170 protein-coding genes (1 of these 170 cut by a window edge) are annotated in these 230,686 nt (G+C 48.5%); 101 read left to right on the top strand and 69 right to left on the bottom strand.

The features are described 5' to 3' along the window. Positions 1-173 precede the first annotated feature (173 nt). Entirely contained in the window at positions 174-995 is an 822-nt protein-coding gene (locus tag KW844_RS09070) for a hypothetical protein (protein ID WP_218376408.1), read from the bottom strand. Between the two features lie 133 nt (positions 996-1,128). On the opposite strand from KW844_RS09070, the gene KW844_RS09075 reads away from it, so the two are divergent. The 5 genes from KW844_RS09075 to KW844_RS09095 all read left to right on the top strand — a co-directional run bounded on the left by KW844_RS09075 (position 1,129) and on the right by KW844_RS09095 (position 9,800). Then, entirely contained in the window at positions 1,129-1,719 is a 591-nt protein-coding gene (locus KW844_RS09075) for an RNA polymerase sigma factor (RefSeq protein ID WP_218376409.1), read from the top strand. 79 nt (positions 1,720-1,798) lie between these two features. Next, entirely contained in the window at positions 1,799-2,947 is a 1,149-nt protein-coding gene (locus KW844_RS09080; RefSeq protein ID WP_218376410.1) for a FecR family protein, read from the top strand. A gap of 344 nt (positions 2,948-3,291) precedes the next feature. Then, the gene (locus tag KW844_RS09085; protein ID WP_218376411.1) at positions 3,292-6,789 is read left to right on the top strand and encodes a SusC/RagA family TonB-linked outer membrane protein; all 3,498 of its coding nucleotides are present in this window, start codon (positions 3,292-3,294) and stop codon (positions 6,787-6,789) included. Between the two features lie 18 nt (positions 6,790-6,807). Next, positions 6,808-8,262 (top strand): RagB/SusD family nutrient uptake outer membrane protein, encoded by a 1,455-nt coding sequence (locus KW844_RS09090; RefSeq protein ID WP_218376412.1) that lies wholly within the window; start codon positions 6,808-6,810, stop codon positions 8,260-8,262. A gap of 20 nt (positions 8,263-8,282) precedes the next feature. Next, on the top strand, positions 8,283-9,800 hold the full coding sequence (locus KW844_RS09095) for a TlpA disulfide reductase family protein (RefSeq protein ID WP_218376413.1): 1,518 nt from the start codon (positions 8,283-8,285) through the stop codon (positions 9,798-9,800). 48 nt (positions 9,801-9,848) lie between these two features. Here KW844_RS09095 and KW844_RS09100 read toward each other — a convergent pair whose 3' ends face one another. Further along, positions 9,849-10,652 carry a bifunctional 2-polyprenyl-6-hydroxyphenol methylase/3-demethylubiquinol 3-O-methyltransferase UbiG gene (locus KW844_RS09100; RefSeq protein ID WP_218376414.1) on the bottom strand — a complete coding sequence of 268 codons (804 nt, stop codon included), beginning with the start codon at positions 10,650-10,652 and terminating at the stop codon, positions 9,849-9,851. A gap of 224 nt (positions 10,653-10,876) precedes the next feature. On the opposite strand from KW844_RS09100, the gene KW844_RS09105 reads away from it, so the two are divergent. The 6 genes from KW844_RS09105 (at position 10,877) to KW844_RS09130 (ending at position 19,474) form a co-directional block, all read left to right on the top strand. After that, the gene (locus KW844_RS09105) at positions 10,877-11,893 is read left to right on the top strand and encodes a zinc-binding alcohol dehydrogenase family protein (RefSeq protein ID WP_218376415.1); all 1,017 of its coding nucleotides are present in this window, start codon (positions 10,877-10,879) and stop codon (positions 11,891-11,893) included. A gap of 95 nt (positions 11,894-11,988) precedes the next feature. After that, positions 11,989-12,540 (top strand): sigma-70 family RNA polymerase sigma factor, encoded by a 552-nt coding sequence (locus KW844_RS09110; RefSeq protein ID WP_218376416.1) that lies wholly within the window; start codon positions 11,989-11,991, stop codon positions 12,538-12,540. 82 nt (positions 12,541-12,622) lie between these two features. Next, complete coding sequence (locus KW844_RS09115; RefSeq protein WP_218376417.1) at positions 12,623-13,555, top strand: FecR family protein; 933 nt, start codon at positions 12,623-12,625, stop codon at positions 13,553-13,555. A 26-nt stretch (positions 13,556-13,581) separates the two neighbouring features. Then, positions 13,582-16,791, top strand: a complete 3,210-nt coding sequence (locus KW844_RS09120) for a SusC/RagA family TonB-linked outer membrane protein (protein ID WP_218376418.1) — start codon at positions 13,582-13,584, stop codon at positions 16,789-16,791. A 22-nt stretch (positions 16,792-16,813) separates the two neighbouring features. Further along, positions 16,814-18,406 carry a RagB/SusD family nutrient uptake outer membrane protein gene (locus tag KW844_RS09125; protein ID WP_218376419.1) on the top strand — a complete coding sequence of 531 codons (1,593 nt, stop codon included), beginning with the start codon at positions 16,814-16,816 and terminating at the stop codon, positions 18,404-18,406. Positions 18,407-18,502: 96 nt separating this feature from the next. Further along, the gene (locus KW844_RS09130; RefSeq protein WP_218376420.1) at positions 18,503-19,474 is read left to right on the top strand and encodes a tartrate-resistant acid phosphatase type 5 family protein; all 972 of its coding nucleotides are present in this window, start codon (positions 18,503-18,505) and stop codon (positions 19,472-19,474) included. 99 nt (positions 19,475-19,573) lie between these two features. On the opposite strand, the gene KW844_RS09135 is transcribed toward KW844_RS09130, so the two are convergent. Next, on the bottom strand, positions 19,574-19,909 hold the full coding sequence (locus KW844_RS09135; RefSeq protein ID WP_218376421.1) for an MGMT family protein: 336 nt from the start codon (positions 19,907-19,909) through the stop codon (positions 19,574-19,576). A gap of 132 nt (positions 19,910-20,041) precedes the next feature. Between KW844_RS09135 and KW844_RS09140 the strand changes: the two genes are divergently transcribed. Next, positions 20,042-21,535 carry a SulP family inorganic anion transporter gene (locus tag KW844_RS09140; protein ID WP_255578318.1) on the top strand — a complete coding sequence of 498 codons (1,494 nt, stop codon included), beginning with the start codon at positions 20,042-20,044 and terminating at the stop codon, positions 21,533-21,535. Positions 21,536-21,577: 42 nt separating this feature from the next. Beyond that, a complete protein-coding gene (locus KW844_RS09145) occupies positions 21,578-21,802 on the top strand; it encodes a hypothetical protein (protein ID WP_218376422.1) in 225 nt (74 codons plus the stop codon). A gap of 56 nt (positions 21,803-21,858) precedes the next feature. On the opposite strand, the gene KW844_RS09150 is transcribed toward KW844_RS09145, so the two are convergent. Continuing rightward, entirely contained in the window at positions 21,859-22,350 is a 492-nt protein-coding gene (locus KW844_RS09150) for a low affinity iron permease family protein (RefSeq protein ID WP_218376423.1), read from the bottom strand. A 153-nt stretch (positions 22,351-22,503) separates the two neighbouring features. Next, positions 22,504-23,295, bottom strand: a complete 792-nt coding sequence (locus KW844_RS09155; RefSeq protein ID WP_218376424.1) for an SDR family oxidoreductase — start codon at positions 23,293-23,295, stop codon at positions 22,504-22,506. A 582-nt stretch (positions 23,296-23,877) separates the two neighbouring features. On the opposite strand from KW844_RS09155, the gene KW844_RS09160 reads away from it, so the two are divergent. The 13 genes from KW844_RS09160 (at position 23,878) to KW844_RS09220 (ending at position 38,352) form a co-directional block, all read left to right on the top strand. Beyond that, complete coding sequence (locus KW844_RS09160; protein ID WP_218376425.1) at positions 23,878-24,057, top strand: class I lanthipeptide; 180 nt, start codon at positions 23,878-23,880, stop codon at positions 24,055-24,057. A 104-nt stretch (positions 24,058-24,161) separates the two neighbouring features. Beyond that, entirely contained in the window at positions 24,162-24,356 is a 195-nt protein-coding gene (locus tag KW844_RS09165; RefSeq protein WP_218376426.1) for a class I lanthipeptide, read from the top strand. Positions 24,357-24,449: 93 nt separating this feature from the next. Next, on the top strand, positions 24,450-24,623 hold the full coding sequence (locus tag KW844_RS09170; protein WP_218376427.1) for a class I lanthipeptide: 174 nt from the start codon (positions 24,450-24,452) through the stop codon (positions 24,621-24,623). Between the two features lie 22 nt (positions 24,624-24,645). Then, positions 24,646-24,846 carry a class I lanthipeptide gene (locus KW844_RS09175; RefSeq protein WP_218376428.1) on the top strand — a complete coding sequence of 67 codons (201 nt, stop codon included), beginning with the start codon at positions 24,646-24,648 and terminating at the stop codon, positions 24,844-24,846. Between the two features lie 81 nt (positions 24,847-24,927). Beyond that, on the top strand, positions 24,928-26,139 hold the full coding sequence (locus KW844_RS09180) for a lanthionine synthetase LanC family protein (RefSeq protein WP_218376429.1): 1,212 nt from the start codon (positions 24,928-24,930) through the stop codon (positions 26,137-26,139). A 26-nt stretch (positions 26,140-26,165) separates the two neighbouring features. Beyond that, the gene (locus KW844_RS09185) at positions 26,166-29,273 is read left to right on the top strand and encodes a lantibiotic dehydratase (RefSeq protein ID WP_218376430.1); all 3,108 of its coding nucleotides are present in this window, start codon (positions 26,166-26,168) and stop codon (positions 29,271-29,273) included. Beyond that, positions 29,273-31,468 (top strand): peptidase domain-containing ABC transporter, encoded by a 2,196-nt coding sequence (locus tag KW844_RS09190; protein ID WP_218376431.1) that lies wholly within the window; start codon positions 29,273-29,275, stop codon positions 31,466-31,468. The genes KW844_RS09185 and KW844_RS09190 overlap by 1 nt, the downstream gene beginning before the upstream one ends. A gap of 3 nt (positions 31,469-31,471) precedes the next feature. Next, on the top strand, positions 31,472-32,008 hold the full coding sequence (locus tag KW844_RS09195) for a hypothetical protein (RefSeq protein WP_218376432.1): 537 nt from the start codon (positions 31,472-31,474) through the stop codon (positions 32,006-32,008). Between the two features lie 82 nt (positions 32,009-32,090). Further along, entirely contained in the window at positions 32,091-33,539 is a 1,449-nt protein-coding gene (locus tag KW844_RS09200; protein WP_218376433.1) for a sulfatase-like hydrolase/transferase, read from the top strand. Between the two features lie 593 nt (positions 33,540-34,132). Then, entirely contained in the window at positions 34,133-34,849 is a 717-nt protein-coding gene (locus KW844_RS09205) for a hypothetical protein (RefSeq protein ID WP_218376434.1), read from the top strand. 8 nt (positions 34,850-34,857) lie between these two features. Further along, positions 34,858-35,967: a hypothetical protein gene (locus KW844_RS09210; RefSeq protein ID WP_218376435.1), complete on the top strand. Its 1,110-nt coding sequence runs from the start codon at positions 34,858-34,860 to the stop codon at positions 35,965-35,967. Between the two features lie 41 nt (positions 35,968-36,008). Next, positions 36,009-37,034: a hypothetical protein gene (locus tag KW844_RS09215; protein ID WP_218376436.1), complete on the top strand. Its 1,026-nt coding sequence runs from the start codon at positions 36,009-36,011 to the stop codon at positions 37,032-37,034. A 391-nt stretch (positions 37,035-37,425) separates the two neighbouring features. Next, positions 37,426-38,352 (top strand): PorP/SprF family type IX secretion system membrane protein, encoded by a 927-nt coding sequence (locus KW844_RS09220; RefSeq protein WP_218376437.1) that lies wholly within the window; start codon positions 37,426-37,428, stop codon positions 38,350-38,352. Positions 38,353-38,393: 41 nt separating this feature from the next. Here the strand turns inward: KW844_RS09220 and KW844_RS09225 are convergent, their stop codons facing one another. After that, positions 38,394-39,404: an AAA family ATPase gene (locus tag KW844_RS09225; RefSeq protein ID WP_370626489.1), complete on the bottom strand. Its 1,011-nt coding sequence runs from the start codon at positions 39,402-39,404 to the stop codon at positions 38,394-38,396. A gap of 397 nt (positions 39,405-39,801) precedes the next feature. Between KW844_RS09225 and KW844_RS09230 the strand changes: the two genes are divergently transcribed. From KW844_RS09230 to KW844_RS09305, 16 genes are all read left to right on the top strand, one after another. After that, positions 39,802-40,398, top strand: a complete 597-nt coding sequence (locus tag KW844_RS09230) for an RNA polymerase sigma factor (protein ID WP_218376439.1) — start codon at positions 39,802-39,804, stop codon at positions 40,396-40,398. Positions 40,399-40,506: 108 nt separating this feature from the next. Continuing rightward, a complete protein-coding gene (locus KW844_RS09235; protein WP_218376440.1) occupies positions 40,507-41,505 on the top strand; it encodes a FecR family protein in 999 nt (332 codons plus the stop codon). Between the two features lie 410 nt (positions 41,506-41,915). Continuing rightward, positions 41,916-45,551, top strand: a complete 3,636-nt coding sequence (locus KW844_RS09240) for a SusC/RagA family TonB-linked outer membrane protein (RefSeq protein WP_218376441.1) — start codon at positions 41,916-41,918, stop codon at positions 45,549-45,551. Between the two features lie 11 nt (positions 45,552-45,562). After that, positions 45,563-47,032 carry a RagB/SusD family nutrient uptake outer membrane protein gene (locus KW844_RS09245; RefSeq protein WP_218376442.1) on the top strand — a complete coding sequence of 490 codons (1,470 nt, stop codon included), beginning with the start codon at positions 45,563-45,565 and terminating at the stop codon, positions 47,030-47,032. 28 nt (positions 47,033-47,060) lie between these two features. Beyond that, complete coding sequence (locus KW844_RS09250) at positions 47,061-47,969, top strand: putative zinc-binding metallopeptidase (RefSeq protein ID WP_218376443.1); 909 nt, start codon at positions 47,061-47,063, stop codon at positions 47,967-47,969. Between the two features lie 10 nt (positions 47,970-47,979). Then, positions 47,980-49,272, top strand: coding sequence for a DUF4302 domain-containing protein (locus tag KW844_RS09255; protein WP_218376444.1), 1,293 nt, complete (start codon positions 47,980-47,982; stop codon positions 49,270-49,272). A 29-nt stretch (positions 49,273-49,301) separates the two neighbouring features. After that, positions 49,302-58,193 (top strand): gliding motility-associated C-terminal domain-containing protein, encoded by an 8,892-nt coding sequence (locus KW844_RS09260; protein ID WP_218376445.1) that lies wholly within the window; start codon positions 49,302-49,304, stop codon positions 58,191-58,193. Positions 58,194-58,284: 91 nt separating this feature from the next. Further along, positions 58,285-62,397 (top strand): PKD domain-containing protein, encoded by a 4,113-nt coding sequence (locus KW844_RS09265; RefSeq protein WP_255578320.1) that lies wholly within the window; start codon positions 58,285-58,287, stop codon positions 62,395-62,397. 24 nt (positions 62,398-62,421) lie between these two features. Then, positions 62,422-63,426 carry a PorP/SprF family type IX secretion system membrane protein gene (locus KW844_RS09270; RefSeq protein WP_218376446.1) on the top strand — a complete coding sequence of 335 codons (1,005 nt, stop codon included), beginning with the start codon at positions 62,422-62,424 and terminating at the stop codon, positions 63,424-63,426. 16 nt (positions 63,427-63,442) lie between these two features. Beyond that, entirely contained in the window at positions 63,443-65,446 is a 2,004-nt protein-coding gene (locus tag KW844_RS09275) for an OmpA family protein (RefSeq protein ID WP_255578321.1), read from the top strand. Positions 65,447-65,470: 24 nt separating this feature from the next. Continuing rightward, the gene (locus tag KW844_RS09280) at positions 65,471-66,499 is read left to right on the top strand and encodes a type IX secretion system membrane protein PorP/SprF (RefSeq protein ID WP_218376447.1); all 1,029 of its coding nucleotides are present in this window, start codon (positions 65,471-65,473) and stop codon (positions 66,497-66,499) included. Positions 66,500-66,559: 60 nt separating this feature from the next. Beyond that, positions 66,560-67,153 (top strand): collagen-like protein, encoded by a 594-nt coding sequence (locus KW844_RS09285; protein WP_218376448.1) that lies wholly within the window; start codon positions 66,560-66,562, stop codon positions 67,151-67,153. A 100-nt stretch (positions 67,154-67,253) separates the two neighbouring features. Next, a complete protein-coding gene (locus tag KW844_RS09290) occupies positions 67,254-67,838 on the top strand; it encodes an RNA polymerase sigma factor (RefSeq protein WP_218376449.1) in 585 nt (194 codons plus the stop codon). A gap of 96 nt (positions 67,839-67,934) precedes the next feature. After that, positions 67,935-69,074: an AraC family transcriptional regulator gene (locus KW844_RS09295; protein ID WP_218376450.1), complete on the top strand. Its 1,140-nt coding sequence runs from the start codon at positions 67,935-67,937 to the stop codon at positions 69,072-69,074. Between the two features lie 61 nt (positions 69,075-69,135). After that, entirely contained in the window at positions 69,136-71,985 is a 2,850-nt protein-coding gene (locus KW844_RS09300; protein ID WP_218376451.1) for a M1 family aminopeptidase, read from the top strand. A 326-nt stretch (positions 71,986-72,311) separates the two neighbouring features. Beyond that, on the top strand, positions 72,312-73,421 hold the full coding sequence (locus KW844_RS09305) for a calcium:proton antiporter (protein ID WP_218376452.1): 1,110 nt from the start codon (positions 72,312-72,314) through the stop codon (positions 73,419-73,421). On the opposite strand, the gene KW844_RS09310 is transcribed toward KW844_RS09305, so the two are convergent. The 9 genes from KW844_RS09310 to nirB form a co-directional block, all read right to left on the bottom strand. After that, entirely contained in the window at positions 73,418-73,861 is a 444-nt protein-coding gene (locus KW844_RS09310) for a hypothetical protein (RefSeq protein ID WP_218376453.1), read from the bottom strand. The genes KW844_RS09305 and KW844_RS09310 overlap by 4 nt on opposite strands. Positions 73,862-73,944: 83 nt before the next feature. Continuing rightward, positions 73,945-74,712, bottom strand: a complete 768-nt coding sequence (locus KW844_RS09315; RefSeq protein WP_370626490.1) for an SDR family oxidoreductase — start codon at positions 74,710-74,712, stop codon at positions 73,945-73,947. 149 nt (positions 74,713-74,861) lie between these two features. Next, positions 74,862-75,764, bottom strand: coding sequence for an AraC family transcriptional regulator (locus tag KW844_RS09320; RefSeq protein ID WP_218376454.1), 903 nt, complete (start codon positions 75,762-75,764; stop codon positions 74,862-74,864). A gap of 60 nt (positions 75,765-75,824) precedes the next feature. Continuing rightward, complete coding sequence (locus KW844_RS09325; protein ID WP_218376455.1) at positions 75,825-77,261, bottom strand: rubredoxin; 1,437 nt, start codon at positions 77,259-77,261, stop codon at positions 75,825-75,827. Continuing rightward, positions 77,262-80,756: a nitrate reductase gene (locus KW844_RS09330; RefSeq protein WP_218376456.1), complete on the bottom strand. Its 3,495-nt coding sequence runs from the start codon at positions 80,754-80,756 to the stop codon at positions 77,262-77,264. 20 nt (positions 80,757-80,776) lie between these two features. Next, positions 80,777-82,060: an MFS transporter gene (locus KW844_RS09335; protein WP_218376457.1), complete on the bottom strand. Its 1,284-nt coding sequence runs from the start codon at positions 82,058-82,060 to the stop codon at positions 80,777-80,779. 17 nt (positions 82,061-82,077) lie between these two features. Continuing rightward, entirely contained in the window at positions 82,078-83,379 is a 1,302-nt protein-coding gene (locus KW844_RS09340; protein ID WP_218376458.1) for an alginate export family protein, read from the bottom strand. Between the two features lie 94 nt (positions 83,380-83,473). Next, positions 83,474-83,842 (bottom strand): nitrite reductase small subunit NirD, encoded by a 369-nt coding sequence (gene nirD / locus KW844_RS09345; protein ID WP_218376459.1) that lies wholly within the window; start codon positions 83,840-83,842, stop codon positions 83,474-83,476. 24 nt (positions 83,843-83,866) lie between these two features. Then, positions 83,867-86,362 carry a nitrite reductase large subunit NirB gene (gene nirB, locus KW844_RS09350; RefSeq protein WP_218376460.1) on the bottom strand — a complete coding sequence of 832 codons (2,496 nt, stop codon included), beginning with the start codon at positions 86,360-86,362 and terminating at the stop codon, positions 83,867-83,869. Positions 86,363-86,543: 181 nt separating this feature from the next. Here nirB and cobA point away from each other — a divergent pair, with 181 nt between their 5' ends. From cobA to KW844_RS09365, 3 genes are all read left to right on the top strand, one after another. After that, positions 86,544-87,329 carry a uroporphyrinogen-III C-methyltransferase gene (cobA, locus tag KW844_RS09355; protein WP_255578324.1) on the top strand — a complete coding sequence of 262 codons (786 nt, stop codon included), beginning with the start codon at positions 86,544-86,546 and terminating at the stop codon, positions 87,327-87,329. Next, positions 87,316-88,008 carry a Crp/Fnr family transcriptional regulator gene (locus KW844_RS09360; protein WP_218376461.1) on the top strand — a complete coding sequence of 231 codons (693 nt, stop codon included), beginning with the start codon at positions 87,316-87,318 and terminating at the stop codon, positions 88,006-88,008. Before cobA ends, KW844_RS09360 begins: the two co-directional genes overlap by 14 nt. Positions 88,009-88,128: 120 nt before the next feature. Next, positions 88,129-89,766: a glycoside hydrolase 43 family protein gene (locus tag KW844_RS09365; RefSeq protein ID WP_218376462.1), complete on the top strand. Its 1,638-nt coding sequence runs from the start codon at positions 88,129-88,131 to the stop codon at positions 89,764-89,766. Positions 89,767-89,817: 51 nt separating this feature from the next. Here KW844_RS09365 and KW844_RS09370 read toward each other — a convergent pair whose 3' ends face one another. Next, positions 89,818-90,840 carry a LacI family DNA-binding transcriptional regulator gene (locus KW844_RS09370; RefSeq protein ID WP_218376463.1) on the bottom strand — a complete coding sequence of 341 codons (1,023 nt, stop codon included), beginning with the start codon at positions 90,838-90,840 and terminating at the stop codon, positions 89,818-89,820. Between the two features lie 228 nt (positions 90,841-91,068). Here KW844_RS09370 and KW844_RS09375 point away from each other — a divergent pair, with 228 nt between their 5' ends. From KW844_RS09375 to uxaC, 7 genes are read left to right on the top strand one after another with little or no spacing between them, the layout of a single operon-like run. Further along, positions 91,069-94,020: a TonB-dependent receptor gene (locus tag KW844_RS09375; RefSeq protein ID WP_218376464.1), complete on the top strand. Its 2,952-nt coding sequence runs from the start codon at positions 91,069-91,071 to the stop codon at positions 94,018-94,020. Positions 94,021-94,039: 19 nt separating this feature from the next. Beyond that, complete coding sequence (locus KW844_RS09380) at positions 94,040-95,677, top strand: RagB/SusD family nutrient uptake outer membrane protein (RefSeq protein ID WP_218376465.1); 1,638 nt, start codon at positions 94,040-94,042, stop codon at positions 95,675-95,677. A gap of 15 nt (positions 95,678-95,692) precedes the next feature. Next, on the top strand, positions 95,693-97,924 hold the full coding sequence (locus KW844_RS09385) for a glycosyl hydrolase family 28 protein (RefSeq protein ID WP_218376466.1): 2,232 nt from the start codon (positions 95,693-95,695) through the stop codon (positions 97,922-97,924). Beyond that, positions 97,914-99,089, top strand: coding sequence for a glycoside hydrolase family 105 protein (locus KW844_RS09390; protein ID WP_218376467.1), 1,176 nt, complete (start codon positions 97,914-97,916; stop codon positions 99,087-99,089). Before KW844_RS09385 ends, KW844_RS09390 begins: the two co-directional genes overlap by 11 nt. A gap of 12 nt (positions 99,090-99,101) precedes the next feature. Further along, entirely contained in the window at positions 99,102-100,565 is a 1,464-nt protein-coding gene (locus KW844_RS09395) for a tagaturonate reductase (RefSeq protein ID WP_218376468.1), read from the top strand. 2 nt (positions 100,566-100,567) lie between these two features. Further along, positions 100,568-102,223, top strand: a complete 1,656-nt coding sequence (locus KW844_RS09400) for a UxaA family hydrolase (RefSeq protein ID WP_218376469.1) — start codon at positions 100,568-100,570, stop codon at positions 102,221-102,223. 21 nt (positions 102,224-102,244) lie between these two features. Further along, positions 102,245-103,651, top strand: a complete 1,407-nt coding sequence (uxaC, locus tag KW844_RS09405) for a glucuronate isomerase (RefSeq protein WP_218376470.1) — start codon at positions 102,245-102,247, stop codon at positions 103,649-103,651. Between the two features lie 150 nt (positions 103,652-103,801). Here uxaC and KW844_RS09410 read toward each other — a convergent pair whose 3' ends face one another. The 4 genes from KW844_RS09410 to KW844_RS09425 are packed head-to-tail and all read right to left on the bottom strand — an operon-like array spanning position 103,802 to position 110,646. After that, positions 103,802-104,968, bottom strand: a complete 1,167-nt coding sequence (locus KW844_RS09410; protein WP_218376471.1) for a TlpA disulfide reductase family protein — start codon at positions 104,966-104,968, stop codon at positions 103,802-103,804. Positions 104,969-104,981: 13 nt separating this feature from the next. Continuing rightward, positions 104,982-106,214, bottom strand: a complete 1,233-nt coding sequence (locus KW844_RS09415) for a TlpA disulfide reductase family protein (protein ID WP_218376472.1) — start codon at positions 106,212-106,214, stop codon at positions 104,982-104,984. 22 nt (positions 106,215-106,236) lie between these two features. Further along, positions 106,237-107,574, bottom strand: a complete 1,338-nt coding sequence (locus KW844_RS09420) for a RagB/SusD family nutrient uptake outer membrane protein (RefSeq protein ID WP_218376473.1) — start codon at positions 107,572-107,574, stop codon at positions 106,237-106,239. A 12-nt stretch (positions 107,575-107,586) separates the two neighbouring features. Continuing rightward, positions 107,587-110,646 (bottom strand): SusC/RagA family TonB-linked outer membrane protein, encoded by a 3,060-nt coding sequence (locus tag KW844_RS09425; protein ID WP_218376474.1) that lies wholly within the window; start codon positions 110,644-110,646, stop codon positions 107,587-107,589. A gap of 200 nt (positions 110,647-110,846) precedes the next feature. Here KW844_RS09425 and KW844_RS09430 point away from each other — a divergent pair, with 200 nt between their 5' ends. The 3 genes from KW844_RS09430 to KW844_RS09440 are packed head-to-tail and all read left to right on the top strand — an operon-like array spanning position 110,847 to position 113,560. Continuing rightward, positions 110,847-111,791, top strand: coding sequence for a hypothetical protein (locus KW844_RS09430; RefSeq protein WP_218376475.1), 945 nt, complete (start codon positions 110,847-110,849; stop codon positions 111,789-111,791). 58 nt (positions 111,792-111,849) lie between these two features. Beyond that, entirely contained in the window at positions 111,850-112,863 is a 1,014-nt protein-coding gene (locus KW844_RS09435; RefSeq protein WP_218376476.1) for a sensor histidine kinase, read from the top strand. Between the two features lies 1 nt (position 112,864). Further along, a complete protein-coding gene (locus tag KW844_RS09440) occupies positions 112,865-113,560 on the top strand; it encodes a LytTR family DNA-binding domain-containing protein (protein WP_218376477.1) in 696 nt (231 codons plus the stop codon). Between the two features lie 15 nt (positions 113,561-113,575). Here KW844_RS09440 and KW844_RS09445 read toward each other — a convergent pair whose 3' ends face one another. Next, positions 113,576-116,038 carry a hypothetical protein gene (locus KW844_RS09445; protein WP_218376478.1) on the bottom strand — a complete coding sequence of 821 codons (2,463 nt, stop codon included), beginning with the start codon at positions 116,036-116,038 and terminating at the stop codon, positions 113,576-113,578. 211 nt (positions 116,039-116,249) lie between these two features. On the opposite strand from KW844_RS09445, the gene KW844_RS09450 reads away from it, so the two are divergent. The 5 genes from KW844_RS09450 to KW844_RS09470 all read left to right on the top strand — a co-directional run bounded on the left by KW844_RS09450 (position 116,250) and on the right by KW844_RS09470 (position 125,121). After that, positions 116,250-118,871 (top strand): glycosyl hydrolase, encoded by a 2,622-nt coding sequence (locus KW844_RS09450; protein ID WP_255578326.1) that lies wholly within the window; start codon positions 116,250-116,252, stop codon positions 118,869-118,871. A 54-nt stretch (positions 118,872-118,925) separates the two neighbouring features. Further along, positions 118,926-119,582, top strand: a complete 657-nt coding sequence (locus KW844_RS09455; RefSeq protein WP_218376480.1) for a GDSL-type esterase/lipase family protein — start codon at positions 118,926-118,928, stop codon at positions 119,580-119,582. A gap of 222 nt (positions 119,583-119,804) precedes the next feature. Then, positions 119,805-121,133: a sensor histidine kinase KdpD gene (locus tag KW844_RS09460; protein WP_218376481.1), complete on the top strand. Its 1,329-nt coding sequence runs from the start codon at positions 119,805-119,807 to the stop codon at positions 121,131-121,133. Positions 121,134-121,429: 296 nt separating this feature from the next. Beyond that, complete coding sequence (gene cfa / locus KW844_RS09465; protein WP_218376482.1) at positions 121,430-122,578, top strand: cyclopropane fatty acyl phospholipid synthase; 1,149 nt, start codon at positions 121,430-121,432, stop codon at positions 122,576-122,578. A 29-nt stretch (positions 122,579-122,607) separates the two neighbouring features. Further along, a complete protein-coding gene (locus KW844_RS09470) occupies positions 122,608-125,121 on the top strand; it encodes a cation-translocating P-type ATPase (RefSeq protein WP_218376483.1) in 2,514 nt (837 codons plus the stop codon). On the opposite strand, the gene KW844_RS09475 is transcribed toward KW844_RS09470, so the two are convergent. Beyond that, a complete protein-coding gene (locus tag KW844_RS09475; RefSeq protein WP_218376484.1) occupies positions 125,118-126,377 on the bottom strand; it encodes a PQQ-binding-like beta-propeller repeat protein in 1,260 nt (419 codons plus the stop codon). The two genes, KW844_RS09470 and KW844_RS09475, sit on opposite strands and share 4 nt — an antisense overlap. A 117-nt stretch (positions 126,378-126,494) precedes the next feature. Here KW844_RS09475 and KW844_RS09480 point away from each other — a divergent pair, with 117 nt between their 5' ends. Beyond that, positions 126,495-127,430, top strand: a complete 936-nt coding sequence (locus KW844_RS09480; RefSeq protein ID WP_255578327.1) for a LysR family transcriptional regulator — start codon at positions 126,495-126,497, stop codon at positions 127,428-127,430. Here the strand turns inward: KW844_RS09480 and KW844_RS09485 are convergent. Both KW844_RS09485 and KW844_RS09490 read right to left on the bottom strand, forming a co-directional pair. Beyond that, the gene (locus KW844_RS09485) at positions 127,427-128,173 is read right to left on the bottom strand and encodes a LytTR family DNA-binding domain-containing protein (protein WP_218376485.1); all 747 of its coding nucleotides are present in this window, start codon (positions 128,171-128,173) and stop codon (positions 127,427-127,429) included. The two genes, KW844_RS09480 and KW844_RS09485, sit on opposite strands and share 4 nt — an antisense overlap. Next, a complete protein-coding gene (locus KW844_RS09490) occupies positions 128,166-129,227 on the bottom strand; it encodes a sensor histidine kinase (protein WP_218376486.1) in 1,062 nt (353 codons plus the stop codon). Before KW844_RS09490 ends, KW844_RS09485 begins: the two co-directional genes overlap by 8 nt. Before the next feature lie 205 nt (positions 129,228-129,432). Here KW844_RS09490 and KW844_RS09495 point away from each other — a divergent pair, with 205 nt between their 5' ends. From KW844_RS09495 to KW844_RS09540, 10 genes are all read left to right on the top strand, one after another. Continuing rightward, positions 129,433-131,286: an alpha-amylase family glycosyl hydrolase gene (locus KW844_RS09495; protein ID WP_218376487.1), complete on the top strand. Its 1,854-nt coding sequence runs from the start codon at positions 129,433-129,435 to the stop codon at positions 131,284-131,286. A gap of 65 nt (positions 131,287-131,351) precedes the next feature. Then, positions 131,352-134,324, top strand: a complete 2,973-nt coding sequence (locus KW844_RS09500; RefSeq protein ID WP_218376488.1) for a TonB-dependent receptor — start codon at positions 131,352-131,354, stop codon at positions 134,322-134,324. A gap of 18 nt (positions 134,325-134,342) precedes the next feature. Beyond that, positions 134,343-135,926 (top strand): RagB/SusD family nutrient uptake outer membrane protein, encoded by a 1,584-nt coding sequence (locus KW844_RS09505; protein WP_218376489.1) that lies wholly within the window; start codon positions 134,343-134,345, stop codon positions 135,924-135,926. 11 nt (positions 135,927-135,937) lie between these two features. Further along, a complete protein-coding gene (locus KW844_RS09510) occupies positions 135,938-136,504 on the top strand; it encodes a SusE domain-containing protein (protein WP_218376490.1) in 567 nt (188 codons plus the stop codon). Further along, the gene (locus tag KW844_RS09515) at positions 136,488-136,649 is read left to right on the top strand and encodes a hypothetical protein (protein ID WP_218376491.1); all 162 of its coding nucleotides are present in this window, start codon (positions 136,488-136,490) and stop codon (positions 136,647-136,649) included. Before KW844_RS09510 ends, KW844_RS09515 begins: the two co-directional genes overlap by 17 nt. A gap of 439 nt (positions 136,650-137,088) precedes the next feature. Beyond that, positions 137,089-137,883 (top strand): ABC transporter permease, encoded by a 795-nt coding sequence (locus KW844_RS09520; RefSeq protein WP_073079639.1) that lies wholly within the window; start codon positions 137,089-137,091, stop codon positions 137,881-137,883. Positions 137,884-137,887: 4 nt separating this feature from the next. Further along, a complete protein-coding gene (locus KW844_RS09525; protein ID WP_218376492.1) occupies positions 137,888-138,661 on the top strand; it encodes an ABC transporter ATP-binding protein in 774 nt (257 codons plus the stop codon). A 3-nt stretch (positions 138,662-138,664) separates the two neighbouring features. After that, complete coding sequence (locus tag KW844_RS09530; RefSeq protein WP_218376493.1) at positions 138,665-139,690, top strand: MlaD family protein; 1,026 nt, start codon at positions 138,665-138,667, stop codon at positions 139,688-139,690. Between the two features lie 100 nt (positions 139,691-139,790). Further along, on the top strand, positions 139,791-140,558 hold the full coding sequence (rluF, locus tag KW844_RS09535; RefSeq protein WP_255578328.1) for a 23S rRNA pseudouridine(2604) synthase RluF: 768 nt from the start codon (positions 139,791-139,793) through the stop codon (positions 140,556-140,558). Between the two features lie 12 nt (positions 140,559-140,570). Next, positions 140,571-141,719, top strand: coding sequence for a putative sensor domain DACNV-containing protein (locus tag KW844_RS09540; protein WP_218376494.1), 1,149 nt, complete (start codon positions 140,571-140,573; stop codon positions 141,717-141,719). A 6-nt stretch (positions 141,720-141,725) separates the two neighbouring features. Here KW844_RS09540 and KW844_RS09545 read toward each other — a convergent pair whose 3' ends face one another. The 4 genes from KW844_RS09545 to KW844_RS09560 all read right to left on the bottom strand — a co-directional run bounded on the left by KW844_RS09545 (position 141,726) and on the right by KW844_RS09560 (position 146,074). After that, complete coding sequence (locus KW844_RS09545; protein ID WP_218376495.1) at positions 141,726-142,865, bottom strand: lactonase family protein; 1,140 nt, start codon at positions 142,863-142,865, stop codon at positions 141,726-141,728. 95 nt (positions 142,866-142,960) lie between these two features. Continuing rightward, entirely contained in the window at positions 142,961-143,362 is a 402-nt protein-coding gene (locus tag KW844_RS09550; RefSeq protein ID WP_218376496.1) for a VOC family protein, read from the bottom strand. A gap of 89 nt (positions 143,363-143,451) precedes the next feature. Continuing rightward, positions 143,452-145,173, bottom strand: coding sequence for a hybrid sensor histidine kinase/response regulator (locus KW844_RS09555; protein WP_218376497.1), 1,722 nt, complete (start codon positions 145,171-145,173; stop codon positions 143,452-143,454). 133 nt (positions 145,174-145,306) lie between these two features. Beyond that, positions 145,307-146,074, bottom strand: a complete 768-nt coding sequence (locus KW844_RS09560) for a nuclear transport factor 2 family protein (protein WP_218376498.1) — start codon at positions 146,072-146,074, stop codon at positions 145,307-145,309. Between the two features lie 210 nt (positions 146,075-146,284). Here KW844_RS09560 and KW844_RS09565 point away from each other — a divergent pair, with 210 nt between their 5' ends. Beyond that, positions 146,285-146,866: a dihydrofolate reductase family protein gene (locus KW844_RS09565; protein WP_218376499.1), complete on the top strand. Its 582-nt coding sequence runs from the start codon at positions 146,285-146,287 to the stop codon at positions 146,864-146,866. 51 nt (positions 146,867-146,917) lie between these two features. Further along, on the top strand, positions 146,918-147,610 hold the full coding sequence (locus KW844_RS09570) for a GNAT family N-acetyltransferase (RefSeq protein WP_218376500.1): 693 nt from the start codon (positions 146,918-146,920) through the stop codon (positions 147,608-147,610). Between the two features lie 484 nt (positions 147,611-148,094). On the opposite strand, the gene KW844_RS09575 is transcribed toward KW844_RS09570, so the two are convergent. After that, complete coding sequence (locus KW844_RS09575; protein WP_218376501.1) at positions 148,095-148,976, bottom strand: NmrA family NAD(P)-binding protein; 882 nt, start codon at positions 148,974-148,976, stop codon at positions 148,095-148,097. Between the two features lie 78 nt (positions 148,977-149,054). Between KW844_RS09575 and KW844_RS09580 the strand changes: the two genes are divergently transcribed. Both KW844_RS09580 and KW844_RS09585 read left to right on the top strand, forming a co-directional pair. Beyond that, positions 149,055-149,450 carry a helix-turn-helix domain-containing protein gene (locus KW844_RS09580; RefSeq protein WP_218376502.1) on the top strand — a complete coding sequence of 132 codons (396 nt, stop codon included), beginning with the start codon at positions 149,055-149,057 and terminating at the stop codon, positions 149,448-149,450. Between the two features lie 76 nt (positions 149,451-149,526). Further along, a complete protein-coding gene (locus tag KW844_RS09585; RefSeq protein WP_255578329.1) occupies positions 149,527-150,624 on the top strand; it encodes a mechanosensitive ion channel family protein in 1,098 nt (365 codons plus the stop codon). 86 nt (positions 150,625-150,710) lie between these two features. Here the strand turns inward: KW844_RS09585 and KW844_RS09590 are convergent, their stop codons facing one another. Next, complete coding sequence (locus KW844_RS09590) at positions 150,711-151,091, bottom strand: YidH family protein (RefSeq protein WP_073079662.1); 381 nt, start codon at positions 151,089-151,091, stop codon at positions 150,711-150,713. Between the two features lie 111 nt (positions 151,092-151,202). Here KW844_RS09590 and KW844_RS09595 point away from each other — a divergent pair, with 111 nt between their 5' ends. After that, on the top strand, positions 151,203-151,958 hold the full coding sequence (locus KW844_RS09595) for a DUF72 domain-containing protein (protein WP_218376503.1): 756 nt from the start codon (positions 151,203-151,205) through the stop codon (positions 151,956-151,958). 24 nt (positions 151,959-151,982) lie between these two features. Here KW844_RS09595 and KW844_RS09600 read toward each other — a convergent pair whose 3' ends face one another. The 3 genes from KW844_RS09600 to KW844_RS09610 form a co-directional block, all read right to left on the bottom strand. After that, positions 151,983-153,005, bottom strand: coding sequence for an LLM class flavin-dependent oxidoreductase (locus KW844_RS09600; protein WP_218376504.1), 1,023 nt, complete (start codon positions 153,003-153,005; stop codon positions 151,983-151,985). A gap of 16 nt (positions 153,006-153,021) precedes the next feature. After that, positions 153,022-153,480, bottom strand: a complete 459-nt coding sequence (locus KW844_RS09605; RefSeq protein WP_218376505.1) for a DinB family protein — start codon at positions 153,478-153,480, stop codon at positions 153,022-153,024. Positions 153,481-153,566: 86 nt separating this feature from the next. Beyond that, the gene (locus KW844_RS09610; protein WP_218376506.1) at positions 153,567-154,874 is read right to left on the bottom strand and encodes a methyltransferase; all 1,308 of its coding nucleotides are present in this window, start codon (positions 154,872-154,874) and stop codon (positions 153,567-153,569) included. Between the two features lie 102 nt (positions 154,875-154,976). On the opposite strand from KW844_RS09610, the gene KW844_RS09615 reads away from it, so the two are divergent. After that, positions 154,977-156,527, top strand: a complete 1,551-nt coding sequence (locus KW844_RS09615) for an MFS transporter (protein WP_218376507.1) — start codon at positions 154,977-154,979, stop codon at positions 156,525-156,527. A 116-nt stretch (positions 156,528-156,643) separates the two neighbouring features. Next, positions 156,644-157,270, top strand: coding sequence for an ankyrin repeat domain-containing protein (locus KW844_RS09620; protein ID WP_218376508.1), 627 nt, complete (start codon positions 156,644-156,646; stop codon positions 157,268-157,270). A gap of 42 nt (positions 157,271-157,312) precedes the next feature. Here the strand turns inward: KW844_RS09620 and KW844_RS09625 are convergent, their stop codons facing one another. After that, on the bottom strand, positions 157,313-159,307 hold the full coding sequence (locus KW844_RS09625; protein WP_218376509.1) for a TonB-dependent receptor: 1,995 nt from the start codon (positions 159,305-159,307) through the stop codon (positions 157,313-157,315). 348 nt (positions 159,308-159,655) lie between these two features. Between KW844_RS09625 and KW844_RS09630 the strand changes: the two genes are divergently transcribed. Then, positions 159,656-160,771 (top strand): hypothetical protein, encoded by a 1,116-nt coding sequence (locus tag KW844_RS09630; protein ID WP_218376510.1) that lies wholly within the window; start codon positions 159,656-159,658, stop codon positions 160,769-160,771. Positions 160,772-160,912: 141 nt separating this feature from the next. On the opposite strand, the gene KW844_RS09635 is transcribed toward KW844_RS09630, so the two are convergent. Then, positions 160,913-161,629 (bottom strand): hypothetical protein, encoded by a 717-nt coding sequence (locus tag KW844_RS09635; RefSeq protein WP_218376511.1) that lies wholly within the window; start codon positions 161,627-161,629, stop codon positions 160,913-160,915. Positions 161,630-161,848: 219 nt separating this feature from the next. Here KW844_RS09635 and KW844_RS09640 point away from each other — a divergent pair, with 219 nt between their 5' ends. After that, positions 161,849-162,001 (top strand): hypothetical protein, encoded by a 153-nt coding sequence (locus tag KW844_RS09640; RefSeq protein ID WP_218376512.1) that lies wholly within the window; start codon positions 161,849-161,851, stop codon positions 161,999-162,001. Positions 162,002-162,065: 64 nt separating this feature from the next. Here KW844_RS09640 and KW844_RS09645 read toward each other — a convergent pair whose 3' ends face one another. Then, positions 162,066-162,617 carry a GNAT family N-acetyltransferase gene (locus tag KW844_RS09645; protein WP_218376513.1) on the bottom strand — a complete coding sequence of 184 codons (552 nt, stop codon included), beginning with the start codon at positions 162,615-162,617 and terminating at the stop codon, positions 162,066-162,068. Positions 162,618-162,943: 326 nt separating this feature from the next. Between KW844_RS09645 and KW844_RS09650 the strand changes: the two genes are divergently transcribed. Beyond that, positions 162,944-164,530: an arylsulfatase gene (locus tag KW844_RS09650; RefSeq protein ID WP_218376514.1), complete on the top strand. Its 1,587-nt coding sequence runs from the start codon at positions 162,944-162,946 to the stop codon at positions 164,528-164,530. Between the two features lie 67 nt (positions 164,531-164,597). Here KW844_RS09650 and KW844_RS09655 read toward each other — a convergent pair whose 3' ends face one another. Continuing rightward, a complete protein-coding gene (locus KW844_RS09655) occupies positions 164,598-165,041 on the bottom strand; it encodes a hypothetical protein (protein ID WP_218376515.1) in 444 nt (147 codons plus the stop codon). Between the two features lie 162 nt (positions 165,042-165,203). Here KW844_RS09655 and KW844_RS09660 point away from each other — a divergent pair, with 162 nt between their 5' ends. Then, on the top strand, positions 165,204-166,682 hold the full coding sequence (locus tag KW844_RS09660; protein ID WP_218376516.1) for a DUF1254 domain-containing protein: 1,479 nt from the start codon (positions 165,204-165,206) through the stop codon (positions 166,680-166,682). Between the two features lies 1 nt (position 166,683). Here KW844_RS09660 and KW844_RS09665 read toward each other — a convergent pair whose 3' ends face one another. Then, complete coding sequence (locus KW844_RS09665; protein ID WP_218376517.1) at positions 166,684-167,400, bottom strand: SMI1/KNR4 family protein; 717 nt, start codon at positions 167,398-167,400, stop codon at positions 166,684-166,686. 154 nt (positions 167,401-167,554) lie between these two features. Here KW844_RS09665 and KW844_RS09670 point away from each other — a divergent pair, with 154 nt between their 5' ends. Next, entirely contained in the window at positions 167,555-167,974 is a 420-nt protein-coding gene (locus KW844_RS09670) for a hypothetical protein (protein WP_218376518.1), read from the top strand. Between the two features lie 226 nt (positions 167,975-168,200). Beyond that, a complete protein-coding gene (locus KW844_RS09675) occupies positions 168,201-168,614 on the top strand; it encodes a response regulator (RefSeq protein WP_218376519.1) in 414 nt (137 codons plus the stop codon). A 44-nt stretch (positions 168,615-168,658) separates the two neighbouring features. Here KW844_RS09675 and KW844_RS09680 read toward each other — a convergent pair whose 3' ends face one another. Then, a complete protein-coding gene (locus tag KW844_RS09680) occupies positions 168,659-170,326 on the bottom strand; it encodes an ATP-binding protein (protein ID WP_218376520.1) in 1,668 nt (555 codons plus the stop codon). A 134-nt stretch (positions 170,327-170,460) separates the two neighbouring features. Here KW844_RS09680 and KW844_RS09685 point away from each other — a divergent pair, with 134 nt between their 5' ends. Further along, positions 170,461-171,573, top strand: coding sequence for an acyltransferase (locus KW844_RS09685; protein WP_218376521.1), 1,113 nt, complete (start codon positions 170,461-170,463; stop codon positions 171,571-171,573). A 162-nt stretch (positions 171,574-171,735) separates the two neighbouring features. On the opposite strand, the gene KW844_RS09690 is transcribed toward KW844_RS09685, so the two are convergent. The 3 genes from KW844_RS09690 to KW844_RS09700 are packed head-to-tail and all read right to left on the bottom strand — an operon-like array spanning position 171,736 to position 174,592. Continuing rightward, positions 171,736-172,641: an alkaline phosphatase family protein gene (locus KW844_RS09690; RefSeq protein ID WP_218376522.1), complete on the bottom strand. Its 906-nt coding sequence runs from the start codon at positions 172,639-172,641 to the stop codon at positions 171,736-171,738. A gap of 14 nt (positions 172,642-172,655) precedes the next feature. After that, a complete protein-coding gene (locus tag KW844_RS09695; RefSeq protein ID WP_218376523.1) occupies positions 172,656-173,333 on the bottom strand; it encodes a phosphonatase-like hydrolase in 678 nt (225 codons plus the stop codon). Continuing rightward, positions 173,330-174,592 carry an MFS transporter gene (locus KW844_RS09700; protein WP_218376524.1) on the bottom strand — a complete coding sequence of 421 codons (1,263 nt, stop codon included), beginning with the start codon at positions 174,590-174,592 and terminating at the stop codon, positions 173,330-173,332. Before KW844_RS09700 ends, KW844_RS09695 begins: the two co-directional genes overlap by 4 nt. 248 nt (positions 174,593-174,840) lie before the next feature. Here KW844_RS09700 and KW844_RS09705 point away from each other — a divergent pair, with 248 nt between their 5' ends. The 4 genes from KW844_RS09705 to KW844_RS09720 all read left to right on the top strand — a co-directional run bounded on the left by KW844_RS09705 (position 174,841) and on the right by KW844_RS09720 (position 179,604). Then, complete coding sequence (locus tag KW844_RS09705; protein ID WP_218376525.1) at positions 174,841-175,935, top strand: zinc-binding dehydrogenase; 1,095 nt, start codon at positions 174,841-174,843, stop codon at positions 175,933-175,935. A gap of 98 nt (positions 175,936-176,033) precedes the next feature. Next, a complete protein-coding gene (locus tag KW844_RS09710; protein ID WP_218376526.1) occupies positions 176,034-177,029 on the top strand; it encodes a phosphotransferase enzyme family protein in 996 nt (331 codons plus the stop codon). A gap of 210 nt (positions 177,030-177,239) precedes the next feature. Further along, positions 177,240-178,667, top strand: coding sequence for a serine hydrolase (locus KW844_RS09715; RefSeq protein ID WP_218376527.1), 1,428 nt, complete (start codon positions 177,240-177,242; stop codon positions 178,665-178,667). Positions 178,668-178,806: 139 nt separating this feature from the next. Further along, entirely contained in the window at positions 178,807-179,604 is a 798-nt protein-coding gene (locus KW844_RS09720; RefSeq protein WP_218376528.1) for an FkbM family methyltransferase, read from the top strand. 113 nt (positions 179,605-179,717) lie between these two features. Here the strand turns inward: KW844_RS09720 and KW844_RS09725 are convergent, their stop codons facing one another. The 5 genes from KW844_RS09725 to KW844_RS09745 all read right to left on the bottom strand — a co-directional run bounded on the left by KW844_RS09725 (position 179,718) and on the right by KW844_RS09745 (position 186,572). After that, positions 179,718-180,239: a GNAT family N-acetyltransferase gene (locus tag KW844_RS09725; RefSeq protein WP_218376529.1), complete on the bottom strand. Its 522-nt coding sequence runs from the start codon at positions 180,237-180,239 to the stop codon at positions 179,718-179,720. Between the two features lie 132 nt (positions 180,240-180,371). Then, positions 180,372-182,282 (bottom strand): sialate O-acetylesterase, encoded by a 1,911-nt coding sequence (locus tag KW844_RS09730; protein ID WP_218376530.1) that lies wholly within the window; start codon positions 182,280-182,282, stop codon positions 180,372-180,374. A gap of 77 nt (positions 182,283-182,359) precedes the next feature. Then, a complete protein-coding gene (locus tag KW844_RS09735) occupies positions 182,360-183,109 on the bottom strand; it encodes an SDR family NAD(P)-dependent oxidoreductase (protein WP_218376531.1) in 750 nt (249 codons plus the stop codon). Positions 183,110-183,125: 16 nt separating this feature from the next. After that, the gene (locus KW844_RS09740) at positions 183,126-185,264 is read right to left on the bottom strand and encodes an alpha-glucuronidase family glycosyl hydrolase (RefSeq protein WP_218376532.1); all 2,139 of its coding nucleotides are present in this window, start codon (positions 185,262-185,264) and stop codon (positions 183,126-183,128) included. A 264-nt stretch (positions 185,265-185,528) separates the two neighbouring features. Next, positions 185,529-186,572, bottom strand: a complete 1,044-nt coding sequence (locus tag KW844_RS09745; RefSeq protein WP_218376533.1) for a LacI family DNA-binding transcriptional regulator — start codon at positions 186,570-186,572, stop codon at positions 185,529-185,531. Positions 186,573-187,358: 786 nt separating this feature from the next. Between KW844_RS09745 and KW844_RS09750 the strand changes: the two genes are divergently transcribed. The 6 genes from KW844_RS09750 (at position 187,359) to KW844_RS09775 (ending at position 204,159) form a co-directional block, all read left to right on the top strand. After that, positions 187,359-190,427 carry a TonB-dependent receptor gene (locus tag KW844_RS09750; RefSeq protein WP_218376534.1) on the top strand — a complete coding sequence of 1,023 codons (3,069 nt, stop codon included), beginning with the start codon at positions 187,359-187,361 and terminating at the stop codon, positions 190,425-190,427. Between the two features lie 20 nt (positions 190,428-190,447). After that, positions 190,448-192,136: a RagB/SusD family nutrient uptake outer membrane protein gene (locus tag KW844_RS09755; RefSeq protein WP_218376535.1), complete on the top strand. Its 1,689-nt coding sequence runs from the start codon at positions 190,448-190,450 to the stop codon at positions 192,134-192,136. A 6-nt stretch (positions 192,137-192,142) separates the two neighbouring features. Further along, entirely contained in the window at positions 192,143-194,836 is a 2,694-nt protein-coding gene (gene galB / locus KW844_RS09760; RefSeq protein ID WP_218376536.1) for a beta-galactosidase GalB, read from the top strand. A gap of 386 nt (positions 194,837-195,222) precedes the next feature. Beyond that, complete coding sequence (locus tag KW844_RS09765; RefSeq protein WP_218376537.1) at positions 195,223-202,230, top strand: autotransporter-associated beta strand repeat-containing protein; 7,008 nt, start codon at positions 195,223-195,225, stop codon at positions 202,228-202,230. A 219-nt stretch (positions 202,231-202,449) separates the two neighbouring features. Beyond that, positions 202,450-202,923, top strand: a complete 474-nt coding sequence (locus tag KW844_RS09770; protein WP_218376538.1) for a nuclear transport factor 2 family protein — start codon at positions 202,450-202,452, stop codon at positions 202,921-202,923. A gap of 12 nt (positions 202,924-202,935) precedes the next feature. Beyond that, positions 202,936-204,159 carry an epoxide hydrolase family protein gene (locus KW844_RS09775; RefSeq protein ID WP_218376539.1) on the top strand — a complete coding sequence of 408 codons (1,224 nt, stop codon included), beginning with the start codon at positions 202,936-202,938 and terminating at the stop codon, positions 204,157-204,159. A gap of 126 nt (positions 204,160-204,285) precedes the next feature. Here the strand turns inward: KW844_RS09775 and KW844_RS09780 are convergent, their stop codons facing one another. The 6 genes from KW844_RS09780 to KW844_RS09805 form a co-directional block, all read right to left on the bottom strand. Continuing rightward, positions 204,286-205,392 carry a glycoside hydrolase family protein gene (locus KW844_RS09780; RefSeq protein ID WP_218376540.1) on the bottom strand — a complete coding sequence of 369 codons (1,107 nt, stop codon included), beginning with the start codon at positions 205,390-205,392 and terminating at the stop codon, positions 204,286-204,288. 152 nt (positions 205,393-205,544) lie between these two features. Then, positions 205,545-206,651 (bottom strand): glycoside hydrolase family 43 protein, encoded by a 1,107-nt coding sequence (locus KW844_RS09785; RefSeq protein ID WP_218376541.1) that lies wholly within the window; start codon positions 206,649-206,651, stop codon positions 205,545-205,547. A gap of 153 nt (positions 206,652-206,804) precedes the next feature. Beyond that, positions 206,805-207,215 (bottom strand): DUF3592 domain-containing protein, encoded by a 411-nt coding sequence (locus KW844_RS09790; protein ID WP_218376542.1) that lies wholly within the window; start codon positions 207,213-207,215, stop codon positions 206,805-206,807. Beyond that, positions 207,212-207,619, bottom strand: coding sequence for a DUF3592 domain-containing protein (locus KW844_RS09795; RefSeq protein ID WP_218376543.1), 408 nt, complete (start codon positions 207,617-207,619; stop codon positions 207,212-207,214). The genes KW844_RS09790 and KW844_RS09795 overlap by 4 nt, the downstream gene beginning before the upstream one ends. A 215-nt stretch (positions 207,620-207,834) precedes the next feature. After that, positions 207,835-209,445: a RagB/SusD family nutrient uptake outer membrane protein gene (locus KW844_RS09800; protein ID WP_218376544.1), complete on the bottom strand. Its 1,611-nt coding sequence runs from the start codon at positions 209,443-209,445 to the stop codon at positions 207,835-207,837. A gap of 20 nt (positions 209,446-209,465) precedes the next feature. Beyond that, positions 209,466-212,471, bottom strand: coding sequence for a TonB-dependent receptor (locus KW844_RS09805; RefSeq protein ID WP_218376545.1), 3,006 nt, complete (start codon positions 212,469-212,471; stop codon positions 209,466-209,468). Between the two features lie 353 nt (positions 212,472-212,824). Here KW844_RS09805 and KW844_RS09810 point away from each other — a divergent pair, with 353 nt between their 5' ends. The 5 genes from KW844_RS09810 to KW844_RS09830 all read left to right on the top strand — a co-directional run bounded on the left by KW844_RS09810 (position 212,825) and on the right by KW844_RS09830 (position 216,390). Next, positions 212,825-213,040, top strand: coding sequence for an SRPBCC domain-containing protein (locus KW844_RS09810; protein ID WP_218376546.1), 216 nt, complete (start codon positions 212,825-212,827; stop codon positions 213,038-213,040). Between the two features lie 120 nt (positions 213,041-213,160). Next, positions 213,161-213,520, top strand: coding sequence for a putative quinol monooxygenase (locus KW844_RS09815; RefSeq protein WP_255578331.1), 360 nt, complete (start codon positions 213,161-213,163; stop codon positions 213,518-213,520). Between the two features lie 269 nt (positions 213,521-213,789). Further along, positions 213,790-214,017 (top strand): helix-turn-helix domain-containing protein, encoded by a 228-nt coding sequence (locus KW844_RS09820; RefSeq protein ID WP_218376547.1) that lies wholly within the window; start codon positions 213,790-213,792, stop codon positions 214,015-214,017. A gap of 497 nt (positions 214,018-214,514) precedes the next feature. Continuing rightward, the gene (locus tag KW844_RS09825; RefSeq protein ID WP_218376548.1) at positions 214,515-216,056 is read left to right on the top strand and encodes a SulP family inorganic anion transporter; all 1,542 of its coding nucleotides are present in this window, start codon (positions 214,515-214,517) and stop codon (positions 216,054-216,056) included. A gap of 4 nt (positions 216,057-216,060) precedes the next feature. After that, positions 216,061-216,390: a TraR/DksA family transcriptional regulator gene (locus KW844_RS09830; protein ID WP_218376549.1), complete on the top strand. Its 330-nt coding sequence runs from the start codon at positions 216,061-216,063 to the stop codon at positions 216,388-216,390. A gap of 402 nt (positions 216,391-216,792) precedes the next feature. On the opposite strand, the gene KW844_RS09835 is transcribed toward KW844_RS09830, so the two are convergent. The 14 genes from KW844_RS09835 to KW844_RS09900 form a co-directional block, all read right to left on the bottom strand. Beyond that, entirely contained in the window at positions 216,793-217,662 is an 870-nt protein-coding gene (locus tag KW844_RS09835; protein WP_218376550.1) for a hypothetical protein, read from the bottom strand. A 45-nt stretch (positions 217,663-217,707) separates the two neighbouring features. Beyond that, the gene (gene traN, locus KW844_RS09840; protein WP_218376551.1) at positions 217,708-218,550 is read right to left on the bottom strand and encodes a conjugative transposon protein TraN; all 843 of its coding nucleotides are present in this window, start codon (positions 218,548-218,550) and stop codon (positions 217,708-217,710) included. Between the two features lie 30 nt (positions 218,551-218,580). Beyond that, a complete protein-coding gene (traM, locus tag KW844_RS09845) occupies positions 218,581-219,894 on the bottom strand; it encodes a conjugative transposon protein TraM (protein ID WP_218376552.1) in 1,314 nt (437 codons plus the stop codon). A 5-nt stretch (positions 219,895-219,899) separates the two neighbouring features. Then, positions 219,900-220,361: a hypothetical protein gene (locus KW844_RS09850; RefSeq protein WP_218376553.1), complete on the bottom strand. Its 462-nt coding sequence runs from the start codon at positions 220,359-220,361 to the stop codon at positions 219,900-219,902. A 9-nt stretch (positions 220,362-220,370) separates the two neighbouring features. Then, complete coding sequence (gene traK, locus KW844_RS09855; RefSeq protein WP_218376554.1) at positions 220,371-220,988, bottom strand: conjugative transposon protein TraK; 618 nt, start codon at positions 220,986-220,988, stop codon at positions 220,371-220,373. Between the two features lie 58 nt (positions 220,989-221,046). Then, on the bottom strand, positions 221,047-222,336 hold the full coding sequence (traJ, locus tag KW844_RS09860) for a conjugative transposon protein TraJ (protein ID WP_218376555.1): 1,290 nt from the start codon (positions 222,334-222,336) through the stop codon (positions 221,047-221,049). Between the two features lie 31 nt (positions 222,337-222,367). Further along, a complete protein-coding gene (locus KW844_RS09865) occupies positions 222,368-223,018 on the bottom strand; it encodes a TerB family tellurite resistance protein (RefSeq protein ID WP_218376556.1) in 651 nt (216 codons plus the stop codon). 4 nt (positions 223,019-223,022) lie between these two features. Beyond that, positions 223,023-223,637: a hypothetical protein gene (locus KW844_RS09870; RefSeq protein WP_218376557.1), complete on the bottom strand. Its 615-nt coding sequence runs from the start codon at positions 223,635-223,637 to the stop codon at positions 223,023-223,025. A 6-nt stretch (positions 223,638-223,643) separates the two neighbouring features. Then, a complete protein-coding gene (locus KW844_RS09875) occupies positions 223,644-224,315 on the bottom strand; it encodes a conjugal transfer protein TraI (RefSeq protein WP_255578332.1) in 672 nt (223 codons plus the stop codon). 18 nt (positions 224,316-224,333) lie between these two features. After that, complete coding sequence (locus tag KW844_RS09880) at positions 224,334-226,775, bottom strand: TraG family conjugative transposon ATPase (protein WP_218376558.1); 2,442 nt, start codon at positions 226,773-226,775, stop codon at positions 224,334-224,336. Between the two features lie 40 nt (positions 226,776-226,815). After that, the gene (locus KW844_RS09885; protein WP_218376559.1) at positions 226,816-227,148 is read right to left on the bottom strand and encodes a DUF4133 domain-containing protein; all 333 of its coding nucleotides are present in this window, start codon (positions 227,146-227,148) and stop codon (positions 226,816-226,818) included. Between the two features lie 5 nt (positions 227,149-227,153). After that, entirely contained in the window at positions 227,154-227,435 is a 282-nt protein-coding gene (locus tag KW844_RS09890; protein WP_255578339.1) for a DUF4134 domain-containing protein, read from the bottom strand. A 269-nt stretch (positions 227,436-227,704) separates the two neighbouring features. Continuing rightward, positions 227,705-228,136 carry a hypothetical protein gene (locus KW844_RS09895; RefSeq protein WP_218376561.1) on the bottom strand — a complete coding sequence of 144 codons (432 nt, stop codon included), beginning with the start codon at positions 228,134-228,136 and terminating at the stop codon, positions 227,705-227,707. Between the two features lie 417 nt (positions 228,137-228,553). Beyond that, on the bottom strand, positions 228,554-229,423 hold the full coding sequence (locus KW844_RS09900; protein WP_218376562.1) for an RteC domain-containing protein: 870 nt from the start codon (positions 229,421-229,423) through the stop codon (positions 228,554-228,556). Between the two features lie 270 nt (positions 229,424-229,693). On the opposite strand from KW844_RS09900, the gene KW844_RS09905 reads away from it, so the two are divergent. Then, complete coding sequence (locus KW844_RS09905) at positions 229,694-230,125, top strand: hypothetical protein (protein WP_218376563.1); 432 nt, start codon at positions 229,694-229,696, stop codon at positions 230,123-230,125. Here KW844_RS09905 and KW844_RS09910 read toward each other — a convergent pair. Both KW844_RS09910 and KW844_RS09915 read right to left on the bottom strand, forming a co-directional pair. Next, positions 230,122-230,649, bottom strand: a complete 528-nt coding sequence (locus tag KW844_RS09910; RefSeq protein WP_218376564.1) for a hypothetical protein — start codon at positions 230,647-230,649, stop codon at positions 230,122-230,124. The genes KW844_RS09905 and KW844_RS09910 overlap by 4 nt on opposite strands. Positions 230,650-230,670: 21 nt before the next feature. After that, positions 230,671-230,686: the final stretch of a HEPN domain-containing protein gene (locus KW844_RS09915; protein ID WP_218376565.1), read on the bottom strand. 848 nt of this gene lie beyond the right edge of the window; only the last 16 of its 864 coding nucleotides appear in the window; its start codon lies off the right edge, out of view; the stop codon is at positions 230,671-230,673.

Consider the following 230,686-nt stretch of genomic DNA (forward strand, 5'->3'; position numbering starts at 1 on the left):
ATGATACATCAATCACTAAAATAGTGATATGTAATCATAAATAAATGGTTGTCAGTATCTTGTTAAAAAATCAAAAGAAAATATATAAAAGAAAATGGTCGGAAGAAATTTCTTCCGACCATGACTAGGCGAAGGCCCGCTTTAAATTCCGGCCCAATATAATGGTGGGTCAGTTAAAATTTAATCTGCATCTTTTCCGATACCAGCTTCCCGTCTTTATAATACTCAAACTGCCAGTCTCCATTACGTTTAAACAAAATACCCTTATCGGAACCATTGTCCGCAATGAAATATTCTGCTACCGTTGTTTTATAGAGACTTAAAACTTTCTTTGGCGTAGTGTCGATCAGCTGGTAGCCGGTAGGTGTAGGCTGTGCGTACAGGGTGAGGCCATTGCTCTTGGTTTCAGCAGTAGCTGCGGCAACGGGAGCGGCAGCTGCGGGCGCAGTGGCTACCGGTGTGGTGGCTGCAGGAGCGGTTGCTACTGGTGCCGCGGTGGCTGGAGCAGTAGCCGCTGGTGTGGTGGTCACAGGCGCGGCTGCGGGTGTTGCCGACTGCTGAACCGTTCCATTATAAGCATAGTTCAGTGTAGACAGGGAGCTTAAAGCATCCCGGAGCGCTTCGTTATAAGCAGCGCCATAATCCTTTTCCCTGCTTTTGCCTTCCTTGCTTTTAAACAGCACATTACCACGACAGTCCTTCAGCGTAAGCGTCAGGTTGGTCACAAACACGGCTTTTCGCTGTTCTACATCGGCAATCAACGCGCTGCACTTGTTGCCGGCAATGTCGGTGGGCAGTTCTTTATCGTCAATCATGGCATCAAAGCCCAACCCGTTGAGCACCATCTGGGTGGTGGTATTTAAACCATATTGGTGCACCTCTTTCTGAAAACTAAATTTTTCAGGTACCAGCACATACTTATAGTTGTTGACAGAGTTCTGTGCGAACGCCGCCACACTGAAAAGTAACAGGAAAAAAAATGAGAATCCTTTCATAGTCGAAAATTACCGGATGAAAATACAAAATCCCTGGTAATTACACACCTGCAACGATACTAATTTTAAAACCACCCTTTTTTTACTATTTTAGACCTTTCAACCAACCAATTGTGTGTAGTGGCTGACTTGTATGGAACACTTAGTAAATGAAAAAGAATTGCTCCGGCGTTTGTCGGAAGATGACGAGGCTGCATTTCAGGAATTGTTTTATCATTACTGGGATCAGCTCTACCATGCTGCCTTTCGGTTGACCAAATCTCCGGAGCTGGCTACCGATATCGCCCAGGAAACTTTTGCGAGAATATGGGCCAGGAGAGCTCATATAACGGACGTGGACAATTTCCCTGCCTTCCTGTTTACCATCTCCCGTAACCTGATTCATGACCACCTTAGAAATAAAGTGTTCAGGGAAGATAATGCCGGATACCTGGAAACATATGCGGCCTACCATGAAGCCACACCACAGCACCTGCTTGAAAATAAGGAACTGCAACACCTGCTGCACGAAGCTATCGACAGTTTGCAGCCACAATTAAAACAGGTATTTACCATGGCGCGCCTGCAAGGCATGCGCCACGAAGCCATCGCCAAAGCACTGGATATTACGCCCATGTCGTCAAAAGTATATATGGTACGCGCGCTGGCCGCCCTCCGCAAATATATCCTGGAACGCGGAGGTCCTTTGCTGTTCTGCCTTTCCGTTTATTTTTTACGGGCATAAATTTTTTTTTGAGAAGTTATGTTCTCCTTTTTCCTGCACCGCCGTCATTGTATGGATAGGAGTTGAAATCTAAGCCACCATGAACGATACGGACTTCCAAATATTATTTCAAAAATACCTGGATGATGCCATCACACCGGAAGAAATGCAGCAATTGCAGCTGCAGCTACGGTTGCATTATCCGGCAGCAGCCATCGAGGAACGCTGGGAAAATGCACTGCAGGAGCCCTTTACAGGCCCGCGCAGTAACCCGGAGCAACTGGCAGCCCTTTACCGGCAGGTTAAGCCGGCGGGAAAAACAATTTATGTCAACTGGAAAAAAACATTGGGATATGCCGCCGGCATTATGTTGCTGGTAACGGCAGGTACATATCTGTATTATCAGACAACCAACCGGCCGCTGCAAACGCCGTCCACCACTGCCATGCAGCAACCGGTAATGCCTGCCACGGGAACGGTTACACTAACCCTGGCCGATGGCAGCATAGTGGAGGTCGACAGCCTTGGTCATCAAACCATTCAGCAGCAAGGCGCCCGCATTAGTAAATCCGGCAATGAGCTGGTTTACGCCGGTGGAAACGGTAGCGCCAACAGTATGAACACGCTGGCTACACCACGTGGGCGACAATTTCAGGTCAAACTACCGGATGGCACACGGGTATGGCTAAACGCCGCCAGCTCGCTCCGCTATCCAACGGCATTCACCGGGCCGCAAAGGAAAGTGACTGTTACCGGCGAAGCATATTTTGAAGTGGCCGCCAACGCGCAACAGCCCTTTGTAGTAGCCACCGAAAGGTCCGTGGTAGAGGTACTGGGGACCAGCTTCAACATCAATGCCTACGAGGCCGCCAGCCAGATCAGCACCACCTTGCTGGATGGCGCAGTGCGGGTATCGGCAACACAACCTGGTATCCAACCGGTAGTGCTGCAGCCAGGTCAGGAATCCAGACTAACCAGTGCGCAAACAGTGATCAGCCATGTGGATACTGAAAAAGCGCTGGCCTGGAAAAAAGGCTACTTTAATTTCGACGGCGCCACCCTGCACCAGGTATTAAATGAATTACAACGATGGTACGATATAGAAGTAGCTTATGAAGGAAACATAAAAGATATCCGCTTCGGTGGAGAGTTAAGCAGAAGCAAGAGTCTGGACCAGATTATCACAGCACTGAAAGAGAATGAAGTGCACTTCCGATTGGAAGGCAACAAGCTGACAGTTTTGCCGTAAGGGCCAACAATATTCTATTTACTACTTACAGCACGCAACACCGGCAGGTAGCCGGTAAGGAATCTTTTTGCTTACTACTAACCAAAATCGAGGGAGGGTAACATGAATTAATCACCAACTATTACAACCGTGTCGCTAAAAAAAGGCCGCAGGTGTTTGCACCACCCCGGCCTTCATATGGCCGATACTTTCTGACCGTTTGAGGAAGTCATCTATTAATCAACCACACAATGCAAGTTATGCAAAAATCTGCTATGTGGCGAGGGAATGCTATGCCCGGCCAGATCTCAGGGCCGGCAACAGCAGCGAAATTCCGGAAGCCTTACCTAAAAAAATCGTTAGTCATGAAACTAACCGCTTCCATTTTTCTGACCGCCGCTTTTATAAGTGCTCAGGCGATGGGCTATAGCCAGTCCATCAGTTTTTCGGCTAACAACGTACCTATTCAGCGCCTTTTTCCGGTGATCAAACAACAAACAGGCTACGTCGTATTTTATAATCAGGACCTGCTGGCAGAAGCCAGGCCGGTAACGGTACATGCCCAAAATCAGCCCCTGGGCGAGTTTCTGGCCAGCGTTATGAAAGACCAGCCACTGAATTTCCGGATAGACGGGAAAGATATTATCTTCTCCCGCAAGCCAATGGTATTGCTGCCGGAAGCTATTGCCGCCATCATCAAAGGAAAGATTACCGATGAAAATGGTATACCGCTGCCAGGTGCCACCATCCGCGTTAAAGGAGGGAATGCCACCGCCAGCACCGATGGCAATGGGGAATTCATACTGAAGAATGCACCGGCCAACGCAGTGCTCATTATCACCTACATCGGATATAAGCCCCTGGAAATAACGCCGGATGGCGGTTCAGTGAATGTGCGCATGGAACCGGCTGCATCTGCCTTAAACCAGGTAATGGTAACGGGATACCAGACTATCTCCCGGGAAAGAGCCACCGGCGCTTTCACCACGGTCAACAATGATATCCTCAGCCGCCGACCGGTTTCTAACCTCTCCAGCGCATTGCAGGGCCTCGTTGCAGGTATGCAGGCCAAAGAGAATGAGGACGGCAGCATGGACCTGCTCATTCGTGGTAATACCTCCCTGTATGGCGACCGCCGACCACTGGTAGTAGTAGATGGCTTCCCGGTGTCCAGCAGTAATTTTGCAGACATCAACCCCAATGATGTGGAGTCCGTAACGGTGCTTAAAGACGCCGCCGCAGCCAGTATCTGGGGCGCCAGGTCCGCCAACGGCGTTATTGTTGTGACCACCAAAAAATCGAAAAGTGCAGGTAAACTGCAGGTGGATGCTTCGGCGTTTAACCGCATCTCCCGTATGGCCAACCTGAACCAGCTCACCACACAGGCGGGATCTGCCGACCTGGTAGCCTACGAAAAGCTCGCCTATAAAAACAACTGGGTGTTCTATCCATATGCCGGCGGCTTCAGTGATATTGAGAACTCACTCACCCTGGCGGAAGAACTGATCTACGGCAACCGCGATGGCCTGATCAGCGAACAGGCCATGAACGCTGGCCTCGATAGCCTCAGTAAAATCAATAACCGCCCGCAGATCCGCGACCTGCTCATGCAACGGGCCGTGCTCAATCAATACAACGTGAGCATACGCAGCGGCAGCGAAAAGGCTAAAACCTACGCCTCCGTGATGTATGAAAACAATAAAGGGAACTTTCAGAAAAACAGTTACGACCGCTATATCCTCAACCTGCAAAACGATTTTAAGCTGGCAAAATTTGCGGAGTTCAGCATCGGTGCTAACCTGCAATACCGGAAGGCGGAAACCAGCGGCGCCACCGTGGCGGAACTGGAAGGACTCTCTCCCTATGAAACACTCCTCAATCCTGATGGGGCCTACAGCGTGAATCTCAATACCTATAACCGGGAACAGCTGAAATATATTCCTGCCGCCAAGTTTCCTTATAGCGACTGGTCATACAACCTGTTGCAGGAAGTTCGCGGACGGAAACTCACCAACGAAAGCCTCAACGCCAGGATACAGGCAGGGCTTAAGCTGCGGCTCATGCAGGGACTCACCCTCGACTCCCGCCTGCAATACGAACGTAACAGGATCGACTACGCTGATTACTATGACGAGTCTACCTTTTATGTACGCAGCCTGGTTAACAGTATGACCGAATACAACCCCAGTACCGGCACTATCGGAAAATCGTATATCCCTAAGGGTGGTATCCTGAAACCGCATAGGGTGGGAGATAAAGATGTGAGCCGGTCCGATCTGGAAAGTTTCCTGCTGCGCAATCAAATCAACTTTGATCGCACCTTCCACCGCAGGCACGCCATCTCCGCGATAGCGGGTATGGAATTATCCCAGTATACCACCAACACCGCTGCCAACCCATATGCCTATGGGTATTATGCGGATAAACTCCAGGCCACTGTGCCGCCATATGGCTACGGAGGTTCGTTGTCTCCCATATCAGATTTTACCGGATACCCAACTGTAATTGCAGGTGCTAATCCCGTATTCGGCTGGCAGAAGGACAAATATGTATCTTTCTATAGTAATGCCTCCTACACCTATAACTACAAATATTCTCTTTCGGGAAGTATCCGCAGTGATGCCTCCAACTTCATTACCGATAATCCAAAGCTGCGCTGGTCGCCACTATGGTCGTTAGGCGCCAAATGGAATATGAAAGAAGAAAATTTTGTAGCCGCCAACAAAAATATAGACCGGCTCGAAATGCGGCTCACCTACGGTAAAAACGGTAATGTGGAACGTTCTACTTCTACCCAGGCCTTACTATCAGTAGGCAGCAGCCTTAATACCAGCACCGGTACCATCACCGCCACAGTAGCTAATAACGGTAACCCCGGATTGCGCTGGGAAAAAACAACTACTACCAACCTCGGGGTGGACTTCGCGCTGTTTGGTAATAAATTATTTGGTTCCGTCGACGTGTATAACAAAGTAGGCGACGGTATCATTGGTAACATTGCCCTGCCTGCCGCCACAGGTACCACTATCCAGAAGTTTAATAATGCGGGTATCACCAATCGTGGGATAGAGGTGAGTATCGGGGCAAACGTGCAGCTACCGCACACGCCTATACGTTATACGACTACGGTTACATATGCGTATAACCGTAACCGTATTAACAGCTTATATAATCCATTGTTGTATACCTACCAGATCCTGGATAATGCCTTTGTGGAAGGCCGTCCGGTAAATTCACTCTATTCATTTACCTATGCAGGGATGATCAATGGAGTGCCTCATGTGGTAGGCCCTAAAGGAGCGCCGTTTAGTTTCAACGATGTATCGTTGTATAACACCGCCCTGGGCCTGCCTTTTCTGAACTATGAAGGGACCACCACACCACCGCACACACTCGGCTGGGTCAATACTTTCCAGGTGAAAAACTTTACGCTCACCGCCATCTTCGTAGGTAAAATGGGAGGTGTGTTCCGCAATGAAACGTTCTATTATCCATCCATGGTGGGCTCCGGTAAATTATCAGTGAACCGGTGGGTAAAGGATGTACTGAACGGTGATCCGGGAATCCCTGGCTTTGCATTGCCGAGTGAACCTAAGCTCTACCTGTGGGACCGCTACGCACCTTACCTCAGCTCCCTGGTAGAAAGCTCCTCGTACATAGAATGTAAGGAGCTGACCCTGGAGTATGCGCTCTCCCGCAAGGTGGCAAGAGCCATTCACCTGGCTAATGCAAAAGCGTTTATCCAATCCCGTGACCTCGGGCTGATATGGGCCGCCAATAAAAATGGCTACAATCCAGACTGGTTGCCAGGTACGAACAGGCCAGTGCAATCTTACACCATCGGCGTAAACCTCCAATTCTAACCTGAAATGATGATGAAGATGAAAAAAACAGCATGGATCATTGCCGCGGCAATAACGCTGGCGGGGTGTAAAAAATACCTGGCAGAAGAGCCGAACAAGCAGGTAAGCATCAAAACGGTGTCGCAGCTGGAAGCACTGGTAGATAATGCTCCGCTGTTTGCCTACGAAACCAATCAAACGGCCTCGTTTTCAACAGATGATTATGAGATCGGTAAAGACTTATACCGCCTCAATCCCGGGGCCTTTAACTTCAATGGCCTGCAATACTATATCAATAGTGTGGACGGTGTAGCCAGCCTGGCTTCCGATGATTTGTGGAATGGGGAATACAAGAAAATTTTCACCGCTAACCTCGTGCTCGATAATATCGATAAAGTTACCGGCGACGATGCTGCCCGTGCCCGCGTAAAGGCGGACGCCCATTTTATCAGGGCTATGTCTTATTGGGTACTCGCCAACTACTACTGCGCGCCATATAGTGAGGGAAATCTGCAATCGATGGGACTACCGCTGAAGAAAACCATTGAATATAAAGAGAGCTTGAGTCGCACCACGCTGAAGGAAACCTATGATTTTATTCTGGGAGACATTACAGAAGCAGAGAAAGTGGCTTATGATGATGTAGATCCGCGCAGGGCCTGGCGGGTGAGCAAAAAGGCCATTGCTGCTTTTAGAAGCAGGTACTTCCTGTTTACCGGCGATTATCCGAAAGCGGTAGAACAGGCGGACCTCGCACTGCAATCTTCCACGGCACGACTGGTGGACTTCAAAACCATCAAACCCGGTATTTCCAGGAATTACAGCAACCCTGCGGCTACACTGAGGTACAGTGAGTTGTTTACCTGGACCGCCTTGAATTTTCTGTATTGGCAGGAGATGTATTATTGCCGCTATACCTACAACAGATCGTGGTATACGCCCAGTACCTCGCTGATGAACAGTTACGACACCGCTAACGACCTGCGTTATAAATTGCTGTTTATTCCAAATGGTGGCCGCGAGTTTTCTATTGTAACGCCGGCGACTACACGCTATACCTTTTTTAACACCGGTTATTATGTACCTGCGGGTTTCACACGTGCAGAGGTACTACTCAATAAAGCAGAGGCCCTGGCGCGGCAGGGGAACACCGGTGCAGCCCTGGAAGCAGCTAACATCCTGCGTGGCAGTCGTATGAGCACCTACGTGCCGCTTACCGCCAACAGTAAGGAGGATGCTATTAAACAAGTACTGGCAGAGCGCAGGAGAGAACTGCCTTTTGCTATGCGCTGGTACGATATCCGCCGCTTCAGTGTAAACGATTACACCGGTGATGATATTAAAGTGGTGCGGGAGTTTTATAATATGACCGCCACCGGTATTGACGTAAATACACCACAGACTTACACCCTGGATGCCAGGCGGATGCTGGTGCCTATTAATACAGTAGAAATAAACAGTAGCAACGGTCAGATTCTCCAAAACCCTTATTAACACAAATTAAATTTACAACCATGAATAAAATATTTGCACTCGCACTGGCAGGTAGCCTGGTATTACCTGGAATTGTTTTTGGGCAGAAGAAAAAGGACAAGCCGGAAGTAAGCGCCGCGGAGCTGAAAAAGCTGGCGGCTGCGGTGGCGGCACATCCTGATAGTCTCTCGTTTCACGACGAATTTATTAAGGGTATCGGCATCGATAATCCGGCGGTGGTGATACAATACCAGAAATGGATGAAGCAATTCCCCAAAAACGCCAACGTGCCATACGCGCTGGCAGCGGCCTATCTGGATGAGGAAAGCCCTAAAGCCAAGCCCTACCTGGAAAAAACAGTAGCCCTTGATCCGCAGTACGTAGAAGGCTGGGGCGGACTGTGGACGGATGCGCAACGCTGGGGTAAGTTTGAAGAGGGAGAGGAATACCTGCGTAAAGCCACTGTAGCCGATCCTAATAATGCGCAATATGCTTTTTATTATGCGGAAGGCATGCGGGGAAAAGATGCTGCCAGGCATGAAGCGATGATCCTGGATGTAGCCAAACGCTTTCCGGATCATGAGCGCGGCGCACAGGCCCTTTACTGGCTGGCGGTTCGTGGAAAGGGGGCTGCGTATCAGATGAAAATATTTGAACTCCTGAAAAATAGTTATGATCCGGCTAAGTTCAGCTGGTCGTCCAGCGGAATGAGCAGCTATTACAACCTCCTGCTGGAAGAAAATCCGGAGAAAGCAGTAACCCTGGCAAATGAGATGGCCACAAAAATGGGCGAAGAAAAACAGTCCTGGGAAAAAAATCAGGCCATTGCAAAAGCGGTGGTTGCAGCTAAGGGCTTTATTGCTGCTGGAGATGGCGCTGCCGCATTGGCACAATTGAAAACAGTAAACCTGCCCTGGTACAGCACTGCCCGTGACCAGGTGTTGTTGCTGAAAGCGTCTGCTACAGCGCTTTCCAGCAAAAGTGCTGCTTACGATAGCCTGATGGTTCAGTTTCTGAAAACGCCTGGTACCAAGCTCTTTGCCGGTATGCTGAGCTACGGTGAGCAGTTAGGTAAATCTGCTAAAGAAGTAGGCAATGAAACCTGGAGCCGTTTGCAGGACTCCTCCAAACAAGCCACCGAGTTTAGTCTGAGGAACTACTTCACTAATAAACCAACTACGGTGGCCGATTACAAAGGTAAAGTAGTGCTGCTGACCTACTGGTTTCCGGGCTGCGGCCCTTGCAGAGGGGAGTTCCCGCACTTCGAAAATGTGATCAGGAAGTATAAAGGTCAGCCGGTGGATTATGTGGGTATCAACATCGTTTCTTCACAAAACGATTATGTGCTGCCATTTATGAAAGGTAGTGGCTACAGCTTTACGCCGCTGGAAGACCAGGAAGGCAGAAACAAAGGTAACCTGAGCAATGGCCAGGCTGCACCCGTGAATTTCCTGCTGGATCAGCAGGGGAGGATTATCTTCAGAAACTTCCGCATTGACGGCAGCAATGAAGATCAGCTGGAGCTGATGATTAACTTAGTGTTGAAGCATGAAGCATAGCTATTTTTTTCGGTTGTACGCCCACATGGGTGTACAACCGAAAATATTTTATCCTTTCGTTGCCCTGATCGAATACAACATCGGTATCTTCCCTTCCATTCCCTTTATCTGAAACTCGCCCGGCTTTATCTCCACAGTATTATTAAAGCAGTTATAGGGAGATGTTAGGTGCTCATGGAAAAAATCCAGCGTTAATCCGGCATCCAGCAAGGCACTGATGATCTCCGACAGGCTGTGATTCCAGCCATATTCAGCGTCATGCAGGTCGGCATTCCTGTCGGCGTACGTCCCGCTCAGTTCTTCCATTATGGGCTCACCCGTATTAAAATAGGAATACTTGACAAAGGAAAAGTTATCATCGAACATCCATACTACCGGATGGAAATCCACCATGTAAAAAACGCCGCCCGGCTTCAGTCTTTCCTTTATCACATTCGCCCATTTTTGCAGATCCGGCAGCCAGCCGATGGTGCCGTAGGAGGTAAACACGATATCAAATTGTTCGGAGATATGCTCATTGGCATCATATACGTTGGCGCATACAAAGCGTGCATTTGCCTGTAGGGTAGCGGCCAGCTCAGTAGCTGCGGTGATGGCGGCATCGGAGAGGTCCAGCCCGGTAGAGGTGGCGCCCATGCGTGCGAAGGAGATGGTGTCCATTCCGAAATGGCATTGCAGGTGTAGCAGCGATTTACCATTTACATCCGGCATTTCCGCCAGCTCTATTGGATTGAGGGAGGTGGCGCCAGCCTTGAATGCATCGAGGTTGTAAAACGCAGAGGCAACATGCACTGCCGTTTTATTATTCCATAATTTTTTATTGGCGGAGAAGTAGTGGTCGTAATTTTTCATCTTCGTGTAGTGGGTAACGTTAGTACGTGATGGTTGTTTGTTCCAGGAATTCCTGGTGCTGCCGGTTGCTAAGGTACGAAATAGGTAGTTACAGCCCTACATTTGCCTGTGGATAAGAAACGCAAAACAGGAAAGTCGGATTTGTATAAAAATAAGTCCGATTTAATCTATAGCCCGCCTGCCCCTCCGCTTACCTTTGCCTGATACAGTCAAATTCAGCTTACATGCAAACACTTGTATGTTCTACTCCCGGCAGCTTTGCCTGGGAAAACAGGGAAAAGCCTGTTTCTAAAAAAGGACACGCGATTATTCGTATAAAACGTATAGGCATCTGCGGTACCGACCTGCATGCATTTCAGGGTACGCAGCCCTTCTTCAGCTATCCACGGGTATTGGGGCATGAGTTGTCGGGTATTTTGGAAGAGGTAGACCCTGCCACCGGCTTTACCCCCGGAGAGGCGGTCACCTTCATCCCATATCTGAACTGCGGCACCTGCATTGCCTGCCGGCGGGGAAAGCCTAATTGCTGCGCCAAAATAAATGTTTGCGGCGTGCACATAGATGGTGGCATGACGGAGTATTTCCAGGTGCCCGACTATGCCCTCATTCACGGGCAGGGGCTGGGATTTGATAGTCTGGCCCTGGTGGAACCGCTGGCAATCGGTGCTCATGGCGTGCGCCGGGCAGCGGTGGAAAAAGAGGAGTTTGTGCTGGTGATCGGCGCGGGACCTATCGGCCTCGGTACCATGGAGCTGGCAAGGATTGCAGGGGCGCAGGTGATAGCGATGGACATCAGCGAAAGCCGGCTGCAGTTTTGCCGCGAGCAGCTGGGTATACAACATACCATTGTGGCTGGTAAACCGGATTCAGTACAGCAGTTAGCGGATATTACCGGGGGAGATATGGCCACCGTGGTGATCGATGCCACGGGCAATCTCCGTGCTATCAATGAAGGCATTCAATACCTGTCGCACGGTGGACGGTATGTGCTTATCGGCCTCCAGAAAGAAGCCTTTAGCTTCTCTCATCCTGAATTTCATAAACGCGAGTCCACCCTGATGAGTAGTCGTAACGCTACCCGGGAGGATTTCGATCTGGTGATCAGCAGCATCCGCCAGGGACTCATCAAGCCGGAAACCTATATCACCCACCGCGCCTCCTTTAACCAGGTGTCTGCGGAATTTGAAAGCTGGCTAAATCCCGCCACAGGCGTTATTAAGGCCATGATTGAAGTGGACTAATATACCAGCGGCGCCAATGTTAACTCATTGCTATCATTGGCGCCACTTGTTCTTTCTTTTCCTGCCGCCAGTTATTTTTGCCCGGTCTGGTCTATATGTCTGCTACCATAGATATACCATTGGATCGCTTAAAGGAAGGCGATTTTAAAGTGTTTGAAATGATTTTCAACACTTACTGGGAAGAGCTGTTTATCTACGCCGCAAGGGTCATGGAAAGTCAGGAAGATGCACAGGATATTGTGCAGGACCTTTTCACCAGCATCTGGGAGCGCCGGGAGTCGCTCAGCCTGGAAACAGAACTGCGTTATTACCTCTTCAGCGCTACCCGCAAACTAATCCTCCGCCGCTTTCGCAACGAGGGTCTCAAAGAAAAGCACCTTTCCAAATTTATTGAATACAGCGACTTAAGAACTACCCTATTACAGATTAAGGTAGAAGACAAAGACCTCCTGCAACATTTTCATCGTGACCTTCACCAGCTACCTGAAAAAGAACGGCAGGTATTTGAATGGTACCATTTCGAAGAGCTTAGCATCCGTGAAATAGCCCACCGCAGCGGCACCGCCGAGCAAACGGTGCGCAATCAACTCAATAATGCCTATCGCAAAGCACGTCCGTTGCTCCATAAACTTCTCTTTTTCGTATAGCCATATTACCAAAATGTTAACTCGTATTTCCCGATAGTTAAAAACTACCGTTGGTGGAACCTTATCTAAAACACACCCGATTTTGGAGCAACCGAGCCACAAATATCCGTTCGATCATATACCGGAAGAGCAGCTGGAGCAATGGCTGGATCACCTGGCCACCACCACGCCGTTTCCAGGCGAAATGCCGGCCGGAAAGGCCAGAGAGCAGCTGCGCCGTCAACTGCTGCAACAGGTAAAACAAAACATAGGCCATGCCGCACCGAAGGTAACGCGCATGTATACACGTTGGGCGGCTGCTGCGGCAGTAACCCTGTTGCTCGGAGCAAGCACCTGGCTGCTCCTGCACCAAACACCTCCGCCAACAAAGTTTGTAACGCTCTCCACAAAAAATGGAGAAAGGAAAGTGGTCACGTTGCCAGACAACAGTACCATCTACCTGGGACCTGATGTAACACTGGCCTACGCAGAAAACTTTTCCCGCCAGCGGGAAATTAAACTCCTGCGGGGAGAAGTCTTTTTTGATGTGCAACAGGATAATCAGCATCCTTTCCGGGTATACGTAGATAGTTTGCAGGTGGATGTATTGGGCACATCGTTTAATATCAAGGCCTACGCCCGCCACCAGGAAATGACCATTGGCGTAAGCACCGGGAAAATCCGCGTCAGCAAGGCCGCACGGGTGTTAGCCACGCTCACACCATCACTGCAGATGCAGATCAGTAGAAAAAATTATCATTATATCACCACAGCGCTGCCGGGCATCGATATGGAAGCGCTCCGCAGTAACCGTATCAGCTTTGAAAATATGCCGCTGACGGATGTACTGACGATGCTCGAAGCCTACTATCCGGTACAGTTCAAGCTCCAAAACAATCCGGAGCTGCGGGTAAGCGGATCATTCAACAGGCAGCTTTCCATACAACAGGTGGTAAGCGTGCTGCAACAACTGACCGGTAAGAAAGTAATATTTACGCAACAACAACCAGGTACCTATATCGTACAATCATCCTGAACATATAAAACTTAACCAGGCCTAATATGACTGTAATTTTAAACAGCCCTCGCACAAAGCTGCTTTGTGCCGGAGCCCTCTATGCCCTTATGTTTTTCGGCACCGCCCGGCATGCAGCAGCACAGCAACGCATTGTTGTACAGGAACTGCATGTAAAGGAAGGCAGCCTCTCCGCGGCCTTGCAGCAGTTACGCAAGCAAGCCGGTATCGACATCGTTTATGAAGCTGCCGCCATGGACCTGATCAAAGTACAGCCGCTGGACTTCAAACGGCAGACGGTGGAAACCTTGCTGCGACAACTATTACGCGGCACCGGGTACCAGTACTTCTTCAATGAAGGGGTGGTAGTGGTCAGAAAAGAAAAGCCGCTGACCAGCATCTCCGGAGTAGTCACAGAAGGCGCTACCGGCGCACCGCTGCCAGGTGTAAACATCCAGGTGAAAGGTACTGCCAATGGTACCGTATCAAATGTAAAAGGGAGCTTCTCCCTCAATGCCGACCCGTCCGAAGATACCCTGCTGCTGAGCTTTATCGGTTATAAAACAGAAAGGATTGCACTGGCAGGTCGTACAGCCGTGAACGTTAAACTGGAAATGAATTCCAGTACGCTCAACAGCGTGGTGGTGGTAGGCTATGGGCAAACCACCAAAGGCGACCTCACCGGCGCTATCTCCCATGTAACGGCAGAAAATTTCAACAGCGGCGTGCTTACCTCACCGGAGCAATTGCTGCAAGGTAAAGTGCCGGGGCTCAACATCACCCGCAGCGGCGATCCCAGCGCTACACCTACCGTGATCCTTCGTGGGCCGTCCACCTTCCGCAGCGGCGAAGCACAGCAACCGTTTTATGTGATCGATGGAGTACCAGGTGCTTCCATACAACTGATAGCTCCTGCGGATATCGTATCCATGGATGTGTTGAAAGATGCTGCCTCCACGGCTATCTATGGCGCACGCGCCGCCAACGGTGTGATCATGATCACCACCCGCCACGCCAAGCCTGGTCAGAGCTGGATCAACTACAACGGCTATGGCGCCGTGGAAAATGTATCCAACAGCATCCGCATGCTCACAGCGGACGAACTGCGTAAATACCTGAAAGATAACGGTAACACCCTCAATCCCTCCGATGAAAACAACGCCAACACCGACTGGCAGAAAGAAGTCACCAGACAGGGGATTTCCCATAATCATAATATCTCTTTCGGCGGTGGTAACGAAAAAACGGTGTTCGATGGAAGCGTGAACTACCTGCAGAACCATGGCATCATGAAAGGCTCAGATATGGAACGGCTCAATGTGCGTGCTAACCTGGAACAACGCGCCTTCAACGATCGCCTTAAACTGAACCTGGCCATCAGCAACAGTATCACCACGGAAAATAAAATTCCGGAGCTGGTGTTTCTCAACATGCTTACCTACCTGCCCACCACCAGCATCTATAATGCGGATGGCAGCTTCAAGGAAGACTGGTCGCGCACCCGTAACTACCTGAACCCGGTATCACTCGTGGTGAACAACAGCGATAAAACCAAAACCAAAACCATGCTCGGCACCGCCCGCGCTGAGCTGAAACTGCTGGAAGGACTCACCTATACCCTCAACCTATCCCTGCAGGATGAACAGATCAACCGCGATATTTATAATGGTCGCGCCTCCGGCCTGGCACAGGGACTCAATGGCCGCGCCATCCGCAGCGCCTTTGGTAATACCCGTAGTCTCCTCGAAACCTATTTCAACTACGGTGCACGCTTTGGTCAGCACGACCTGAAATTACTCGCCGGTTACTCCTGGCAGGAAGACCGCCGCGGCGACGGCTTCCAGACCTCCAACCAGGGCTTTGTTTCTGATGCATCTCTGGGTAACAACCTGAGCTACGGCAGCGCTCCGGCAGGCTACATCCCTGACTACGGTAAAACCCGCATCTCTACCTTAAGATTTATATCTTTCTATGGCAGGGCTAATTATGCTTACAAGGACAAATACCTCTTCCAGGCCTCCCTCCGCCAGGACGGCTCCTCCGCCTTTGGCGTAAACAACCGCTGGGCGCTGTTTCCGGCCATCTCCGGTGCATGGAAAATTACCAATGAGCCCTTCCTGAAAAGTACGGGCTGGCTGGATGAACTGAAACTGCGTGCAGGCTATGGCGTTACCGGTAACTCCCTCGGCTTCGACCCGCTCATTGCCGTAATGCGCTATGACCTGCAAGGGAAGTTTTATTACAATGGTAATATCCTCAGCAGCATCGCGCCTATTCAAAATGATAACCCTGATCTGAAGTGGGAGAGTACCGCGATGACGAACATCGGGGTGGATATGACTATCCTGAAAGGTAGACTGGGATTTGCTTTGGATGTGTATAATAAAATGACTTCCGACCTGATCTACAACTACAATGTGGCCAGCACCATGATCGTGAATACGCTGACTGCCAACGTAGGGAAAATGCAGAACAGGGGTATTGAATTTCAGGTAAATGCAACGCCTGTACGAAAAGGAAGATTCGCCTGGAACACCAGCGCCAACGTGGCACATAACAAAAACGAAATCGTGACCCTCTCCAACGATATGTTCTCTGTGAAATACATTGAAACAGCCGACCTTGGCGGGCGCGGACAGAGTGGGAACTATTCACAGCGACTCCTGGAAGGCATGCCCCTGGGTACTTTCTATACCATGCGCTACGCCGGAAAAGATAAGGATGGTTTATCGCAGTTTTATAAACCTGACGGTACCCTTACACGCGAATATAACAGCAGCTACCTGGTGCAAACCGGTAACGCACAGCCAAAGCTGCTGTATGGCTGGAGCAATAGCTTTACTTATGGCAACTTTGATCTGAACTTCTTCCTCCGCGGGGCATATGGTAGCCAAATCCTGAATGCCACCCTGGCTAATCTCAACGTGCCATATGGTTCTACCGCTACCAACCTGCCGTATTTTTCACTGACGGAATCCGCCAAAGATGACCGGGCTTACCTGCTCAGTGATCGGTATATCGAAAGTGGTTCCTACCTGCGGCTGGACAATGCTACCTTTGGCTACACCCTGCCACTGCACAGCAATTACCTGAAGAAACTGCGTGTATACGTATCCGGTAATAACCTGTTTGTGATCACCAATTACCGCGGCGTAGATCCGGAAATCAGTATGGGCGGGCTTACCCCGGGTATCGATAACAATAATTTCTATCCTAAAACCCGCTCTTTCCTGCTGGGGCTGAATGCATCTTTCTAATAACTGCTAACACCGATCAAGTATGAAAAAACTGTTTTTATATAGCGCTTTCATCGGAGCCACTGCCTTCACGGCCTGCACCAAGCTGGATGTGAAAGTGGAGTCTGAATATGTAAAAGAAAATTTCCCGACTACCCCTGACGGCTTTGTGGCTGTAGCCGGACCTATATATTCCATGCTGGCAACCGGCTATGCTATTGACTACTGGCGTTTGCAGGAGTTGTCCACCGACGAGGCCATTATACCCGCCCGCGATGGTAACTATGACGATGGGGGGCAATACCGTTTCCTTCACCTGCACACCTATACGAAAGATCATCCTACTGTCAGGAGTGTATGGCAATGGGGTTATGGCGGCATCAATGCCTGTAACCGCGTGTACAAAGTATTTCAGGATGCACCGAATAGCGACAGTAAACCTGCTGCTATGGCGGAAATACGTGCCATGCGTGCCCTGTACTACTTTTTCATGATGGATCTGTACGGCAACATACCGCTGATGGATAAGTTCAATACCGCAGAATTGCCCAGGCAGGCTTCCCGCGCGGAGATCTTCGCTTTCATTGAGAAAGAGCTGAAAGAAGTGTTGCCATTACTTACCGCTACCACCGGGCAGCTGACCTATTCCCGGCCTACCAAATGGCTGGCTTTTGCTATTCTCCAAAAGATGTACCTCAATGCGGAAGTTTATATCAGCAAAAGCATGTATAATGAGTCTGTGGCTATGGCCGACAGTATCATGGCCGGAAAAAAGTATAGTCTCGCCAGTGATTACATGACCCTTTTTGCGCCTGATAATGGTCCGCAGATCACCGAAACCATTTTCGCCATTCCTTACGATGCCAATGTGATCGAAGGGTGCCAGTTTGCCCGCTTCGGCCTCCATACCGGCTTGCAGTCGAAGTATCAGCTGCCATTCCGCCCGAGTATTGCCATGAGTACCATCTCTTCTTTCTACCAGAAATTTAACCTGCCAAACGATATACGTAATAACACCTGGCTGGCAGGTAAACAGTTTAATTTCGACGGAACACCTATCTACATCACCACCACCAACAAAGGGCTGGATGATACTTACAACGGGGCTGATCCGGGTGCTACCATCAAATGGCAACTGGAATTTTCGCCTGAGCTGCCACTGAAAAAAGTGGAAACCATGGATGTAGGTAACGACGAGCTGGGCAAAGCCCGCGGCGTGCGTAGCATCAAATACTATCCTGATAAAAACACCCATCCCAGCACCCGCAACTCTAATAACGATGTGCCGGTATTCCGCCTGGCGGATGTGATGATGATGAAAGCAGAAGCTATACTCCGTGGTGCCACCGCTACGGCTGTTGCCGGTGAAATTCAAACGGCGGATGTATTGGTCAATAAAATCCGTACCCGTGTAAAAGCTCCTGTGGTAACCAATGTTACACTGGATGAGTTGCTGGAAGAGCGTGCGAGGGAATTTGCCTGGGAAGCCTGGCGCCGCAATGATATGATCCGTTTTGGAAAGTATGAGGGTGCCTGGGGCTTTAAAACAAATGCCGAAACTTTCCGGAGGATTTATCCGATTCCGGCTACGGAAATTACGCTGAATGGCAATCTGACGCAGAATACCGGGTACTAGATATTTTCGGATTTAAAGGGTTGTCAACGGCAACCCTTTAAATCCGAAATCGCGTCTGCCGCAGGCGGATGCGATTTCGGACAAATAAATCTACTTATGAGAAAAATAGTCATACTACTCTTACTCATCAGCACTCACTTGCACGCACAAACGAAAAAATACCAGTCTGAATATGCCAAAGGCTATCGCGGTGGTTTTATCAGGGAGCAGGTTAGTCGTGACAACGCCCTGGAATTCGCCGTCATCGGTGACTTTGGCAGAGGAGGGGAATATTTTCAGAAAGATGTAGCAGCTACGTTGGCACAGGCGGTTACCGGCATTAATGCTGCTTTTATTGTAGCCACCGGTGATAATATCTATCCCGATGGCGTGGCCAGCCCCCAGGACCCGCTCTGGCGGATGTCTTTCGAGGATGTGTTTTATCAGTATCCGCTGCACCGGGCATGGTATGCGGTGTTGGGCAATCACGATTATCATGGCAATGCGCAGGCGCAGGTGGATTATTCCAGGGTGAGTCAGCGCTGGCATATGCCTGCCCGTTATTATGCGTTCAAACGAAAAATTGCGGGAGGGGATGAGGTCTTGTTTGTTTTCCTTGATACGAATACCCTCGACCCGGAGGCCTATACATCTCCCTATGCTAAAGAACTACTGGCACAGGATAGCACCATGCAAATCAGGTGGCTGGAAAAAACACTGCAGGACTCCGCGCGCTGGAAAATTGTGGTGGGCCATCATCCTTGTTATACAGCCGGCAACAGGGCATTGAATACCCCGCATATCAGGAATTCGCTGGAGCCGCTGCTGGAAAAATATAAGGTGGATATGTATATCAGTGGCCATGAGCATCATTTACAGTACCTGCATCCGCAGGGAAAGTACACCCGTCATTTTATTTCCGGAGCGGGGTCGGAGGCCAATGAACAGCTGCAACCGCGGGGTGCGTATGATTTTTTTGCACCCATTCAGGGTTTTATGACTTTTTCTGTGACGGCTGATAATGTGAGTGTGCAGGCGATCAGCAGGAAAGGGGAGGTTTTGAAAACCTTGAATTTTAATAAGCAGTAGTAAAATGCTTATCGTGGGGCTGACTAAAATGGGTATCATGGTGATGGAAATAAAACCGGGGTAACGCGGTTATTAGCGCCTTTTAGTCAGCCTCATTTCTTAAAACTCAATCTCCGTCACCGGGTCCCAGAAGACCTTTTTAAAATCCACCACCCGGTTGTTTTTCACCTGCACTTTTTCGGCTGCCAGCTTTTTGGCACGGGTGCCGTCATCGCCGCTGAGCTGACCAGAACTGTTTACTACCCGCTGCACCGGCACCGGTGGTTTTTGCCCATGTACAAAACTCATGGCGCGGCCTACCATTCTTGCGCCGGACTTCAGTCCGGCCGCTTTAGCTACCGCTCCGTAGGAGGTGACCCTGCCTTTGGGTATGCATCTCACGATATCAAATATGGCTTTATAAACGGTTTCTGTATCTGTTATTTTTGATGGCATATACCTGGTTTTCGTTTCGCTGCCAAGTTATTAAATTTTTGTTTCAGGGAGATAATAGTGGCCCCGAACGGTTGGATAAATCGTAACTTTGCGCCCTTCAAAGCTATTTTTTGTTCATCGTACATAGAGAAAATGTTAAATCTGTTTGATTTCAGTCAGAAGCCGGATTATAAAAATGAGATATTGGCCGGTTTAACGGTCGCCATGACCATGATCCCTGAATCCTTATCATTTGCTATCCTCGCTGGCTTACCGCCGCTTACGGGCTTATATGCTGCATTTATGATGGGGTTGGTCACGGCTGTTTTTGGTGGCCGGCCTGGAATGGTATCTGGCGGAGCGGGCGCAACCGTGGTGGTATTGATTGCTTTAATGAAATCACACGGGATCGACTATGTATTTGCCGCAGTGGCGCTGGCGGGCGTGTTTCAGTTGCTGGTAGGTGTATTCCGGCTGGCAAAATATATTGCCCTGGTACCTAAATCAGTGATGTATGGGTTTGTAAACGGACTGGCAGTGATCATTTTTATGGCGCAGCTGGAGCAATTCAAAGTAACGGTGGACGGCGCTACGTCCTGGCTGACGGGTTCCGCCTTGCTCACCATGGGTGCCCTGGTAGCGCTTACCATCGCTATCGTGCTGCTGCTGCCCAAAGTAACAAAAGCAATTCCACCTTCGCTGGTGGCTATTATTGTCGTTTTTGTGCTGGTCCTGGTATTGGGAATAAATACAAAAACTGTGAGTGATATCGCTTCGGTTAGCGGTGGATTTCCGCCCTTTCATATCCCAGTAGTGCCTTTCAGTTTTGAAACGCTGAAAATAATTGCCCCGTATTCCCTCGTGATGGCGGGCGTAGGGCTTACGGAAGGTTTGCTTACGCTGAACCTGGTCGATGAAATGACCAATACCAAAGGTAATGGTAACCGCGAAAGTATTGCGCAGGGGGCTGCCAACATGCTCAATGGATTTTTCAGCGGTATGGGTGGCTGCCCGATGATTGCACAAACGATGGTGAACTTATCCGCAGGCGCAAGAGCCCGGTTGTCAGGTATTATTGCGAGCCTGACGATCCTGGCGGTGGTGCTGTTTGGCGCCCCGGTGATCGGAAAAGTACCGATGGCCGCGCTTACCGGTGTTATGATCATGGTGGCGGCAGGGACTTTTGAATGGGCGAGCTTCCGGATCATCAACAAAATGCCGCGGCATGATATCTTCATCGGTATCTTGGTGGCAGTGATTACAGTGTTGCTGCATAACCTTGCGCTGGCTGTGCTGATAGGCGTGATCATATCTGCCCTGGTATTTGCCTGGCAGAGTGCCCAGCGATTAAAAATTAATAGCTATTCGGATTCCACCGGTATCAAGCATTACGAAATACATGGACCCCTGTTCTTTGGTGCGGTAGCGGGTTTTAATCAAACCTTTACTGTTGCAGAAGATCCGCAGCAGGTAATCCTTGATTTTAAACATAGCAGGATTGCGGATATGTCGGGTATTGATGCCGTACATGCACTTACGGCCCGCTATGCTGAAGCAGGAAAAAATCTGCAACTCAAGCACCTGAGCGATGATAGTCATTTGCTCCTGAAAAATGCTGCGCCGGTGATTAATGTAAATGTAATCTAGTATCGGCACGGTTTTTTTACAGCTATAGTAAAACCATTTGCTATGTCTGATAAAGAAAAACTCGAAAAAAAGGCGGAGGAGGAACAGAAAAAAAATGATTCACCTATAAAGCCTGATCCGGAAACGCTGGGCCCGGAACCACAGGAGAAAATGGAGGGCCCTGTATCTTCTATTATTAAGGATATTGCAGAAGCCGGTGACGATAATTTCGGTGAGGAACCGGAAGAAAAAGAGGAAGATACCAAGCAAAAAAAGGATAAGAAATAGTGCGCTATTTCTACAAAGTGACTCCGGCAATCCCCAATCGGGATTGCCGGAGTTTTTTATGGCTTCTTTTCTTCCTCTTCTGCATTATGTTTACTCATAGCTCCTTCTATGGCTTCTTCCACGGAGTGGGATTCCCGCAGGTGGATATGTTGTTGTGTGACTTCTACCATCTTGCAATAATATTTATGTAAGATATCAAGTTCTTCTTCGGAGAGGTTTTCGGCGTCAATCAGTCTGTTACTGGCCAGTTTGTTGGCAGCGATCAGTTCGTTTAGCTTCAGCTGAACGGATTTGGAGTCTTTATTCTGTGATTTCTGAATGAGGAAAACCATGAGAAAGGTTACGATGGTGGTGCCGGTGTTAATGACCAGTTGCCAGGTGTCAGAATAATTGAAAATAGGGCCGGTAACTCCCCAAACAATGACTACCAGCATAGCGGTGATGAATGCACCGGCGCTGCCGGTAATGGATACTGCTTTGGTGGCAAGGCCTTCGAAGAAACCGGTTTTAGACTGGCCTTTGCCGGGTACTATTTCCTGTTTTTGCATAACCGATGGTTTTATAATAGGATATGCAAAATTAAGACCACCGGTAATACTGGCTTTTAGCACCTGAAACTGTGGATGCCTGTACCCTTAGCGTGTATAAGAAAACAGCCCGTCGCGGGACGGGCTGTGTACATACATCTGGTTAACCGTGAATTACACGTTTCCGTAGCTGTTACTTTCTCCGCCATCAATGGCTATAATTTGTCCGTTAACATAGGTGCAGTCGTCGCTCAGGAGGAACGCTACCAGTTTGGCCACTTCCACGGGCAGGCCGAGCCGCTTGGTGGGATTGGCTTTGGCGTATTCTGATTCCGCAGCTTTAGGATCGGCGGGATTTACCTGTTTAAATGCTTCAGCTACCATGGGCGTCAGAATCGCACCAGGAGCGATGGCATTGGCCACAATGCCATGCCGGGCATATTCCAGTGCTACGTTTTTTGTCATACCCGCTACCGCGTGTTTACTGGCTACATAAGGCATTTGGTTCATTACGCCTCTTATACCGCCTACAGAGGCCACGTTTACAATATGTCCCTTTCCCTGAGACTGCATAATCGGTAGTACGTAACGCAAACCGTAGTATACGCCGAGCAGGTTAATGTCTACTACTTTTTTGAATACGTTGACGTCATATTCTGTAATCGGCGCCTGCCGGCCTTCTATGCCTGCATTATTGTAAAAGCCGTCGATACTGCCGAATATTTCTTTTGCCTGTTTTACATAGGCTTTCACCTGTTCCTCGTTAGATACATCTGCAAGAGCGATGCCTACTTTCCCGTTGGGATTTTTCTCACTCACCTGTTTTTTGGCATCTTCCAATGCTTTTTCGTTATAGTCCACCAGCAACACATTGGCGCCTTGTGTAGCAAATTCAATGGAGGCGGCCAGTCCCAGTCCCATGCCGGCGCCTGTTACAATAATGTTTTTACCTTTTAAATCAGCCATGATTTCCGTTTTCTGAGTTAACAACTGCAACTGGTAAATGTTCACAGTGTAGTTTTTAGGGAGATGTTAATTTTTCAGGTGAAAGTTGATTTCCCGTGGGGTTGTTGTGAAAAGTTAGTAATGCTAACTGTATTGTATATACGAAATTTTCATAGGTGTAAACAATGTGTAAAACACCGCTGATAAGTATGGTGACAGTAATTAATTGAAGTGGGAAGGCCTGACAGGTGTCTATTCAGGTAGGTGCTTGCTTATCCCATTGCTTCGTACGCTATCCTGCAAATTAATCACTGAACAGATCCTAGCGTCTTAATCCTACGGACCTATATTGTAATCCCTTAGCAATAAGCACAATAACACCATCTTCATAATTTTTCCGAAAATTTTTCAAAACTATTTTTTTTCAAACTCATTTTTCCTATCTTCAGTATCTCAATTGCTCAAAATAACTATACTGCTGATATGTCAACGTGTTTTGGAATTAATCCACTCCCATCCTGATAAATTTTACGCTGAACAACCGCCCCATGGCGTAATGGCTTCATTGAAGACAGGGGAGGATATTTTTGTAAATTTTAGTTTATGAAAAAGAAAAAAATCTCTTTGGAGAAAAAACTCACCCTCAAAAAACAAACAGTAGCAGCACTCAGCAAATCTGAACAACAATCCCTGGCAGGTGGTGCAGCCACACAGTTCTGCAATACCTATGATCCGCAGGAAACCTGTGAGACACATCCAAGACCAGGCTACCAGTGCGTTTGATGTTGTTACCCAAAGGATGTATGATGGCCGTTAACCCGCCTTCATTACAATAACATCCGTGTCAACAAAACCTGTAACCCGTAATCTTTAATTCCGATTTTGTTATGAGAAAAAGAAAACTTCCCTTAGAGAAAAAACTTTCTCTGAACAAGGAGGCAGTAGCCCTTCTGAATGCCAGTCAGCAAACGCAAATTGCCGGTGGAGCAGCAGCTGCTTCTGTTTTAATTGGATGTATGGTTACCAATCAGGCAACCTGTGTAACTATCCCTCCGGGACAGATGTACTGCATCATGTGCTAATAAAGTAATACGGTATTCGTTAACCTGGAAATAGCGTTCCTGCTGTGGTGCACAACAGCTAATGGCTATGCTATGCCCAAAACCCTGACTATCATGAAAAAGAAAAAAGTAGATCTCAGCAAAAAACTGTTGCTGAAAAAAGAGGCTATTGCCACTTTAAGTCCAAAGCAACAGTCTAAAATCGCCGGCGGTGCACCACTTACCTGGTGGAGTGCCTGCTGTGTTGAAACGGATGAAGTTACGTGTCCAATCGACTGCGTACGTTAATCTTACCCTCAAAAATCTGTTTATGAAAAAGAAAAAAGTAGACCTCAGCAAAAAGCTGATGCTCGGAAAAGAAACGGTAGCGCAGCTCAACGCAGAGCAGCAATATCGTATTAACGGTGGCGCTGCTACGTTACTCGCTACCTGTACGGAAGATACCCGTCTTATTTCCAGCTGCAGAGCAACCAGTCCGGGCCCGGGCAGGCCTTGCTGCCAGATCCCTTGATCGTAGCAACGCAACAGCAATTTTTTCACCAGGGAAAGCACCTCGCTTTTCCTGGTGTTCCAACCACACCAGATCTTACTCATGGAAGCAACAAAATTACAACTACGGCAGATTTATGAAGACCTGATCCCGGTACTGGATCAGCAACGTTACGGGGAGGAATATGCCAACAGCCTGTTCAAAGGCCCCTGGGGCGCCCTGTTGTTTATGTTCTACTATGAACAATACATCGATCCTGCCGCTGATCATGCCGCAGAACTGCTGGAAAAAATTTACGGCGCCTACACACCGGAAGAAGGTACCAACTACTCCTTCTGCTCCGGCCATACCGGCCCCTACTGGCTGCTGGAACACCTGAGCCGCCACCAGTTCCTGGATATGGACCTGCACGACCTTGCCGGCGACTTTGTAACCGCCACCATCGCACAGAGTAACCTGAACCTGCAATGGAAAAATTTCGATTTCCTCCATGGCAGTATCGGTATGTGTAATTTCCTGGTGCCGTTTGCTGCAAGACATGATGTAAGACAGCACCTGTCTGATTGCGTGGACCACCTGCTGGCTGCCAGTAAGCTTACACAAAAGGGGAGGAGTCTGCCCATCTTCTATACCCACGACAAACCAGTTGGCGAATACGTAGATGCTTTTAGTCTCGCACACGGCAGCTGCGCCGCCCTGATTCTGCTGGCTAAATTATACAACGCCGGCATTTCCCGCGATACCTGTGAGCTGCTGGTGACCGAATGCATGGCGTTTATCCTTAACAACAGGCTTACCCCCGTTTCAGATGAACTCAACGCACTATACCCCGCCATCCTCGATGGTAAATACGCCAATAGTAATAGTCGCCTCGCCTGGTGCTACGGCGACCTGAACGTGGCCTGGACACTCTGGTATTGTGGTGGTATTTTCAACAATACCGCATGGAAACAAGAAGCACTGGATATCATGCATTACAACATCCGTAGAAATAGCTACGAGTCCGCCGGAGTACTGGATAGCTGCCTTTGCCACGGTACCAGCGGCATCGCTGCCTTTTACCGCAAATTCTGGTTTGAAACAAACGAGCCGGCCTTTCAGCAATGCGCTGAATACTGGTATGGTAAGGCCGCATCAGAATTAACCTTCAGCGACGACCTGGCTAAAAACGGCATACTCGTTTGGAGAGGCAAAGATCAAGACTGGTGCTACTCCTGGGACCTGCTTGACGGCGGTGCCGGCGTTGGCCTGGCCTTAATGTCACGCCTGCACGAAAAACCGCTGACCTGGGACGAATGCTTCCTCTTATCCTGATTTTTTTATTCAACAAACTATTAGCAATGGCACTGTCGCATACCGGATTTTTTTTGTTGAGAAGCCCGCTTTACCCGGTAGACTATTACCGGCAAATACTGGAGAAATCGTTGCCTGAACTGCAGGCCGATCATCCGGATTTTCTTTACGCCCTGCACATCGCATCGAGGGAGCTACTGAAAGAAATGGAACGTTTTACTGCCTCCCCGGGTGAGTTCACGGATAAAAAAGTTGCTAAACTGCGTAAATCGCTCTACAAATACTGGGTGCGTGCCTGTACCCGCAGTACGCCCTATGGCTTGTTTGCAGGCTGTATCACCGGCAGCATCGGCAGCCATACACAATGGGAGCTGAATGCTGTCCACGAAGCCCGCCAGCATGTGCGGCTGGACATGGACTACTTTACCCGCATCTGCCATCACCTGCAGCAACATCCGGCCATTGCGCCACAGCTGCGTTACTATCCCAATAACAGCATTTACCAGAGCGGTAATAAATACCGCTATGCCGAATTTACAATCGTCAATAACAAACGTAAATACATGCTCACCGCCGTTCCCGTAACGGACTATCTGAAAGCGGCATTGCTGGCTGCCACAAATGGCGCCACCATGCAACAGATAGCAGCGGGCATGATGGCCACCGATGCTGCTATCTCCAATGAGGAAGCAATGACCTTTACAGAAGAGCTGATCAGCGCTCAACTGCTCATTGCCGAAACTGAGCCTAAGATAACCGATGTAAACAACCTCGGTTCCCTCATAGACCGCCTTTCGACCATTGATGATGTTAAAACCCTCCAAACCCACCTACTGTCAATACAACAACTTTTACAACAACAGAACCTTGATCCGGCGCGATTGCTGCAAATACAGGAGGCCTGCACCGCTGCGTTTCCCCTTGATCCTCCTAAAGACCTGCTGCAGGTCGACCTGTTCAAATCCGGTACCTGCACCATTGGTGAGCAGCTGCTCACACAGCTCCTCGAACAGGTGAGTGAACTCACCGCTATATGTCACGGCTATACGAAAGGAGGCAGCACTGATTTGTCCGCCTTTGCGGACCGCTTCCGGGAAAGATATGACGGAGAGGAAATTCCCCTTAACCTGGTACTGGATGCCGAAGCTGGAATTGGCTATGGACAGGCTTCCCAGCAATCCGTACATGCCCCCTTTGTGGAGGATATTCAAACAAATGCACCACCGCCATCCACCACCGTTAGCTGGTCCAAATACCAGCAATATACCCTTGAAAAATATGAGCAGTTTCTGCAAACAGGAACTACAGTGAATATCACGCCGGAAGAGCTGAAAGCATTTGGAGATCCTAACGAGCTGCAACTGGCAACCAGCAGTTACCTGTTTGGCTCACTGCTGGCGCAGAGCGCTGCCCATGCCGACAATGGCGAATTTACTTTTGTATTTCAATCAGCCGGCGGCCCCTCCGCAGCCAACCTGATTGGCCGCTTTTGCAGTGGTGATCCGGTGCTGGCGGAAAAAATGAAAGCTGCGCTCGCGCAGGAAGAAGCTGCGGTGCCGGATGCAGTGTTTGCAGAAATAGTACATTTCCCGGAAGCCAGAGCCGCTAATGTATTGATCCGGCCTTCGCTGCGGCAGTTCGAAATCCCGTTTATCGGAGTGCCTGGCGTGGCGCCGGCATATCAACTGCCAGTCAATGATCTGCTGGTATCCGTGAAAGGAAGTGAGGTGATATTGAGGAGCGCCCGGCTAAATAAACGCGTGTACCCAAGGCTAAGTTCCGCGCATAATTATAGCTATAATTCGCTGCCTGTCTACAAGTTTCTCTGCGACCTGCAACATCAGTCGCTGGTGTCAAACCTGGGCTGGGATTGGGGTGTACTAAACAGTCGCCCTTGCCTGCCGCGGGTGACCTACAAGAATATGATTGTGTCGCGGGCCTGCTGGAATATCCAACGCCAGGAAAAAGAGTCCGAGCCAATTACCATTAAAAACTTTATAGGGAGATATCAGGTGCCCGATAAGGTGGTACTCACAGAAGCGGATAACGAGCTGCTGTTGGATTTGAGTGCCCCGCTGGCATTGGAAATACTGGCGGATCATCTGAAAAAGCACGGGCAGGCGCGACTCCGTGAGTTCCTCGCTGATGCCCAGGCTGGTGTGCTGAGAGATGCTGCCGGCAACGTATATGCGCATGAGTTATTGATTCCCCTAAGTTTTCATAAAAAGCAGCAGGTTGCACCACAGCCGGTGCAGCAATCCTGGCAGGAGGTTACTCCGCCTCAGCGGACATTTGCTCCCGGGAGTGAATGGATGTACCTCAAAATTTATTGCGGCTACCGGGTAGCAGAGGAACTGCTCTCCGGCTACTTCGCAGATCAGTTGCCGGTATGGAATGATGACCGGCGTTTTGAGCAATTCTTTTTCCTGCGATACGGTGATCCGCACCCACATATCCGCATCCGGTTTCTCAATAGTAGTCAGCCCGGACTGAATGATGGCCTGCTGCACGAAATACAGCAGTACCTGGCGCCGTATATCGCAAATGGATTAGTACATAAAATACAAACAGATACCTATGTGCGTGAGTTGGAGCGATACTCCGCCGGGGCCATGGAAGCAAGCGAAGCTATGTTCTGGCACGACAGCTACGCAGTGATCAACATCATCAGCATGCTGGATGGAGCAGAAGGAGAGGAGTATCGCTGGAAGCTGGCCCTGCGTGGGATGCATATGATGCTGGATGATTTTGGATTAACACTTACGCAAAGGAAGAAACTATTAGGCAGCATACGCGAAGGCTTCCTGGAGGAATTTGGCGGAGCGGAGCTACTGCATAAACAACTAAACGATAAATACCGGAAACACCAACCTGAGATCACTTCCTACATGCATGCAGCAGCCGATGATGCCAATGATATTGCAGAAGCTATTGCCTGCTTTACAGAAAGAAGTGTACATAGTCGCCCGCTTGCAGCGCAGATAAGGACAACCTGTGGTAGTCCGGATGCCTTTACCCGCATTGTTGCGAGCCATCTGCATATGTTCATTAACCGGTTGTTTGTGGGCAAACAACGAAAGCATGAACTCGTGCTCTATCATTTTCTGGAAAAATATTATTTGTCACAACTGGCGATGGAGGCCGCCAACAGGTAATGGGATTTACTTTCTATAAACAACTGGATGCCATGGATTGCGGCCCTACCTGTTTGCGCATGGTAGCCAGGCATTATGGGCGTAGTTACCCGTTGGAGCATTTACGTGCCCTTTCCAATATCACACGGGAGGGAGTGAGTATGCTCGGCATCAGCGAGGCAGCGGAAAAAATCGGATTCCATACGAGCGCCGTCCGGATTACTTTTGAACAGCTGGATGAACAGGTCGATCTCCCCTGTATCCTCCATTGGAATCAGCAGCACTTCGTGGTGTTGCCACCGCAAAACTATAACCGGCATAAGAAGAAGGAGCAGCTGCTGGTAGCTGACCCGGGGCATGGACTGGTGAAAGTGGACCGCGATACTTTCCTGGAATGCTGGCAGGGAAATGCCAACACAGGGGTGGTGCTCATGCTGGAACCTACCAATGCATTTTATGAACAGCAGTATGCAGGAACGGTAAAAATGGGTTTCCGTTTTTTGTTGCAATACCTGCGGCCTTATAAAAAATACATTGGGCAACTGTTCCTGAGTATCTTCCTGGCCAGCTTATTGTCGCTCACCCTGCCTTTTCTTACACAAAGCCTGGTGGACTACGGGATCAACCGGCAGGACACCGGTTTCGTATACCTGGTACTGTTATCCCAACTATTGCTGTTTGCCGGTACTACGGCCATAGAAATGATTCGCAGCTGGATACTGCTGCATATGAATTCGCGGATTAACATCAATATAATTTCCGATTTCCTGATCAAGCTGATGAAGCTGCCTATCCGTTTTTTCGACTCTAAAATGATAGGGGACATACATCAGCGGATCAGCGATCACACCAGGATTCAGAGCTTTCTGACAGGAACCACGCTGTCTACACTTTTTTCGTTTGTAAACCTGCTCGTTTTCACTGGCGTGCTTGCTGTATACAGCTTAAAAATATTAGCAGTATTCGTAGTGTTTAGTGTGGCCGCTATAGTGTGGATTCTGTTTTTTTTAAGGAGAAGAAAAGCACTCGACTATAAGAAGTTCCAGCGCATGAGTGAAAATGAAAACGTGTTGTTTGAAATGATCACCGGCATGCAGGAAATAAAGCTAAATAACTGTGAAACCGCGCGAAGGTGGGAGTGGGAGCGGGTGCAGGCAGGTTTATTTCATATCAATGTGAAGAACCTGGCGCTGGGGCAGTACCAGCAGGTAGGCTCCGTATTTTTTCATCAGCTGAAAAATATCCTGATATCATTTATCACAGCAAGAGAGGTCATGAATGGCCACCTGACGCTGGGGATGATGCTATCAGTGAGCTATATCATCGGGCAGATGAATAGCCCGCTGGATCAGCTGCTGAGTTTTATTCAGTCCGCACAGGATGCCAGGATTAGTCTGGACAGGCTCGGTGAGATCCACAACCGCGAGGAAGAGGAGCGGGAAGGGCATATCTCGCTGAAGAAAAATATAAATGGTTTTGGTGACATTCGGCTCGAAAATGTTTCGTTCCGTTACGGCGGGGAGCAGTCGCCCTATATTCTCAAGGACCTGAACCTGGTCATTCCGCAGGGGAAAGTGACTGCGATTGTAGGTGCAAGTGGCAGCGGAAAAACAACGTTGATGAAGCTGCTGCTGCAGTTTTACGAGCCGGTGGAAGGAGAAATTTACGTGGGCGCTCATCATCTGCAGGACATCTCGCCCCGTTGGTGGCGGCACCAATGCGGAAATGTAATGCAGGATGGCTTCCTGTTTTCCGGCAGCATTGCAAAAAATGTAGCCATCAGTGATGAGAAGGTGGATCATGAAAAGTTGCTGCATGCCGTAACCACTGCCAATATACGGGAGTTTATAGAGGAGTTGCCGTTGGGCTACCAGACTAAGCTGGGTAATGCCGGCAATAACATCAGTGCCGGGCAGAAACAGCGTATTCAGATTGCCAGGGCGGTGTATAAAGATCCGGTGTATCTCTTTTTTGATGAGGCTACCAGCGCGCTGGATGCGAGCAATGAACGGATTATCATGGAAAACCTGGATCGTTTTTTTGAAGGGAGAACCGTAGTGGTGATCGCGCATAGATTAAGTACGGTGAAGCAGGCGGACCAGATTGTGGTCCTGGAAAAAGGGCGTATAGTGGAAACCGGTACTCATGGGACGCTGAGTGAAAAGAAAGGGAATTATTATTCACTGGTAAAAAACCAGCTGGAACTGGGAGGATAACTTATGGCAAAGGTAAACGGGCATTACGTCAACGGCAGTACGTTGCATGCTTCCCTGGAGGAAGTGCGCAGTGAGCCGGTGCAGGAAATTATGGGCAGGATGCCACCCTGGCTGATCAGGCAGGGTATCTTCATGCTGGGTATTATTATCGTAGGCTTGTTTGCAGGAGCCTGGTTTTTCAGGTACCCGGAAGTAACGCCGGCAACGGTTACCATTCTTACCCATGATCAGGTCAGCAGTGCCACCGGCAAAATTGCAGCCCGCGATGCGTGGCGCATGCATAATGGCCAGGAAGTGCTGATCCGCGTTACTGGTTACCCCTCGGAGCAATTCGGTTTACTTCGGGGGAAGGTAGCAGGGCTCCGCGCTGTTGAAACAGATTCCTTACTGACGGTGGATATTACCCTGGAGAAGGGACTGGTAACCACCAGCGGGCAGCAACTGCCGCCGCTGGTGCGAATGGATGGCACTGCGGAGATTACCACCGCGGTTACCAGCTTGCTGCAACGATTGCTCGGCAGGGCGATCATGGGTGGATAAATGCGCATTATATCAATGAAAGTCAAAATAGTATTGTTTGATTAACGGGTGAATACGTATGTTCGCAACATAACAGTGAATTATGAAGCAATTACGTATATGCCTTGTTGTTATAGCAGCTTTACTGCAGCAGACCGCACAGGCCCAGCAGCAGAAAAAGCATTACAATGTGCTGGTATTGCTGACGGATGATCAGCGGTTCAGTACCATTCATGCGCTGGGCAATGAAGAGATCATTACACCCAATATGGACCGGCTGGTGCGTAGCGGTACTACCTTCACGCAGGCGCATATCATGGGTTCACTGGGTGGCGCTGTATGTGCTCCCAGCAGGGCGATGCTGTTGAGCAGCCGGCATGTGTTCCAGGTACACCAGGATGGTGGCGTAATTCCTGGGGCGGATACCACCTTCCCGGAACTGTTTCGCCAGGCAGGGTATCAGACTTACGGCGTAGGTAAGTGGCATAGCGATTATGCTTCATTTAACCGCTCCTTTGCGGGTGGCGACAACATCTTTTTCGGTGGCATGCACACTGAAAAGGAAGGAGGGCACCTGACCCCCAAATTGAATCATTATGATTCAGCCGGGCGGTATAAGGCCCCTTTCAAAGGAACGCAGTTTTCCTCGGTGATGTATGCCGATGCTGCGGCGAAATACCTGGAGTCGCCCCACCAGGAGCCTTTCCTCATGTACGTGGCCTTTACCGCTCCTCACGATCCCCGGACGCCTCCTGCGGAATTTCTGGCGATGTACGATACTGCCCGGATCTCACTGCCGGCTAATTTCTACCCACAACATCCTTTTGATAACGGAGAGATGAATGTCCGTGATGAAATGTTGTTATCGCACCCTAGAAACCCGGGTGAGGTAAAACAGGAAATTGCAAAGTATTACGCGATGATCACCGAAGTTGATCATGAGATAGGGAAGGTGCTGCAGTCGCTGGAAAAAAGTGGTCAGCTTGAAAATACGATCATCGTGCTGGCGGGGGACAATGGGCTTGCGGTAGGACAACATGGGTTGCTGGGCAAACAAAATCTATACGATCATTCCATGCGGGTGCCGTTGATCTGGAGCGGCCCAGGCATCCCGGCCAACAAACAGGTGAGTGCCTACTGCTACCTGAACGACGTATATCCGACCCTGTGTGAACTCAATGGATTGCGCGCACCTGCCGGTATTTCCGGCATTTCACTCGCCAAAGGATTTACCTCAAATAGCTTTAAAGGCCGCAGGGAATTATTTACCACTTACTCCAATCTGCAACGGGCTATTACGATGGACAGTATGAAACTGGTGATGTATAATGTAAATGGAGCGCATCCCATACAGCTGTTTGACCTGCACAAAGATCCGCTGGAAATGAACAACCTTGCCGGCAACAAGGCGTATGCCGCCAAGGTGAAAACAATGACGGCTGCGCTGTATAAAGCGATGAAAGGATATGGCGATTTCTGTGATCCAGCCAAACCAGGGTGGGGGTATCCGGAGAAACTGACATGGGCGGAAGCGCTGAAGATTAATCCGTAATGCTGCCAGGTTTACAGGGCAGGACCTTCCCGGTAAACGCCGCCAGGTGTAGGGTGTCAGGACATGCCCTGTAAACGCTGCCATTTTTGCGAATTGCAATATTCCCCGTAGAGCCGCCATGCTGGCGGCTCTACGCTAAGTTCCTCGCTGAAATCTATTTAGTAATCCCTTATGGCGAATTGATATTAGGGAGATATCGGTAGAGCCATACCTGGCGGCTCCCCGCTAAGTTCCCCGCTGAAATCTATTTAGTAATCCCTTATGGCGAATTGATATTAGGGAGATATCGGTAGAGCCATGCTGGCGGCTCCCCGCTAAGTTCCTCGCTCAAAACTATTTAGTTATCCCTTATAGCGAGTTGACAGTAGGATGATTCCCGTAAATCCGCCATGCTGCCGACTCCCCGCTACTCTTTCTGATAAAGCCTTCTGTATTCCATGATTTTTTGTGAACTTATCTAGCTCCCTCCTTTGATGTTACCACTCATTTCGTATAATCCCTCCCGTGAGTCAAATTATCTTGTTAAATAACAACAATGCAATCTGGTGCACGGATAAATTTGCTATTTTTAAGCAACTTTAATTTTGTACTAAATGAATGAGGAGAAAGACAAGAATTCTTTCGGGATCTTGAAAAGCTTAAAGAAGCTCATTTTCGAAGACGACCCGAATGCAGTTCCCCCGCCAACATCTGCCCCGCAGCCTGTAGCCTCGCAACAAAAAGCACCTGTTACCTCAGCGGCAGTACCGCCACCGTTGCCTGTTTCGCCGCCGCCATTGCCGGGTCAGCAACCGTTGAGCGAAGTGAAACAGATGAAACTCAAAGTGCTGGAAATGCTGGAAAAGCTCAATGAGCCAGGCGTCGATTTCTTTGAAGTCTGGAACGCCGCCGCTGAAATGGGAGGCGTAGATGGCAACAACTTAAAGGCCGCCTACACTTCCCTGAAGTACGTCGACAAGTCGCTGGATAAGCAAAAACTCCTGCAGTCAGGACAGCATTACGCCGCTGAACTGAAAAATATTATTGACCGTGAAACCAGCCAGAAACAGCAACAGAAGCAGGCCGTAGAACAGGAGCAGGTAAGAGAAAGAGCTAACCTGGGCAACGAAATTCAGGAATTGGAACGGAAATTGAATGAACTGCGTCAACAATTAGAAATTAAACAAAAAAGTCTGAGAGAAATCAATAGTAAGTACGAACCGCAACTACGTGATATCGATGCTAAAATTGCGCTGGGTAACACCGCTGTAGCAGAAGTAGTCAACGATATACAGCAAGCATTACAACTCATTGAAAGTAACTTAATTTAAATGTCCCTATGGCTAATCAACCGCAACAGGTAAACATCCCTGCCGAATTAAAAAGTCAGCTCCCGATTTTTCAGGTCCTTGGTGATCATCTGCCACAGCAGATGCAGACTCCCGAAGCCAAGAAAAAGATGGCCAGCATTTTCTTCTGGGCACTGATACTGGGTGGTGCCTTCGCATTCTTCAAATACCTCCCGGTCATGCTGGAGTATGCAGCCAAAAGTATCCTGCTGGTAATATTCAGTATTGTGCTGATTGTATTGCTGATGCTGGCACCTAAGATCATCCAGGTATTACACCGCCTGGGAAACACACTGCTGTTTAAAGGAGAAAAAGCAATTATCCGCAATAACCCGATCGAAACATTGCAGATGCTTTCCCGCGATGCCAGAGATACGCTCAAAAAAGTAAAGGCCAAAATTGCGAACGTGGATGGTGTCAGGATCGAAATGATTTCCAGCGGCGAAACTTCTCAGAAGACCGCCCAGGAAAAATATGGCCTGGCAAAAAGATTCACACAGGAAGCGGCCACGCTCGAGGAAAAGAGCAAAACTGAAGCCGGCGCCAGCAACATGGAAAAAGCAAACGCCCTGGCACGTGACGCTAAAGAAACCCGTACTAAAGCTTTCCTGCTGGGAAAAGAAGGAGAGGCGGAAGAACAAAATGCACGCAGCTATGTACAATACGCCAACCAGTTTGCTAAAGTTCTGGAAGTACTGAAAGACAACGAAAGCGCCGCCCGCATTTACGTAAGCACGCTCGACAGCAGTATCTCCATCATCTCCAAAAAGCTGGAAGCGACCCAGAAAATGAAAAACGCTACCGAAGGACTGGCGGAAGTTTTCAATATCAAAGACGGCTGGGTATTCCAGGAAGCTATGAACGCAGCTACCGGCGCTATCAGCCAGAATATCGCTTCCATCAGATCCAACCTGGATTTCCTCGACCAGAACAACAATATCACCGTTGGCGGCGCACCGTCACAAGGTGAACTGGAAGAGTTTATCCGTAAGGTAGACGAAAGAAACCTGAAAGTACTGAACGTAAGCCAGATGGCTGATTCCTACTATGAACTAAAGCCTGAAGAGAAAGTCGACAAAGGCTTCTCTATCATGGACTAATCAAAAACTTAACCCGAAAAAAAAACAAATACAAACTTAAAATGGAAGAAAAATCAACTTGGGCCAGACTCCGTTGGCCAATCAAAGTATTCATCATTGCTCTCCCTATCATCGGCATTGGATACTGGGCCTCAGAAAGCGGAAAGCTGGGTGCTGTAGGCAGCAAGCCAGCCACCGAAACTGATACCGCCGCAGGTAAATCATGGGGCGAAACAGAAAAGTCCGCTTCCTCCAAGTCTAAACCTACTGCTGCTGCCGAACGCCGCACCTTCAACTACGTTCCTGAAAAACCAGTAGAGGGTGAAATGAAAGGCGTGGTGGAAGTAGGAGCCTCCGGCTTCAACTCTTTTGTAATCAACGTAGACAAGCAAAAGCACTGGGAAATAGTATCCAAAGATTTCGGCAAGTCGTTCGTATACGAAGGCATGGCTACTACTGCGGATATCCGTCAGGGTCTGAAGGACTATATCGGTGCTATGTTCGATAAAGGCGTAAAATCCAAAAACGTACATTTCGTAATCAGCTCCGGCGCACAGAAAGAACCTAAGACTGCTGTTATCGCTTCCGAGCTGAAAAAAATGGGCTACATCGTAAACCTGGTAACTGCCGAGCAGGAAGGTAAACTGGCCCTGAAGAGTGTGCTGCCTCCTTCTTACGAAGAAAACTCCTATGTAGTGGATATCGGTTCCGGCAATACAAAAATCTCCTGGATGGAAGGTGGCAGCATCAAATCCGTAGAAGGACCTGGTGCCAAATACTACGAAAAAGAGCTGAAAGATGATGCCGTATACGCCAGCATCAAAGCGCTCGCTGAAAAAGTGCCTGCCTCCAAACGTGAGATCTGCTTCATCATCGGTGGGGTACCTTTCGAACTGGCCAAAGAAATCCGTGATGGCGAAGAACGCTTCACCGTTCTCAACGAGCCAGGTCAGTACAGCTCCGATAAAATCAAGATCAAAAGCGGTCTGAATATCTATAAAGCCATTAAAGACGCTACCAGCTGCGATACCTTTGTGTTCGACTGGGATGCTAACTTTACCATTGGCTTCCTGTTGTCCTTGAAATAAGGATATCGCGATTTGATCACGGCCTGCGGCCGTGATCAAATCGCGATATAAGCGGATGCCGAAGGCATCCGCTTATATCGCAAAAAACTATTCGCACCCAACCCCAATAGCACCAAATCCACTATCTAAAACCTCCCCCAAAAAAGCAACCGTATTTTCCCCCTAAAAAAAAGTAAAAATATCAAGATAACTTCATCAACTTTTTACAGCCCCAATACGTTGATGTATACACGATTGCACTCAAAATAACACGAGTTGTAGCAGAATTTGGTAATAACCAGAAATTAATTCTAACTTTATATTCCCAAATTTTACCACATCTTTTGAACAGCCCTCATTACTTTCGCACAGAAAGTATGTTTGCTTTATTCCTGGTATCATAAAACAACCAATGAAATATTTCTACCAAAGGATTTTTGTTTCGCTGTCATTCGCATCATTACTGTTAGGATCTGCAGCCAAAATACAAGGCCAGTCTTTAAGCAGAACAGGTGCATTGCTCGACCCCTCCTCCACACAGTATTATCAGAATCAGTACCTGGCTAACCCCGCTATGGCTGGTATTGATACCGGTTTCCATTTCAATGCAGCCTATCGCCGCCAGCTGGACGGTATCGATGGCGCACCTACCACCCAGTTCTTTTCCGCCGATGGTTATATCGGCAACAGGATCGGTGGTGGTATTAATGTAATGAATGATAAGGCCGGACTCCTCAACCGTACCCGCATCGCAGCAACGTATGCGTATCACCTCCCGCTGAGCGACAGAGGCAACGCCCTCCATTTTGGGTTGTCCCTGGGGATGAACTTCCAACGCATTGATTATAGCAAGGTGAACGGTGACCCGAACGATCCTTCCGTAAATGCCTTTAACCGTCGTGATGACTACTTCGAGGCTGACTACGGTATGGCCTACACGGACCGGCACTGGACTATCCAGGCATCATTGCCAAACATCCGCTCCACCTTTTCCAATAAGGACTATGTGGGCGCCGATGGTGGGGTGGTGTTCTTCTCCGGCGTGTCTTACAAGTTCCGGCTGGACGGAGTATTCAGCTCCCTGGAGCCGAAAGCATGCTACCGCAGCATTAAAGGGTATGATGGTATTGTGGACCTGGGCGTAAACCTGGGACTGCTCCAGCAGAAACTGAATGTGATGGGACTGTACCATACTTCCGGTACCTATACTGTAGGGGCTGGTTTTTACCTCCTCGATGCAGTGCGACTCAACATTATGTATACCAAACAATCCGGTGGGTATAAGAATTATACCGATGGCGGTTTTGAAGCCGGCCTCACCCTGGACCTGTTTAAATAAGGATATTATAACATCCCGGATATACGAAATGTCCGGGATGTTTACTCCCCAAAGAAAGTCCTTTTCTTTCGTGCGTAGGCCGTTGAAACCAACGCTATAGCCACTTGCAGCCGCTCCTCCCAGCTGCCACTTATCTCTCTGTAAAAAATATTATGCTCCTTTAAAATACGCCGGTGTGCCGCGTCCAGCTCGTCACGCTCCGACTGCTCCAGCCTCGTACCATCCTGATAATATGGTACATCATTGTTGAGATAGAGGTATAAGTCGGCCCGGTTGCTGTCGAAAACAGACGCCGCCAGGTCAAGCCGGGTATCATAAAAATGCAAACCATAAGAAATGGTGATGTATACGTCCGTGTCTATAAATATGAGCGGACTATCACCCTGTACAGCGGCATCGATGCGGGCTGCATGCACGTTGGCCACGGTGTAAAGGTCCTTAACCGTAAACTCATTGGAGTCCGGAATGATATCCCTGGCAGCTTCCTGCACCGCTGTACCATGGAAGTAAGCCGCCAGTTTATCCGTAAGAGTGGACTTGCCGGTAGACTCCGTACCGAGCAATACTACTTTCAATGCCAGTGTAGCTTTTACGGCAGGTGGGAGATAAGACCAGTACGCCGGTAAATTATTCCGGATGAGGGAGGCCGCTACAGGAACCTCACTACGGTCAGGATTAAACGGTAAATGCCGGATGCCCATAAAACCTGCTACATATTCCCCATAAGGTTCCGAGGTAACAAGCAGAGTTACATTCGGAAGTAAGGAACTGAATACTTCCGCCCAGGCGGCAGACACAGTTTCAGAAGCCACCGAAGTATTTGCCAGCTGCTCCTCGTTGTAACTGTAAATGCGTATATCCAGTGCCGTCAGGTCGGCCAGGGTGCTGCTGATCCAGCTTTTTCTTATGGCGGGAGATATTAACTCCGTGTTGCTGCAACACACCAGTATAGTCAGGTGATCGCAGGCAGCACGTGCGAAACGGATCATAGCCTCGTGGCCTTTATGAAAGGGCAAAAATTTTCCGAATACAAATCCTTTAGTCATAAGCATAGTGCCTGTGGCCGGCAAAGTAAAGGAAAAATAAAAAAATACGGTGCCGGCAATACGAATTCACCACTCTTTTTGGTTTATATATCTCCTAAAAGCAACAGCAGAATCTAAAAGTGGTAAAATAAAACAATCCAGGGAGAGGTAGCGTCCGCCAAATTATCAGGTTTTAGTGGGGTAAAATAGCGCCTTCTGTTAAATTTTTAACAGCATTAAATTAATTAGCAAAAACAAACAAGTTATAAATATAGATAATATAAATATATTTATAAAATAACAATTTTTTGTTATTATTTTATACAGCGAAAGTACGGTACATGAAACCTTATGATGTTATTTGAAGAACCCGACTTTATATGCCACAATTATTCCGCGCTATGATTCATATAAAAGAGGAGATATGAATATGAACGATGCCGAATTAATCGAACAATTACAACTCAGCCAGGTACCTGCTTTTGATGGGTTGTATTGGAAATATCATGAAGCGGTATACCGCAATATTTTCAAGTTCGTAAAAGAAGAAACTGTTGCCCAGGACATCCTGCAGGAGGTATTCAGCCGGCTGTGGGAAAAGCGCTATGATCTCAAGGCCGACCAGCCCGTGAGCGGATGGCTCTTCGTGATCAGCTTTAACCTGTCCGTATCACATATCCGAAAGCGGGTGCGCGAATACGCGCTGCAAAAAGACCTGATGGCCATGTCCGATGAAGTAGTGGCAGGTACCGAAAACCTGCAGATACAGGAAGCACAATACAAGCTATTGATGGAAGGAATTGAACAGCTTTCCCCTCGAAGAAAAACCATTATTACTAAATGCAAACTGGAAGGAAAAACCTATGCCGAAGTAGCCGAAGAACTCAATATTTCCCGCCATACTGTGAAAGAACATCTATCCGCAGCCATGTCTATACTCAATGAATATATGCAGCGAAATGGTGAACAGCACTACATCTTACTCCTGTTGCTCTTTCTCAACTTACCGGATAATTTCTGATAAGATTATATGTGGAAATAAAATATATGTGTTTTTTCGGAAAAAAGTTGGGATTCGACCCCTCCATTTTTTAAAACGGGCGTATTTAGTATATAAACCGTCACGATAGTGAATAACAGAAAAGCATATTTACAGCAACTCCTGCATTCAGATAATTGGTCCGCAGAACAATGGAACTGGATGAAAACCTACCTGGATGGGGAAGACCTTTCAGAATTGCAGGCGGTTGCAGCAGAGGACTTTCAGCTGGAACTCACCGAGATGAAATCCACCCTGGACAAGCAAGTATCCGCTGCCATGCTGGCAAAAATTCATCGTCGTGCAGGTATTACCGAAAACCGTTTCCGTGGCCTGTTCACGCTGCGTCGTATCGCGGCTGCCGCCATAGGCCTGCTGGTAATTACTGCTGCTGCGTATATGCTGCTCCGTAATAATAACAATATGCTGATCGTGTCCGCCGATCAGGAACGGAAAACGATCACGCTGCCGGATGGATCAGATGTGGTGCTGGAGAAAGGCGCCAGTATCAGTTACCCGAAAAATTTCGGTGCGCAAACCAGGGAACTTACGCTGAAAGGAGAGGCTTACTTTAATGTGAAAAATGAAGCGAAAGCAGCGTTTACCATCTCCTCAAAATACCTGAAAACAACGGTACTCGGTACATCCTTTAATATGGACGTACGTGATAACGAAGAAGTAAAAGTAGTAGTGATCAGTGGAAAAGTACAGGTAGACCCGCACAATGGTAAGAAAGCTGCCGAAAAAGCGGTGGTACTCACAGCCAACAATGAACTGGTGCTGAACACAAAAACGAACGATATACAATTGATAGATGGAACTGATGATGCCCGATTCTATGCCCAGAAGAGTACTGGTGTATTAAACTATAAAGGTGAGTCTGTAGCAACAGTACTACACGACCTGGAGCGGATTTATAACGTGCCGATACAGGCTGACAAAATCGGCAATTGCAGTTTTATGTTTAAGCTGGACGTTAAAGATGACCTCCTGAAGCAATTAGACCTTATAGCAAAAGCACATTTTGCTAAAATTGTTGAGCTAGATAACGGAAAAGGATTTATGATCACAGGTGGTACCTGCGAATGAAACAAACCAAAATCTATGCGTTAGCCATGCCGTTGTTCCAAACAGAGTTTTGAGTAACAGACAGTAATTTTTTAACGCTATCCATATCAATGCCGGAAAAAAGCGAGTTGTTTTTCCGGACGGGAATATTATGCCCACAACAGATCTTAACCGATTCTTCTCCCTCAGGAAGAGGATGTATATGTTGTTTAGTCAGATTGTTGTTTAGGCGCTTAATGAGATTTATCAACCAGTTTATAAATAAGGACTAACATGATTACGAACAACGCTATTGCTTCCGCCACCGGATAGCGCAATCCATTTTATCTGACAAAAAGATAACTGCATAGCAGCAAACCCGCTATTGCCCGATTCCTGCCAGGAACCGGAACGGGAACCTATTACCCTTAAAGTCTTATCAAAACCGAATTATGTTGAAGAAATTCCGGCCACTACTTTTTTGCCTGATCCTGCTTTTGCCATCCCTGGTGGTACACGCGGCCAACCAGGATCTGCTCGACAAAAAAATTACGATTCAGCTGCGCGATGTGCTGCTGAAAGATGCCCTGGAAAAAATAAGTTCCATCGCAGAAGTATCCTTTGTATATACCAGCAACGATGCACTCAGCGCAAACAAAGTAACCGTAACGGCCACCAATGAAAAGGTAGGAGTCCTGCTGCATAAGCTGTTGTCGCCCTATTCTCTTTCCTTCAGTGTCATGTATGATCGCATTGTTATCCGAAAAGAAAATCACAGCAAAGATATTCCGGCAAAACTCAGTGGATCGCTCTGGCAGATACAGCCCCGCACCACGGATATATACGGCCTGGTAACAGACATTAAACAAATTGCAATACCTGGTGTGACGGTGCTGATCAAAGGAACTTCCAAAGGTACTACCACCAACGATAAAGGGGAGTTTGAATTGAAAAAGGTTCCTGCTGATGCCGTGCTGGTACTGAATTTTACAGGTTTTAAAACAGAGGAGATACCAGTGTCGCAATTCAGCAATGGCCTTAAAAGTATCACCCTCAAAGAAAAACCTACTCACCTGCAGGAAGTAATCGTTACAGGATTTCAGAGTATCGATAAAAGTAAATTCTCCGGTGCCGCTACCCGCCTCAAAGCAGAGGATGTGAAAATTGATGGCCTCACAGACGTAAGCCGGATGCTCGAAGGTCGCGTAGCCGGCGTTGCCATTCAAAACGTTTCCGGCACTTTCGGTACCGCCCCTAAAGTGCGTGTACGTGGTGCCACTTCCATAAATGGTGATAATAAGCCCCTCTGGGTAGTAGATGGCGTAGTGCTGGAAGATGTGGTGAATATCAGCAATGATCAACTCTCCAGCGGTGATCCTACCACGCTGCTGGGCTCTGCCGTTGCCGGCCTCAACTCTAATGATATCGAAAGTTTTGATATCCTGAAAGATGCTGCCGCCACTGCGTTGTACGGTGCCCGTGCCATGAACGGGGTAGTAGTGATCACCACTAAAAAAGGTAAATCCGGCCGCCCCATTGTAGCCTACAGCGGTAACTTCAGCACGCAGCTGAAACCGCAGTACGGTGATTTCAATATCATGAACTCTGCCCAACAAATGTCCGTACTCGCAGAACTGGAAAGAAAAGGTATCCTTACCTCCGACATCCTTTCCCGTGCGGATAATGGCGTGTTCGGCAAACTCTACGAACGCCTCAACGCGGATGATAAAGGTGAGTTTCCCCTGGAAAATACACCCGAAGCCAGAAAGCAGTTTCTGCTCCGCTACGCCAATGCCAATACGGACTGGTTCGACCTGCTCTTTCGCAATAACTTTGTACAGGAGCACTCCCTGAGCATCTCCACCGGTAACGAAAAATCACAATCTTACTTTTCTACCAGCTACTACAGCGATAATGGCTGGACGCTGGCAGACAAGGTAAACCGCTATACGCTTAATTATCGCAATACCTATAAACTCTCTAACCGCCTCACCACCAACTTTTCTACACTCGCTTCCGTGCGTCAGCAGAAAGCACCTGGTGCGCTGAGCCGCAGTAGTAACCCTGTAGAAGGTAAATACGACCGCGATTTCGATATCAACCCTTTCAGCTACTCCCTCAATACCAGCCGTACACTCACCGCCTATGATGAAAACGGGGAACTGGAATATTTCAGGAGAAACTATGCGCCGTTCAACATCATCAATGAACTGGGCAGCAACTACCTCAACCTGAATATGATGGACCTGCGCCTGCAGGGCGACCTCGCCTGGCAGCTGACCAATAACATCCGCTATGAATTCACCGGCGCCATACGCTATGTGAAGTCCAGCCGCGAACATAATATCACCGAAAATTCCAACATGGCCGGCGCTTACCGTGCCAACGACAACGCTACCATTGCAGCCAGAAACCGTTTCCTGTACACGGACCCGGATAATCCTGATGCAGAACCCGTGGTGGTATTGCCTTACGGCGGTTTCTACAACCGCACCGAAGATCAGCTGATCAACTACGATTTCAGAAATGGACTGAACTATAGCGATACCTTTAATACCAAACACCAGCTGAATGTGCTGGTAGGGCAGCAGGTGAAAGCGGCCGACAGACAAGCAGCCTCCAATACCGGCTATGGCTACCAATATGATAACGGCGGGGTGCCTTTCGTGGATTATAAGATACTGAAGCAAACCATCGAGAGCAACTTTCCTTACTACAGCATGGGCCGCGATTTTGACCGCTTTGCTGCTTTTTATGCTACCGCTACCTACGCGTATAATCATAAATACAACGCAACAGTTACCGGTCGCTACGATGGTTCCAACAGACTGGGTATTTCCCGCAAGGCACGCTGGCTGCCTACGTATAGCGGCGCCGTGTCCTGGAACATGGAACAGGAGCCATTCCTGCAAAAATTCAATCACCTCGATTACCTGACGCTGCGCGCGAGCTATGGCCTCACGGCCAGCATGGGCCCTGCTACCAATTCCAATATTGTATTTCAGACCGTGAATACACGCCGCCCACACCTCACCGAAGTGGAGTCCGTGATTCAGCTGGCACACCTGCAAAACGATGACCTTACCTGGGAAAAATTATATACTACCAACCTCGGAGTCGACGGAGGTATGTTCAATGGCCGCATCAACTGGGCCATCGACGCATATACCCGTAAGAGCTTCGACCTCATCAGCAAAATCAAGACATCCGGTATTGGCGGCGAACTCTATAAAGCCGCCAACTACGCGGATATGGACTCTAAAGGCCTGGAAGTAATGATAGGCGGGGAGCCCATCCGAAAAAAAGACTTCAGCTGGAGAACCAATCTCACCTTCGGTTACAACACCAACAAAATTACCAATGCTAAAAACATTCCTGCCATTTTCGACCTCGTAGTGGCAGAAGGAGGTAACATTGAAGGCTACCCGGTGCGCAGCCTGTTTGCGCTCAAATATGAAGACCTCACACATTACGAAGGGGTACCTGAGTTTATTAATGAGAAAGGAGAGCTCGACAAAAACGTGAACCTGCAGGACCTTAAAACAGGCCACCTGGTATATATGGGACCGGTAGATCCACCGGTAACGGGCGGTGTATCCAATACCTTCCGCTATAAAAATCTCTCTTTAAATGTATTTGTGACTTACCAGGCAGGTAATAAAATCCGCCTGGCGCCTGCATTTAAAACCGCTTACTCCGACCTGGACGCCATGCCTAAAGAATTCTATAACAGATGGGCTATGCCGGGAGAAGAAGGTAAAACCGTGATTCCATCTATCCTTGATGTGTTTGAGCAGAGCATGATCTGGGGCAGCTATCCATACAATAACTATAACTACTCTACGGAGCGTGTAGCCAGCGGTGATTTTGTGCGACTGAAAACTGTTTCGCTGACCTATGCCTTGCCAGCTGCCAAAGCAAAATGGATTGGCTTCAACAGCCTGTCCTTCACAGGTGCGGCCATCAACCCATGGCTCATTTATGCGGATGAAAAACTGCAGGGCCAGGACCCGGAATTTTTCAACTCCGGTGGTGTGGCACAGCCTATTCAGAAACAGTTCACTTTCTCCATTAAAGCAGGCCTCTAAACATTATGACTATGAATCTGAAACCTACTATATATAAACGTGCAGCCGTAGCCGTAACAGTTGCTTTACTGCTCACTACCGGCTGTACCAAATTCCTGGAACAACAACCGGACAGCACCTGGACGGCACTCGATACACCACAAAAAGTTGCAAAGCTGCTGGGTACCGCCTATCCGCAATCCAGCTATATCGTGATGTGTGAGTCGAAATCAGATAATGTGGCAGACAAAGGTATAGGAGAGTCTGAGCGCCCCAACAGCGATTCCTACCTTTTCCAGGATGTGCAATCCATTGAAGAGGATTCCCCGGAAGCTTACTGGGCTGCTTCCTACACGGCCATTGCAGCGGCCAACCAGGCACTGAAAGCCTGCGCGGAAGCTGCTGACAGCACCCTTTATTCGGCGCAGAAAGGAGAGGCCCTTGTAGCAAGAGCGTACGCACACTTTATGCTCGTCAATATCTTCTCCCATATATATGACCCGGCTACAGCAGCCAGCAACCCGGGAATACCGTATGTAACCGAGCCGGAAACAGTTGTGCATAAGCAATATGAAAGAAAGACGGTAGCATATGTGTATGAGATGATTGAAAAAGACCTGTTGGCCGGGCTGCCGCTTATCCAGGATGAAGCGTATACGGTAGACCGTTATCATTTCAATCGCCTGGCGGCCTATGCTTTTGCGACGCGCTTCTATCTCTTTAAAAAAGATTATCAGAAAGTGCTTTATTATGCTGAGCAGGCATTCCCCGGTGATCAGCTGAGCCTGCACATGCGCCCCTGGAATTCGAAGTATAATAATATGTCGCCCGCTCAAATCCGCGACCTGTACGCCAACGCTGCCGAAGACGCCAACCTGTTGATTGTGGAAACCAAATCCCTCGCAGGCAGGTACATGGGCCGCTATCGGTACGACCTGTCGTTTGCCAAAGAAGTGGAGATACTCGGCAACAACATAACCGGTGGGCGATGGGCTTACCCGGTGTACTATTATGGTAACCAGGACTACTTCGTGCCTAAAAATACCGAATACTTCGTTAAAAATTCCGTGAACGCTACCATAGGCCAGCCATATGTCATGAACGTGCTGTTTACCACAGAAGAAGTGATGTTTAACAGGGCAGAAGCCAATGCCTGGCTGGGTAATTACACGGAGGTCCTGAAAGATCTCAACCTGTTTGCCAGCAAACGCATCACCAATTACAACGCTGCTACACACGCGATCACGATGGCGCGCATGCAAAACCGTTATGGTACTGCCGATCAGCGGATCGCCAGCCTGGAAACTATCCTCAGCTTCAAAAGAGCCGAGTATGTGCAGGAAGGTATGCGCTGGTTTGATATGCTACGCTATGGTATGACAGTAACGCATACACGCATTAACGGGGCTGACCTGGTGCTTAAACCCGGTGATGACCAATGCACCTTTCAGCTGCCGCAATCTGTTGCCAACAGCGGGCTGGAACTAAACCCGAGAAAATAATTTCTGTATCAACCAATATCTCTTGACTATGTTGAAAATCAAATGGCTCCTCCTGATACTTTCAATTTGCTGCATGATGAGCTGCAGCAAAGAGGATGATATGGAACTGGTAGCGGATATACCGGGCCTCGGTGGCGACACCTGGAAGCCCGGCCCACTGGATAAATACCTCTACGACACCCTCACCGTTCCGTTTAACATCGCCGTGAAATACAAATGGGATCAGTTTGAGTTTGAAGTAAACAAAACACTGGTGCCGCCTAAAGAAGAAAAAATCATTCCGGCTATCGATGCTATCCGTAAAGTGTGGATTAACCCTTACATCGCGGAAGCAGATTCATTATTCTTTATCAAGTACTGTCCCAAGTTCCTGATTCTTTCCGGGAGCGCCAGCTGGAACAGTAACGGGACTATCACCCTCGGTACTGCCGAAGGGGGCCGCAAGGTAGTACTCTATGTGCTGAATGAGTTTCGCATCAAAGGCATGCCGGGCTATAAGTTCTCTGACTCTTCCACAGTAAAACAAATGTTCCATGTGATCGAACACGAGTTCGGACACATCCTGCATCAGAACATCATGTACCCGGTAGAATACAAACGGATTAATCCGGGCTTGTACACGGGCAACTGGAACAATATTTCCGATGCGGAAGCCAATCGCGATGGCTTTGTGACCGCCTATGCCATGAGTGGTTTTGATGATGATTTTGTGGAGATGATAGCCATCATGCTGGTAGAGGGCAAGTCCGGGTTTGATAAAATCGTTAACAGCATCCCTGCCGGCAGTAGTGTGAACGGGACGTCACAGGCAGCAGCCAAAGCCTATCTACGTGCCAAAGAGGCGATGGTAGTCAACTACTTCAACAAGGTATGGAACATCGACTTCTATAGTCTGCAATCACGTACCAGAACCGAAATCGAAAAATTACTCTACTAAATCGCAGCAGATGAAAAAAATTATTTACAGCCTGTTAATAGGAATGATAGCCCTCTCTGCTTGTAAGAAGGAAATGGACCCGGTGTTTCATGAGTCCATCGATCAGCGGCTGAAAGATACGCTGGACAACTATCAGCGCATCCTGATGACTGCGGAATTCGGCTGGAACACGCTGGTATTCCCGCTGCAGGGCGGCGCTTATAGTTTCTACATGAAGTTTACGGACAGCAACCGTGTGCAGATGTTTGCAGACTTTTCCCTGGAAAGCAGCAACCAGATGCAGGAGAGCAGCTGGCGTTTGAAAGCCCTGCAACAGCCAAGCCTGTTGTTTGATACGTATTCTTACCTCCATGAGCTGAGTGATCCGGATGGGAGTGTAAATGGTGGGATTGATGGTGCCGGTCTGCAATCCGATTTTGAATTCGCGTTCGACGGGGTGTATGGCGATACCGTTAAGCTGCGGGGCCGCTTCAACCACACCACCGCCTATATGGTAAAGGCTACCCGGGCCGATCAGGATGCACATTATGCACAGCAGGTACAGCGCACGTTTGACCGCATCGGTTCCCTGCAAACTTTCTTTGCGCGCTTATCATCTTCCGAAACAAAATGTGACCTGCAGGTAGATGTTGCCAGTCACCGCATGCTCATTGGATGGGAAGAAGCAGGCAAATACAAAATATTTACCAGCAACTACTACTATACCACCAACGGTATAGGCCTGGCTAATCCGTATGCAGATACGGTTAAACTGCCGTTTACCAAACTGGATGGCGCCACCTGGAATAATGGTACCCTCAGCTGTAACATAGACGGTAAATCCGCCACGATTGCAGAAACCGTACTGCCGTTACAGGTAGACACTGCCGCCCCACGTAAATGGTACAACGAAGCACTGGAAGCGGGCGACTACTGGCAAACCTTTAATGGCTGGCATATCAATGGGGTAGAGGATGCCTATAACGTGCATAGCACTTCCCGCTATTATTCGTTTGGCTACTGGCCGCAGTATGAAGAGGATATTGACCTGCTGCCTTGGATCGTGGTAAATGCTGCCGGCACCGGCTTAACCTATTCCTATGGAGTTGGCTTCGACGGCCCTCCGCGGTTCGACGCAAACGGATTCCTTTACTTCTCCATTTATGGAGAATTAGGAACACGCCCAAGTCCTTTCACACCTGTAGCCAATACCCTCAACAAGTTTGCAGATCCCGGCGGCTACTACCTGGTGAAGTTTGCCGAAAAAGTCTATTACATGGTCAGCGCTACTACGGGTAAATCCTGGATAGCCTGGTACAGATAATTGTATTGCGAATTCCCAAACAAAATGAAATGAAAAAATTTACGCTAATTCTCCTGAGCATCTTCCTGCTGCTGATAGCCCCCCGGCTATCGGCGCAGGTCGATATTCGTATAGGGAACAACACCACGGGGAACGGTGCCACCACCTACCCCTGTCCCTTGCAGGACCGCTATGAAGGCTCCAAAGCCCAGTACCTGTACCTGGCTTCGGAACTGCATGCCGCCGGCATGCAGGCCGGTTATATCAGCGGGGTCAAGTTCTTTGTAATTTCCATGGGAACGGCCGGCCTCATCGAAGGCTATTCCATTAAGATGGGAGCTACCAGTATAGCTACACTCGATGCTACCTCCTGGCTGCCCACTTCGTTTATTGGTCGCACCGGCGCCGATTACACGCCCATAGCCGGTTGGAATAACTTCGCGTTTCCCTCCGGTTTTTTCTGGAATGGTACCGACAACGTGGTACTGGAAATGTGTAACGGCGAGAGTGTATTGTCTCCCGGTGTTACCTACACCAACAATCCTGTTGTAGGATGGACCACCGGGCTGCCTTTCAATGCCACTCATACCTACCGGATCGATAACATAGCCGATCTGTGTGCTACCACCACTACCACGAATACGGGCACCATGACTACCCGGCCGGATGTGACCTTCAGCTGGACGCCTGCCACTGCATGTACAGGCGCGCCCACCGCAGGCACCGCCACTGCCAGTGTGTCCAGCACCTGTGCTGCTACCGGCTTTAGTCTCACTTTGAGCGGCGGTACAGTAGCTACCGGTATCAAATACCAATGGCAAAGTTCTACAGATGGTACCACCTGGAACAACATGCCCAATGATACCCTGTCCACCATCACCACCACACAAATGGTGACCAGCAGCTACCGCTGCGTAGTAACCTGCGAAGGTTCCGCGCTCAGCGACAATTCAACTCCTGTGCAGGTAACCAGTCCGGCATTGGTAACGGGCGATTACACCATCAACCAAAACGCCCCTGCCGGCGGACGTAACTTCCAATCCTTCAACGACGCCTACAACTACATTAAATGCGGTATCAGCGGTCCCGTAAGATTTGAAGTAGTGGCCGGAAGCGGTACCTACAACGAACAGCTGATGTTTACACCTGTTCCCGGCGCCTCCGCCACCAATACTATTACTTTTTACGGTCATGGCAGCGATACGCTGACTTTTGCAGGTACAACTTCCAGCCGTGCCATCATAAAACTGGATAATGCAGACTATTTTACTTTCAAAGACCTGGTGCTGAAAACCACCGGTACCTACGGATGGGGTTTCCATCTGCAAAACGATGCGGACAACAATACCATCAACGGCTGTACGCTGGTGATTGATACCGCCGCTACCAGCACCAATTTCGCGGGTATCGTTATTACCACCTCCAATACCTCCGCCACTACTACCGGCGATAATTCTGTTGACACACTGAACATCATTAATAACACCATCATTGGTGGATATTATAGCATCACTTCTATGGGTGGCGCCACCATTCCAAACCTGGACATCAATATTAAAAACAATAAGCTCCGGGATTTCTATCAGTATGGCATTTACTTCAATGGCAACTCCCGGCTTACCGTGGAGGATAATATCATCAGCAGACCGGTGCGCCGCGTCACTACTACGTTTTATGGTATATATGCCACGGGGATGAATACACGCTGTTTGATTACATCCAACCGGATCACCAATCCGTTTGGTGCCAATCCTACCAGCACCTCATCCGCATATGGTATTTACTTTACCAACCTGGATGCCTATGCCGGGCTGGAAAATACTATTTCCAACAACCTGATGTATAAATACAGCGGTGTAGGAAATGCCTATGGTATTTACCTCAGCGATGCACATAACAACTGGTATTATCATAACACTATTTCCATTGATGGAGCTGCTACCGCCACTACTACGTATAACCACTACGGTATTTACGTAGGCACCAAATCGGATGGCAATCAGTTTTTCAATAACCTCGTATCTGTCACCAGGAGCGGGGGAGGAAATAAGTATGGTATTTATTTTAATACCACTACCAGCCTGGTTACCGGAAATAATAACATCTATTACAACGGCGCCAGTGACGGCAATAACTATGTAGGTTACTGGGGTGCCGCAAAAGCGCTGCTGGCCGACTGGCAGGCAGCAGCTGCCATGGATACCAACTCCTATGTGACCAATCCTATATTCAGGGATACTCTTAATGGAGACTTTACACCAAACAATGCTTCTGTTAATAACCTGGGCACACCGATATCACTCGTAACGGTGGATATCCTGGACGTACCGCGCAGCACCACCACTCCTGATATTGGTGCGTATGAGTTTACACCGCCACCATGTGCGGTGCCGCCAACGCCCGGTATTTCCGTGGTAGATAAAACGCCGGTATGTTTTGATAACAAGGTGTCGCTCTCCCTTCAGGGGAATACTATAGGCGATACCCAAACCTACCAATGGCAAACCGCTACTGATGCCGCAGGGCCGTTTACCAACCTGGGCGCTGCCCTTACCAATCCGGATACGATTATCGCCATGACGGCTACCACCTGGTTCCGCGCTGCAGTTACCTGCTCCGGTAATACAGCGTATTCCACGCCGGTATTGGTTACCGTAAATCCGGCACTCGCCGCCGGTCGTTATTCGATTGATAAATCGCAGCCAGCCAGTGCTACCAACTTCATCAGCTTCAATGCTGCAAAAGAAGCCATGGCATGTGGTATCGCCGGATCAGTAGTGTTTGATGTGGTTGCCGGCACCGGACCGTATGTAGAGCAGCTGATCCTGGATTCTATTCCGGGCGTATCTGCTACCAGCACCATCACGTTTAACGGTAATGGCAACACGATCTCCTTTACCGGACAAACCAGTGACGACAGAGCCACGATTAAACTACGTGGGCTCGATCACGTTACCTTCGACAGCCTGATCGTGGATGCCCGTGGAACTACCTATGGTTATGGATTCCAGCTGTATAATAATGCGGACAGCATTACTATCAGCCGCTGTACCGTCCTCACAGATGTAGCTTCCACCAGCAGCAATTATAGCGGTATTGTGGTGAGTGGTGCTGAAACCAGTCCTACTGCTACTACCAACGCTAAAAGTGACGGTCTGAAAATTTTGAATAATACCGTTACTGGTGGTTACTATGGTATCATCGTTTATGGCGATGCTACCACCTACAGTAATAATAACACCATCACCGGAAATATTGTAAACGACTGGTATTCCAATGGTATCCTGGTCAATAACAATAAGAATGTACTGATTGATAAGAATGACCTGAGCAGACCGGTACGTACCAACAGTACCACTGCGGAAGCGATTTCTGTGGAGAATTCAACAGGTGCAGTAGTGGTAAGCAGCAACAGGGTGCATGATCTGTTTGCCGCTTCTACTTCCACCTCTACCTCTTATGCTATCCGTATTTATTATACAGACGGTACCGCTGCTGTGCCGGTAAAAGTGATCAATAACCTGATATACCGCAACACCGGTGGTTCAGGTTATGGCCTGTACAGCAGCAATTCCCCGTTTGTACAATGGCTGCATAACACCGTGGTATACGATGACAATGCTGCCTCTACATCAACTTTATATGGTTTTTACCATACCGGTGCTGTCACAGATGTATATGTAGAAAACAATATTTTCAAAATCAGCAGAGCAGGCACTGGTACCCGTTATGGCATGTATTTCAGCACCGCCGGGGTGGTGAAATCAGACTATAATCACCTGTATGTTAAAGGTGCAGGTAATGCCTACACGGGCTATTCCGGTGGAGCATACACTACACTGGATGCATGGCGCACGGGTATTAAACTGGATAGCAACTCTATTGACATAGAACCCATATTTGCAGACCCTGGCAATGGTAATTACGAGCCGGCAATATCTCCCATGGATAACCGTGGTAAACCTGCCGGTGTAACTACTGATATCCGCGATGCCGCCAGAAGTACCACCACACCGGATATGGGCGCTTACGAATTCACGCTGCCGGATTGTACTACGCCAATAGTGCCAGGAACTGCAGTAGTGACGCCTAATACACCGCTGTGTATGGGTAATATGCTCACGCTGAACCTGACGGGCAACAGCAGGGGAGGTAAGCAAACCTACCAGTGGTTCCGCTCTTACAGTGCTGCCGGGCCATGGGATTCCGCCGGTACTTCACAGTATGTGCCGTTGATCAATACGGAACTTACCACGAAGAAATATTTCCGCTGCATGATCGTTTGCGGTGGCACTGATACCGCTTACTCCAGCGTGGTGATGGCCAACATGAATGATCCGTTGCTGAAAGGGGTGTATTCCATCGATCCTTCACAACCTGCCAGCACCACTAACTTCCAGTCGTTTACTGCAGCAGCACAAAAACTTGAATGTGGTATAGCCGGTTCCGTTACTTTCGAAGCAGTACCTGGCGTTTATACTGAACAGGTAGTCATCCGCAGGGTGCCAGGTGCTACGGATACCAGTCGCGTAACGTTTACCAGCAAAGCTTACAATGCTGCCAGCGTAACCCTTTCCGCTGCTGGTACTGCCGCACAAAACTATGTGGTGTTACTGGATTCGTCCAGCTATATTACCTGGAAAAATATTACCATAAAACCGCTGACCGATTCGTTTAGCCGTGGGGTAGTATTTGCTAAAGGAGCTGCGTACGACAGCGTGGCCAACATGATCATCGACCTGCCGGTAGCCAATAATACGACCACTGCCAAAGCAGGTATTTTTGGAGATGGCGTGTACGGGGCGCACAATTCCCTCGTAAGTAATACCATTACCAATGGCTCTTCCGGTATCTACTGGCTCAACACCACTTCCAACCAGGGCCCATGGCTGCGCGTGGAGAAAAATACCGTGAAAAACAGTCACGACTACGGTATCTATACCGCCTATACGTACCACACGGTAGTAGCGGAAAATACCGTGGAATTTACCGGCAACACTATGGGCACAAACGGTTATGGTATTTATAACTACTATACCGATTCTACACTGGTACTGGCCCGCAATAACGTTAATGTAACCGGCATTGCCACCCGTGTGTATGGTATCTATCTCTTTGTCCCTGATATTTTTGTGGGTAGGGGAGATGTTACCGCCAACAAGATCACGATGCGCGGGAATACCGGTGATATCACTGGTTTACTGGCCGATGAGGGTGACCAGTGTACGATCTCCAATAACGTGATTAACATACAAACCACCGGAGCAAGCTCTTATGGCCTCTACAGTGATGGTTGTGATAACACGAACATTTACAACAATACTATTCTCAACAGCTCCCGCAGTACTGCCAACAACTACGCGGCTTACTTTGTAGGCTACGCCAGCGATGGTAACCTGAAGGTGAAAAATAACATCTTCGCACATGATAGCAGTGGTCGCGCTGTTTATTACAACAACAGTGACTATGTGATTGCTGACTACAATAACCTGTATACCAACGGTACCGTATTGATCCGCAATAATACACCTGCGGCTGATTACGCGACCCTGCCTGCCTTCCTGACAGCCAGGATGCAGGAGCAGAGCGGTATCGTGTATAAGCCAGCCCTGATCAGTAATACTGACCTGCGTCCGGATGTAAACAACCCGGAGGTATGGGCTATCCATGGTCGCGGTGTACAGGCGCCGGATAATACCACTGATATCAATGGCAATCCACGCCCGGCAGCACTTACAGCAGGTGTTCCGGATATGGGTGCCTACGAATTTGTGCCACAGGTAATACCTCCGGTGCTGCCAGCCACACCAGCTGCAGCAGCGCCAGGTACCACACAAACCTGGATGTTCGGTACCGATACCGTTGCCAAAATAACCTGGAAAACAGGAGTGAACACTCCAACGGACCTGACTATACGCAGATACTCCGGCGTGAAACCTCCGAATGCCAAGGATTCTGCCTATATGTATTTTTATACAGATGTAGATGCTAATCCGAACGCAACGAACTATGATTTCCTGATCAACCAGTTTTATGTGGACTCCTGGCAGGGCTTCATCAAGAGTCAGAAGATGATCAGGCTCGCGATGACAGATACTGCCAAAGCCTGGTGGACGGACTCCCTCAGCGTGGTAAACGCCAACGCGAATGTAATCACAGACAGCATCGTGCATTACATGGACTACTTCACCGGTATGGAAATCGACAACGGGCCTTCCAGGCAGCTCATGGAGCCATCAGACAGCTCCAACAGAGGTACGAAGTTCTGGGTGGCCTATGGGCATCACCAGTTCTTTGGTACTACAAATACCCAGGACATGGTGCTGTACTTCAATGCACACCAGGCTGCCAATGTTACCGTGCGTATCAATGGTACTTCTTACGAAAGACTATACCAGGTACCGGCCAATACCGCCATCACATCGGAGATCATCCCTAAAATCGGTGCATTTGATGCCCGCCTGATGGATGAAGGCCTCAGTGACCGCGGTATCAGCATCGAAAGTGATGTGCCTATCGAAGCATACGCCCATATCTACGGTAGTGCATCTTCCGGTGCTACCATGCTGCTGCCGGTAGGTACCTATGGCTATGACTACGCCACGCTGCAAACGCGCCAGTACTATTCTTCCAATTGTTATTCCTGGTTCTATGTGGTGGCGCATTACGACAATACCACAGTGGAAGTAACCCCGGCAGCGCCTACACGCGCAGGCCGCCCTGCCAACGTACCGTTTACCGTTACCCTCATGAAAGGGGAAGTATACCAGGTGCTCGGCGCCATCAAATCCGGTTCAGAAGGATATGATCTGACAGGTAGCCATGTACGCTCTATCCAGAACAGCGCAGGTAATTGCTACCCTGTGGCGGTGTTCTCCGGAAGTAGCCGTACCAGCCTGGCCTGTACCGGCAACAGCGGCGGTGGAGATAATATGATCCAGCAAAACTTCCCGTCGCAGGCATGGGGTCGTAAATACCTCACCAGCCCGATGGCGGCTAACACCGCAGCTACTAATCTGCTCACCAATATCTATCGCGTAGTAGTAAAGGATACGGCTACCAAGGTAACCGTTAATGGCTCAAGACTCAATGGACTGATCAATAAGCTGTATTACGAATACCAGAGCGGTACTGCTGATGTTATTGAAGCAGATCAACCAATCATGGTGGCGCAGTATATGCCTTCCAGTGGCGAATGTACCAGCGGCAGCACCCTGGATGGTGACCCTGAAATGGTGTATATCAGCCCGGTAGAACAAGGTATTAACAACATCGGATTCTACCGCAATACAGAAGAAGCCATTCGTGTAAATTATCTCAACGTTATTATCCCGACACCAGGCTTAAGCTCCCTGCGGATCGATGGTTCTAATGTATTCGACCATACCTATCCACACCCTAACGCTGCCGGATATACGGTAGTAATGAAGCGCTGGGGCGCAACGGCAGGGCCTAGCACGGTCACTTCCGACTCCGCATTCACCGCTATTATTTACGGGGAAGGTTCAGTAGAAAGTTACGGTTACAACGCCGGTACGCTGGTGAAAAACCTGAACATCCTGAACTCCTATACCAACGTAAATAATCCGGCAGCTACTTCTAACGACTATACCTGCGCCAAAACACCATTCCGTTTCTCCATGCTCATACAGGTGAAACCTAATGAAATTGTTTGGAAGCTCAGCGAAGTGCCTAACCTCACGCCGCATGCAGATATAGTGACGAAAAATCCGGTGCCGGTAGATTCTATCTCCGTAAATGGCAGAACCTACTACCGCTATGTACTGGATTCCAATTACGTGTTCAGCACACCGGGTATGTATTATGTGCCTATCCGCATCACACACCCTGCCTTCGAAAGTTGTAACAATACCTTCGAAAGCGTACTAACGGTGAAGGTTATACCAGCGCCGGTAGTAGAAATTACCACCCAATACACCAACTGTATCAACGACCTGGCCACCTTCAACGGCAGCGCTACCACCAGCAATGGCGTAGGCATCGCTAAATGGAAGTGGGAGTTCAGCGATACCATCATGGCAGTACGGCAGGACACCGCCAGGTATTTCAAAACACCAGGCACCAAACAGGTGAAACTTAGCATTATTGCGGATGAAGGTTGTATAGGGGATACTACCGTGAACGTAGAAGTATTCGAACCTAAACCATTTGTACTGGTACAGGATTCTGTTATGACCTGCGAAGGAAACAATGTCACCTTCCAGGTGAAAGATCCGCAGCCAAACGCACAGTACACCTGGTACGATGCACCTACCGGCGGCACGCTGCTGCACTCCGGTACCGACTATACGATTGCCGGTGTCACCACTGATACCGTAGTGTATGTAGAAAGCAGCAGTCAGGGTTGTTCCGGCGGTGCGCGGGTACGTGGTGTAGTGAAAGTAACACCTCCTCTCACCAAGCCTGTGGTGACAGTGGATTCTATCGGGGTACACTTCATGCACTTTAAGTGGAATGCAGTGCCTTATGCCACCGGTTACATGGTATCTGCCGATGGTGGTAACACCTGGGTAAATCCATCCAGCGGTCCGGAAGGCCTTACCCACGCACTCACCGGGCTGGAGCCGGTTACGGACTACTCCCTGATCGTAAAAGCACTGGGCTGTGAAGAACAGCTGTCAGATCCTGCCGGCGGTAAAACACTGCCAGACGGCATCTTCATTCCAAACACTTTCACGCCTAACAACGATGGTAAAAACGATGTGCTCCTCGTGTATGGTTACATCATCAACACCATGCACCTGACCATCTTCAACCAATGGGGTGAAAAAGTATTTGAAACCATGAATCAACAGCAGGGATGGGATGGATCATACAAGGGTAAAGCGCTGCCATCAGGTGTATACATCTATGTGAGCCGCTTTACACTAACGGATGGTACAGTGACAGAAAGGAAAGGAGTCATAAATCTGATTCGCTAATGATGCATGCTCTTTTAATAACAATAGCGGATGTACTGCTGCATGTGGCTCCGGCCCATGCAGCTGCACATCGCAGCTTTAACCCAATAACATGAAACAGATGATCAACATATTCAACCCGCTTGGCAGCCCCCGCTGCTACTGGCTGGTGTTTACGCTGTTAGTGTTGCAGTTCGTGGCCATTAAAAGCTCAGCCCAGAACCGGTCCAACAAAGGAAAGGAATTCTGGGTTGGCTACGGACTTCACCAGTTTATGGAACCCGGGCAGAACAACAGCCAGGAAATGGTGCTGTACCTCAGTGCCGAACAGGCAGCCACCGTCACCGTATCTTATGGCCCCACTTATTCTAAAACCTATAACATCCCTGCAGGCGCCGTTATCGCCACTGACCTGATTCAGAAAAGCGGTACCAACGATGTACGTTTGTATTCACCCCCGCCATTGTTTGGTGGTACTGGTGGAGAAGGCGTTTTCGCACAAAAAGCCATTCACATCGTCAGCAATGTGCCCATTGTAGCATACGCACATATCTACGGCAGTACTTCTTCCGGCGCCACTATGCTCATGCCCGTGGAAACCTGGGGCTACTCCTATATTTCCTGTAATAGCATGCAGAACTATGGTACCAACTGCTTCTCCTACATGTTTGTAATCGCTAAGGAAAATAATACCGTTGTTGAAATTACCCCTTCGGTACTTACAAGAAACGACCGCCCCGCAGGTGTACCGTTTACCGTTACACTGAATAAAGGTGAAATCTACCAGGTAGTAGGCCGTATTACCAGCGGAAGTATAGGAAATGAATTAACCGGTACTACTGTAAAAACAGTGGCCAATTCCAGCGGGGAATGTTATCCCGTAGCGGTATTCTCCGGCAGCAGCCGCACCGCTATCAGCTGTACGCTGAATGGAAGTGGCAGTGGTGATAACATCATCCAGCAGATCTTCGGCTACGAAACCTGGGGCAAACGCTATCTCACCGCTCCTAATTCTCCCGATAATAATGCCGCAGGCAAAATGACTAACCTGTACCGGGTAGTGGTAAAAGACCCCACTACCGTGGTGAAAAGAAATGGTGTGGCCTTAACAGGACTGCAACGTAATTCCTTTTACGAATACACCAGCAATACAGGCGATTATATAGAATCTGATAAACCGGTGTTGGTGGCGCAATACATGAGTTCTTCCGGTGCCTGCGGAAACAGTGGCCTTGGTGATCCGGAAATGGTGTACATCAGTCCCATTGAACAGGCTATCAAATACGTAGGCTTCTACCGCAATACCATGGAAAGTATTTCCGTGAACTACCTCACGCTCATCATTCCGACGGGTGGTATACCATCTCTGCGGATCGACGGGAGCAATACCTTTGATCACGTTTACGCCCATCCGAATATGCCAGGCTATTCCATCGTGATAAAACGTTGGGGCCGTACGGTAGGCCAGTCCATCGCCTCCAGCGATTCCGCCTTTGTAGGTACCGTATATGGCCTGGGTAGTGCGGAAAGCTACGCCTATAACGCGGGTACACTGGTAAACAACCTGAACGCCATTGGCGAAATACATAACGAATACGATATAAACAAACCATCGAATGATTTTACCTGTACAAATACGCCCGTAGAATTATCCATCCTCATGGCTTATGAGCCAACTAAAATGGTGTGGAAACTCAGCAACCTGGCCGGCGTAATGACGCCTGCCGCTGATATTACCGTTACCAGCCCCGTTTCCAAAGGCATGGTGATGGTAAAAGGTATTCCGTACTATAAATATTCGCTCCCGGGTACTTATCAGTTCAATGCCAAAGGGGATTATGATATCATCGTGATGACTACCCATCCTAAAATCGAGAACTGTAACAATACCGAACAGGTAGGTTACACCATCACGGTGAAGGATATGCCGCTAAAGAAGCTCACCGTTGATTATACAGGTTGTACCAAAGATTCTGTTTTTTTCCGGGGAGATACCACTGCAGCAGATGCGAAAAAATACCGTTGGTACTGGGATTTCCCGGCCAACGAAAAAGACAGTGGCCAAACGGTGCGTAAACTCATTGCACCAGGTGCTACTGTCGTGAAGCTCACCGCTATCACTGCCGATGGCTGCCTGGCTGATACTACCTTCAGCGTACAGTCGTTCCCGGTACCTACCGCTGCATTTACCAGCGATATCGCCTCACTCTGTGCCGGCGGGCAGGTGACCTTTACCGATCAGTCCACCTTTGGCGGTCCTGCGCCCATAGGAGAGTGGTATTATGATTATGGGGCTAATATTGTTAAGAGAGACAGTAGCGGCACTCCGCAAACAGCCGCGTTTCCTCAGTATGGTGCTGTTACAGTAAAACACGTGGTAAAAGTTTCAGAGAAATGTGTGAGTGATACCGTTACATTACCTGTCAACGTGTACGCGAATCCGTTAGCAGCCTTCACCTCACCACAGGATTGTATTGCAGCGGATGGTATCGTACAGTTCACCGGCGCGCCTACCGTGGCAGACAATAGCCCTGTTACCACGCATACCTGGGATTTTGGAGATGCAGGCGCTACACCGGCAAATCCTAATACGGCCACTATACAGTCGCCCACGCATACTTACAACACAGGAGGTACCTACACCATCAAATATTCCGTTACTACCGATAAAGGCTGTACGAAAGATTCTGTGCTCACCGCTGTTTTTAAATTCAAGCCTAGGCTGAGTTTTGCAGCATTGCCTGCCGTTTGTGAAAACACCCTCACCGGTGTGAAGGTAGATAAAGGCGCCGTGCTGAACGGTGTTGCCGGACAAGGCTTCTACCGCGGCCCCGGGGTGGACAGCGCCGGCAACCTGCTGCCCAATGTTGCCTCCGCAGGCCAGCGCACGGTATGGTATATATTCAATACCGCTGATGGCTGCTCCGACAGCATCTCCACCGTACTCACCGTAAACCCTAAGCCTGCCGCTGCTTTTGCTGCTACGGACGTATGCCTGGGTGAACCGGTGACTATTACGCCGCAAGCCAATCCGGATGTGGTTACCTACGCTTGGGACTTTGGAGATAACACGCAAACCACCGCTAACAATGCTAACGTATTTGCCTATACGTACCCGACGGACAGCACCTGGAAAGTTTCCCTGGCTACGCTGAGTCAGTACGGCTGTGTAAGCGATACCGTTATGCAAAATGTAATCGTACATCCGTTACCGTTAGCAGGTTTCACCGTGCCGGCAAAAGTATGTATGCCGGAAGGGATAGCCGCCTTCACCAATACCACCACCCTCAAAGGTACCCAAAGCCTCAGCTATAGCTGGAACTTCGGGGAAGCTGGTGGCACCTCGTCCGACAAGGACCCTGTTTATCACTACCAAAATGCCGCCCCGGTTACGGTGAGCCTTACCGCTACCTCCGCCGCAGGCTGCGCCAATACGGCCGTTCAGCCGTTCAATAATTTCTTTGATCAACCGGTGGCCTCGTACCGTGTAACACCTGACACGCTGTGCCAGGGCATGGAGAATGAATTCACGGATGAGAGCACTGATGCTACCAGCACCATCACCAAATGGGCCTGGCAGTTTGGCGACGGCTCCACATCATCGGATCGCAACCCGCAGAAGAAATTCACCGAACCGGGTGAATACGGTGTGCAGCTGACCGTAGAAAACGCCGCCGGCTGTACCTCCGCGGCCTTTAACAGTACCGTGATGGTTTACCTGCAACCTGTGATCGACGCCGGTCCGTCCTTCGTGGTGCCGCAAGGCACGCTGGTACAGTTCCGGCCTGTGGCCAATGACTCCGTGAACCTGCAGTTCAGATGGACACCGGAAGGCGACTTCCCGAATACCACCGTGTTTGCACCACAACTCACCGCCATGAAAGACGGAGAGTATACCCTCACCGCCATCGGTAAACACAACTGTATGGCCAGCGATAAGCTGACGGTAAAAGTGCTGAAACCAGTGATCCCGCCAACGGCATTTTCACCCAATGGTGATGGTATCAATGATACCTGGTTCATCAAAAACCTGGAGGACTACCCCGGTGCTACCGTAGAAGTATTTAACCGCTACGGCGCAAAAGTATTTCACAGTGCAGGGTATGGTACCCCATGGGATGGCTCGGCCAAAGGAGGCGTGCTGCCGGTAGGTACTTACTACTACGTGATTAAACTGAAGAATGGATTCCAGCCACTGACAGGCTATGTAGCGATTTTGAAATAACACTAACACTATAAATACTGCGCAATGAGAAAGAATTTTGTTGCATTGTTCCTGACGCTGTTGACCATCCTCGCTGCCCCGCGGCTGATGGCACAAACAGACCCGCACTTTTCGCAATACTACGTGTATCCGTCGTGGTTAAACCCGGCGCTTACCGGAGCCTTTGATGGCGACTACCGCGTGGCGGCTGTATACCGCTCCCAGTGGGGTAATATCAGTCCCTTCAAAACATATGGCATTGCTGCGGAAGTGCCTACCGCAAAAAATATAAACTTCGGTGCCAGTGTGCTGAACCAGGCTGCCGGCGATGCTGGTTATAACTACACCACCGGCTACCTCAGCGCGGCTTATACCGGCGTAAAGCTGGATGCCAGCCACTATCACAACCTTACCTTCGGTTTGCAGATAGGGTTTATGCAGCGCCGCTTCGATCCTGCCAGGTTCACTTTTGGTGAGCAATGGAATCCGGTTACCGGTTATAATCCATCCAATCCGCATACCGACGGGTTTACCCGTACCTCTGCCGGCAGCTTTGATGCAGGCGCAGGCGCCCTTTATTTCGATGGCACCCCCGGCAAAAAATACAACATCTACGGCGGTTTTTCAGTGATGCACCTCACCAGGCCTACCGACCAGTTCAGCGCCACCGGCGATGCGCGTATACCCATGCGCGTTACCGCACATGCCGGCGTAAAACTCAATATAGATGATCGTTTTTCCCTAACGCCGAACGTGCTGTACCTGAAACAGGGGACTGCTTCTGAAAAAATGATCGGCGCATACGGACAATACAACGTAGCGCTGGATGCAGATGTGATGCTGGGACTCAACTACCGCTTTGAAGATGCGTTTACCACCCACGCCGGTTTCCTCTATAAAAACATGATGATGGGCATCAGCTACGATATCACCACCTCCGACCTGTCGAAAATGTACCGGGGTAGCAACAGCTTTGAAATCTCCATCACTTTCATCGGCAGAAAAAAGGTGAAAACACCTGGTGTGGACTTCGTTTGTCCAAGATTGTAATCACAAAAACACCATCATGAAGAAATTAATATTTACCACTGCCGCCACGCTGTTAATGGCCATGGCTGCCCAGGCGCAACTGGCCTATAACTACCTGCGCGCGGCAGATGATTACTATAAGAAGAATGATTATAACTCCGCAGCTACCTACTACGAAAAATACCTGGTAGCCAAAGGGAAATCCGTAAGACAGGAATCCTATAAGCCATATGTGGCTACTTCCGTATCAGCTGATCATAAGGCCAAGCCCACTGTCAGTAACGAACAGGAGGCTACCTACAAACTGGCAGAAAGTTACCGGCTGCTGCATGATTACGAAAAGGCTGCACCGTATTACGCCAGCGTAATGGAAAGTAACCAGGCAGCGTATCCGCTGGCGGCATATTACTATGCTGTGTCCTTACGCGCACTTGGTAAATACGAGCTGGCAGGACAAGTGTTCCGTCAGTTTGCTGCCGCTTATACCGCGCAGGATGAGTACACGACCGCAACCGAACGTGAAATCGCGAACCTCGGTTTTATCACGAAGGAGCTGTCAAAAAAAGATTTACATCTCTATAAAATAACAAAGGCACCAACGGGCTTAAACGCCACTGGCGCCAGTTACGCACCACTGTGGCTGGGCCCCAACACATTGGTGTTTACGTCCACCCGACCGGATAATGCCAGCGATGATCACGGTTTTATCAATCGACTTTACACAGCGGATTATGAAGCCGGCAACGCAGCCAATATTCACCTCCTTGGGCTGGAACAGCCGGCAGGCGTACATCAGGGCAGTGGTAGCGTATCCCCCGACGGGCAGGCGCTCTACTTCACCCGCTGGAATATTGAGCATGGCAAAAAGATCGCAAGCATATGGCTCTCCCGCAAAAGCGGCGACAGCTGGACCGCTCCGGTAGCATTACCGGAAGTAGTAAACCTCGCAGGCGCCAATACCCAACAACCGTTTGTAACGGCAGATGGTAAGTACCTGCTGTTCGCAAGCGACCGCACCGGCGGCAGCGGGGGATTTGACCTTTGGGCTGCCAGCCTGGATGGTAGCGGGTTGCCGACCACTGTCAGCAACCTTGGGGAAGTAATCAATACCGCCGGCAACGAGCAGGCGCCCTTCTATCATGCCACCACCGGTACCCTCGTATTTTCCGCCGATGGCCGCACCGGCATGGGGGGATATGATTTCTTTAGTAGTCGCGGTACGGTAGGCAACTGGAAAACACCCGTAAACATGGGTGCTCCCGTGAATTCCGTGAAAGATGATATCTACTTCGGTAGTCGCAGTAACAACCGCAATCTCCTCGATGATGTGCTGCTGGGCTCCGACAGGGACGCCTCCTGCTGCCTGGAATTATTTTTCCTGCATAAGGACCGCGCACCGCGGCAGCTCAGTGGTACTGTTGTTTCCTGCGAAGGTGGTACACCGGTAGCCGGTGCTACAGTGGTGGTGAAAGACCCTGCCAGCAACACGGTGGTGGCAACGCTCACTACTGGTAGCGATGGTACTTATGCTTATAGTATTCCGGAGTATACCAGTTTACAGGTAGATGCTAACGCCGCCGGCTATACGAACGGATCGGGGCAGGTAAATGCACCCGAAGACCTGGATGCAGAATCACTGGCCACACCGGCCATCTGTATCACTCCGGTGGTGACGCCGCCGGCGCCGGTCACTCTAACAGACGTGTACTATGATTTTGACCAGGCCACCCTTAAATCCGAATCATTTACATCTCTTGACAAACTGGTAAGTATGTTAAACGAGCACCCGACTATGGAGATAGAACTGGGGGCACATACGGATAGTAAAGGGTCGGAGAAACATAACAGGAAGCTGTCGGAAGCCCGCGCTAAAAGCGTGGTGGACTACCTGATCAGCAAAGGTATTGATAAAGCGCGCCTGAGCTGGAAAGGCTTTGGAGCTTCCCTGCCGGTAGCGCCAAACACCCTGCCTGATGGCAGCGATAATCCGGAAGGCCGCGCCCTCAACAGGAGAACGACCTTCTCGATCCTCAAGCAATAACCGTTTACCTAAAAATTTAGTGACATGAAAAGAATTGTGTTTACAGGCTTGCTGATATTAGGGCTGCATGTTGGTTACGGGCAACAGTTGCCACATTATACCCAGTATGTTATGAACCCGTTCATCATCAATCCGGCGGTAGCCGGCATTGAAAACTACTGGGACCTGCGGCTGAGCCACCGGCACCAGTGGACGGGCATCAACGGCGCACCGGTGACCACCTACCTTACCCTCCATGGGCCACTGCAAAAATCCGACTATGCAGAGGCCTCACCTACCGGCTTTAACCCGGAAGGGGATAACCCGAGAGGGAAGGGGTATTGGCAGGACTACACCACACCACCGCCGCATGCGGGTATGGGTCTTACGATCTTAAATGATAAGGCTGGCCCGATAAACCGCTTTTCAATCACAGGGGCATATGCGCACCATGTGAATTTATCGCCCCGCACCAGTCTCAGCGCTGGTATAGGTTTAGGTATGCAACAGGTTTCGCTGGATACGCGCAAAGTGGAATTCTATGATCCCAACGATCCCACCATGGGCTCCGGCGGGATCCTGAACCGCTGGCGTCCGGATGTGAGTCTGGGCTTGTGGCTGTATTCGGCCGATTTCTTCATCGGCGCTTCCGCGCAAAATATAGTTCCGCAGAAATTAGGTTTCGATAACGGCAAACTGGTGGGCGATTCAGTTTACCAGGGTAAACTGATACCCCACCTTTTTTTCACCACCGGCTACCGTTTATGGCTAAACGACGATCTGAATGTAATGCCCAGCGTGATGATGAAGATGATCACGGCGGCGCCCATCAGCTTTGATGTGAATGCCCGGTTTATGTACCGCGACCGCTTCTGGTTCGGAGCATCCTATCGTATTAATGATGGGGTGGCCGGGATGTTCGGTGTCAACATCAGTTCGCTGGTCAATATTGGTTATTCCTATGACTACGCCGCCTCTTCGCTGAATGTAGTGAGCAAGGGATCGCATGAAATTATGATTGGCATATTACTGGGGAACCGCTATGGTGATACCTGTCCGCGAAACGTATGGTAAAATAAAATTCAATCAGCCAAATAATCACTAACAACTAAACACAAAAAACAAAACACAATTATGAAAAAGTTAAGAAGCTTTGTGCCCTATGCACTGATCCTGTCCGCAGTAGTAATGTTCATGGTATCCTGTAGCAAGGATGGTGAGCCGGGACCAGCCGGGGCACAAGGCCCGGCTGGTACGAATGGAACACAGGGGCCTGCTGGTCCTAAAGGCGACACTGGTGCCAAAGGAGATACCGGCGTAGCCAATGTGATTTATTCTGCATGGCTGGATGTGCCATTTGCAGCAGATACCGTGCAGTATCCGGGTGGTGTAATTGATACCGTTGGCTGGTATGGCCAGATAGCAGTAGCTAAACTTACTGCTGATATGATCGGTAAGTCAGATGTAAAAGTATACATCAATATGAATACACCTGCCAGCCCGCAGGTACTGGCATTACCATTCTACGGTAGTTTCTCTTTATTCAATTTGCTGGTGCCAGGCGGTATTATCCTGCAGTCAAATGTGCGTATTGGTACTGTGTCCGTAAATGGCACCAAATACCAGCAATACCGTTATATCCTTATTCCTGGTGGTGTGGCAGCTCGCAGCGTGATTGACTGGAATAACTACGAGGCGGTAAAGGCTTATCTCAATCTTGTGGACTAAACAACAAATAACATCTTAGAAACGGCAGTCCCTCTTTCCAGAGGGACCCATCATTTCCCTCAAGGTAAAATCTATTCATTCATCGTATGATAATATGTGTATGCAGAAGTATAACCATCTTTCGGATCAGGAGTTAGTCCGATTGTATCTAGCAGGCGACAACCCAGCCTTTACAGCATTGGTGCACAGACATAAGGATCGGATTTTTACAACCATAGTATTGCTGGTGAGAGACAAAGCCCTGGCAGAGGATTTTTTCCAGGAGGTTTTTATAAAGATCATCAATGCCCTGAAATCGGGACAGTATACGGATAATAACCGTTTTTGTCCGTGGGTGGTGCGTATCGCCCATAATTTTTGTATCAGTCATTTCCGCAAAGCGGAAACGCGGCATAATGTGATGACCAGCTTCAATGATGCCATTGGCGACAGCATGCATTACATGGACTTTAGTCCGGAGCAGCGGTTGATTACCGGTGAGCGCTACCGCGAAATAGAGGATATGCTGGACCGCCTGCCGGCGGCACAGCGGGAAGCCCTGATCCTGCGGTATTACGCCGGGCTGAATTACCGGGAGATGGCGCAGACAGTAGGGATCAGTATTAATACCGCGTTGGGGCGTGTGCGTTATGCACTGATGAATTTAAGGCGGCAGATGGCCGCATCGGAAACAGCGATGTGCTAAAGAGAACAAGTATCTGAAGCAACAATATCTTAGTATATTCGTTACCGGAATGGTTGCCATTCCGGTATTTTTTTAAGATACTGTTCAGATAATGCTATGACCTGGAAAGGTATATTCCACACGATCCTGCTAATGGGGGTATTGCAGGGAGTCATATTGACGATACTCCTGTTTGTTGCTGCCCGCAAGCGCCCCGCCAATCGCTACCTGGCGTGGACAATGGCTATTTTTACACTGGCCTGCTTTAACCTGCTGATCAATGAACTGCCCATATTCGATATTGCGGTGATCATCAATGTACTCTGCGCCATAGTGCCGGGCGTGCTGGTGATGCCGGTGGGGCCTTTGCTGTACTTTTATGTAGTGGCCTCCCTGCAACCTGGTTTCCGGCTTACAAAGCGGCGGCGCTGGCATTTTGCTCCTGTAATCATAGATGTAGGCGGACAGCTGGCAGCCATTATATTTTTCAGTGGCGTATTGCTGGGCCTCCTGCCTAACCGCCCCGAACCCTGGGGGATTTTTATAGATACCTACAACCAATACGCAGATATTCCGCGCTGGATGTCCGTAACCATTTACCTGGGGATCGCTTACCGCTACCTGCGGCAGTATAGAAACACAGGCCCATACAGCCAGTGGCTGCGCACCTTTTTACTGATCTTCCTGGGCTTTCAGACGATCTGGTTTATTTACCTGGTGCCTTATGTAATACCATCTCTCTCCAACCAACTGCTGGACCTTGTAGGCTGGGCACCTGTATATATACCGCTGGTAGCCCTCATTTACACACTGGGCATTAAAGGATTATTGGCCCCACCTAAACCGGAAGAAGTGCGTGCAGCCGTGAAGGTGGTTCCTCCAGCCAATTCAGATACTGTAGTGGCGCAACTTCAAAAAGCTATGGAAGAAGAGAAGCTCTACCTGCAGCCGGAACTTAATCTTTCCTTGTTATCGAAACATACCGGCATAGCAGCCAAAACCATCTCCCTGGTATTAAACCAGCATGCCAACAAAAGCTTTAATGAGTTTGTGAATGGTTACCGCATTGCGGACTTCCAACAGAAAGTACAACAACCCGGATTTGAGCATATGACCCTGATGGGGGTGGCCTTCGAATCCGGCTTTAATTCACAGGCTACTTTTCAGCGGGCATTTAAACAACAAACCGGCAGCAGCCCCACCGAATATTTGCGTCAGATTGCGGCAACAGGCCACGGTAAAGGAAATAAGGAGTGATCAAATCCGGATTTGAGTAGGTGCACGTCCGCATAATCATTTATTTACACTTAAAAAAAGTATGCGATTTTTTAGCCTGGCCCTGTTAGGAACCCTTTGCAGTTTGTTGGCTTTTAGTCAGTCCACCTACCGGATCATTTCCGGGAAAATCCTCGACGCACAGCATGGAACGCCGTTGCCCTATGCCTCGGTGCAGGTGCAGCAGGGGAGTAGTCGCACCGCGGCCAATGCCCATGGCGACTTCCTGTTAAAGGTGGCCGGTCCTGATTCTCTGGTGATCACCTCCATGGGCTATCGCCGTAAGGTCATACCCATTCCACCGGATGACCGGCACCTCGATATCTACCTGGAAACCGCCACACTGGAACTGGCGACAGTGACCATTAGCAGCCCGAACGGGCAGGCGCTGATGGAAAAGGCCGTGGCCCGGATAACAGCGAATTACGATACGGCAAGGTTACGCCTCAGCGCTTTTTACCGGGAAGACATCCGCTTGCAGGAGGATACACTCAACTACAGTGAATCCGTACTCGATATCTTTAAGGTATTCCAGCAAACGGGTCAGCAGGACCAGATCAGGCTCGTAAAAGGCCGTAAACATCAAACGCGGCCAAGAGATGATCCCAGGTTTTACAACTGGATCAGTAATATCACCAATACGGCTTATAGTTCCCTGGCAGAAGATGTGCAGAAAGGACTGGATGCCCCGCGGTCTTTTATCAACCCCGATAATTTCTATCTCTACAAATTCGTTTACCGCGAGGCTATAATGGAAGGGGACAGGCGCCTGCTCATCATTGACTACCTACCCCGGAAGCCCCATAAAAAGGCCCTTACCAAAGGAACCGTTTACCTGGAAGATTCCTCCCTCGCCATTGTGAAAGTGGTATGGTCCCTCACACCGGAAGGAGCCAACTGGATCAATAAACACGGGATGGGCGGTGTGGCGTATACGGTGATGTCGCGACTGATGAAGGCCAGCCTGCAATTCCAGGATGCCATTACCTCCATACAGTACAAGCCCTACAAAGGCAAATGGTACCTCGATCAGGTACACCGCCACTGGGAGCTGACGGTGAATAGTCGCAGCCGCAACGTGCATGATGTGCCGTGGCGGGGTGATTTCCTATTACAGGTAACAGGTATTTCCACCGATAGTGTAAAGCCATTTGAGGCCGGCATCGCCAGTAAATCTGCCGCCGTGGGGCAGTTGATACCACAACGGTATGATACCGCTTTCTGGGAAAATTTCAATATCCTCCTGCCTGATATCCCCGATTCAGTGATGCGCACCACGGTAAAAAAGATAGTGGACACGGTGCCGCCTGTACGATTATCCAACCGGGAAAACGGGTTTACCCGCAGAGATACCCTCCGGGGGCTGCTTACCCCGCTTCGTACCTGCTATGACGTTACCTTTTACAACCTGGATGTAATAGTATCTCCCGAAAAAAAATATATCCGTGGCCGTAATGATATACAGTTTAAGGTGATAACGCCCTTTAACAGGTTTCAGGTAGACTTATATGCGAATATGAAGATTGACAGTGTACTGTACCACGGTAAGCCGGTGCCTTACACACGGGAATACGATGCGGTGTTTATCACGCTGCCGGATACACTAACCAGCGGTATTGCTGCTGTTACAATCGTGTACCAGGGGCAGCCGCAGGAAGGGGACGCCCGACTCGCCATGTATGGCGGTATCCTCTATGATAAAGACCCTGCCGGCAATCCCTGGACGCAGATGGTTTGCCAGGGATCAGGGGCGAGCCTCTGGTGGCCTAATAAGGACCATCAGTCGGACGAGCCCGACAGTATGCGTATAGCCGTAACCGTACCCGCCGGCTATATGGAGGTATCCAACGGACAACTGCTGGGCAGCACTACTATTGGTGATAGTGCTACCCGCTATGAATGGCGGGTGTCCTATCCGATAAATAATTACAATGTATCCTTCTGCATTGGTAAGTACAGCCACTTTACGGATAAATACCTCAGCAGTAGCGGCGATACACTGCTGCTGGATTATTATGTACTGCCGGCACACCTGGACCGCGCCCGGAAGCTATTTCCGGAGGTAAAGCAGATGCTGGCGACTTTTGAAAGAGACTTTGGTCCTTATCCCTTTCCCAGGGATGGGTTTAAACTGGTGGAAAGCCCTTACCCAATGGAACATCAGAGCAGCGTATGTTTCGGTAAAATTCTCAGCGATACCAGCCTGCTGATGCTGCCGTCGATTATCTGGCATGAGTCCGCCCATGAATGGTGGGGAAACGCCATTACTTCCAAAGATATCGCTGATATGTGGATACACGAAGGCTTTGCCACCTATGCCGAAGTACTGATGACGGAAGCGCTGTTTGGAAAAGAGGTAGCCAGCGCAATGGTGGCGGAGAGCCGGGGAGAAGTGCGGAACAGAGAATCCATCATTGGCGTATACAACGTGAATCATATCCACTATGAAATAGCAGATATGTATGCTAAAGCGAGCCTGGTATTGCATACCCTCCGGCAGTTGCTTCCCGCCGACAGCACCTGGTTTGCCTTGCTTCGCGCTATTCAGCAGGAATATCGTTATAAGACGGTTAGTTCCGATTCCCTGGAGGCATTTATATCTCACCAGACAAAAAAGAATTTAAAGCCATTTTTTGATCAGTATCTGCGGCATACAGCTATACCTCGATTAGAATATGCACTGAAGCCTACCAGCGGTGGATTGCAGGTGAGGTACCGTTGGGTAGCCGATGTAGCAGGTTTTGATATGCCGGTAAAATACCTGGTGAATGAAGCGCCTGCGGGGTGGCTGTATCCGGGCTCCAATTGGAAGGAGACTACGTTGAAAAATGTGCAGGCTGCAGATTTTGCAGTGGATGAGCAGAATTTTTACATAACGGTAAATAAAAATTGAGGATGCATCAATTAAAATTTTGATGCATCCTCATTTGGGGTCATAAACAGGTTCCGGATAACGCTCCATAGTTATGATTACCTGGTGATGGTGCGTTTAATTCCCGCAGTGTAAAAATGCTTTGCCTCACTTTGAACCCCTGCGGGTAATATTTTGTTTTGTTTCCCGGGATTGATACTGATGGATAAAAGTCCGGATGTAAAGGTATATCAGGCGTGGATTACAGCGAATGTACAGATTGTGCATGTTGCTATACAATTCCCGTAGTGTAGTGTTTCTAATTTCGTTTTAATGTCCCTTTAGGTGATAATTCATATTTTACCCGCATGGAGTACAATCATTTTTTATATAAACGTTGGAAAATTGCGTTGCCATTGTGGTCGATCATCTGTCCGATAGTAGGGCTGATTATATTAGCCCTGGCGGCGCAGTATAAGTCTGGTTTGTTTGCCGTGATCATGGGCGCATCGTTGATAGCCACGGTGCTGGCGGCGGTGCATCATGCCGAAGTGGTGGCACATAAGGTAGGAGAGCCTTTTGGTACGCTGATACTGGCGTTGGCCATTACGGTGATTGAGGTGTCGCTGATTGTTTCTATGATGCTGTCAAAAAGTGCGGGTGGCGCTACATTAGCCAGGGATACGGTATTTGCAGCGATCATGCTGATCCTGACCGGCATCATCGGGTTATCCTTACTGATAGGAGGCTACAAATACAAGGAACAGGCGTACATCAAGCAAGGGGTAAGCGCCGCGCTGACTACGCTAACGGCTATATCCGTATTGACATTGGTGTTGCCTAACTATACGACTACCTCGGCAGGGCCGGTATATTCCAGTAGTCAGCTGATATTTGTAGCCATTATTTCCCTCGTGTTATATGGGGGATTTGTGGCGGTGCAAACGGGTTTGCACCGGGATTATTTTTTACCGGAAGATGCCGCCAAAGGCGACGAAGATGCTCATGCATCCCCACCATCCGCGGGTACTACCGTTTGCAGCCTGTTGCTGCTGGTAGCCTCCCTGGTAGTGGTGGTATTGCTCTCAAAGAAATTGTCGCCTACTATTGAAGGTATTGTAGTGGATTTAGGGGCGCCTAAGAGCCTGGTAGGTATCATCATTGCGGCGGTGATCCTGTTGCCGGAAGGACTGGCCGCTATCCGCAACGCCTCCAGGAATCGCCTGCAAACAAGCCTGAACCTGGCGCTGGGCTCTGCCCTGGCAAGTATAGGACTCACTATTCCGGCAGTTGCCATCGTATGTTACATCATGGATTTTGAAGTAACATTGGGTATCGACAGTAAATCCACTTTGCTGATGTTGCTGTCACTATTTACCATCAATATTTCCTTTGGCGCAGGCCGTACCAATGTACTACAGGGAATTGTACAGCTGGTGATACTGGCTACCTACCTGTTTATCACCATTGTGCCTTAATATTTAATTTCTGTACCTGGGGCGCAAGGTGTTTTGCTGAGCGTAGCATACTTTAAAATAAATGTATTGCTGAAACAATTGGCGGGGTGATAAGAGGAAGAGTCAATTCCACTCAGCGTCATGTAAAATACGTTGCCATCTTTTACCGAATCAGGTAGTTCAGCTACACCTATGGTATGCGGGATGGCCCGTGGATTTAAAGGTTCGCCAAAAAAAGCATTATTGATGGTGTCCGTATAGTTTTTAAAACCGGCTTGCATCCCGGGGTCTACAAACTGGATCACATCCTGGCAACTTTTGCCAACATATTTCACCGCCACACAGGAAACACCGAAACTGATACAGGTAATAATTTCCGGCTGCGGCTTTTCATATTTCTTACAGCCGAAAGCCGTGAATAGCAATACGTTTAGTAACAAGATAGTTTTAACAGTACGCATAATAGCAAGATTTTGGTTTGGGAGTTTGCCTGTTAAAACGGACGGGTATAGCAAAAGTTACACTGGAGTGTAATCATTACCAACTAAAAGAACATACCACCGGAAGCCTCAATCCGTTGGGCGGTAATCCAGCGTGCCTCTTCGGTACACAGGAAAGCTACCACACCACCGATATCATCCGGCACGCCTACACGGCCTAACGCAGTATTAGCGGCTATTTGCGAGTTCAGTCCGGGATTATCCCGCACCTGGCCTCCGTTGAAGTCTGTAGCAATAGCGCCCGGCGCCACTACATTAGCGGTAATACCGCGAGCGCCCAGTTCCTTGGCCATATAGCGGGTCAGTACTTCCACACCACCTTTCATGGTTGCATATGCGCTGCTGCCAGGCAATGAAAAGCGCGCCAGCCCGGAGGAAATATTGATGATACGGCCACCATCGTTAATAGTGGTGAGTGCCTTTTGCGTTAAGAAGAATACACCTTTCAGGTGGAGGTTTACCAGCTGATCAAACTGCTCTTCTGTTACCGCGGCAAATGGTGCGTGCAGGCCCGTGCCGGCGTTATTGATCAGGAAATCAAAGGTGGATACACCAAAGGTTGCTTCCAAAGTAGTTTTCAACTGGGCGAGGAAGCCATCAAAGGTTTTGGTGTCGCCGGCATTGAGTTGCAAAGCGGCGCCCTTGCTGCCTGCCGCCGCTATTTCCGCCACTACTTTATCGGCTTCGTCTTTGCGACTATGATAAGTAATTACAACATTAAATCCTTTACCGGCCAGCGCAAGCGCCATATTTTTTCCAAGGCCCCGGCTGCCGCCTGTTACGAGTGCTATTTTGTTACTGGTTGCCATCATTTGAATTTTTTGATTATAAAAGATTAATCAGTACTGCTTTGTTCAGTGACGAGGTTATTTCCTGATTGACTACACAAAGGTCATACATTCCGTAACGGCCATCGTTACGGCAATCAATCTATCATTTGCAAAATTCAAATAATGGCTGGTTACCGGAAACCGGCAGGGGAGATGTTGGTTTGCTTTCTGAAAAAATTCGAGAAATGGGCTACCTCTTCAAAGCCAAGGCCATAGGCGATTTCAGAGATGCTAAGGTTAGTTTGTTTCAGCAGTATCTTGGCTTCCTGTACAATACGGCTGCTAATCAGCTCGGTGGTTGTTTTGCCGGTGTTCTCTTTTAATACTTTGTTGAGATGATTGACATGCACGGCCAGCCTGTCCGCAAAGTCTTTAGCCGTCCGTAATTGCAACCGCTGCTGTGGTGGTTCTACAGGGAACTGTCTTTCAAGCAGCTCAATAAACAGGGAGGAAATACGCGTGGCAGCAGTATGTACAGGCTGTGTAGTGTCCAGTGGCTGCAGTTTCTGGCCAAAATGGATCACCTCCATCAGGTAGGTGCGCAGTAGGTCATATTTAAAAGCATAGTCAGACGAAATCTCCCGGTACATCTTCTTAAATATGCCGGTAATCTCTTCAGCTTCCGCCTCATTTACCTTAAAAACAGGTACCCCGCCGGATTTGAAAATAGGCAGTTCGTCCAGCACCACACCGCTTTTGGTAGGTACCAGGAACTCTTCGGTGAAAATGCAGAAATAGCCAGCCTGGTGCTCGTCCTGCGGTACATAATGATAAGGGATTTTCGGAGAGGCAAACAACAAGGCATTCTTTTCAATTTCAATCACCTTGTCCGCATATTCAGCGCGGTTATGCCCGCTGATCATGCTGATTTTATAGTAGGAACGGCGGTTGTATGGCATCACACCGGTATCCCTGTATTTGGCTACGGTATCGGCTATCTTAAACACGTTAAAATGCCCCAACTCCTTATTTACACCTTCGGGCATTTTGCCCGTGGTTTCCCTGTAAAAATCTTCCAGCGATGTTCTGGTCATAACTACCTCCCGAATTGCGAAATTCAAATTTACGGAATTTTCGATTGATTTTTATGGAGATTAATGAATTGCACTTTTGCATGTGTATGTAGCCACCGGTGCATCGCAAACCGAACAGCAATAATCCGCAGGCAATGCTTCAAATGCTGTTCCTGGAATAACTCCCTGGTCAGGGTCCCCATACACTTCATCATATAAGGTCTGGCAATCATTGCACTGATAAAGGGTTTTAACAGGTGCCGGCATTACCGTTGCCTGCTGCTCCCGGATGTAGTCACCCAGCAAATCCTTTTCACTCTTCTGTTCATAATAGGCTTTGCAAAGGGCCGCTACATAAGGTCCCAGGTGCTCTTTGCTGACCGCCTCCCGGTACAGCACCAGCTGGGAGGAGTTAGCGTTGAAACCCGCTGTGTGCAAAATGTCATAACGCTGCATGTACTTGAGCTTACTCTCCCGGATGTGTTGTTGTCTTCTTATAACAATAGAACCAAACAGGCTTTCAGACTTACGTACCCGTACACTGAAGCAAAGGCCATATGTGCGGGTGTCCATGCTGTCGAAATAGCGGATGATATGGCGTTTCAGCACCAGGCCGTCTTCACAGTCGTCCTCCACACACCAGTTGAGTTCATTGGCCGCATGTCGCACGTTGATGCCATGCTTGCCTAAGATATAGTCCCACAGCTGACGGTGTGATTTATTGATATGTTGGATCACGAGCGACTTCCAGGGGGTGATATACACAGCCCCGGTCATGGTTTGCTGGCAGATGGCACACATATCTTTCAGAAAAGGAACGGAAAAATATTCGTTGCGCTTGTAAATGCCCAGCCAGTAGCCGTTATTCTGTTGATTAAAACCTTCGTAGTAAGGCAGGTGAAAGGGGGGGAGCGACAGCTCCTGTTCCTTCTCCCGGGAGCTGAATACTTTCCCGTTGGTTGCTTTTTCGTATATCCCTTCCAGTGAGTGGTGGCTATTGATATATTGTTCCACCGCCTTACTCAGCGCAGCAATGTGATTGCTGTACACCAGCGTAGGCCACGCCATCAGCTGCTGCGTGCCTGGCATTCGCAGGTAGAGATACCAGTAGTGGGAATGCTCGGAAGAAACCCAGTTGATATGCCCGGTAAATAACGGTACAAAGGTTTGCGACTGCTCACAGATATTGACCTTCAGCCCCGGATGATAATCAAACTGGTCAAAGATTTCCTTGTATACGCCTTCTGTAAGCCAGCCGGTATGCCCGAGCAACCCGGTAGTAAGATAGGAACTCACAATGTTAGGGCCCGCCGCCACAGGGATATGTGCCAGGTGACACTGCACCATAAATGCTTCATAGTACGTCACGGGGATATCCAGCATGAGCTGCTGCCGGTGTCCAAACCGCAGCTCCCGGCACTGGTGCTCCGCCGCCAGCTCCACTATTTTCATCAGCTGCCCGGCTGGTACAATGCCGCCGGTGAAGTTGATCTGTATGGTTTGATCCGCTTTCAGCATTTATACGAGTATTGATTTTTCCTGTAAACATTTTTCCATGATTGCTTTCACTTCCGAACGACAACTGCCGCAGCCCATGCCGGCACCGCTGGCCTGACAAAGCGCTGGCAGCGTATCACAGCCCTTATCTATTTCTGCCTTAATATTTCCTTCGCCCACATTACCACAACTGCACACCAGCTTGCCGATCACGGTATTGCCCTTATTGCCGGAGCGCAGCAGCTGCAGGCGTTTATCGCTCAGTTCAATGCCCTGTTGTATCAGGTCCTTGAACTCCAGAAATTCAGATTTATCGCCAATCAAAATAGCGCCCACCAGTTTGTCCTGGTGCACAATACATTTTTTGTAATAGCGCTTGGCCTTATCCATGAATATAATTTCCTCATAGGCGGGATCATCCGGCGTGAGCACCATGCCAAGCGAACAGATATCAGTACCATGCATTTTCAGGATGTTCATAAACAAAGAACCTTTGTAGTAGCTGCCGGTATCGCCGCAAAGGTATGCCGCCACTATGGCTGCCTGTTGTTCCGCAGCTGCGGTAATTCCATACAGTGTGCCTTTGAACGAAGCAATTTCACCGATGGCAAAAATATCCGGATCGCTGGTTTGCAGGTATTCGTTGACCGTAACCCCCCGCTCGCATTGCAGGCCTGCGGCCATGGCCAGCTCTGTGTTTGGTTGTGTGCCAATGGTCATTACCACGGCCTGGCAAGGGATATACCTGCCGCTTTTCATATATAATCCGGTTACGTGGTCATCGCCATCGAAGCGGGAAATTTCATCGTTAAAATAGGTTTCAATTCCTCTGTCGCTCAGCTCTTCATGGAGTAGCTGGGCAGCGGTGTGGTCCAGCTGCCGGTCCATCAGCCGGGAGGTACGCTGTATAACGCCCACGGCTATACCCATTTCCCGGAGCGAGGCTGCCAGCTCAATGCCGAGCAGCCCGCCACCGGTGATCATAACGCGGCCTTTATCAGGACTTACATAAGATTTAAATCGGTCAGCATCGGGGCGGGTACGCATGGTGAAAATGCCCCGTATATCCGGTACGTCTTTTAGTCTGGCGGCACGGCTACCCGTAGCCAGCAGCAGCACGTCAAAGTGATGTACCTCACCATGGTTATCGGTCACAGTTTTGTTCTCCCGGTCAATACTGGTAATATACACGCCTCTTTTCAGGGTGATATTATAATCTTTCTCCTCGTGGTTGCTCATGGTCACCAGCTGTGGCCATTCCAGCGTATCACAGATGTAGTCCGGGAGCATTACCCTATTATAAAAGGGGAGATCTTCCTTGCTGAAGATCAGTATGTCATCGGTGGTGTTCAGCTCGCGGTAGGAGCGTACAAAGCCCCTGGAACCGGCGCCTGCACCCACGATGATGATTTTTCGTTTAGGTTGCTGGTATTTGCGGACAGCCACCGCATTAAATTTGAAGTCGGGTTGCTTTGAAATCGGGTCCAGCAGCCGGGATGTCAGATTGTTGGCCCGGTGCAGATCCTGCTGCAAAATTTTGCCCCAGTGCATTGGCAGAAAAACGACGCCCTGTTTGATGGTATCCGTCAGCGTAGCTTTGACTCTAACGTTACCGGATACACTGAGTACTTCCACGATATCCCCGTTACGGATGCCGCGTTCTGCGGCATCTTCCGGGTGTATTTCCAGGAACGCGGCACTGATATGTTGTTTGAGCTTATTTACCTTTCCGGTTTTACTCATGGTATGCCACTGGTCGCGGATACGGCCGGTGGTTAAAATCAGCGGGAACTCCGGACTTACGGGTACGGAATTGTTTTCATCCGCCACAGCATGGATCATCGCTTTTTTGTCGGAAGTATAAAACTGATGGTCTGTAAACAGTCTGCTGGTACCTTTGCCATTGCGGTAGGGCCATTGGATGCTGCGATGTTCCTGTAAAATGCTGTAGTTGAGGCCACTGATATCGGTATTTGTCCCGCTGGTGAGACGGGTGTGTTCTTTGTATATCTCTTCGTTGTTCGTATAGTCGAAACCGGTATATCCCATTTTTTGGGCAAAGCGGCAAATGATTTCAGCGTCCGGGAGTGCTTCTCCGGGTGCCTCGGTGATGCGGGCGAGGTAGCTGATACGGCGCTCGGCGTTGGTCATGGTGCCTTCCTTCTCCGTCCAGGCGGCCGCTGGCAGCACTACATCGGCATATTCCAGCGTTTCCGGCTTGTTGGAGATTTCCTGTACCACTACGTACTTCGCTTTCTTCAGAGCTGCTTCTGCCTGCCGCGCATTGGGCAAACTCACCAGCGGATTGGTGCACATGATCCAGATAGCTTTGAGGCGGCCGTCTTCGAGTGCTTCAAACATTTCGGTAGCTGTTAATCCGGGTGTTGGGGAGATGCTGTTGACGCCCCAGAACCTGGCTACTTCCTCGCGGTGCGCTGCATTATTCAATACGCGGTGGGCGGGGAGTAAGTTGCTGAGTCCACCTACCTCCCTGCCACCCATGGCATTGGGCTGACCGGTGAGCGAAAATGGTCCGCTGCCGGGTTTACCGATATGCCCGGTGATGAGGTGCAGGTTGATCAGGCTTAAATTTTTGCTGACACCTACCACGCTCTGGTTAAGTCCCATGGTCCAAAATGACATGAAGCCGTTAGCTTCGCCGATGTAGCGGGCGGTGGTGTAAATATCTGCTGCGTTTACACCGCAGATCACCGCTGCTTCTTCTACGGTACGCTCCATCACCTGCCTGCGATAGGCGTCGTAGCCGTTGGTATGGTGGCCAATGAAGGCCTGGTTCGTATAGCCTTGCATGATGATAGCGCGACCAATAGCATGATGCAGGGTAATGTCGGTGCCCGGATTAATTTGCAGGTGAATATCTGCCATGGCGCAGGTTTGCGTAACCCGGGGATCGCTCACAATAATTTTCAGGTTGGGGTTGGCTGCCCTGGCGGCCTCCACGCGGCGCCAGAGGATAGGATGACACCAGGCGGGGTTAGCGCCGGCAACGAAGAGGCAATCCGCGGCAGCGATGTCGTCATAGTTGCCCGGAACGCTATCCTCACCCAATGCCATTTTATAGGCTGCTACTGCGCTGCTCATACATAACCGGGAGTTGGTGTCGATGTTGTTACTCCCGATATATCCTTTGATGAGCTTATTGACCACATAATATTCTTCAGTGAGGCATTGTCCGGAGGCGTAAAAAGCTACTGCCTCCGGCCCGTATTTTTTGATGATGCTGCTGAATACGGCAGCGGTGCGTTCCAGCGCCTGGTCCCATGATACCCGCTGCCGGGGCATGCTCCGGTGGTACCGCATTTCGGGGTACAGGAGCCTGTCGGAAGTATCCATCACGGTATAGTGCAGGTTCATGCCCTTGGAGCAAAGCATACCTCTGTTGACAGGATGATCGGGATCTCCCTGTACCTGTACATTTCCCCGCTTATCTTTATTCACAATGATACCGCAGCCTACACCACAGTAACAGCAGGTTGATTTGATTGATGTGTCCATGGAACGCACGATTTAAATGATCACGATGCAACGGCAGCAGTACGGATGCCGCTGGCAGGTACTGGTTTTACAAACCTGGTAACCATGATGATGACAGAAACGATGATAACGATGACGCCCAGGTATTGAAAAGCCTGTATGTAGGTGATGCTTTCAGACTTAAACAGGAAGCCAAACAGCATCCCGCCGAGATTACCGCCGGCACCCACGATGCCGCTTACCAGACCTGCATTCTTTTCGTTGATAAACGGAACGATGCCGAAAGTAGCGCCATTGGCCATTTTCAGGAAGAGGGCAAAACCCAGCATGCATACAATGGCCAGTCCCAGGCTGCCGGCATGGGCAAACCAGAGCAGGCCCAAACCTTCGCCCAGCAGCATAAAGCCGAGCAGGCGTCCTTTGCCCCGCATACCATGTCTGGCACCTACCTTATCAGAAACGATGCCGCCCAGCGCCCGCGCAAATATGTTCATGAACCCGAAGATACCTGCCAGGAATCCGGCCTTCGCCTGGTCTAACCCAAACGTATCTACGAAGTGCAGGGAGGCTACATTGTCAAAGGTGATCTCCATGCCGAAGCACATGCCGTAAGCCAGTGTGAGCGCCCAGATGCGCCATTCCTTCAGGATGCTCCAGTCGGTTGGGCCGGCAACTTTCTGCTGGTTGATTTCGTCGAGGTTGCCTTCGGGTGTGTCTTTGGTGAATTTGTAATATAGCCAGGCCACGAGCAGCATCATGATGCCGGGTACAATCATGGCATACCTCCAGGCTTCTGACTTAGTAAATCCGAAGCCTACGATGGCCGCGAAGATCAGCGGCATCACCATATTTGTGATCCCGCCGCCCAGGTTGCCCCAGCCGCCGGTGATGGCGTTGGCAGTTCCTTTAATAGAGGGGGCAAACATCAGCCCGGTGTGAAACTGCGTTACCACAAAAGAAGCACCTATAACGCTGATGGCTAAACGGAATAATAAAAAGGTGGTATAGTTATCGGCCAGCCCCACAAGGAATACCGGTAATGATCCGGCAATCAGGAGTCGCACCGCAGTTTTACGCGGCCCCCAGGTATCACATAATCTCCCGATGATTAAACGCGCGATAATAGTACCACTCACGGACGCAATCATGATATTGCCTACCTGTGATTTGGAAAGGCCGAGGTCTTCCCGGATGGTGGGCATCAGCGGCGCCAGCCCAAACCAGCCAAAGAAACAAACGAAAAACATCAGCCACGTGATGTGGAAAGTGCGCATCTGAACGGAGTTCAGACTGAATATTTTTATTTTATCGAGTTGAGCAGACATAGACTTTGGTTTGCAGGTTATTTAATAAAGATTTCCGGTTTCACTGTCAGCATCAGGTAGGCCCAGTTACTGTTGCTGGAAGAGTTAGCGATGTTCTTGACAGTGGGAGAGGTGAGTGTATTGGTGCTCCAATAGTGACTGTAACCACCTTCTATACTGATGATACGGGTAAGGCTATACGTAGCAGTGATATCTGCTTCTGTACCAAAGTTTTTGGGGTAGCCGGCAATTGTGCCGGCGCTGAAAAACTGGTGCAGGTCCGCGTTGAGTATCCATTTGGCGGAAGGCTTCCACCTGGATTTGAGATAGTAGTCCTGCAGGCCCTGGCGGCCAAAGGTACTGGCTACATAGAAGTAATCCATATTGCCCCAGAACTTATGCGGCGTACCATACAGCGGGTCAAACCAGGGGCTGGTGTAATCCACGCCAGGTCCAACGCTGAAAGTACTGCTTGCCTTAAACAGCACCTGGGCGCTTAAAAGGTACGATGGATTGGTAGCTGCCTGGAAATAGCCGGCAGCAGTAGTTTCCAGCAGTTTGCTCTGGCGGTTCCAGTACAGGCCGGCGGTGATGCGGCTGGTAGTGGTAGCTTCCCAGGTTTTCACCGGCAGGTTGTTAACGGTATCGGTATGCGAGCGGGAGAACTGGTCCGCCAGCACGAGGAAAGAAAGCGTTTGTGCGCCTGTTTTTCTGCTGGCATGTAAAAATTCCAGGCTCTTATACATGCTGCCACCATTGGTGTTAGCGGCATAGTTGCCGGGAGGGGTAGGGTTGTAGATGGTGCCACTGCCGTTTTCTTTATTTTGATTGAAAGCGGCGCCGAAGTGGAGTTGCCACCTGGCGGACTGATACCGCAGCAGTACGGCGTCGTGGCGGCGGCCCTGTTGTAACCAGTCCAGGTTGCCGAGGAGGCGACTATCATCATACACCAGTTCCTGGCGGCCAGCTTTGAGGCTCAGGGTGAAATTTTTTACGGTGGTATCCGTCAGCATCACGGCGGCCCAGGCTTCATGTAATAGGAAGCCATTGTTATCGGCCGTGGTAGTGCGGTTGATGGTAGAGGCATCCTGGCCCCATACCCGCACATCCTGCACGGTGAGCCCCAGCTGCAGGCGGTAGGTGTTGAAGCCAGCGCTCAGGCGGCTGCGCTGAGAGGTAAAAAATGCCGGTTTGGCATTGGCCGGGAGGGGAGCTCCTTGTCCGTCGCGGAATTCGGAGCGGGTACGTAGCTGTGCGTTAATGGATAACTGAGCGTATGCCGGTCGGAGAAATAGTCCGGATAAGACAAAGGAAGCCCCGCTAAGAAACAGTTTTTTCATGTAACTTAGATCGATTTTAAAGGTGAGCCAATCATTTTTGAGTCAGAAGCCCGGCCAGCCTGCCCGCTGCCGGGTTTCGCCATTTATATAGGCGCTATACTTCCATAAACTCTTTGGCAATACCAATGTATACCCGGTCGTCAATCACTTTTACGGGGTAAACGGTGATGGAGGATTCCGCATCATCTGAAATGCAACGGCCGTCCAGCAGGGAAAATGTTTTCTTGTGAAAGGGACAGGCTACCTTAGGCTCGTCTTTAACGGTGCCGGTCATGCCGCGACTCAAAGCCATCTGCTGGCGGTGCGGACACATGTTCTGGGTGGCAAACCACTCATTGCGACGGGCAAAGTAATATAGGGCGATCTGTTCTTCTGCCAGTTTCACACATACCCCACCATTAGTAGGTACATCGGTGGTGTTGCAGGCATAAAACCAGGTGATACTTGTTTCGATTACAGACATAGCGGTAGGATTTAGTTGATTGAATTATTTCCATTCAGCGGCGCGTTTCTGATCGCGCATTTTTTCAAATTTTACAGTAGGGTCTCTTTCTTCCGGTGCGTTGATGAAGTGCGAGAAGCGCTTGCGCAGTTCCGGGCTTTCCACCACCTCTTTCCACTCGCATTTGTAGTGGTCCACCAGGAGTTGCATGGCGGCTTCGAGTTCGGCGGCAATACCGAGACTATCATTCACTACTACGTTGTGGAGGTAGTCCATGCCGCCATCGAGTTTGTTGAGCCAGGTAGCGGTGCGGGTGAGGGGATCGGCGGTTTTGATATAGAACATCAGGAACCGGTCAATATATTTTATGCAGGTTTCACTATCGATATCGGAGGCCAGCAGTTTGGCGTGTTGGGGTTTGGAGCCACCGTTACCGCAAACATACAGGTTCCAGCCTTTTTCAGTGGCGATGATACCGAAGTCTTTGGATTGTGCTTCGGCACATTCACGGATACAGCCGGAAACGGCGGATTTGATTTTATGGGGCGCGCGGAGACCACGGTAGCGCTCTTCGATCTGTATGGCGAAGCTCACGCTGTCGTGCAGGCCGAACCGGCACCAGGTAGATCCCACGCAGCTTTTCACGGTGCGCAGTGCTTTACCGTAGGCGTGGCCACTTTCGAAGCCGGCTTCAATCAATTCTTCCCAGATGAAGGGGAGGTCGCTGAGGTGGGCGCCGAATAAGTCGATGCGCTGACCGCCGGTGATTTTCGTATATAGGTTGTATTTAACGGCTACCTGCCCGATTACGATCAGTTTTTCCGGGGTGATTTCACCGCCGGGAATACGTGGCACTACGGAGTAGGTACCACCTTTCTGAATGTTGGCGAGGTAGCGGTCGTTGGAGTCCTGTGCGGTATCATTGCCTTTGTCGAGTATCAGCTCATTCCAGAGGCTGGCCAGGATGGAGGCTACTACTGGTTTACAAACTTCGCAACCGTCGCCATGGCCGTAGGTATCTATTACTTCATCGAAGCTACGCAGGGCTTTTACTTTGATAAGGTCCAGCATTTCCTGGCGGGAGTAGGAGAAGTGTTCGCAGATGACGTTGCGGATGTAGCGACCTTCCGCTTTCATGGTGGCGGTGATGAGGTCTTTTACCATCGGGGCGCAGCCGCCACAGCAGGAACCCGCTTTGGTGGCTTTTTTCACGTCGTCGAAGGTTTCCAGGCCGGCAGTAACGGCGCCGCATATACGCCCTTTGCTTACACTCTCACAACTACAGATGATGGCGTCGTCCGGGAGCCCTGTAACGGCTGCCGAATTGGCGTCACCCTCTTTTTTGGCGCCGGTCAGCAGCTCAGAAGGGTTGGCCGGCAGGGGCATGCTGTTTTTGGTAGTTTGCAGTAGCATGTTGTAGTCGGCCGCATCACCGATTAAGATTCCGCCCAGCAGGCGGGTGCCATCCGGTGTGATGTTGAGTCTTTTATACACCCCGGTGAACCGGTCTTCGAATACGATACTATGACAGGTATGTGGCAGTGGGAAGGGATCGCCGAAGCTGGCTACGTCCACACCGATGAGTTTTAGTTTCGTGCTCATATCAAAGCCGGTGAAAGCTTTTTCTTCTCCCAAAATAGTAGCAGCAGCAACTGCCGCCATATCATAACCCGGTGCCACCAGGCCATAGATCATTTGATTATGGAGGGCACATTCACCGATGGCGAATATTTCCGGATCGGAGGTTTGCATCTGGTTGTTCACGATAATGCCACCACGGGGACCCAGGGTCAGTCCTGCCTGTAGCGCCAGTTCATCCCTTGGTTTGATACCGGCGGATACAATTATGATGTCCGCATTTACGGAGGTGCCATCCGTAAAAGCGAGGCCGGTAACTTCATTCTCACCTAAAACTTCGCTTGAATTACGATTTGTGAGAATGTTGATTCCCAGTGCATTAAGTTTATTTTGTAATATGGCAGATCCTTGCTCATCTATTTGTCGCGGCATCAGTCGGGAGGAAAATTCCACTACAAAGGACTCTGGTACCTGGAGGTCGAGCAGCGCTTTGGCCGCTTCCAGTCCCAGCAGTCCGCCACCTATTACGATGCCTGATTTAGCGTTGGCGGCATAGGCGCGGATGGCATCCAGGTCTTCAATGGTCCGATATACAAACACACCTTTTTTATCGATGCCCGGTACCGGAGGTACAAAGGCCGCGGAGCCGGTAGCCATCACGAGGTAATCATAGGTTTCCGCCTTGCCATCAAGCGTATGCACGGTTTTACGGTGCCGGTCGATGCGTATAACGGGGTCGCCTGTATGTAATATTATATTATTGTCCTTATACCATTGTAAATCGGCGAGGAGGAGGTCATCGGCAGTTTTGCCGTCGAGGTAAGAGGTAAGATGTACTCTGTCGTACGCCGGGCGGGGTTCTTCGCCATATACAATCAGTTCAATCCCGGTATCTGCCATTGAACGGAGCTTCTCACAGAATTTGTAGCCCACCATGCCGTTCCCTATTACGATTACTTTCATTGGAAATAAGATTTTGAAATCGGGAGATAAAATATATTATAAATAAATTTATATAATAGATTTTCTAGGAAGAAATGTAAAATTGTTGGGCGGCGTATGATTTCTGATATAAAAATAAGGATTTTATATTTAAATTTGAATGCATGTTCGCATAAAAAGATTAAATATAATTTATTCTAATATGAATAGTCCAACCAAAATGCTCTCCCTGATAGGTGCCGGACCCGGTGATCCGGAACTGATCACCCTCAAAGCAGTACGCGTGCTCCGCTCTGCCAACGTGATCCTTTATGACGCCCTCGTTAATGAGGACCTCCTCGAACACGCCAACCCCAACGCTGTTATTAAATATGTAGGTAAACGATGCAGTCAGCATAGTCGCACCCAGGCAGAAATAAATGACCTCATCGTCAGCAGTGCATATGAATATGGTCATGTAGCGCGACTCAAAGGTGGCGACCCGTTTATCTTTGGTCGCGCCACTGAAGAAATTGAAACCGCCGCCCTGCACAACATCCCCGTGCAGATCATCCCCGGCATCAGCAGCGCCCTGGCCGTACCGGCCTCCCAAATGATCCCGCTCACCAGCAGGGGCACGGCCGACAGCTTCTGGGTGACCACCGGTACCACCGCTGGTGGTACTTTATCGCCCGACCTTGAGCTGGCCGCGCAATCGTCCGCCACCGTGGTCATACTCATGGGGATGCAACATCTTCTCCCTATCATCGAATTATTCACCGCCCACGGTAAAGCACACACGCCGGTAGCCATCATCCAGCAGGGGACCACCCCCATGGAAAAAGTGGCCACCGGACATATATATAATATACATGAGGTGGCCAAAGCAGCCGGCGTAGGTAGCCCGGCCATCATCGTGATCGGTAATGTGGTGGACCTGCCCATGCATTTCAGCCATCTTGCCACCCAACAACTATCTTTGCACGAGGAACATTATGAAATCAGATAAACAGACCTGCGACGGAAAAACATGCCTGCTATGCCGCCTCTCCCTGCCGGAGTGGCTGCCAGCCATCCATGCCCAAAAGAAAAATATCGTTTATAAAAGAAATGATACGCTCTTCCAGGAAGGCGACTCGGTAAAGGGAATGTTCTTCGTGTTCGAAGGCGTGGTGAAAGTGCATAAACACTGGGGGACCGAAAAAGACCTCATCGTCCGGTTTGCCCAAAAAGGAGAGATCGTTGGCCACCGCGGCATCGGCGGCCCGGAAAACATTTACCCGGTAACGGCTACGGCTATGGGGCCAGTGAAGGTTTGCTATGTGGACCTGCCCTTCTTCAACGCTTCCCTGCGCGTGAATAATGAACTGCTCTACCAGCTCATGCTTTTTTATGCGAAGGAACTGCAGGATGCGGAAAAGTACATGCACGGCCTGGCTCACATGCCCGTGAAAACACGACTGGCAAATGTGCTCCTCCTGATCTACCGCAAATTTGGTACTACCGCAGAAGGCTATATTAATCTGCCGCTTACCAAACAGGATTTATCAGAATGCATCGGCGCCACCTACGAAACTACCTTCCGGGTACTCAATGAGTTAACAGCGGAAGGTCTCGTAAAAACGGAAGGAAAGCACCTGATTATACCCAACCCCGGAGCACTGGCGGAACTGGGGAAAGCGATGTGAGCCGGCCATGGTAAAGGAATGGCGGTGTTCAGGCAACGCTCCTGCCGGGAACGATTGCGTAAATAAACACCACGCATCTGCGGCTCATTTACTATTTTGATCCCGGAATTGTTTCACGATATGAAAAAAGTATGGCTGACCTATGTACTGCTGCCAGCAGGGATTTCACTATTTGCGCTTTCTCCCGCCTCCGCACAGTCAGGAAATGATGTTTCGAAAGTTTGGGTAGCAGATAATGGTAATGGTACTTATAAGAATCCGGTTTTATATGCGGACTACTCTGATCCGGACGCAATCCGCGTTGGAGATGATTATTATTTGATCGCCTCCAGCTTCGATGCCATCCCGGGATTACCCATCCTCCATTCAAAAGACCTGGTTAACTGGCGTATTGCAGGCCACGCACTGCTGCGTCAGCCACCATATGATCATTTTGCTAAAACACAGCATGGCAACGGCGTTTGGGCGCCTGCCATCCGCTATCATAATAACGAATTTTATATCTATTACCCCGATCCGGATTTCGGTATCTATCTCACCAAAGCCAAAAATATCAATGGCCCCTGGAGTGAGCCGGAACTGGTGGCAGGCGGCAAAGGACTTATAGATCCCTGCCCGCTCTGGGATGATGACGGAAAGGTATACCTCGCCCATGCCTACGCAGGCAGCAGGGCCGGTATCAAAAGTATTATTGTAGTCAAGCAACTGAACGCAGCTGGTACCAAAGCGATCGATGAAGGCGTGATGGTGTTTGATGGCCACGACGGCAATCCAACACTGGAAGGCCCCAAGTTCTACAAACGTAACGGGTACTACTACCTCTTTGCACCTGCCGGTGGCGTGTCTACCGGATGGCAGCTGGTCATGCGTTCTAAAAATATTTATGGTCCCTACGACAGTAAAAACGTAATGGACCAGGGTAAATCGCCCATCAACGGCCCACACCAGGGTGCCTGGGTGCAAACACAGAAAGGGGCCGACTGGTTTCTGCACTTCCAGGATATAGATGCCTACGGAAGAGTGGTACACCTGCAGCCAATGACCTGGGTAAACGACTGGCCTGTGATTGGAGAAGATAAGGATAAAGACGGCAAAGGCGAGCCGGTATTGACTTACCGCAAACCGGATGTAGGTAAAACATGGCCTATTACCACGCCTGCCGAATCAGATGAATTCAATGATAATACGATAGGCAAGCAATGGCAATGGCAGGCCAATCCTTTTGCCGGCTGGGCTTTCCCATCGTCCGCAAAAGGTAGTTTGCGACTCTTCGCTGCACAGGTGCCTGATTCCACCAACAGTTTGTGGGATGTACCAAATGTGCTGGCGCAGAAATTTCCGGCAGAAGAATTTACAGCTACGGTGAAGTTTAAATTTACACCGCGACTGCCGGGCGACCGTATGTCGTTTATAGTGCTGGGACTGGATTACGCAGGACTGGCAGTAGAAAACAGGGCAGATGGCATCTACCTCACCAGCTTGCGTTGTGCGCAGGCAGATAAAGGTAAAAAAGAACAAACGGAACAAGTGGGTAAACTAACGGGAACGGATATATTTTTCCGCGTTCAGGTTACGAAAGGAGGGAAGTGTAATTTCAGTTACAGTACTGATGGCAGCACTTTCCAGGTGGCAGGAAATGAATTCACAGCTAAACCCGGCAAATGGATAGGAGCCAAGCTGGGGCTGTGTTGCAGCCGCACGGCAAAAACAAATGATGCCGGCTTTGCGGATGTGGATTGGTTTAGAATCACTAAATAGTAATAAGAAAGGCTAAATGAACATTCCCTGACGTCTGCCAGGGAATTTTTTTTATCTGTTTTCGGGAGATACCAGCCTTGTCTGTAGCTTGATGGTCTTGAAATCTTTCACTGGCCGCTTGCTCTCTATCAGCTGTAGCAGCAATTCCGTTGCTACCTGGCCCATTTCAAATGCCGGCTGTTGCACCACTGTGATCGGTGCATGCAGTAATTCAATCAATTCTGAGTTGGAAAATCCTGTGAGTGCAATCGTTTTTGGAACAGCTATTTTATGACGTTTCAACATGCGCATACAACCCGTGGTGAGTTTGTCGGATGTGGCGAAAATTGCGTCTGGTTTAGGTTTTAATTTAATGAGCTCGCTTACGGCAGTTTCTACTTCGTTTAACAACATACCGCCATGGAAGCAATATTTTATCATCCCGGGATCAGGCTTCAGCTGATACTCCTGTAATGCCGCCATATAGCCGCCTACTCTTTCCCTGGTAATATTTAAATGCTCGGAATTGGCCACACAGGCGATTCTGCGGTAGCCTTGTTCCAACAGGTGAATAGTGGCGTTGTATGCGCCCTGGTAGTTATCAACCACCACTTTGTGGGTGTTGATTTCTTCCACAGAACGGTCCACGAAAACAATAGGAAGTCCGGACTGATGCAGTGATTTTAGTTGCTGTAAATCGTTGGTGGCGCTGGATACAGAAATCAACAGCCCGTCGATGCTCCTGGACGCCAGGTATTGCAGCGTTCTAACTTCTTTCTCAAAGTTTTCATGGCTCTGGGAAATGATGACGGTGTAACCTTGTTCATTGGCAACAGATTCGATTCCGTTGATGATTTGTGAAAAGAAACTATTGGCTATTTCTGCTACAATGATACCTATCGAATGGCTCTTTCTTTCTTTTAAAGACAAAGCAATAGGATTAGGCTGGAAATTCAGCCTGGCAGCGTATTCCAGCACTACCTGCTTGGTAGCTGCACTGATCTCGTGGCTGTCGCGCAAAGCACGCGAAACCGTAGAGGTAGAGAGATTCAGCGCCTTTGCAATGTCTTTGATCGTAGTTGCTTTATACTTCATTTCTTTTACAGCAAGGGCTTTCAAGTATTTTTTCCCATCGTGAATGTAATGAATTTTCCGGGAACGATTGCGTAAATAAAGTTCTCCGTTAGTAAATAGTTCTGTAGACTTGTATCATACGACAGCTAAAATTTTAGACCTTTTATAGCAATACGAACCACGTTTTTGAAGGACGCAGACCTATTCGTTTAAAACTTTATTAGCCAAAAAACTTTCACGCAAGACGTTATGAAAAAAATTCACCTGATTTGCTTACTGTTGTGCTGTTTTAGCCACTGGGCACTCGCACAGTCCCGAACCATTAAGGGCAAGGTGACTGATGCTACAACCGGAGAAGGATTGCCGGGAGTTACCGTACAGGTTAAAGGCGGCACCGGTGGTGCACAGACGGACCCTGCGGGGAACTTCTCCCTCACAATGCCAGACGGCAAAACTGAATTGTTGTTTACTTACCTGGGTTATGCATCCCTCACCCTCCAGGCTACACCAGGCGCTATGAATGTACGACTGGAACAAAGCAACAAAAAACTCGATGAACTGGTAGTTATCGGTTATGGTACGGTAAAAAAACGCGACCTCACCGGTGCTGTAGCTTCCATCAAAGGAGATGAAATTAAGAAAGTACCTTCCACCAACGTGATGGAATCGGTGCAGGGTAAAGTGCCCGGTGTCGATATCACCCGTAGCAGCGGTGCCGCAGGTGCAAAAATAAATGTAACCGTTCGCGGTAACAGGTCTATCACGGCGGCTAACGGTCCCCTCTACATCGTGGATGGGGTACAGTATAACACCATCGAAGACATCAACCCGAACGATATCCAGTCCATGGAAGTATTGAAAGATGCTTCCACCACCGCCATCTATGGTTCACGTGGTGCCAACGGTGTTATCATGGTAACTACCAAACGTGGCGCCAGCGGTAAACCTAAACTCAGCTTCAGTTCTTACGTAGGTACCTCCCAGGTAAACGGCTATCCTGATATGATGACCGGACCTGAATACGTTGCCCTCAAAAGAGAAGCTAACCGCACCACCGGCAGATGGGCCAGCGAAGCTGATGATCCTAAAATCTTCAATGCCTTCGAACTGGAAAATATTAAAAACAACGTGTGGACTAACTACGCTGACCTGCTGATCCACGACGGTTTACAGCAGGACTACCAGGTAGGTATTTCCGGTGGTTCCGATAAAACAAAAGTTTATTTCTCTTTCGATTATTTTAACGAAAAAGGATTATTCAAACTCGATGAACTGAAACGTTATACCAGCCGCTTCAACGTAGATCAAACTATCAATGACGCAATTAAAGTAGGGGTGCAGAGCCAGATCACTTACTACGCGCAAACCAAACGTCGTGATCCGCTGAACCAGGCCAATAAATTCCTGCCACTCACCACACCGTTTGATGAGGATGGGAATTTCGTATTGTTCCCTAACTCAGGTTCCGCAGTGAACCCCCTGGCAGATGAACAACCGAACGCCTACGCCAACGATAATAAAACTACCAGGGTACTGGCAAATGCCTACCTGGAAATCACCCCGCTGGCAGGTCTTAAATTCCGTTCCAACCTGGGTGTTACACTGGAAAATACCAAACAGGGTATTTTCGCCAGCAAAGCGTCTATCGACCGGGGTACACAGTCCACCAGCAGAAGTCAGTCGCTCAACAGCTCCCGTACTTTCCTCAGCTGGGAAAACATCCTCACCTACAATAAATCTATCGGTGATCACAACTTCGGTATTACAGGGGTATCCAGCTTGCTGACCGATAATAATGATTATTCCAATATGCAGGGAGATGGCCAGTTGCTGCCTTCACAGCTGTACCATGCTTTGCAGAACAACGTAAGCGGTATCGCTATTGCTACCGGCTTAACCAGAACGAAACTGATCTCCTTTACTGGTCGCCTCAACTACGACTATAAAGGTAAATACCTGCTGTCCTTCACCACCCGCTCTGACGGTTCTTCCAAGTTGTCTCCGGGTATGAAATGGGCTTACTTCCCATCCGTTGCCGGTGCATGGCGCGTAAGTGATGAAGCATTCATGAAAAATCAACAGGTATTCAGTGATCTGAAACTGCGAGTGACGTACGGTATCGCCGGCTCTGATGCGGTAGATGCTTACTCCACTGCTGCCGTTCTCTCTAAAATTCCTTTCTCCTGGGATGATACCAATGCCGCCATTGCATACGCCATCGGCACGCAGGCTGGTAACAGAGAACTCAAATGGGAAACTTCTGCCACCACAAATATTGGTCTGGACTTCGGTATCATCGAAAACCGCATCACCGGTAACATCGATGTATACGATACCAAAACTAAAGACTTATTGCTGATGCGCACCATTCCTTCTTCCAGCGGTAACATCTCCGTAGTGCAGAATATCGGTAAAACACGCAACAGGGGTTTTGAAATCGGCATTAACACTGTAAACGTGACCGGCAGAGATTTCCGCTGGACTTCCAATATTTCCTACTCCCGTAATAAAGAAGAAATTGTAGCACTGGCCAGCGGCGCAGATGATGTTGCCAGCGGCTGGTTCATTGGTTACCCTACCAGGGTATTATTTGATTATGAAAAATTAGGTATATGGCAATCCAATGAGGCAGACCTGGCAGCAAAATTTGGTCGCAAACCAGGTGAGATCAAAGTGAAAGACCAGGATGGTAACGGTATAATCAATATTGAAGATCGTGTGGTAATCGGTAGCCAGATCCCTAAGTGGACCGGTGGTTTTAACAACGATTTCAAATACAAAAACTTCGACCTGAACATCTACATCTTTGCACGTTTTGGTCAATGGATCAACTCTGAATACGCCAACAAATATGATCCGCAGGGCCTGGAAAACAGCGCACCGCTCAATTACTGGACACCGCAAAATCCTACCAACGAATATCCCCAGCCAGATGCGAGCCGCTCCAAAGCCAGCACACCATTCATTTCTACCATTGGTTACAAGGATGGTTCCTTCGTGAAAATCAGAAATATTTCGCTTGGATATAGTTTCGCACCAGATGTCCTGAAAAGACTGAACCTGTCTACACTTCGTTTGTACGTAACCGGTAAAAACCTGTTCACCTTCAGCAAAGTGAAAGACTACGATCCGGAAAGAGGAGGCGCGCTCAGCGAACCACTCACCAGGATGTACGTGGCCGGATTGAATGTTGAGTTTTAATCTTTATTAAACCGAGGTTATGAAATTATTTAATAAGTATATATTATTCGCAGGACTCGCAGCAGGTTCCCTCGCTGCCTGTAACAAACAACTGGAAGAATACAATCCGGGTAGCTCTACCTCTGATGCCGTGTATTCCACGCCGGAAGGTTTTGAATCACTCGTAAATGCCGTGTATACCTACAACCGCTGGTGGTACGGAAAGGAAAATGGTTATAACATCTCCGAAATGGGCACCGATATCTGGACCAGCGGAACAGGGGACGTATATCCGGATCTCACCCAGTACAATAACCTGCAGGCCAGCAATGGCGCCGTAAAAAACCTCTGGCAGCAGCTGTATGCAGCCATTAACCTGTGTAATGCCGGGGTTACCCGCATTGATGGTTCGGGTATGACGGAGGACAAAAAGAAAATCCGCGGTGCTGAGCTCCGCTTCCTGCGCGCGTTCTACTACTGGCATATCGTGGAAACATGGGGTAATGTGCACTTCACCACTACGGAAACGAATGGTGTGGTTACCACCGCTAACCGCACCCCGGTTGATACTTTTTATGCACAGATTTTCCGCGACCTGGACTATGCCATCGCTAACCTGCCACTCACTACCAGCGATTATGGCCGCGCTACAAAACCGGTGGCCGAAGCATTCGCCGCCAGGATGTACCTCACCCGTGGTATGAATCAGCAGGCAGCCGACATGGCAGAGAAATTAATTAGTGGTTACACCTATAAACTCTTACCAAAATACTCAGATCTCTGGCGCATGGATAACCTCGTGAATACAGAGGTGATCTGGGCAGTAAATTACATGAAGAACCTGGTGTTCGACGACCGTCTTGATGCTACCCTGTATCCGAATGGACACAGCAGAGGCGCCAACAACGCACACATGCTCTTTGCCATGAAGTACGACGACCTGCCAGGTATGCAACGTGATATTGCCAACATGCGTCCATTTAACCGTTATATGCCCACGCTTTTCATGCTGAACCTCTTCAATGAACAAGCAGATGCCCGTTACGAAGCGTCCTTCAAACAAGTTTGGTATTGTAACAATACAAAAACAGCTCCGGCGGGCATGAAGCTGGGCGACACGGCCATCTACATCAGTAAATATGTACTGCCCGATAATCCTAAGTACAGGATTTATGACAGAAATGATATTTATAAAGCAAATGGCGCCGGTCTGGACCGCACCCGCTACATCTCCCTGAAAAAATTTGATGATGCTACCAGAGCTTCCATGAACGAAGAACAAAGCGCCCGCGATGTATTTGTTATCCGCCTGGCGGAAATGTACCTCATCGCTGCAGAAGCACAGCTGAAGCTCAATAACACCACCAAAGCAGCTGAGTACCTCAACGTCCTGCGCAAACGCGCTGCCATTGCAGGCCATGAAACAGAAATGGAAGTGAAAGCATCGGATGTTACGCTGGACTTCATCCTCGACGAACGCGCCAGAGAACTGGTAGGAGAGCAACTGCGCTGGTTTGACCTGAAACGTACCGGTAAACTCCAGGAGCGTATCGCCAAATACAATCCGGATGCAAACGCCTACTTCCAGTCATACCACCTGGTAAGACCCATTCCGCAGGATCAGATCGATGCCGTGACCAACAAAGATGAATTTAGTCAGAATCCACAGTATAACTAAGCCAAGTAAGAAACCATGAAATTTTTGCAGCTATTATTGCTTTCCCTGATAGGGCTCGCACCGGCAGAACAACCGCCGGCAGTGTATCTCATCGGTGATAGTACCATGGCCGATAAGCCCACCGAAGAGAACCCGGAAAGAGGCTGGGGACAACTGTTTCCCAAATTCTTTCAGGCAGGCGTGACTATACGTAATTATGCAGTAAACGGCAGAAGTACCAAAAGCTTTATCAATGAACATCGCTGGGATACCGTGGTATCCCAGCTTAAAAGCGGTGATTGGGTGCTCATACAGTTTGGACACAACGATAGTAAAGTAAAAGATTCCACCCGGTATGCAGCACCCCGCGGCGATTATAAAACGAACCTGGAGCGCTTCGTAAAAGAAGCCCGTGCAAAAGGCGCCAATCCCATCCTGATCACACCGGTAGCCCGCCGCAAATTTACCAATGGTAAACTGGAAGATACCCACGGCGACTACCCCGCAGCAGTGCGTGAAGTGGCCAAAGCCTTGAACGTGCCGATGATTGATCTGCAGCAGTCCTCCAGCGCAGCCCTCAGCGAAGCCGGCGAACAAGGCTCTGTGAAATTCTTTAAAACCACGCCGGCAGGGCATTACAAAACACTGCCTAAAGGAGTCACCGATGATACGCATTTCAATACCTACGGCGCCACCAAAATGGCCGCCCTGGTAGCTGATGCCATCAATAAACAAAATATACCGCTGGAAAACTGGCTCCTGCAGTCAGATTTTACCGGCAAATACGCCTACGAACTGCCGGTAGTATACGAGCCGCATTTCCGCCGCGATACCTTTAGCATCCTGCAATACGGCGCTAAAGCAGATGGTATCACCCTCAACTCAAAAAGCATCAACGATGCCATCACCGATTGCAGCAGCAAAGGTGGGGGCGTAGTGTATGTGCCCAATGGCCTGTGGCTCACCGGTCCGATAGTGCTGAAAAGTAATGTGAACCTGCACCTGGCGGCCAACGCTGTTTTGCAGTTCACAACTGATTATGACCAGTATCCACTCGTAAAAAGTACGTACGAAGGCCTGGTGGCTATGCGTTGCCAACCTCCGGTATCTGCCCTGGATCAGGAAAATATTGCTGTAACCGGGAAAGGTATATTGGATGGTGGCGGTGACGCCTGGCGCGCCGTGAAAAAAGGAAAAATGACAGAGAGTCAGTGGAAAGACCTGATAAAAAAAGGCGGCGTACTCAATAAAGACAGTACCACCTGGTATCCAACCCAAAAGCACTTTGCAGGCACCACTGTAAAGGACCCCGGGGTTATTACGGGAGATGGTAAAGCGGCCGACTTTGAAGCCTACAAGGACTTTTTACGACCCAACATGGTGAGTCTCACCAGCTGCAAAAACGTACTGCTCGAAGGAGTGACCTTCCAGAACTCGCCGGCATGGTGCATTCACCCGCTGCTTTGCGAAAACATCACCCTCCGCAACGTGTACGCTAAAAATCCATGGTACGCCCAAAACGGGGACGGCCTGGACCTGGAATCCTGCAGCTACGCCCAAATCCTCGACTGCACTTTTGACGTAGGGGACGACGGTATCTGCATCAAATCTGGCAGAGATGAACAGGGGCGCAAACGCGGTAAGCCTACCGAAAATGTAGTGGTAAACAATTGCACCGTATACCACGCACATGGCGGTTTTGTAATCGGCAGCGAAATGTCCGGCGGCGCCAACAACATCTATGTAAGCAACAGCACTTTCATGGGAACTGATATAGGCCTGCGTTTCAAGACTACCCGCGGCAGAGGTGGCGTAGTAGAAAATATTTATGTGTCCAATATCAACATGCGGGAAATTCCCGGAGAAGCCATCCTGTTTGATATGTACTATGCCGCCAAAGATCCTATTCCGCTGGCAGGCGAAAACAGATCTGGTCCGAAAATTGAACATGTCCCGGTAACAGAAGCAACCCCTGTCTTCCGAAACTTCTACATAGAAAATGTGGTATGCCACGGCGCTAAATCAGCAGTATTCATCCGGGGCTTACCGGAAATGCCTATCAGCAACATTAACATGAGTAACATGACGATCAAAGCAAAAGAAGGTATCAGCTGCATGGAAGCAAAAGGCATCCATTTTAAAGACGTATACGTGGTGACCAGCTCCGGCAAGGAACCGGTGACCAAACGTAATGCCACCGATATCACTTTCTCCGATAGTAAGTATAAAGACACAAAACAAAAATCATCAGTAGAACATGCGCTATAGATTCAATATTGTAATAACCTTATTGCTGATACTGGCATTGAAATCGAATGCACAGACAGGGGCTGCCGGCATGGCAGCTACCTGCATGCGTATATGGAAGGACTCCTTATCTATGCATCCCGGTAATGCGGTACGCTGGACCTACGACCAGGGCGTGATACTGGAAGGTTTCAATGCCCTCTGGCAAAGAACCGGTAAGCAGGAGTACTTCGACTACATCAAAAAAAGTATGGATCACTTCATCCAGGAAGATGGCAGTATCCGCACTTACAAATTGAAAGATTATAATATCGATAACGTAAAAAACGGCAGGGCCATCCTGGTGCTGTATAAAGCCACCAAAGATCCTAAGTACAAAAAAGCGGCCGACCTCCTGCGCGAGCAGCTGAAAGGTCAGCCACGTACCCATGCCGGTGGTTTCTGGCACAAACAGCGCTACCCATGGCAAATGTGGTTGGATGGCCTGTACATGGGAGAACCTTTTTATGCGGAATATGCTGCTATGACCGGCGAAACGGATGACTTTAAAGACATCACCCGCCAGTTTGTACTGATGGAAGAACATGCCAGAGATCCTAAAACCGGATTGCTGTACCATGCCTGGGATGAGTCCAAAGAACAGCGCTGGGCCAACAAGGTAACAGGGCAGTCGCCGCATTTCTGGGGCCGCGCCATGGGCTGGTATGCCATGGCCCTGGTAGATGCCATGGAGCAGTATCCTAAGGGACACCCCGGTAAGGATAGCCTGAAAGCCATCCTCGGTCGTTTAGCCGTAGCCGTACAAAAGTTCCAGGACCCTAAAACCGGCTGCTGGTACCAGGTACTGGACAAGGCAAACGGTAAGGGCAACTACGTAGAGGCGTCTGCCAGCTGCATGTTCGTATATGCGTTGGCGAAAGGTATGCGCCTGGGCTACCTGCCTGCTTCCTATAAAAAAGTGGTCAACAAAGGATATGATGGTATTCTCAAACAGTTTATCCGTAAAAATCCGGAGGGAGATATTACCCTCGGCGGAACGGTAAGCGTAGCAGGCCTCGGCGGCGAACCTTACAGAGACGGCAGCTATGAGTACTACCTCAGCGAAAAAGTGATCGACAACGATCCAAAAGGTGTAGGGTCTTATATCCTCGCCGCCAACGAAGTTGAAATGATGCGTAAAAAGTAAAATCCTTTTTTCATGAAGTTATCAAAAGGTGTGCTCCCTCTGCTGCACGACAGAGATGCACTCCAGCTACCTGCAGCAAACTGTTTTTCATTGCCGGAAAGAGTACTGCAATTCGGAACCGGTGTATTGTTGCGTGGACTGCCGGACTTTTTTATTGACAAAGCCAACAAACAGGGCATCTTCAATGGCAGGGTAGTGGTGGTAAAATCCACTTCCAGAGGTACTACTGCCGAATTCGATAATCAGGATAACCTGTATACACAGTGTATCCGTGGCGTCGAAGGCGGTAAAAAGGTACAGATGGACATCGTAAATGCCAGTATCAGTCGCGTACTCACTGCCAGCACCCAATGGGACCAGATCCTGGCCTGTGCTGCCAGCGCAGATATGCAGGTAGTGATTTCCAATACTACCGAAGTAGGCATCGCCTATGTAGAAGAGAACGTATTACAGGGAGTGCCTTCCTCTTTCCCGGGAAAGCTGCTGGCATTCCTCTACCAGCGATATCAACATTTCAATGGCAGCGCCGACAGCGGGATGGTAATCGTACCTACCGAATTGCTGCCCGATAATGGACTGCTGCTGAAAAATATTGTGGGGCAACTGGCGGCTTATAACCAGCTGCCGGCCAGTTTCATCCAGTGGCTCACCACACATAACCATTTCTGTAACTCCCTGGTGGATTCAATTATCCCTGGTGCAGCCGATATCGATTGTGGTTATGAGGATCAGCTGCTGATCATGTCGGAAGCCTACCGCCTCTGGGCCATTGAATCCGGCAGCGAGCGGGTAAGAGAGATCTTATCCTTTGCGGCTGCGGACAGTGGTGTGGTAATCACCCCGGATATCAACGTATTCCGCGAACTGAAGCTGCGCCAGCTCAATGGCGCCCACACGCTCAGCTGCGGCATTGCCGCACTGGCAGGCATTGAAACGGTAAAAGCCGCCATGAGCAACGAAGCCATGGCCGCCTATATCGAAGGCCTGCTGCTGCATGAAATTATTCCTGCCATCACGGACAGCAATATACGCCAGGATGCGGCTGTGCGTTTTGCTGCCGCTGTGCAGGACCGTTTCCGCAATCCTTATATCGACCATAAATGGTTAAGCATTTGCGGCAACTTTACCTCTAAGCTGAAAACAAGGGTAGTGCCTATCCTGCTCCGTTATGAACAACGCATGCACCAGGTGCCAGCCCTGATCGCCCTCGGCTTCGCCGCTCACCTGCTGTTTATGAAGCAGGAACACGGCCTCCCTGTAGACGATAGTTTTGCATCTTACTATAAAAAACTCTGGCAGGAACATGAGCTGCCGGAAGTAGTAAAAATCAGCCTGGCCAATAGTGAACACTGGGGTACTGACCTCAGCGCCCTGCCAGGTTTTTCAAGAACAGTAACAAATATGCTGCAGGCCCTGATCAGGGAAGGTGTGAATGCTTACCTGGAAAGAGTAGCGGCGGAAATAATCATCTCCTGATCATGAAGCAGAAAGTATTAAAAGTAAACCCGGCAGATAATGTGCTGGTGGCATTGCAAGACCTCGAGGCTGGCAGCGTAGTTAGCTATAACGGTACCGACTACACGCTCAAAGAAAAAATTCCGGCAAAGCATAAATTCACTACCACACCATTGCAGAAAGGTGATAAAATTACCATGTACGGCGTGCTGGTAGGTAAAGCCCAATCGGACCTGGAAACAGGTGTGCGCATCTCCACTGAAAATGTGAAGCATGCGGCAAATGGCTATGCGCTTTCCCCTGAAAGACGCACCGGCTGGCATATTCCGGATATCAACAAGTGGAAAGAACGCACCTTCATGGGCTATCCACGTGCAGACGGCAGCGTAGGCACCGGTAACTACTGGCTCGTGATTCCACTCGTGTTCTGTGAAAACAGGAACGTGGAAGTGCTGAAAAATGCTATGCTCAAAGAACTGGGCTACGCCAAACCGGATAAGTATGCCTCCTTCATGCAGCAGCTGATCAAAGTGCAGCAGGAAGGCGGAGATATCCAACAGATTACTGAAACCAGCTGGACAGCCGAAGAAGACACCACTACCGGTAAACGTATTTTCCCGAATGTGGATGGCATCAAATTCCTCACGCATGAGGGTGGCTGTGGCGGTATACGCCAGGATGCGCAAACACTGTGCGGACTGCTGGCGGGTTACATTACCCACTCCAACGTAGCAGGTGCTACTGTGCTGAGCCTGGGATGCCAGAACGCCCAGATCAGCATGCTGCAGGATGAAATCAATAAGAGAGATCCGCATTTCGCTAAGCCGCTGTATATACTCGATCAGCAACAAACAGGCTCTGAGCCACTGCTCATCACCAACGCAATTAAGCAAACCTTCGCTGGCCTGATGCAGGCCAATAAGGTATCACGCCAACCGGCCCCACTCAGCAAGCTGACCATAGGACTGGAATGCGGCGGTTCTGATGGGTTCTCCGGCATCTCTGCCAACCCGGCCATCGGGTATACGAGCGACCTGCTCGTGGCCCTGGGCGGATCAGTGATCCTGGCCGAATTCCCGGAACTCTGCGGGGTGGAGCAGGAAATGAGCGACCGTTGCAACAGTGCCGAAGATGCCAACAGGTTCATTGACCTGATGCGCACCTACGCACTGCGCGCAGAAGAAGCCGGCTCCGGATTTGATATGAATCCTTCTCCCGGTAACATCAAAGATGGTCTGATCACCGATGCTATCAAATCAGCCGGCGCCGCCAAAAAGGCTGGCTCCTCGCCGGTAGCAGCAGTGCTGGATTATCCGGAGAAAGTACAGCGCCCGGGACTGAACCTCCTGTGCACCCCAGGCAATGATGTGGAGTCCACCACCGCCGAAGTAGGCAGTGGCGCCAACATCGTTCTCTTTACCACCGGACTGGGTACCCCAACAGGTAACCCCATTGCACCGGTACTTAAACTAAGCAGCAGTACCAAACTATTCCAGCATATGCCTGAAATCATTGACATCAACACCGGTACGATCATCGACGGTGAAGAAACCATTGAAGAAGCAGGTCAACGTATACTCGACTACGTTATAGAAGTAGCCAGCGGAAACATTCCAGCGAAATCTGTAGTAAATGGTCAGGACGACTTTATCCCCTGGAAGCGGGGTGTTTCATTGTAATTTTTCAAATTCCACAATCAGATGAGAAAGAAGTTTCTGGACGAGAATTTCCTGCTTAACACAGGTACTGCCGAGCGTTTGTACCATGATTACGCGAAGGAGATGCCTATTATTGATTACCATTGCCACCTGCCACCCGCACAGATTGCAGCCGATACCCGGTTTGAGAACATCACCCAGGCGTGGCTGTACGGCGATCACTATAAATGGCGCGCCATGCGCATCAACGGTGTACATGAAAGTTATTGTACCGGGGATAGGTCCGACTACGAAAAATTCGAAAAATGGGCGTCTACCGTTCCTAAAACCTTACGTAACCCGCTCTACCACTGGACACACCTGGAGCTCCAGCGCTATTTCGGGGTAAATGAAATTCTCAACTGCCAGACGGCCCGCCAGGTATTTGACCATTGCAGCAGCCTGCTGCAGCAGCCGGAATACAGCGTGCGTGGGCTCCTCCGCAGTCGCAATGTGAAGGTCGTATGTACCACCGATGACCCTGCGGATGACCTGCGTTATCACCAGCAGATGAAAGCGGAAAACTTCGGTATCAGCATTTTCCCTGCTTTCCGCCCGGATGCCGCCATGAACGTGGATAATCCACTCGTATACAACGCCTACCTGCAAAAGCTGGAACAGGCTGCCAACGCTACCATCCGTACCTATGATGACCTGTTGCAGGTATTGCAGCAGCGTCACGACTTCTTTGCAGCCAATGGCTGTACCGTTTCCGACCATGGTATCGAAGAGATTTACGCCGACGCCTATACGGAGGCAGAAATCCGCAGCATTTTCAGTGATGTGAGAGCAGGGAAGCAGTTAACGAACACGGATATACGTAAAATTAAATCGGCCTTGTTGTTTGAACTGGCAGTAATGGACTGGAAGAAAGGATGGGTACAGCAGTATCACCTGGGTGCCTTGCGTAATAATAACTCCCGCATGATGCGCCAGCTGGGCCCTGATACCGGATGGGATTCCATCGGCGATTTCTCCCAGGCACGTGCTTTGGCTAGGTTCCTGGACCGCCTGGATAGTAACGATCAGCTCACCAAAACCATTATTTACAACCTTAATCCGGCAGATAATGAATTGATGGCTACCATGACCGGCAACTTCAACGATGGCAGCATTGCCGGCAAAGTGCAGTTTGGGGCTGCCTGGTGGTTCCTGGATCAAAAGGAGGGAATGGCCCGCCAGATGAATGCGCTGTCGAATATGGGGCTGTTATCCCGCTTTGTGGGCATGCTTACGGATTCCCGGAGCTTCCTCTCTTACCCTCGTCATGAGTACTTCCGCAGGCTGATCTGTGATATGCTTGGGGAAGAAATGGAAAAAGGGGAGATTCCCGATGATATGGAGCTGGTAGGGAATATGGTGAAGGATATTTGTTATAATAATGCCAGTAACTACTTTGGATGGAAATAGTTAAAGCGTTACCAGGGTGCCTGCCCTGGTAATGCTTTTGAATGACGGCCGAAGGCTTTCATTCAAAAGCAAAAAAAAGGTCCTCTGAGATTTGCAGAGGACCTTTTTACTAAATAAAAAACCAACATCAGAAATCAGCACGGCGGATGCTTATTCTCCGAATATTTTTTTCAGTTCCTGATCCAGTCCATCACCGCCGGTACCTACTTCTTTATAAATAATTCTTCCGGTTTTATCCAGCAGCAATTTAGTAGGGAAACCTGTTACAGCATAGGAAGCCACGATGTCAGCTTTTGCTTTGTCGTAGTTGTTGAGCACATGTAACCATGGCAGGTTGTCGTCTTTCACGGCCTTTTTCCAGGCTGTTTCTGAATCGGCAATCTCCTCTGACTTTTCATTGGCTATACCCAGAATTTCAAATCCTTTTGATTTATATTTGGCATATAACTCCTTCAGGTGAGGGTTGCCGGCCCTGCAAGGGCCACACCAGCTACCCCAGAAATCTACCAATACATATTTACCCTGCAAGGAATTGAGTGAAAGCAGGTTTCCGTTTAAATCAGGTTTAGCGAAAGCAGGTGCCATGGAACCCACTGCGGTAGTTTTAACACCGTTGATTTTGGCAGCTATGTTCTGGCCCATTTCTGAAGATTTCAACGCAGGTGCCAGTGTGTTATATGCCTGCTCATATTCTTTCAACGGCATGCTCTCAAACAAACGGAATAATAATACCACGCTCACATAAGATTTAGGGTGCTTCGCGATGAAATCACGCTGATACCCCTCCATAACCTTGGTGTTTTCGTTTATTTCCGCTGTGTAGGCCTTCATCTGTACGCTGTCAGTTTTCCACTTCAGTCGCATGGAAGTCTTTCTGATTTCCCAGTTCTTTTCTATCAGTGGCTGTGCTTTTTCCTTGTATTTATTAAACTCTTCGTTGAGTTTGCCGCCTGTTACTTTCGACTTGTAAAGCTCCTCAGCACTACCAGTAATCGTAATTGGTTTGTCGGAAATAAAGAATTCCAGCGCAGGTCCGGGCATAAACATGCCGCCTTTCACCACTTCAAATTTTGAGGAAGGATGAGTACTGCTCATCATGACCAGTGTTTCTCCCTGATAATTCCCTCTAAATTCCATGTGTTGTCCATGTACTACTACAGGTGTATCACTGGATTTTTTCATGCCGATTACCAGGTTGGTACGCAGCTTGTAGCCTTCAATCCCCTGGATGTCGGCCTTGATGCTGTATTGTTGTTGCGCGTTGGCAACAGTGGCCAGCAGTAAACTGCTGGCCAGGGTTAAGGTTGTTTTTTTCATGGTTGGTGTATGATTAAAAGCTTGTCATTGGCATACTCATGGCTTTTTTAGGTGCTGCTTTAGCGCCTTTTTCCAGGATGTTTTTCACCATCGTTTGTGCTTCATCTGTAAAGCCGGTAAAGCGTTCTACGATGTTGCCATTCGGGTCCACCAGGTACATGGTTGGGATGCCGGAAAACTGGAATACTTTCATGGTGGTATCTTTATCGTCGCTCAGGAGCTGCAGCCATGGCATGTTTTCTTCTTCCATTGCCTTGCGCCATGCTTTATCATTTGTATCTATGGAGATGCTGGCGACCTCAAAACCACGATCCTTGTAGGAAGTGTAGAGCTCTTTCACTTTCGGAATGGCCTGACGGCAAGGACCACACCAGCTGGCCCAGAAATCTACCAGCAGGTATTTGCCCTTGTACTGATCCAGGGTGGCCAGTTTGCCATCCGGCATCGGGTAATTAATGGAAGGCATAGGCTGACCATTCTTCAGCTTTTTAGCCTGGTTCATGTTGTAGATGATATTTTCTTTCAGCGCTTTCGCTTCTGTCAGCCATGGATATTTTACGACCAGTTCATCCAGCAGTTTCATCGCTTTATCATACTTTTCGCCTGCCTGTGTACCAGCCATGCCCCGGATGGCGTAAATCGTAACCGGACGGCCTTTGTATATGCGCATCAACAGCGCCTGGCGCTGCTCATAATCTTCACCAATCGGACTGTATACTTTTCTGTTATTCAGGTAAGATATAAAGTTCGTATCAGTGGACTTTTTGGCATAATATTCCATGTTGTAGTCATCAATGCCCCTGCGGTAATTGTTTTCATTGTTGAGGATATACTGATTGATGAAGTTGTTGTCAGAAGATCCTTCCACGAAGTTGTAGTGTGGTACTTTTACCTTGTACCTGGCAGTATCATAACCACGCATGGCCACATTCACATCCCCATCGCTCCAGAAGCTGGCACGATCCCAATGCATGGCATCAATGGTGTATGCGCCCTGGTGGTCCTGTTTCAACTGGAATTTGAAACTCTTATCAGCCCCCACTATAGCAGAGTCGACTACCTCGCCTTTACCGAAGAGAGACTCTTTCAATAGAAATACCTTATTCTCGTTCTGTTTTGGGTCAGTAAATTCTACGGTTCCCTTTACGGTTATGGATTTCACCACTTTTACCTGCTGTGCCAGCAAGGCTGATGGTAAGGCGATCAGCGCCAGTGGCATCCACATGTTTAATACTACTTTTTTCATTGGTGGTATGTTGTTTTAATAGTTACTTACTGTAGTCCGGATTTTGTTCCAGATATGGGTTGATGGTAAACTCCCTGGAAGGAAGTGGTAATAAGGCATGTGTGGCTGGTACACCATAGGAGGTTACCCAAGCAGCTCTTTTGCCAAAGCGCTCCATGTCCTGCCAGCGTTGATGTTCGCCTACAAACTCTCTTCTGCGCTCTGCTTCTATATCTACCAGGAAAGCTGCGGCATTGGCATAGTCGCTGTTATTTTTTATACTGGCTTTACGTGCACTACGGAGCTGGTTATACGCAGTTACATCTACTGTACCTTTCCGTGCAGCAGCTTCCGCTGCAATCAGAAATGCTTCACTATATCTGCAAACAGGGTAAGAGTTTACAGATTCCTGTGGGAACTTGGTAATGAAATATACCTGTTCGGTGATGCCGGCGCCTTTAACTCGGGTGAAGAACGGCAGGCGGATATCTGTTGCCTCATAGGACTTTACGATGGCCGAATCTACCCAGTTATTCCCGTTGCCTGCAATGTTGGCTCCTGCTGCAGTACCAGGGCCCAGCCAGTTGGGCAATCCATATCTGTCAGTGGCAGGAGTGGGGGTTTCGTTTAATTTGTAGAGGGCTTCACTGCTGTTAACCCCGGATTTGAAGATGTCACCGAAGTTGGACGTCAGTGACAACTTTCCTGAACTAATCACCGTATTGGCCAGTGTTAGTGCTTCTTCATTTCTGCCGGTGTTTAAGTACAACCTTGCCAGCAGCAGCTGTGCGGCCTGTTTGGAGCCCAAGGTAGCATTGGTGTAATCAGGTAACAGGCTAATCGCCTTCTGGTAGTCTTTTTCCATCTGCTGTTGTACCTCGGCGAGTGTGTTGCGGGTAGCACGCTGCCGTGGATCTTCATTGCCATACACCAGCGGTACACCACCAAAATGATCCGTCAGCCAGTTATAGGAAAAGGCCCGCAGCAAATAAGCCTCTCCGGCAGCACCGCGGATAGTGGTGTCCCCGGCATGCTCCTGCTCATAACGGATTACCATATTCACCGTAGCAATCGTAGCATACGGTTGCTTGAAAATATAGGTGAGGCCGTTCTCCAAGGGTGATACATTGTTTCCATCCCAGGTAGGAAAGGTGAGCGAAGTAATATCATCAGACATCACATCCTGGTAGGAGTAAAAAAGATACATGGAATTATTATTCATCAGCGATAGCTTCGCTCCGTTGATGACCAAAGGCAGGTTACTGCTGCTTAAATTGTCGAAGCTGATCCTGGTATCCGGTACCAGTTTATCCAGCTCCTTACTACAGGATGCGGTCAGTAACAGTGAAGAAAGTATAAGTGGATATGTAAGAAATTTCATGAAATGAGTTTTTTAGAATGAAACATCAATACCAATAACAGCAGACTGGGGATTAGGTACGTTGGTGCTAACCACACCAGAGTTGGCCGCCGCTTCCGGATCAAAGCCGATGTATTTGGTGATGGTCACCAGGTTCTGCGCTGCGATGTATACTCTTGCACTGTTGATTTTTGCTTTACTGATTAAAGCGGCAGGTACGGCATAGCTCAGGTTAATATTACGCAAACGAACATACGAAGCGTTGTAGATGAACTGGGTGGAAGGGCGATAGTTCCAGTCTGCCGTTTGGCCTGCACCATGTTTACCGGTAATGGCACGTGGTACATCCGTGATATCTCCTGGTTTTCTCCAGCGTTTTGTAACCACGTCAAACATATTTGGCATGGCACCATAGAAGTCACGGTCATAGCTTCTTAGGGTTTGCTCATAGTAATCATACACCTTGTTGCCTACCACATAAGTTATTAAGGCATCGAGTGTAAAACCTTTATAGCCAAAAGTAAGGGTGGTACCTCCGGTAAACTTCGGTATAGCAATAGGAATTGTAACCATATCATTGGTATTCCACAAACCATCCTTGTTGCGGTCGGTGTAAATGATGTCACCTGTTTGCGGGTCCACTCCCTGGGATTCGTACACCTGTACAGAGCCTACGGACTGGCCAACTTTAGCTTTAGATTGCGGGCCTCCGAATACAAAGGTGCCATAGTTGGTAAGGGAGTCTTTCAGGCTGATGATTTCATTCTTGTTAATGTTCATGTTGGTGGATACTTTCCAGCTGAACTTTTTACCTGCCTTACTACTGTAAGCCATCTCCAGATCTACTCCCTTGTTGCGGATATTCCCGATGTTATCCGGGGTAGAGGCAGCACCATATACCCATGATACCTGGTTGGAGCTCATCAGTCCATCGGTGGTTTTGTTGTAATAATCGAATGCCAGCGTCAATCGGTTGCTGAACATGGTTGCATCAATACCTGCGTCTACCTGCCTGGTGCGTTCCCATCTGATGTTTGGGTTTCCGATAACGCTGTTAATCTGTAATGCCGACAGACCATTGTAAGACGTTGCCAGCAGCAGATTTTGTGCATCCCAGTAATTCAACGGACGGATGTTTCCACTCATACCATAGCTGGAACGGAGTTTCAGTTGACTGATCAGCTTATTGCCATGGAGGAAATTTTCTTTAGCGACATCCCAACCACCAGAAATGGAAGGAAACCAGCTATATCTGTTGATAGAAAGTAATTTGGAAGAACCATCTCTTCTTAGGGAGGCATTAAGGAGATATTTACCTTCCCAGTCAAACCCGGTACGGGCAAAGAATGCATCGGAGAGCTCCTTATTATTGATATTGTAGTTGGATATAGTACCAACGCTGCCATAAGCAGAACCTGCGCCTGCACCAGTGATACCATCTACGACCGGATAACCGTTGAGGTCATATCCGAGGGAGGTAAGTTCTGTGCTGTAAAAGGTGTAACCCGCCACTGCATTGATGCCCAGCTTGTTAACCCTTTTGTTATATGTGAAATAGTTATCGAACGTATAATTGAAGTTATCCTGCCCGGAAGTTTTGGTACTACCTTTCGTAGAGTTGCCCAGATAAGTGAGCGGAGAATAAAAATCCCTGTTGAGTGAATTGTATTTGCTGGCATTAAAGGAAGAGCGGAATTGCAGATCCTTGGTGAAGCTGATATCTGCTGTCAGGCGGCCAATGTAACTAAGTACCTTGTTTTTGTTCTGGTTGTTTTCCATCACACCCAGGGGATGCTGTTGCATTCCTACATAATAACCCAGGGAGCCGTCGGCATTGCGAACCGGTTCTTCCGGAGTATCCGGCCTGGCCTGGAAAGCATAGGCAATCGGATTGGATACATTTTTTGTAACGCTCTGGTTGATAGATAAACCCCCGTTGACCTTCAGCCAGTTATTAACAGTTTGGGTAAGGTCTAACCTGGCAGTATAGCGTTCAAAGTTGCCGGAACCCCATACCATCTCTTCCGCATAGCGCCCGAGCGACATATAGTAGCTGCTTTTTTCGTTGCCGCCGCTCATGCTGGCCTGTATATTATTAATAGGCGCATTTTTATTCTTGATCCTGTCAATCCAGTCAATACTTCTGTCGGCCATATTCAGCCCGGTTATCTGTGATTTCAGGTTATTGATTTCATTGTTTAACTGTGTGATTTCTCCGGCAGGGGTAGTGGGATCTTTCAGGCGTTTATCAATATCTGCCAGCCTGTTATTCCGTGCATCCATGAAAGCGGAAGTATATTCGGTGCTGTTCAGCATCCTGCGGGAGGTAGGTACGTTATTGACGCCGGTATAAGCGTTTATACTAAAAGCCGGTTTGCTGTTGATTTTACCCTTTTTAGTGGTGATTATGATTACACCACCACTTCCCCTGGCACCATAAATAGCCGCAGAAGCAGCATCTTTGAGGACTTCCATGCTCTCGATATCCTGCGGGTTGATGGTGTTGATGTTTACTGTATTACCTTCTACAATCAACCCATCAATAACAATAAGTGGATTGGCGCCGTTAGCATTCACTGACTGGGCGCCCCTGATTTGTATATTCGGTGTAGAGCCGGGATTGCCATTGGAGCTGGCTACAAATACACCGGCCACCCTTCCCTGGAGGGCTTTTGCGGCATCGCTGACAATATTTTTTTCGGGAGTCAGGGAACTGCTGCCCACCGTAGAGATGGCATTAGTCACCTTGGCGCGTTGCTGGGTGCCGTAACCTACTACCACGGTGCTGTTCAGCTCCAAAGCCTGAATCTTCAGCAGCACAGGACCGGTGGAAATGAGTGCCGCCTTAACGATCACGTTTTCAAAGCCCATACTGGAAATCTGCAATTGTGCATTGGCCGGTACATTTAGTTCAAATTCGCCTGCCGCATTGGTGGTAGCACCTTTGTTACTGCCTACTACTTTTACGGTGGCGCCGGGAACCGGCTGCTTGGTCAGGGAATCTTTTACAGTTCCCTTAAGAACTTGCTGTGCCGCAGCGGTCATGCTGCCTCCCAAAAGCATAGAAAGGGATAAAATAATTAGCTTTCTCATACAATAGTTGGTTGATTTTTGTAATGAATACCCAGCTGGAATAGGCTACCAAGGTAATTATCAGCAATACAGGTTCTATTGGAAAAAGGACGTATGGAATCAAAAAAAGTACAATCAGGATTTTTATGAGGACGAAAAAAAGAAACGTTGATTTACTGCATACTCCCGTCAGATTGATGTAATTTCAATGTCTGTAATTTATGAAATCAAATAAAGAACCATACCGCTACCTCGTTCACCTGGCCATTGTCATGGCGCTGCTGCTGCTGTATACTTACCGCCAGCTACCTTATGCCTTTGCTACCAGTTTTGCTACGCGGTGGCTGTTTATACGATATTTTCTGTACGGTTTCATCAACTTCAACCTGTTTTACCTGCTGGTGTTCTGGCTGATCAACAAGCCTGTACAGCAACACCGTTACGTCAGGTCCATCCTGATAGCCCTGTCGGCAGCAGTGGTGTTTTCCTGCCTGAAATATGCCGTAGGTACACTGTGGGGCCCCGATGTGATTATCCAGCGAATGGTTACTATTCTCCCCCCAAAAAATGCAAAACCAATACCACCGACTGTTTTTACGTTTTGGGAATATTTTAGAATTGCCTTCAAAACAAGTGTGGGCGTGGTAATCCTGGCTTTTGGATATCGCCTGTTTCTGGACTACAGAAATGAAGATCCTATCAAAAGCCAGCTGGCACTGGTGGAATCAAATGCTTCCCGCCTAAGTGCAGGATCACAGCTGCTGCTCAAACACCTGAAGGCGCTCACCCCTTTACTGACGGATGAATTCCGTCGCAGTGAAGAAGGGGTGCAGGCTATATTGCTGATTTCCGAGTTGCTGCGGTATCTCCTGTACGATAAAGAAACGGCAGAAGGCAGCACTTCTCTCAAAAAGGAATTATACTATTTGCAGCAATACCTGTCCCTCCGCGCCTGCCTCTATCCGGAACAGCGCATAGAACTGGAAGTAAGGGGAGAGGAGTACGCAGGACCAGCGGTACCAATGCAGCTTCTCCTTACAGCCGAGCAGCTGTTGCAACAGCGGGAAGGATGTAAAGAGGAACTGCTGCTTACCGTAAATTTTGAAAATAATATACCGGTAATGCGGATGCACAAAAATACCGGTATTCCATCTGCCATTGCTTAAATCCACGATATTGAACAAGAAAGCTGTCAGTACGTTTTTTTTATTACTCTTGCTATTTATGGCAATAGTGCTTGGTATGAACCTGTTCACGCTCAGTGTCTATTCCCGTGAAAGCCTTACCACCGTGGCTGTTCGGGACGGCCTGTTCGGCCTTGTAAACTTCTTTCAGTTCTATATTTTTTTCCGTTGGATCGTTCCTTCTTTTTTGCATTCACGAAACTGGCAGCTGCTGCTGTTACGAGTATTCCCGGTAGTTACCGCATTCAACAGCTTCAAGTACCTGCTGGCAGCAGAAGTATTTCCTAAGATAGTGTTGTACCAGGGCTACCGGTATGACCTGATCAATAAGCGCCGCGTTGAACTGTTTACCACCTTCGGCGCCTATTTCACCAATACCTTATGGACCAGTCTTGTGTTACTGGCGGCCGCCTTTGCACTGCACCTGTTTTTGCACTGGCTCCGGGAAGATAAAAGAAGGGCTCTCCTGCAACAACAACAACAAAAGGCTGAATCCGGGTTTTTGAAAATGCAACTCAATTCGCATTTCCTGATCAATAGTCTGAACAGCATTTATTCTCTTGCTATCACAGGCTCCCCTGAAGTAGTCCCTGCCAATAACACCCTGGTGCACCTCCTGTGTTATATGCTCGATCAGCCAGATGATATTGACTTCCGGAGTCCGATTCACGATGAAGTGCAATACCTGCGCGACTTCATTAGCCTCCAGCAATTGCGCACCGGCATCAAAGACGGCATCCGGGCGGATTTCGGCGATACGCTGCCGGATAAACAAATTGCCCCTATGTTATTGGTGGCATTCGTAGAAAATGCTTTTAAACACGGTATCACCAATCAGCCTGCCAACCCCGTCACCATCAAGCTGGAAGGCGATGAGCAGGCCCTCAGTTTTATGGTGGGTAATAAAAAATCTATTTATAACAAAGATAAAACCGGTGGTATTGGACTGGAGAATGTACGGAAACGCCTGCAGCTGATTTATCCGCAAAAGCACGACCTGCAAATAACAGACACGGAAAATAATTATCAATGCCACCTGAAAATATACTGGTAATATGGCTTTAAAATGTATTGTGGTAGACGACGAGCCCTTGGCCATCCAGGTGCTGCTGGCCTTTATTAAAAAAATGCCGGAGCTGGAACTGCTGCGTAGCTTTAACAATCCGCTGGAGGCGCTGGCATTCATGAAAACCAACCCGGTGGACCTGGTATTCCTCGATATCCAGATGCCCGAACTCAGCGGCATGGAGTTTATGCAGCTGCTGCAAAATGATGCCTCCGTCATCATCATATCCGCATACGACGATTATGCAGTGGAAAGTTTCGAGAAAGAAGCGCTGGATTATTTATTAAAACCTGTTTCTTTTGAACGCTTCGTAAAAGCCACCCAGCGCGCCATCAACCGCAGGGCCATCCCTGAAAAGCCTTCTGCCAACGTGGGGAAGCACCTGTTTGTACGTACTGACAAACGCATCATCCGACTCGATATCAGCGATATCCTTTATATTGAAGCTTTACGTAACTACGTAGCTATTCAAACGCCTACGCAAAAAATTATGACGCTGCAAAACCTCCGTAGCTTCGAAGATGCGCTGGGTAAGGAATTTATGCGGGTACATAAATCTTTCATTGTAGCCTTGAATAAAATCGACAGTATCGAAAGGCAACGCATTTTTATTCAGCAATATCATGTGCCTATTGGCGATGCCTATTTTAAGCAGTTTATGGAGGCAATTGCCATGTTGAAATAAATCAAAAAACAAAATTTAACCCCTTCTCGGCCTTCCACCACCACCCGAAGGTGCTGCTCTTGGCGCCTGCCTTGGCGGCGTACTAAAGTTCTGCTGCCGCATGCCTCCTCTGTCGCGTTGCATCTGCATACGCTGCATTTGCTGTTGCTGTTGCTGTGGCGCTGCCCGCCAGCCATTGTTCTGCCTTTCCTGCCAGCCGCTGTTCTGCCGGCGGTAAATATTTCCATCGCCATCACTCATAATATTGTTCTGTCCTCTGCTGGGCCTTGCCTCCGGCCGGGTAGGTATGCGGTTATTATTCCCTGGCAGCGTGTTGGTGCCTGGTGTTCTGCTTGGGCGGGTATTATTTCCGGGAGATGTAGTACCAGGCAACCTGTTATTGTCACTGCCCGGGGTTACTGTCCCCGGATCTCTGCTGGGGCGACCAGTATTACCACCTGGCGTTGTATTTCCTGGCTCCCTCGAAGGTCTGCCGGCATTACCGGGTACGGTACCACCTGGTGTGGTATTGCCTGGCTCTCTTGATGGCCGACCACTATTTCCCGGGACAGTGCCCCCAGGCACGCGGTTATTGCCTCCGCCAGGCAGGGTTGAACCCGGCTCCCTGCTGGGGCGACCGCTATTGCCAGGTAGCCGCGAAGGACGGTCCGCCGTTTGGATGTTTACCCGGTCCCGGTACAGATTATTACTGATGCCGGGCCTGCCAGGGTAGGTATTGCCAGCCCGCACAGGCCGGCTGCCCTGGTTGATAGGGCGGTTGTAATTGATATTAGGGCGGTTGATGCTCCAGTGAGGGCGGCCATAATATCCACCATTATAACCCCATGGCCTGAACGGAGGCCGGTACAGGGGCGGACCAAACCATCCACCGTAATAGCCGCCACTCCAATACCTGAAGTTCATCCAGCCGAAATTAAACGTCCAGCCAAAGCCGAGGCTCCAGCCATACCAGGGGTTGTAGCTCACGCCAAATCCCCAGGTCAGCGGTCGTGGATAGTATACAGGGCCCCACCATGGCCGGTAGCGCCAGCCGGTACCCCATACTACCGTAGGGCCGTAAATAAAGCAGTTAAGATAGCCCGGCGTATAGCCGGTGTAGATATATTGCGGGGTCACCTCGTAGATGTATACATATTTAGTGTTGTAAGCCTCGCTGGTAGCGGGAATTCTATCCACGTCGGAAGGACGGTCCGTACTCAGTTCCCAGGGGCCCGTGGCGGAATTGCTGGTAAACCATACGCCGTTATCCACCGCATAAAACCGGTTGCCCGACTGCATCACAGTCAGGTTACTGTTTTCTGCCAGCGACAGGTTGGTGCCTTCAATGGGTTGAAATTGCGGCGTACCATCGTAGGTGACGTTGGTTTGTGCGCTGGAGCGGTCCACCTTGGCGGTTTGTGGTATCTCGGCATCTATAATAGCTTCTTCCGCTGCGGAGGTGCCAGCCACGTTTGCCAGCACACCATCCTTTTCGGAGCCTTCCGGAATTTTTGCGAAATCGGCTGGCAGCTCATCGCTGGGAATATATTTCCAGGGACCCTGCAGCGAGGCGGAGCCATACCACCTGCCGGCCAGCAGGATGTAATTCAACTGGGTATTGATGTCTTTAAAAATATCTTCCAGGGAATTGTCGACGTACAACAGGCTGGTGCCCTGCAAATTTTTATAGCTGGCTGCTCCGTCGGTTTGAATCAGTTCTGCGGGGCTCGTACGCACTATAATGTCCAGTGGCAGTGGGTTATTAAATTTAGGGAGAGAATCATTTTTCTCTTTTGATTTAAGGTCCGCGTCAATTGCCCGGATGGGAGCAGGGAGATTGCGATTGACCACATACCCGCTTTTTACATTGGTAGAGGCATACCAGAACGTACCACCATATAGGTAATATTTTTTGTCTGTCGGATTTTGAACAATCAGGTTAGGCGTATTCACCACCCGCTGCATGTTCAGGTCCTTATCCGGTTGCAGGCGTGGCTCTCCGTCCATGATCACCAGCAGTGAAGGTTTGGTGCGGTAAATAACTTCCGGCGGATCTGTACTGATATTATTATCGCGGATGCGTTGCTCGGAGCGGATAGAGGTCAGCAGCTCATCGAGCGACATCGTCAGGTCCCATTTGGGCACTTCCTTTTCGAGTAGCCCTGAAATTTGCATGAGGCGGGTGTTATCCGTGATGTCAGGGATTTTTATCCGTGTTACACTCAATGTTTCCAGGGTAGCAGTGCGATTGATTTTATCAGTATTCAATAGGCAATCGGCCCATACCACGCCAAAAATAGGTTCCGACGTAGCGGTTTCTCTTATTGATACGGCTGCGCGTAGGAACAGGTTATTGCCCTCCAGGTTCTCAGGCTGTGGCTGGTAGATGGTGATCTTACCTCCGCCACTGACAGGGATTTCCTTCGGCCAGCTGATGTCTTGTGCTGCCGCCCGTGAAAGGAAACAAAGTAACAGCAGCCCTGTGATAAATGGACGCATGCTCAGGATATTAACTGGTGAATAATGACAATCTGGTTTGATTATAACAGCAGTGGTGGGGAGATGGTTGTTGTTTAGGGGCTTTCATGCCGTTGCTGGGGTGCGGGAAGCACACCAGCAAACGGTTTTTGTCCCAGGGCCGCAGGCCCTGAGACAAAAACAGGCCAACAAGACCCAATAAAAAACTAACTTGAACCATCAAATGAAGATTATGACGCGAAGACTAATCATTTCAGGGCTCTTACTGAGTGCATGCACCGCCCTGCATGCACAGGAACAGTATGAGCTAAACAGTGGCTGGAAATCCCTGCCGGTAAAGGAAGTAAAGCTGGACGGCGCTAACATCTCCCAACCAGAACAAAAACTCATTAACTGGGAACCAGCTATTGTACCGGGTACGGTGCTGACCACCATGCTGCATAACAGGCAGGTGCCGGACCCGTTCTTTGGTATGAACAACAACCGTATTCCGGATATCTATACCACCGGGGCGGAACACTATACCCGCTGGTTCGTAAAGGACTTTACTGAAGTTGCCCCCAATGCCGACGGGCAGGTATGGCTGCACTTCCGGGGTGTAAACGACGGCTGTGACATCTACCTGAATGGAAAAAAAGTTAACGCAACACGGCATTATGGCGCTTACCTGCGCCAAACCTATAACATCACCTCTTACCTTGCCAGGGATGGCCGCAACAGGCTGGCTGTTATCGTATATCCGCCGGCGGTAGTAGGCGAGCCCAATGGTGGCCAGGGCGGCGATGGTACTATTGCCCGCAACGTAGGCCCGCAGTATACGGCAGGGTGGGACTGGATTCAGCCTATGCGCGACCGCAATACCGGCATATGGGATAAGGTAACCATCGAAAAAACAGGCGCAGTGCGTATTAAAGACCCGCACGTGGTTACATTGGTGCCTGGAATACGACAGCCCGAAGGCCACCAGGCAGCTGCCACCATAAAAGTAAGCGCCACGCTGGAAAATGCCACCGCTACCACCGTTACCGGTCAACTTAAATATCGGCTGAATGGTAAATCGATTCAGCAAACCGTAACGCTTGCTGCCAAAGGGATTACCACGGTGGTGCTGCCAAACCTTGTACTGGAAAATCCGGCGCTCTGGTGGCCCGCAGGATACGGCCCACAGAACCTGTATGAACTGCCGCTGGAATTTACCGCCAACGGTAAAACGAGCGACCGCGAAGCCGTAGAATTTGGAATAAGAGAAATACAGACCGCCTGGAATACACATACCCGCAGCCGCGAAATAAGCGTCAATGGTCAACGTATATTCATCAAAGGTGGTAACTGGATTACTTCTGATGCGATGTTCCGGTTCAGCAAGGAACGCTATGATGCAGAAGTACGCTTCCACCGGGATATGAACCTCAACCTCATACGCATATGGGGCGGCAGCCTGACAGAACGGCCGGAATTTTTTGAGGCCTGCGATAAATACGGCCTGCTGGTGTTTCAGGACTTCTGGATGTCGGGCGATTGCAACGGCCGCTGGGTAGATCCCAAGAAAAAAGAGGACCAGTGGACCCGCCGCCAGTACCCCAACGATCACGGCCTGTTTATTACCAGCGTGGCCGACCAGGTGAAAATGCTGCGTAACTACCCATCCCTGGCATTCTGGTGCGGAGGTAATGAAATTACGCCACCACAGGACATCCTGGCGGCTATAAAGGACAGCATCCTGCCCGCGATGGATGGCACCCGTTACTTCTTCGACTTCTCCAATTCCGACAGCATGTCCTATAACTTCATCGGCGGCAACGGCGATGGCCCATATGGTATTCAAACCATTGAACACTTCTGGGCACACCGCACCTTTCCTTTCAACTCGGAAGTTGGGTCGGTGGGTGTGGGTGATATCACCAGCCTGAAAAGGTTCCTGCCGGCCGAAAACCTGGTGGCGCCTGACTTTGCTGCCAATAAGGTGGACAGTGTTTGGGATTATCATAAATACATCAGCTATAATAACAGTCTGGAACCATACGGCCCCGCCAAAAACCTGGAGGATTGGGCCAACAAAGCGCAGCTGGTCAACTACGACCAGTACCGTGCCCTGATGGAAGGTTTCAGCGCACACATGTGGGATTGGTACACCGGTACTATCATCTGGAAAACACAGAATCCATGGACCGCCCTCCGTGGTCAGATGTATGATTACTACCTGGACCCTAACGCCTGCCTTTACGGTTTGCGCAGCGGCAGCAAGCCTTTGCACGTAATGTACGATCCGGTGAATAAAATGATCATGGTGGTAAATAATACTTTTCAATATCACCGCGACCTGATGCTGGAAGTAAATGCCTACGATATGAATGGTAAACAGTACCCGGTAGAGCAAGTATTTGTGGAGGCCTCCCCATCCGGTGTGCAAAGGCATATTGAACTGAAAACCAAACTGGACGCGTTAAAGGAGCAAAAAGGAATATTCCTGTCCCTGCGGCTCCGCAATCTCCGGAAAGAAATAATAGATGACAACTTTTACTGGCTACCGGCAGCAAATGGCCAGTATAGCGGGCTACAACAGTTGCCATCCGCGAAGCCAACGATTACGGCCGTACGCAAAAACAAGGAAGTGGTAGTGACCATTGCCAACCCGAAAAACGCACCAGTAGCATTTTTTAACCGGGTATCACTGGTAGATGCCAGTACCAAAAACAGGATACTGCCGGTTTTCTACGATGATAACTACGTATCTGTTTTACCGGGAGAAGAAAAGCAAGTCGTGATCAGCGGTGAAAAAGTAAGTACTTCAGGGAATACGTTGGTGGAAGTATTTGGTCAAAACGTAGCGACACAACTGGTGAATATTAAATAAACTTTCCAATGGAATTTTATAATTTGTACGGCAGTTTTTAAAGCAATCCATGTTATGAAGAAATTACTATTAGTGATGCTGGTGGCGGTACAAGCGTTTACAGCAGCAGCACAGGAGAAGCCGCGTTATTGGGACGATGTGCAGGTCATCAAAAAGTTTGATCAGATGTATACGCCGCCCGCCCACCCGTTGTTGTTTATCGGCAGTTCATCTATCCGTAAATGGGGGGATCTGGAACGTACCTTTGCACCGTTTACGGCCATGAACAGGGGAATCGGTGGCGCGATAGTCAATGATATCATCTTCTACCTGAATGATATCGTGTTTCCTTATCAGCCCAAACAAATTGTTATTTATGTGGGAGATAACGATGTGGCGAAAGAAGAGTTTACCGCTGATACTATTCTTCAACATACCAAAGAACTGTTGACGGCCATCCGCGCTAAACTCCCGGAAGTGCCGGTGGTGTATATTTCCATCAAGCCTAGTCCGGCCCGCGCTAAGTGGATGGATAAAATAAAGGCTGCGAATCAGCTGATCCGCGATTATGTATCTTCACAAAAGCAAATGCAATTCGTGGATATTTTTAAGCCTATGCAGGATGCAAAAGGAAATAACAGACCGGATCTTTTCCTGCAGGATATGGTACACATGAACAGTAAAGGGTATGATATCTGGCGTAAGGCATTGTTACCGTATCTTAAGAAATAGTAAAATTATCACAGCGCAAATAACGGACTTATTTACGCTGCAAAAAAAGAGAGGCCTTCGGTCTCTCTTTTTTTGCAGTAAAACCTGCCAGCAGCAGGTGTTTGGCAATAAGGTTGGTATATCAGGGATGCTATTGGAGTTTGAAATTATTACATCTCATCTTATTACAATAAAACTACATTCAAATATTCCATCGAAAATTCAGGGTATATTTGTAATCCTATGCTTAATGACTTGCAGCGTATAGCTCATGAAAAGATTGTCCTTCTCTGGAATGCCATCGTCAACGTCGGCATTCATCCGGGCATGCCTTTTATGGAGGTCAGGCGTACCAAAATGCTGAATCTGCTGGCTTTGCCTTGTATTCCCTGCATGTTCTTTTTCTGTCTGCTGAATCTTTACCAGGGCCGGTACCTGTTATCCAGCCTGAATCTTTGTACCACGCTGGGCGCGCTGGGCGTGCTATACCTGCATTACAATAACAAATATCTTTCTGCCAGGCTCTCTTTGATTGTTACCAGTGCCATCGTATATACGTTTACGGGCTTCTACTTTCATAATGGTTCGGAATATTTTCTGATCAATATTGTGATAGTGATAGTGTTGGTCTATGATAGCTGGTGGATCATTGGGGTAGCCAGCTTTTTCCTGATCACCGTATTCCTGGGCATTGTTTACTTCCCGCAACATATGGATGGGGTGATCCCGGTGCCAAAGGAACGGGTATGGCTCAATGCCACCATTTCCCTGGCATTTCCTGTTATTGGACTTACGTTCTTCAAATCTATTCACTCAGATTATCAAAAGGAAATAGAAAACTCAAGGGCTAACCTGGTCAACATGAATACGGACAAGGAAAAGTTATTTTCTATCATTGCCCATGATGTCAGGAGTCCTCTCGCAACACTGGAAGTGCTGCTGGATATGTTTCTTAAAGGAGAGTACCCCGAAAAGGATATGCTGGAGGCTGCTCAGGTACTGCATGAAAAAGTGGCACAACTGGGAGGTTCCCTGGATAATATTCTTCGCTGGAGCAGCCGCAGCATGAAAGGCATTCACGCCAACCCTACGCTGTTTCCCTTGCTGCCGCTGGTAACAGATGTGCTCTATTTCTTCCGTTTGCAGCTCATGCAGAAAAATATCGCTATCCGGATGAAAGTGGAGGAAAATGTGGTGCTGTATGCCGACAGAGATCATGTTTCAGTGATACTGCGTAATTTCATCAGTAACGCGCTGAAGTTCAGTTATGCGGGGGGAGATGTGGGGATTGAGGCGCGCCTGGCCTCCGACCGGGTGGCTATCAGTATCACCGATGACGGGAAGGGGATGAGCCCTAAACAGGTTGGGGAGCTGTTTTCCTATAGTAATCATCCGGAATATGGTACCAACGGTGAAAGAGGCACCGGCCTCGGACTGGTATTATGCCGCGAGTTTGCCATTCAAAATGGGGGCAGTATCAACGTAGAAAGTATGACCGGAAAAGGCACCAGTTTTACCATCCTGCTCCCTGCCATAGCCCCTGCAGATGATGAGGACGACTGTTTTAACTAGAAATGTAAGTCGTACGCTTATTAAATATTTTTTATTTATTTTGTTGTTGATATTCAAATTTTTATTATCTTACGGCCCCCAAAAAAGATATTGACATTCTCTCTATAGGATTAACAGGGAATGTCCGGAACGAAGGTTCTGAAATTTTAGATTTTGCTTATGAGGTAGACGGGCCGGAACTTATTCTTATTCACCGGCCCCTCAATAACGACCTCGCCTATACGACAGGCCCGACCGGTGGATCAGATAACCTTTTTCCACTTGCAGTTGTTAACCAGATTATAGCCCATTCATTTATGGAAAGCAGTAAAAATATGGTAATCAGGCTGCTGTCAGCTGCCGGCATCAACATCAACGGGGATATGCCCTGGGATATTCATGTACATGATGAACATTTTTACCCGGCTGTACTCAGGTACGGCTCGCTCGCCCTGGGAGAATCCTATATGGCTGGCTGGTGGGATAGTCCGGAACTGGACGAAACCATACATCATATGCTCAGGGCCCGCCTGGATGAGCAAATAAGGGCCAGCTGGGCGCTGAAAAGGGATATCCTGTTGTCGCGCTTATTTAACTTCCAGCACCCGGAACAGGCGTTTAAAAACGGCCGCCACCACTACGACCTCGGCAACGACCTGTTTAATCTCATGCTCGATAAACGGATGACCTACACCTGCGCCTTCTGGGAGCATGCCGCTACTCTTGATGCCGCCCAGGAAGAAAAGCTGGATCTTACCTGCCGTAAACTACACCTGCGCCCGGGAATGACGGTGCTCGACATCGGATGCGGCTGGGGAAGCTTCGCAGGGTATGCCGCCGAAAACTACGGGGTACACGTTACCGGCATCACCATCTCCGAAGAACAGGCCCGGCTGGCCAGGGAACGCTGTAAAGGGCTGCCGGTGGATATCCGCGTAATGGATTACCGCAGCATGACGGAGAAATTCGACGCCATCGCCTCCCTCGGCATGTTTGAGCACGTAGGCTACCGTAACTACCACGCCTATATGAAAATGGCCAGGACATGCCTGCGCGATAACGGCCTGTTTCTCCTGCACAGCATAGGTGGCAACCGCTCCTTTACCATGGCCGATCCCTGGCTGGGAAAATACATCTTTCCCCATACCACCATTCCTTCCATCTCACAGATAGGCAAGGCCATTGAAGACTACTTTGTAATGGAACACTGGCAAAACTTTAGTGTGTACTATGATAAAACACTGATGGCATGGTACCAGCAGTTCAACGACCACTGGGACCAGCTGAAAGACCGGTACGATCACACTTTCCGGCGGATGTGGAATTATTATCTCCAATCCTGCGCAGGTTCGTTCCGTGCACGCTGTAGTCAACTCTGGCAGGTCGTTTTATCTCCCTATGGCGTTGAAGGCGGCTATGCCATTCCGGAAAAGCAGGGGATTACCGCCGGAAAAATCCTGCATTAATAACCTAACCTTTTTTCAACCTGCCGCTTATGGCCGATTACAGGAAGTTACCCGATCATATCACCGGCCTCGATGAGCAGGCAGTGTTGGCGTCCCGACAACAGTACGGAAAAAATGACTACGCCGTCAGGCAGAAAAACCGGCTGGTGGCACTGTTGTCGGAGCTGCTGTCAGAACCCATGCTCATACTGCTGGTAGCGGTTACCATCATATATTTTATTTTGGGAGAAACCAGTGAAGCCTATTTCATGCTGGCCGCTATCATCGTGGTGTCGGGCATCTCCATTTACCAGGAAGGCCGCAGTAACAAAGCCCTGGCGGCATTGAAAAAGATCAATCAACCGCTGACACTGGCGGTGCGCAATAAAAAGATTATCGGTATACCCACCGCCGAAATAGTAGTAGGTGATATTATGGTGGTGGAAGAAGGAAATACAATCAATGCGGATGGCACCGTCATCCATGCAAACGATTTTTCTGTCAACGAATCCGCCCTTACCGGTGAAGCCTATACGGTATTTAAAACAACTGATGGTGATAAAGCCGTTTACAGCGGCACTTTGGTGGCCTCCGGCCTCGCTTTTGTGCAGGTAGAAAAAGTGGGGGCACAGACAAAAATCGGTCAGCTGGGCAACGCCATCCTCACCATGAAAGATGAGCCTACCTTGCTGCAACAGCAGATTACCCGTTTCGTAAAAGGTATGGCCATTATAGGCCTGGCTGTGTTTCTGGCGGTATGGGGCTATAACTTTTATATCAGCGGCAGTTTGATCGGTAGCCTGCTCAAAGGCCTGACCCTGGCCATGTCCATCCTGCCGGAAGAGATTCCCGTGGCGTTCACGACGTTTATGGCATTGGGTGCGCGGCGACTCATGCAGCTCGGCATTATCGTAAAAAAAGTACGTACAGTGGAAGCGCTGGGCAGTGCCACCGTGATTTGTACGGATAAAACCGGGACCATCACCGAAAACAGCATGCAGCTGCATAATGTGTACGACCTGGCTACGGATCAGGTTTATACACCGGATACCTGGAATACCGCAGCAGCAAGGGAAATCATCACCTGGTCCATGTGGGCGAGTGAACCCGTGCCTTTCGATCCTATGGAAAAAACGCTGCATGCGGTTTATGGAAAAGTAACGGATAAGGATATACGTAGTAACTTTCATTTCGTATATGAGTACCCGTTAGGCGGCACCCCGCCAATGATGACCCATGTGCTGGAAGATGATAACGGCAAACGTGTAATAGCTGCTAAAGGTGCGCCGGAAGCCATATTGGCTGTTTCGGATCTCAATGAAGCGGATCGCAAAAAAATCCGGACGCAGCTGGAAACCTTTGCCAATGAAGGTTACCGGGTGCTGGGCGTGGCAAGTGCAGATTTCAGCGGAAACGATTTTCCGGCGGAGCAGCAATCATTACCTTTCCACTTCCTCGGGCTCATCACTTTTTATGATCCTCCTAAAGCCAATATCAAAGAGGTGTTCAATAAATTTTATGATGCTGGTATTATAGTCAAAATAATTACGGGAGATAATAGCGCCACCACGAAGGCCATCGCGGCCCAGGCTGGCCTCAAAGGGGCAGGGGCCAGTATCGACGGGGATGTGCTCATGCAGCTGGATGAAAAAGAACGGCAGGTAAAGATGGAGTCCGTCAATATTTTCACCCGCATGTTCCCGGAAGCAAAGCTCGCCGCCATCAATGCACTCAAGGCAGACAATGAAATAGTAGCCATGACCGGCGACGGTGTGAACGACGGGCCGGCACTGAAGGCTGCGCACATAGGTATTGCCATGGGGCGTAAAGGCACGGAGATCGCCAAACAGGCCGCAGCGCTCATTCTCAGCAACGACGATCTGAGCGGCATGGTGGATGCCGTAGCAATGGGTCGCAGGATCTATAATAACATCCGCAGGGCGGTGCTCTATATTGTTGCCATTCATATCCCTATCATCCTCACGGTATCATTACCATTATTTCTTGGCTGGATCTATCCCGACATCTTTACGCCCATGCATGTGATTTTCCTGGAAATAGTGATGGGGCCTACCTGTTCGGTGGTATATGAAAATGAGCCACTGGAAAAAAATGCCATGAAAATACCGCCCAGGCCTATCGATGAAACTTTCCTCAGCTGGGAGGAAATGGGCCGCAGCATTCTCCAGGGATTGGTTATTACCGCAGGTGTGCTGGGCGTGTATCAGTGGGCCGCCGGGCAGGGGTATTCCGAACAGCTTACCCGCAGCATGGTATTTACCACGCTGATCATCGCCAATGTTTTCCTGACGCTGGTAAACCGCTCCAACTACTATTCTTTCCTCACCAGTATGAAAAACAAGAATATGCTGATGGTAGGCGTCATCAGCGCAACACTGCTGCTCACCTTAGTGATGCTATATGTACCACCAGTGGCGACGCTGTTCAGTATTCAGCCATTAACAGTGTTGCAACTGAGTATATGCGTAGCCGTGGGACTGATAAGTGTCATCTGGTACGAGGCAGTAAAGGCCTGGAGCCGGCTGCAGCAAAAGCGCGACTAACGCAGCGGTATGGCATACAGGTGCCCGTCGGCACTGCCGACATAGGCGACACCGTTAGTAACCACCGGCGCGGAAGTAATAGGGCCAAGGAGATACAGCTGCTCCATAAAATCAACAGTCGTTTTATACAGTGCAGGATCTGCCTTGCCTGCGCAATGCATGAAGTCGATCAAACCTGCGCTGTTTAATACGGTGCCCGCATGCTGCTTTCTGCCAGGCATGTCGAGGGTATCCAGTTGTTTGCCATCGGCGGCGTTTAACATAAACAGCCTGCCTGTGAAATCCCCATACAGCAAGGCGTTTCCGCTTAGTGCAGCTGCGCCAAACACATACCCGCCTCCTTTGTTGGAACGGTATTCTTTACCGGTAGTTGCATCAATATCTAACAGGAGGTAGCTGTCGGAAGTGCCTACATAAAGATGCCCGTCTCTGGCCACGGCACTGGCTACAATCCAGGGATCACTTGCATCCCAATGCCATTTTTCCTTACCGGTTTGCAGATCCAGCGCATAGAGTTTCGTATCACGGGTGCCGAGGTATACGGTATTGTTGTATACGAGGGGGGTAGCCTGAATACCTTCCAGGATGTGGTGGTATTTGGTATCCTCGTCGGTCTTGAATTTCCAGAGTACCTGGCCGTTAGCAGCGTTCAGCGCGTAAATGTAGGTATCCCAGCTGCCGGCAATGAGGACGCCGGCGGACGAAGCCACACCGCCGTGTACAGGTCCGTTGGTTTTATATTTCCATACCACCTTGCCGCTATGCTTATCCAGTGCGTAAATATGATGGTCGCTGCTGCCGAAAAACACATGCTTATCGTCCGTAGCAGGGGCGGAGAGGTACAGGTCGTACTGATCTTCCATGTACAGGCTGTCCGGCTGCATGGTATATAGTCCCTTGCCACCAATCCTTTGCTCACCACCGGTTTTGAACTGCCACAGGCGCTTGCCGTTACGCGCATCCAGCGCATAATATCCATTGTAGGTGCCGAAGTAAACGGTATGCTTGTCCATGTGCGGCTGCGCTACTACAGGGCCTAATGCACCGACCTGCCATATGGTTTTACCGGTAGCGGTATCCAGCGCACTGAGGTTGCCCGCTGTGGAACCAATGATTACCTGCTTGTCATATAGTACAGGGGAGGTAAGTATCTTACCACCAACAGATGATGTCCATTTAACCGGACCAAATCCTTTGTATTGGGAAAAAACAGTCGAAGGGAATAGTAATAATAAGGCTAAGGAGCTCAGTTTCATAAGGCGTGTGAATTAGGGTGGCCGGTAAGGTAGGGAATTTATTAATATTTAGGGAGAGAACAGGGTGATCATAATTGTGATATAAGTCGTATTTTTGTATTATTAAAATGATAATGTATGCTGTTAAACTTTGAGTGGTTCCGCACCTTTAAAACCATCTACGAAACCGGCTCCCTCACCGCCACCGCCCAGGCGCTGTACGTGTCGCAGCCCGGCGTGAGCCTGCACCTGAACTCACTGGAGGCCTATGTAGGCTACAAGCTGTTCGACAGAACCGCCCGTAAAATGGTGCCCACCGAACGGGCCAAAGTGCTATACAACTACATCCTGGAAGCAGTTAACAAACTGGAAGATGCGGAAACGCACTTCCATAAAAGTGCAGCCACCAATAAATCCACCATCAGCGTTGGTATGTGCCTGGAAACGTTTCAGTTTACCCTGGAGCAATACATCTCCACACTACCTTTTAATATAAATATCAAATTCGGAGAATACCCTGAAATGCAGCAGGACCTCGACCATGGCGTGTTGGACCTGATCATCACCCCGCAAAAAGGTATTCAGCCTAACCTGGAATACAAGCCGTTTTCCAAGGAACGGATTGTGCTGGTAGCCGGCGGAAACCAGGACCTCTCAGAGTTTAATGCGCTGATAGATAATAATAAAATTGCCGAAGCGGAAGCCTGGCTCAAGGAGCAAACCTGGTACACCACCGCCGCAGATATGGAAAATATGCGCAAATTCTGGCACCTGAACTTCAACAAGCACCCGGATTTCAGGCCCAACTACATCGTGCCTAACAAATGCTCCATTGTACGCTGTATGAGCGATGCCAATGGCTTTGCCATCATACCTGACTTCCTCTGCCGCCACGAACTGGCCAGCGGTAAACTCAAAGTGGCATGGGCCGGCAATAAAGTGATGGAAAATACCCTCTACTTCGGTAAACGTAAGAAAACCATGTATGGTAAGGAAATCGGCATGATCGAAGCCGTGTTTGAAGACCAGGCCGCCGAATTCTCGAACGTAGCAGCCGAGATGATTCCCGCCTAAATATTAAAAGTGGGATGCATGAACTGGTAATTCTTTAACGCCTGCGTGGCAGTGACACCATAATGGCGGCCAATAGGGATGATGGTTTTATGAATTTCAATCTCGTTGCTGTTGAACTTTTCAATCTTGGGAATGGATACAATGAAGGACCGGTGGATCCGCACAAACATGGACTCCGGCAGCTTTTCCTCCATCTCTGAAATGGAATGATAGGTTTTATATACCTCCCTGGTAGTCGTAATCAGCAGGTAGTTTTTCTGAGATTCGAAATACAGGATATCATCCAGGTAAATCTTTACCATTTTCTTATCTGACTTCACAAATATAAACGGAGGCTCCTTCTCAGGGGCTTCCGCCTTCGTACTTTCCATCAGCTGCTTGCTGTCCAGCTTAATGAACCGGTTAATCGCTTTCAGGAAACGCTCAAAAGGAATGGGCTTCAGCAAAAAATCCACGGCATCCAGGTCAAAACCATCCACTGCATACTGCGCATGCGCAGTGGTGAAAATCACATTGGGTGCGGGCGTCAGCGAACGTATGAAATCAACCCCGCTGATGCCGGGCAGATTAATATCTGTAAAAATTAAATCTATTTTATTCGTATTAAGACATCGTATCGCCTGGGGACCACTGGTAAACGTGCCCACCAGGTTGAGCAATTCTATACGGCTGATATAGAGCTGTAATAAGTCGGCCGCAGGTTTCTCATCCTCAATAATAATGCAATTAATACTGTTATTCATTTGATTCTAATTTCAGTTTCAGGTACACAAAATAACTATCCTCGTTCTGACTGATCTTCAAGGTATGATTTTCTCCGTAAATCAGGTTCAGTCGCCGCTTCACATTTTCCAGTCCTACGCCACCGCCTTTACTGTTATATAATTGATGGCCACTATAGCCTAATACCGCGCTGTTCTCAATTTTAGCCGTCAGCCATTCCTGTTGTATGGATATGGAGATGGTAATCCAGCTATCGCCACACTCATTCGGCATACTGTGTTTGAAGCTGTTCTCCACAAAAGCCATGAGGATAAACGGCTCTAAAAACTTATGGTCAGGATTCCCATCAATATGAAAGCTGATCTGCTGATGATGGTCAAAGCGCACTTTTTGTAGCGCAATGTAATCCTCCAGGTACTTGATTTCTTTCTCCAGCGGAATACGGGTGGTATTGATCTCATAGATAGAAAACCTTAGCAGGGACGACATCCGCGCCACTATCTCCGCTGATTCCGGGCTAGTGACCAGCGTTTTGGCATACAAGGTATTCAACACATTGAAGATGAAATGCGGGTGGAACTGGTTACGTAATATCAATAATTCCGCCTGCGTTTTTTCTTCAGCCATCCGCATAGACCTGTGCTGTTCCCGCAACCAGTTGTGAAATAATTTTACCGAAAACGGGATAGTGACTACAAACTGTAACTTTATTACACTATAGATAAACGGCGAAATGCTGAGTAGTGGCTCTTTTTGCCATTGGGTAAGGAAATACTCGAGTATAAAAGTATTATCGATCCAGCGCTGAATGACGGCAAAAATCAAGATCAGCGGAATATAGAGCAGTACAAACAGCCAGCCCTTTTTCCGGAAAAGTAGCCGCTCCATCATCACTTCCAACACAATCGCAACAAACAACGCGCGCATGGGCAGGCTGATTAACTCGGATGCAAAGGCATTCCGGTAATCATGGTACGGGCCAGCCTGAATAAATCCGAAAATGAGGACATACAGCATCCAGTAAGTGGCGTAAATGCTCTTTTTCCCAAGCCTCGAGCGCGGTATAGCTATCATAAGTGGATGCAAAATTACCATTTAAGCTAAAAAATATTTGTTAAACGACCGCTTTTTTATACGAACGACGTCATTTTTTATACTAACTGCATGAAAGATGCTTCCCCGGATTTATGTAACAGGAAAGGGGTTGTAAGTATAAGCACCCTTTACGGATGAAGCAGGTTTACATAAATTGCCGCACTGAATTTTTTACGTTCCACTTATGACGAAGAAACTGATAGCCGGACTGTTGATAATGTGTTCTACTGTGGTTGCCTATGCAAAGCAACCTGCCGTTTACCCGGTAAACTGGTGGACAGGCATGCACACTAATACATTGCAATTACTGCTCAAAAGCGAGGATACATCCTTCAGTAAAGGAAAAGTCGATGTAAACTATAAGGGTGTCCGCGTTCTCGGCGCGCATGCTTTCGACAACGGAAAATACCTGGCCGTAGATATAGCAATAGCAGCAGATGCTCAACCGGGCAAAGTAGATTTTATTCATACCCTTAATGGTAAACAATCACATATTTACTGGCCCTTAAAAGCCCGCACAGGTCAGCCTGGCCGTACATTCGCACAAGGCGTCAGCTCCGCGGATATGATCTATTTCATGCTGCCCGACCGCTTCGCCAACGGGGATACCACCAACGACCGTGTGAAAGGGTACAGGGATCAGTCGCTCAATAGGAGCGATTACTACGCCCGCCATGGGGGCGACTTCCAAGGTATCATCAATCACCTGGACTATTTTCAGGACCTGGGCGCCACCGCCATCTGGATGACGCCTGTGATGGAAAATGATATGCCTTCCCGTACGGAGCATGGTTATGCTATTACTAATCCTTATCAGATCGACAAACGCTACGGCGGCAACGAAGGATATAAAATACTCAGCGATTCCCTCCATAAAAGAGGTATGAAACTCGTGCAGGATGCTGTGTACAACCATACCGGCACCTGGCATTTTATAGTCCAGGACCTGCCTGCCGCCGACTGGCTCAATCAATGGCCGGTGTTTACCGGTACCAGCGCACGGGAACAGGCACTGTTTGACCCGCACGCCTCCGCCATAGATAAAAAACGTATGACAGATGGCTGGTTCGTAAAAGAAATGCCTGACTGGAACCAACGCAATCCCTATGTTGCGAATTTTATTATCCAGAATTCCATCTGGTACATTGAAGAATTTGGGGTAGACGCTGTCCGCATTGATACCTACATGTACAACGACCAGGAATTCGGTAATATCTGTAATGCCGCGCTGCTGAAGGAATATCCCCAGCTCTCCATCTTTGGGGAAGTGCTGGTGCAAAACACGCCTAACCAGGTATACTTCGTACAAAACAATATCAATACGCCTTTCAAAAGTAATCTGCCGGGAGTACTGGATTTCCAGGCGCTATTCAATGGCATAGTACCTGCACTCACGCAGGAATTAGGCTGGAACACAGGCGTAATTCAGCTGTACAATGTACTCGCCTACGACTTCCTGTATATAGACCCCTCCAAAAATGTATTGCTGCTGGATAATCATGATCTCAACCGGTTTTTTTCTGTTGTAAAGGGAGATGTGGCCAGGCAAAAAATGGCTTACACGTGGTTGCTCACCTGTCGCGGTATTCCACAACTCTACTACGGCTCCGAAGTGCTGATGAGTGGAGAAACCAAGCCGGATGGCCTGGTGCGACTGGATTTCCCAGGTGGATGGCAAAATGATACCCGCAATGCATTTACCGGTGCCGGAATGAATGAAGCGGAGAAAAATGTACAGCAGCTTGTAAAGAAATTAGGTACATATCGCAAAAATTCTTCTGCATTGAAATCCGGACAATTGATGCAATTTGCGCCACAGGACGGACTCTACGTCTACTTTCGTTACAACAATGATCAAACAGTGATGTGTGTGATGAACACATCCAAAGTTAGCAGGAAGATAGATTTTAACTACTTCAACGAGCGCACAGCAGGTTTCTCTGCCGCTACAAATATCATTACGGGCGATAATATTAAACTGGATGGTAATACGGAAATTCCGGCCATGCAGTCATGGGTTTTTGAAATGAAAAAATAGCATAACAAATGGGACTGCCACTAAGTAAAACTGTAACAATATATCATCCAACAATTCACTTCGTTATGAAAAAGTTCTACCGTCGACTTTTTATGGCTGTGACGGCACTGCTGCTATGCGCGTTTTCCGTGCAGGCGCAGACGCAGATCAGCGGGAAAGTCACTGATGCCGAAACCGGCGAATCCCTACCGGGCGTAAGTATCCAGATAAAGGGTACCAACCGCGGCACCCAAACTGATGCACAAGGACACTATTCCATTGGTGGAACCACCCCCACATCTGTACTGATATTTTCCTTTTTAGGTAAAGCACCACAGGAAATTACAGCAGGCACCCAATCCTCCATCGACGTGAAACTCGGTGATGACCATCGCACCTTAAACGAAGCCGTAGTCATAGGTTACGGTGTACAAAAAAAGAAAGATGTAACCGGTAGTATCACCACCATCTCCTCAAAAGATTTCCAGAAAGGAACTATTCAAACGCCTGATCAACTTATTGTAGGTAAGGTAGCCGGTGTGGCTATTACCTCTAATAGTGGTCAGCCTGGCGTAGGTAGTACCATCCGTATCCGCGGCGGCTCTTCCCTGAATGCCAGCAATGATCCGCTGTTTGTGATTGATGGAGTTCCATTAAGCGGTTCTACTATTAACGGCGCCCCTAACCCGCTGGCCCTGATCAACCCGAATGATATTGAGAGCATGACGGTATTGAAAGATGCTGCTGCCACTGCTATCTATGGTTCCAGAGCATCCAACGGGGTGATCATGATTACCACCAAGAAAGGTAAATCCGGTGCTCCTAAAATTACTTTCAATACCAATATAGGGGTAGGTAAAATCACTAAAAAAGTAGATGTACTGGACGCTGCTGAATTCCGCCAATATGTGGATTCACTGGGTACCCCGGCGCAAAAGGCACTGATGGGAAAAGCCAGTACTGACTGGCAGGACCAGATCTACCGCACCTCCATCAGCAACGATAATAACCTGAGTGTTGCCGGCGCAGTAAAGAACATGCCATACCGCATTTCTGCCAACTTTACCAACCAAACCGGCGTGCTCATTACCGATAACCTGAAACGTAGTTTCCTCGGTGTAAACCTGAATCCATCTTTCTTTGATAATCACCTGAAAGTGAATATCAGCGCCAAAGGAGTGATTTCAAAAGCACACTACGCCAATCAGCAGGCCATCATCAATGCCGTGCAGTTTGATCCTACCCAACCGGTGTACGACAGTGCCAGTCCCTTCGGTGGCTACTTTGAGTGGTATACCAAAGACGCTGCTACGGGAACGGTTACACTGAATCCAAATGCACCACGCAACCCGGTTTCCCTCATCCGCATGCAGGATAACAACACCGAGGTAAAACGCAGCTATGGTAATATTGAGTTGGACTACAAATTCCATTTCCTGCCTGAACTGCGCGCCAACGCAAACCTGGGCTACGATGTTTCCCAGGGTAGCGGAACCACCTTCGTGCCTGCAGAAGCTGCTCAGCAATACACCGTAGGTGGACAGAACAATCACTTCCTGCAGAAAATGAATAATAAAGTTGGGGAGTTCTACCTCAACTACGTGAAAACACTACCGGGCATTAAATCCAACATCAACGTACTGGCAGGTTATGGCTATTACGATAATAAAACTACCAACTACAACTACGCCAGCTACAACGCTAAGGGTGAAGTGATCGAAGGTAGTGAGCCTAAGTTTCCGCTGGATATTCCGCAGAACACACTCATCTCTTACTATGGCCGTTTAATCTACACCTTCGATGATAAGTACATCTTTGCAGGATCTATCCGTACAGATGGTTCTTCCCGCTTTGCACCGGAAAACCGCTGGGGTGTATTCCCTTCCGCAGCGCTGACCTGGAGAATCAACCGCGAAAACTTCCTGAAAGATGCCACAGTACTCAACGACCTGAAACTGCGCCTGAGCTACGGTATCACCGGTAACCAGGATGGTATTGCCAATTACTCCTATATGGCGATTTATTCTACCAGCTCCAACAGCAGCATGTACCAGTTTGGTAACAACTGGTATAACATGCAGGCGCCGGCAGCTTACGATAAAAATATTAAATGGGAACAAACAGAAACTTACAATGCGGGTGTTGACTTCGCCTTCCTCGATGATCGCCTGAGAGGTAGTGTGGACGCCTATTGGAAGAAAACAAAAAATCTCCTCAACACTGTGCCTATTCCAATCGGCACCAACTTCAGTAACCAGATCCTGACTAATGTAGGTAACATCGAGAATAAAGGAGTGGAGCTGAACCTGGAAGCCACACCGATCGAAAAAGGTAAGTTCTCCTGGAACGTGAACTTTAATCTCACCCTGAACCAAAACAAAATTACCAACCTGACAGCAGTAACGGACCCAAGTTTTGTAGGCAACCTTACCGGTGGTATCACCGGTGGTACCGGTCAATCCATCCAGATCCACTCTGTAGGCTACAATACTTTCTCCTACTACGTTTACAAACAGGTATATGATGCCACAGGTAAACCTATTGAAGGCGTATATGAGGACCTGAATAAGGACGGCGTGATCAACGAAAAAGACATGTACCGTTACAAATCTCCGGCGCCGAAAGTATTCCTGGGCTTTGGTACTTCTGTTAATTATGACCGCTGGTCAATCAGCACCTCCCTGCGCGCTAACCTCGGTAATTACATATACAACAACGTAGCGTCCAACTTTGGGGTGAGAAGGAATATACTGAATCCGCTGGGACTGCTCAATAACAGTACCACCGACATCTGCAACACCAACTTCTTCAATAACCAATACCAGTCCGATTACTATGTGCAGAATGCCTCATTCCTGCGTATGGACAACCTGAGCATTGGTTACAACTTCGGTTCCCTGTTTAAAAACACGGCGCATCTGCGTTTAAATGCATCCTGCCAGAACGTGTTTGTGATCACGAAGTATAAAGGTCTGGACCCGGAAATCAGCAGTGGTATTGACTACAACCTGTACCCAAGATCAAGAACATTTACACTGGGCGCTAACCTGGAGTTTTAATTAAAAAATTTTGGTAAGATGAAAAAGAACATTCTCAAAATATGTGTGCTGGCGGCCGTGGTAGGTTTTAGCTCCTGTACAAAGGACCTGGACAGAATGCCGACCAACTCCACTACTTCCGATATTGCCTACGGTACCCTTGCAGGTTACAAGCAGGTGCTGGCAAAAGTTTACGGCAGCTTTGCGCTGGCCGGAAATAATGGTACTTCTACTTCCGACCTGGCGGGCATTGATCCCGGCCAGGCCGATTTCCTGCGCCTTTACTGGAATGCACAGGAACTCCCTACAGAAGAGGCCATGTGCGTTTGGAATGATCCGGGTATTCCCGACTTCCATTACATGAACTGGACCAGCAACAACGTACTGCTGGCGGCGTTGTACAACCGTGCTCTTTTCCATGTAACGGTGGCAAATGAATTCCTCCGTGAGGCTACCGATGGTAAAATTGCTTCCCGCGGTTTTTCCGGTAAAGATGCTGAGGAGATCAAAACCTATCGTGCGGAAGCCCGCTTCCTGCGTGCCTTTGAATATTGGGTGCTGATGGACCTGTTTGCAAACCCTCCGTTTGTGACAGAAAATGATCCGATTGGTAAATACATTCCGCCCCAAACCACCCGTGCAGAATTGTTTAAATACGTGGAGTCGGAGCTGCTGGCTATTGAGCCACTGGTGGTAACCGCAAGAAATAACGAGTATGCACGGGCAGACCAGGCCGCGGTTTGGTCCCTGCTTGCCCGCCTGTACCTCAATGCAGAGGTATACCTCGGTAAAGGCAATGGCAAATACACGGAAGCTATTACCTATTCTTCCAAAGTAATCAATGCAGGTTATGCATTGAAGACTGACTACAAAGGTTTGTTTCTGGCAGATAATAACACCGCCAATCCGGAAGTCATCCTGCCGATTGTGTACGACGGGGTGAACATGCAGAACAATGGTGGTACTACTTTTATCATCAATGCAGCTATTAACGGTGATATGAACCCGGCATCTTTTGGAGTGCCTGGTGGTGGCTGGGGCGGTAACAGAAGTACCAGTGCCTTGCCGGGCCTGTTTGCTGATCAAACCGGTGCTACTGACAAGCGTGCCATGTTCTTTGGCGACAAGGCGGAGATCTCTGACGTATCTCAGTTTGCAGAAGGGCTGCGGGTCATCAAATACCGCAACGTTACATCCACAGGTGTAACACCTCCGGCGCCGGGCGGTGCTTTCAGCTCCGTTGACTTCCCGCTGTTCCGGCTGGCAGAGCAATACCTGATCTACGCCGAAGCCGTAAAACGCGGTGGCAGCGGCGGTAGCGAAACTTCCGCAATTACCTACCTGAATGCACTACGGGAACGCGCCTACGGAAATACTTCCGGTAACATCAGTTCCTATAACCTGGATTATGTGCTGGAGGAGAGAGGTCGGGAACTTTACTGGGAAGCCTTCCGCCGTACGGACCTGATCCGCTACGAAAAATTCACTGGCGGCAGCTATGTATGGCCCTGGAAAGGTGGTGTGAAAGAGGGCAGAGGTGTGGAGTCGTTCCGTACCGTATACCCGCTGCCGGCTACTGACCTGACAGCCAACCCATCGCTCAAACAGAATACCGGTTACTAAAACACGTTATCATGAAAAGTACTATTTATCAATATATCATTGCAGGGCTGTTTGTAGCCACGCTGTGGTCCTGCAAAAAAGACGAGATAAAAACCATTGCCCAGGTGGGCACGGCGCCGGCGCTCAGCGCCACCGTGGATACCGTGATCCTGCTGAAGGACCACGCCGCCGACAATGCGGTTACCTTCAAATGGAACGCTTCCAGCTTCGGCTTCAACGGTGTGGTGAAGTATAGTCTCGAATTCGCCAGGAAAGGAAACAACTTCGCTACCGTGAAGGCAGTTACTGCTGATACACTCAGTAAAACGCTGACCATTGCGGAACTTAATACTATTGCCAATGGGCTGGAAGTCGACAATGGCGTTCCGGCCGATCTGGAAGTACGTGTAAAGGCGACCATCAGTGAAAACTACCAGGCGGCGTATTCCAATACGCAAAAGCTGGTGGTAAGTTCTTATCTCGACCTGATTGATTACCCTTCCATGTATGCGCCGGGTGATTATCAGGGATGGAATCCGGCAGGTGCTGCAAAAGTGGTATCCCTGAAATCCGATAAAGTATATGAAGGGTATGCTTAATATCAACTATGGCGATAACAAGCCAGGTGATCCGTTCCTGAACAGGGATGGTGGCAACATTAACATTACCGATGCCGGAACTTATGAGGTGACATTGAACCTGAGTATTGCCGGTAACTACTCTTATACCCTGAAAAAGAAATAGTTTTTAACGTAACGGAACTGGCAACGGCCAGTTCCCATCATCAATAAGGGCAAACGGAATGAAGGACTGTCTCGTAAAAGAGGCGGTCTTTCGTTTTTTTGGGGTGGCATTGAGGAAAATATTGCCCGCTTCGGGCGGCCGCGCAGCAACTGCTACGTATATCAGGCAGGTTATTTTTGGGTTATGTTCACAGATTTGTGAAAATTTCAGGGCTGTAAAAATTCGATTTTTTTATTGAGCAGAAATGGCCGTACTTCCTTGTGTATGAAGGAAATAAGCGTATTATTAACCAATGATTGTCAACCCCTCCGGATATGAAACTTTTCATTTTTCTTTTCCACATGTAACAATCTGAGAACCAAAATTGTAATTTAGCGGGATGGTTGTGTCATGAACGTACTGCGTATAGGCATAATTGATATAAAAAAAATTTCGGCAAATGGATTCCAGCAGCGGACAACCGGAGAAACCAGTTGTGTCCAGGGGGTTAGATAATTTCTTCCTGGATATCTACAGTATCTTCCAGTTTATCAAACGCTTTTTCAGAGAGGCGTTACGCCCTCCATTGGAGGTTAAAGAGTTTATCAGGCAGTGCTACATGGTGGGGTATAAGTCCCTCGCGTTAATCACCATGACGGGCTTTATCACAGGATTGGTATTTACCAAGCAATCACGTCCTTCTTTATCTGAATTCGGGGCCACCTCCTGGCTGCCTTCCCTGATTGCCATTGCGGTAGTAAGGGCGCTGGCGCCACTGGTTACGTCCCTGATTTGTGCAGGTAAGGTAGGTTCCAGCATCGGTGCGGAACTTGCATCTATGAAGGTAACCGAACAGATTGATGCGATGGAAGTATCTGCTATCAACCCATTTAAATACCTGGTAGTAACCAGGGTATTGGCTACCACCGTTTGTATCCCCATCCTGGTGTGCTATACCGGCCTGGTGGCTATGCTCGGTTCTTATCTTGATATTCATCTGAATGAGCATACCAGCTTTGTCACCTTCTTCCAGAATGCCTTTAAGAATATTACCTTCTTGGATTTTGGTACCACGGTTTTCAAAGCAATTGCTTATGGATTCACCATCGGTATAGTGGGCTGTTTCCAGGGATGGAGAGCTTCCCAGGGTACACAGGGTGTTGGTAAAGCTGCCAACGTATCGGTAGTAGTATCCATGTTCCTCATCTTCCTTGAAGAAGTAGTAATTGTACAGGTGGCAAACGCTTTCAGATAACAGTATGAAGAATTTTAAACCAAATATCGACTGGCAGGATAAGGTGATCGACATCGAAGATCTCTTCAAATCCTTCGGCTCCAACCATGTACTTCGTGGCATCAGCCTGGAAGTGCATAAAGGGGAAAACGTGGTGGTTTTAGGGAGATCCGGAACCGGTAAATCGGTATTGATCAAGATCATGGTAGGTTTGCTCTCGCCGGATTCCGGAGAAGTAAATGTACTCGGACAGGAAGTACCCACCCTCTCGGTCCCTGAACTCAGAGAGCTGCGTCTGCGCGTGGGTTTCTGCTTCCAGAATGGGGCGCTGTACGACAGTATGACCGTTGGTGAAAACCTGGCCTTTCCGCTCAAACGCAATACCCCCGGTATCAGCAGGGCAAAGGTGAAAGAAATGGTGGCCAACGTGCTCGATGCAGTGGGGCTTTCACAAACCATCGACCAGATGCCGTCTGAACTGTCCGGTGGCCAGCGTAAGCGTATCGGTATCGCCCGTACGCTGATCCTCCGCCCGGATATTATGCTCTATGATGAGCCTACCGCCGGCCTGGACCCAATCACCTGCACGGAAATCAATAACCTCATCAACGAAGTACAACAACGTTTTAATACCACTTCCATCATCATCACCCACGACCTCACCTGCGCCAAGGCAGTAGGGGATACCATCGTAGTAATGAAAGAAGGTAAGTTCATCAAACGCGGACCTTTCGAGGAAGTATTCGAATCCAAAGATGAACTGATCAGGGAGTTTTATGATTATAATTTTATCCAGTAATTTATGAAAGATACAAGTAACAGAAGGTCGGTCATTGTTGGGATATTCATCCTGGTTGGTGTCCTCATTTTTATCGCTGCCATCCTCACCCTCGGCGGACAAAAGAAAGCTTTTGTGTCTGCCATCAGGGTTAAGGCAATCTTTAAAGATGTGAATGGCCTGGCCGAAGGAAACAACGTATGGTATTCCGGTGTAAAGGTAGGTACCGTTAAAAAAATCACCTTCGTACGCCACGACGAAATCCTCGTGGAAATGAACGTGGAAAAGAGCGCCGCCAAATACATCCATAAAGACGTAGCAGTAAAAGTAAGCTCCGACGGCTTCGTGGGTAATAAAATCATCGCATTAACCGGGGGTACGGATAAAGTGCCGGATATTGAAGATGGTGACCAGCTCCAGGTAGAAACCACCGTTGGCGCTGATGAAATCATGAGCACCCTCCAGGTAAATAATAAATCACTGGTAGAAATCACCTCCAACCTGAAAGTGATCACCAAAAAAATGATGGATGGAGAAGGTACCGTTGGTAAACTCCTGACAGACGATGCCCTGTACAATGAGCTGCAGGGTACCATTGCCGCCCTGCAAAAAACAGCCGGTAATACCCAGCGCCTCACCGAAGGATTGTCGGCCTACGCCGCCAAACTGCAAACACCAGGCTCACTGTCCAACGACCTCGTATCCGACACTGTTGTATTCGCCCGCCTGCGCAGCACCATGCGCCAGCTGGATGCAGTAGCGGCCAACGCCAATATCATGGTAGAAAGCCTGAAATCTACTACCAATGGCTTAAATGAAAATCTCAACAGCAGCAATACCCCTGCAGGTGTACTCCTGAGCGATAAACCAACCGCAGAAGCACTGAAGTCTACCATGCAAAACCTCCAGAGCACCAGCGTGAAACTGGACGAAAACATGGAAGCACTGAAACATAACTTCCTCCTCCGTGGCTATTTCCGTAAACAGGATAAAAAAGCAAGGAAAGAAGCCGCCAAACAGGCGAAAGACTCAGCGAGAGCAGCCCAGTAACTTTGCCTTACAACATATTGTAAAATCCCCGTCGCCTTTGGCGACGGGGATTTTTATTCATAACGGACCGAAGGTCCGCTCTGAATAAAAAGAATTACTTTTGCTGTCTGACTTACAGCAAAATATGAACATCAGCGTTAATAAATATATCAGCGATACGGGCTTTTGCAGCCGCAGAGAGGCAGACAAACTTATAGACCAGGCCCGCGTTACCATCAACGATAACATTGCCCTAAAAGGCGACCGCGTTAATGAAGGCGACGTGGTAGAAGTGGACGGCGAGCCGCTCAAAAAAAAGAAAACCACCGTATACATTGCCCTCAACAAACCCAAAGGCATTACCTGCACCACCGATAAAAAGGATAAAACCAATATCGTCGACTATCTCAACTATTCCAGCCGCATCTTCCCGATAGGCCGGTTGGATAAGCTCTCGGAAGGACTTATTTTCCTGACCAACGACGGCGACATCGTCAACAAAATTTTGCGCGCCGGCAACCAGCACGAAAAGGAATATGTTGTTACAGTAGACAAGCCCATCACCCTGGACTTTATAAAGGCCATGCGCAGTGGGGTAAAAATCCTTGGTACCACCACGCTGCCGGCTTTCGTAAAGCAGGAGGGCACGCACCGCTTTCGGATCATCCTTACCCAGGGGCTTAACCGGCAGATACGCCGCATGGCTGAGGCATTGGATTACCGGGTAACGGCACTGAAGCGGGTACGCATCATGAATATCGCCCTCAAGGACCTGGCTCCGGGCAAGTGGCGTTATTTTACAAAAGATGAGATCAATAATATTAACAGTATGGTGGCTAACAGCAGTAAAACGCAGCATAGTACCGACAATAGCGGAATGGACGAATAATACAACAGCACTATGGACCTTACTTTTAACTCCACATACCAGGCCGCAGTAAAAGTGGCGGAACCCGTTTCCAGTCACTTCGAGCATCATATGTACCTGGCGCAGGAAAACGGGGAAGATGACCTCGCCACCGTGCCGTCAGCAAAAATCATTGAACGTATGATCGACATTGCCTTCTGGGCCAGCCTGCGCCGCGAAGAAGGTAATGCCACCCGTATATCCCTTTCTTTCCTGCAGCCCTGCCAGGCGGGCAAGCCACTGCTGCTGGCCAACAGGATTCCACTTACGCCTTATGCGCTCACCAAACTGGCGCCGGGCGTGGAAAGAGCAGGCATTCATATCGGGATATGGTATGAAGATAATGAACTCTTCATCTGGGGTACTACCACCAAACTGCCTAACCTTTGCTTTGTGCTGGATGTAGCCGAACCAGGACTGCTGGTTGTGAAACAGCGACGCCTGCTCGGTTTGGGCAAGTTCACCAACGTGGCCGTGCTGAAAGGGGATCAGGTGAAAATTGTAGATGAAGGATGCAGCATGAAAAGAGATATCCCGGATATCCTTAGCTCACTGCTCGGACATAAATCCTCCCCGGTATGGAATCACCCTACCAATGTGCTGATCCAGATCGCCGTATCCATGCGGGCGCATGGCAAAGGCGGTATCCTGCTGGTAACACCACCGGACACAGATGAGTGGCGGGATTCTATCATTCATCCGCTGTCGTACCCCATTTCACCGGCATTTTCAGGTGTGGCGGACCTTGTACGCCGCGACGATCGGAGCGTTAGCGAAATCTTCTGGCAGAACGCGCTGCGCAGGGAAGTAGACAACGTGAGTGGGCTCACCGCCGTGGACGGTGCTACTATTATCAACTCCCGCCATGAGCTGCTGGCATTCGGCGCTAAGATTACCCGCTCGTATAATTCCACGGCTGTAGAGCAGGTGATGATGCTGGAACCTGTGCTGGATGGGCGTCCGCACGTCGTACATCCGTCGGGGATAGGTGGCACCAGGCATTTGTCGGCCGCTCAGTTTGTGCACGATCAGCGCAACTGCCTGGCGCTAGTAGCTTCGCAGGATGGTTATTTCACCATCTTTTCATGGTCGCCCGCCTTACAAATGGTGCAGGGCCACAAGATTGATATCCTGCTTATGTAAAAACGTTTATCCTTTCACGTTATAGGCGCGGATCTTAATACAGGAGGGCGCTTTAATGTTTTCTATCTTACTGGCAGGCGTTAATGCGCCTGTCTTTTTATTTCTGCGAAACACCACGATATCATCACTCATCTGATGCGCTACCAATAGGTAGTTGCCCGTAGGGTCGATCACGAAATTGCGGGGGTGATTGCCGCCGCTGGCGGTGATCGCTGTTTTGGTCAGCAATCCCGTATGTGCGTTTACGTGATAGGTGAGGATAATATTTTCCTTACCTCTTGTGGTGGCATACAAAAATTTTCCGTCCGGGGAGATGTGGATGTCGCCGCCGCCATAATCTTCCACACCTATGGCTGCATGCGCTGAAATCGTTTGCAGTGGTGTAAGTCCACCCTTTGCATACCGGTAAGCGACCACGTTACCACTGATTTCTTCTATACAATAGCCAAACTTTCCGTTGGGATGAAACTCGAAATGCCGGGGTCCTGCGTTTCGGACCGTTTGTGTAGATGGCGGGGTGGCAGGAGCGAGGGGAGTGGTGCCACCTTGTAAGCGGTACCAATGTATTTTATCAGCGCCGAGGTCGGGGGCATATACATACTGTTCATCCGGGCTAAATCCGATAGAATGCACATGTGATTGTTTTTGCCGGGGGCCTGTGCTGCTGTCTTTAATAAAAATCGTTTGTCCTGCTTCGCCAATGGAGCCATCGCTGCGCAAAGGATGTATGCTCAGGCTGCCGGCGGTATAATTTGCGTTGGCAAGCCAGGTGTTGGCACGGTTTACAGCCACGTACACCGGGTTTTCACCGCCGCTGGGTTGACTATTGATAAACCGCAGTTTTCCCTGCAGGCTGTCGAAGCTGTAGCTGCTTACTTTACCCCCGTTGGGTACCCTGGAATCCGCGGCCGCATACAGGTATTTGCCATGATGGCTCAGGTTGAGGTAGGAGGGATTTACCACCTCGCTGATGGCGGACACCTTGGTGGTGGCGCCATTGGCCGGATTGAACTGGTATACGTAAATGCCTTCCTGGCCGGCGTTGTTATTGTAGGAGCCCACAAACATATAATAACGTTGTGCATGGGCGGTGATGGTCAGCAGGCACACTATTGCCAGGCAATACAATCGGTGGAATTTATACATAGGGCACAAACATATAAAAAACTCCCTGGAAGTAAAAGCAGAAAAGCCCCCCAATCGGGAGGCCTTCTGTCTATGTTGCTGAAAGATGTACGTGATTATTCGCCTGGTTCACTGGCCATATACACCAGTTCCCAGAGGTGACCATCCAGGTCCTGAAAGCCGTGTACATACATCCATCCATGGTCCTGTGGCGCTCTTGGTATAGAGCCACCTGCGGCAACCGCTTTTTGAACGATATCGTCCACTTCTTCACGGCTGCCCGCAGAGAGGCAAAGGATGGTTTCCGTTACATGATTTGCATCGGCAATAGGTTTATTGGTAAACGTTTGAAAGTAAGATTCTACTATCAGCATGAAATAAATGGTATCCGACACCACCATACAGGCTGCTTTTTCGTCCGTAAACTGAGGGTTGAAAGTATATCCCAGCTGCGTGAAAAAGTTGATAGTATTATTCAGATCTTTCACTGGTAAATTCACAAATATTTGCTTGTTCATAGTACAGTATTTAAACTACTGCAAACATACCAAGCGATTATTAACCGGTTACTGTGGTATAGCGACAAATACCGGGTCAATTCCGACACCTACACTGCCTTAGCTGCGCTGATGACTTTGCCTGGCGTGTATTCATTACCGATAGCCGCAAAGAGCGCTTTCTTAGGTAATGGTTTCAGCAGGTAGTTTTCTGCGCCCTCGTCGAGGAATCGTAGCTGTTCCTTTTCACAAGCCGATCCACTCACCACGATGATCCTTGATTTCGGGGACAGTGACTGTATTTGTTGCATAATATCGTGTCCGGTCATATCTCCGAGAAAAGCGTCCAGTAAAATAATATCGGGTTGCCATTCCCAGGCTGTTTCCAGCCCTTCCTTGCCGCTGTAGGCTTGTTTTACCTGTATGCCGGTATCATCAAAATAGCGGCGCAGGTATTTCTGACTGAAAGAATCATCGTCTACCGACAATACTTTAAGGCCCTTCAGCGATGCTTCGTTTACCACTGGTTTCAGCGGAGGGGCTGCTGCGGCAATCAGCGGGAAGCTGAGGGTAAAAGTGCTGCCTTTTGATTCTATGCTATCCAGCACCAGGGAGCCACCGATTACTTTCGACAAGGTGCCTGCCACATACAGGCCAATGCCGGTGCCTTTGAGGAAACTGTTTTGTTCCGTTTCGTAAAGGTTAAAGATTTTGCTCATCTTTTCCTTTGACATGCCCAGGCCCCGGTCCCGGACTTTCAGCAGTAGCCTGTCTTCCTGTTTGGCCAGGGTGATGGTCACTACGGTGTTATCACGCGTGAATTTAATGGCATTCACTACCAGGTTGATCACTATTTTATTGAGGGAGGTTTTACAGGCATAAATAAATCCTGGTACCTCGTCGTCCGTTTCTACAATCAGTTTCACATGTTTCCTGTCGGCCTGGTACTGAAAGGAGCGGGCAATCCCCTTTAGCCATTCTGCCGGCGCAAATATTTCGGGCTGGCTTTGCTGGCGTTGTGACTGCTCCAGTTCCAGGAAATTGTTGACCACCGACATCGCATAGCTGCTGCTGGTGTTAAGGTCGTGCATATATTCCAGCAGGGGCAGGTATACTTCCTTGGTTTCAATTTCCCGGGTGAGTACTTCTGTTATGCCGGTGAGAGAATGGAGTGGATTCCGGATCTCGTGGCTAAGTACCTGTGATAATATTGACTTTTCATCCAGTGCTTTTTTCAATGCGGTGTTGGACGCTTTTAGTGCTTTGATCAACCTGTTTACGTGGTTGCTGAAAAAGGCCACGCCAGCTGTAGTCAGGATGAACAGGCAAAATGCACATATATCTTTAAACAGGGTTACTGACTGGAGGCCATTTTCCGGGATGGGCCGCAGGAAGCCTGTTCTGAAGTTTAGTTTGATCACCAGCAGTACCATTACGCAGGCGACGGAGCTGATCAGGATAGGCCTGGTTTGCTTAAACAGCAGCAGGGTAAAGATGATCAGAAAAACTGACAACATGGTTTCGCCTACGATGGCCCCTTTTCCAACGGCAAGCAGCATGGCTGCCACGTTAGTCACAACGATAAAGCAGATGGCCGCCACGTTCTTTTTATCCATTTCCACCAGTATCAGCAGGCAGGCATATGCCAGTGCGGTTGCAGTACCCATTATCATAAAAAACGGGTCTTTCGTAAACGCAAATAGCAGGGCGCAGTAACAAAATGTCAATGCAGCTGCCAGGATGCTGAGGGTAGTAATAACTATGTTGCCATCGCCGCCAGCAATGGCCGGCGCCCCTGTATTGTCTGGTGTATCAGTTTTAAATAGGATCATGGTACTGAGGGGTTTATTAGATCTACGAGAAAAAGCGGAGTACGTATTTTTCCAATATGTTAATACGATGTTAATACAGTATTGGAACAGTTGTAATTAACAGTCTGGAGATGCTGTGAAATCGTAGGTCCGATTAAAATTTTCCATGTCCATTGCGGCGTTCAGCCACCGGTGGGATGTACTGAATAGTATCCCAGTGTTCTGCTATCCGTCCATCTTTAATGCGGAAGAGGTCGTAAAAAGCACAGTGTACCTTGTCCATATACCCTTCACTTACCGCCAGGACAAAATTACCTTCTCCCAAAACCTTATGTACCCGCTGATACTGCATGGTAACCCCGTGCTGTGCCCAGTCGGCCAGCGCCATGCCCAGTCCGGAAACCCCGTCGCCTATGCCCGGATTATGCTGGATGTAATAATCGCCATCGAAGAAATGCTCCAGTTCTTCCATACGCCCGCTGATAAGAATGGTAGTCACAAAATGGCTCACCAGTTCCTTATTGGCAGCAGTTTTCTCCAGGTCCGTGATTTCCCCGCTGCCATCCGTCATCGTATGGCCGCTTGGGTTATGAAGGGCAGGCCTGTATTGCAGGTTATCCCAGTGCTCACAGATGGTGTCCCCTTCAAACCGGAAGATGTCGAAGCCTACCTTGGGCCCGAAGAAATCGTAGTCGCTATGCGCAAATACATAATCATTATCCTGGAACACGCGTACCGTATTTACCCGCGTACTGCCGGGTTCCAGCTGTTGCAGCAATTCCCGGAAGCCCTGCAGTCCGGTGGCCACACCAGTATTGTGCTGGATGTACTGTTGTGGGTGGATGTAGTCAATAGGGGCAGCAGCTCCTGTTTCGATGGATTTCAGCAGATCTGTAACCATCTGCTTGCGATTGTTTTTCATAAAATAAATGCTTGCTGTGGGAGAAAGGAAAAAGCGCTATTCACTAAGCTAAACAAGCGACTGGAGAAGAATTTACCAGGTGTATCTATGACCGCTGTAAAGGTACAGCTATTTATTTTAAGTTCGGAACTGCGGGGGAGGTGTTTATTTGTCAGTAATTCGAACTAAACGGCTAATCGGAAAGTTCTCTGTTGTATAAAACCCACCCGTATGCGAAAACTTATTTCCTTTCAGTTTCTCACGCTAAACGGCTATTTCGAAGATGCCAAAGGACATACCGACTTTACCACCCAGGGGGCGGATCAGCGCGATTTCGCCATCTCTATGCTGGAAAAGGAAAACGTGCTCCTGTTTGGCAGAATCACCTACGAACATATGATAGCCTGGTGGCCTACTCCCGCCGCTGCACAGCTGGACCCTGAAATGGCCGCCGGCATGAATAACGCCGATAAAATCGTTTTCTCCAATACCCTGCAGGGCACGGCCTGGAATAATACCCGTATCAGCAGCGGCGACCTGATTGAATCGGTACAGCACCTGAAGAAGTCGCCCGGCCCCAACCTGGCTTTACTCGGCAGCAACAGCATTCTCACCCAGCTGGCAACCCACAACCTCGTAGATGAATTTCAGCTGATGATCCATCCGATAGCTATCGGCAACGGACATACGCTGTTGGGAGGCCTTCGCCACCGGATACCCCTGCAACTCACCAGTACACAGGCTTTTTCCAATGGGGTAGTGCTGCTCACCTATATTCCTTCCGGTAAAAATATTCCGGAAGAAGCGAGATGATTTCGGTAAATTCGGTACCTCATTGGTAAGAAGAATTTAAAGACGGAAATTATGAATCAGGAACAACATCTGCCACTGGATAATCCGGCGTGGCACGCACTGCAAACTATTCAACGATACTTTGCCCAGGGAACCGAAACGGTGCAGCGGTACATGGGTAACGTACTGCCATTTATGGCGTACAACACAGATGACTTTTCAGGCCTTGAGCCATTACAACCCTGGATTAGCCCGGGCGGGGAATCCCTGTTCATCATCGGCGAGCTGCCGCAGCTGCCGGAAAAATGGCAGCTGGAATCGGAACTGGTATGCACCCAGATGATTTCTACCAGCACACCGGCCACGCCTGATCATGAAGAGGAAGTAATCAAACTGACCGAAGCCGACAGGCAGGAAATGGTGGATTTTGTAAATGATGGACAACCCGGCTATTTCAAAGACGATACGCCGTCCCTCGGCAACTATTACGGCATTCGTAAAAACGGAAAGCTCGTTGCGCTCGCCGGCCAGCGTATGAAACTGCCAGGTTATACGGAGGTAAGCGCCGTTGTTACGCATCCCGACTATAGAGGTAAAGGCTTTGCCCGCCTGCTTACCACTGTTGTTTGCCGGGATATCTATACCGCAGGGGATGTGCCATTTCTTCACGTAGTGAGTAACAATCGTACAGCCATTGGCGTTTATGAAAAAGCCGGATTTGAAGTGCGCAGGGAAATTTCTTTCTGGAAGATAAAAGCACAATAAAAAAATAAGGTAGCGTCTTAGACAAGACGCTACCGTTCCTAAGCATAAACAAATTAGCAATCATCAAAAGTTTACTGTCACTGTTCTAAAACAAAGTGATAGTTATAGCATATAACTACAGGAAATCCATTATAATTGATTGGTGAAACTTTTTAGTATTAATAAATTTAGTTCGTACACATTCATCTATCACTGACATTTTTATTGGTTTTACTGATTGCTTTGTTTCCTCTTTTAAAAAAATATTTGATACTATATTTGTTTGATGCTTCGGACACGGGGCGAATTCGATAAAAATGCGACGACCGTAAGTTGATGATATCTAATGTTATTTTGTGATGCTGGTGTATTACTAACATGGAAATCAATGGAATGTTTATATGGCTGCATATTTTTTTTCAATGTTACAACAATTAAAAAATAAACCCCGGCAGGATTTCATCCTGCTGAGGTTTAATATTGGAATTTAGTCTGCTGTTGTTAGTTAACCATTGTAAACCGCCGCAAACTCCTGCGCAAAGTCTTCCAGCTTTATTTTTCCTGCTGTAGGGAGATGCTGGTCAAAATCTGACCACAGTATTCCGTTACGCAATGCCTGGCCAATCTCCACAAATCGACCCGCCATATCAGCAGACATGCCTGCGTTTAACAACTCCTTCTTCGTGCTTTCATCATCAAAAGCAACCCAGGGCAAATCTGCTTTGCCAATGGCATGGCCAATGGTGGAGGCAATATCAGCAGCATAGCGGTCATCACTGAAGATATATTTAATAGCCACTCCTTCCAAAGGTTGTTGCAATGCGGTTGCCACAGTGGCGGCAATTTCTGTTGGGTGTACCAGCACTATACGCGTGTTTGCCGGATAGTTGTTGCCAATAATCCCCATATGCCTTACCATCTCCACATTATTTAAAAAATTATAGTAGAAGAAAGGCGCCCGCACATGTGTAAGACCAATGCCGGGAATAGCATTCAATATTTTTTCTGTTTGATGTATACCCGCGATAGGACCATTGCCGCTTTCCAAATGCGCGCCGATGCTGCTGAGGTTTACCACCCGTTTCACACCTGCGGCTGTAATAGCCTGCGCGTAGCTGTTGGCAATATTTACCGCATAGGCAATGAAATCAGTGGTAGTAAACGAAGGAGGCGTCATGGTATACACGGCATCTGCACCGGTAAAAGTAGCCGTGAGGAAAGCTGTATCCTCCAGCGAACCAATGGCGGCACTGGCCCCGAGTGCTTCAATGGCACCAACTTTCGCGGGATTACTGCTGATAACGGTCACGGCATGGCCGGCAGCGATTAATTGTTTGGCCAGTGGCTGACTAATATTTCCGATGGAACCTGTAATAACGATTTTCATATCTATTGTTTTAATTTCTTCACAAAAGTATTTTTATACTTACTTTTGTACAAGTACTTACCCTAAAGTATGTATGATATGACCGCTATAAAGGAAAGCTCCACCATACAGGAAAATAAGCACCAGGCCTTCAGAGCCTGCCCTGTAACTTTTGTAATGGACAAAATAGGCGGCTACTGGAAGCCTATCATCCTCTTTTACCTGCTCTCCGGCCCCAAGCGCTATTCAGAGCTGCGTAAAGCGATACCCGGCATTACGGAAAAAGTCCTGATTCAACACCTCAAACAACTGGAAGCCGATAACCTGCTGATACGGGAATCCAGGCCGGTAGTGCCTCCCTACGTGACCTATACCTTATCTGAGGCCGGCATGGGATTACGCAGTGTTTTGCTGGCCATGGCCGAATGGGCCTTTGGACCCGGCGGTATGGATGCCGGTGAAATGGGCAAAAGCCTGGACGACTTCCCCGGTTGAGTTAAGATCTCCCAAACCACATTAAAATACGGTAAGAATCTGCGGTTAGCAGACCTAACGGCATTATCTTTGTGCGATGGCGCACATGTGGAATAAATTATTAGAAAGTGTAGACCACCTGCCCAGCTTCTTCTGGAACCTTCTGCTGGCAGGAATTGCCGTATTGGCCGGATTACTGATTAAGGCATTGCTGTCGTTTTTTATCCATCGCTCTGTGAAAAAATCGACAGAATTTTCACTGGTACACAGCATACTGCTGCGACTGGGAAAGGCCTTCAATTATTTCCTGCCGCTGCTGTTGCTGAATATGAGCATTCCCCTGATGCGACTCCAGCCGCGCTACCAGAATGTGCTGGGCCGCATCGCTGAAATTTTGCTGACGCTGGCTTTTGCCGCCATTGTAATCGGTATCATCCACGTCCTGGAAGATTACATTTACAATACTTATGATCTCAAGAAATCCAATAACCTTAAGGAAAGAAAGATCCGTACCCAGCTGCAGTTTATCCGTAAACTTTCCATCGGTATCATCCTCGTGGTTACGGCCTGTATCATCCTGCTGAGCTTTGACAGTATGCGCAAACTCGGCGCAGGTTTGCTGACCGGTGTGGGTGTGGGTGGTATCATCATTGGTTTTGCCGCGCAAAAATCCCTTGGAAACCTGCTGGCAGGGTTCCAGATTGCGTTTACACAACCGATCCGTATAGATGATGTGCTGGTAGTAGAGGGCGAATGGGGACGCGTGGAAGAAATCACCCTGACCTATGTGGTAGTAAACATCTGGGATCAACGTAAACTGATTCTCCCCATCAACTACTTTATAGAAAAGCCTTTTCAAAACTGGACCCGCAGTAGCGCCGAAATTCTTGGTACGGCCTTCCTGTACCTGGATTATACTGCCCCAATCGATAAGCTACGGGAAGAATTTGAACGCTTTATTGTTACCCATCCATTGTGGGATAAGCGTGTGAAGACCCTCGTAGTCACCAATATCACCGAACGCACCATTGAGGTACGCTGCCTGATCAGCTCCAGAACTTCCGGCGAAGCGTTTGACCTGCGCTGCGATATCCGCGAGCATATGCTCAAATTCGTAAAGGACAGTTATCCGGAATGCCTGCCACTCCGTAGAGCCGCAATGCTTGCGGCTCCAGGCTCTGATCCTTCTGTTTAGTGGGTTTTAAGCGATGAGCCGCAAGCATTGCGGCTCTACCGTATAGGAATGCAATAAATGTAGCTGGTGTGAATTTTGATCCGGTGTTACCGGATGCTATCCACCAGATACACCAGTAAAAACAGGCTCATTAGCACTATGAAAATGGTGAGTGTAGTTAATAATCCGGCGGTATGATAGTACCTGCCTGATTCCAGTTCTTTTTTTACATCCTGGTAACGCTTGTACGAAAGGATAGCTGTTAGCATACCTACCGCTACCAGTATAATGCCTGCGATGCCGGAGTAGCCATGGGAGGGGAGTGTAACATCCCTTCCCAGCGCGAGGCCTATCTGTTTTACAAACAGGGAAAATTTGACGACCACAAAGCCAAAGGCCATCAGGCCCACCGCTGTTCGTATCCAGGCCAGAAACGTACGTTCATTGGCCAGGTGATCATTAGGTCCGCCGGGTTTTCCTTGTTCCATATGCAGCTTATTTATAGTAAAAGTTACAGATTTTTTTGCAGGTAATTCAAACGGAAGCATCTTTACCAACTAATCTTACGTATATACATTCAGGATATTTTTAGTTTTTGCATGAGAAAGGGAAGTTATTATACCGGCACCAGCGGGTTAGTACTGCCATACAAGAATAAACAGTTTTACCCGGAGCCACTTAGAGATAAGAGTCGCCTCGAGGTATACGGTACCTTGTTTAATACCATAGAGATCAACAGTTCCTTTTACAATATTCCGATGCATAAAACCATGCAGCGCTGGGCCATCAGTGTGCCGGATCACTTCCGGTTTACGTTTAAGCTCTGGCAGGGGATTACACATGTAAGGGACCTGGATTTCAAACCGGCCGATGTAACCCGGTTCATGGAAGTGATTGCAGGAGTAGGAGAAAAAAAGGGATGCCTGCTGATCCAGCTGCCGCCTTCCCTGAGGGCAGGCGCCTTGCAACGGGTGGCGCAGCTGCTGGCCGCCATTAAAGAGGCCGATCCGGATGCGCAATGGCGACTGGCAGTGGAGTTCCGGCACCTGTCGTGGTACCGCGAAGAAACCTATCACCTGTTAAATACATACAATGCCACTATGGTAGTGCATGATAAGGCCAATGTTGGATCGCCCCTGGAAGAAATGGATGCTGATTTTGTTTATGCGCGCTTTCACGGGCCGGAAGGAAATTACCGCAGCAGCTATGAGGACAGCTACCTGTACGAATACGCTTCTTATGTGCGCGACTGGCTCCATGCCGGCAAAGATGTATATGCCTATTTCAATAATACCATCGGAGATGCCATTAACGACTTACAGGTATTAGAAACGTATGTGCGTGAGCGTAAGTAACGCCCACGTACATACGTAATAGTCTTATTTTACGAGAGGTATAATATCTTTTCCTATCAGGGAAATAGAGTGGAGTAGCTTTTCGTGGGAAAGATTTGCATTGTCCATCTGGAAGGTAAGCCTGGAAACACCACCCAGGGCTTCGCTGTGGCGGAGGATCTTTTCTGCTACTTCCTGCGGACTCCCCACCAGTAACGCACCGGTAGGTCCGGTTTGTGCTTCAAACTGCCCACGGGTTACCGGGCCCCATCCGCGCTCCTTGCCAATTTTGGTGAAGGTTTCCGCGTAGCCGGGAAAAAATTCGTCCCTCGCCTGCGGGGAGGTTTCGGCAATATATCCCAGAGAATGTAGTCCTACCTTCAGCTTTTCCGGTGCATGCCCTGCCTTGCGGCCAGCTTCCCGGTAAAGGTCGATCAGCGGCCGGAAACGATGTGTTTCCCCGCCGATAATAGCCACCATCAATGGTAGTCCGAGCGTGCCCGCCCTGGCAAAAGATTGTGGTGTACCACCCACGCCCAGCCATACAGGAAGCGGCTCCTGCACCGGCCTCGGATATATAGCCACGCCGTTGAGTGGCGCGCGGAACTTACCTTTCCACTTAACTGTTTCTTCTTCCCGGATCTGTAGCAGCAGGTCCAGCTTTTCTATAAACAGCTCATCGTAATCTTCCAGGCTATAGCCAAACAGGGGATAGGCTTCTATAAAGGAACCACGACCTACCACCATTTCGGCACGGCCACGGGAAATGATATCCAGCGTGGCAAAGCTTTGAAACACCCTTACCGGATCAGCAGCGCTCAATACAGTAACGGCGCTGGTAAGCCTGATTTGTTTTGTACGGGCAGCAGCAGCGGCCAGAATCATAGTAGGTGCGGCATCCATAAACTCCTTGCGGTGATGCTCCCCGATGCCGAAAACGTGGAGACCTGCCTGATCAGCCAGATCAATTCGCTGCAACAGGTTTTCCATTTCCCGCATATCCGCAGCGGCGTCATGCGCTTTGCTCTGCGACCTGGTCGCAGCGAAGCTGTCAATTCCTACTTCCATACCTACCTATAATTTTTTAAATATTCTTTTTTAGATTATTGATGGCTGCACTGTGCAGGCCATGGTGATAACTTGCAAAAGCAATAGCATCCGCGATGTTGTTAATGACAATACCACTAGATAGTGTCATCGGCGTATAGGCGTCAAAGTGACCCCGCTGATGATTTTCCAAAGTACGTGGCAGTGCAGTTGCCAGTTCACTTTTTATCAGTGCGGTATCTTCTTCGCTCAAAATGCCTTCGGGTTTTGTACCCCTGCGGAAGCGGGCAATGAAGCCTTCTTCCAGGTAGGTAGGCTGACCGGCGGCCTTGTAAAACATGAGTTCGTCTGTTACCAGCAGGTGTCCCAGGTTCCAGAGGATGTTGTTATTGAATCCGGCAGGGACCTGGTTTAATTGTTCGGTGGTAAACGCGTCAAATAAATCTAAATATTTTGCTCTGATGTGGCTGATGATTTCAATGTTGGTGGTGATCATAGTGAAATTTTTTACTGCCGTGAAAGTAGTAAAATTTCACGGCAGCCGCCACTTTTGCACCGACAATTAATAAACAGATTACGCCATCAGCACTGTATAATAAACACATACCACATGGTATTGTTCTGCGTGGTGGCGAGCATGGTGTAATTATAGTTCAGCACCTGGAGGATGCTCAGCACCGGAGCAGTGGGCGCAAAGGAGGCCCAGCTGAACAGCAGCCGGCCACCGGGTAACAGGAATTCTTTGGCTTCGGCCAGAAACCGCTGTAGGAGCAGTACAGGGGGATTGCTGATTTTCCAGATATCCTCCAGGATGGGCAGGTTGCCGAAGATGTAATCGAACTTACCACTGATGTTATCAAACAGGTCGGACTGCACCACGGTGATCTGCTCCGTATATTGGTGCATGCTAACATTCAGCCGGGCATTGGTGACGGCCTTAGGGCTGATGTCTGCCGCCACCGCTGCGGCAGCACCGTTTTTAATCGCCAGGATACTGATAATACCTGTGCCACAGCCAATGTCGAGCACCCTACGGCCCTGCATATCCGGCAGGTGTTGTAACAGCAGCGGGGTGGAGTTGGTCAGTTGTTTATCGGGAGAAAATACACCATCCAGTGCCCAGAGGCGTATATCCTGCACCGTTATTTCGTAGTCGGGGTGGTCGATCAGGTAGCGCCACGGCGTTATTTTCTTGCGATGCAGGATAATTTTCTGGTATAGTTTAAACGGCCGCTGTTCAAGGGTTTGGCGCAGATAGGTGATGATATTGTGTTTATGCAGGCTATAAGGGATGGGGTATTGGTCGAAGAACAGGGACAGGGAATGGTATAGCGTTTCGTGATCGGGGTAATGTATGGCTGCCGGCACTGAAAAGGTCAGGTGATTTTTGCCTGCCAGCGCCTGCATCACTTGCGGGTAGGTGGGTTGGTAATCCCGTTGTATGTTTTGGTAGAAATATTCCTTGAGGGGCCCATAGTCTTCCTCCTGGCCATTTACCACGATGATCAGCATGCCATTTTCCGTGAGTGCTGATAACATTTTCTCGATGGCCGCCTGCTTGTGCTGGAAGTAATAGAATACGTGCGATGCGATGATGAGATCGTACTGGCGTGGCAGTTGTGCATCTTCCCAGCTGCTGCTGATCACCTGTATTGCTGCCGGTAGTTGTACGCCTTCGGTATTTTTTTCTACCACATCATAATGCTGAAAGTAGTGCCCTAGTTGCTGATGAAAAACCGGCGTAGTGCCCATGCCTATTTCCAGGCAGGCTTGCAGCTTTTCATGGGCTATCAGTTTGCGGATGCTGTTGATGATAATGGTTTTTTCGTCGGACTGCCGGGTAAACTCATTGAAGTATTGGTGGTTAAATAAGAGGGGATCAGTGGTCATTGTTTTGGTATTTACTTTAAGTTACTGGCTGCGACTGCATTACCCCAGCAGATATCGTTGCTGGCGGAACAATTCCTTTAGTTCGATGTTCTACATTTTTGTATGGAATCAGTAGCATTAAACAGTGCGGCCGGCCGCTGGATTATGATCCCGGCCATTATGGCGAGCACGATGGCATTTATTGACGGCACGGCGCTGAATGTGGTGCTGCCGTCGTTGCAGCATGCCCTGGATGCGAGTGCTGCGGCGCTTTTCTGGGTGTTAAATGCCTATCTGCTGATGCTGGCGTCGCTGATATTGATAGGCGGTGCACTGGGCGACCGCCTCGGTCGAAAGCGTGTATTCATAGCCGGTATTATCGTATTTATCATTGGCTGTGCTTGTTGTGGTTTTTCAGCTACGGCGGGGCAATTGATTGCGTTCAGGGCGTTACAGGGGATTGGCGGGGCCTTTATGATTCCGGGCAGTTTGAGTCTGATATCCGCTACCATTAACGAAGATGAGCGGGGTAAGGCGGTAGGGACCTGGTCGGCCGCTACTACGTTTGTGACCATGGCAGGACCGCTGCTGGGCGGCTGGCTGGCGGATGCAGGCTTGTGGCGTTATATCTTTTTTATAAATGTGCCCCTGGGTTTGGCGGCGCTCTGGATATTGTGGCAGCATGTGAAAGAAAACCGGGACGAGGAGGATGTGGAGGGGCCCATTGATTATCCCGGTGCGGTGTATATAGCGGTGGGCCTGGCCTCGCTGACCTATGGTTTTTTGACGATGCCAACGGCAGGCTGGCAGCATCCCAAAGTTTTTCTGACGGTGCTGGCGGGTATTATATTGCTGATTGCTTTTATCGGGAGAGAATCACGCATCCCGTATCCGATGATGTCCCTGCATTTGTTCAGGAACCGCGTATTTCTGGGTGCGAACCTGCTTTGCTTTTTCCTCTATGCGGGGCTGAATGGCGCTATGTTATTTCTATCCCTTAACCTGGTGCAGGTGCAGGGCTATACACAGCTGCAATCCGGCTTTACTTTCCTGCCTTTTTCCCTGATGATGATATTGTTTAGTCGCACCATGGGTGCGCTGGCAGATAAATATGGTCCGCGGCTGTTCCTGACGGCGGGGCCGGTGATTGCAGGAGTGGGTATGCTGTTGATGTCCACCATCAAAGAAACGCGTGGCTTCGCGGATTACTTCACTACCTACTTCCCCGGCATTATGATTTTCGGCGCCGGCATGGCTATCACCGTATCGCCGCTCACGGCGGCCGTGATGGGCTCTGTGGGGAAACAGCTGGCAGGTACCGCGTCTGGCGTTAATAACGCCGTAACACGTATTGCCACGGTATTTTCTACCGCCATTTTCGGTGGCCTGGCAGTGCTATTTTTTTCTACCTATACCCAACATGCCATCAGCGATTTAGGCCTGAGTGCAGCGGATCAGCAGCAGGTATTGCAACAAGCCACTGCACTGGGCGATGCCAGGGTGCCCGCAGGTATTGCCCTACAGGATCAGGTGGCAGGGATCTACAAAGCCGCGTTCATCAGCACGTATGGCAACGTGCTGAAAATTTGCGGGGTACTCGGCATTGTAGCAGGACTGCTGGCTTTCATCTTCCTGAAAAATAATGGGGATAGTGATAAAAATTACTCCCAATAGCATGGTTTGTACCGATGCAAACAATGGGTAAGGGTTAATTTTACAGTAAACCTAATGTACTGGTTATGAAACTGTTTAGATATCTTATTTCTTGTTTCTTCATAATTACTGTAAGTATGACCGCTTGTTCCCAGGATGAAAAACGAAGCACTGTCAAAGATCTGTTGACCGCTGCTGCTGACAATGATACCGCTGCCATAAAATCACTTTTGCAGGCCAATGCAAAGCTGGAGCAGCGCGATAACAAAAAACGTACGCCCCTGATGGTGGCTGTTTATCATCATCATCCGGAAGCAGCAGCCTTGCTGATAGCAGCTGGTGCGGATGTAAATGCCCAGGATGATATGCAGAACAGCCCTTTCCTGTATGCCGGTGCAGAAGGGTATGTGGATATACTGCAATTGTGTTTACAAGCCGGTGCAAGGTTCGACGTGTTTAACCGCTATGGTGGTTCTGCGTTAATTCCTGCCTGTGAAAGAGGACATGTGGAAGTAGTGAAAACGTTACTGGCAGTAAAAGATTTTCCAATTGATCACGTGAACCGGTTAGGCTGGACAGGCTTGCTGGAAGCGATTATCCTCAGCAACGGCGGGCCTAAGCACATACAAATTGTGCAGCTGCTGGTGGATGCCGGCGCTAACGTAAACCTGGCAGACGGAGACGGCGTTAGTCCGCTCGCACACGCGCGCAGCAAAGGGTTTACGGAGATAGTAAGCATTCTTGAAAAGGCAGGTGCAAAATAACGGGCTGACTAAAAAAATGTTGTTCCAGTCAGCCCGCCATGGTTAAAAACTATATTTCACTGCTGCATAAAAGTTAGCAGGTGCCTGTACAAAATAGCTCACGTTACCATTACCATCGGTAGCGCCATTGTTGTAATAATGCGCATTGGTCAGGTTGTTGGCAAACAGGGAGAAAGTATAACGCTGAAGGCTATACTGTGCCCGTGCATTCAGCAGGAAGTATCCATCCAGCCGGGTTGTATTGGCAAAGTCGATATACGAACTGCCCTGGTAGCGGCCTGTAACAGCCAGCACCCACTGTTTGCAACGATATGCCACTTCCTGGTTGATGATCAGGTGAGGGGTAAGCACCGGTTTAAAAGAGCTTTTCTCTTCTTTGATTACGCTGTGATTCCAGGAGCTGTTGTTGGTTAAAGTAAAATTTTTACTGAGCTGGGATGTGGCGCTGAGTTCCACACCTGTTCTGTAGCTGCGGTTTACATTATTCGTGAGCAGCAGGCCATTAGGGCCTATCTGGCCATTCAATACAATTTCGTTGCGGAAGTTCATATAGTATCCGTTTAATTGCAACGCGAATTTTTCGCAGTTGATTTTCAGCCCCAGTTCCTGGTCGATCACCGATTCAGGGTCCTTGTTAATAATTGGTTTTCCGGTACTACTGTCAGCGGGGAGGTCATCATTGCCAGCGAACATATCGTTGCGGGTGGGCTCCCTGCTGGTTTTGCCGATGCTGTAATAAAAGCTCAGGTGGCGATTCGCGTCGAAATTAATGCCGCCTCTTGGGTTCAGGAATTGCCAGTTGATGAGAGGAAAACCTGCGCTGCCTTTATAATCAAATGTCACGTAGCGGTATTGCAGGTCTCCGAAAAATGTAAAGTGTTGCAGGCGGTATTCCAGTCGGGTGGAGGCACTGGCCTCGTTTTTATTTCCACGGTTGCGGTATAATTCTCCCAGTGCATCGTCTTCTCCGAGGTGGCGGCGGGTATACATATTGGCATGTATGCCGGTGGTCCAGCTGAAATGCTCGTTGTATAAAGTGTAGTTACTGAAAATTCCTGCGAAGTGGGAGCGGAAGTTATAGTGAAATAAATTTCCATCGGAGGCTTCGCCGTAGTAGTTGTTGACGTCCATGCCATAGCCGCCGTTGAGGTAAGTGTAGTAGGCGCTTGACTGTAGAATGCTGTGGTTGTTGGGGCGCCACTGGTGTTGTACCTGTATCAGGCTTTGCAGGAATTCATCTTTTTCTGCTTTGGTGTTGGCGTTTGTTTTCCTGTTTTTAGCAATCAGTGTATCCGCTACCGGTAGCCAGGCCATGCCATTTTGCTGGTGGCCGGCCATCAGGTTTACTTTCCAGGTGCTTTTAGGCAGGAAGATAGCGCCGCTGACAAAAGCGGATTGCGAGTTATTGAATGCGTGATCCTTGTAGCCATCGGTATAGATCTGCGATGCCCTGGCGTAAAATGCCTTATTGTTTTTCACGCCGCTTTTATGTTCCGCAAAGGCGCGGAAACTGTTATAGGAGCCATATCCCAGGCCGAAGGTGGTGAATTGCGGATCTTTCAGATCAGGCGAAAACAGCTGTACACTACCGCCGTAGCTGGCCGCCCCGTTTTTGGAAGTGCCGGTACCACGCTGTATCTGCACCTGGCTCAGGGAAGTAAAGAGGTCGGGGTAGTTGGAAAAATAGGCCCCCTGGTCTTCCGGTTCATTCAGCGGCATGCCATCCAGCGTAGTGTTGATCCTGGTTTGATCGATCCCACGGATACGGTAGTACGAATATCCCTGTTGGTTGCCGGCATCCGAATAGTTGGTGACGGAGGGTGTTTCTGTAAGGAGAAACGAGGGTTCCTGTCCGGTATTTTTTTCACGGATGGACTTCACGTCCAGGTTCTGATAGGTGACAGGCGTGTTTTTTCCGGCCTGGTAGATGACAACGCCGCTTAGCTGGCGGCTGCTGTCTTTTGTTTCGGTGTGCTGGGCCAGGAGCTGTTGGGTGGTCAGTACCATGGCAGATAGTAATAGCAGGTGATTCCTCATTTGCGTATAGTCGGTCAGGTTATAATTTTCTCAATTATTGTAATTTGTACACAAAATTAATGGAATTTTATTTCTCGCCCAAAACAAACGGGCTCAGGATAAGCTCAGCGAGCCTGCGGCTCCCGCAGTGGCTTATGGTATGAATGAAAAAAAGGACAGCAAAATTAGTGCTAAGTGGGTTGGCATTTCCCGTGACGTGCCATTTGCAATCCGCTACATTTAAAGCCACCGGCGTGCTGATGTTTAACTGCAGTATCGGGTTTTAACTTCATATCTCAACCGTAATAACCAAGCAAATCGCCCTATTAGTGTTTGAACCCGATTTATCACATCCCTCAAAAGAATTCCATGAGCCTAAATTCCATTTACCTGGCAGGAGGCATTGCTGCGCTCCTGTTTCTTGGTGCCTGTACCAAGCAAGTGAAAAACGATGCACAAGATCTGTCTGTAGCCCGCGCAACTACTGAAGCAGCGGCCCCTGATCCTAATGGCCTTCGTTTGCACCAGTTTCTCCGTGCCAACGGTCCGGCACTGGAGCGTTTTGATGTAGTTATGCAGGAAGGCGTAACTGTAAGAACCAAAAGCGGCAAGACCTACAACATTGGTCGCAATGCCCTGATCAAACCGGATGGTAGTCCGGCTACCGGTACCATCACCCTGTACATTAAGGAGGTGAGTAATGCTGCCGGAATGATTTTCGCCGACAAGCCTACAGCTACCAGCAGTGGTCAGCCGCTGGAGTCATTCGGTGAGTTTTACGTAGCTGCCAAGCAGGGTAGTGTGGACCTGAAGCTGCGCCCTGACAGCGGCGTACGTGTACAGGCGCCTGCTCCAAAGGTGAATGCCGATCGTATTCCTATGTGGAATGGCGACACTACCATCACGATGGATCTGACCGGTTACAACTACGTGAATCAGCTGATTACCGTAACTACGACTGTTAGTGCCAACAAAGGTGTGGACTGGGATCCGGTAACCAATCCGGCTTCTGCGTTTGCGCTGTTTAATGGTTCCAATGGTACGCTGAACTTCCGTCTCGACAGCTTAATGACCTGGGTTAACTGTGATCGCCTGATGAGCAATCCGAATCCTAAAACCACTGTATTGGGTTATTTCGCTTCTAACTACAATCCTGCCACCGGCACCAGCTACGTAGGGGAAGAGCCTACCATGCTGTTTTTCAAGCCAGCAGGTATCAACAGTGTGATTAAATTCTACAACACTATTTTCACGCCGCCTACAGGCTTTGAAGGTTTCCTGAGCTATCAGAACAGTATTCCTATTGGCCAGGCAGGTACATTCCTGGCTATCTCTTCTGTGGCCGGGCAGTTTTATGCAGAGCAAAGAGATGTGGTGGTGCCTGCACCACCTGCAGGGCAGAACTATACTACGTTTACGTTTAACCCAACGCCGGTAACCTCTGCGCAGCTGATTGCGCTGATCACCAGCATGAATACTAAATAAGGGCAAAATCCGATAGCCGTTAAAGGTTGATTAACGGCTATTTTTTTAGGATAAACATTTGGGGGAGATCTTCGGTCTCTCCCAAATGTTTTATGGTCCGCCGCGGGCGGAGCATAAAACATTCTAATCCGCTACAGGTGGTTACAATTGTTTCAATACATTTTCTACGAGATGATGATGGAGCCACTTAGCGGCTGCGCGGGTATCCTTATCGCTGGTACCGCGGCCTGCCACCAGCTCCAGTCCCCAGGTGCGTCCTTCAAACTCAAAGAGGACTTCTGTTGGCACGGTGGGTTCTACAATCAGCCAGATAGCAAAGCTGATATTGCGGAATAAAAATGTACAGTCCCAGGTGAGGTAATAGAGTTGTTGCTGATAGGGAAGTACCTCGTTGTACTTGCGTGCTTTGCCGGAGTAGCGCCCCGTTTCATAGATTCCTATTTTCACCGAGGCGCTGGTGTTGGGCATGAGGTAGTACATCAGCTTGAGGGCGGGGCGGGGGTGATCACCGCGGCGGCGCAGTACATCTTTAAACAGCACCAGCCATATCTCCTGGATTTCGTGGATATGATGTAGTTCTGTTTTGATATCCACGCCGTTGATCCACACCGTCCACCCGGTGTTTTGCGTGCGTTTGAGGCCAAACTCGCGGCCATCGCTGAGGTGGCGGATAAACTCACCCGACCGGTTCCAGGTTTCAAAGCCGAGCATAAACAGCTCATTGTTTTCAATAGGGATAGCATCCATGGCGTGGCGCATGGCAGGTAGAAAGGGGTAATGGACTTCTTCGATGCGTATGATATGCCCTTTGTAACGATAATACAGTCCCTCCTTGATATGTTCTAACTCAAGTGGCATAGTGTGTGCTAACAAAATTAGTAAATGTCTGAAAAAAGAAAGCCCCCGGTAAGTCTGCTATTGAGTCTTGGACCGAAGGGCTTTACTTATATGTCTGCGACAAATATACTAATATTTTTAGCAAATCCAAACTTTCCTCTAAAAATAAAATCCCTTTTTTACGTGATTGTTGTGGGTAGTGTATTAGTGTAAATTTAACAGAACCTAAATCTGTAGTTTATGAAAAAGAAAGTTTCCACCAAACTGAAATTAAACAAAATTAAGGTGAGTGCTTTAAACAGCGCTGCAGTTGCGCCACAGGAAAATGCGAAAGGCAAATCGCTGGTAACAACACAGTTTATCAGCTGTGGTCCTACCTACTGGGTGTGCTAATTATTTTACTATTGTTTGTTTTCCGGAAGTCCTGCTGCGCCTTTGGTACAGCAGGACTTCCGGCTTATCGCAGCTGCTGATATTCCGCTTCGGTGAGGCGGTATTGAATGACGCTCCGGTATTTGCCTTTGATACGGTATTCATCTTTGAGCACAGCTTCCTGTATCATACCGGCTTTCTGTAATACTTTTCCGGAGGCTGGATTTTCGATGAAGTGATTGGCGAAAAGTTTATTGAAGTGGAGGGTGTTGAAACCATATTCCATTACGGCCTGCAAGGCTTCGGACATGATGCCCCTGTTCCAGAATGGTTGTCCCAGCCAGAATCCGATTTCTGCTTTATTGTGTTCCTGCTTTACGTGCAGGCCAATTGCCCCAATGAATTCATTGCTCTCCTGTAATATAATTGCGAAGATATAACGTTCGCCTGAACGGTAGCCCTGGATGCTGAAGCTGATCCAGTTTACGGCATCATCTATCGTATATGGATAGGGCGGGGTGAGCGTGTTTTCTGAGATCTGCCGGTTATTGGCGTATTTCACCATGGCAGGTATGTCTTCGGTTGCTACTCTTCTTAATATTAGTCTGTCGGTAGTTAATTGCGGGAAAGCCTTCATGCCGGTTTTTTTGAATAAAAAAAATAAGATAGGAGTGCTAAGATATTAAAAACGAGGCAGGAATCGCAACACAGCACTAAGAAAATATACCGGGCAGGGATAAACGCGAAGGGAATAGGTTTCCGTTAATCGCTAATGTTAAAGGTGGGCAAAAGGATGAAGTGTTGAAATAATAAAACAATTATTACCACTGGTTGTTAAGGAGAAGAAACCGGCCCGTTACGATAACCATTTAAGGTACTGGTCTGAATTCTCCCTAAGCATATCCGGCAATTATCATGCATGTATAATATTGTTGTTACAATCCAATCCTAAAATTCTACATCATGACAAGTAGTACGTTTCGACACTTCACATTTACCATGGGACTATGCCTGCTTGCAGGTACCACCGCTGTGCAGGCACAAAAGAAGCCAAATATCCTCGTGATTTTTGGGGATGATGTGGGTCAAACCAACATCAGTGCCTACTCTTTTGGCGTAGTAGGATATACCACTCCCAACCTGGATAAACTGGCCAAAGAAGGGCTGATGTTTACCGATTATTATGCGGAAAACAGCTGTACCGCCGGCAGGTCTACTTTCATTACCGGTCAGAGTGCCAAGCGTACGGGCTTGTCGAAAGTAGGTATACCAGGCGCGCCGGTAGGGTTGCAGGACAGGGACATTACCATTGCGCAGGCGTTGAAACCGCTGGGCTATGCGACTGGTCAGTTTGGTAAAAATCACCTGGGTGATAAAAACGAATACCTGCCTACCAAGCATGGCTTCGACGAATTTTTCGGCAACCTTTACCATCTGAATGCGGAGGAAGAGCCTGAACGCCCTTACTGGCCCAAAGACGATCCCGCTTTTGTAAAAGCTAATACGCCCCGTGGTGTGCTGCGTTGCACGTCCGATGGTAAAATCGAAGATACGGGTCCGCTGACCGCCAAACGTATGGAAACGATCGATGATGAAACAACATCGGCCTGTATCGATTTTATGAAACGCCAGGCTGGTGCCGGTAAGCCATTCTTTACCTGGATGAACTTCACCCGCATGCATCTTTTCACGCACATACGCCCATCAATGAAAGGACAGAGTGGCATGCCAGGCAATGATTATGCGGATGGCATGATTGAAATGGATATGAACGTGGGTAAGCTGATGAAAGCCCTGGATGAACTGGGTATCGCAGATAATACTATTGTGATATTCACCACTGACAACGGTCCTAACCAGTTTAGCTGGCCCGATGCAGCTACCACACCCTTCCGCAGTGAAAAGAATACCAATTGGGAAGGTGCCTATCGGGTGCCTGCCTTTGTTCGCTGGCCCGGCCATGTGAAACCAGGTACCGTTACCACGGAAATGTTCTCCGGTATGGACTGGTTTCCTACTCTGCTGGCAGCAGCTGGCGATAATAACGTGAAAGACCGGCTGTTAAAAGGCGCCGCATTTGGAGGTAAACAATTCAAAGTACACCTGGATGGTTATAACCAGCTAGACTTCATCACTGGTAAGACAAATAAGAGTGAGCGCACCGAGTTTCCGTACTTCAATGACGATGCGGCACTCGTAGGCTACCGTTATAAAAACTGGAAAGTGGTATTCAGGGAACAGCCAGCTCCGGGCGGATTCCAGGTATGGACGGAACCGTTCATTAATTACAGAATTCCTAAGCTCTTTAACCTGAGAATGGACCCGTATGAGCGGGCCGATATTGTTTCGGATGTCTATTACGACTGGACAGTTAAAAATGATTACATGATTTCGGAAGTAATGTTCCATGCCATTGAGTTCCTGGAAACCTTTAAGGCGTATCCGCCATCGCAGCTGCCTGCCAGCTTTACAGTGGATCAGGTCGAAGATCAGCTGAACAAGGCATTGGAAGGAAAGCTGAAGCCACACGCACCAGGTGGAGGTAATTAATCAGGGATGTAGGTTTGTTTTATATGAATGACAAAAGTGCCATTGCTCCTGCAATGGCACTTTGCAATTATGATGTTTTGTAATTGCGTATTATTCCTTTCAGGAGATGGAAAACAAACAGGAGTTGAAGGGAGAGGAAAACTACGGCGCAGCTAAACAAGGATACATAAAAGAACGTCTGCCAGCGGCGATAGGTAACTAAATCAGGAGCTGTTACTACGTTTTGCTGCGCATTTTCCCACAGCATCAGTCCGAGTATAGCCATTAACATAATAACGGTGCCGTATATATGAATACGGCTTAGCCCGGGGGAGTACAGCCACTTTTGCGCCAGCTGGTATAACAGCCACGGTAGTACGAAAACAATGGCGGCAGCACCGAATAACATGCCGTAGGTAATAACGACGTAGGTATCATCAAAATGCAGGTATAGCTGTTGGCCGCGGAACATAAATGCGACAGATACCAACGCCAGCGATATCAGCAGCAACAGGTGCCAGGGTTTTTTCATGTAGGTAAGATTGTATTGTAAATTATTAATTTTTCTGGTAGGTGCAACATTCGTTTCTATTGTTTGTTACATGACGTTGAATTGTTTTCTCCCAATACAAAATCCTAAGCCGGGTTCGGTAATCATCAGCTGTTTAATTCAATTTAAAACAAAACGCTCCTTATGATCAGAATGTTGATTCCGGCTGTTTCGGCCCTATTGCTGGCAGGGTGTACGAACCAGACCACCGTGAAAGTACCTGATGGCACCACTACGGATTCTTCTTCCACCGGTTACGAATTTAACGGAGGGTATCCTACCAAAGCCACTATTGCAAAAGCGTATGATGATGCGGACCTCGTTAGGGCCATTGCAGCATATAAGTTTTTTTACCCCACGGTTTCAGGCGAAGCCATTTTGAAAGGCAACCTGGACGCGGGCATTATTCCTAATAAGATAGTAGGCTCCCTGGATACTAAACCGCAGCAAATAGGGTTTACCCTAAATTCTGATACACCCTACGGCCCGTTCCTGCTGGACTTGAGCCAGGGACCTATGGTTGTGGAAGTACCTCCGGGTCCATTGATTGTGGTAGCAATGGATGTAAACCAGCGCTGGGTGGCTGATATGGGCATCCCCGGCCCTGACGCAGGTAACGGCGGTAAGCACCTGATTTTACCACCTGATTATAAAGGTGATATCCCTTCCGGCTATCATGTATGGAAAGCCAGCTCTAATAACCTTACTGTTGGTATAAGGGCTTTGCCTGTTGGGGGAGATGTGGCCGGTGCTATGGCACATATTCCCACCGTAAAATTACATCCCCTGCATCCAGGTGCGGACTGGAAAGAGCCGCAGCTACTGGATATTACCGGTAAGCCACAAAACACAACACCCCTGGAATGGGAAACCAATCTTAAATATTGGGAAGTGCTGCATGGGGTAATTGACCGTGAGCCAGCATACGTTGGCTACAGGGATTACTATGGAGAACTGGCTGCACTAGGTATTGCAAAAGGTAAACCATTTGCCCCCGATGCGCGTATGAAAGGCATCCTGGAGAAGGCGGCCAGGCTGGCAAACGGACAAATGCGCGTACAATCCTTTGCTGACAGGCGCCCGGATGCTAATGTCTGGAAAGACCGTCAATGGGAATGGGTAGGTCTGCGGCCGGAGAACGGGGATTTTGACGCGCCCAGCTATGTAGATCTTGATGCGCGGGAAGTGTGGTTTTACCAGGCCATCGGTGCATCCCCGGCGATGTTCCGCCGGCAGGCAGGAGGCGGTTCCGTATACTGGCTTGCTACAAAAGATAAGCAGGGTGAATACCTGGACGGTGCTAAAACTTATAAACTGACGGTGCCTCAACCAGTGCCCGCCAAGCTGTTCTGGTCCGTGACGGTATATGATACGGAAACACGCAGCCAGGTGCTGACCGATCAAAACAAGGCAGCGCTGCGTTCTATGTTTGAGTTGAAAGACCTGGCGGCTAATCCGAGTGCAGAGCTGTATTTCGGTCCAACAGCACCGGCAGGCAAGGAGGCACAGTGGATTAAAACCATTCCTGGCAAAGGCTGGTTTGTATATTTCCGCGTATATGGTCCTGAGGCCAAAGCCTTTGATGGCAGCTGGAAACCGGCAGATTTCGAAGAAGTGAAATAAACTAATTGTCTGCCCGGAATTCCGCGGCAGCACCTATACGTTGTAACTGAAGGACAATAGGTTTGAGATGGAGGAGGTAACCTTGTTTATAGGTTATCTCCTTTTTTTTGCTGAGCGCCAGCGCTTCTGCATTGGTAATATTCAACGTTTCCTTTAACAGCTGTATCAGCTTCATTTTATCTGGTCCCAATTCCGTTATCACAATACTGCCGGCAATCCATTCGCTCATGTCCACCGGCGTTGATTCATCCGCTGTTTCCCCGCGATCCTGCGCGTTGGCGTATACTTCCTGCCACAGCTCATTATGCTCCACGTCTACCTGTTCACGCAGGTAGGCGAGGGTAGCTTCCTGGTCATCATGCCGTTTTTCCAGTTCACGCATAAGTTGTATAAACTGTGCAGCATCAGGTGCCACTACCACCGCATCCCAGCGGCCCGCGCCATGCGGCGCGTAGTATACGGGATAGTCTGCATCACTCTCTGTGAGATCTACAAAAAATGGATCATCCATGCCATTAAGTGCGATGACATACCAACCAGGTTGCCACTGCCCGGAAGTAGTGCCGGTAAGGTCTTCGCCGGTATGGCCATGTGTGCGGAAGCTAACCTGCAGTGACTCAAAACTGTCCAAAACGGGGTAGTAGGCTGGCAGGCAAATATCTCCCGGGCATATGGCTGCGGTGAGTATTTCCTGTATGGGAGCGGGTAGCTGCATCATGGATCACGTAAGAATGTTGGAGGTCAAAAGTAAGCAAAATGCACCGGCGTGGATCATAATTAAAAATTAATGATACCGGCAACGGTTACACGAAAATTCGTATATTAAAGTATGGTATCCACACCATTGAACCTATCTTAAGAAATGACCCACTATGGAAAAGCCTTTTGTGAATGATGTATTCGAACAGCTGCATGCCCGCTATCCGGCTCTCCACGCGGCTGTTGCGCAAAATTTTATTACCGGAGATGTGATCAGGAGAGAAGCGATTGACGCTGATCATCATAGTATTTTAAGTTTAAGTAACGGACTGATGCAATTGTTTGGCGCAGTGAGTTACCTGAAAATGCGCGGACTGCTTTTGTCGTTTGCCGGCATGGTACTACGTATGGATGGCTACATAAAAATCGGTGAACTCTGGATGGATCATGCCGGCGATGAATTGCTCGTTATGCCGGGCCAGGAGCCGGTGTATTATTACAGCACGCGGCATCAGGCTGTCCGTTTATTATCACCGCAGGTGGAAGAATTTGTGGAGCGGATACTGGTGCCTTTTATTGCGGGCGATAGTTAAAGCAATTGGGAGTTTCCCTATTTGCAGCATAAAAAATGATTTGCCGTTTTAAAATTGTAATATTGCACGGATGGGATTGCAATTACTTCAGGTGTGCATGCTATTGCTGATAAAATCTAACGGACGCTACTATTAAATTTGCCTATATTTGCAAGGTTAACTCGTGATGCACCAGGAATCCTTTTAAACTATTTAGTAAAACTGAAGTAAATACAGCTGAACAAGTATGAGAAACACCGTACATATTTTCCTGGCAGATGATGATCTCGACGATCAGGTGCTGATGAAGGAAGCCTTTTCAGAGGTTTCTGATGAAATCAGCTTCGAATTTTTCGAGAACGGAAGAGTGCTGATTGACCGGATTAATGCAGGCGTGTTCGACGTTTATCCTGACCTGATCGTATTGGACTACAACATGCCATTGATGAATGGTTTGGATGCACTGATGGCGTTACAGCAATTCCCCTCCTGGAATGACGTGCCGAAGATAATCTGGAGCACTTCCAGGGCCGAAAAAATGGTAGCCGATTGCCTGGCAAACGGCGCAGCCGCTTATTACCTGAAACCGAATGATTTCGCTGAATATTGCCGCATAGCGGGGGATATGCTGAGCATGGCCGTCGCTAATAAAGTAAAGTAACACTGTTGCTGGTAGCTACTCATCTCTCCGTAAAAAATAAAAAATTATAGGTGTTGTAACTTGTTGTTTTCCTGGGTGACAGGAAGCAACAAGTGAAAAGCTGCGCCCATACCTGGTTTGCCTGCCGCGGTAATAGTGCCGCCATGGCGGCGTATAACCCGCTTGCACAGCGCCAGCCCAAGCCCGGTGCCTTCATAGGCATCTTTAGAATTCAGCCTGGCAAATGCTACAAATATTTTGCTGTTATATTCCGGTTCAAAGCCAATACCATTATCGGTTACAGTTATGGATAACCACTTTTTATCCTGCTCCGTTTGTTCCTTCGCTTCAATGCTAATCACCACCGGTGTATCCTTTTTTGCAAACTTCAGCGAATTATAAATCAGGTTGTAAAATACCTGATATAGCAGGATGGCAGCGCCCTGAATTCTAGGCAGGTGACTTACATGGATGGTGGCCTGTTTGTCCTGAATCAATATCTCCATATCATCCCGAACCTGCTGTATGACCAGGTTCAGGTCCACGTCCGTAATCACCTGTTCAGAGGAACTGGCACTGGAATAGGCCAGGATACCATCTATCATCAACTGAATCCGGTCAGTGGCGTGCTGCACTTTCCCTAAATAAAATGTACCTTTTTCCGAGAGGATACTGGCGGTATCCTGCTGGAGTCGTGACGACCATACCTTCACCTTGCGCACGGGTTCTTTGAGATCGTGGCTGGTGATATGCGCAAACTGCAGCAGGTCATCGTTGGAGCGCTGCAGTTCAGCGGTACGCTCGCTTACCAGTGTCGATAAGCGCCGGGTAAACAATTTCTGTTCCGTAATATCAATGGTAACCCCCACCATTTTTGCGGGCTGTCCGGCTTCATCACACATGGTATTGCCGGAGGCAATTACATACCGGATGCTGCCATCGGCTTGCTTTACCTGGTATTCGGCGCTGTAAATATCTTTTTCGCGTACCGCTTTTTGCCAGGCAGCCTTTTTTTCTTCCCGGTCCGCCTGATCAAGTATATCCGCCATTTCAGATTGGTAGTATTTGGCGGCAGGCGGTAACCCCAGGTGTATACGGCATTGCTCATTACAAATAACCTCCCCGGTTTGCAGGTTGAATTCAAAGGACCCGAGATGTGCTGCTTGCAGGGCTAATTCGAGTCGCTGCGCGTAGCTGGCATTTTGCTGTAACAGGCTAAGGTAGCGCTGCTCGGACAGCTGTAGTTGCTGAAAGCTTTGCACGTTGCGGGTAGTTTCGGAACATACTACCAGCACGCCGGCAATGTGGCCGGTATCACCCCTGACGGCGCTGTAGCTGAAGGTCCAGTATACATCTTCCAGCTGACCGTTGCGATAGATAGGAATGAGGGAGTCTTCCTGCCAGGTGGACTCGCCGCCTGCCAGTACCTGCTCCATCAGCGGGTGAATGATGGCCCATATTTCCGGCCAGCACTCAGCTCCTTTTTGACCCAGCGCAAAAGGGTGCTTACCATTCGTGCCCAAACTGGGACGGTACGCATCGTTATAAAATTGATAGTGATCGGGGCCCCACCACAAGAACATGGGGAACCGGGAATTCAGAATAATGCTGACCGTTGTAAGCAGGCTTTGGGGCCATGTATCAGGGGTGCCAAGCGGGTGTTTATTCCAGTCATAAGCACGGGTGAGGGCGCCCATCTCTCCACCTCCCTGTAAAAATATTGATGCGTCCATATGAATCTGCAATAAATATAGGTTATTAACGATCTCGTGCGGCGATATATTTTTAACCAATAGTAATCGAATCTTGCCGCCATCTTTTGAATGCTGCGGCTGATTTTTATATTACGTGTATAGATGCTAACGTTATGGAAAAAGATCTGTTAAAGTCAAGGCAGCACTACGAAGTGCTGGATGGCCTCCGGGGTATTGCCGCGTTGTCGATTGTAGTATTCCACCTGTATGAATTTATGGTGCCTGACTATACCAAAAGTCCGATCGGGCATGGGTACCTGGCAGTAGATTTCTTTTTTTGTTTATCCGGATTTGTAATTGGCTATGCCTACGATGAGCGGGCCCCTCAGTTGGGGCTGAAAACATTTTTCCGCAATCGCCTGATACGCCTGCATCCCATGGTGATATTAGGGAGTGTGCTGGGACTGCTGGGCTATTTGCTGGACCCATATATTGGCGCCGCTTCCATTGCCGAAGCAGGCTATTTTAAGATAGTGCTGGCTTTCGTATGCTCGTTGCTGGTGCTGCCATTTCCATGGCTGCCAGGCAGGGGCAGCGGTTTGTTCCCCTACAACACGCCTGTGTGGTCGTTGCTGATGGAGTATATCATTAACATCTTTTATGCGCTCGTATTGTTACGTACGCCCAAACGCTGGCTGCTGGTAATGCTTGGTGTAAGTGCTGTTTGGATAGCACTGGTGGCGCGGCATCGTGGGTGGATTATTACCGGCTGGGACGGACCTACTTTTACAGATGGATTTGCCCGTGTATTTTTCTCTTTCCTTGCAGGATTAACTGTTTACCGGTTTAATCTGATCATCCGTAACCGCATCAACTTTCTGTTGCTGGGAGCGGCGTTGATAGGCGTATTTATGTTCCCGCACTTTAATAACGATTGGATCACGGAAATGGTCCTGGTGATGCTGGTGTTTCCATTCTTATTGGCGTTAGGCGCCGGCACTACGGCTACTGGCTGGGTACGGAGCTTTTGTGTGTTTACGGGGCGGTTGTCGTACCCGCTGTACATGACGCATATCTGGATGGTGTGGTTGTTTGGTAACTACCTGACTGCCCGCAAGCCTGACCCTGCGGAGATGTACCTGGTAGCCACGGGTGTAACGGCAGCAGCTATCCTGCTGGGCTATGTATCCCTGCGCTTTTACGATGAACCGGTACGTAAGTGGCTGACAGCACGTACCAGGGTGGTAGCGCAGCCGGAGCGGGAAAGTGCTGCCACGGCAGGTTAATATCTCTCTATAACATATATGACTATACGAAAAAATACCCTGCATGGACATGCAGGGTGTTTTTTTATGTATGTAGTTAGAAAATTTGTTTTTATTACTTTGGAGGAAAGCGGTCCTGCGGCCCGCTTCCCTCCAAAGTAAACCTATGCCTTCGGCATAGGTTTACTTCTTAAAAATTCCGGTAGGAACAATACCTGTCCAATATTCAGGCAACGTCTTCACCCCAAATATTTTCGCAAGTACCAGCGAAGTATTTTTATTGCTGTTGTAAATATTCACCAGTCCTGCCTGTTTGATTTGCGGCCCTGTAATCGCCCATGGGATCTGCATTTCATCCATGCTTACCCCTCCGTGTCCGTGGCCTTTACCGCCATGGTCGGTGATGAGCAGGAAATGTGTTCCTTTATCCAGGCCTTCGGCCTTCATGCGTGCGAGCAGGTCGCCGATGGCGGAATCCGCAGCTTCAATGGCTTGTATATAGGGGGCCGACATCCACTCGTGCTTATGCCCTGCGTGATCGGTATGTACGCTGTAGAGGAATACCAGCGTAGGTTGCCTACGGTTGACTTTCATGAAGTCCAGCGCCTTATTGTAATTTTCGGTGTAAGCATCGTTGGCTTCGAACGATACCTCATCGAGATATTTTTTGTTGAATGCGTTGATCAGTTCTGCCCAGTTGTAATAGAAAGCGGTTTTCACGTCTTTTACATTTTCCTTGAGCAGCTTAAATACAGAAGGGTAGTAGCCATCCTCGTCTTTTACCAGCGGTTCAAGCGGGTGTTTGGCAACTGTCCACTCGTTGGCGGTAACGCCGTGTTCCTCCGGGCCTGAGCCGGTAAGGTGACTGGTCCAGTTGGGCAGTGTAACGGATGGCATCACCGGGCGGGTGGTGATAGAGAGTACGCCGGAGCTAAACAGGCTGTCGATATGCGGATGCTTAGCGGTTTTGAAGCCGGCGGTGCTGAAGCCATCGAGCCCCAGGATGAGTACACGTTCTGCCTTTTGGGCATAAGTGGTAAAATGCAGCAGCGTTACAAGGGCTGCTGCCGCGAGTTTGCGCAGTTTCATACGGGAATGTTTATTTAATTAAACTGGTCGAGTACTTCGAGGAGTTCCATGAGTTGGTCGATCACATAGTCGGGATGTGCGTCCGACAACTGCTCATAGGTTTGTGCGCCGGTGGTGATGCCGATGCTTAGTGCGCAGCCGCTGTTTTTTCCTTCTTCGATATCGATTCCGGAATCGCCTACTTTCACTACTTCGGCGGCATCGTGTATGCCTAACTGTTGCATGGCATGAAAGATCATATCCGGGTGCGGGCGGTTGTTGGGTACATCTGATGCCGTAACGAGTGTATCGATGTCGGTGCCTATTTTCCAGCCTATTTTCTGCACCAGGTTTTCGGCTACCTGCCTGTTGTAGCCGGTGTTGAGTGCTACCTGGATGCCTTTGCTGTGCAGTTCTTTGAAAAGTTCAGTGGCTTGTGGTTGCTCGGTTACATCCAGGCTGGCATAGGCTATGTCCAGCATTTGATTGAAGGACGCAAATATTTCCTGGGCAAGCGTTTCGTCAGCAATGTTACGCAGGGCGAGCACTGATCTGATGGCCTGTAATTTTTCTTTTCCGGCGCCAACGGCCAGCACTTCTTCCAGGGAGAAATCAAAGCCGCGGGCATTTACAGCATCACGTACGGTTTTGTATACTACGTTATCTTCATTGACCGTGGTGCCGGCCATATCAAAAACAATTAATCGGATCATGTATTTATAGTTTCCAGTGTTTGAATAATGGGTGCTTCCGTTGCGGGGGTAGTTTTTATGAGTCGCGTAAGCAGGATGGTAACAGCGCTGAGTACTGCGATGATGGCTACGGTCAGGAAGATGATGCCTTTGTTGCCGGTATGGTCGATCAGCTTGCCCATGAGTGGTTCGCCTAAGGCTGCGAAAAAATATGCGCACATGTTCATGATGCCGGTGCCGGTGCCTACGTAGGCCTGGCCGAGCAGTTCGGGGGATAGTGGCCAGAAATTGGCCTGTGGCCCGTAGGCGAAGAAGCCGGCCATAAACACAAATCCTCCTATCAGGAAGGGCTGGTGCATGGGAAAGAGATACAATACCAGTGATACGGCGGCGCACAGGCTCATGCCTAAGGCGATGGAGCGGATGCGGTCAGACCGGAACAGGCGGTCGGATATATAACCGAAGGAGATGGCGCCGGTGGCCATGCCTATGGGTAGCAGCAGGGATATCCATACGTCTGTATTGGATTTGCTGAGGAAGTACAGCGGAATCCAGAATACGAGTCCGTAGCGGGCCATGCTCTGAAAGCCGATGGACAGGCATACGATCAGGAAGCGTTTGTTGGCCAGTGCTACGCGGTAGGACTGCTTCCAGTCGCCTTTTGCAGGTTTGGCTGTTGCGGTATGGGTGTGGTGTTCCGGTTTATTTTTTACCAGGAGAAAGAATAGGAGGCATGCGCCGGCCATAAACAGCACGGGTATACGAAAAAGGTTTCGCCAGCTATCCTGCACTAATAATATAGAGAACAGATAGGTAATGATGGAGGAGGTGCCTGCGGCCATGGTATACATACCGTAGGCGAGGCCGCGGCGCTGTGGTGGCCACCAGTTGGCGATGATCCGGCTGCCGGAGGCCCAGGCCATGGACTGGAAGTAGCCGTTGAAAGTCCATAGTACGAGGATCATGGTGAAGGAGTCGGAGAAGCTGATCAGGATATTGGCGGTGGCCGATAATAGTCCGCCGGCGGTGATCATATGCTTCGGGCTCCATCTGTCGGCCAGGTTGCCGTTGATAAGTTGCCCCATGGCATAGCCAATCAGCATGGCGAAGCTCACCCAGCCAATTTTTTCGTAGGATACGTTAAGGGCTTGTGACAACTCTTTGGCGGCCCAGCCGAAGTTGTGCCTGCCTGTATAAAAAAACAGGTAGCAGAACATGGTCAGCAGCAGCATTTTCCATCGTTGCCGGTTGTGTAGTTGTTCACTGGTAGTGTTGTTCATAATAGCTGGAAATTGCCATCGTTATAGCAATCGTTTTTCCGTTTCCGGGTGTAAATATAGTTTCTTAAAACGAAATTAAATTTCCCTGGAGTAAAATTATTGTTTTTCAGTTTAAGAAATCGTTATTTATTGATGGGCGGTTAATCATTAGATAATATCCCGTGCTTAATATTTTTAAATAAAAATTTCCTTACAGGAAAATATATTTCTTAATAAGGAATTTTCCGTTTTACCTTTACGAAAAAAAGATGAGGCGAGGTCGTGTCGTTTTATTTGAAGCTGCCGGTAAGGATTTCAGGCAGGAAACGTTTGAAGTGCGCAGCTTGCAGCGCGGTGAGTTGCTGGTGAAAAACAGGTATACTACTATATGTGGTAGTGACCTGCATACCTTTTGTGGTGTCCGCAAAGAGTTGTCGCCCACGGTGCTGGGGCATGAAATAGTGGGGGAGATACTGGAGCTGGGGCCGGAGCACCCTGGCGTGGACATGCGCGGTAATCCGTTAGCAGTAGGGGATTTGATCACCTGGACCATTTTTTCCAGTGAGCCGGACTCCTGGTATGCTCATAATGGAATGCCGCAAAAAGCGGACAAGCTGTTTAAATACGGTCATGCTTTAGCGGCGGGAGCGGAAATTTTTCATGGCGGCATGGGGCAGTATTGTATGCTACGGGAACATACTACGGTGCTGAAAATACCGGCAGGTATGCCTTTGGCGGTAGCGGCTACGCTAAACTGTTCTACCGCTACGGTGGCCGGCGCCTTGCGTGTAGCAGGTGATATCCGCGGTAAAAATATACTTATCACCGGCATGGGGCATCTGGGGATTACCTGTGCTGCCATGTGCAAAAGCGCGGGGGCAGCGCTGGTGATCGGTGCGGATATAACGCCCGGGCGACTGGCAACCGCCCTACAGTTTGGGGCTGATAAAGTGATTAACCTGAAAGAAGATGCAGCGGTAATTGCTGCACTGCTGCAAGATTTTCCACGCAAAGGAATAGATGTGGTATTTGATATGAGTGGCTCTCCGGATGCGATGGAGCTGGGTTTGAGCTACCTGGCCACCGGTGGTATCGCCGTTTGGATAGGAGCTGTATTCAGTACGCGTCCGTTGCAGATAAATCCCGAATCGGTGATCCGCCGACTCATCACCATCAAAGGATTGCATAACTATAACTTCGAAGATTTCAATAGTGCCATGACTTTCCTGGAAAACAACTGGCAGCAGTATCCGTTTGAACAGGCCATAGAAAAAGAGTTTGAGTTGCACGAGGCGCAGCAGGCGTTTGAATATGCCGTGCAGGAAAAGCCGCTACGGGTGGGGTTAAGGATCGGTCACGAATAACGGGATGATATGGGGTGAATCAAAAGTAACAGGAATGTTGCTTTTGATTCATACTATTGTATTAGCTTCGCTGTTCCATCGCGCTCAACTGAATCTATATGTACTTTCCTGCTACTTACTCCACCCTAAGTCCTGACGCCTTAGCTGATTTCATTACCGAAGCATATCGATTTCCGGCGGTTACCTGTAAGCTACTTGTACGAGGGGTGCATGATACCTATTTGGTGGAATCGGGTACTGATAAGTATATATTAAGAGTTTACCGGGATAGCCACCGGAGTTTGGAGCAGATTGGTGAGGAAACCTCTTTTTTGATCATGCTTCATTTGAAAGGAGTTTCCGTGTCACATCCTGTAAAGGGGCCACATGGGACATGGACTGTACATGCTGAATTAGCGATAGAAGGCATCCGGCATATGGTATTATTCACCTATGCCCCAGGTACTGTAGTGAAAATATTAAGCCCGGCGCAATTAAGAAATTTAGCCAGGGAGATGGCACGCGTCCATGAGGTAGCGGTTACGTTTGAACTTGATGGTTCCCGATGGAAATATGACCTGGAGACTACGCTTTTTGAACCGCTGCGGCGATTGAAAGCACCGTTTGCCGAAGACCCGGAGAGTTATGCCTGGCTTCAGCAGGCTGCCGAAAAAGCAGCCAACTATCTCTCACAGGTAAGTCTGCACGAAGTAAGTACCGGCTATTGCCACTTTGATTTCCTGCCGAAGAACTTCCATTTCGATGGTGACCAGGTTACCCTCTTTGACTTTGATTTCATGGGTGAGGGCTGGCTGGTAAACGATATTATGACTTTCTGGATGCACCTGCAACTGGATGTGCTGCATCGCCGCCAAACGCAGGCTGCCGCTGATGAAGCTTACCAGATTTTCCTCCAGGCTTACCAGGAAATACGCCCGCTCACGGAGAGTGAGCTGAAAGCCGTGCCATACCTGGGCCTGGGCTTCTGGTTGTTTTACATGGGCTTTCATACCACACATGATCAGTTTATCAATTATTCCCAGCTGCCATTCCTCCAATCGTACACCGGGGTGATGAAGCACCTGGTAACTACGCACTGGCCTGGCAATGAATAGGTTAATGTCTCCCTAAAAAAATATAGCCGATACCGTTATAGCTTTCGATGATGGGTTCGGATACTGGCGGTCACGGTCACGCAGTATAAGATGCAGCGACCGGACCAGCTTCCGAGAGACTAAAAAACGAATTAACTGGCGATCACACGATCGCCTGTTTTGTTTTACGCCGGTAAGCAACTTTTCTGCGAAAGGGTTGTCTATAAAAGCATGATACGGAAGAAATCACTGTGTACACTATTGATAGCAGGTATTGCCACTGTTGCTGTAGCACAAACCAATACTGCAGATGGCTTTTTACGCCGCAAAATGCAACAGCTGCGGATTCCCGGCTTGCAGGCGGCCGTAATAAAGGATGGGAAAGTGGTGTTCCTGCGATCTTATGGTTATGCTAATGTAGAAGATAGTGTGCGCGTGCAGGATCGCACCGTATTTTCCATTAACTCCTGTACCAAAGCGTTTACAGGCGTGGCGGTAATGCAGCTGGTGGAAAAGGGCCTGCTGGACCTCAACGCGCCGGTATCTGCCTATATCGATAGTTTGCCCCTGGCCTGGCAGCAGGTGAGCATCCGGCAATTACTCACCCATGTATCCGGCCTGCCGGATGTGCTGCGGGTGCTTCCCCCAGGAGCAGGTGTAAGTGAACAGGCCGCCTGGACCCAGGTAATGGCCGCACCAATGGAGTTTAAAACGGGGGAGCAGTATAGTTATAATCAAACCAATTATGCGCTGCTGGGAAAAATTATTGATAAACTAAGGGCTAAGCCTTTTGCTGAAGTATACCAGGAACGCCAGTTTTCGCCGGCAGGCATGCAGCGTACGCTGTTTGCCGATTCTTACGATGTGGTGCCGGCGTCCGCAGAAACATACCGGTATGTCAACTCCCTGTACGGTGATCCCTTGCCACAGGAAAAGCTGACCCGCAACTTTGAAGATTTTCCTTTCTTCCGCCGCACTGCCTCGGGCCTTAAGAGTACCGCCGGGGACCTTGCCCGCTGGCTGATAGCGCTGCAACATGGAACATTGCTGTCTGATAAAAAAAGTCTGGATACCCTCTGGACTGCCGGCAAATATAACAACGGCAAGCCTACACAATGGGCGCTGGGATGGGTAACCAAGCCGCGTCCGGCACACCGTGCTGTAACAGCCTCCGGTGGTGGCAGGTCGGCGTTTTTCGTATATCCGGAAGACGATATAGCGATAGTAGTGCTGACCAACCTCTCCGGCGCATACCCGGAAGATTTCATCGATGAACTGGCCGGCTACTTCAATCCTGCCATACCGGCGAGCGATCCTATTACCACCTTACGCATGGCCCTGGACGCCAAAGGCTACCAGCACGCCCTTGACATCTACCTGGAAAAAAAGAAAAATAACCCGCTGTTTACCCCGCAGGAAACCGACTTAAACGATTGGGCCTACCGGTTAATGGCTACCCGCCAGCAACCCGAGGCAATGGCTATTTTTAAACTGGTGGTGGACCTGTACCCGCAAAGTTGGAATGCGTACGACAGCTATGGGGAAGCGCTGCTGAAAAACGGCGATAAAGCAGCGGCTAAAAAAATGTACCAACGATCCGTGGAGCTTAATCCGGACAACAGGCATGGTAAGAAAGTACTGCAGCAATTGGAACAGTAAACTGCCATTGAAATTTATCAAGTCATTGAATTGTAGTGATATATTTTCGTATAGTTATCTAGGTTAGGGCGGACAGACTGCATTTTGCTTTCATTTTGTGATTTTTTGTAGCTATCTTGACAGACAAATTATCCCCAATATGAAAGATGAAGCCTACTACCCGTCGTGGAAGAATATTTCAAAATACAAGCAATATCTGAGCTATTTCGGAGAGTATGTGCGTTATGGTGACTGGAAGTCATTGGGCGCATCACTAAAAATGGTACTGGTCAATAAACCCAGTCAGCAGGAATGGCACGCCACCTCTGCCATGGGGCGTTTCAGGATCAGGAGAGGTACTACGGATTTTCAGTTTATCAATTATGCATACGAACGTCAGGTGCGTGACTACCTGCGCCAGCAGGTAGCTGCTAAAAAGCTGGATACATTTATTGATATCGGCGCCTGTATTGGTGAATATGATGTATGGCTGGCAGCGCAGGGTGTGAATTGTATTGCCTTTGAGCCGGTGAACTATAAAGCTATTGAAGAAAATCTTCGCCTCAACAACGCGGGTGATAAGGTGAAACTCTACGCCTGTGGCCTGGGGAGCAAATCCGAAAAAGTGAATTTCAATGTGATGGCTACTGTGACCGGCTCCAGTTATGTGGACCGTAACAGCAGCGCTGAAGGGAATATTCCTATTGTGCGACTCGACGATCTGTTGCCGGAAATGGGCCTGCAACCATCACAACATATCGTGGTTAAGCTGGATGTGGAAGGTATGGAAACGGAAGTGCTGGAAGGGGCACGTACATTTATCAGTACGTATCCGAACCTGCGTGTTATATTTGAGCGTTTCGATAATGATAACACGGTGAATGATAAACTGAGTGAGCTGGCGCACTGGGCCTTTGAGCGTATTGACCGGTATAATTACCTGGCTACAAAAATTTAATTTTTTTTTATAGAGAGATATAAATGCCTCCCGGACGTGTACGCGTTCCGGGAGGTTTTATTTAATGCCGGATTTCTTTTCTCATGAAGAGATCAGTGTTTGAAAGACATAAATTACTGAACGGTTTTGTGCATCATCAGATCTATCTGATGTTCGTTACCGAGCACGAAGGGGTGTTTATCGAACACCACAAAACCATTTTTTTCGTAGAAACGGATAGCGCGCGGGTTTTCCTCCCATACACCCAACCATATGCGGGGCTTGTTGAGCTCCTTTGCCACGGCAATGGCTTTTTCGTATAGTAGTTGTCCTACCTTTTTACCGTGGTAGGTTTGTAATACGTATATGCGTTCTATTTCTATTGTTTCGGGAGACTTTAACTCCGTTTGTGCGTTGCCGGTATTGAGTTTGAGGTATCCAACCGGCGAGTCGTTTTCCCACGCGATGTAGAAATGGGAGTCGGGATTATTGATTTCGCTGCCAACGCTTTTTTCATTAAAATGTTCGTCCAGGTACTGTTGCATGTCGGCCTCGGAATTGCTGGAAGCAAAGGTTTCAAAAAAGGTTGTTCTGGCTAGTTTGGCCAGGGTAGCTGTATTGGCGGCGGTGACTTTTCTTATTTCAATATGTTCCATGAGGCGGTGCCTTTATTTAGGATTGCTATAATACAGAATTTTTGTTTATCGGTCGCAAATGACCTCAATTTTGGCGGGATTACACAGTTTTTTACAAAAAAAGCCGGTAGTACCTGGCTACCGGCTCCTGGCTTATCTTATGCCCGCTTCAAAAGGGGAAGCGGGTAAATGTGCGCTGTTAATGAGGTTAGGGTTTACCGGGTTATCGGACCAGGCGTACCGGACGTACTTCGGCGCAGCGACAGCATTATTCCATACTACCACTTTATCTCCTTCAATTCTAGCTTCTGCCCACACGAATTTTTTATCTACACCCGCTATTTCAAAGGTAGCAGGAGCGCCTGCATCCACTGTACCCAGGCCGTTGCCAGTGTCGCTGAAGCGGAGGGTGATCTTATTGCCGGTTGCTTCGGCCGACAGATACAGCGGCCCGGAAGCGAGTATATCCTCGTGGTAGGCTATTTTCCTGGCTAACAGTGCCAGTCTTTCTCCTACATCTTTTTTATTGTCAGGATGTATATCATTCCATTCCCCCAGGTCAATGGCCACGGCCATACCGGTATTGGGTACTGCGAGTGTTTTTAGTTGTGCTTCGCGAAGTGCCGCCCAGTTGCTTTCCGTTGGCAGGTAGTTGTAATCCATGAATCCGGGCAGCTGTACAAACAGGAAGGGAAGATTAGGTTGTTGCCATTTCCGGCGCCAGTCGCTGATCAGCGCGGGCAATAGTTTCGTATAGTCGTTCGGGTGAAAAGTATCAGCCTCTCCCTGATACCAGCAGATACCTTTAATAGCATAATTGATTTCTGGTGCTACCATTGCATTATAAAGTGCCGTAGGCTGCATGATGGCCTGCGTAGGCGGTTTGGGGGCATCTGGTGCGGTAGGAGGAAATACTGCGCCTACTTTATACTGCCAGGTTCCTTTCAGGTCTACAGTATCGTTCCCTGCGAAAATGCAATAAGGCTTATCTGGCACAAAGCCACCTTTGCCGTTGTAATTGCTGACGCGTATCACAAAGCGGTTCAGGCCTGGTTTCAGCAGTTCAGCCGGTACTGCGTAGCGGCGTTGCGGGTACTGATAGGTGGTGTTGCCAACTTTTGCGCCGTTGATATAAAGTTCGTCGGCATCGGTAATGCGGCCGAGAAAAACTTTCGCTGACTTACCCGCCATGCCGGGCGGGATTGATATCTCCCTGAAATACCAGACTACCCCATCTAAATTTTTAAGGCCCTGATCCTCCCAGTAGCCAGGAATATTGATGGTACGCCAGCCTGTTGGCTGAAAGTCGGGACTAAACCATTTGGTAGCCGCGGTAAGGCCTGCATCCTGTACTGCCGGTGCTGGCGGCAAAGGTTTCAATTGTTTGCTGGTGTCCTTATTGCCCGCAATGGTGGCCAATTCTGCAGGGAATGCTGCTAATCCTTCTGTGCTGGTCCAGGCGGCTACAGGGGTGCCACCTACGCTGGCATTGATGATACCGATGGGTACTTTGTATTGCCCATGCAGTTGTTTGGCAAAGAAATATGCTACTGCGGAAAACTGGCGGATGTCATTACTGGTGGCGGGTTTCCAGGAACCGCTGTTGAGGTCGGATTGCGGACCAAACAAGTTGGCGGCATTAGGCACGAGGAACTGCCGGATCTGTGGAAGATTATCCGTAGCAATTTCGTCCGCGTAGGTGACATCGTGCACATTCAGCTGGTGTACCATGTTGGACTGGCCACTGCAAAACCAAACATCACCGAAGAGGATATCGTGCAGCTGAATGGTATTGCTGGCGGTAATGTCGATCTGGTAAGGCCCTCCGGCGGTGGTTGGTGGCAGTAGTTGCTGCCAGTGGCCATGGGCATCCGCTGTGGTGCGGTATTTTTTTCCTTTGAAGGCAATGCTGATTTTTTCGTTGGCGGCGGCAGTACCCCAGAGTTTAACCGGTTGGTCGCGTTGCAGGATCATGCTGTCGCGCAGTATTTGCGGCAGCTTTACCTGTGCGGCTCCCAGGTGTGTCATTAGCAACAGGGAGGGTATTAACAGGAATTTTTTCATGGTGAGATATTAATGAACGCAGAATCCGATGCTGTTGCCACCGTTTACAGGCAGCATTATATCGGTGATATATTTACTCAGAATCCGATGCTGTTGCCACCGTCTACAGGCAGCACCACACCGGTGATATATTTAGCGGCGTCGCTGGCCAGGAACCAGGCGGCCTCGCCGATGTCGGCGGGGTCACCCATAATGCCCATTGGGGTGCGACTGAATACTTTTGCTTTTCTTTCGGGATCGCTGTTGAGTGCAGTGGCGGTCATTTCGGAATAGATGAATCCTGGTGCAATAGCATTTACCCGGATACCTTTCGGGGAGAGTTCCACTGCCATGGCCCGCGTAATGCCATCTATGGCCGCTTTGCTGGCGCTGTAGGCCACTACCTTGGGTATGCCGTATTGGGCTGCCATGGAGCTGATGTTGATGATGCAGCCGCTTTGCTGCTCCAGCATGTGCTTTACTACTTCGCGACTCATCGAAAACACCGCATTCAGGTTGGTGAGCAGGATGTGTTGGAAATCTTCATCCGTAACGGAGGTAAATTCCTTTTTCATGTTCACGCCGGCGTTGTTGACGAGGATGTCGATAGGGCCGTGCGTTGCTGTCACCTGTTGAATAAACGGGGGAATTGCTTCCAGTTGCGTCACGTCCAGGGTGATGGCTTCGCAGGCGCTGCCGAGCTTTTCACTGGCGGCTTTCAGTTTTTCCTCGTTCCTTCCAACGATGATGACGCGGAGTCCCTGCTGCACGAATTTCTGTGCAATGGCGAAACCCAGGCCGGAGCTTCCGCCTGTTACAATCGCCAATTTTGATGGTATGGTAGTCATGTTGATCAATCCGTTTTTATATTCCCGGTGCATAGGGGAATCGAAGGCTTTTATAATATTCCAGTGAAGTGGAAGGCTGTTCGTAACCGGCGGGGATGGGCAGATGGCTAACCGTTTGAAAGTATAGCAGGCATGCGTTGCGCCACCAGACAGATTCCTTGTGTTGTATGTTGAGCAGCATGGCTACTTCGTGAAAGCGCTGCTGGTCCACATAGGGCTGTAGTTTATTCCAGGTTTGCTGCATGGCTGCGGTGCGTGCAGCGCCGGTGTAGTACTGGTAGCAGAGCTCATTCCAGAGGCTTCGGCCGCTGCGCATTTTGTAGTCCCAGGGTACATGATGAAACCATAGGAGATAGGCGTCCGGGCAGGTGGACAGGTTTTCCCATTGCTGCCTTGCCTTTGGCTGGTATTGTGCCAGCGCGTTGCTGCCGGTGGTGGTGCGGTTGAACCCTATGCCGATGGAATCAGCTTTATGGTAGTATACGGGATTCCATTCCGGGCGGTGCTGATCATTTACCCAGGGAGCGGGGCCGTAGTGGTGGCCTGTACCCATGATATGATGGAGGCCGAGTGGGTTGGTAAATTGTACGTATACGTCGCGGCTCGCGAGCATCATGGCTTGGGCGGTATCAACAAAATGTTGGTTGTTGGTGAATGTCATGCGCAGCCATTCATTGGCGATGCCGGCACTGCTCAGGGAATGATCCCAGGCGAGGCGGCCGAGGGCGTACCAGTTGGCTTGTGCAAACGGGTGGCCGCACCAGTTAATATCGTTGCCGATATTGGCTACGCCGGCGATGCCGGTAAGTGTATCCTTGCTGGTGCTGCCATCTATCACCTGTGCTACCGTATAGTCGTTACCGGTATTACTCTCCAAAACTTCCTTAAATAACGGCGCCAGGTATACGAGGTTGGTAGCCTGGCCCAGGTATTCCTGTGTTACCTGGAATTCCATCATCAGCGGGGTGTTGGGCATGGCGCCAAACAGTGGGTGGAAGGGCTCACGCGGCATGAAGTCGATAGGGCCGTTTTTCACCTGTAGCATTACATTTTTCCTGAACTGGCCGTCGAGCGGCGTGAATTCATCAAATGCCTGCGTGTGGCGGTCGAGCGGATTTGTATGGCTGTATACAAATGCGCGCCATATGACGATTCCTTTAAACGGCGCCACGGCATCGGCGAGCATATTGGCGCCGTCGGCATGGGTACGGTGGTAATCCTGCGGACCGGGTTGCCCTTCGCTGTTGGCTTTCACGAGGAAGCCACCGAAGTCGGGGATATATTGATAGATCTCTTTTGCTTTTTGTTGCCACCATTGTTTTACGGCGGGGTCCAGCGGGTCGGCGGTTTTAAGGCCGCCGATTTCCATGGGCGCGCTGAAGCGTGCCGTGAGGAATACGCGGATACCGTAGGGGCGGAAAGCATTTGCCAGTGCCTTTGCTTTTTCAAGATAGGGTTTGGTGAGCATGGTGGCGTTGGCGTTTACGTTGGTAAGCACGGTGCCATTGATACCTATGCTGGCATTTGCCCTGGCGTAGTCGATATACCGTGGGTCGATATAGTCGGGCAGGGTATGCCAGTTCCAGATGGAGAAACCGGCGTAACCACGTTCTACCGTTCTGTTGAGGTTATCCCAGTGGTTGAGCATGCGCAGGCGGAGTCGCGGTGCGGAAACGATATTAAGTTTGGTGATGGATTGTTGCGTTTGTAATAAACGCAGCAGGTGGAAGGTGCCATATAGCACGCCTATATCTGTGTTGGCGGAGATGATGGTGCAGGGCTTATTGTTGATGAGGGAGGTAGTGATAACAAACCCTTCGTTGCCGGCATTTTTTAGTTGCTCGTTGATGGCGGTGTTGCGGAGTAGCGGCTCGTTTTGTGGTGTGCCGGCGATGAGCGTGCCTGCCTGCGGTGAAGTGTGCAGCGGTATGCTGTGGTCTAACAAACCATGCAGTCCTGTTTGCAATTCCTTTCGCACGATGTCCATGGTGGGGGAGTTGCCGCTTATGAGGAGGCCGGTGAGTTGCTGGCGGTAGACTTGCAGCAGTGTTTTATCTTCTACCTTATTGTATCTGAGCCAGAGTTCATAGCCATTTTCGGAAGAGGCTAAAAGTGCTTGCAAGAGGAGAAGGAGTAATAACGGGAATCTTTTCATAATCGTCTGTTTTTCTGGCAACGAGTCGTGATGATTTTAAACTCGCAAAAGCGCCTTTGGCGCCAGGAGCGATCTTTTTTGCACGCAAAGCAGCCAGGCAGGTAAGCAGCAAAGACTTGTGTTTTGTTGCAAACTTTGCGGGAAACAGGACCGTATAGCTGCTTTGCGTGAAAAAAGACGGGCGGCGCTGCTGTTCATAACGTGGTATTTGTACTAAAATAAGATATTTTTACGCAATCGGTTGCGTTTATTTTACAAAAAATTTTACCCTGCGGTATCCTTTTTCAGCGAAGAGGCGCGGATGACGAGGTCGGCCCGGAGGGTAATGGCATTGGTGGCATGCAGGTTATTGCTGCCTTTGAGGTGGTTGATCAGGTAAGTGGCTGCGGTATTACCGATGGCTTCACCGGAGTAGTTCATGGTGGTGAGGTTCGGTTCAATCACTTTACTGATAGGATCGTTGTTGAAGCCGGCGAAGGCGATATCTTCCGGGATGCGCAGGCCTGCGGCTTTGAGGGCCAGCATGCAGTATACGGCTGCGGTATCGTTGGCGGAGAAAACGGCGTCCGGGCGTTCGGCTGGTGGCAGCTCCAGGATGTAACTGGCGGCGTCGGTGCCTGCCTGTTCCGAGAGGTTGCTGACCAGGTGCAGTGCAGCAGAGAAGGGCAGGTGGTGCTCTTTCAATGCTTTTTTATAGCCTTTAAAACGATCATTATATACGTTACGCAACAGGTTGCCGCCCAGGTGCATGATGCGTTTGCAGCCCTGGGAGATCAGGTGCGTGGTAATATGGTAAGCGGCGTCGTAGTTGTCGATCCCCACGCAGGTGCTGTCAGCGTGACTATGCACACGGTCAAAGAATACTACCGGAATCTGCTTTTTGAAAAACGGCTCCAGGTGATTGATATCTGTGGCGTTGGCAGAGAGGGAGATGAGCAGGCCATCCACCCTTTTATTGTACATGGTGAGTACGTTGCGTTTTTCCTTATCTACATCTTCGAGTGATTGTGCAATGATCAGGTTATAGCCGTGGAGGTTGGCGGCATTTTCCATGCCAGCCAGTACAGACGACATGAAGTGACTGTTGAGTCGCGGCACCAGTACACCCAACGTATGTGTTTGCCGGCTGCGTAAGCTGCTGGCGAAGGTATTAGACTGATAGCCCAGCATGGTGGCGGCATCCGTGATTTTTTTCCGGGTCTGCTTGCTGATCATGGGATTGTTTTTTAACCCCCTGCTCACCGTGGCCGCGGAAATGTTCAGGTATTTCGCAATGTCGTATATCGTTACTTCCCGGTCTTCCGCCATAATATTTCAGCTTAGAGATCAAAGAAAATTAAATTTTTTTGAATAAAAAAATGCAATCGGTTACGTAAATCTAAAAATTTCTTATATTCGTTGGGAAGAGTAAAGAAATTGTTCCACGCTGATAGCTCAATAACTAATAAAACCAAATAACTTTTAGCCGGGAAGCGAAGACCCGATTGGTGATTAAACTTTTGTCAACCAGAAAAATACCAGAAAATCACTGCCAGGAATTATCATCCGCTCATTACCGTTTACCATTTATATAATTGTCAAAAGGACATTAATGTTTACTGGTAAAATGTAATGAACAAGCGGGTAAATTTTTTACAGGAACTGCATGCCTCGGCGCAGCGGTACTGGTAGCGCTATGCATTTCACGTTCATAGGCAAGCCGGTTATGTTTTTGCAGGTACTGCATGGCATCGCACGGTGGTAATGGTATCGCAATGCATTTCACGTTCATGGGTATGCCGGTTGTGTTTTTGCAGGTACTGCATGCCATCGCACGGTGGAGGAAGGTTTTGCCTTGTACGTAGCAACTTGTGTTGCATCTACGTTCATTCACTGTAAAAGCAATGTTGCCAAAGGAGATGTCACCATTGTGCGTTCGTTCCAACAATGGCAATTGTACAGGTAGTGAATTCACTCACCTGCGTTCGTATAAAACCGGCGTACTGACACAGCTATGTTCAATCCAAATTTTTAACTCATACAGCATTTCACGTTCAATAGCTAATAACTCCACACTCTATCATTTATATAATTGTCAAAACGACATGTAACGTTATGAAACAAACTACAAACACACACGGCATCCAGGGGCGTACCTCCCTCCATTGCCGTATGCTGACTATTCTCCTCCTAATGGCCTTCATATGGGCCAGCCCCCTCCAGGTGGCCGCACAGGACAAAAACGTTCGCGGCACCGTTACCGCCGAAAACGGCGAACCTGTACCCGGCGCCGCCATAGTCATCAAAGGCACCCAACGCGGAGAAATCACCAACGCCAAAGGGGCCTACACCATCCGCGGCACCAAAGGCCAGGTACTCATTATCACCAGCCTGGGATTCATTACCCAGGAGGTAACAGTAACGGATAACCCGGAAATCAATATTACCCTGCTGCCCTCCGCCAAAGACATAGGCGAAGTAGTGGTAGTAGGTTATGGCACACAACGAAAAGCAGACCTCACCGGCGCCGTAGCCAGCGTAAACCTGGAAACACTCCGCGAAGCTCCCAACACCAACATCGCGCAGTTCCTCCAGGGAACAGTGCCCGGCCTCAACGTGGGCGTAGCCACCGCCTCCGGCGGTACCCCACCGATCTCCATCCGTGGCCGCGTTACCCTCAACGGTAACCAGAGCGTACTCATCATACTCGATGGGGTGCAGTATACACAGTCACTCGCCTCCATCAACCCGGATGATATCGCCTCCATCGATGTACTCAAAGATGCCAGCTCCACCGCCGTATACGGCGCCCAGGCATCCAACGGTGTCATCCTCATCACCTCCCGCAAAGGAAAGGTGAGCCAGAAACCACGTATCGCTTTCTCTACTGCCTATACGTCGCAGTACCCAACAGTCGGCAACCTGAAACCTTACGACCGCGCAGGTTACCTCGACTACCTCACAGCAGCTTTTTACGATAAAGCCTTTACCGGACCAGATTATACCACCCCCAACCCGGCATTTAAAATTGAAAGCGTAGCTGATGCCAGCATACTAACGCCAACGGGTACACTAAAACCTAACGACTACGACTGGTTCAGCTCCGGCACCAACACCGGTACCATTGCGGAAACCAATCTCAGCATCTCCGGTGGCAGCGAACGTATTACCTACCTGCTGTCCGGTGGACTCGTAGATCAGAAAGGCTTTATCATGAATGATAAGTTCAAACGTAAGTCGCTCCGCGCCAACATCGAAACGCAACCGCTGAAATGGTGGAGGGTAGGACTGCTTTCCTCCGCAGCCTTTGTAAACCAGGACGGTGCAGAACCATCGTTTAGTAGTCTGCTCCGCATGACGCCACTGATTGTACCGTACGACACCAACGGCACCCTGATACCTTTCCCCATGAATACGCTGGAACCCAATCCATTCACCACCTATGCGGTAGATGACCTCGAACGTAATAACTACTACTTCGCCAACATCTACTCGGATATGGACCTGCCATTCCTGAAAGGACTCAACTACCGCATGAACTTCGGTAGCAACTACCGCACCTCCAATCATTCCTATTCCAGCATATACGACGCAGGTCAAACCGGCAGGGCCTACAAAGACCTGCAGGAATACTACGACTATACGTTCGATAACATCCTTACCTATAAAAAGAAATTTGGCCAGCACGACCTGATGGCCACCTTGCTCTATGGCTCCGTAGGCCGTAAGTTTAACAGCACCACGGCCACCGCTACCGGCTTTCCACGCCTTACGCTCAGCTACAATAACCTGTCGCAGGGCGCTACCCAGTTCGCAGCCTCTGATGCCTGGGAGGAAACGCTCAATTACCAGATGGCACGTATCAACTACAAATTCCGTGATAAGTACCTGCTCTCTGCCATCCTGCGCCGCGACGGCTTCTCCGGATTTGCCGCCAATCATAAGTACGGCACCTTCCCCGTGCTGGCACTCGGCTGGATCATGTCGGAAGAACCTTTTATGAAAGCGATCACCTCCATCGATTACCTGAAACTTCGTGCAGGCTATGGCGTTACCGGTAACCAAACCTCCCGTTACAGCTCTATTGCCCGTGTAACCACCGGCGCAGCCTACGTGTATGGCGATGGTGGCAGCACCGTATTTGGCCAGCAGGTAGCCTCACTGGGCAATGATAATCTCAAGTGGGAACGTACCAAAGGACTGAACGGAGGTATCGATTTCTCTATACTTAAAAATAAGGTCAGCGGTTCCCTGGACTTCTACCGGAATAACACCTACGACCTGCTCTACAGCGTAGCCATTCCTGCCACCACCGGCTTTACCAACATCACTTCCAACCTCGGACAAATCCGCAACAGCGGCTTTGAGGCTGCTGTAAACTGGCAGGTGATCAACAAGGCAGATTTTACCTGGAACGCGAACCTGAACTTCTCCCTGAATAAAAACAAAATTATTTCACTCACCGGCCAGGATGCCAATGGCGATGGTAAAGAAGATGACCTGATTTCAAGTGGACTGTTCATCGGTAAATCCATCAGCTCCATCTATGACTATCAAACCAACGGTATCTATCAGTTGAGTGATACCCGCCTGGCAGGCTTCCCCGTAGGCACTGTGCGGGTGGTAGATCAGAATAATGATAAAGATGTTACACCTGATGCGGACCGTATTTTCCTTGGTCGCCAGGAGCCGCTGTACCGCGTGAGCTTGTCGCAGTCCTTCTCCTACAAAGCTTTTACGTTCAGCTTCTTCCTGAACTCCGTGCAGGGTGGCAAGGATGGCTACCTGGGAAATAATAACCCACTGTTTTTCCGGGAAGACAACAGCATTCGCGTCAATAACCTCCAAGGCATTGATTTCTGGTCGCCCAGCAATCCGAACGGTAAATACCCGCGCAATATTTCCGGCTCTCACGCCAAAGTGGAGCCTAACATGTGGCAAAACAGGAGCTTTGTGCGCTTGCAGGATATATCGCTCTCGTACGATTTCTCCAATAATTTCCTGAAGCGACTAAAAGCACAAACCATCAGCTTATACGTAAGTGGCAAGAACCTCTATACCTGGACCAAATGGGAAGGCTGGGACCCTGAAGCCAATCAGGCCGATGGTACACCAATGGGACTCACCACCAACGGCAGACCCGTACTCAGAGCCTTCACCGCAGGACTGAGAATCATTTACTAATTCCACTACAAACAACTTTTATGAAAACATTGAATCGGATTATATTATGCGCTATGCTGTGTGCACCGGTGGTGTCCTGCAAACGCGATTTCCTAAATGAGAAGGCATTATCGTTTCTCAGCACCAGCAACGCTTTTAAAAATGCAGAGGATTTCAACGCCTCTGTCAACAACTTATACGCGCTGGTGAGAACGGAATTTTATACCTCCAGCGACTGGCAACCGATGCACTACCTGTATCGTACGGATCTGGCCATTGAAGTAGCAGTGGGCAGTAACCCCAACCTGGCGGCTGATTTTGGCCCCAGCGGCGGTTTACCCAACAATCACTGGAACCAGATTTATAAGATCATAGCGGAGGCCAATACGGTGATCAGCCGTATCCCGGCATCCAGTATGTCCGCCAGCGATAAAACGATGTTTGAAGCCAAAGCCCGCTTTTTCAGAGCGTTTGGTTACAGAACGCTGGCCTACCTGTTTGGTGGTGTACCGCTGGAGCTCAACGAAGTAGTAACAGAGAAAATAAATTATACCCGCGCCACCAAAGAAGAAGTGCTGGCGCAGGTGATCACCGACCTGAAATTTGCAGCTGAAAAACTCCCTGGTATCACCGCGGTAAAGGATGGTGAAATTTCTAATTTGGTGGCGCAGCATCTGCTTTCAGAAGTTTACCTGGCTGCCGGGCAGTTTCAAAATGCGGTAACGGCAGCCTCCGTGGTAATCGATGATCCGGCCACTGACCTGATGAAAACCCGCTTTGGTTCCCGCTCAACCGTTACTCCCGGAGATGTATACTGGGACTTGTTTCAGGCAAAAAACCAAAACCGTAAATCAGCAGGCAACACCGAGGGCTTGTGGGTGATACAATTGGAAACAGATGTACTCGGGGGTTCGGCCGTATCCACCGGCATGGCAGGTAACTATCAGCTGGAGCGGGTACATGTGCCACTGTACCGCGACATGAAAGTGAACGGTATCGGGCTGTTTCAATGGCCGGTAGGGGATTATACCGGCGGCAGAGGCGTAGGGTTTATGCAGCCTTCCAGGCATTATGAAGATGATATCTGGCAAAGTGATTTTGCTAATGACATCCGCAATGCCAACAATAATTTTGTGCGGGAAGTGGTGGCTACCAACCCACTGAGTCCTTTCTTTGGCCAGGTGATTTCAACCCGTAACCCGCCAGCAGGCGCTGGTATTACGTTTCCGTCGAGGGTGTTTTATCCGTATCAGTCCAAAGCTACCACGCCATTTAATCACCCTACCGCACTCTATGCCAATCCCGGATCTACTGATCCTATCAAAAAATATGAGCTGAAAACTTCAGCAGGGGGTACTTATGCGGATCAGTATATGTTCCGGCTGGCAGAAACCTACCTGTTAAGAGCAGAAGGCTACCTGGGGCTGGGCAATACCGGCGCAGCTGCCCAGGATATCAATGTGGTAAGGGGGCGCTCCAATGCCAGTGCAGCACAGGCCGGACAAGTAAATATTGATTATATCCTGGATGAAAGGTTGAGAGAGTTTGGGGTAGAAGAAAAAAGAATGCTCACACTCATGCGCCTGGGATTATTGTACGACCGTGTAACGCGTTACAATCCTTTTTATGCAGGCAACATGCAAACGCGTTTTAACCGCTGGGCTATTCCGCAAGGTGAGATAGAACGTAACAGGGGCGCAGTATTGGAGCAGAATGAGGGGTATAAATAATCAATTATGAGGAAGATATCAGTTCAACTCCTGTTGCTGTGTGCAGTAATAGGCATACAGGTGCAGGCACAACAATCAAGAATAAGACAACGGATAAGCATCAACGAAAACTGGAAATTTTTCAAATACACCGGTAAGCCTGACCAGCTGATATACGACGTAAGGCCGGATGTGGCCGACCGCAACGACGATGTGGTGGCGGATAGCAGACCTACCGCATCCATAGCAGTCAATGCACAGGCGCCGGTATTGAAAAACTGGATACTTCCTTCTGCCAATGAGTTTATTGCAGATCCTGATAAACATCATCATCGCCCGGCAGGTAACCCGGGCGCTGATTTTCCATTTGTGCAATCATCGTTTGATGATGGCAAATGGGAAACCGTGCAGCTGCCGCATGACTGGGCCATCAACGGTCCGTTTTATACTGAAGCGGATGCAATAGTGGGCGGCGGTATGGGGCGGCTTCCGGTGCAGGGCGTAGGCTGGTACCGAAGGAAGCTGGACATTCCGCGCGCTGATAAAGGGCGGCAGGTTTACCTGGATATAGATGGGGCCATGTCCTATGCCATCGTATGGCTTAATGGTCATTTGGTAGGCGGCTGGCCTTATGGCTATAATTCCTTCCGGCTGGACCTTACGCCGTATATGCGTCCGGGTGAGGATAATCAGCTGGCCATACGGATTGATAACCCTGCGAATTCCGCGCGCTGGTATCCCGGAGCAGGCTTATATCGTGATGTGTGGCTTACAAAAGTAAACCCGGTGCATGTGGCACAATGGGGCACGGGAGTGACTACACGAAATGTGAGTGCAACCGCCGCCACGGTGGATATAGCGGTGACTTTAAAAAATGCCGCTGCTGCGGATGTTTCTACAAAAATTATTACAGAGATATTTGATCCCGCCGGCAAAAAAGTAGCCACGTTACCCGCCGTGGAAGCGGTGGTGCGTAAGGACGAAAACCGGAAAATCCGCTCGTTCGCTACCTTAGCTAATCCCCTGCGCTGGGGGCCGCTGCCCGCGCAGCACCCACATCTCTATACTGCCAAAACCAAAGTATACGCAGGCAATATATTAGCAGACGAATATGTAACCACCTTTGGTATTCGCACCTTGCAGTTTGATCCCGTGAAAGGCTTGCTGGTAAATGATATGCCAGTACGCATGCACGGTGTAAACCAGCACCACGACCTGGGAGCATTAGGCGCCGCCTTTAACATACGGGCAGCGGAACGGCAGCTGGAAATACTGCGCGAGCTGGGTTGTAATGTCATCCGGCTGGCACACAATCCACCAGCGCCAGGGCTGCTTGACCTGACAGATAAAATGGGCTTTCTGGTGATCGATGAAATTTTTGATTCCTGGGAAACAAAGAAAACGCCGCTGGATTTTCATCTCATCTTTCCGGACTGGCATGAGCCTGATACCAGGGCATTTATCAGGAGAGATAGAAATCATCCGTCGGTAATAGCGTGGAGTTTTGGGAACGAAGTAGGAGAGCAGTATACAGCTGAAAAAGGTGCTGCTGTAGCGGCTGAATTATATAAAATAGTAAAGGAGGAAGACAGCACCCGTCCGGCTACGGCCTCAATGAACTACGCCAAACCGGATATGCCTTTTCCTACGGTCATAGATATACTGAGTTTGAATTACCAGGGCGAAGGTATCCGTGATGCCCCGGCCTACAAGGGTTTGATAGGAATTCGTACTACGCCCTTGTATCCTGCTTTTCAGCAAGCATTTCCGGATAAAATGATTTTAAGCAGTGAAACGGCCTCAACGCTCAGTACCAGGGGTACCTATTTGTTTCCGGTTACTACTGAGGCCAGTGCACCTGTAAATGAAGGGGCCGGGGGAGATGGCAATCATAAAATAGTCAGTTCCTACGAGTTGTATACCGCCGCATTTGGCGCTTCTCCGGACAAGGTGTTTGCCTCGCAGGATAAGCATCCTTATGTGGCCGGGGAATTTGTATGGTCCGGTTTCGATTACCTGGGAGAACCAACGCCATACTATACCGCACGTAGTTCTTATTCAGGTATTATAGACCTGGCTGGACTGCCCAAAGACCGGTTTTACCTGTATCAGTCGCGGTGGCGGCCTGATTTACCCATGGCGCACTTACTGCCGCATTGGACCTGGCCTGGCAGGGAAGGTTTGGTAACACCCGTGCATGTGTTTACCTCCGGCGATGAAGCGGAATTGTTTGTGAACAACGTATCCATGGGCCGCAGGCATAAACGCCCTTACGAATACCGCCTCCGCTGGGATAGCATCCTGTATCAGCCAGGAGAGCTGCGGGTGATAACGTATAAAAACGGAAAGTACTGGGCTGCTGATACATTGCATACCGCAGGTGCTCCGGTACGCTTACAGCTTTCTGCCGACAGGCATCAAATCTCTCCCGATGGAAAAGATGTATCTTTTATTACCATCACTGTAGTGGATAAAAACGGTGTGCCTGCGCCTACAGCGGCGGATCAGTTAAGTATTGAAGTGAGTGGTGCAGGAGGATTTGTGGCAGCAGATAATGGCGATCCCGCTGACCTGACTGCATTTTCAGCTACTGCCCGCAAATTGTACAGTGGTAAATGTGTGGTGATAGTGCGGTCATTGGAAGGTGTGAAAGGAAACATTACAGTAGTAGTGAAAGCAGCGGATCTGGAAAGTGCACGTTTGGTATTGCATTCAAAATAACAAGTATTAATCCGTCGCCAATACGCCTGGAAAGTGTATTGGCGACGGACATTAACCCTTACGCTTACACGGAAATCTCACTCCTTCAGGACGGTACAGGACAGTAATTTCACCCTGCCTGTCTATATTATACTATCAATCTATGAAATCTATCTTTACTTCCGGCTCCCCAACTACTCAGTCAGCCGGAGGAAGGAGAAATGCATAGTCGGGTTACTGCTGTTATAACACAACGACCGGTAAGTGCAAACCCGCGCACCAGCTATTTTGTAAGTATACTTAAACTGATTTTTTCCTGAACCTATAGGAAGAGGGCAACCCCTATAGCACCATGTTTCACGTTCGATAGGTAATTATTTTGAAAAACTTTATTTCTTGTAAATTCCATGAAACAATTCCACACATTCCGGCGGGGGTACCTGCCATTATTTACACTGATACTATTTATTTTTAGCAAGGTCCCGCTGTTTGCGCAAACGCTGGCATTCCCCGGTGCGGAAGGCTTTGGTAGATTTGCTACCGGCGGCCGCTATGGTTCGGTGTACCATGTAACCAACCTGAATAACAGTGGGGCCGGCTCCCTGCGGGATGCCGTCAGTGCGCCTAACCGCATTGTGGTGTTTGATGTGGCCGGTGTTATCCGGATCTCCTCGCGGATGGTGGTATCACCCAATATCTATATTGCCGGTCAAACTGCACCAGGTGAAGGCATTACCGTGTATGGCAACGGCTGGAGCTTTTCCGGTGCGCATAATACCATTTGTCGCTACCTGCGCATCCGCATGGGTATTGTGGGTGACGATGGTAAAGATGCCAACGGGCTTGCGGATGGTCATGATATTATATTTGACCATTGTTCTGTTAGCTGGGGGAGAGATGAGAACTTCTCTATTAACAGTACCACGGGCAAGAACATAACTATCCAGAACACGATCATCTCGCAGGGATTGCTCACCCACTCGGCGGGGGGGCTGATACAGGCCGACAGTATTACGCTCTATCGTAATCTGTATGCGGACAATGGCACCCGCAACAATAAGATCAAAGGCATTAACCAGTACGTCAACAATATCGTTTACAACTGGAAAGATGGCGCCTATATCATGGGCGGTGAGTCCGAGGGCCATTCCTATGCCAATGCAGTGAACAACTGTTTTATACAGGGGCCAGTGAAAGGCGTAGCGCCATTTAATTTGGGTAACCTGAACTATCATATCTACGCGTCTGGGAATATTTTTGATAGTAGTCGCAACGGCCTGTTTGATCCCTATGTGATTCCGCAGAGCCAGTATGTAGGTCCACCGGATTTCCAGGCGAGCCCATATCCCTATCCCAGCTTGCCTGTGGAGCCGGCAAATGCGCTGGTGAATACGCTGCTGCCAACTGTGGGTGCGAGTTTACCTTATCGCGATTATGCGGACTATTATGTGGTAAATGAAGTGAAATCATTTGGGAAGAAAGGAGAGCTGATTGCCAATGAAAATTCGCTGCCTTTCGGCGCGCCCACGACCTGGGCACTTTGGAGTGGCAATGCCCGCACCGATACAGATAATGACGGTATACCCGATGCATGGGAAATCGCCAACGGTACCAACCCGGGAGTAAACGATGCTATGACGGTTACCACCAACGGCTATACGAATATTGAAAATTATATTAACAGCATTACGGGCAGCAATTCGCAGCCTTACCTGCGTGCGCCCATGAAAATGAAGCAGGACTCGGCCACATCTTCTGCCATTTACCTCTCCTGGCTTGATTATACAGAGCAGGAAACCGGCTACAAAGTAGAAAGGATGGTGAGCGGTACCTGGACGCAAATCGGCACTACGGCTACCAATGAAAATTATTTCGCTGTAAGCGGAATGGAGCCGGAGGAAACCGGGACTTTTCGGGTAAAGGCATTTAATGCCAGCGGGGAGTCGGCCTACTCCAATGAGTTTACCGGCAAAGCCAAGCCGGTGGAAGTGCCGGTGTTAAACCCTGCTACGTTTGCCCCTGCCTTAACCTGGACGGGCGCATTGAGCCAGGACTGGGATCTGGCCACCAAAAACTGGGTGGACAGCACCAACACCGCGGTAGTTTATACCGACAGCAGCGCTATCACCTTTGGTGAAAACAGTTTTACCGGCAGGGATATCCGCCTCACCGCTTCAATGGTAGCAGGTGATATCCTGGTAAATAGTAATTCGGATTATAGCTTCTCCGGACCTGGCATAATCACGGGTGTGAAGTCGGTGAACAAGGCCGGCAGCGGCGTACTTTCCCTGCTCACGAAAAATACCTATACCGGTGCTACCGTAGTGCATAGCGGTACTATTGCACTCAATACACTCGCCAACGGTGGTGTGGCCAGCTCCATTGGTGCTTCTGCCAATTACGGATTTAACTGGGTATGGAAAGGCGGTACCTGGATGTATACCGGCCCAGGTGTAAGTACAGATAGGAACGCAGTATTGGACAACAGCACTGCCTTCAACGTAAGCAACAGCAGCAGCGTGGTTACTTTCACCGGTGTATTGTCCGGCGATGGTGGCCTGATCAAGTCAGGCCCGGGTAAGCTGGTGCTGAAAAGTGCCAACCCATATGCAGGCGAAACCGTGATCAACGGAGGTATCCTGGAAGTAAACCCGGTGAGCAGCGCCACGGTAGAAGGTGATATCATTGACAACAACCGTGGCATCGGTACCTCACAGGTGCTGCGCCTGCACGGTGGTACCTACCGCACAGCCAACGGCAGCAATACCATGTACGAAAGCTATCCCTTACAACTATACGTAGATGACAGCACCATAAATGGTTTTGAGCCTAACCGCCTCGCTAACCTGAACATGACGGTGCATGGCGGTGGTACACTCAATTATACCATTCCTTACCTGAGAGAAATTATTCAGGGCGACTGGAGCGATTTCACGGGCACGTTAGTAGCTAACGGTATCAATACCGATGACACCTACAGTTTGCTGGCGCTGGATAATAATTCCGGCTTCCCTAACAACCGGCTGGTGATTACCGGTAATACAAAGATTGCGGCTTACAGTAATGAAAATGTGTTTTCGATTGGCGGACTGTCCGGTAATGCGGGTACTTATTTGTCGTGCGGTGGTACCAAGACCCCCAGCTTTGGTAACGGCATCACCACCTATGTAGTAGGTGGCGCCGGTACGGATGAAACTTTTAATGGGGTGATCAACAACCACCTTTACGGGTATGCGTCAGAAGGCAGTGGTACCACTACCATTGTTAAAACCGGTACGGGAATATGGAGGTTGACAGGAAACAATACTTATGTAGGTACTACCACGGTGGAAGCTGGTAAGCTGGTGGTGAATGGTAACAACAGCGGTACCGGACCTGTAACCGTGAATGAAGGCGGTGTGCTGGCCGGTAAAGGTTCCATTGCTGCCGGCGTGGCCGTGGCCGGAACATTGGAGCCTGGCGACAGCTCCATCGGCACACTCACGCTGAAGGATAACCTGAATTTGCAAAACAGTGCCATCACTGCATTTGATATCAATAAGACCACCAATACCTGGGATGTGGTGGCTGTAGCTAAAGAGGTGGTATATGGAGGTACATTGAAAATCAATTTTACAGGCACCCCTGCTTCTGGCGATAAATATAAAATCTTTAATGTTGCCGGTGCAGTGCAAGGTACCATTACGCAGTTTGAACCGGCTACGCCAGGTGCAGGACTGCTGTGGGTATTTAAGCCAGCTACGGGTGAGCTGGCGGTGCAAAACCTCAATTTCGTAGAAGCACCTACAGCGCTCACTTTGAACGCACCTGTTGCGGGCCCTGGTCAGGCTAATACAGTATCCTGCACGTGGACGGACAATTCTGATAACGAAGATTACTTTGTGCTGGAAAGAAGCAGCGACAACGTCACCTTTACGGATATCGCACATCCGGCGGCCAACAGCACCGTGTATGAAGATGGCGGCTTGCAGGCCGGGGTAAAATATTACTACCGCATTAAGGCGCATAGTCCGCTAAGTGAGTCGGTGTACAGCACAGTGGCCGCTGTTACCACGCCTGCTTTAGGTACGCTGCCTGCGGTGACTAACACGCCGTCACCAGTGAATAATGCTGGTAATGTGTTTGTAAATAACGCGGCTTTCAGCTTTACCTGGAAAGGGAATTATGCAGATAGCTATGAGGTATACCTGGGTACAGATACCGCCAGCATGGCAAAAGTAGGAGAGATGGCTGCCGGAACAGCGGTTTATTATCCTTCCGACCTGCAACCTAACACTACCTACTATTGGCGTATAGATGCCAAAAACGGCAATGGTACTACCACAGGAACACTGTGGAATTTCACATCGGCCAATATACCGCTTACAGTGGCCGGTGATTACCGGTCAACTGCCAGCGGTAACTGGGGCACCTCCAGCGTAACCACTGCTATCTGGGAAAAATATGATGGCAGCAACTGGAGCCCTGCTACGGCGCCGCCGTCTGGTGCAACGCCAACAGTGACTATCAGAACAGGACATACGGTGGCATTAAACGCCACCACCGGCGTCAATAACCTCGTGGTAGAAAGTGGCGGTACCCTGATTTCCGGTACCAGCGATGGTGGCAGCGGTACGCCTGCCAACAGGAATCTGCGGGTGATCAGCAGTGTCAACAACTTCGGCACTGTGGGCTCCAGCAGCACCACCACCAACCGCGTGAATTTTGAAGGTTACAAGGCTAGCGGTAAGATTTACATTACCGGTACCAGCACTTATTATCTCAATACTTTTACCGTGAATGCTACGGCTAAAACCATGGAAATAGTGATCGACGCTAACCTGAATCTCTCCAGTTATATGCGTCCGAATTATTCAACTTCCACTACATTGCCATGGACCACCGATTCACAAAATGATGATGACATTACCATCACCATTAATGAAGGAAAAACGGTAACCATCGGTTCTTCCGGTTACCTGGTGGCTTCCAGTTCACCTACTACCAACACGATTGGTGAGTTCGGCAATTATACCTTTAATATCAATGGTACGCTGGATATGCGTGCTACCGGTACTTCCTGTGTAGTGGGCCATGCTACTTTACCGGGTACTATTACCATTAATACCAATGGCAGATGGCTGATGGGTAATGCCATCCGGTTTATTACATCAGCTACTACTGCGCCTGTGGGCAAGGTAGCGCTGAATATTGGCGCAAATGGTGTAGTGGATGCCGGAGCAAGAACCATCGGTTCCAGTAATACGGCTACCAATACCGTGGTGACCAACAACAACTTTGGACAGGTGGTATTTTTCAACCAGGCACCGGGAGGGCAGCTGAAAACCAAAGTGGGCACCAGTGCCATGACTTATTACATTGGTTCCGACAGTGTATACAGTCCGGTGAAATTAACCAATAGCGGTACAGCAGATATTATTGCGGTAGGGGTGAAATCAGGCGTTACATTGCCAGTAACCGATACAACCAGGATAGTGAACAGGGAATATACGATTACCCCGGCAACAGCAGGTGTGGCTAACCTGGCGATCAGCCTGGGCTGGATGCCTGCGAGTCAGGGTAGTAACCTTACTACTATTTCGTTGGTACAAGGCCGTTATGCCGATAACAGCTGGACGGAAACTGCCGCCACTGTTTCTGGTGCAGGTACTGCCACCAACCCTTACTATGCTAACGCCAGCGGGCATACGCAGTTTGGTACGTTTGTAGCGGGAGCGAGTGGCGCCGTGAAAGACCTTGAGGCGCCTGTAGCCCGTGCGAAGGATGTGGCGGTGACCTTAGGGCTGGATGGCACTGCTGCCATTACTGCGGAGGAGGTAAACGATGGTTCCACCGATAATATGGGTGCGGTAACGCTGAGCGTGCAACCTGCTCAGTTTACCAGTACAGATTCCGTAACACTTACGGTAACGGATGCTACCGGCAATACGGCTACGGCCAAGGCGCTGGTGACTGTAAACAAACGTACTGCGGTAATTACGTATGTAGGTGACCGTAGTAAACAATATTCCGATAAACAAACACTCACGGCCACGCTGAAAGATGAGGAAACAGGTACACTGCTGGCTGGTAAGCCGGTTCGTTTTGAACTGGGTGAGCAGTCTGCAACTGCTGTAACCGCGGTGGATGGCACGGCCAATGCAACAATGACGGTTACTCAAGCGCCGGCGTACTATTCGCTCGCTTCCTTGTTTGAAGGGGATACCTTGTACCAGGCAGCTGCGGATACAACACCGTTTACCGTACTGCCGGAGGATGCGCGGGTGAGTTACACCGGTGTTAACTATGCGGCCGCTGGTTCAACGGGCACTGCTACGGTGGTATTAACCGCTACGGTGCAGGAGCTGGCTGATTCATCTGCCGGTGATATTAGTCGCGCTACGGTGACGTTCATTGATCGTATAGCCAATGCCGTTATTGCAACAGTTCCGGTAGCAGTAAATGCCGCTGGAGTAGGTACGGCTACTTACAATTGGAATGTAACGCTGGGCAGCAGTAATGCGAAGGACTATACCATTGGCGTAATGGCCACGGGCAGTTACCAGCGTAATGCTTCAACGGAAAATACCATTGTAACCGTGGCAAAATCGCTCAGCGAGTTTGTGAGCGGCGGTGGGTATTTGCAGTTGAGTCGCTCCGGTGGCGTTAAATCCGGTGACCTTAACAGTAAAAATAACTTTGGTTTCCACGTGAAGTACAACAGGACGTCGCGTAGTTTGGAAGGAAGCTACAGTACGCTGGTGCGCAGAACGGAGGCAGATGGCTTACATGTGTACCGCGTGAGTGGCAATGTACCTTATTTGTTTACGGCTATTCCGGCTATCGGATTGTTGCCGGCGAAAGGCGTGTTTAAAGGGAAGGCTGTCATTGTGGATATTACTGATCCGCTGGCACCTGTAACCGTGGATGAATCGGCCACCATGTTGGTAGATATGAGCGACCGTAGTGAGTCTGGCGCCGGTGATGCCATTGGTATCACCATCAGGGACAGGCGTGGTAGTTTGTGGTTTGCCAGCAACTGGCTTTCCATCCTCAATGCGGAGCAGGCGTTGGCGGGTGGTAATGTAAAAGTCAACAGTGGGTTCTCCCTGCTGCAAACTATCATCTCCTCCCTCTTGAATACAGTAGATGAAGATGATATTGCGAAGGCAGGCGGGAAACAGGGCGTAACGCTGAATGTAGCGCTGGCACCTAATCCCGCTACTACTTATACCAACGTGATCGTACAGGCCTCGCCTGACAAAGGCAAGGTGTACATTAAAGTGTTTGATGTATATGGTAAGCTCGTGGAATCCAGGGAGATTGTACCAACTGGTACTGCCATACAGATCGGTAGTGATTACCGTGCTGGTATTTACATGGTGGTGGTAAACCAGGGTAAGGTGCAGCAGACTGTGAAATTGGTAAAGCAATAGTTGTTTTTAGTTAGAGAGATAGCAGCCACCTCAGATTGAGGTGGCTGCTTTTTTATGTACAGTCCTATCCTGCTGCGTTTACATCTCCCTAAAAACAAAATAAACAGGTAGCTGCTTTACCTATATAGGTAGCTGTTAGCTGGTATACTCTATGATACTGGTATAGTTAGTATATCAAATCCGCCTTAGCTTTGTATCAGCAAATTAAATCATGCATATATGAGCATTCAATCAACAGATCAATTGCGAATTAAAGACGAGATACGGGAACTGATGGCCCGCTATGTCCGGTATGCGGATGAAAAGGAATGGAAGCTGCTGGCAGGTCTGTTTACGGAAGATGGCGTGTTTACGCCGCTAACTGTAGCAGGGGCGCCGCTTGCGGTAATGCAGGGGCAGCAGCAGATTGCCGCGACCATCGGCGGTAGTGTAGGCACGGCCACGGCCATACATCACCTGTTCTCTTATGAAATAGAGGTGCTGAATGAGGATAGTGCCAAAGGAATTTTTTCCATGGAAGATTACCTGATACGACCGGAAGGAGCAGTCATACCTCCGGCCACGCAGGAGATTCCGGCATTCCGCACCCTGCATGGCTATGGGCATTACCACGGCAACTACCGCTATCGGGATGGCCGCTGGCAGATAGAAAAACTGGTACAGACAAGGATAAAATTAGATTTCAACATTTAAAACCAAAGACACATGAGCACAGCATTAGTTCCATTTAAGGTAGCCGTATCCAACGAGGTACTGGCTGATCTGGAGCATCGCCTTCGCAATACCCGCTGGGCACCGGATCTCAACAACGAGGATGCTTATTACGGCATTCCTACTAATTATCTGAAAGGGATTGTTGACCATTGGCTACATAAATTTGACTGGAAACAGGCCGAAACAAAACTGAACGCATACCAGCAGTATAAGGTGGAGATTGACGGGCAGCCTGTACACTTCATTTATGAAAAAGGAAAGGGCCCCAATCCAACACCCATCATTATTTCACATGGATGGCCCTGGACTTACTGGCACTGGAGTAAAATCATTCCTGCTTTAACTGATCCTGCGGCACATGGCGGTGATCCGGATCAATCGTTTGACGTGATTATTCCATCCTTGCCGGGCTTTGGATTTTCCACACCGCTGAAAAACGGGGAAATGAATTTCTGGAAGATGGCGGAAATCTGGCATAAGTTGATGACGGAGGTACTTGGATATGAAAAATACGCCGCCTCTGGCTCTGATTATGGGATGCTGGTATCTGCGCAGCTGGGCCATAAGTATGCCGATAAACTGATAGGTATTCACCTGGGACAGGAAATGCCGCTGACAATATTCCAGAGTGAGCGCCCATGGGACCTTACAGAAGGACACCTGGTGCCGGCAAGTGCATCCCCTGCATTGCGGGAAGGCATCATTCATTTTCAGCGTACCTATGCCTCTCACGTGGCAGTGCATATGCTGGACGCGCAAACCATTACCCATGGCCTCAACGATTCACCGGTGGGCATGCTGGCCTGGATACTGCAGCGCTGGAAAAAATGGAGTGATCAGTCGCAGGACTTCGCTTCCGTTTTCACCTACGATGATATCATCACCTTTGCGATGATCTATTGGGTAAACGAAGCGATAGGCAGCTCTATCCGGGCTTACTCCAATGCCAACCGTTATCCCTGGAAGCCTTCGCACGACAGGCAACCTGCTGTGGAAGCACCCACCGGCTTTACCTTCCTGGCCGGAGATGCGTATCCGCCACTGGCAACTGCTGAAAACAGGGTGGGAATATTCACCAATGGTCCACTTGCCAGCCAGTTTAACACCGTATATGCGAAAGCGTATGAAAAGGGTGGTCACTTTGGTGCCTGGGAAAACCCGGAAGCATATATTGAAGGGATCCGGGATACTTTTAAGCTGATACAGCAGCGTTAATTGACCGCAGGATAAGTTGCAGAAGCGCGCGATGTGGAATCATTACATTGCGCGCTTCTTGTTTGAAAAAAGGTTATATATTCAGGGATTCCACGATACCTGAAATGAAAGCCCGGAATAACTAATTTATTTCAACGGTATCACCATATTCCAGGTTCTGTCCACTTCATACGGCCTGGGGCCTGAACCTGTGGCTGCAAACAGATGGGTAGGCTTGCCATTTTCGAACAGCAGAAATGGCCGTTCAAAATTGGCCTGATGTGTAACTGTGCCATCGTTCCATTTTACTGTCCTGGAGTAGGCCTTTACGTGTTTGGAGAGTTTCCAGTCCACCCCGTTTTTGGAGGTGGCGTGTATGCCGCCGCCTTCTTCGCCACAGATTTTCCCGAACCGGTCTTTCATGATGAGTTCGTAGTGATCTTTGTGCCACCATACGAATGGATCTTCCACATCGCTTTCATTTTCTTTGGTGCTGTGGAAGTCGAATATGGGTGAGTCTGAGAGTCGCTCGTACGGCCCTTCATAACCATTTTTAGACAGTGCAGCTCCCAGCATCAGCGGAGGCTGCGGTCCTTTGGCGGAGGATTTATACATCAGGTAGATGTCGCCATCCGGGCGTACTACCGGCGATGGATTAGAAATAATAGAGGCATCCCATTTGCCCGGGCGCGGATTCATCAGCGGGTGATCCAGTCGCTTCCATGGTCCCTTTACGGAGTCGGCTACTGCCAGCGTTGCTCTTTTATGCATCCAGGCTTTTTGTGCGAGGCCATTTGCCCAGATGTTATCCGCGTTATCCTGGAAGGGAAAGTCGTACGTAACGCCTACGTAATAGAGCAGGTATTGCCCTTTGTATTTTGTAATGCGCGGATTAAACGTACACATGCCATCAAACCATTCTTTACCTCTTGGTCCCAGCACTACTTCCACGAAGGTGTAGGGGCCTTCCGGCGTATCTGACACCGCCCTTACGATTTCGGAATTGGTCACCCATTTCCCGAAGCCAACCGCTTTGGGCCAGCGGGACGCAAACATGTGGTATTTGCCATCTTCACCTTTTACTACAGAAGGGTCCCATATCCAATAATCTTCCATCTCAAAGCCACCGCCTTTAATGGCGGGTTGCAGTTTGTCGGCAAAGGAGTGTCCTTGTGCCGGGAAATCGAAGGACCCCAGCATGGTGGGTAGTATCAGTCCGCCGGACAGTTGCTTTACAAAATCTCTTCTGTGCATCGTAATGTTTATGGGGGCTAAAGTACTATCCTGCTGTGCAGTTTACTGACATTATTTTGTGCATTCATGACGTCAATTTCGCAGTTTCGGACGACATCTCCATAAAAAAACTGCGCATGTAAGGCGCAGTTTTTTTATGGAGATGTCGTTCTTTACTTATCCGTATGGGAGTTCAGCGTCTGAATACTACCGTCTGCATTATAGTGTAGTGGTAATACTTTCACATTCCTGAGGTGAGTTTTGCCGGAGAGCTGGGTATCGTGGTAGAAGAGGTACCATTTATCCTGCACCTGTACAATGGAGTGGTGGGAAGTCCAGCCATCCACGGGTTTCATCAACAGGCCCTGGTATACAAATGGTCCGTAAGGACTATCGCCGATGGCATATACGAGGTTATGCGTATCGCCGGTGGAGTAGGACAGGTAGTACTTGTTATGATACTTATGCAGCCATACCGCCTCAAAAAATCGTTTGTCATTTTCTTTCTCCGTAAATAATTTGCCGGTACTATCTACAATTTTCACCTCGCGTACCTCTTCTGCCAGGGAGGTCATGTTTGGGGATAGTTTAGCCACACGTGGCAGTATAGCTGTTTCTTCCGGCTTTTTCAGCTGTGCTGTGGAGTCATACTTGTTATGATTCCACTGCTGGAGTTGTCCGCCCCAGATGCCTCCAAAATAGAGATAGATGGAACCATCGTCGTCAGTGAATACGCAGGGGTCAATACTGTAGGTGCCTTTGATGGGAGTGGGTTCCGCGGTAAACGGTCCGGCCGGGTTGTTACTCGCGGCCACGCCTATACGAAAAATACCCTCCTTATCTTTAGCAGGGAAGTAGAGGTAATATTTGCCATTGGCGAAAGCAGCATCAGGCGCCCAGAGTTGCCTGGATGCCCAGGGCACGTCTTGCAGGGCAAGTGCTACACCGTTGTCTGTTACCTTCCCACCTACCGAATCCATGGAGAGGATGCGGTAATCCATCATCTGGAAGTGGTCCCCGTTATCATTTTCTGCCACGCCGGTAGCAGTATCATGTGAGGGGTAGACGTAAATTTTTCCGGCGAAAACGTGCGCGGATGGGTCAGCCGTATAGATGTGTGACACCAGTGGCTGGGAAGCATACTTATTTTCCACCGTGGTGGAGGTGTCTGTTTTAACCTCTTTTACGGGAGCATTGCCGCAGCCGGTCGTGGCCAGGCATAGGAATGCGCTGATTCCAATTCCAGTAAGGTTACTGTAAATGTAATTTTGCTTGAGCATAGAAGATGAATTGAATGATGATTCATAACGTGTGTTGTACGCAGCCGGTTATTACAACGCGGCTTGCTACTTAGTGCTATAACGTGTGTTCAATATTTGGGTATACCGGGAGATCAGTCCGGTAACTAAAGATATAAAAATAACGGAGATATTCTAGGCGCCAAAAAATTCACGATACACAAAATAACCACCGCCGATCACCAGGAGATCGATCGCCACTGCCAGCAGGCAAAGGGGCCACCAGTAGATGGTCCGGTAACGGAAGATCCGGAGGGTTTCCGGCTTTCCCCGTTCAAATATGAATGGGACGTTTTCGTGCAGCTCCCACTGCGGGCGGGAGGCAGCAGTGGCATGGCGATAGGTGAGGATGTCATTATCCTGGGTAGGGATTTCGAACACGGGATAATACATGGTGCCATCGTCGTCTTTACTTTCCACGAGCTCCACCACTGTGCCAGTGGCGCGTTCAGCAGTTTTTACAAATTTAATACGGCCTCTCAGGTCGGCAATGGCAAACCCTAACAGTAAGGCACCTACGCAAACAAATATGATATGTATGATCATGTGATTGGAGTAATTTTGTTTGCACCAGGAAGTACGAAATAGCCGCCTCCAACGATGATCAGTGGAATGGCAATACCTATACACACAAGGCTCCAGTTAAATATCCAGAAATAGCGCATCATCCTTGGGGAGGACCGGTGATGTGGATCGTTCAGAAAGGTGGCTGTTTCGCCAATCTCCCAGCTGGCGGGATTACTGGCGGCAGGGTGGTGGTAAATGATTTCATTGCCGGATGAGCTGATGATGCTGAAAACAGGGGAGTAGGCCCCATCACTTAATTCGAGTTTAATAACGGTGCCGGTTACACGCTCGCTGTTGCGGATGAAGGCAATGGATTGTTGCCCGACGTAAAAAGCAATACCCAATAAAATAAGGCCGGTTAACAGATATAGTTTGTACCACATGGTGGAATCGGTTTGTAATTCTAAATTACTAAAATTCCACCACTATAGCGGTGCGCCGTTTTCAGCGGCTGTAGAACATACTTGCCGGCACGGTGAAATCTGCCGCATACTGCGTTTGGAGGGGATGGTAGCCCTCCAATGCGGTTCGCTGCATGTCAAAACAAAAAGCCTGCGATGTGACGCAGGCTTTTTTAGTGGCAGTACCGAAGGTAACACTAGTACCCCGGATTCTGCTTAAACTCATTCACTGTTCTGTCTATCTGATCCTGCGGAATTGGGCGCAGTACGTGTTTCGGCTGAATGTTAGCACGTGCTTCATTGTTGTGCAGTCGCACTCTGTCTAACAGTTTATGCGTTCTCACGAGGTCAAACCATCGCATTTGTTCACCTACCAGTTCACGGCCTCTTTCGTCGAGGAGGAAGTCGATGCTCATAGTAGCAGCGGTTACTTTCATGGCATTACGGTTCGCTACCGTTTCAGCATCTGTGGCGCCTGTGCGTGCGGCCCTTACTCTTACTACGTTTACAAGGTCTGCTGCTGCCTGCGGATCGCCTTGCATCAGCATGGCTTCGGCCTCTATCAGGTAAGTTTCTGCGAGGCGGAAGGAGATGAAAGGACGCACGCCGGAGGCCTGGTTATCGGGCCGCAGGGCATCCGCGAATTTATTCAGTGATGGATACAGCTTTTCAGTATATAACCGCGGTGGCACCAGCATATACTTTTTGCTGGCGATTTCCGTGGCGGATACATCATATCCCGGCAGGAAAATGGCGGTGTCGCCAAGTTTCAGTGTGGCTGTTGGAGCATTGGTAAACCATACGGAGGTGAAGAATTTTTCATAGCGCGTATCGTGTACCCGGTCCTGGTAGAGGGTATCCAGCAGGAATTTTGTAGGCCTGAAACGCTTCCATGGCGTACCATTGGGCAGGTCGCGCTTCATGCCAGGGAGCACATCATATTGCATCAGGAAAAACCGGTTGGCGTTATTGTCGCCGTTATTATATAACGGATCGGTGGTGAACTGCGCCGCCCAGATGGTTTCTGTGTTATTCTCCTTGCCTTGTGCCCAGATCAGTCCCGGATCATCCAGTAATTTGAAACCGTAATTTTTGATGACGAGATCGGCATATTTGGCGGCGTTGGCGTAGTCGGTAGTTTGCGCATCCGATGAAGAGGCGCGGGTGAGGTATACCCGTGCCAGCAGGTGTTCGGCAGCGGGTTTGGTAGCGCGGCCCCATTCAGATTGCGTAACCGGCAGGTCCCTTTCAGCATCCAGTAAATCCTGGATGATGGCATTATAAATAGCGGAGGTGGAGTCGCGGTGTGCTTCACGCTGGATTTCTGTATTTTCTTTTAAGCTCAACGGAATGGGACCAAACATCTCCATTAATAAAAAATGATACTGGGCTCTGCAAAATTTGGCCTCTGCCACCCCTTTTACTTTGGTGGCGCTGTCGAGGTCCGAAATTTTATCCGCGCGGGTGATGGCCACATTGGCGGTGTTCAGCGTTTGATAAAAACTGTTCCAGACCTCACGTACATGCGCATAGCGGGAGTCCAGCTGGGAGGTATACTGACTGGTAAATTTAAAGTCACCGTCCGATCCGTTGGTAATGATATCCGTGCCTGTTTCTGTGAGCGTAATACCTCTTTCGGTGCTGTAGAAGTTGCGCATAGAAACGTAGGCGCCGTTGACGGCGGTTTGGAAGCCGGCTTTGGTATTGTAAAAATTATCCGTTGCGTTGGTCACTACTTTTTCATCCAGCATTTTATTACAGGAAGCGGTGGCCATCATCAGCAGCATAGCGGGAATTATATGTTTCATAACAATTACCTTTTAGAGATTTAAAACTTCGCATTAATACCGAATTGCATCATCCAGGTGGCTGGTGCATCAATGCCGATCACATTCACATCTTCCGGATCGATGCCTTTCCAGGTTTGGCGATAAGGAGCGAGTATCAGTGGTTGTTTCACGCCGAGGGTGAAACGTAGATCGCGCATGCCCCAGTTGCTCACCAGCTTATTTGGCATTTCGTAGGCCAGGGTAATGTTGCGGATCTTGAAGAAGGAGCCGTCGAAATAGCTGAGCGACTGGTAGTTGCTGGGTCTTTCCTGGTTGGCGTTAGGCCGTGGGAAGTCGTTGGAGGGTGTGCCTGGTGTGTTATAGACTACATCCAGGTTGTTATAACGGCCAAACAGGGTGTTATAGTTAGAATAGAAGTCGCTCCGGATCATGCTTCCCCAGCGTGCGAATGCCACGATAGACAGTTCAAACCCTTTATAGGAAAAGCGTTGGGTAGTACCGGCCTGCCATTTGGGTTGCGGTGAGCCCAGGATCTGGCGGTCGTTTTTAGCATCGATTACGGTGTCTTTGTTTACATCTTCGAGCCTGATTTCGCCGGGTTTTACGTTGTACCTGGCGGCGAGTGCAGCGTCTTTATCCTGCCAGATGCCGGTTTTTTTGAAGTCGTAGTACACGTAGGTAGGCTGACCAACGAACCAGGCATTGCCGATGTCGGCGGACCTGCCATCGCCGAGGGATAGGATGGTGGACCTGTTGCGTGAGTAGTTCACATCCATTTTCCAGGAGAATCCGTTTGGATTATCGATGATGGAGGCGGAGATACCAATTTCCAGGCCTCTGTTGCGGCTGGTGCCGAGGTTCATCAGTACCTGGTTGAAGCCGTTGCTGTAAGGCAATGTTTGCGGCATGAGGAGGTCGGTGGTACGTTGGGTGTACCACTCGATCACACCTGTGATACGGCCGTTGAGGAAGCCGAAGTCCAGGCCTACATCTGTGGAGGTGGTGGTTTCCCAGGTGAGGTCAGGATTACGGAGGTCCTGCGGTACGTATCCCAGTACGCCTTTGTTGCCGAATGAATATGGAATTCTTAAGAGCGAACCTTGTGTGGCGTAGGGTGTAATACCGGTGTTGCCTATACGCCCGAAGCTGGCGCGCAGTTTCAGGTTATCCAACAGGGTTTGTCCTTTGAGTGGAGCCTCGTTGATGATGTTCCAGCCTACAGCCACGGATGGGAAGTAGCCCCATTTTTTGCCGGGTGCAAAGCGGGAGGAGCCGTCTGCGCGCATAGTGAGCGTTACCAGGTAGCGATCATCGTAGCCGTAGTTGAGGCGGCCCATGTAGGAGAGGATGGTCCAGCTGCTAAGGCTGCTGCTGAGGCCTGTTACGTTGAGTGCCTGGCCCAGGTTGAAGTATTGCTGTGATTCTACGGGGATGCCTCTTACGTTGGTGCCGGAGAGGTCAGCTGTTTCCCGTTGTACACTATAGAGGCCAGTTACACCGATATTATGTTTTTTGACCAGCTTATTGTAGATCAGGAGGTTTTCGATGGTGTAGGCGAGGACGGATGCGTTGTTTTTGGTAGCAGTGGCATCACCACCACCGATGAGGAGGTTGGTGTTGTTTTTCCCCTGGAACAGGCCGTAGTTATAGGATTGAATATCGGGTCCTACGTTGAGGCGGTATTTCAGTCCGTCGATGATTTCCACTTCTCCGTACAGGCTGGTGAACACGCGGAGGCGTTTATTCAGTTCCACGCGGTTACCGGGTACATAATCCAGTAAAGGATTTGGTTGTTGGTTATCGCCGGTAGGGTAGGTGATGAGTTTGCCGTTATCATCGTAGGGAGCAGCGATGGGCAGCATTTTCAGGGCGTTATCGATACCGTTATAGGTTTCGCCGTTGCGTTGGCTATAGGCGCCGAGGAGGCTGGCGCCTACTTTAACACGCTTGCCTATACGTTGATCGAGTGCGATACTGAAATTATAGCGTTCGTAGTTCTGTAGTTGCAGTACGCCCTGGTCTTTAAAGTAGCCGATGCCTACGCTGTATTTGGTGTTTTCTGAACCACCGGTAACGTTTACGCCGTGGTTGGTTTGGTAGCCCTGGGAGATCATGAGTTTCTGCCAGTCTACGTCCACGCCTTTTTTGATGTTGGCGTATTCTACTGCGTTGAATATTTTCTGATCGGAGGCGTCTGGGTTGTTGTCGTCATATTTTCCGATGGTGCGGTTGGCTTCTCTGCGCATGTCTGTGAAGCGGGCGGCGTTCATCATGTCGGTTTCGCCGAGCTGGCGGACGATGCCGTAGGAACCGCTGTAGGAAACAACGGGCTTTCCTTCTTTCCCGCGCTGGGTGGTAACGAGGATAACGCCGTTAGCGCCTCTGGAACCGTAGATGGCGGTGGCGGAGGCATCTTTGAGGATATCCATCGATTGTATTACACCGGTACCGATATCGTTGAGACTACCGGAATACGGAATACCGTCTACCACGTAGAGCGGGTCGTTGCCGGCGTTGAGGGAGCGGGTACCGCGGATGCGTACCTGAGGTTCATCACCGGGCTTGGAGCTGTTGTTGAGTACTTCCACGCCGGGGGCGCGGCCTTGCAGTGCCTGCTGCGGATTGGTAACCGGCACGTCCTGTATGGCTTTGCTGTTGACGGAGGAGATGGCGCCGGTAACATCTTTCTTTTTCTGTTGACCATAACCTACCACGATTACTTCTTCGAGTTTTTTGCGGTCTTCCTGCAGTATAACGGATACGGCTGTACGACCATTCAGCTGTTCTTCATGGGTGGTAAATCCGATGAAGGTGAATACCAGTGTGGCGTTGGCTGGTTCTGCTATTTGCAGGCGGTAGTGACCTTTAGGATCAGTTTGTGTACCCGTATTTTTGCCTTTGATGGCAATGGTTACACCTACCAGCGGCGAGTGCTGGGCATCGAGTACATTTCCTTCCACTGTAACGGGTTTGCTTTGCCCGTAGGAAAATTGACAGCATAGCAGGCATGCTATCAGACATAGAAAACGTGGAACTTTTTTCATAACGTTTGATTTGGAATTATAAAATGAACGGTCCGGGTTCTTATCAGTTTTTACTAATAGTAATCAGATTTTGGATTTCAAATATGGTTCTAAAGCGGGTTCACAATTTCAGGTCCTTCGGGGGACAAAATAGTAAAATTTCACAAAGTTGCAATCGTTTGCAATCATATTTTTATTTGAGTATTATATGCGTGGCAACATTAGTCAAGACTGAGTCCAATAGAATTCCTGCGGTTGAAGAGTGCGACGCAAGGATGTTTAATAGTAATTCAACTGCCTGGTACAAAAAGAAAATAAAACAGCTGCCTGGGTGTAATATTTGTGGCGGTAAGCTGGAATAAAATTATATAAATATGGAACCTAAAAATCTGACTGCAACAGCTGAAGTTTTTATTCAGGGAGATGAAAAGCAGGTGTGGAAAGTCTTAACGGACCCTGCTGCGATTAAGCAGTATATGTTTGGCACGCAGGTGAAATCTGATTGGGAGAAAGGGAGTGCGATTGTTTGGCAGGGTGAATGGAAGGGGCAAGCGTACGAAGACAAAGGTGTGATTAGTTGGAGGGAATAAGATAATCGTATAGCCGAAGGGGTGGGAAAGGTAGATGAAAATCTTATATTCATGGATAAATTTAAATTCATGCGGGTAGTATTTCGTTACGTAATATTTTTTAGCATAATACTTTTATCTATGAGCAACCACGCCTATGCACAGCAACCAGGGGTAATGGTGCGTATAGCCGAGATAGATATCCATCCTGAGCAGCTGGAAGCATATAAGTCAATACTCAAGTATGAAGCGGAGGCCTCGGTTCGGCTGGAGAAAGGGGTGATTGCTATCTTTCCCATGTTTGAAAAGGAGCATCCTGAACGGGTACGCATATTGGAGATTTATAAAGACCAGCAAGCCTACCAGGACCATCTTAAATCGGAGCATTTCCTGAAATACAAAACTTCCACATTGGCTATGGTCAAGTCATTGAAACTGGTGGAAATGGCGGCGCTGGATATGGAGGCGGCGGTGCAGGTGTTTAAGAAGTTGAAAGAATAGGGAAGGACCACTGTTCCTATTCTTTCCAAACCCTGATAAACATAAGACCTGCGCGCATCGCGCAGGTCTTATGTTTATCAAATGATCCCTCTGGGTCCCAGATTCATGATCATAAAACAATATTTCTCCTTGCCCATTCTGCAATCCCAACAGTTGGTATCTGTTGTTGATAATTAAATGTCTGCTCCATGGGCCATTGTACTCCCGGATTTGTAAACCCAATCGAAAAGCCGCTGCAGCAGATCACTGTATCATAATGGCCCAGTGAGTTGGCCAGACATAATCCTGATGCCAGCAAACGTGTATTATTTTTGCAATTGAAAGAATTAGAAGAGCATGGTATTATAAGAAGGGTTGTTTATCCTGAGTTGCCACCAAGGGTTGAATATTATTTAACTGAATTAGGCGAGTCTGTTCTTCCAATTATTACTCAAATGGAGAAGTGGGGTAGTGATTTAACGGCAACGTTTCAGAAAGCATATAAAATCAGCGTATAGGTATTAGTGGTATTTACTCCCTATACGGTGATTATCCTGATTAACGTATGGTTGGCATTATACCTGCGTCATTTACATTATTAGTTCCCATAATATAGGATGCATAGGATGATCCTCAGGCCTTTTATTGGCCTAAACAAAAAGCCGCTTCAATCGGGTGATTTAAGCGGCTTTAATAACCTTGATATTTTTGTGGTGAACCCTATGGTACAAAACTCGAACCTTTTTGTTTTCGATCTTCGTAAATTGGCAGATTTAGCATGACATATTATCGCCAATAGTCATTATTTGTATATATTTTTTTAATATATCTTTTTAAATATTACAAAAAATATTACCTTCGCACCCGAAATGAATAAAAGAAATATATTTTCTACAGTTACTCCACCTTGACATACAGGATTCTCCTGTCTAATGCGCCGTTAACAGCGGGGCATTGTTTCTATTTTATATAATTCAGTTTACATATTTACCTCAGTTTATAAACCATCATGACCATGAAGGCTTACTTGAATTTATTTGACTTTAAGCAAAAAGTAAATTACAAAACAGAAATTCTATCCGGACTTACCGTTGCACTCGCATTAATTCCTGAAGCCGTTGCATTTGCTCTCATAGCAGGGTTATCACCTTTAACTGGTCTATACGCCGCATTTACAATAGGTCTTGTTACATCAATCTTCGGAGGCAGGCCGGGTATGATTTCCGGGGCTACTGGTGCAGTCGCTGTAGTGATTGTAGCATTGGCTAAATCACACGGCATTGAATACGTACTTGCCACTGTAGTATTGGCGGGCTTAATACAAGTAATTGCAGGGCTTTTACGTTTGGGAAAATTTATACGGCTAGTTCCCCACCCTGTAATGTTTGGCTTTGTAAATGGCTTGGCAATCATAATCTTTATGTCGCAACTGGTACAATTCAAAACAACAGATGCCAGCGGGGTCTTGCATTGGATGAGTGGAACGCCTTTATACCTGATGATCGGGTTAGTATTACTTACAATGCTTATTATATGGGGATTGCCCAAACTCACGAAAGCAATACCGTCTTCATTAGTGGCCATACTGGTTGTGTCTGCTATAGTAATAGGGTTAAGCGTTGATACCAGGACTGTTGGAGATATTGCGTCCATTAAAGGAGGTTTTCCCCCATTCCATATTCCAGAACTGCCGTTTTCGTTGGATACATTAAAGATCATATTCCCTTATGCACTAATAATGGCTGGTGTTGGCTTAATTGAGAGTTTACTGACATTAAATCTAATTGATGAAATCACTGAAAGTCGCGGCCGAGGCAATAAAGAAGCAGTGGCGCAAGGAGCCGCTAATATTGTTACCGGCCTATTTTCAGGAATGGGCGGCTGTGCCATGATCGGCCAAAGCCTGATTAATATTTCATCCGGTGCAAGGGCAAGGCTTTCCGGCATTATCGCCTCAGTAATGTTATTGGTTTTTATCATGTTTGGTTCATCTCTGATTGAAAAAGTACCTATGGCCGCACTTACTGGTGTAATGATAATGGTGGCTATTGGTACATTTGAATGGGTGAGTATTAGGATGATCGGGAAGATGCCACGACATGATATTTTCGTAGGAATTTTGGTCGCCGCAATCACTGTACTGTTACACAATCTGGCCTTAGCGGTACTGATCGGTGTAATTATATCTGCGCTGGTCTTTGCCTGGGAAAGTGCTAAAAGAATCCGGGCAAAAAAATATGTTGATGAACAAGGCATCAAGCACTATGAAATCTACGGGCCTCTTTTCTTCGGGTCAATATCAACATTCAATGAAAAGTTTGACGTCTTGAATGACCCTAACGAAGTTATAATTGACTTTAAAGATAGCAGAGTGGTAGATATGAGCGGAATTGAGGCATTAAACAAGCTCACGGAGCGATACAAAAATGTAGGAAAAACCCTGCACCTGCGCCACCTAAGCGAAGATTGTAAGTTGCTTTTGAAAAATGCTTCTTCATTAATTGAGGTTAACGTGATGGAAGACCCTCATTATAGGGTTGCGGTAGATAAAATTTAACACTATGACACCTGAACAAAAACAAGAACTTAAAGCTGTTATTGAAAAGAAAATTTCTCAGACAGAAAATTCTATTACAGAATACAGAGAAATGACGCAACCAGTTGCGCCAGATGATTCTATTGGACGTCTGAGTAGAATGGACGCCATTAATAATAAAAGTGTCATGGAAGCTGCACTCCGTCAAGCTGAACAAAAACTCAGCCGCCTAAAAGAATCACTTTTCAAAATTCAAGATAGTGAATATGGTAAATGTACAAGGTGTGGTAGCCCTATTCCATTCAACAGATTAAAAGCAATTCCTGACAGCACTCGCTGCATAAGCTGTGCCTAAATCCTTGAGAGAACATGCCAATCAACAAAGAAAAAGTTTAGGGAGAGTATGATTCCCACCCTAAACTTTTTTTCAATGATTTGGATTATTAATAGTTCTTCAACTAGCCTTTACTGCCGATATGCCTTATTGTTATGTCGCTAGGTATTCCGGACTTAAACGATGGATTTAATTTAATGTAGCCCCATTCTTTCAAATCCTTCATGCAGTAGTAGTAAATCCTTTCCGACCGTATTTTAGCCTGCCCACGTAATTGGGCCGAAAAAACCTGTACTGGATTTACACAGCCTTGCCGATAAAAAAAATACAGGATTGCCAGCATCAGGCTAACGTGCTTCGGCCCCATCTTCGGATCTTCCCCTACCATATCCATAAAGTCAGCAATATAATTCTCAAACGTCATCATCCCGCTCTCTGTGTTTGTCGTTTTCCCTCAGTTTTTTTTTCACCATTTTCCTGCTGCTGACTTTTCTTTGTCGATTGCTTCTTCCCTTCGCCCGGTTTCTCCGTCTGTTTATTTGTCTGCTTATTCTCCGTTTTTGTCTTTTGCTGTTGTTCGTGCTGCCGCTGCTTCAATTTTTGCCCCAAATCTTCACTGATAAATCCTTTTTCAATCTGTTGATCGAGAGGTACAGGCTTTTTATCCAGATCAAGGAGAACAAGGCTTCCTGACCGGATACCGGGTGTAACATAAAGTTCTTCATGTTGTCCGTCTTTATTGAGGAACTTTTCCTTTTGAAGATTGCCTCTTTCCAGGGATTCCTTCAACGCACCTTTATACACTACTGAATATTCATCTATCACCTTGCCCAAATTGTACCCGTATGCCTTGTCAAATCGCTCCGAGTTATAATTGCCATTCTGCAATTTCTCTTTTGGCTTAATCCTTTCCCACGAATCACTTTTAGAATGGTGAACTGGTCTGCCTTGCAGAAAATTAAAGGCCATCTTATAGGTAAAGTTGTCCTTTACCTTTTGCCCGCCCTCATCATCCTTTTTATGATTCATATAGAACGTATGGGTTCGCGTTTCCCCATTCCCGCCCTTTTGCGCAGACATGGTGAACTTATTCAGGAAATAGTCACCCGTAGTTGCCGATTTCCTCAGATGAAAAACAGTATCACTCTTTCCATCCTCATATAGCTTCGAGTAATTGTGTTCAATGGAGGGATTCCCTTCTTTCATCTTCTGTATTAAATCATCATTATATGCCTCCTTCATACCTATGAGCATAAAGTGCTTTTGCGTAAGATTGTTATCATTTCCTTCCATAAAATAAAATTTAAGGTTTCAGTAAAGCTGAATTTTTCAGCCGTTTCAATCAATCAGTGGCCGGGCCTTCAGTAATACTTTATACCTGATCTTTAAAAAAAGTAGCCTACCGCCATTCACTTCACCAATCTGAATAAGCAAGTCCTGATTTTTAGGAATTGTAAAAGATGGAAACGCCAAGACAATAATACCAGCACTATTACCAGTAACACCTTCATGATCACTAACAAAACTGGGAACCATCGCCTTTTCTTGAATAGCGGTCTTCTTTGCCTTCTTTCGATCTTTAACAATAAACTTTATGTAATCCGGCGTGTAGGTAATAAGTGAATTATTGTGAATAGAAAGTTTGAAGAACATCGTGTTCTCCCGCATATAGATACTTTCAAGTGAAAGTGTTATCATCTGTTCAGAAACCCGCTTTCGCAAGAAGTTTCTGTTCTCCTCTACCTCCGAGCTTGTCAATTTGTAAAATTCCTTGTCATGCTCAGTTCCTTTAATCAATACGCTTCGCCCGTCATCACCAACTTTGTAAAACCGCAGATTCAAAACGGAAGGTTCTTCTGAATAATTCAACAGGAAGGAATACAGTCTACCGTCAGTAGTAATTACGGAAAGATTCGTTTCAGAAAAATTGGCGCTGGCTGCTTTCACCTGCAATACATTTTCCGCTCCCTTTGCCTTCTGTGCCAGTATAGAACTACTACCACGATCAACACTTTTGATTTCATAAGGAAAGATGAGGTTACTCGTTTGGTTAAGGCTCACCCATAACATATATGGGGCTATCTCCTTCGCCCTTATTTCAGGATGATCGTTTACATCCTGAGCGTTGGCAGTAACAAAAAGAATACAACTCACAATCCATGCAACACATAACCTTTTCATATTCTCTCTTTTTTTTAGTTTACTCGATAATTATCGGTTCTTTACATTATTATCAACCAGCAGCACATCATAACCACTTCGGATGTTAACCTTGACTACTTTCATTTTCCGCCCGACTAACGACTTCGCCGCTTGAATACCGGCGCTTGCTGCCTGCGCTCCAATACTTGGGTCAAGGCTGGCTATACTCAGACTTTGAATTGCCTGATCAGTTGTCTGCTTTGTAACCTCTGTTGCCATATTCGCATTTACATCAACTCCTATGATCCCATCCATATCATATACACTGAGATCAACCGGTAGAATATTATTCCCGGATTGAATTGAAGTGATATTGATTACGAACCGACCCTCAGCTAATTTTCCTTTGCCCCAAACGAACGCATTTTTTGGGACACGAACGCCGGCAACATATATTTCTTCCAAAAGCCGAAGCTGAACTTTTGAACCATCCATTACTTCCTTCGATTCAGCAATGACAGCACGTACTGTGTTTTGCTTCACCTCACTCTGTTCATCTTCCAGTGAATAGAATCTGTTGAAGGTGCCATTTCGGGCTGCTCTCAATGAATCCAGGAATGAATTTTTCCTACCGGTATCGGCCTCCATCAGTGATACCAAATCATCCCCCCGCGAGGTCTTCACTGTAAATACCTGACTTCTGTTCACTTCAGACATTTCCTGTATTCGATCCTTTACACGGTTGGGATGCTGTATATCCAGTATCTTTTCCAAAACACCTGAAATTTGCTCCATCTGCTTATCTGGCTTGTCTTCGCTCATTTCCTTCATCATCGCTTCGAGCCGGTCAATGCCTTGCACTTCAACTTTGTCTTTCGTATTATCAGGGGCATTAGGATATACCTGATCCCTTGCTGAACTGCGGTTAAGCTCATCATTTATAGCCGCTATCTTCCGGTAAACTTTTTCCTCATTTTCATCTCTCCCTGTTCCTGTAATACCATACCGACCCGTACTATACGTCCTTTCGCTACCGAAACCATTTTCTGACGTGTCCATGCTAAAAATATTTTCATGCACAGCAGGCGGTGTGTAGTACGGATCTTTCTCCTTCAGAGTACGCAACTTTGCCGAATCCTTATCAGCCATTTCGTAGTACATGAGCTTATTCCAACTGCTGTCAGCAGACGCTTTTGCTCCCGGCAAATCGGTATTAATGCCCTGCACTTTTACGTCTGCCATCACCTTCTTACCATCTCTACTGATTACACCGAACGATGATAGTAGAATTGTTAAAAAAGGAAGTACCAGAATGGGCATCACTATTAGAAACTGTTTTTGTTTTCGCAGCTTTTCATTTACTGCACTTTCCTCATTTTTCATACACCTCATTTTTTATTTTCCAATGCTTCTATTTGCGTAAGGCTATCAATTAGTCCGGGCCTTGCCGCCACAATGCTGTCATAGACTGCCTTTCCTGGCATATCAGCTTTCAGGCTATCGAGATATTTGCGGAACCGCCGAATCCTCCATGTCATATAAATAGGCTCAGTTTCATAGTCCTTTATATCAGGAGAGATCACATTCCTGGGCTGATAGATTGGCTGTACCCGAATATGGCTATCTGAAGAACCTGCCGCATTTATCAGTACTAATGCAGTAACTGAAATGTAGCACAGAATGAATACCACCAGCACTACCTTAACCCTGAAAGCAGACCAGCCAGCCACTTTTTTATTCAGATAATCTGCATAGCGTCTTTGATAACCTTCTACCTTGCAGGAACAACGCTCGAAAAGAGCGTGAACGATAGAAGTACGCCCGGTCTTACGCTTAAATATCTTCCACATAAAAAACGTTTAACGCTCTACTGTATTCAAATCTTTATTTTCCAACGTTGCCCATCTTTCGATCAAGAACCCGTGCGAATTGTTATCACTTCGAGAAATATTCCGTATAAATCCTTCCGTTATTAAAGTACGAGTGACGATACTCGTAGCACGAATAATCCGCTGGTGCCCGTAGCACCGGAAGTAATAAGGATACTGATCTACATTAACAGAAACGCTATCCACCTCTATCTTCTGGGAAATATTGCCTGAAATAATGTTATTGTAATAACCGCTTTCTTTTAAGTTCTCATATTGCCTCTTTGCGGAAACATCAGCCATATACAATGCACGTACAATGTTATTCTTGATAACTGTTTCGTCCGGGTCTAACGTAAAAAAGTAGAAATGAAACATCTTGACGTGATCCCGGATTTCTACGGGAATGTTGTCTTTCTTTTCGCTGGCAAACGCTTCCAGAATTTTTCCATTTGCCAAAACATAAATTCTATCCTGCGTCTTTGATGCCAGCAACATGGATTTATATATAGTGAACCCGCATAAACAGAAAGACAGCAGAATAATAACCATTGTGAATAACCGGACATGCGAAAACGCCCCCTGAATACTTTTCATTTTTTGAAACATACACGCTCACTTTTCTTTCAACACTTTGTTTCAAGCCATTTTTTACCGGGTGCCTACTTCATGAAGTATCACCCCCTTTCAACTTATTGGCTAGATGCCCATATGCACGGCCAGCACTGGCGGCAATGCCTTTCCCTGTACTGCCAGAATTATATCCCTCTTTAATGTGATCCGGGGCATTGTAAAGATTCTTCAAACCAGCCTCAACGGAATTGTTATCAGCAAACATCATATGACCGAAACCATCGGCAGCAGCGCCAGCAGCTCGACCAACCATTCCCGCACCCGTCATTGCAGCGCCAGCCGCCGCACCAGCAGCACCACCCAATGCAGCAGTCATTTTGCCGGTGAGCGCATCACCCCCAACAAACATTATATGGTTCGCAATATTTGGAATAGTCGTATAACCGTAGATTCCGATAATCAAAAACACCATATAGCCTAAATCCGTTCTGCTAAAGAAAGTATCGCCTGTTTGACCAATTTGAGTTAAGTCAATCTTCAGCATTTCGGCCTGTATCGTGGCTATCACAGCTCCAAAAATCTGTGCTATTGGCAACCATAAGAATACATTGATGTATCGGGCCAGCCAGTGCTTTAAGGTATGCTGGAACCCATCGAAGACAGAAAGCCCGAAAACGAGCGGCCCTAGTATTGCCAGAATGATTAGGTTAAACGTTCGCATCGTATTAATGCACAAAGACACGGCAGCAAACAAAAGCTGTAAAACTTCAGCTATCACTTCTTTAATTGCATTCCTGAAATTATACGATGCTTTAGCGAAAGCAAACATAATGTCATTCCCCACGCTCGATAAGAAACCTTCATCTTCACTTGACTGTCCATCATGTGTATATTTGTACCACCGCTCCCGATCACCTTCACCGGTTGGGCCAACATACATCTGCCAAACATCTGTTTTCTTGATAGCTTCTTCCTTTTGCTTCAATAATGCCGCAACAGATTCATCCGCTTTATCAACCATTTTTGCAGTACCAAACACCGTTGGCTGCATCACACCGTTTATCATCGCAATCACTGATGGGAAGATCAGTATTGCAAAGCCTATTATGAACGGCCTGAATAATGGATAAAAATCAATCGGCTCCGCCCTGGACAAATGCCCCCAAACTCTTGCTGCGATATACCATAACGCTGCAAATCCAGCGATGCCACGCCCCACATTTATCAGCTCTTTGCACAATGGCATCAACTTTTTATACAGCTCGTCAAGCACTGTATGCAGGCTTTTAATATCGCCAGCAGCCTCACCTAATTGCGCAAACGCTAGAACAGGCACGGTAACCATCAATACCACGACTAACAAGGATTTTAACCACACTTTCATACATCACGTTTTCAATAATTCATAAATTTTCCTATTCAAACCCCTCAATGGCTTTCATCCGATCAACCTCCTTCTGTTCTTTCATCCGCTGCAAAGCCATAACGGAATTGGAGCTGTTGAAATGCCGAAGAAAAGTCAACTTATCCAGCATTTCCGAATGAATTTTATCTATTGCATTCAGTCGTTCCTCATCAGTCATTCGTAGGTTGCTGGCCGTTATTACAGTAAAAAGATCGTCCAGATTCTGCAAGGAGGCATCGAATAAACGTCCATAAACCCTTCCCATATAGTCAATCTCCTTAATCGTAAAACTGCCTGATGATTTTGCGTATTGAAATGCCTTCTTATATTCCTTCACCAGCGAAATCTGATAATCCACTATATCTGCTACACGGCTATACCTTTTGATTGCAGGGTTCACCTCCATTAATCCATCGAGAAAAACCTTATGTAGCTGAAAGTTTCCTTGACTGATGTTCTTGATTGTATTATAACCGCCAGATAGAATTTCATATCCCTTTTTTAGATCAGATAAAATTTGTTTGAATTGTGCCAGCTTTTCAATATTCAAAGCCAACTGAGCAAGCTCTTTTGCTTGTGCATTGCTCCTGATCGGCACCGCAGCAAATACAATGAATATTCCGCAGGCCATGATGCCAAAACGTAACACAACACTTTTCATAAACTCATTTTTTTTCTGTTACCTTTTTCATGACTTGTACATCCCTCAACTCGTGCTGACGCTGCACTACCTGTACTTTTGTGGAGGTGCAAAAATTCTTTGTAAAGAGATAGCATTCCTGCATGTCCACATGAATAGCATCAATCCTTTCGATGCGTTCATCATCACTTAGTTCCATTTGCCCGGAGGTGATCAACGGCACAAGATCCATCAGCAGATTCTCACAGCTTACCAGCAGTCGCGTTCGGACACCGCTTACATAGTCCACTTCCGATACGGCGAACACCTTGCTATTCCTCATATCCTTCAGCACTCTATTGAAATCCGCCGATACAATCAGGCTATAGTTGACTATCTCAGCTATTCTTGAATAATTCCGGATTTTTGGGTTAATTGTTTCTAGCGAAAGAAAAAAATCTTTGTCGAGCGTAAAATGTCCATCCTTCACGTTACCGATGAAAGTCAACCCTTGACGGGCAATCTTATAGCCTTTTTGCAGGTATTCTAAATAGACCTTATTGGCTGCGATCTGCTGTATATACAGCTTTATCTGATTGTTCTGAGAATATGCTGAAGAATGTAAAGCGATAAAAGCACATAAAAACACCACCACTTTCATAACACACTATTTTATGCCGTACATCAATTTAATTTGCTCAACATCCTTTTGATCTCTGGCCCGTTGTAGTACCAGTTTCTTATTCTCATTATTAAAAGCTCGTAGATCGTTCAGGTTTACGTCGATACTTTCAGCCACACCGTTCAATATCTCTATTCTTTTCCCGTCCGTCATTTTTGTCGAAAAGGAATTGATGACAAGAAACAGGTTATCGATATTCTTCAAACTCTCATCAATGATCCCTGTATAAACTTCTGTCATGTAATCAATTTCCTTTGCAGTAAAATGCTTATCCTTACGGAACAGGGCAAACGCCTTGTTGTATTCATCAACAATTGCGATTTGCTTATTAATAATTTCCTTCACGCGCTTGTACCCGCTGATCGCTTGCTTCACCTTGTTTAACTCATCGAAGTATTGCTGGTATTGCTCTTTGTGTTTTTTAGTCCAATCTGATATTTCATCCAGTTTGAGCTTCGTGAGTATATTCTCAACCTCTTTCTGCGCATTTTGTAACCAAATTGTTTTATTCTGCAACCTCTGTACAGCCAGGTCAGCAGCTTTGATTGCAGCAATCAATGCTTGACGAGCGACCTCCCATATAATCGCGTGGCTCTTTTTAGTCGGCGCAAGCACCATACAGAAACAAAGAACCAACCCCACAACTACCTTTTTCATACACATTTAAATTAGGCGTTACACAATTTTTTCCCTATCCTGCACCATTTGTTCAATAGCCTTCTCCATACTACCAAGACTTTCGGCATACTCCAATACCTTCACACGTTCCCTGCCTTCTGTAGTGAATGCGAAATATTCTTGCGGGCATAAATCATTTTTATATACTTTGGCAATCTGTCCTCCGATCTCCATGAATATTTCACGGTTGTCTTTATTCACACTTAACAGAATGGACTTCGCTTTTTCTGACAGCCCAAGCACTGCCTGTAACTGATCGAACTTATTCATGAACTTCCTCATGTCCATAAGAATCTTCACATCAGCGTTTGCGATGATTGCATCCTTTATTACGGGTGAAGAAATCAAATCGTCTAATTCCTGAGTGATGACTATGGGAACACCATTGAACTTCCGAAACGTTTTGAATCCGTATTTGGTAAACTCCGCCATCGAGGGCTTCGCAATGGCCTTCCACGCTTCATCAATGACGAATACTTTTCTGATTCCATGTAGCTTGCGAACCTTTGAAATGAATAGCTCCATACAGATCAGGGTAACAACACTAAAAAGTACCGGATGATCCTTTATATTGTCCATCTCTATGACTGTGAACCGCTGATTCAGTAAGTCTTGTTTCCCTTCCGCATTGAGGAGATAATCAAATTCGCCACCCTTATAAAAAGGACGAAGCACATAGAGAAAGTTATCTATATCAAAATCACGATCTTTAAGCCTGTGAAGTTTCAGTTCGTCAATGAAAAAGTTCTGGAGATATTCATAAAACGTATTGAAGCAAGGGAACAAATCGGCATTTCCAGCGAGATGTTTGTAATAGCCCGTCAGTGCATTGGACAGTGCGACATATTCAGACCGATTAAAGGATTCACTTTCCTGTTTCCATAAGGCCACCAGCAATGACTTCAGACTTTCTTTCTTCTCTGTATCAAGCGCCTGCCCCTCTGGAATGTAAAACGGATTGAATCGAATGGGATTTTGTTCTGTGTAGGTAAAGTAATAGCCACCGACAAGATCACACAGCCCCCGGTAGCTGCCGCCAATATCCAGAATCACACAATGCGCTCCCTGCTCATACATGGAATTTAGCATGTGATTTACAGTCATGCTCTTACCTCCGCCTGACGTTCCGCAAACCAGCGTTCCCATGTTGGAGCTGATGCCCTTCATACGTGGCGCTGTATATGGATCGACAAATACCGGCTTACCTGTCAGCCTATCACAGAAACGAATACTTTCCTTCGGATCATCAGACCGATAGTTGCTCTCCAAATTCAGAAAGCAGCAAGCCTGTTCCGCGAACGTATCGAACGTATCGTTGGCCGGAAAATCGGCAGCATTACCGGGAATACCACTCCAAAAAATCTGAGCAGCCCCGATTGTTTCCTGTTTTGCGACGGCATCCATTTGCGCCAACGCGGAAGTGATAAGGTTACGAATATCTTTTTCTTCCTCCGGTGATTCAGACCAGGCCAAAACATTGAAGTGCGCCTTAACAGGTAATCGCTGTTGGCTGATCGCCTCATTTAAAAACTCATTTACGGCATCCCGGCTGATAGCATTCTCCCTGCTGTATGCAGCTAAAGACTGCAACCGTAGACGCTTGCCCTCAAACTTTTTGAGCGTCTGCTGCGCATCATCGATGATTATATACTGATTATAGATATGATTACAGGGAAGCAGCAAACCGAGGTGAGAAGCAAAGCCAATTGAAAACTTTGTTCGGTCGGTGCTAAACTTGTCATAGTTGATCCGTGAACCGCAGAAGGAGGGTAAGCTATCGTTACCGGATAAGGTAAATAGCTGGCAACGCTTCTTTCCGATCATAACCTTATCCCGAAGCTCAACATCCTGCACCATCAGCTCGTCGTCTTTATCCAGGAGAAAAATATATTTCTCCGGTAGGCCCGCACTCCGATCATGGCTTTTCAACTCATCATCACCCAAACGGTTCAAGATTATACCAGTATCACCCAACACTTTCTGAAACTGTCCCGCAACATCTTCAAACTCTTGTAGGGCAACTTCGCTCAGCGTCTGCGCCGGAACTATATTCGGTCTTACGAGGTTTGACATAAGAGAGGTAGATCCTTTACGTGCGGACGACCGCTTTGTAATCATGATATAACACTGGTGATCCAGAAAGGGGCGGTTATTGAAGTACTCCTGACTGCGTTTCTTCAGGAAGCTGTCTGCATCTGAGAAACTACCTTTATACCGATTCTTAACAAACCAGTCCTGCTTATGAAATACCGTATTCTTCGGCAAGAGCTTTATTGCCTTTATCAACCCCTGATGCCATGTTTCAAAGTCCTCTGAATGACCAGTGAATATCTCCGGTAGATCAACCCGAAACGCAATTGTTATATCCCCTTGCTTACTAAGTATGCAATTATGCTCAATATCAGCTATGGGGTAAATATCTTTCATCCACTTTTCCATCTTCACAAATCATTTTTATCTACCATTAGAAATAAGAGCGTCACGTCCGCTTAGAAACTGATTGCCCTTTAAAAACAATGCGGTCGTTACTCTTAACGACTTTCGGTATTCCCCTTCTGGCAATTTTCTTCATCATCCCATGCTCACCATACTTATTACTTAACTTGTAGACGTGCATAAAGAGAAATACCGTAAGACCAGCCACTAGAGCAATACAGATGTAGGAGTTCACACCAGCCAAATAGAGTATGGCAAACAGTAGTAACGACAAAACTAAGCCGCCGCCGAGATACCATATGTACTGAGCTTTCAGACCCTTAAACTCAATCGCATTATTAACTCCCTTATTGATTTTGTATACACTGTTTGCCATCTTACTCAGTTTATGCCAAAGAATGACTTTAACACCGTCGCTACAACAACGAGAAAAACACAGCTACCGAACCACGCGGCGGCTGTGGAACCTGTGTCGGGGTGCCCGTTCGACCATTTCTGATACACGCGGACGGCCCCGATCAATCCGAGTATTGCACCTACAGCATACATGAGATCACATCCAACATCAAAGTATCCACGCACTTTGGTGTTAGCTTCCTGAATACCGGCTTTACCGTCCTGCGCATATACGCATACCGTAACCATTACTGAAACTGCTGTCATCACCGACCTTTGCAGCAGTCGCTTACCAAAGCGATCAATCATCTTCATTTTCATACACACTTCGCTTTTATTGTTATCAAAAAAGTATGGGCATAAAAAGGCCCTGCGCACTACCTGACCCGATTTCACAAACCATTCAACACTATCAGGTAACGGCAGGGCCGAACGCAGACAACTAGCTGCGTGACTGGAAAGAAACACTCCGCACCTAACCCCTCGCACTTGGTTTTCCTGCACACAGGTGCCGACGAGTGTTTCTAATGTGGCGTTCACTCATCCCACATAGCACTCAATTCATCCGCGCTGAAATGAATGCCACACTGACTTTCAGCAATAACTTCGATTAGATTCGTGATTCCATTTTGGTAAATACTTCCCTTAGTCCTGGGATACTTTCTTAACAGCTTCTTTATACTGCTGGATAAATCCCACTTATTCATCCTTTCTTTTCCCGCTTGGCTAACCAATGCCTGTAGTTCATCTACGAGTGAATGAACCGGTGCCATAGTCGCTGCATCCTGATTTTCACTATCGCCTTCCTTCTCTTTGAAAAGAACACTATCAACTGCCTTCTTCTCCTCAACCTTTCTTTTCTTTTTCAGAATCGAACCACCTTTCACGCGAAAGAAAAAGAGAACAATTGCGTAATAGATTACCAGCAGTAAGCATAGCCACAACAGGTAAGTTGTCCATGTTATCATAGTGCATCGTTTTTATTGCTACACAAAAATGATATAGTTCACAACCTGTTTTTCACACTATGAACCGAAGTGGTGGAAATAAATATTTGAACTGGATAGGATCAGTAGAAACCTGTAGGTGGGCAGAAAACATGCGTGCATACATATATTTATATATGCCCTGCCGCGCACGCATACATCCTCATTACAGTAGCCCGAATGCTCCGGTAGAAAATGCCGGGAGAAAGAATGCGTGCATCCATATTCACCGTATATACATACAATACACGCATACATCGGTCACGAAGGGAGCAATAAAAATTCCCACTTCGGGCCGAAGTGGGAATTTTTAAATTGTTTCACGAAAAGCCGCCATAGTAGCGGCATAATGTGGTATAAGCTAGATTGGTACTGATTTGCAGCAGTGTCCTGGTGCTACTATTGCTTCGGGTTCTCATCCCAATAGTTCATTCGGTCTTCGAGCCGATCTATCAATTGATTTAGGAAAGAAACGCGATCCTTCTTCCTTAACCGGATTTCCTGAAAGGTGCGGTAGAAATTTCCTAAGTCGATATTAAATGCCTGCGAAATTTCAACAACAATATCTTTTACATCCGCATTTCCATCGTTTAATACGCCTGCACTATACAGTGCATAAATAAGTTCCGTAAGAGCAGTCTTTGAACCAGTCCAACGCAATCCTTTACTCGGTTGATTTTGTATAAAACCCAAAGTTTGTTGCACCGTATCCACTAAAGCCAACTGCCTATACAGATAATCACAGTAGGCTTCATCAGCAACAAATTCTGAGATTGTACTATCATGTAGAGTTTGGAAAGAGGTATCTACTATCATGTAGGATTCTTCCGTGTATTGCAAATCGCCTGACCGCCTGAGAAAATACACCTTGTCCATCAGTGTTTGTCCTGACTTGTAATAAGAGTATAGAGCGGCATTTTTCTTGTAATGTTTCTTCACCTTACGGATCTCACCCCTGAAATATTTACTTGCATTAATCTTGTCTACATTCAACGGTCGCTTCACTTCCAGATCATAAAGTTTCTGAAAGAAAATTAATTTGCTCATAAACTGAGGCTTCACTTCTTTGAAAAAAGAAATTTCCGTTTCTTCATCGGCAAACCCATGTTCGATAACGTGTTGCCTTAAATGCTCCAAAGCAAATTTCGCTGTTTCAATTCCACGGCGTGCATATTCAATTGGGCTAAGACCTTCTTTCTCTATCCTTTCCAGCTCATTTACCATTTCGCTATGGAGCGATACATAATTTGAATATCGCTGCTTCTGCATAGGGAATAGTTTTTTAACTTTATATACAATGTATTCACCGCAAATGCTGTGCAAATGAGCTTTTTACCTATAGCAAAAAGGAAATTAAAAACAGCAAATCGGCAATTTTTTTACTGCGTTTTATTTGACCTTCATTTTCTTAAATTTCAGTTGGCAGTTACGATACTTTGACGAAGTTGTACCAAAATCAGAAGTGGATAAATTTTAAGCATGTAGATTGCTATAAGCATAGTTTTTGTATGCTGTAGATATACCTTAAATATTCCTGACATGGATATAAATAGCAATGATATTCCAGAAGGAGCGATTATGTGGAGAGGGAGTAAAGAGGAATTTATAGAATTTGTAATGATTGTAACCGATTATAGTATTTGCACCAATGATAAAATTGCCTCACCAAGTAAGGCAAGATTTATGGAGCTGTGCGATGCTTTGGGCAATGAGCTTTTGAAATTCTTCAAAGTAGATATTTCACCTCATGCTACTTTCAAAATAATGCGAGAAAACACACCAATAAATTACCGCTTCACGAAACGAATAGTTCGGATCATGAAGCGGTTAAAGGAAGACGAACAATTTATACTATTACTCGAAGCAAGAGGTATTATGCCATCCGTTGAGTACGTTACTGAAGAGGTTATTAAGTGGAGCAATGCTGAAAAGATTGCTACGATCCTTTGGTTGCATATTCGGCAAGTTTAGGTATAAATCAAATTCAGTAATGCGTTTATGCAAAGGAAAAACGATATAGATGAATGCCTATTTCTATCGTCAGGCTCCTTTAATGTAACTACGGCTTCCAACATATCCGTAACCTCAGCCAAAGCATACAACCGAATGTGCTTTTCTGAAAACATTTTCAATACACCCTCAAGATTGCTCTTTTCATTTTTTGTGAGAATCGCACACCGATTAAATTTCTTCCATTCTTTTTTGTATTCAGCAGGTATACGCTGCAACTGCTTTTTCTTATGCTTACTCATCACATAAAAAACTTCAATTACCTTTTCCAAATCTGCACAAAACTCGATCAATTGCCTTCGCTCGTTACCGCTATCATACATACCAATCTCATTCACCAAAGCAGCATACTTCCAGTAATCCAACTGTTCTTTCAGCCCATCAAGATCGAAATACTCAAATATCGTCCGTAGGATCTTCTTTCGCTTTCCTGATAGCCGAAAACATAGCGAATACTTCTTTCCCTGAAAATTTGGCTTTTCCATGTTGCTATCAAATTTACAATATTATTCCTGCTCAGGA

This window comes from Chitinophaga sp. sic0106 (assembly GCF_019219075.1).
GTDB lineage: Bacteria > Bacteroidota > Bacteroidia > Chitinophagales > Chitinophagaceae > Chitinophaga.

Coding starts and splice junctions, on each gene's coding strand:
- KW844_RS09580 (WP_218376502.1), top strand. CDS start 149,055: ATGACCGCTATAAAGGAAAGCTCCACCATACAGGAAAATAAGCACCAG.
- KW844_RS09125 (WP_218376419.1), top strand. CDS start 16,814: ATGAAAAAACTGTTTTTATATAGCGCTTTCATCGGAGCCACTGCCTTC.
- KW844_RS09215 (WP_218376436.1), top strand. CDS start 36,009: ATGGAAGAAAAATCAACTTGGGCCAGACTCCGTTGGCCAATCAAAGTA.
- nirD (WP_218376459.1), bottom strand. CDS start 83,842: ATGTCTGTAATCGAAACAAGTATCACCTGGTTTTATGCCTGCAACACC.
- KW844_RS09360 (WP_218376461.1), top strand. CDS start 87,316: ATGAAATCAGATAAACAGACCTGCGACGGAAAAACATGCCTGCTATGC.
- KW844_RS09690 (WP_218376522.1), bottom strand. CDS start 172,641: ATGAAACTGCGCAAACTCGCGGCAGCAGCCCTTGTAACGCTGCTGCAT.
- KW844_RS09250 (WP_218376443.1), top strand. CDS start 47,061: ATGTTGAAAATCAAATGGCTCCTCCTGATACTTTCAATTTGCTGCATG.
- KW844_RS09170 (WP_218376427.1), top strand. CDS start 24,450: ATGAAAAAGAAAAAAGTAGATCTCAGCAAAAAACTGTTGCTGAAAAAA.
- KW844_RS09155 (WP_218376424.1), bottom strand. CDS start 23,295: ATGGCTGATTTAAAAGGTAAAAACATTATTGTAACAGGCGCCGGCATG.
- KW844_RS09800 (WP_218376544.1), bottom strand. CDS start 209,445: ATGAAACATATAATTCCCGCTATGCTGCTGATGATGGCCACCGCTTCC.
- KW844_RS09565 (WP_218376499.1), top strand. CDS start 146,285: ATGCGAAAACTTATTTCCTTTCAGTTTCTCACGCTAAACGGCTATTTC.
- traK (WP_218376554.1), bottom strand. CDS start 220,988: ATGTTTCAAAAAATGAAAAGTATTCAGGGGGCGTTTTCGCATGTCCGG.
- KW844_RS09675 (WP_218376519.1), top strand. CDS start 168,201: ATGAGAAACACCGTACATATTTTCCTGGCAGATGATGATCTCGACGAT.
- KW844_RS09265 (WP_255578320.1), top strand. CDS start 58,285: ATGAAACAGATGATCAACATATTCAACCCGCTTGGCAGCCCCCGCTGC.
- KW844_RS09445 (WP_218376478.1), bottom strand. CDS start 116,038: ATGCGTCCATTTATCACAGGGCTGCTGTTACTTTGTTTCCTTTCACGG.
- KW844_RS09330 (WP_218376456.1), bottom strand. CDS start 80,756: ATGGACACATCAATCAAATCAACCTGCTGTTACTGTGGTGTAGGCTGC.
- KW844_RS09435 (WP_218376476.1), top strand. CDS start 111,850: ATGGCAATAGTGCTTGGTATGAACCTGTTCACGCTCAGTGTCTATTCC.
- KW844_RS09635 (WP_218376511.1), bottom strand. CDS start 161,629: ATGCCACTTGAGTTAGAACATATCAAGGAGGGACTGTATTATCGTTAC.
- KW844_RS09160 (WP_218376425.1), top strand. CDS start 23,878: ATGAAAAAGAAAAAAATCTCTTTGGAGAAAAAACTCACCCTCAAAAAA.
- KW844_RS09870 (WP_218376557.1), bottom strand. CDS start 223,637: ATGAAAGTGGTGGTGTTTTTATGTGCTTTTATCGCTTTACATTCTTCA.
- KW844_RS09545 (WP_218376495.1), bottom strand. CDS start 142,865: ATGTATAAATTCCACCGATTGTATTGCCTGGCAATAGTGTGCCTGCTG.
- KW844_RS09080 (WP_218376410.1), top strand. CDS start 1,799: ATGAACGATACGGACTTCCAAATATTATTTCAAAAATACCTGGATGAT.
- KW844_RS09735 (WP_218376531.1), bottom strand. CDS start 183,109: ATGACTACCATACCATCAAAATTGGCGATTGTAACAGGCGGAAGCTCC.
- KW844_RS09890 (WP_255578339.1), bottom strand. CDS start 227,435: ATGACAGCAGTTTCAGTAATGGTTACGGTATGCGTATATGCGCAGGAC.
- cfa (WP_218376482.1), top strand. CDS start 121,430: ATGGAAAGCAGTAAAAATATGGTAATCAGGCTGCTGTCAGCTGCCGGC.
- KW844_RS09515 (WP_218376491.1), top strand. CDS start 136,488: ATGAAGGGTATGCTTAATATCAACTATGGCGATAACAAGCCAGGTGAT.
- KW844_RS09790 (WP_218376542.1), bottom strand. CDS start 207,215: ATGATCATACATATCATATTTGTTTGCGTAGGTGCCTTACTGTTAGGG.
- KW844_RS09825 (WP_218376548.1), top strand. CDS start 214,515: ATGAAGGCTTACTTGAATTTATTTGACTTTAAGCAAAAAGTAAATTAC.
- KW844_RS09210 (WP_218376435.1), top strand. CDS start 34,858: ATGGCTAATCAACCGCAACAGGTAAACATCCCTGCCGAATTAAAAAGT.
- KW844_RS09200 (WP_218376433.1), top strand. CDS start 32,091: ATGAAGCAATTACGTATATGCCTTGTTGTTATAGCAGCTTTACTGCAG.
- KW844_RS09765 (WP_218376537.1), top strand. CDS start 195,223: ATGAAACAATTCCACACATTCCGGCGGGGGTACCTGCCATTATTTACA.
- KW844_RS09370 (WP_218376463.1), bottom strand. CDS start 90,840: ATGAAGTATAAAGCAACTACGATCAAAGACATTGCAAAGGCGCTGAAT.
- KW844_RS09910 (WP_218376564.1), bottom strand. CDS start 230,649: ATGGAAAAGCCAAATTTTCAGGGAAAGAAGTATTCGCTATGTTTTCGG.
- KW844_RS09320 (WP_218376454.1), bottom strand. CDS start 75,764: ATGACCAGAACATCGCTGGAAGATTTTTACAGGGAAACCACGGGCAAA.
- KW844_RS09490 (WP_218376486.1), bottom strand. CDS start 129,227: ATGATAGCTATACCGCGCTCGAGGCTTGGGAAAAAGAGCATTTACGCC.
- KW844_RS09470 (WP_218376483.1), top strand. CDS start 122,608: ATGGCCGATTACAGGAAGTTACCCGATCATATCACCGGCCTCGATGAG.
- KW844_RS09620 (WP_218376508.1), top strand. CDS start 156,644: ATGACCGCTTGTTCCCAGGATGAAAAACGAAGCACTGTCAAAGATCTG.
- KW844_RS09255 (WP_218376444.1), top strand. CDS start 47,980: ATGAAAAAAATTATTTACAGCCTGTTAATAGGAATGATAGCCCTCTCT.
- KW844_RS09205 (WP_218376434.1), top strand. CDS start 34,133: ATGAATGAGGAGAAAGACAAGAATTCTTTCGGGATCTTGAAAAGCTTA.
- KW844_RS09290 (WP_218376449.1), top strand. CDS start 67,254: ATGCAGAAGTATAACCATCTTTCGGATCAGGAGTTAGTCCGATTGTAT.
- KW844_RS09325 (WP_218376455.1), bottom strand. CDS start 77,261: ATGCTGAAAGCGGATCAAACCATACAGATCAACTTCACCGGCGGCATT.
- KW844_RS09495 (WP_218376487.1), top strand. CDS start 129,433: ATGACGAAGAAACTGATAGCCGGACTGTTGATAATGTGTTCTACTGTG.
- KW844_RS09145 (WP_218376422.1), top strand. CDS start 21,578: ATGTCTGATAAAGAAAAACTCGAAAAAAAGGCGGAGGAGGAACAGAAA.
- KW844_RS09770 (WP_218376538.1), top strand. CDS start 202,450: ATGAGCATTCAATCAACAGATCAATTGCGAATTAAAGACGAGATACGG.
- KW844_RS09475 (WP_218376484.1), bottom strand. CDS start 126,377: ATGAAACTGAGCTCCTTAGCCTTATTATTACTATTCCCTTCGACTGTT.
- KW844_RS09090 (WP_218376412.1), top strand. CDS start 6,808: ATGAAAAAAACAGCATGGATCATTGCCGCGGCAATAACGCTGGCGGGG.
- KW844_RS09520 (WP_073079639.1), top strand. CDS start 137,089: ATGGATTCCAGCAGCGGACAACCGGAGAAACCAGTTGTGTCCAGGGGG.
- KW844_RS09385 (WP_218376466.1), top strand. CDS start 95,693: ATGAAATTTTTGCAGCTATTATTGCTTTCCCTGATAGGGCTCGCACCG.
- KW844_RS09885 (WP_218376559.1), bottom strand. CDS start 227,148: ATGGCAAACAGTGTATACAAAATCAATAAGGGAGTTAATAATGCGATT.
- KW844_RS09900 (WP_218376562.1), bottom strand. CDS start 229,423: ATGCAGAAGCAGCGATATTCAAATTATGTATCGCTCCATAGCGAAATG.
- KW844_RS09695 (WP_218376523.1), bottom strand. CDS start 173,333: ATGATCCGATTAATTGTTTTTGATATGGCCGGCACCACGGTCAATGAA.
- KW844_RS09685 (WP_218376521.1), top strand. CDS start 170,461: ATGGAAAAAGATCTGTTAAAGTCAAGGCAGCACTACGAAGTGCTGGAT.
- KW844_RS09895 (WP_218376561.1), bottom strand. CDS start 228,136: ATGATAACATGGACAACTTACCTGTTGTGGCTATGCTTACTGCTGGTA.
- KW844_RS09150 (WP_218376423.1), bottom strand. CDS start 22,350: ATGCAAAAACAGGAAATAGTACCCGGCAAAGGCCAGTCTAAAACCGGT.
- KW844_RS09195 (WP_218376432.1), top strand. CDS start 31,472: ATGGCAAAGGTAAACGGGCATTACGTCAACGGCAGTACGTTGCATGCT.
- KW844_RS09225 (WP_370626489.1), bottom strand. CDS start 39,404: ATGCTTATGACTAAAGGATTTGTATTCGGAAAATTTTTGCCCTTTCAT.
- KW844_RS09100 (WP_218376414.1), bottom strand. CDS start 10,652: ATGAAAAATTACGACCACTACTTCTCCGCCAATAAAAAATTATGGAAT.
- KW844_RS09625 (WP_218376509.1), bottom strand. CDS start 159,307: ATGAGGAATCACCTGCTATTACTATCTGCCATGGTACTGACCACCCAA.
- KW844_RS09815 (WP_255578331.1), top strand. CDS start 213,161: ATGAGCAACCACGCCTATGCACAGCAACCAGGGGTAATGGTGCGTATA.
- KW844_RS09745 (WP_218376533.1), bottom strand. CDS start 186,572: ATGGCGGAAGACCGGGAAGTAACGATATACGACATTGCGAAATACCTG.
- KW844_RS09730 (WP_218376530.1), bottom strand. CDS start 182,282: ATGAAAAAATTCCTGTTAATACCCTCCCTGTTGCTAATGACACACCTG.
- KW844_RS09365 (WP_218376462.1), top strand. CDS start 88,129: ATGAAAAAAGTATGGCTGACCTATGTACTGCTGCCAGCAGGGATTTCA.
- KW844_RS09780 (WP_218376540.1), bottom strand. CDS start 205,392: ATGCACAGAAGAGATTTTGTAAAGCAACTGTCCGGCGGACTGATACTA.
- nirB (WP_218376460.1), bottom strand. CDS start 86,362: ATGAAAGTAATCGTAATAGGGAACGGCATGGTGGGCTACAAATTCTGT.
- KW844_RS09175 (WP_218376428.1), top strand. CDS start 24,646: ATGAAAAAGAAAAAAGTAGACCTCAGCAAAAAGCTGATGCTCGGAAAA.
- KW844_RS09795 (WP_218376543.1), bottom strand. CDS start 207,619: ATGTGGTACAAACTATATCTGTTAACCGGCCTTATTTTATTGGGTATT.
- traN (WP_218376551.1), bottom strand. CDS start 218,550: ATGAAAAGGTTATGTGTTGCATGGATTGTGAGTTGTATTCTTTTTGTT.
- KW844_RS09305 (WP_218376452.1), top strand. CDS start 72,312: ATGGAGTACAATCATTTTTTATATAAACGTTGGAAAATTGCGTTGCCA.
- KW844_RS09380 (WP_218376465.1), top strand. CDS start 94,040: ATGAAATTATTTAATAAGTATATATTATTCGCAGGACTCGCAGCAGGT.
- KW844_RS09280 (WP_218376447.1), top strand. CDS start 65,471: ATGAAAAGAATTGTGTTTACAGGCTTGCTGATATTAGGGCTGCATGTT.
- KW844_RS09310 (WP_218376453.1), bottom strand. CDS start 73,861: ATGCGTACTGTTAAAACTATCTTGTTACTAAACGTATTGCTATTCACG.
- KW844_RS09540 (WP_218376494.1), top strand. CDS start 140,571: ATGGACCTTACTTTTAACTCCACATACCAGGCCGCAGTAAAAGTGGCG.
- KW844_RS09680 (WP_218376520.1), bottom strand. CDS start 170,326: ATGGACGCATCAATATTTTTACAGGGAGGTGGAGAGATGGGCGCCCTC.
- KW844_RS09875 (WP_255578332.1), bottom strand. CDS start 224,315: ATGAAAAAGGTAGTTGTGGGGTTGGTTCTTTGTTTCTGTATGGTGCTT.
- KW844_RS09180 (WP_218376429.1), top strand. CDS start 24,928: ATGGAAGCAACAAAATTACAACTACGGCAGATTTATGAAGACCTGATC.
- KW844_RS09240 (WP_218376441.1), top strand. CDS start 41,916: ATGTTGAAGAAATTCCGGCCACTACTTTTTTGCCTGATCCTGCTTTTG.
- uxaC (WP_218376470.1), top strand. CDS start 102,245: ATGAGAAAGAAGTTTCTGGACGAGAATTTCCTGCTTAACACAGGTACT.
- KW844_RS09140 (WP_255578318.1), top strand. CDS start 20,042: ATGTTAAATCTGTTTGATTTCAGTCAGAAGCCGGATTATAAAAATGAG.
- KW844_RS09335 (WP_218376457.1), bottom strand. CDS start 82,060: ATGTCTGCTCAACTCGATAAAATAAAAATATTCAGTCTGAACTCCGTT.
- KW844_RS09725 (WP_218376529.1), bottom strand. CDS start 180,239: ATGGAACATATTGAAATAAGAAAAGTCACCGCCGCCAATACAGCTACC.
- KW844_RS09880 (WP_218376558.1), bottom strand. CDS start 226,775: ATGGAAAAGTGGATGAAAGATATTTACCCCATAGCTGATATTGAGCAT.
- KW844_RS09270 (WP_218376446.1), top strand. CDS start 62,422: ATGAGAAAGAATTTTGTTGCATTGTTCCTGACGCTGTTGACCATCCTC.
- KW844_RS09640 (WP_218376512.1), top strand. CDS start 161,849: ATGAAAAAGAAAGTTTCCACCAAACTGAAATTAAACAAAATTAAGGTG.
- KW844_RS09645 (WP_218376513.1), bottom strand. CDS start 162,617: ATGAAGGCTTTCCCGCAATTAACTACCGACAGACTAATATTAAGAAGA.
- KW844_RS09510 (WP_218376490.1), top strand. CDS start 135,938: ATGAAAAGTACTATTTATCAATATATCATTGCAGGGCTGTTTGTAGCC.
- KW844_RS09485 (WP_218376485.1), bottom strand. CDS start 128,173: ATGAATAACAGTATTAATTGCATTATTATTGAGGATGAGAAACCTGCG.
- KW844_RS09415 (WP_218376472.1), bottom strand. CDS start 106,214: ATGAAAAAAGTAGTATTAAACATGTGGATGCCACTGGCGCTGATCGCC.
- KW844_RS09710 (WP_218376526.1), top strand. CDS start 176,034: ATGTACTTTCCTGCTACTTACTCCACCCTAAGTCCTGACGCCTTAGCT.
- KW844_RS09105 (WP_218376415.1), top strand. CDS start 10,877: ATGCAAACACTTGTATGTTCTACTCCCGGCAGCTTTGCCTGGGAAAAC.
- KW844_RS09655 (WP_218376515.1), bottom strand. CDS start 165,041: ATGAAAAAACCCTGGCACCTGTTGCTGCTGATATCGCTGGCGTTGGTA.
- KW844_RS09905 (WP_218376563.1), top strand. CDS start 229,694: ATGGATATAAATAGCAATGATATTCCAGAAGGAGCGATTATGTGGAGA.
- KW844_RS09550 (WP_218376496.1), bottom strand. CDS start 143,362: ATGAACAAGCAAATATTTGTGAATTTACCAGTGAAAGATCTGAATAAT.
- KW844_RS09300 (WP_218376451.1), top strand. CDS start 69,136: ATGCGATTTTTTAGCCTGGCCCTGTTAGGAACCCTTTGCAGTTTGTTG.
- KW844_RS09865 (WP_218376556.1), bottom strand. CDS start 223,018: ATGAAAAGTGTTGTGTTACGTTTTGGCATCATGGCCTGCGGAATATTC.
- KW844_RS09610 (WP_218376506.1), bottom strand. CDS start 154,874: ATGACCACTGATCCCCTCTTATTTAACCACCAATACTTCAATGAGTTT.
- KW844_RS09450 (WP_255578326.1), top strand. CDS start 116,250: ATGACGCGAAGACTAATCATTTCAGGGCTCTTACTGAGTGCATGCACC.
- KW844_RS09315 (WP_370626490.1), bottom strand. CDS start 74,712: ATGATGGCAACCAGTAACAAAATAGCACTCGTAACAGGCGGCAGCCGG.
- KW844_RS09440 (WP_218376477.1), top strand. CDS start 112,865: ATGGCTTTAAAATGTATTGTGGTAGACGACGAGCCCTTGGCCATCCAG.
- KW844_RS09135 (WP_218376421.1), bottom strand. CDS start 19,909: ATGCCATCAAAAATAACAGATACAGAAACCGTTTATAAAGCCATATTT.
- KW844_RS09375 (WP_218376464.1), top strand. CDS start 91,069: ATGAAAAAAATTCACCTGATTTGCTTACTGTTGTGCTGTTTTAGCCAC.
- KW844_RS09575 (WP_218376501.1), bottom strand. CDS start 148,976: ATGAAAATCGTTATTACAGGTTCCATCGGAAATATTAGTCAGCCACTG.
- KW844_RS09670 (WP_218376518.1), top strand. CDS start 167,555: ATGGAAAAGCCTTTTGTGAATGATGTATTCGAACAGCTGCATGCCCGC.
- KW844_RS09500 (WP_218376488.1), top strand. CDS start 131,352: ATGAAAAAGTTCTACCGTCGACTTTTTATGGCTGTGACGGCACTGCTG.
- KW844_RS09850 (WP_218376553.1), bottom strand. CDS start 220,361: ATGTGGAAGATATTTAAGCGTAAGACCGGGCGTACTTCTATCGTTCAC.
- KW844_RS09785 (WP_218376541.1), bottom strand. CDS start 206,651: ATGCTCAAGCAAAATTACATTTACAGTAACCTTACTGGAATTGGAATC.
- KW844_RS09595 (WP_218376503.1), top strand. CDS start 151,203: ATGAGAAAGGGAAGTTATTATACCGGCACCAGCGGGTTAGTACTGCCA.
- KW844_RS09600 (WP_218376504.1), bottom strand. CDS start 153,005: ATGGAAGTAGGAATTGACAGCTTCGCTGCGACCAGGTCGCAGAGCAAA.
- traM (WP_218376552.1), bottom strand. CDS start 219,894: ATGAAAAATGAGGAAAGTGCAGTAAATGAAAAGCTGCGAAAACAAAAA.
- KW844_RS09830 (WP_218376549.1), top strand. CDS start 216,061: ATGACACCTGAACAAAAACAAGAACTTAAAGCTGTTATTGAAAAGAAA.
- KW844_RS09425 (WP_218376474.1), bottom strand. CDS start 110,646: ATGAGAAAGCTAATTATTTTATCCCTTTCTATGCTTTTGGGAGGCAGC.
- KW844_RS09230 (WP_218376439.1), top strand. CDS start 39,802: ATGAATATGAACGATGCCGAATTAATCGAACAATTACAACTCAGCCAG.
- KW844_RS09185 (WP_218376430.1), top strand. CDS start 26,166: ATGGCACTGTCGCATACCGGATTTTTTTTGTTGAGAAGCCCGCTTTAC.
- cobA (WP_255578324.1), top strand. CDS start 86,544: ATGAATAGTCCAACCAAAATGCTCTCCCTGATAGGTGCCGGACCCGGT.
- KW844_RS09095 (WP_218376413.1), top strand. CDS start 8,283: ATGAATAAAATATTTGCACTCGCACTGGCAGGTAGCCTGGTATTACCT.
- KW844_RS09410 (WP_218376471.1), bottom strand. CDS start 104,968: ATGAAAAAAACAACCTTAACCCTGGCCAGCAGTTTACTGCTGGCCACT.
- galB (WP_218376536.1), top strand. CDS start 192,143: ATGAGGAAGATATCAGTTCAACTCCTGTTGCTGTGTGCAGTAATAGGC.
- KW844_RS09700 (WP_218376524.1), bottom strand. CDS start 174,592: ATGAACAACACTACCAGTGAACAACTACACAACCGGCAACGATGGAAA.
- KW844_RS09340 (WP_218376458.1), bottom strand. CDS start 83,379: ATGAAAAAACTGTTTCTTAGCGGGGCTTCCTTTGTCTTATCCGGACTA.
- KW844_RS09525 (WP_218376492.1), top strand. CDS start 137,888: ATGAAGAATTTTAAACCAAATATCGACTGGCAGGATAAGGTGATCGAC.
- KW844_RS09455 (WP_218376480.1), top strand. CDS start 118,926: ATGAAGAAATTACTATTAGTGATGCTGGTGGCGGTACAAGCGTTTACA.
- KW844_RS09570 (WP_218376500.1), top strand. CDS start 146,918: ATGAATCAGGAACAACATCTGCCACTGGATAATCCGGCGTGGCACGCA.
- KW844_RS09395 (WP_218376468.1), top strand. CDS start 99,102: ATGAAGTTATCAAAAGGTGTGCTCCCTCTGCTGCACGACAGAGATGCA.
- KW844_RS09390 (WP_218376467.1), top strand. CDS start 97,914: ATGCGCTATAGATTCAATATTGTAATAACCTTATTGCTGATACTGGCA.
- KW844_RS09835 (WP_218376550.1), bottom strand. CDS start 217,662: ATGGAAGGAAATGATAACAATCTTACGCAAAAGCACTTTATGCTCATA.
- KW844_RS09530 (WP_218376493.1), top strand. CDS start 138,665: ATGAAAGATACAAGTAACAGAAGGTCGGTCATTGTTGGGATATTCATC.
- KW844_RS09285 (WP_218376448.1), top strand. CDS start 66,560: ATGAAAAAGTTAAGAAGCTTTGTGCCCTATGCACTGATCCTGTCCGCA.
- KW844_RS09480 (WP_255578327.1), top strand. CDS start 126,495: ATGCTGTTAAACTTTGAGTGGTTCCGCACCTTTAAAACCATCTACGAA.
- KW844_RS09775 (WP_218376539.1), top strand. CDS start 202,936: ATGAGCACAGCATTAGTTCCATTTAAGGTAGCCGTATCCAACGAGGTA.
- KW844_RS09070 (WP_218376408.1), bottom strand. CDS start 995: ATGAAAGGATTCTCATTTTTTTTCCTGTTACTTTTCAGTGTGGCGGCG.
- KW844_RS09085 (WP_218376411.1), top strand. CDS start 3,292: ATGAAACTAACCGCTTCCATTTTTCTGACCGCCGCTTTTATAAGTGCT.
- KW844_RS09260 (WP_218376445.1), top strand. CDS start 49,302: ATGAAAAAATTTACGCTAATTCTCCTGAGCATCTTCCTGCTGCTGATA.
- KW844_RS09650 (WP_218376514.1), top strand. CDS start 162,944: ATGACAAGTAGTACGTTTCGACACTTCACATTTACCATGGGACTATGC.
- traJ (WP_218376555.1), bottom strand. CDS start 222,336: ATGAAAGTGTGGTTAAAATCCTTGTTAGTCGTGGTATTGATGGTTACC.
- KW844_RS09715 (WP_218376527.1), top strand. CDS start 177,240: ATGATACGGAAGAAATCACTGTGTACACTATTGATAGCAGGTATTGCC.
- KW844_RS09110 (WP_218376416.1), top strand. CDS start 11,989: ATGTCTGCTACCATAGATATACCATTGGATCGCTTAAAGGAAGGCGAT.
- KW844_RS09165 (WP_218376426.1), top strand. CDS start 24,162: ATGAGAAAAAGAAAACTTCCCTTAGAGAAAAAACTTTCTCTGAACAAG.
- KW844_RS09460 (WP_218376481.1), top strand. CDS start 119,805: ATGCTTAATGACTTGCAGCGTATAGCTCATGAAAAGATTGTCCTTCTC.
- KW844_RS09400 (WP_218376469.1), top strand. CDS start 100,568: ATGAAGCAGAAAGTATTAAAAGTAAACCCGGCAGATAATGTGCTGGTG.
- KW844_RS09705 (WP_218376525.1), top strand. CDS start 174,841: ATGAGGCGAGGTCGTGTCGTTTTATTTGAAGCTGCCGGTAAGGATTTC.
- KW844_RS09750 (WP_218376534.1), top strand. CDS start 187,359: ATGAAACAAACTACAAACACACACGGCATCCAGGGGCGTACCTCCCTC.
- KW844_RS09660 (WP_218376516.1), top strand. CDS start 165,204: ATGATCAGAATGTTGATTCCGGCTGTTTCGGCCCTATTGCTGGCAGGG.
- KW844_RS09630 (WP_218376510.1), top strand. CDS start 159,656: ATGAGCCTAAATTCCATTTACCTGGCAGGAGGCATTGCTGCGCTCCTG.
- KW844_RS09130 (WP_218376420.1), top strand. CDS start 18,503: ATGAGAAAAATAGTCATACTACTCTTACTCATCAGCACTCACTTGCAC.
- KW844_RS09755 (WP_218376535.1), top strand. CDS start 190,448: ATGAAAACATTGAATCGGATTATATTATGCGCTATGCTGTGTGCACCG.
- KW844_RS09190 (WP_218376431.1), top strand. CDS start 29,273: ATGGGATTTACTTTCTATAAACAACTGGATGCCATGGATTGCGGCCCT.
- KW844_RS09430 (WP_218376475.1), top strand. CDS start 110,847: ATGAAATCAAATAAAGAACCATACCGCTACCTCGTTCACCTGGCCATT.
- KW844_RS09295 (WP_218376450.1), top strand. CDS start 67,935: ATGACCTGGAAAGGTATATTCCACACGATCCTGCTAATGGGGGTATTG.
- KW844_RS09220 (WP_218376437.1), top strand. CDS start 37,426: ATGAAATATTTCTACCAAAGGATTTTTGTTTCGCTGTCATTCGCATCA.
- KW844_RS09585 (WP_255578329.1), top strand. CDS start 149,527: ATGGCGCACATGTGGAATAAATTATTAGAAAGTGTAGACCACCTGCCC.
- KW844_RS09505 (WP_218376489.1), top strand. CDS start 134,343: ATGAAAAAGAACATTCTCAAAATATGTGTGCTGGCGGCCGTGGTAGGT.
- KW844_RS09805 (WP_218376545.1), bottom strand. CDS start 212,471: ATGAAAAAAGTTCCACGTTTTCTATGTCTGATAGCATGCCTGCTATGC.
- KW844_RS09075 (WP_218376409.1), top strand. CDS start 1,129: ATGGAACACTTAGTAAATGAAAAAGAATTGCTCCGGCGTTTGTCGGAA.
- KW844_RS09245 (WP_218376442.1), top strand. CDS start 45,563: ATGAATCTGAAACCTACTATATATAAACGTGCAGCCGTAGCCGTAACA.
- KW844_RS09420 (WP_218376473.1), bottom strand. CDS start 107,574: ATGAAATTTCTTACATATCCACTTATACTTTCTTCACTGTTACTGACC.
- KW844_RS09555 (WP_218376497.1), bottom strand. CDS start 145,173: ATGATCCTATTTAAAACTGATACACCAGACAATACAGGGGCGCCGGCC.
- KW844_RS09120 (WP_218376418.1), top strand. CDS start 13,582: ATGACTGTAATTTTAAACAGCCCTCGCACAAAGCTGCTTTGTGCCGGA.
- KW844_RS09740 (WP_218376532.1), bottom strand. CDS start 185,264: ATGAAAAGATTCCCGTTATTACTCCTTCTCCTCTTGCAAGCACTTTTA.
- KW844_RS09810 (WP_218376546.1), top strand. CDS start 212,825: ATGGAACCTAAAAATCTGACTGCAACAGCTGAAGTTTTTATTCAGGGA.
- KW844_RS09275 (WP_255578321.1), top strand. CDS start 63,443: ATGAAGAAATTAATATTTACCACTGCCGCCACGCTGTTAATGGCCATG.
- KW844_RS09615 (WP_218376507.1), top strand. CDS start 154,977: ATGGAATCAGTAGCATTAAACAGTGCGGCCGGCCGCTGGATTATGATC.
- KW844_RS09605 (WP_218376505.1), bottom strand. CDS start 153,480: ATGATCACCACCAACATTGAAATCATCAGCCACATCAGAGCAAAATAT.
- KW844_RS09720 (WP_218376528.1), top strand. CDS start 178,807: ATGAAAGATGAAGCCTACTACCCGTCGTGGAAGAATATTTCAAAATAC.
- KW844_RS09560 (WP_218376498.1), bottom strand. CDS start 146,074: ATGAAAAACAATCGCAAGCAGATGGTTACAGATCTGCTGAAATCCATC.
- KW844_RS09590 (WP_073079662.1), bottom strand. CDS start 151,091: ATGGAACAAGGAAAACCCGGCGGACCTAATGATCACCTGGCCAATGAA.
- KW844_RS09665 (WP_218376517.1), bottom strand. CDS start 167,400: ATGATGCAGCTACCCGCTCCCATACAGGAAATACTCACCGCAGCCATA.